The organism is Bradyrhizobium sp. INPA03-11B, from assembly GCF_040446015.1.
In the GTDB taxonomy this organism is placed as follows: Bacteria; Pseudomonadota; Alphaproteobacteria; order Rhizobiales; family Xanthobacteraceae; genus Bradyrhizobium; species Bradyrhizobium macuxiense_A.
This window is the reverse complement of record NZ_JASGSR010000001.1, coordinates 1-214,981: the sequence shown is the minus strand read 5'-3', so window position 1 is coordinate 214,981 and position 214,981 is coordinate 1. Positions and strand designations below refer to the sequence as shown.

The following is a 214,981-nucleotide window of genomic DNA, read 5'->3' as shown; positions in this document are numbered from 1 at the left end:
CGATCGCGAAGCTTGGCCGGTTCTGTATCGAGATAGATTGAAAGGACGTCTCCGATCGGGATCGATTCAATGTCCTGCGCCTTGCGCTTGGGAGTGTATTGCGGATCGGCAATGGGAGCCGAAACGCTCCTATAAGGTTGATATGAACCTCTAGTTCTTCATCGTTGGGATAAGCGATTGAAATCGCAGCAGATGCGAACGCCCTCCGAGCGCACCATAAACCCACGCTGCTGCGACGTTCCGCATAGTGTAGCGCGGACCGAGACTCATCTCGATTTAGTTGGCTCGCCGCCGATGGCATGAAATCACCCGGAGTTTGGCAGGATATCACCTTGCCGGATGCGGACCGGATTCTGATGCTCTGAACCCAGCAAGGACGACACCACCGAAGCTTTGATGCTCCGCGGCGCAAGTCGCGCAGACGCGGCACGGCGGTCCACAACGTCTGCGAGGGAGGAATCAGATGCTACAGGTGCCGCCGGGCCGCGCGCGGGCGATCCTCGCCGATGCGACGTTCAAGCAGCTTGTCTCGGGACGCGCCAGGTTGCGATGGAGCCTGTCCATCCTGACGCTGGTGATGTTCTTCGGTTTCATCGCGCTGGTTTCGGTCGCAAAGAACGCGCTTGGCGCCAACATCGCGGGGAGCGCGCTTCCGCTCGGCTTTGCGCTGGCGCTCGCCATGGTCGCAGCGCTCGTGGCGCTCACGGGACTCTACGTTCAACGGTCGAATACCCGCTTCGACGAACTCGCCCGCATCGTCAAACGGGAGCTTGGCCGATGATCGCCAGATGCCTGCTCGTCACGCTCGCCGTGGCCTTTCCGTTCGCGGCAATGGCGCAGGGCGGCGCGCCGATGGCGGGTGGACGCGGGCCCGACTGGATCGCGATTGCGATGTTCGCCCTGATTGTCGCCATCACGCTGATCATTACCTACCGTTCGGCGGGCAGCACGAAATCGAAGGCCGGCTTCTATACGGCCGGCCACGCGATCACGCCGTTGCAGAACGGACTGGCGACCGCCGGCGATTTCCTGTCGGCGGCCGCATTCCTCGGCATCTCCGCGCTGGTCTACGCCAACGGATTCGACGGCTTCCTTTATGCCCTCGGGTTCCTGACCGGGTGGCCGATCGTGCTGTTCCTGATGTCGGAGCGCATGCGCAATCTCGGAAGCTATACCTTTGCCGACGCCGCCGCGTTTCGCCTCGACCAGACCTCGGTCCGGCTCGTCGCCGCGACCGGAAGCCTCGTCGTCGTGCTGTTCTATCTGATCGCGCAGCTGATCGGTGCGGGCAAGGTGATCCAGCTGTTGTTCGGGATCGACTATGTGCTCGCCGTTCTTGGCGTGGGCATCCTGATGATCCTCTACGTGATCGTCGGCGGCATGCAGGCGACCACCTGGGTGCAGATCTCGAAGGCGGTGCTGCTGCTGTGCGGCGGAACGTTGCTCGCGCTTGCGGCGCTGTGGCACTTCGACTTCAGCCTCGGGCGGCTGCTCGAGGCCGCAAGCCGTATTCATCCCAAGGGTGCTGCGATCCTTGTGCCCGGCGGCCTGTTTGCCGAGCCGGTCTCTGCCATCTCGCTCGGGCTGGCGCTGGTGTTCGGCACGGCCGGCCTGCCACATATCCTGATGCGGTTCTTCACCGTGAGCGACGCCGCGGCGGCGCGCAAATCGGTATTCTACGCGACCGCCTGCGTGGCCTACTTCTGCTGGGTGATTCCGGTGCTGGGCTTTGCCGCCGCGGCGATCCTGATGGCCGAGCCCAGCTATTTCAACGTTGCGGCATCGGGGCAGTTCAACAAGATCGCCGACCTGATCGGAGGACCGAACATGGCTTCGATCCATCTCGCCCATGCCATGGGCGGCCCGGTTCTGCTCGGCTTCATTTCCGCGGTGGCCTTCGCGACCATTCTTGCAGTCGTTGCGGGCCTGACGCTCGCCGGCGCCTCGGCGGTCAGTCATGACATCTACGGTCAGGTGCTGAGCGGTGGCAAGGCGTCAGAGCGCCGCGAACTCCTGGTCTCGCGGGTCGCGGCGATGGCAATTGGCGTCATCGCGGTGCTGCTGGCCTATGGCTTCGAGAATCAGAATGTTGCGTTCATGGCGGGGCTTGCCTTGTCGGTTGCCGCAAGCTGCAACTTTCCGGTGCTGGCGATGGCGATGTTCTGGCGCGGCACCACCACGCGCGGCGCGGTCGCAGGCGGTCTCGCCGGGCTGATTGCGTCGGTTGTATTGGTGGTCCTGAGCAAGACCGTATGGGTCGCCGTGCTCGGCTTTCCGTCGGCGGTGTTTCCTTACGACAATCCCGCGCTGTTCTCGATGCCGCTTGCCTTCCTGTTCGTGTGGCTGTTCTCGGTCACGGATCGCAGCGCACGGGCGTCGCGTGAACGCGAGGCGTTCACGGCGCAGCTCATCCAGTCCGAGATCGGAACGGTCCTGGCCAACGAACGGGCGAGCCTTGCAGCGGCCGGTTCGTGAAATCGCAACCACGCTGCGGAGAGTGAAACAACGCATGATCATTTCGCAACAGTTGGACGAGACGCACGACCCGGCGCGGCGGAGCTTTGTCGAGACGGCCGATGACACCGACTTCCCGATTCAGAACCTGCCGCTCGGCGTCTTCACGACCGCTGCCGATTCGCAGCCGAGGATCGGCATGGCGATCGGGGATCTCGTCTTCGACCTCAAGCGAGCGCTCGGTTCGGACGAGCACCTGGGCTTGCCGATCCGCCAGGCGCTCCAGGACGGCACGCTCAATGCGTTGTTCTCGCTCGGAGCTGTGGCGATGCGGGAGTTGCGTCGCCGCGCCGCCGACCTGCTCGGTCAGGGGCACGCGGCCAACGACATCAGACGCCATGCGTCCGAACTGCTGACGCCGGTCGCGGACGCAACGCTGCATCTGCCCACGCGGGTCTCGAACTATACGGACTTCTATGCCGGCATCTATCACGCGCAGGCCGCCGGTGCGCTGCTCACGCCGGAAAATCCGCTTCCCGCCAACTACAAATGGGTTCCTATCGCCTATCACGGCCGGGCGTCATCGGTGCAAGTCGGGCGAGGGTCGGTACGACGGCCGCTCGGGCAGCGTCCGCCCGCCACGGCCGGCGAGGCACCGAGCTTCGGCCCCTGCGAACGGCTGGATTTCGAGCTCGAAATGGGATTCTACCTCGGCGCCGGCAACCGGCTCGGCAGTCCGGTGCCGATCGCCGAGGCATCGCAGCAGATCATCGGCTATTCGCTCTTGAACGACTGGTCGGCGCGCGACATCCAGCGCTGGGAGATGTTTCCGCTGGGGCCCTTCCTCAGCAAGAGCTTTGCCACGTCGGTTTCGCCATGGGTCGTCACGTCGGATGCACTGGCGCCGTTCCGCGTCCCGGCACTGGCGCGTCCCGACAACGATCCGCGTCCACTCGGCTATCTGTTCGATGCCGCCGATCAATCCGGCGGTGGGCTCGACGTCCATCTCGAGGTCCTGCTGTCGACCGCGCGGATGCGCGATGCGAACCAGCCCGCTTCGCCGGTTCTCACGTCGAACGGCAAGTACCTGTACTGGACGCCGGCGCAGATGGTTGCGCACCACAGCATCAACGGCTGCAATTTGCAGCCGGGCGATCTGATCGGCACCGGCACCATTTCCGGACCAAGCCCGGCCCAGCTCTCGAGCATGCTCGAATTCACCGCTGCGGGATCGCGGCCGGCGGTGCTGCCGAACGGAGAGCGCCGGGGCTTCCTGGAGGACGGCGACGAGGTCACCTTCCGCGGCAGATGCAGCAGGGAAGGCTATGTGACGATCGGGTTCGGATCATGCGTCGGCAGGATCGCGCCGGCTGATGCTGTCATGACCGGAAGCAAGCATGCCTGACGGAGGTTGACGTGGATTCTCTGCTTGTCTGCACCGAGTTCGCGGACTCACCGGTCGATCCGGACGAAGTCCGCTTCGGACATCTTCTGACATTGGCGGTGGCACTGTCCCTGCTCGTGGCGGCGCATCTGGCGATGTTGCTCATCGCGGTGCCCTAGGCCTGGTGGACGCGCTGAGCGGCCTTCCGAACGGCTCACGCCCGGCGAGGAGGCAGAGCGGCGATCAGCCTCTCATCGCGTTCGCGGGTGCTCGCGCTGCTCGGGATGCCGAAAATCCGACGGTGAGCGGTTGGTCCACTTCCTGAACGCCTTGCGAAAGCTGGTCGCGTCGGCGAAGCCGACGCGTTCGGCGACCTGGTCGATTGCGAGGTGCGTGTTCTCGAGCAGTTCGGTGGCCACCGAACGTCGTATCCCGTCGGCGATCGCCTGGTAGGACTGGCCGTCCTCCGCCAGCCTGCGATGAAAAGTGCGCAAGGAGAGCCCGAGCTGCGATGCGATCTCCGCAGCAGCCGGAAACCTGTTGGGGCTGTTGAGGCATGCGGCGCGAATCCGCCTGACCAGCTCGGATTCGCCGGGACGCTCCTTCATCACAACGTCGCAGACCTGTTGGCAGACCTTGGCGGTAATCGGATTTGCGTTCGGGCAGGGCAGATCGAGCGCCTTGGCATCGAAGTGCCATTCCATGCGATCGGCGCCGAATTCGATCAGACAGTTGAACATCCGTTCGTAATTGCGCCAGTGTGCCGGCGCGGCGAACGGAAAGATCATCCGCTTGCTCGGGAACGGTGCCTCGAGCACACGGCTGAACAGCGCCGTCATCGAGCTTCGCCAGAATTCGGCGGCAAAGGGCAGCAACTCTCCAAGTGGATCGAGCCCGTGGCTGCGCAGGATCGCGGTCGCGCCATGCTCGATCCGGAAGCTGATCTGCCGGACCGCCGGCCCGGCCATCGTGATGTGGTCGAGCGAAAACATCAGCGCTTCGCCGAATGTCCGGCTCGATACCATGGCATAACCGTAGATGCCGTAATCGCTGATGCGCTGCCGCGCCCCGGCGAGCAGTCCGATGTCGGATCGCTTCGCCAGCCGGACGGCGTTGCGGTAGATCGCGAGGCGTTGGCGATGCGAGATCCGCGCATGCGGATCCTCCAGTTGCGCAGCATCGAGACCGGTGCGTGCAAACAGCTCGCGGACCGAGACGCCCTGCGCCGCCAACTCAGCCGCTAGCGCGCCGAGGCCGAGCAGGCTCTGCGTCGGCGCATCGGGATCGCTCGAGATCGGCATCACGATCTTGATCGCCTTCATGGCGTTTTCTCCGCGTCCGGCTGGCACAGATTGACGGGCCCGTGAACGGCTCTCGCGGCCGTTTGGCAATTTTTGACATCATAATTGGCAGAGCTTGACGTTGTCACGTTTATTATGACGGGCGACATTCAAACCATCGGGAACGGCGGAGCCGCGCGAAGCGGCCCGCAATGAGGAAACGCCGGCCGGCCGCACCGTTGCGGCGGAAGCCTGGCTTTTGATCGAGCGAGGGATTGGCATGACTGTAACTCACGAACTGGACGGGAAGGTCGGCGTCGTCACGCTGGCGAAGCCGCCGCATAATCTGCTGGACGACAAGCTCATCAATGACGTGATCGCGGCCTACCATGCCGTGGTCGCGGCCGGCTGCCGCGCGATCCTGCTGCGTAGCGCGATGCGGCATTTCTGCGCCGGCGCGGAGATGGCGTCCTGGGGAACCGGCACCAAAGTGCACACCGATCAGGCCGGGCTCGAGAAGATCTGGCGCAGTCTCGAGGATGTGCCGGTCCCGACCGTTGCGGCCATCAACGGCGGCGCGCTCGGCGGCGGCCTCGAGCTCGCGCTGACGTGCGACATGATTATCGCGGCAAACACGGCTTTCCTCGGCCAGGTCGAGGTGGCTGTCGGATTGCTGCCTTTGCTCGGCGGCACGCAGCGGATCGCGCAGCGGGCCGGCATCGCGCGCGCCAAGGAAATCTCGATGCTCGGCCGTCGTCACACGCCCGAGGCGTTCGAGCGCTGGGGCATCATCAATCTCGTGGTTCCAGAAGCCGAGTTGTCCGGGGCGTCGATGACCATGGCCCGGCAACTCGCCGCCGGCCCGACTAAGGTCATCAAGGGCATCAAGATGCAGGCGAACTTGCAGGGGCGGGGCGGCATCGCCGCCGCAGATGCCCGGCAGGTCGAGATCAACGACATGATCTGGCAGGCCAAGGACCGTCAGCGCGGTGCCGACGCCTTCTTTGCCTCCGGCCCCGCGACGGCTGTGTTCGAGGGGGACTGACGATGTCGGCTGCGCCACTTCAACGACTGCGGGTCGTCGATTTCACCCGCGTGCTGGCTGGTCCCCACTGCACCAAGGCCCTGCGTGACCTCGGCGCCGATGTCACCAAGATCGAGCCGCCGTCCGGCGATATCGGCCGCGCCGGATTGCCCAACGTGAACGGCATCGGTCTCTATTTCGTGCAACAGAATGCGGGAAAGCGAAATCTCAGCATCGATCTGAACTACGCCGAGGCGCGCGAGATCGTCACCCGGCTATGCCGGGATGCCGATGTCATCGTCGAGAATTTTCGTCCCGGCACCCTGGCGCGGTTCGGCTTCGGCTATGAGGACGTCCGCGCCTTCAATCCCGGCATCATCTATGTGTCGCTGAGCGGCTACGGGCAGTCGACCTCGTGGCGCAATCGTCCGGCTTTTGCGCCGACGGTGCAGGCCGAAACCGGCTTGACCTCGATCGTGCAGGATCATTTCGGCCAGGCGCTGTCCGAGCCGCGCGGCGATTCCTGCAGCCATGCCGACATCTATACCGGGCTGCAAGGCGTGATCGCGGTGCTGGCGGCGCTGCAGCATCGCAATCGTACCGGCGAAGGCCAGCACGTCGACGTCTCGATGGCCGCGACGATGCTCTCGGTCAACGAGCGTGCCGGCGCGATGATGTCGGAGATCGATACCGACGGCGAGCCGATCGCGCTCTCGGCCAACGAATCCCATATCTTCGAAATGTTCGACGGCGCTCGCCTGACGATCGCCGCCAGTCCGATCTATTCGCCGATGTTCACGCGTTACTGCGCGATGATGCGCCGGAGCGATCTGCTGGCCGATCCGCGCTATGCCACAGCCAGGTTGCGCCGGGAAAACCTCGTCCCGCTGCTTGCTGAAATTCGCACCTGGCTCACGACTTTCGAGAATCTGGAGCAGTTGCAGGCGCAAGTCAGCGAAGCGGGGCTTGCGGTAGGCCGCGTACGCACTGTCAATGAGTTCGCTGACACCGACTGGGCCAAGGAATGGAATGCCGTGGTTGAGGTCGATGACCGCGCCGGCGGGGTCGTCCGCATGCCAGGCAACCCCTGGATCTTTAGTAGCTCGGAATTGCCATCCCCCGGTGCGCCGGCCTACCAGGGCGAGCACAATGAAGACATCCTCGGCCAGCTCGACATCGCGCCCGAGAAAGTCAGGGATCTGCAACAGCGCGGTATCCTGCTCAGTCGACGATAAAGCATCGGCAATCTAGTCCAGCATAATTTTGGAGTAGAACTAAATTATTCCCGGCAATGACCTTGACCGATTGATGGTGGACGGAACGTGGCCGCTCGCTAGGCTTCGTGGATTGTCAGCTCGCATGAGAGGCGGCTGTAACCGCACGATGAAAGGACTATCCAACTAAGATCTCGTTTCGCGAATTGCGCGAAACCGGCGCAAAGCACATCGCTGTTTTCTGCAAAGACTACCGCTGCTCTAACGTCACGATGGACGCGGCGAGCCGGACGAGATGCTTCTGCCAGATATCGGGCCGCGCTTCACCTGCACGGTGTGCGGCAAGCGGGGGCTCGATCATTCGTTCAACGTGTCGCCGAAAATGAGCGCCGGCAAGTATCTCGTCCATCTTCTCAGTTTGGCTGATCGCGGGCGGAGCGCGAACCGCTCACGAACGAAAAGTGCACGTATCTGGTGCGGTTTCTGGTGCGGCGGCCGCGCCGAGGGCGACGAGAAACCGGTAAGATATTGATCCCGTTGGTGGGCCCGGCAGGACTCGAACCTGCAACCAGACCGTTATGAGCGGCGGGACAATGGCCGCCGCCGTTGATTTTCCTGCACTTTCCGCGGAATTCGACCACGCTCGTTGCGCTTCGTGCGGGTTGTTCCTGGTGCGGTTCGTCCACAATTGAAAACTTGGACTTAGAGCATGTGCCATCTGTTGGTGATAACGTGAGAACGCAGGTCAGTCCCGGCGACCGGCGGCAAGTGAATTCTGCGCGCCGTCGTGCCGACCGATCGCGGCGCCCTGTTCAAGGTCAAGGTCCACCCGGTTCACAGCGCGCTATCGGTCGCGAGCCAAAGACGTTCATGGGAAAGCAAGCCAGGCAAAAAAGATCGTGAGTTTCTTCGAGCGTCTAAAGACAGAAGCATCCGCTGAGTGGCGGGCCTACACCGAGCATCCCTTCACGAACGGGTTGGCAGACGGCTCGCTCGCCGAAGCGGCGTTTCGTTACTACCTCGCTCAGGACTACCTGTTCCTCATCGAGTTTGCTCGCGCCTACGCGCTCTCGGTCTACAAATCGCCCAAGCTTGCCGACATGCGGGAAGCAGCGGCCGGCCTCTCGGCCATCCTTGATGTCGAGATGAACCTGCACGTGAAGCTCTGCGCCGGTTGGGGTTTGTCCCCGAGCGAGCTTGAACAAACCCCTCCGGCGGTCGAAGTGCTGGCCTATACACGCTACGTGCTCGATGCAGGAATGCGCGGCGATCTGCTAGCACTCAACGTAGCGCTTGCCCCCTGCGTGATTGGCTACGCGGAGATCGCAACGCGGCTCGCCTCGCGCCCCGATGCGGACGCTGCGACAAACTCCTATCGCGTTTGGATCGCCGAGTATGCCGGCGTGGCATACCAGGAGGTCGCGGCGAAAGCGCGGGCGCACCTGGAGCGTCTCGCCGATCTCTACGTCACGCCGGCCCGCGAAGCAGACCTGATTGCGATCTTCAAGGAGGCCACCCGGCTCGAAGCAGACTTCTGGGAGATGGGCTGGCGCGCGGGCCAGCGTGTCGAATAGCCGTTTCGGCAATCGTCAGGCCCACAACTTGAAGGTCATAGGTTCAAATCCTATCCCCGCAACCAACTAAGCCTGATTTGAAAAGGACGCCGCCCTTCGGGGCGGCGTTCTTGTTTTTGGGGCGCGATCTCCGTGCGACCGTTCTCCGTGCTGCCATCCCTGCAGTTGCCGACGGATTTGGTGGGATGTGTATTCTCAACGCGCCGACGGGAGATTGGCATGTACACGGAGGTCGAAAAGCACCGGGAAGCACTGACGGTGCTGTCAGCGTTACGGCGCGTGCAGCAGGCTGGGGCGGCGCGCGAGCGCGACGGCGCTGGAGGGGACTAGACGTGGTCGACGAGGCAGCAAGCCACGCCAAGGCTGCGCGCAGGCCGAGGCGCCGCAAGTTTTACCACATGAATGTTGACTATCGCGCGGGAAAGCCGGGATTCAGGCTGGCGAACGCCGACACTGTCGAGCGCTATCTCCATGGCTGGCGGTCGGATCCGTACTATGCAAAATTGCCAGAGCGGCCGCGTTTTCTGTTCGACAAGAAACTTGGCCGCCCACCGCGCGACCTCGAGGGCTACGTCGGACATTGGCTTATCTCCGACGGCATGAAAGCGGTCTTGGAAGAGATCGATCGTGATGCCTTCGGCTTTATTTCCTGCGAAGTGTTCTTGCCGGACGGCGCCCCTGGGCCGCACCGCTGGCTGTGCACTGCGGTTGCCGTGCTCGATGCGTTGGACGAACCGGCGTCGGAGCTGCGGATCGTCGAGGAGATGGAGGAGAAGATTTATCTGCTGGCGGGGCCGGTACGTTTGATCTTCCGCGAAGATGTCGTCGTGACCGCGCATGTCTTTCGTATGCGCTTCATGGAGGTGACGGTCATCTGCGACCAGACCATGAAAGATGCCTGCCGGCAGGCGGGCTTGAAGGGAATCAACTTCGCCGATGTCGGTAAGAAGTGAATGATACAATCGGTCAACCTTGTTTTAAGCTCCTACAATAGAAGAGAAATCACGATTGGAGCAAGTTAAGGTGCGACTCTTGCTGGAGCCGGCGCCGCTTGAGTTGCGACTGACTTATCTCGGTGCGAGAGCGCTTTGGCTTGTCCGGGGGGAGCGCGGTGTTTTACTTCAGATAGTCCGGCAGCGTGAACCCGTCATAAAGCCGGTCCGACAGGATCGCCGTCTCCGGCGCGACGCCGAGCGTGAATTCGTCGATCTAGGGGCCCGGCACGAAGCCGACCTTCAGTTCGGACTTTGCCGGCGCCTCAGCGCGCAAGGCTGCGCTGGAGAGGGCGGCGAGGATCAGAAGGGCAGAAACGAAGGAACGCGCGAGTTTCATGGAAGTCCTGGTGATGTTGTTGACATGGCATGCCGACCGCGGGGCAGGCGGCGCAAAGGGGGGCGGGCCGACTACGCGATCGCCTGGATCGCGCTCGAGTAGATGCTCGCCGGCCGGGCGAGCCCGTAATGGTCGCGCAGCGTGGTGCCTTCATAATCGTGACGGAACAGGCCGCGCTTGCGCAGGATCGGCACGACCTGTTCCGCGAAGACATCAAAGCCGTCGGGCAGCCAGGGCGGCATCACGTTGAAGCCATCGGCCGCGCCGTTCTCGAACCAGGTCTGGATGTTGTCGGCGATCTTCTCTGGCGGACCCGCGATCACCCAGTGACCGCGCGCACCGGCGAGGCGCTGCACCAGCTGGCGGATGGTCGGCTTCTCGCGATCGACGATGTCGACAACCAGCTTGAAGCGGCTGGCGACGCCGCGCGCGCTGTCGGTGTCGATCAGATGGCGAGGAAACGGGCCGTCGAGGTCGAAGCCGGTGAGGTCGAGCCCGATCATCTGGCGAAGCTGGATAAGCGAATATTCCGGCTGGATCAGTTCGTTGAACTCGTCCTGCAGCCGATCGGCCTCGACCTGGGAACTCGCGATGAACGGGCTGATGCCGGGCAGGATCTTGATCTGATCGGGACCGCGGTCATAGGCACGGGCCTGCTGCTTGATGTCGGCGTAAAACTCCTGGGCGCTCGCCAAGGTCTGGTGCGCGGTAAAGATCGCTTCGGCAAAGCGTGCCGCAAAGGCGCGCCCGTCGTCGGACGAGCCGGCCTGGACATAGACCGGGCGCCCTTGTGGCGTCCGTGAGATGTTGAGCGGCCCGCGCACGCGAAAGTGCTTTCCGACGTGGTTGATGGCGTGGATCCTGGCGGTGTCGGCGAAGACGCCGGACACGGGATCATTGACCAGCGCGTCGTCTTCCCAGCTGTCCCACAGCCGCGTGATGACATCGAGGTATTCGCGCGCCCGCTCGTAGCGCTCGTGATGCGGCGGATGCTCGGGCAGCCCGAAATTCTGTGCCGCTTGCGGCGTGCTTGTCGTCACGATATTCCAGCCGGCGCGGCCGCCGCTGAGATGATCAAGCGAAGCGAACAGCCGCGCCAGATTGTAGGGCTCGGTATAGGTCGTCGATGCCGTCGCGATCAGGCCGATGCGCTTGGTGGCGGATGCGATCGCGGTGAGCAGGGTGATCGGCTCGAGCCGAAACCGCGCAGCGTGGCGGACATTGTCGGCCAGCGCCGGCCCGTCGGCGAAGAACACCGCGTCGAACTTGTGCGCCTCGGCGCGCTGCGCCAGCTCCTGATAATAGGTCACGTCGAGGAGGCGGTTGGAAGTGGAAGCCTTGTGACGCCACGCAGCCTCGTGATGGCCGTCCGGATAGATGAAGAAGTTGAGGGAAAGCTGTCGTTTGCTCATGGCTGCAACTCGCGAAGGATGATCGGGTCAGTCGACGGTCGGCGCCTTGCGCGCGAACGCGAAGCGAAGGTAGCGCTCGAGCGACAGGCCCTCAGGCGTCCGCTTGTCCTCGACCAGCCGGGCGAACGCCTGGCGTACCAGCGTCCGTTCGGAGGGAGAGAACGCTTCGAGAAAATTTCCGAAGGCGCTTGCTTCCGACCAGCGCAGCAGCGAATCGGCGTCGTCATGGATGTCGACCAGTGCACGCAATTCGCTGCGGTAGTCGTTGAAGCCGTTGGCGGTGAACAGTGCGCTGAGCTCCGCGTCGGTCGATCCGAGAACCGGATTGGACTCTTGGCGACGGTCGGCAAGGCCGGCCTCGACAATGGCCTGGCGGAGCAGCACGCGGGATTGATGTGGCCGGGACGGATCCTGCACGTTCAGTCCAAGGCGGCCGCCCGGCTTCAGCACCCGGTGGATTTCCCGTAGCGCGCGATCCTTGTCAGCGATCCAGTGAAACACGCTGTTGAGATAGACCGCGTCGAATTGCGTGTCGTGAAAGCGCGATAGATCTTCGGCCCGGCCGGTGTCGAACTGGAGATTGTCGGCCTGCCGCAGCCGCGCGATCTCGATGCGGCCGGCAAGCGGATCGATGCCGCTCACCCGGCCGTCCGCCCCGACCAGGCCGGCGACGAATTCCGCCAGCCGTCCGGTCCCGGCGCCGATATCGAGCACATGCTCGCCGGATCGAATGGCGAGCGGCCCGACCAGGAACTTGCCATGGCGGAACTGGACCAGTCCGGCGTCATCATAGGAGCGGGCAAGTTCCGGCGTGTCATGATCGAGGCTGATGGCGCCGTCGGATTGCGGCATGTCGATGGGTCCATTTCTTGACGGCATCGCGCCGACACTCGGCGCGCCCTGTCTCGAACTCTACGTCGGCCCCGGTGAAATGAATTTGCGTTGTTGCGCGAGAGCCGAGCATGAACCTGATGAGGAGGTTGTCGATTGGAGACGAGTGCGCTCGCGATGATGGGAAAGCGGGTCAGTGAGGCCGCTCCGCGTGTTGATCACCCGGTTTTTGCGTGTTGCGAAGCGCGCGAGATGGCCGACCTCGTGACGATCGTCGCAAATATTCCCGCAGGCGCGCCACGGACGAAGCGAACATTGCTCGCCGTCGAAAACAAAGCTTAATTCGTTTCATTGACTGAACCTCGATCGCTTTTACGATTTGCAGCGTCAAAGCGAGGTTCTGCACCATGCCGCAATCCGATCCCGACAGCGTTGCCCGCGAGGCGCTTCGTCTGATCGGCCCCGATCCGCAAAACTGGGTGCCCGAGCAGGCGGGAATCGATCACAACGTGGTTGTGGTTGGTGGAGGACAATCCGGTTCCGCTTTTGCCTTTGCGCTTCGGCGTGCCGGGATCGGCAAGGTTTCGGTGATCGATGCCGCGGCTGACGGTGCCAAGGCGGGCGTGTGGTTGACCAGCGCACGAATGCACAAGCTACGGACGCCCAAAGCGCTTCCCGGTCCGGAACTTGGCTTGCCGGGCCTCGGCTTCCAGGCCTGGTACGAAGCGCGTCATGGCGCGGCCGCCTATGATGCGCTCGATCGCATTCCACGGCTTGATTGGGCGGCTTATCTCGACTGGTATCGCAAGGTCACCGGTGTCGCGGTGCGCTACGGCACGCGCCTGATCCGCATCGCGCCGGCAGACGGCCATTTGCGGCTGCATCTGGAGCGGAACGGCGCGGCTGTCATTGAGACCACGCGAAAGCTGGTGCTGGCCACGGGCTTTGCCGGCAGCGGCGGTGCATCTATCCCGGAAGTTTTGCAAGGCCTGCCGAAGCGGTTCTATGCGCATAGCTCCGAGACGATCGACTTCAAGAGCCTGCGCGGCCGCTCCGTCGCGGTGATCGGGAGCGCCGCGTCGGCGTTCGATGCCGCGGCCGTCGCGCTGGACGCCGGTGCGCGCGATGTTCACCTGTTCGCGCGGCGCGAGACACTGGCCTCCTTGCCGGTGATCCGGATTCGCGGTTATCCGGGTGCCTACGACAATTACGGTGCGTTGCCGGACGCGGTGCGTTGGCGCCAGGCGCTCCGCTTCCGGCAAGCCGGCTCGACGCCACCGCCGGATGCGATCTCGCGGGCAGTGTCCTTTCCTAACTTCCATCTGCATTTGGGCGCGCCATGGACCTCGGCACGATTGAAAGGCGTGCGTCCTGTCGCAGAGACACCCCACGGCGAGTTCGGCTTCGATTTTGCGATCGCCGGCACCGGTTATGCGGTCAGCCTCGGCGCGCAGACCGAACTTCGTGACTTTGCGGACCAGATTTTGCTCTGGCGCGATCGCTTTGCGCGACCTGCTGACGAGGCCGACGAGACGATCGCGGCCTATCCCTATCTTGGGTCCGGGCATGAATATCTGGAGAAAGTGCCGGGTCACGCGCCGCACCTGAAGGACATTCACGTGTTCAATCCGGCGGCCTTCGTCAGCTTCGGCCTGCCGGTCGGGGACGTGCCGAGCTTCAAGCGCGATATTCCAGCGGTCGTGGCGCGGATCAGTCGCGATCTGTTCCTGGCGGATCTCGCGTCGCATGAAGCGCGCATTAACGGAACGATTGCGGAGGATTTTGCGCCGGAGCTCTATGCATCGGCGATCTGGCGGCCGCCGCAGCACGCCGCAGCCGAATAAGGCACGCTCGAACGGAATGTCAGCAACTCCGCCGTCACTCACGCGACCGGCGCACGGCGAAGCCTTGTCCAGGAGAACGCAAGGATGAGAACAGGATCATGAGCAGCACCACGACGATCGACAACGTCATTCCGCGCGCAGATATCGTCAAGCGCGCGGCCCGGCTGGGTGCCGAGATAAGGAACGTCAAACTGTCGGGTGACCTTTCAGATGAAGTCATCCGCGCCATCAACCAGGTGCTGCTCGAGCACAAGGTGATCTTCTTCCGCGGCCAGCAGCATCTCGACGATGCCGAGCAGGAGCGCTTTGCGGTGCGGCTCGGCAAGCTCGTGCCGCATCCGACGGTCGGCGCGATCAAGGGAACGTCGTCGATCCTGGAACTGGATTCGGGCCGCGGCGGTGGCCGAGCCGACCAATGGCACACCGATGTGACATTCGTCGACGCCTATCCGAAAATCTCGGTGTTGCGCGGCGTGGTGATCCCGCCCTATGGCGGCGATACCGTGTGGTCGAACACGGCGGCCGCCTATCTCGACCTGCCGGCACCACTGCGCAAGCTCGCCGACGAGCTCTGGGCGGTGCACAGCAACGCCTATGACTATGCCGTGAAGACGCGGGCAACCGAGGCGGACCGCAAGCATTTCGACGAAGTCTTCACCGGCACGATCTACGAGACCGAGCATCCGGTGGTGCGGGTCCATCCCGAGACCGGCGAGCGCACGCTCGTACTCGGCAATTTCGTGCAGCGCTTTGTCGGCCTGCCGAAATATGACGGTCAAAAACTGTTCGACCTGTTCCAGTCGCACATCACCGCACCGGAGAACACCGTGCGCTGGAGCTGGCAGGCCGGTGACGTCGCGATCTGGGACAACCGTGCGACCCAGCATTACGCGGTCAATGACTACGGCGATCATCATCGCGTGGTCCGTCGCGCCACCATCGATGGCGATGTGCCGGTCAGTGTTGACGGCTGCCACAGTGTAACGCGCATCAAGTCGTCGAAGCCGCAGGCCGCAAAGGCCGCCTGATTCAAGATCAGTTATCGGAGCAATCAAGATGAATGCCATCATTCGAATTCTGCGGGCGCGGCGAGCCGCCGCGCGCAGGGCCGCACGGTTCCTGCTGGCCGGCGCCTTCGCACTGGGCCTCGTGGCCCCGGCCTTCGCCGAGCCGCCGCTCGAGAAGACGGAAATCCGCTATCAAGGCTGGGCGGGCCAGGTGACGTTTACCGAGCTCGCCGAGGACCTCGGTTATCTCGCGCCGTTGAAGCTGAAATGGGTCGGCAACACCATCAGCGGCCCGCAGGACATCCAGACCGTCGTCACCGGCGATATCGACATCGGCGGCGCCTTCTATGGCGCGATCCTCAAGCTGATCGCGGCCAAGGCACCGATCAAGGCCGTGGTCGGCTACTACGGCTCCGACGCCAACACCTATTACGGCTACTTCGTGAAGGACGACAGCCCGATCAAGTCTGCCCGCGATCTGATCGGCAAGAAGGTCGCCGTCAACACGCTGGGTGCGCATCTGGAGTTCGTGCTGCGCGAATATCTCGCCCGCAACGGCCTCGGCGCCGGCGAAGCCAAGCAGGTGACGCTGGTCGCGATCCCGCCGGTTTCCGGCGAGCAAGCGCTGCGGCAGGGTCAGGTCGAGGTCAGCGCGCTCAGCGGCGTGCTGCGCGACAAGGCACTGGAACGCGGCGGGATCCGCTCGTTGTTCAAGGACACCGACCTGTTCGGTCAGTTCACCGGCGGCGCCTATGTGTTGCGGGACAAGTTCATCAAGGACAATCCCGAAGCCTCGCGCAAGCTGGTCGAGGGCATTTCGCGCGCCATCCAGTGGGCGCAGACGACACCGCCGGAGGAAGTGCGAGCTCGCTTCGAGCGGATCATCGCCGAGCGCAAGCGCAACGAGGACGCATCCTCGATCAAATACTGGAAGAGCACCGGCGTCGCGTCCAAGGGCGGCGTGATCTCGGATGCCGAATTGCAGGTCTGGATCGACTGGCTGGTGAAGGATGGCCTGCTCAAGCCGGGCCAGATCAAGGCCTCCGACACCTACACCAATGCGTTCAACTATTTCCGTCCTGGCAAGACGGCGGAGGCACGATGAGCGCAGTCAAGATCCGCTTCGAGCAGGTCCGCAAGGAATTCGTCACGCGCGGCGAGGGCGGCCGTCCGGCGGGCCGGTTCACGGCGCTGGAGGACATCACCCTCGACGTTCGCGCCGGCGAATTCCTGGCCCTGGTCGGCCCGAGCGGCTGCGGCAAATCGACCTTGCTCGATCTGCTGGGCGGCCTGACGACGCCGACCAGTGGCCACATCCTGCTCGACGGGCGGCCGATCGGCGGACCCGGCCGCGACCGCGGCATCGTATTCCAGCAATATGCGCTGTTTCCCTGGCGCACCGCTGCGCAGAACGTCGAGTTCGGCCTTGATATTGCGGGGCTCAAGGCCAAGGAGCGGCGCGACGTCGCGTACCATTTCCTCGATCTCGTCGGCCTGTCCGGCTTTGCCGACCGCTATCCGCACGAGCTCTCGGGCGGCATGAAGCAGCGCGTCGCGATCGCGCGGAGCCTCGCCTACGATCCCGAGGTGCTGTTGATGGACGAGCCGTTTGCAGCCCTCGACGCCCAGACGCGCGAGACGTTGCAGGGCGAACTGCTGCGGATCTGGCGGGCCACCGGCAAGACCATCGTCTTCATCACCCACGGGATCGACGAGGCCGTCGTGCTCGGCCAGCGCGTCGCGGTGATGACGTCGCGTCCCGGCCGGATCAAGGAGGTCATCGAGATCCCCGAGGTGCTGCGCAGCGAGGCGGAGGATATCCGCGCGTTGCCGGAGTTCGGCCAGGTGCGGCACGAGATCTGGAGCCTGCTGCGCGAGGAAGTGCAGAAGGCCCAGCAATCGGCGGGCAGCGGCGCTGCACGTCGTCTCGACCGCGAAGTGAAAGAGGTTGCCCATGTCTAGCCTGGAGATGCTGACACTGCTCGAACTGGCGCATGGGCGCCGCGAGCCGCTGTCCGGCGCGGAGGGCCGGTCGCCTGTTGCCAAAGTGATCCGCTCGGTGGCGCGCGGACTGGCCGGCTTCGGACACCGCTCGTTGTTGCTGATCGCCTTGCTGGCGCTGTGGGAGGCAGCGCCCCGGTTCGGTCTGATCGACCCCGTGTTCCTTCCGCCGTTCTCGGAGGTGATCGCGGCCGGCTGGCAGCTCGCGCAAACCGGCGAGCTCTATGACGATGTCTCGGCCAGCCTGCTCCGCGCGCTGAGCGGATTTCTGATCTCGGTCGCCTTGATCGTGCCGCTGGGCCTTGCCATCGGCTGGTATTCCCGGCTCGGCAATCTGCTCAACCAGTTCATCGAGATCTGCCGCAACACCGCGCCGCTGGCGCTGCTGCCGGTGTTCATCCTGCTGCTCGGGATCGGCGAGCTCTCCAAGATCACGATGGTGATCTATAGCTGCGCCTGGCCGCTGCTGCTCAACACCATCGCGGCAGTGAAACAGGTCGATCCGCTCTTGATCAAATCGGCGCGGACCATGGGGGCGAGTCCGCAGCAACTGTTCCGCAAGGTGATTTTGCCGGCGGCGCTGCCGACCATCTTCGTCGGCATTCGTCTGGCGAGCGCTTCGGCGATGCTGGTGCTGGTCGCCTCCGAGATGGTCGGTGCCAAGGCCGGCCTCGGCTATCTCATCATCAACAGCCAGTACAGTTTCCTGATCCCGCAGATGTATTTCGGCATTCTCGGCATCACCGTGATCGGACTGGCGTTCAACGCCGTGCTCGAGGCGCTGGAGCGGCGCTTCATGCGGTGGAAGCCGGTCGCGGCCGCGTAAGTGCTGGCTCAGGCTCCGCCCGGCGTGTTCCGGACGGTCGGCTGGGTCACCACGCTGTTCGGTGGCACGTCCTTGGTCAGCCAGACGTTGCCGCCGATGGTCGATCCCCGCCCGATGGTGATGCGGCCGAGAATGGTGGCGCCGGCGTAGATCACGACGTCGTCCTCCACGATCGGATGGCGGGCGTCGCCCTTGATGACGCTGCCTTCGTTGTCGGTCGGAAAATGCCGCGCGCCAAGCGTGACGGCCTGGTAGACGCGGACATTGTTGCCGATGATGGCGGTTTCCCCGATCACGACACCGGTGCCGTGATCGATGAAGAAGCCGGAACCGATGCTGGCGCCGGGATGAATGTCGATGCCGGTCCGGGCATGGGCGATTTCCGACATCAGGCGAGCGATCAGCCGTGCGCCGAGGCGATACAGCAGGTGCGCGAGGCGATGGTGGATAACGGCCGTCATTCCGGGATAGCCGATCAGGATCTCCGGAAAGTTCCGCGCCGCCGGATCACCGACGAAGGCCGCGCGCAGATCGTTGATGAGGAGCCCGCGGACGGACGGCAGCTGGGATGCAGATGCGCGGGTCAGCTCGATCGCCTCTTCACGTTCGAAGCCCGGTTCGAGCTCATCGCCGACGAACAACGCGCCGCGGTGGATCTGGGCGCTGAGTGAATCCAGCGCGATGCTCAGCCTGTTGCCGACGAAATAGTCGATGTTCTCGCCGTCGAGATCGGACTGTCCGTAGTGCCGCGGAAACAGCGCCTCGGTAAGCCCGTCGAGGATCGCCTCCAGCGCCTCGCGCGAGGGCGCGCGCCGGGCTTCGCCGTCCTGGCGGATGCTGTGAGTCTCTTCCCGGGAGACGCGCAGCTCGGCGACGATGCGGTCGAGCTGCCAGCGGCCGGGTGGAGTTACCGTCGCGCCGACAGATGAGGGGGGAGACTGCGGAGGGGTTTCGCGTTTCATGTGGTGCTCCCGGTCCTATCGAACGTGCGCCAGGGGAATGCTGACCTCGGCGAGAAGATCGAGATCGGCCTCGTGGTCGATCTGGACATACTGTCCGTTCCAGTAGGTGAGGCCGGATAGCCGGTGCGACAGCTCCATGCTGGCGAGGCGGCCCACGATGATGGCGTGGGAATGCCGCTCGATGATTTCCTCGACCTGGCATTCGACCATTGCCAGCGAGCGTTCGAGCAACGGCACGCCCGACGAGCCACAGGTCCAGGCGATGCCCTCGAAGCGCTCGTGGCCCTTCAGGCGGCCATTGCTGAAGCGCTCCGCCAGCGCCTGCTGATCCGAGCCCAGAATATTGACGCCGAAAGCCCGATGCCGGGCGATCGGGGTGAAGGACGACGCCTGGCGGTTGATGCTGACCAGGAGCCGCGGCGGCGCGGCGCTGAGCGAGGTCAGCGAGGTCACCGTCATGCCGGTGATGTCTTCGCCTTGTCCGGCGGTGATGACGCAAACGCCGCCGGCGAGGCGGCGCATGACGAGCCGAAACTGGAGTTCGATCTCGTGATCAGCGTCGACGAGGTGGATGTCCGGCTTGCTCATCGGGCTTCTCCCTCTCTTACCGCGCCGGATCGAGCCTTCGATCAGAAGAAGCCCTTCGCCGGTAGCGGCGTGCCGCTGATCTCGTATTGCCCGATCGAGCGCGTCTTGAAGACGTTCGGATTGTGCGAGGCCAGGGTGCGCGCATTGCGCCAGTGACGGTCGAAGTTGGTCGCCTTCTTGGTGGCGGAGGCGCCGCCGACGTCGAACAGCAGGCTGCCGCTCCGGATCGCGAATTCATCCGCGACGATCTTGGCTTTCGCCGATAGCAGTGCGGCACGATGGGCAGCTTCGACGGCGTTAGCGTCGCCGGCGTCGAACGCATCGGTCGCAACATCGAGCGCTTCGGCGGCCGCCAGCACGACCGTTTCGGCGGCAAACGCGCCGCTCGCGATCTGGCCGACGGTCTGTTGCAGCAGCGGATCGTCCGCTGGAATTTCGCTCGGCGCGTAATAGAAGGTCCGCTTGCGGGACCGCACCAGAGCCGTGGCGTCACGTAGGATCGCGCGCGAAATGCCGGCGTTGATCGCGGTCAAGAACAATTGCGCGAACGTGTTGGAGTAGGGAATGCCGTAGCCGGCGTCGGGTGCGTCGAATACCACCTCCTGGCGCTTGACGCGCACATTGCGGAAATGGCTGGTGCCGGTCGCGGTCAGCCGCTGACCGAGGCCGTCCCAGTCGTCGACCAGCTCGATGCCCTCGCGATTGACGGGGATCAGGACCGCCGCATTGGCGGCGAACGCATCCGCGGTGCGGACCAGCACATAGTCCGAATAGAGCGTGCCGGTGCTGTAATATTTGGTGCCGTTGAGCAGATAGTCGTCGCCGTCGGCTGTCAGCGTCGTGTTCGGCGTGACGTTGCCGACCTTCGGCGTATCGAGCTCGGTGGCTGCAAGCCCGATGATTGCGCCATCGCCGATGGCCTTCTGCCACTGCCTGTGCTGGTCGTCCTTGGGGCGGCGCACCAGGCGTTCGACCACGCTGAAATGGTTGCGCAGGATATGGGCGACATTGGCGTCGGCCTCGCCGAGGCGGATCACGATCTCGAACAGCGCGCGGATCGTTGCACCCGCACCGCCGGCCTCAGTCGGCAGCCGAAGTGCGCCGAGGCGCGCCTTGCGGATGAGATCGATTTCCGGGAACGGCAGGACGCGCTCCCGTTCGCGGTCGCTGGCACCCTCGGCAATACGGCCCAACAGCGCGTCGATGTCGGGCGATAGGTTGTCGAGGCGATCGGACGATGCCAGCGCGGTGACGGAGACAGGCTTGTTCATTGATTTCACCCGAAACGATGTTGGTTGCTGGTCGCGATCAGAGTTGCGCGAGGTGGTCGATGACCTTGATCGGCTCGGGCAGCACCTTGCGTGCCAGCAGCCAGTCGGCGGCCTTTTGCAGCTCGGACAGGAAGTTCTCGTCATTGACCGGGAAGTAGCGATACTTGCGGTCGAGCGCGATGAACTGGTCGCGCACCTGATCGCTGTACTTGCCGGCCTTCTGGGCGATGTATTCAGCGTCCTTGCCGTTCTCGGATATCCACTTGCCCTCGGCGCGGAATGCGTCGTTGACGGCGTGAACCAGTGCGGGATTCTCGGTCGCGAACTTCCGCGTGGTCAGATAGGACGTGTAGTCGATCTGGAAATCCAGATCGCGGCCTTCGAGAAAGATGTCGTGCGCCTTGTAGTCGAGCCGCGCGATGTCGACGCCGGGGCTCCACATCGACCAGGCGTCGACCTTGCCGGACGCCAGCGCCGGCGCGGCATCCGGCGGATTGAGGTAGACGAACTTCACCGCGGAGCGGTCGACCTTGTGCTTCTCGAGTGCAGCGACGAGCAGGAACTCGCCGAGACCGGAGCGGTTCACGGCAACCGATTTGCCGACGAGGTCTTCGATCTTGTTGATGCCGGAATCGTCCCTGGCGATGATCGCGGTGGTGCGGGGTTCGTAGACCACGAACTGGGTGAAGACGAGCGGCGAGCCGGCGATGATCGCGGCGAGCGCCGGCGTCGTGCTGCCGCCGAAGCTGAAATCGGCGCTGCCGCCGGTCACCGCCTGCAGTGTCGGGGCGTGATTGGGGAACGGGCCCAGCCATTCGACCTTGATGCCATCCCTGGCCAGCAGCTTCTCGAATTCGCCCCGCTCCTTGGCGATCAGGTTGAGGCCGCTAAGACCCCAGGTGAGACGGACAGTGTCGGTGACGCGGCCGCCGGCCGAATATGCGGCCTCCGGGAAATTGAAACCGGCGAGGGCACCAATGCCGAACGCGGCCCCGCCGAGGAAGCCGCGACGGGAAGGTTTTGCGAATGAACGAGACATGAGCTGTCCTTCAGAAGACTCAGGCGGGGATGGGATGAACGGCGACGACGCCGAGTTCGGCAAGCAAGTCGCTGCGGGCGATCGACGCCCTCCCGCCACGACCGCCCGTGTGATGCTGGAAGGCGATCCGGCCTTCGCGCATCACCAGGATGCGGTCGGCCAGCGCGATCGCCTCGTCGACGTCGTGCGTGACCAGGAGCGCGCCGGGCCGATGGGTGGCGACCAGGTCACGGACCAGATCGTGCATGCGGATGCGGGTCAGCGCATCGAGTGCAGCAAAGGGTTCGTCGAGCAGCAGCAACTCGGGCTCCTGCACCAGCGCGCGGGCGAGTGCCACGCGCTGCGCCTGCCCACCCGAGAGATTCCGCGGCCAGTCGTCGAGCCGGTCGCCAAGGCCAACTTCGGCGAGTGCCGCTGCGGCGCGCTCGCGCGCATTACCGGCCTGCAGGCCGAGTGAGACATTGCGCCACAGGCTGTCCCACGGCAGCAGCCGGTGTTCCTGGAAGACGACCGCCGGGCGGCGCGGGGCCGCGATGCGGCCGCCGTCAATCGGGTCGAGGCCGGCCAACGCGCGGAGCAACGTGGTCTTGCCGCAACCGCTTTCCCCGAGCAGGGCGACGAACTCGCCGCGCTCGATCCGCAGATTGAGATTCTCGATGACGACGCGATGGCCGTAGGCGCGGCGGAGATTCGTCACGACGACCGCCGGTGAGACCGCGGCGGCGGAGGGGGCGACATGCAAGGTCATCGCGCGCCTCCGTAGTTCGGATGCCAGGCCAGCAGGCGGCGTTCGAGAAAACGGGCGATGCCGTCGGCGGCGACGCCGATCAGCGCGTAGATCACGATCGTCAGCACGATCACGTCGGTGCGCAGGAACTCCCGCGCATCCATCGCAAGGAAGCCGATGCCGGATTGGGCGCCGATGGTTTCGGCGACGACCAGCGCAAGCCATGCGGTCGCCAGCGCATAGCGCACGCCGGTCAGGATCGAAGGCAGCGCCCCGGGCAGGATGATGCGTCGGATCAGCTCCAGCGTGCCGAGGCCCTGGATGCGGCCAAGCTCGATCAGCTTTGGATCGACTTGCCGGATCCCCAAGGTGGTATTGATGTAGATCGGAAAGGTGACGCCGAGGGCGACCAGGAAGATCTTTTCGGCTTCGCCGACGCCGAGCCAGACGATCACCAGCGGCAGCAGGGCGAGGAAGGGGATCGCGCGGATCATCTGGACGCTGCGGTCGATCGCGGCTTCCGCGATCCGCGAGAACCCGACGAGGATGCCGAGGGCGAAACCGACGGTACCCCCGATCGCAAAACCGGCGACGGCACGCAGCAGGCTGACGCCAAGGTCGTTGAGCAGGCTTCCCGAGGTCGCCAGCTTGAATGCCGTCTTGAGGACCTTGCTAGGCGCCGGCAGCACCTGCGGTGACAGCCATCCGCCTTGCGCCAGGAGTTCCCAGACCACAAGCAGGATGGCCGGCGCCAGCCACGACAGAAGTTGCAGGCCGCGCCGACCAATCTCGAGCCTGCGCCTTGGAAGATGTGCGGCGGTCGTGTCGCCGCGCGGTGCGGCGTCGTAGGCAACCGGTGACGCCGTCTGCTCGAGATTGCTCAAGGTAATCTGTCCTGCGTCATCATCCTGCGTGATCTTCTTTGGTCACGCAGCTCTTCGCTCACGCGACGAACGCGGTCGCGTCGCGTTGCGTGACGTCGTAAAACTGTCCCACGATTTTCAGCGGACAGAAATAGAGCGGTTTTTCAATTGTCGTTGGTTCCGGAGTGTTTCTCGGTTACCCGCGCGCGCGACACGGCAAGGAAAATCTTTTGATGCGCGGTTGCTTGATCTCCTGCGGTGCAAGGCGCGAAAACAACGCGAGAAGACGCAGGAGAAACAACGAATGACGATACGACCGCTCCGCTTTGGCATCTGGGCGCTGGTGCACGGCTCGCGCGCCGCCTATCAGGATCCCGATGAACCCTATGACGCGTCCTGGGAGCGCAATCGCGATCTGGTGCTCGCCGCCGAGCGGCTCGGCTATGCTTCAACGTTGATCGCCCAGCACACCATCAATCCGCATCAGGAGGATCTCGATCAGCTCGAAGCGTGGAGCGCCGCGGCGGCACTTGCGGCGCTGACCAGCCGGATCGAGATCATCGCTGCGATCAAGCCCTATCTCTATCATCCGGTCGTGCTGGCCAAACTTGCGCTCGGCATCGAGAACATCAGCCGCGGCCGCTTTGCCATCAATCTGGTCAACGCCTGGAATAAGCCGGAGCTCGACAAGGCCGGCATCGGATTTGCCGAGCACGACGCGCGCTACGCTTATGGTCGCGAGTGGATCACCGTGGTGTCACGTTTGATGCAGGGCGAGCGGCTGACCTACAAGGGCGAGCATTTCGACGTGCGCGATTATGCGCTGCGTCCGACGAGTCTCTATCGGCCCCGGCCGCTGATCTATGTCGGAGGCGAGTCGGAGCCGGCACGTGCGCTGGTCGCCGACCACGGTGACGTCTGGTTCATCAACGGCCAGCCGCTCGACGATGTCGCCGGCCTGATTGCCGACGTTGCGAGCCGGTCGCGGACAAGCTCGCCGCTGCGCTTCGGTCTGTCCGCGTTCATCGTTGCGCGGGAGACACAGGCCGAGGCCCAGGCGGCGTATGAGCGGTTGCTCGACCTGTCGAAGAAGGATGCACCGATCAAGGCGATCCAGAAGCAGAATACCGATCCAAAGGTCGTGATGATGCAGACCATGCAGAAATCGGCGCGGGTCGGCAGCAACGGCGGAACGGCCGCGGGGCTGGTCGGCAGCTACGACGAGGTGGCGGCCCGGATCCAAGCCTTTCATGCCGCCGGCATCGAGTTGTTCATGCTGCAGTTCCAGCCCTTCGAGGCGGAGATGGAGCGTTTTGCCAGCGAGGTCATCCCGCGCGTCCGCGCATCGACGGCGGCTACTGCCGATGACGCACCCGTGCGCCGCGGCGTACGCTGACGACGTCAGGCGCTCGCGGATCCCGCCTCGCGCTGCGCAAACCGGCTGGCCGGGCGTGGCAATCCAAGATGATCGCGCAGGGTGGTGCCGGCGTAGTCCCGGCGGAATAGTCCGCGCCGCTGCAGGATCGGCACCACGCTGTCGACGAAGACTTCCAGCCCCGTCGGCAGCACGTCCGGCATCAAGTTGAAGCCGTCGGCGGCGCCGGCCTGGAACCAAGCCTCGATATCGTCGGCTATCTGCTCCGGCGTACCGACGATGATGCGGTGGCCAACACCGCCGCCGAGCGCGCGCAGCAATTGTCGGACGGTGAGATTGCCGCGACGGGCCAGCGCCACCGTGCCTTTGAACATGGTGTGGTTCGCATTGGCCGGCAGCGGCAGATCGGGCAGGGGCTTGTCGAGATCGAGGATGGCCGGATCGACCTGCAACGTCCCAGCGAGACGCGCGAGGCTGTATTCGATCGGAACCAGGTTCCAGAGCTCATCCTGACGCCGCTTGGCTTCAGCCTCCGTGCTGCCGATGACGGTGGCGAGGCCCGGCAGGATGACGATGGAATCGCTGGCGCGGCCATAGGCGACGGCGCGCGCTCGCAGATCGCGGGCATAGGCCACGCCTTCGTCGATCGTTTGAGCCAGCGTGAACACGGCCTCGGCCTGCGCAGCCGCAAGGTCGCGGCCATCGCTGGAGCCGCCGGCCTGCACTGTCACCGGGCGTCCCTGCGGCGAGCGCGGAACGTTGAGCGGGCCGGCGACGCTGTAATGCGCGCCGCGATGCGCGATCGGATGCACCTTCGATGTGTCGACAAATCGCGCGGTCACCTTGTCGCCGACGAAGGCGTCATCCTCCCAGCTGTCCCACAGCGCATGCACGACCTCGGCGAACTCCTTGGCGCGGTCGTAGCGCGCCTTGTGCTCGAGCACGTTGGCGAGGCCGAAGTTACGGCTGGCGGTGGCGTCGGCGGTGGTCACCGCATTCCAGCCGGCGCGGCCGCCGCTGGCCAGATCCAGCGTCGCGAAGCGGCGGGCGATGTTGTAGGGCTCGTTATAGGTGGTCGACGCCGTTGCGATCAGGCCGATATGGGTCGTTGCCGCGGCGACGCTGGCTAGCACGATGGTCGGCTCCATCGACATGAAGGAGCGATAATCGATGCGATCGGTGATCGCGGGCGTATCGGCCAGGAAGATCGCATCGAGCTTGCCGCGCTCGGCGATCTGCGCCACCCGCACGTAATGGCCGACGTCGAAGCAGGCGCGCGGATCGCTTTCCGGCAATCGCCACGCCGAGGCATAGACGCCGGAATGCAGCAGGTTGACATTGAGATGGAGCTGACGGTGGGACATGGCTGCTGCCGTGGGATTGAATGATCTGCCCCACGAGATATCGCTGCCAAGCGTGCGAGGAAATCAACGGCGGCCGCTCGCCTGCAAAAAGAAATATCCGCCTCCGTTCACATCGCTGGCGCCTGATCCTGTGTCGTGGGTCCCCACAGCGGCGAAACAACCGTTGTGCGGCAACACAAACTTTCTTCGGCCGTTGGGACTGGAGAAAGCTTCGTCCAACTCTCCGCAAATATCTGAAATTGCCAGCGATGCGTGCGCGCGCAACGATGTGTCGAGACGCGATCCGCCGTCGATTCCGCCGGAGACATGACGCATGACGATGCAGCCTAACCGCGCCGAACGGGTGTCCGCGCCCACCGGATCGGTGGAGTTCGACGCCGACGTCCTGGTGCTTGGCGGCGGCCCGGCGGGGACCTGGGCTGCGGTCAGCGCCGCCGAGCGCGGCGCGCGCGTGGTGCTGGCCGACAAGGGATTTTGCGGCACGTCTGGCGCGACGGCGGCAGCCGGCACCGGCGTCTGGTATGTCGAGCCCAACCCGGCGCTGCGCGAGGCCGCGATGGCGGGCCGCGAAAAGCTCGGCGGTCATTTGCAGGATCGCCGCTGGATGGCACGCGTGCTCGACCGCACCTATGAGCAGAGCAATCGCCTGGCCGATTGGGGCTATCCCTATCCGGTCGACGACAGCGGCAAGTCGCAGCGCAACTCGCTGCAAGGGCCGGAATACATGCGCCTGATGCGCAAGCGCACCAAGCAGGCGGGCGTCACCATTCTCGATCACAGCCCTGCGCTGGAACTGCTGGCGGACGATGAAGGCGCGGTTGCCGGTGCGAGCGGCATCCGCCGGCAGAAGGACGATCGCTGGACGGTGCGCGCCAAGGCGGTCGTGATCGCGACGGGTGGCTGCGCGTTCCTCAGCAAGACGCTGGGATCGAACGTGCTGACCGGTGACGGCTATCTGATGGCCGCCGAGGTCGGGGCCGAGTTCAGCAGCATGGAATTCTCAAACCCGTATGCGATCTCGGCGGCGTTCGGCTCGGTCACCAAGACGCTGTTCTATGGCTGGGCCAGCTTCACCCATGAAGATGGCAGCATCGTTCCCGGCGCGGCGTCGAAGGGCGGACGGTCGGCGATCGCGCGCGCGCTGCTTCAGGGCCCGGTCTATGCCCGGCTCGACAAGGCCGATGATGCCGTGCAGCGGCAGATGCGGGTGTCGCAGCCAAACTTCTTCCTGCCGTTCGATCGCACCGGAATCGATCCGTTCAGGGATCGCTTCCCGGTGACCCTGCGGCTGGAAGGCACGGTCCGCGGCACCGGCGGCCTTCGCATCGTGGATGACAGCTGCGCCACCAGCGTGCCGGGCCTGTACGCGGCCGGGGATGCGGCGACGCGCGAATTGATCTGCGGCGGACTACGCCCGACAGCTCGGTGCGATTGTCCGACGGAAAGTGTCGTCATCAGGCACCATCGCCTATCGCGACCGGCCGCGGCGCCCGCTCGCACCGTCTGCGTTGGCGAAGGCGGTCCAGAATGAAGTGTTTCCATATGAGCTGAATTATTTCCGCGAAGCATCGCGGCTGCAGAGCGCTCTTCAGCGCCTCGACGCAGCCTGGCGCGATGTTTCAGAGGCGGATGCGGCCTCCAGGGCCGATCTACCGCGGGCCCGCGAAGGCGCCGCGATGCTGGCGACCGCGCGCTGGATGTACCGCAGCGCGCTGACGCGTCAGGAGAGTCGCGGCATGCACCGTCGCGACGATTTCCCCGATCAGGACGATCGCCAGCGCCATTACGTGACGACCGGCGGCCTCGACGAGGTCTGGACCTCGGTACGGCCGTATGCGGAAGCAGCCTATGCGGAGGCCGCCGAGTGATCGAGGTCGTCGACGCCGCCAGCTGCACGTCCTGCGACATCTGCGTCAACGTCTGTCCGACCAATGTGTTCGACAAGACCGACGGAGTCCCCGTCATCGCCCGCCAGAGCGATTGCCAGACCTGCTTCCTTTGCGAGCTTTACTGTCCCGAGGATGCGCTCTATGTATCGCCCTTCGCCGACGAGGCCCAGGCGATCGACCTCGTCGCGCTCCGGCAAACCGATGCGATGGGGAGCTATCGGCGGGCGGTCGGCTGGACCGACGACACCAGGGAACGCCGCGGCGACGACCGCAGCTACCTTCTGTTTGGTCATTGAGCTCAGGGCTCCGACCCCAAGCGACCAAAGCCATTCGAATTGGACGACTGAATGAACGTGCATCAATCGCTGTCGGCGGCGCAGCCCGTCGAAACGCCGCCTATCGCAACTGCTCCGACTGCGAGCGATGCCATGGTGCGGTTTGAATCCGTCTCGAAGATCTATCCCGCCTACCGCGACAAGCCGAGCGTGCAGGCGCTGGCCGGCATCGATTTCGCTATCCCGCGCGGCTCGATCACCGGCGTGATCGGCCGCTCGGGTGCCGGTAAATCGAGCCTGGTGCGGCTGATCAATGGACTGGAGAAGCCGTCGAGCGGCCGTGTCGTCGTCGACGGTCGCGACATCTCCGCGCTTGCTGGCCGCGAGTTGCGCCTGGCCCAGCGCTCGATCGGCATGATCTTCCAGCATTTCAACCTGCTGTCGTCGCGCACGGCGGCCGACAATATCGCCTTGCCGCTCGAGATCGCCGGCTGGTCGAAGGCCGACATCGCCGTTCGTGTGGAGGAGCTGCTCGCGCTCGTCGGCATCGCCGACAAGTACGACCGGTATCCATCCGAACTGTCGGGCGGCCAGAAGCAGCGCATCGGCATCGCCCGCGCGCTTGCCACGCGGCCGAACGTGCTGCTGTCCGACGAGGCGACCTCGGCGCTCGACCCGCAGACGACGCGTGCGATCCTCGACCTGCTCGCCAACATTAACCGCGAGTTGGGCGTGACGATCGTGCTGATCACCCACGAAATGTCGGTGGTCCGCCAGCTCGCCAAGGAGGTCGTGGTGATCGACGCCGGCGACATTGTCGAGCGCGGCCATGTCGCGGATATCTTTACGCATCCAAAACACCCGGTTACGCAGGCCTTCCTGTCGGAGGTCGTCGGTGACAGCGTCCCGGTATCGCTGGCGAGCCGCCTGGTGGCGCAGCCGATTGCCGGCGGGCAGGCGGTCATTCGGCTGCAGGTGCGCGGCAGCGATGCCGGCGATACGGTCGTTGCGCGGCTGGCGCGCGAGCTGTCGATCGACGTTGCGCTGCTCTCGGCGCGGATCGACGAGATCGGCGGACAGCACGTCGGCTCGCTGACGATCGGCATTCCCGGCGGCGACGTCGCGGTCAAGCGGGCCGTGACCTATCTGTCCCAACACAATCTTGCAGTGGAGCGGCTCGGCTATGTCGCCTGAACTCATCAACCTGATCATCCAGGCGACCGGCGAGAGCCTGTTCATGGTGTCGGTGGCGGCGTTGATCGCCACCTTGTTGGGGCTGCCGATCGGAATTTTTCTGGCGACCAGCCGGAAGGGCGAGCTGTTCGCGGCTCCCGCCGTCAACGGCATCCTGGGTGTGGTCGTGAATGCCACCCGCTCGACGCCGTTCATCATCCTGGTCGTTGCCATCATCCCGTTCACGCGCCTGATCGCCGGCACGTCGATCGGCTCGGGTGCGGCGATCGTGCCGCTGACGATTGCGGCGACGCCGTTCATCGCGCGCCTGGTCGAGGGCGCGATCCGCGAGGTCGACGGAGGGTTGATCGAGACGGCATCGTCGTTCGGCGCCAGCCCGCTGCAGATCGTGTTCAAGGTGCTGATCCCGGAGGCGTTGCCCGGGCTGGTGCTGGCGCTCACGCTCGCGGTCGTCAGCCTGCTCGGCTATTCCGCGATGGTCGGGGCCGTCGGGGGCGGCGGCCTCGGCGATCTCGGCATCCGCTACGGCTATCAGCGCTTCATGCCGGAGATGATGTTGGCTGTCGTCGTGGTGCTGATCGCGCTGGTTCAGACGGTGCAGACCGCCGGCGACTATCTGGCGCGCCGGGTCAATCGCCGCCTGCGCCATCGCTGAGGTGGCATCGCGAGTCGAGCGGATTGGAGCAATTTTCTCTATCAGCGCGCGATATGAGAATGGTATTTTTGGCCGAGCCTTCGCTCTGACTCCATTCTCTTTCCGCGGCGCGAATAGAAGCAGTCATCCACCATCGAAGAAACTTTGGATTCTGATTTCATTGATTTCGTGCGTGGCGTGGGTGATGACGGTGGGAACTTTACCGATTTCACGGAGACCAAGATGTCGTTTCGTTCTGTTGTGATGCTCGCGAGCGCCCTCGCTGCCTGGTCGGCGGCGGCCGCGGCCGAAACGATCAAGATCGGCGTCACGCCCGGGCCGCATGCCCAGATCCTCGAGGCGGTGAAGCCGATCGCGGCCAAGAGCGGCCTCGACATCCAGCTGATCGAATTCTCCGACTATGTCGTACCCAACGCCGCGCTCGACGCCGGTGATATCCAGGCCAACTCGTTTCAAAACCAGCCCTATCTCGACAACCAGAAGGCAGATCGCGGCTACAAGATCGAGGCGGTCGGGCTGACGGTGAACTTCCCGATCGGCGTGTATTCGAAGAAGCACAAGAGCTGGGCCGACATTCCCGATGGCGGCAAGGTGTCGATCCCGAACGATCCGACCAATGGCGGCCGTGTCCTGCTGCTGCTGCGCGACAAGGGCGCGATCAAGCTGAAGGAGGGCGTCGGCTTCAAGCCGTCGGTCATCGACATCACGGACAATCCCAAGAAGCTGAAATTCGTCGAGGTCGACGCCGCGCAGGCACCGCGCGCGCTGGACGATGTCGATGCCGCCGCGATCAACACCAACTATGCGACCCAGGCGGGCCTCGATCCGGTCAAGGATCCGATCCTGCGCGAGGATCCCAAGGGGCCTTATGTCAATCTGATCGCGGTCCGCGCCGCCGACAAGGACAAGCCCTGGGTCAAGACGCTGGTGGCCAGTTATCACACGCCGGAGGTCAAGGAGTTCGTCCTGACCAAGTTCAAGGGCGCAGTGCTGCCGAGCTGGTAGTCGCCGATCCATTGATCATGGGTTGCCAAGCTCGGGAGAGATTTTGATGCGTATCTTGATGACCGTTGTTGCCGTTGCCGCGCTGCTTGCCGGCAACGCCCGCGCCGACACGATCCGGGTGGGAGTCACGGCTGGACCCCATGCAGAGATCACCGAGGTCGTCAGGAAGGTCGCGGCCGAACGCGGCCTCGATATCAAGGTCGTGGAATTCACCGACTACGTCATTCCTAACCAGGCGCTGGCGCTCGGGGATCTCGAGGCCAATTCGTTCCAGCACGAACCCTACCTGAAGAACCAGATCTCCAAGACCGGCTGGAAGATCGTCAAGATCGCCAACACCATCGCCTCGCCGCAGGGCGTCTACTCGTTGAAATACAAGAAGCTCGCCGACCTGCCGGAAGGCGCACGGGTGGCGATCGCCAATGATCCGTCCAATGGCGCGCGCGGCCTGATGATCCTCGCGCTCCACGGCGTGATCAAGTTGAAGGACCCGAGCAACGTCGCCTCCACGATTGCCGACATCACCGACAATCCGAAGAAGCTGCGTTTCGTCGAGCTGGATGCAGCTCAGTTGCCGCGTTCGCTGCAGGACGTCGACCTGGTGTCGATCAACAACAATTATGCGGTGCAGGCCGGGCTCAATCCGGCGGCCGATGCCATCGCCCGCGAGGCGGTCGATGGCCCTTGGGTCAACATCATTGCCGTGCGCGAGCAAGACAAGGACAAGCCCTGGGTCAAGCCCCTGATCGATGCCTATCACTCCGACGAGGTGAAGGCTTTCCTCGACAAGCGTTTCAAGGGCACCTACATCGCGACCTGGTGAGCCGAATCGCCGTTGCGTGATTTTGCCGCCGTCCTATTCGGCGGCGTCGGAGCGGACTGCGCTGGAGGGCGCGTGGCGATAACCCGCGCCCGGATGCGTGCCGTGCAGGCGCGGCCCGCGTCCGGGGAACAGCTTCTCGCGCAGCGTGCCCTCGCGATATTCGGTCTTGTAGACGCCGCGCGACTGCAGCTCCGGCACGACCAGATCGACAAATGCATCGAGCGATTCCGGCGCGACCAGGCGGAACAGGTTGAAGCCGTCGATGTCGGTTTCATCAGCCCAGGCGATCAGTTCGTCCGCAACATCCTGCGGTGAGCCGATGACGAAGGGCGAGCGGGCGCCGGCACGGCTGAGGCTCGCGAGGTCGCCGACCTTGATCGGGCGATCGCTCCGCACCGTGAAATTCTCCACCATCGACTGGATTGCATTGCTTTCGACATATTGCACGGCCTGATCGGGGCGATAGTTCGAGAAGTCGATACCAGTCCAGCCGGAGAGCAGGGCGAGCTGTCCGGTCTGGTCGACATGGTCCGCATACTCCGCTAGCAGATCGTGGGCCTCCGCGCGCGTCGCGGCAACGATCACCGTCGCGCCGGCGAACAGGCGGATGTCGTAGGGATCGCGGCCGAATTCCTTCGCCGCGTCCCTGATGTCACGGACGGCGCGGGCGAGGATCGGCCTGGTCTGGCCGTTGAGGAAGATCGCCTCCGCATGCCGTGCCGCAAAGGCGCGGCCGCGTTTCGAGGTGCCGGCCTGGTACAGCAAAGGCGTCCGCTGTGGCGATGGTTCCGCGAGGTGAATGCCGTCGACCTTGTAGCGAGGTCCGTCGTGCCGGACGGGATGGATCTTCGCCGGGTCCGTGAAGATGCGCGCTGAGCGATCGCGACGAACGGCACCGTCCTCCCAGCTGCCTTCCCATAATTTATAGGTCGCTGCCAGGAAGTCCTCGGCCGCTTCGTACCGTTCATCATGCGCGCGATTTGCCGCGAGCCCCATCCCGCGCGCGCCGCTGTCGAGATAGCCGGTGACGATGTTCCAGCCGATCCGCCCGCCCGTGAGATGATCGAGCGTCGAGAAGCGGCGCGCGAATTGATAGGGGTGCTCGTAGGTGAGGTTCGAGGTGATGCCGAAACCGAGATGCTTTGTGACCAGCGCCATCGCGGAGACGAGCAAAGTGGGCTCGGCGTTCGGCAGCTGCACGGCGTGCCGCAGGGCCGTCTCCGGGCTGCTGCCATAGACGTCATAGACGCCGAAGACGTCGGCGAGAAAGATGCCGTCGAGCAGGCCGCGTTCCGCGGTCCGGGCGTAGTCGACCCAGTAATCCAGCGAATTGTAGTTGAGCGAGTTGTCGCGTGGATGCGACCACAGGCCCGCCCAGTTGTGGCTCGGCGCCATCATGTTGAAGGCGTTGAAGCGAAGTTCTCTGGGTCGGGCCATCGTCTTGTTCCGTCGCTGAGCGGTTCACGACGGTTTATCATGCGGCCGGCGGACGTTTGTTTTCTATTCGGATCGCCGACGCGCGACTTCTGCTACCACCATCCGCGATGTCGCAATGGATCATTTGCGCCGCGCTCATTTGGCTGATCTTTGCAGCAGATCGGCGGGCGAAGCGATGCGCCTGCGAGCGCGCTTTGTGAACCGGACCTGATCGGTCTGCATCGGATCTGCGCGGATCGCACATGAAACAAATCATGTGCGACCGGTGGGCCGGTCGAAAAATTCGCGACGCGGCGTCTGTTTGCGACAGCATGCTCATCGCTATTTTTCCGGACGTCTCGACAAGCACCAAAACTGCCGCGCATCATTTCGGCTTATGACGCACCAGCGCACGAAACTCAGGAGATCTGATCATGCCGGTCGAAACGAAGAATCCCGAGACGCTCGCTCTGCACGGCGGTTCTTACCGTTCGGACCCCGCGACCGGTGCCGTGGCCGTGCCGATCTACCAGACGACGTCGTTCCAGTTCGAGAATACCGATCATGCGTCCAAGCTGTTTGCGCTGGAGGCGCTCGGCCAGATCTACACCAGGATCAAGAATCCGACGGCCGATGCCTTCGAGGAGCGGTTGGCGGCGCTGGAAGGCGGCGTCGGCGCGCTCGCGGTCGCCTCGGGGCAGGCCGCATCGGCCTTTGCCATCTTCAACATCGCGCAGGCCGGTGACAACATCGTCTCCTCGACCGACCTCTACGGCGGCAGCTGGACGCTGCTGTCGCAGACACTGAAGCAGTTCGGCATCGAGGTTCGCTTCGTCGACCCGGCAGACCCGGAGAATTTCCGCCGCGCGACCGATGCCAGGACGCGCGCCTATTTCGCCGAGACGCTTCCCAACCCCAAGCTGAATGTGTTTCCGATCAGGGAGGTCGCCGATATCGGGCGCTCGCTCGGCGTGCCGCTGATTCTCGACAACACCGCGGTGCCGCTGATCGCGCGCCCGTTCGAGCACGGCGCGGCGATCGTGGTCTATTCCACGACAAAATATATCGGCGGGCACGGTACCTCGATCGGCGGCGCCATCGTCGACGGCGGCAATTTCGACTGGGCGGCCCATGCCGACCGTTTCCCGCTGCTGACGAAGCCGGACGACGCCTATCATGGTGCGATCTGGACCGAAGCCGCAAAACCCCTGGGGCCGATCGCCTACATCCTGCGTGCGCGCGTGAAGTTGCTGCGTGATCTCGGCGCGGCCATTGCCCCACAAAACGCGTTCCAGTTCATCCAGGGGCTCGAGACCCTGCCGCTGCGGTTGCGCCAGCACAATAAGAATGCGATCAAGGTCGCCGACTTCCTGGTCAGGCATCCGGCGGTCTCGCAAGTGATATTTCCGGGCCTGCAGAACGGCGAGAGCAGGCGCCGCGCCGACGCTTACCTGCAGGGCGGCTATGGCGCGCTCGTCGGCTTCGAGCTCAAGGGCGGGGTCGAGGCGGGGCGGCGCTTCATCGATGCCCTCAAACTGTTCTATCACGTCGCCAATATCGGCGATGCACGATCACTGGCGATCCACCCGGCTTCCACCACACACCAGCAACTCAGCGCGCAGGAACAACTCGCCGCTGGCGTCACGCCCGGCTACGTCCGGCTGTCGATTGGGATCGAGCATCCCGACGATATCCTGGCTGATCTCACCCAGGCGCTTGAGCAGGCCGACGCCGGCAGTGCCCGCAAGGCGGCCTGATCACGACTTTCAACACGGACGGACTTGAGACCATGAAGAGACTTTTACGTTTGGCGCAGGCGGTCGGCCTGTCGCTGGCCTTGAGCGGTGCCGCGCTGGCCGATGAACCCTTGAAGATCGCCACTAGCGCCGGGCCGGTCGGGCAACTGGCCGCCTTTGCCGCCAAACTCGCCAAGGACAAGGGCCAGGATGTCAAGATCGTCGAGCTGTCGGATTGGGTGGCGCTCAACGAAGTCGTCAACAGCGGCGACGTCGACGCCAATCTGTTTCAGCACGCGACGTATCTCGCGCTACAGAACAAGCAGCGCGGGTTCAACCTGGTGCAGGTCGACAAGGTCGGCGTGATCGCGCCGGTCGGCCTGTTCTCGAAGAAGGTCAAGTCGCTCGACGAGATCAAGTCCGGCGACAGTGTCGCGATTCCGAACGAGCCGCTCAACGGCGCGCGAGGCCTGATCCTGCTCGAGCGGGCCGGCCTGATCAAGCTGGCGCCGGGCAAGGGTTTTGCGGTGAGTCGGTTCGATATCGTCGACAATCCGAAGAAGCTGAAGATCGTCGAGCTCGATCCGGCACAGACCTATCGTTCGCTCGATGACGTCACACTCGCGCTCGTGAACATCACCTATCTGATCCCGGCCGGCGGCGATCCGAAGTCGGCCCTGATCATCGACCGTACCGTGGACGATGGCCTCGTCCTTCGTTTCACGGCGCGGCCTGACAGGAAGGACGATCCGCGCCTGAAGGCGTTCATCCAGGTGTTCAATTCGCCCGAGGTTAAGCAGTTCATCGAGCAGAAGCTGCCGGCCTTCATTCCGGCAGGCTTCAGCAGCTAAAGCATGATCCGGAAAAGTGCGAAGCGGTTTTCCGAAAAGATCGTGCTAAAACAAGAATCTCAAGCGCGATGACGATTCAACCCGATCGCATCGCGCTTTAGACCACCGGCTCCAGCCCGGCCCGATGCTCGCCCGCCGTCTCGGCGAGCCTCGCGGCGAGCGCTGCGCACTGGTTGCGAATGTCGGGGATCGCGATGATCTCCCAGAAAGCCGCGCGGGTCAGCGGGCCCACCGCGAACAGGCGCTGCGAGATCGTGCCGTCCGGGCCGATGATCGCGCAATTGCGGTCGGTCTCGATGCCGATGCAGAGCGGATCGACCCGCGCCAGGCGACGTTCGAACAAAGCGCGCACCGCCGGATTGGGTGTGGCGCGCGGGTCCTTGACGATGCCGGTGCAATCGACGACGGCGCCCACCTGCGTGCTGGCGATCCTGCCGTCGCCGCGCCGGCGATAGTGAACGCGTGCTCCATCGCCGTTCGGCGCGATGCTGGTCACCTTGGCTGCCATCAACGTGAGCTGGCCTGCGTAAATGGCCTGCGTGATGCGGGCTTCGACTTCCGGCGCCATCCGGTGGCGATGCACGTCCCACCAGGCGCGTGCGTGCTCCAGGAAGCGGCGCTTGGATGCCTGCGGCAGCTCGTGCCACAGCCGCTGGGTATAGGGGCGCAGGCCGTCGATTACGCTGCGCCAGTCGCCCCCCTCGGCCGCGTTCCGCTCGATGCGGTCCCGAAGCCAGCGGAGCAGGCCGCTGATGCCGGCGCCGAACGGAACTTCGGCCTCGTCGATGCGCTGGGCGTCGGCGCGTCGATGCGGTTTTGCCAGCAGGCCGCGCCGCGACATCGCGATGATCGGCCCCCGGTGCCCGTCGCGCAGCAGCGACAGCACGTAGTCGACCATGGTCAGTCCCGTGCCAAGCAGCAGCACGGTCGCATCGGGATCGAGCGGTGCGGACGATGGCGGCGCCCACGGATCGGCATAACCGGCGCGGCTGGCGCGCATGTCATGCCCGGTCGCGAGGACGACGGTATCGCCGGTCAATGATTGACCATCGCCGAGCGTGACCGTCACGCCGGCACGGCCGTCGCTGATGTCGACGCAGACCCCGCGCACGATCGACAGGCGCTCCACGTCTGCCGGATCGGACGTCTGTTGTTCCAGCAAGCTCGCGACATAGTCGCCATAGATGCGCCGGGGTACGAAGCAATAGGGATCCGGACACACGGGAACATCGAGCTCACGCGCGGTGAGCCAGCGCCAGAAGTGATCCGGCTGGTCCGGCAATGCGCTCATATTCGCGACGCGCACATTGAGCAGGTGATCGGGATTGCCGGTGTGATAGGCGATGCCGCGTCCGATGTCGGGCCGCTGTTCGATGAGTGTGACGCGGAGTTTGCCGGTTGGCTGATGCAGCAGCTGATACGCGAGCAGTACGCCGCTGGCGCCGCCGCCAACGATGATCACGTGTCGTCGATCGCTACGCGTCATGCCGTCGCTCCATCGATCGGCTGGCCGCACGCAATGTGCGATGCCAGGAATTCATGCCTTCGAACGCACGTCGCAGCGTCAGGATCGGTGATGGAGCGCCGACGCCAAAGCCGGGGGGAGCAGCGCCGAATTCGGCGCTGTCGATACAAGGAGAGCAGTTAGCCGTGCGGACCGAACAGGAATATCTCGTAGAGGTCTTCGCGTCCCGTGGCGCCTACCTTGGCACCATCAGGTCGCGCAAACGTCCGGCACCACGCCTGGAACCGCCGAGCCGTTCGATCGAGAGCATGAAGCCAGGAAGATGCCCGCCGCATAGAAGCTCCTTCGCACTACCGTTCGTGCGAACGATATCATGGCTTGGCGTTGCTTGAGAGCGAATGTCGGCGCTGATCATAACTTTGAAACCGGTGACGCGTGTTGATGCGTTTCACGAGGCAGCATTTCCCCCAGCGGGCGCCGTACGAAAAGGTCTTTCCTCGCAGGTTGTGTCAAGGCGGCGACGTATTGCGCGCGGTCCGCAGTTCTTGGCGGACTTTCAAGACCCCAACATATCAATCGCCAACCTGCGATTTCCTCCAGATTGCTTACGCATTCGGATGAGACAGAACGAGGGTTGCAATGCTGGCTCGCATATTCCACTTGCGTCATACTTGCGATGGAGCCGAGGCATAGATTTGCAGTTCGTGCCAGCGAAGTCGCAGCATCGATCGTAACTCTGTTGACGCGGATACGTGGGACCATCACCGTGCGACGAATGCCCATTTTTCGTCGGATAAGCCCAGTGGTGCGACCAGTAAGTCATTGATTGTTCTCAACTCGGGGCTGTCTCTTAATCAGCGGGTCCCAGGTTCGAGCCCTGGTGCGCCCACCACCCCCTAAGAGATTGGCCCGAAAGGGCTTTTTATTTGCTTCGGTCGAACAAGCCGGGGTCTCGTGCGACGCTTTTGGTGGTCGTACGCCGTGCGACAAGTTGGATAATTTGGGAGTGTTGTTCGTCGGGCGCGGGCAATCGCCGATTTCCAACCCCGCGTGTTCACGGATGACCCAGTGCCGAAGCGCTGGGCTCGTTCTCCGAATGCAACACAGCACGCGAGACCGGCGGCGCGCTGCGCGACTTGGTTTCAGCTGCGGGCTTAAGGCCGGAGCTCGTGCGCCGCTAAAGCACACCTCGCGGTCTCGTTCAGCCTTTCATGCCGTCCTTCCGCACCTGCAATTCAAGCATGTCGATGCCGGAATCGGCGCGAGCCGCATTGCAAGCGCGGTAGTGCTTCACGATGGTCTGCGCGGTTCGGTATGAATGCCCAGTGATGTCGCAGATCGTCAGCAAGTCGCAGCCAGCACGATCGAGAAGCATGACGCAGGTATCGCGCAGGTCCTGGACATGCTTTTGGTCGAGTTCGCCGGCGCCGTTGACGAACATGAGCGACGGGCACGGCTTCAGAAACCACGCCGTGTCATCGCTATTGCTGTCGCGCGTTGCCTGCGCATCCAAGCATTCCGCCAGTGCTCGCGCGCGCTGATCGACCGCGCGTGCGCGCTGCGCCTTGTTCCCTTCATCGAGGGGGAAGGGTGCGAATAGCCATTCGACGTTTCTGGTCAGTTCGCTGGCCAGTCGCTCCGAACGAACGATCGCTTGGTGCACGGTATCGTGTGCAAGAATGCCGAATAAGGCAACCGCGCGCGCCGTCGACACCCGATGGCGATAGGTGCTCCCTCATGTGGCTCGCCATTGTCCTCGAAGAGTTCGGGCGGCACCGCATCAAGTTGAAGCCGAAGCTTGAGCGCCTTCACCCGCGCCGCGTGCTCGCGATGATCCGCCATCTCGATATGGCGCTGATTGTGGTGATCGATCTGTCCGAGAAGTCGAAGGCACCGGAATATGGCCTGATCAACAGGACGGTTTGGCGAGCACTGCTGAGTGTCGGCGCCGTGGGGGACGTTTGTGGCCACTATCTCGATGCGGAAGCACATGTGATCGACCATGAGCTTGCCGCGTGCGTGGTCAATCCGCCCATTAAAGATCCCGGAAAAGTGCGAAGCGGTTTTCCGAAAAGATCATGCTCAAACAAGGACCTAACGCGATGGCGATTTAACCTAATCGCATCGCGCTTTAGTCATCTGTCGATGCGCAGATTGCTCCCCGGCCGGTACGAGATTGATCGCACGTCTCCCGTGGTCGGTGGGCGGATTCTCGCTTTTCTCAAGCACATGAGCAGTCGCGTTGCGCTGCAATAGCCGGCTCGCTGGCACGAAAAATGCTGAGCCGCCTCGGCTAAGGCGAGCGCGAGGTTCGCTGGGTGTACGGAGGAGAACATGAAGGCGCAAGTGTTGAGAACCTATGATGAGAAGCTCGCCAACGACCGCTGGGTCAGCGAAGAAAACATGCCGGATCCAAAGCTGGCGAAATCTACTGATGTCATTGTCCGCATTGGCGGAGCCGGCGTATGCAGGACCGACCTTCATATCATCGAGGGCGTATGGAAGCCGCATATGGATCCGACCGGCGACAAGTTGCTTCCGATCATCATGGGGCATGAGAATGCGGGCTGGGTCGAAGAGATTGGCAAGGAGGTCGAGGGACTGAAGAAGGGCGATCCCGTCATCGTTCACCCGAAGATCACCGGCGGGACCTGTCTTGCCTGCCGCCGTGGCTTCGACATGCACGGTCCAGGCACGTTTCCAGGCCTCGATTGCAACGGCGGTTATGCCGAATTCCTCTGCACCTCGGAACGCAACATCGTGCCACTGCCGCGGACGCTTGCGCCAAAGGAGGTGGCGCCTTACGCGGATGCGGGACTTACGGCCTATCGCGCGGTCAAAAAAGCCACGCGTCATCTTTTGCCGGGCGAATTCTGCGTCGTTGTCGGTGCGGGTGGACTGGGCCACATTGCAATCCAGTGCCTCAAGGCAATGTGTGCGGCGGACGTTATCGTTGTCGACAAGTCCGAAGCGTCGCTGAAGCTGGCCGAAAAGTCGGGCGCCGATCACCTGGTGAAGGCTGACGGCGATGAAGTGCAGGCCGTTCTCGCCCTGACGGCCGGCAACGGCGCAGAGGCGGTGATCGATTTCGTTGGTGAGAAAGGCACGACAGCCAAGGGTTTGGCGATGACCCGACCGATGGGCAGCTATTATGTCGTCGGCTACGGCGAGGATATCCGCGTTCCGACCGTTGACATGGTCATTACCGAGAAAAACATCATCGGCAACCTGGTCGGTACATGGGCAGAGTTGACGGAATTGATGGCGCTCGCAGATCGAGGATTGGTTGAACTCGCGACCGCCGAATATCGTCTCGCCGACGCCAACAAGGCGCTGCATGATCTCAACGCCGGCAAGATCCATGGACGTGCAGTTTTGATTCCTTGAGACGAAGCGCGTCATCCATCGCGAGTATTCGCTCGCGATGGATTTCCGTGCATCTCGATCATGGTGCAGCGCAAACGCCTGTGGAAGAAGCGCAACGGCAGGTCGCCGCGAGTCTCAATTTGCATCTTTGTCGCAATTTGCGTCGCGAACGCTCTCAAGTCGAGGTTCGCGGTCGCTCGCCGGCGCGGTCGTTCGCGAAGCGGTCGAAAGAAATTCAGGGCTATCTGGCATGGCCGTTGCAAATATCGTTGCGGGCAGTTCCGGCGAAGCACGCGCGGACTGGTCGCCGATTGCCGAGCGGCAGCGCATGTCTTCGCATCGAGGGGCGCCATATGAGGTTCATCCTGGTCAATGGCCGCACGCTGTCCCGAAGGACATTCTGCATGCTTTGCAGCAGGCCGATCGGCGCGAGCTATCTGAAGGAACTTAGGACCGGGCTGCCGTTCTGCGGTCACGATTGTTACGCGCTTTATTGCGACCGCTGGGTCACGCGCGTGAGCCACCCGACGTGCTCTACCGTTGCGCCAAATCCCCGGTCGTCCGCGCGAGCAAAAGCGAGTTGCCAGCTTGGTCCACCAAGCGTCGCGGACAAGAAGCCGGTTCGTCGCCCAGTGAAACCGGGTGATCCCTCTTGATCCTGTGAGGCTCCGAACACCGGCGCCGCATCCGACATGCATTCCGCTGCGGGTCGAACGGTTTCACGCGCGACACCGGTCGATCGCGGCCGGCCGCAAGTCGCGGCGATCGATGCCCGGCAAAGCGTGCCGGTGTAACCGCGCCTTTCTTTTGCAGTGCAAATATTGCTGCGCTCACCGACTGACACGCTGCGCGCGAATCTCATTCTGCAATTTCAGTCGCAAGCTGCGTCGCGTTCAGCCGCAGCCAGGTGGGTGTGATCCCGCCGTCGACGCTCGTTTGAGCATCAAGCCGGTCGGAAATGACCCGGCGAACTCTTCGGACGAGCTGGCACGCCCATTGCAAAGCTCCTGACCACATAACAACGCCGACTGCTCCAGCTGGGGCGAGCCGCGAGAAGAACGAGGGAAGGGGATGTTTGGCCGAGGGCGCATCATGTGCGGGATGAAACATTACGATCGTTGGAATGCAGTTCCGATCGGTCCTGATCACCCTTGCAGTGCACCACAGGCATCTCCGAAACCCTTGCCGATATCAAGCGTCCGGCCGTGCGAACGGCCGCGAGGTGGCCCGTAACGCACGGGTAGGCGACGCCCGGTCCATGGAGTCCGGGCAAGCGGAATATCGATGTGGTTTCTGACCCGATCAGGAGGAAAGACTAGATGTCTGGTACGCTAACGCTCAACAAGATCACCGCCCAGCGCGGCATTTCCGTGGGCGAGGCTGCAAAGAAGATTGCAGATCTCGGGTGGAATCCCTCCTACGTCCAGGAGGCGATGACCTTCCCCACCGACTACAAGATCACAAAGGCGCCGAAGGATCCAATGAAGCAGGTCCTTCGTTCCTATTTCCCGATGCAGGAGGAAAAGGACAACCGCGTTTACGGCGCGCTCGACGCCGCGTTGCGCGGCGACATGTTCCGCAACGTCGAGCCGCGCTGGGTCGAGTGGATGAAGCTGTTCCTGGCGATCATCCCGTTCCCGGAAATCTCGGCGGCGCGTTCGATGGCCATGGTCGGCCGCCTGGCTCCGGGTGAGGATCTCCGCACCGGCTTCACGATGCAGATGGTCGACGAATTCCGTCACTCGACGATCCAGATGAATCTCAAGAAGTGGTACATGGAGAACTACATCGACCCGGCCGGGTTCGACATCACCGAGGAGGCGTTCGGCAAGTGCTACGCCACCACGATCGGCCGTCAGTTCGGTGAGGGCTTCCTCACGGGCGATGCGATCACTGCGGCGAATATCTACCTGACCGTGGTTGCCGAGACCGCGTTCACCAACACGCTGTTCGTCGCGATGCCGTCGGAAGCCGCCCGCAACGGCGACTACGCGCTGCCGACCGTGTTCCTCTCGGTTCAGTCGGACGAGAGCCGCCATATCGGCAACGGCCACTCGTTGCTGATGTCGATGCTGAAGGAGCCCGAGAATCACCTGCTGCTCGAGCGCGACCTGCGCTACGCCTTCTGGCAGAATCACGCCATCGTCGACGCGGCGATAGGAACGTTTATCGAGTACGGCACCACGAACCGTGACAAGAACAAGGAGTCCTACGCGGAGATGTGGCACCGCTGGATCTTCGAGGACTACTATCGGACCTACATGCTGCCGCTCGAGAAATACGGCATCAAGATCCACCATGACGACGTCCAGCTCGCCTGGAAGCGCCTGACCGACAAGAAGTACGTGCACAAGGTCGGACAGTTCTTCGCCGTCGGCTGGTCGGCGAACTTCTGGCGCATCGAGGCCCAGACCGAGAAAGACTTCGAGTGGTTCGAGCACAAGTATCCGGGCTGGTATGCCGAGTTCGGCAACTTCTGGAAATGGTACGAGAAGCTGTCGCATCGCGGCCAGACCAACATCCTCTTCAACGGCGATGTCGGTTACGTCTATCCGCATCGTTGCTGGTCGTGCCTGGTGCCCTGCCTGATCCGTGAGGACATCGTCACGGACGAGATCGACGGCAAGCTCCACACCTTCGCCCACGAACTCGATCGCTGGACGGCGGTCAATGCCTTCGCCGGCGAATACCAGGGTCGTCCGACCCCGGCGATGGGACGGTTCAGCGGCCGTCGCGAGTGGGAAAGCGTCTACCACAATGTGGATATGGCCGACGCCATCAAGGATCTCGGCTTCGTCCGCACCGACGGCAAGACCTTGGTGGCGCAGCCGCATCTGCGCTTCGACGCGAAGGAGATGTGGACGCTCGACGATGTCCGCGGCCACATCCTCAAGAGCCCGCTGGAGACGCTGCGGGCGATGAGCCCGGCGGATCGCGAAGCGCATCTGGCCGAGTATCGCAAGGGGTTCACCATCAATCCCTGCAACTGAGCCCAACGGAAGGAGCCGGCTCGCGCCGGCTCCTTCCCGATCATCAATCTCCGGAAGATACGCCAGCCTTGGCTTGAGGAGGCCCATATGGGCGCGCCCGCTAATGTCGTTCGCCTGCAGCCAGTAGGCGTAGAATTCGAGGTGGAGGAGAACGAAACCGTTCTCGACGCCGCATTCCGCCAGGGCATCGCGCTGCCGCATGGATGCAAGGAGGGACAGTGCTCGGCGTGCAAATGCGTTCTTACCGGAGGCGAAGTCGAACTCAAGAAATACTCGACCTTCGCCCTCAACGAGATCGAGCGAGGCCAGGACTACATCCTGCTGTGCCGGACCCTGGCCTATTCGGATCTCGAGGTGGAGCTGCTCAACTATGACGAGGAGCTGCTGTCGAAATCGATCCCGGTCAAGAACTTCACCGGCACGGTCACAAGCGTCTCGGCACTGACCCATGACATCCGGCATCTCGAGATCTCGCTGGAGCAACCTCTGAAGTTCTGGGCGGGTCAATATGCCGACATCACGCTCCCGGGGGCAGAGACGATTACGCGCTCGTTTTCCATGGCAAATTCGCCGGTCGAGGGCCAAAAGCTCGCATTCATCATCAAAAAGTATCCGAACGGACGCTTCTCCTCCCGACTCGACGGAGATCTCGCCATCGGAACCACAGTCGGGATCAAGGGACCTTACGGGACCTGCTTCCGGCGAGAAGGCCGAACCGGAGCGGTGATCCTGGTCGGTGGCGGATCAGGAATGTCGCCGCTGTGGTCGATCCTGCACGATCAGCTCGGCTCCGGCGAGGTGCGTCCGGTGCACTTCTTCTACGGCGCCCGGACGCGGAACGACCTGTTCTATCTCGATCGCTTTGCGGAGCTCGCGGCCGAGCATCCGGAATTCAACTTCATTCCGGTGCTCTCCCACGCGGCCGACGACACCGCCTGGGACGGGGCAAAGGGTTTCGTGCACGAAGCGGTCGAAGCACATCTTCGCGATGCGGCGTACGGCGAAGACGTCGACGTCTATGCCTGCGGACCGTCGCCGATGATCGAAGCGCTGACGCCGGTGCTGCATATGAACGACGTCGCCTCAGACCGCATCTTCTTCGACAAGTTCACGCCAGCAAGCAACTGAGAGCCCAACAGCCCGAGCCTTTCCAGGAGTTCCAAGTGCCGATCCAGCCAACTGCAAAGCCAGCAATGGGAGGAATAAGACCATGACTGCCGTTCCAAATGTTTCAGTGGGATCCGGCGCAGCAGGTGCTGCGATATTTCCGGACTCGGACAGCCGCAGATACCGGTATTTCGAGCCGCGCGCCAAGCGGGCCACGCACTATGAGGACGTGACCGTCGACGTGCAGCCCGATCCGGAACGCTATCTGTTGCAGAACTGGATCATCGCCTTCCCCAACGGGAAGGGAGCCTATTACAAGGACGCCACCGCGGCGCTGAGCTCGAACTGGCATGCGTTCCGTGCTCCCGACCAGGAGTGGGAGCGGACCCACTATCAGCGCCAGTCCAAGATCGAAGGCATGGTTCAATCGGTGATCGCCAACGGCCGCAAGTCCGGGGCGCCGAAGGCATTCGACAAGTCGTGGGTCAAGATCCTGCAGACCCACCTTGGTGCGTGGAAGCACGCCGAGTTCGGCCTCGGTACGTCGCTGATGCAGGCGCAGCGCTACGGCTACACCCAGATGATCAACAACGCGACGCTGACGAACTCGTCGTACAAGCTACGCCTTGCGCAGGACATCACGTTGTATCTCGCCGAGATCGGCATGGACATCCCGGGTTTCGACGACAACGCGGGCAAGCACGCCTGGCTCGAGGACAAGGGCTGGCAGGGCACAAGGGAAGCGATCGAAGCGATCATGGGATCGGGCGACTATCTCGAGCAGTACTTCGCCACCAATATCGTGTTCGAGCCGCTGGTCGGCGAATTGTTCCGCAGCAAATTCCTGATGCAGGTGGCTTCGCCGAACGGCGACTTCATCACACCGTCGGTCATATCGGCGGCAGAGGCCGACTACGAGCGCAATCTCGCGAACGCGATCGACCTGATGCATCTGCTCGTAACAGACAACGAGCACGCGGCCCACAACAAGAAGCTGTTCCAGGGCTGGGTGACCAAGCATGTGGCGCTCGCCAACAAGGCGGCGGCAGGCTTGCAGCCGATCTGGTCGCAGCCGCACTCGAAGCCGGTGCAGTACGCCGACGCCCGCGCGCAGTCGGTCGAACGCATCAAGAAGATTCTCGGCGAGCTCGGTCTCGTCCTTCCCAAGGAGTAGATTGCAATGTCCGTTGCTTCCAGAAGTGCGACCAATCAGAACATTTTTCAGAAGATGGGTGACCTCGTCTTCAAGCAGACGATCTCGCATCAGTGCGGGGTGACCATGAACGACAGCGTGGAAGCCCGCGCGATCGCCGAGTTCATGGGCAAGAAGCCCGGCGTCATCGTGACCTATCAGCCGGCTCTGATCCGCATCGACGGCGAGGGCAAGCTGGTCTTCAAGATGGACGAGATCAGCGAGATTCTCGGCAAGGACATGACCGCCGAGATCTTCGAAGTGAATACCTCGACCCATTACGGGCGGATGGTGCGCATCGACGACAATACGGTGACGCTGTTCGGCAACATGGACGAGGTGCTCGAATTCATCGAGTGAGGCGACCTGACGCAGTGGAGCCGCGTTGAGGCGGCTCCACGACCTCTCAGGAGTGCTTTCGCGCAGGCGCGGCGCGTCGATTGATCGAACAAAGCCAACAAGGACGCTTGGAGACCATCATGTTCATAACTCCCACCGGCGAGGAAGTTTTCGTTGTCGACGGTCATACCCACTTCTGGGACGGCAGTCCGGCCAATCAGCTCAATATTCACGGTAAGCAGTTCATCGATTGCTTCTACGCCTACCACAGCTCGCTCAGTCCGAAGGACAAGCTCTGGCCCAAGGACCAGTTCGAGAAATACAGTGCCGAGCAGATGTACCGGGATCTCTTTGTCGATGGACCCGACGACATGGCGATCGTGCAGTCGACCTATCTGACCGAATTTTACAAGAACGGCTTCAACACGATCGACCGCAATGCCGAGATGGCGAAGAAATACAAGGATCGCTTCATCGTGAACGGCGCCTTCGATCCGCGCGATGGCGAGCGGGCGCTCGAATACATTCACTACATGAAGGAGACGTTCGGCATCAAGGGCGTCAAGCTCTACACGGCCGAGTGGAAGGGAGACTCGCGCGGCTGGAAGCTGACTGACCCCAACGCCTATCGCTGCTTCGAGCTCTGCGCGAAGCTCGGTATTAGCAACATCCACGTCCACAAGGGGCCGACCATCATTCCGCTGGACAAGGACGCATTCGATGTTCATGACGTCGATCACGCGGCGACCGACTTCCAGGGCCTGAACTTCATCATCGAGCATTGCGGCCTGCCCAGGCTCGACGATTTCTGCTGGATCGCCGTGCAGGAGACCAACGTCTTTGGCGGTCTTGCGGTGGCGCTGCCTTTCATCCATGGGCGTCCGCGGTACTTCGCCGAAGTGATCAGCGAATTGCTGTTCTGGGTGGGCGAGGACAAGCTGCTTTTCGGCAGCGACTACGCGATCTGGACGCCGCGCTGGCTGGTGGAGAAGTTCTGGAACTTCGAGCTGCCCGAGGACCTGAAGCAGGAGCACGGGGTCGATCTGACGCCGCAGGCGAAGAAGAAGATCCTGGGTCTCAATGCCGCCCGTCTGTACGGCGTGGACGTCGAAGCCCAGAAAGCCAAGCTGGCGAAAGCGCCGCACCCGATCGCAGCGGGCTGACGACACATGGGCACGCCGCTCTTGGAGCATGACCGGAAGGCCGGCGAGGTATGGAAATGCCTCGCGTCGGTGACCGACCCCGAACTCGACGAGGCCGTGACCGAACTCGGATTCATCGAGCACGTGACAGTCGATGATAACGATGGAGTCGACATCGTCTTCCGGTTGCCGACTTACTGGTGTTCGGCGAACTTCGCATTTCTCATGGCCGACGACATGCGCAAGGCGGTGTCGTCGCTGCCGTGGGTTCGCGAGGCACGGCCGCGGCTTCGCGATCATATGGTCGCCGAGGAGATCAACCGGGGTGTCCGCGAGGGCAAGCCGTTCGGTGAGGCGCTCAGGGATTTTGCACCCGGCGGATCGCTCGATGAGCTGCGGGAGAAATTCCACCGCAAGGCGTTCGAACGGCGCCAGGAGTTCATGATACTTGCGTTGCGTGGCGTCGGTTTTGAGGATCCGGCGATCTGCCGGATGGATCTGCGCAGCTTCGACGACATCGATTTCCATGCGGAGGAAGTTGCACGGCAGAAGGCCCGGTACCGGCAAATTTTGGCTGAGCGGGATCTGGGCGCTCTCCCCGGTGATCGTGCGTTCGTTACTTACGAAGGGCGTCCCATCAGGCCGCACGAAATGACGTCATATTTGCAGCGGTTGCGCGGCGTGCGGATCAATATGGAGTTTAACAGCGCGCTGTGTCGGGGGCTGCTGGCCGCCCGCAACGGCGAGCCCGATGTGGACAAGGCCGGAGGCGCGTCCCACGCCGCGTGCGCGGCCTGCGGCAGCGGCTGTGCCGGACAGCCTGTCGCCTTGCCGGTCGTGAGCGCGGAGAAGCATAGCATTGTGCCCTCGTAAGGCCACCCTGCGACCGCGAGAGCCAACAGCCGGAGCGGTCAGCAAGTCCGCCCAACGAAACGAGACAGGATTGTCTGGGGAGTGAAGCCAATGCCGAAGGTTCTGTTGCATGACATCGAAGCCCGCCGCGCTCTTGCGCGGGGCGTCCAGAAGCTCGCCGCTGCGGTCGAAACCACGCTCGGCCCCAAGGGGATGAACGCGATGGTCGATCGGCCGATCGGTACGCCGATCGTGTCCCGCGACGGCGTTACCATCGCCTCCGAAATCGAGTTGCCGGATCGTTTCGAAAACATGGGCGCGCAGGTTGTCCGTGAGGTCTCGATGCAGACCAACGAAGTCGCCGGCGACGGCACGACGACGGCGATGGTGCTCGCAAATGGTCTGATCCAGGGCGGCGTCGCGGCCCTCGAACGCGGCGCCAAGGCCGTGGATCTCTGCAAGGGTATCGATCGCGCCGTCGAGGTCGTCGTCGAGATCCTGAAGGGTTCGGCAGTCGCGGTATCGGATCGCAAGACGCTGCAGGCTGTGGCGACGATTGCATCCACTGACGCCCATCTGGGTGGTCTGATTGCCGAGGCAGTGGAGCGGGTCGGCAAGGACGGTATCATCAGTTCCGACTATGGCCTGACGACGAAGACGACGCTCGAGGTCGTGGAAGGCATGTCCTTCGACCGCGGCTACATCTCCCACCATATGGTGACGGATGTCGAGAAGATGGAGGTGGCGCTCGATCAACCCTACATCCTTCTGACCGACCTGAAGATCAAGGCGCCGGGCGAGCTGTCCGCGATACGCGCTTTGGTCGCCCCCAGCGGACGGCCGCTTGTCATCGTCGCCGAGGAGATCGCGCCGGAGGTCGTGCCTACACTGCTTGGCGACGGCAATCGCGGCAAGGTCCTGGTGGTCAATCCGCCGGACTATGGCCATTGGCGCAAGGCGATGATGGACGATCTCGCCATCGTTACCGGTGGACGCGTGATTGCCCGCGAACTCGGCGGCAGGCTGGAGGAGGCGGGGCTCGCCGATCTCGGGACGGCGCGCCAGGTGCGGGCCAGTGCGCACGAGACGGTGGTCATACGCGGTGGCGGTGACAACGCGGCGATCGCCGCGCGGCGCCAGCAGGTCGCCAAGCAGCACGAGCTGGCACCGCCGAACATCGAACAGGACAAGCTCAAGGAGCGGTTGGCGAAGCTTTCAGGCGGCACTGCCGTGATCTTCGCGGGCGGCGTCACACCGGTCGAGCAAAAGCGCACGATCCAGCTGATCGACGATGCGTTGAGCGCCGCACGGGCCGCCGCCGAGGAAGGCATCGTGCCCGGTGGCGGCACCGCATTGGCGCAGTGTGCGCCGATCGTCGCGCGTGCCCTTGGCAACATCAATGGAGACCTCGGTGAGGGCATCAAGCTGGTGCGCGAGACCCTGTCCCGTCCTGCTGCTTTCATTGCCCGGAACGCGGGCCATGATGCGGACAGGGTTGTCGCCGAGTTGCAGGGCGCGCCGGCGGGCGTCGGATTCGATGCAGCGAACGGTCAGTTCATCAACATGGTCTCCGCCGGCATCGTTGACCCGGTTCGGGTGACTTACACGGCCCTGCGCAATGCGGCGTCGGTCGCCACGCTGGTGCTGACGACCAACACGCTGGTCGCCGATGCGCCGGATTACATCGATCCAACACAGGGACCGGCGCTGGGGGGGGGCGCAGAGAAACTTGGACGGGCATGAGGCATCCGCACGCGGGTCGCGTTCCGCCGCGTCGTTCGGGGATTGGGAAAATTGCGGATGGATGTTCCGCGGCACCAACCGGCTGATACGAGAGAGAAGTTATGGCGAAGTACATTGCGGAGTTTATCGGTGCGGCTGCGCCTTGAGGGAGCCGGGTGACGTACCAAAGGGTGACGACGTCGTAGGCGTCGAGCAAACGATTGGACGGTGACAACGATCGAGAACGAGCTACAATCTTGCAGACTTCGATGTGCTGCAGAAGGCGCTTGCAACAAGCCTTCACAGTCATCGGAGCGGGCGGAGGAGGAAACAACGTGGTCTATATCATCTCCAAACGGGACGGTCCGCACCGAGAGCAGGTGGCGGCAAAGGACTTCATTCAAAAGAACCGCAGCAAGATCGATGCGGTCGCCAATCATCTGACCGGCGGACGCTGGCAGCAGTTGCGCAATCCCAAGCCTCCACCTGAGCCCCAGCCATCCGGAAAACTCTGGTCCACACCGTCGGCGCCGCCGAAAGAAGCTGAGCCCTATGTGCGGATCAGCCTCAACGGCCGTGTCGTGATCGCCGATCTCGCCTCGGGCCGGCAGCTGCACTTCATCGGTGAGCTGAAGGGCAAAGGCCTATCGCGATGCCTCGCTTTGGCGACGCGCGAGAACGGGATGTTCGAGCCGATGGACGAGGGCATGTACAAGGTCCTTGCTGATCTCGAGGGAGCGAGCGTATCCGGCGAGGCTGACGAGGAGCGACTGGAACAGATCATCGCAGGCCGCCTCGGGTTGAACGCGATCGCCAAGAGCGTCGAGTGATCGCGTCGAATGATCGCCGAGGGTCGGGCCTGCCGGGATGACGATCCCGGCCAGGTCTGCTCGGTCGTTTCTGCCCATCGGGTGTGCTGTTTGCCAACGTGAGTATGGTGCTCCAATGCTGACGGAAACGTTCATGGCCAAGCCGCCAATTTCCCTGGAAGGCTACAAAGCCCCGGACGCCACGGAAGGGGAACAAGGGCGGCCGTATGATGAGAGCGAAACGAACAGAGCGTGGGAAGACTTTCTGACGTTCGGAGACCTCAGGCGCAAGAATGCGCCGGTGCGGGGAATCATCGAGGCCTCCTGGCAGCGTAGTGTCGAGTCCGGAGTCAATGCGCGTGGCAAGGGCAGCAATCTGGTCGCTTCGCCGGACGATCTGTATGAGTTGCGTCTGAAGAATGATGACCTGCTCGGTTCGAGCGCCGAGACCTTCCGCCGCGTGGCGGCGGTGCTTGGCGACGCGGCCACGATGTTGATCATCACCGACAAGAACGCCGTCGTGCTGGAAGTCGGCGGCGATCAACGGACGATCGATGCAGGACACGATATTCGCCTCGAAGTCGGCGCGGCTTGGAGCGAGACGATAACCGGCACCAACGGCATCGGTACTGCGCTCGTCACAGGAAGGCCGGTGCATGTCCATGCCGCCGAGCACTTCTCCGAGGGCATCAAGGCATGGACCTGTGTCGGGAGCCCGATTCGCAGCCCGATCGACGGCAGCATCATCGGCATCGTGGATTTCTCCGGACCGCAGGCGATCTTTCACCGGCACAACGTCGCGCTGGCGGTCGTCACGGCCAACCACATCGAGCTGGCGCTCTCGGAAAAGATTCGCATCGAGCGAATGCGGCTTCTCGAAGCGAGCATCTCGCGTATGCCGGGAATGAACAGTGCTGATGGCGTCGTCATTCTCGATCGGTTCGGCAGGGTCGTTCATCACAACGAGATGGCGTCGAATCGCTTGCGGCGGATTGCGCAGTCGCAGGACTTGAGTATCGGAATCCAGCTGCTTCCAAGCAACGAAGGTGTCCTGGCCGCGGACCTCGCCAGGGGGCTGCCGGAGGGATTGCGCGAGCAACAGATCGAGCCGCTGGTGATCGACGGTGCCGTGAAGGGCGCGATGCTGGTGCTTGCGTCGAAGCCGCGTGTAAATCTGACCGGATCCCGGATGGCGCCGACGGCCTCCGCGGCACTCTTGTCCGCCAAGGAGGCGGTGATCGGCTGCAGTGAAGTCCTGCTTCAGGCGGTCGAGAAGGTCGAGCGAGCTGCACTCGGACGGTCGGCGATCCTGCTGGAAGGCGAGACCGGGGTCGGCAAGGAACTTTTCGCTCGTCTTGTTCACGCGGCCGGTCAAAAGACCGGCAAGGAACCCTTCGTTGCCTTCAATTGCGGTGCGGTTTCCAAGGAGCTTCTCGGTGGCGAGCTGTTCGGCCATGCTCCCGGCGCCTTCACCGGTGCCACGCGTGAAGGGAAGCCTGGACGATTTGAACTGGCCCACGGCGGCGTGCTGAGCCTCGACGAGATTGGCGAACTGCCGCTGGATCTCCAGCCGTATCTGCTCCGCGTGCTTGAGGAGCGGGCCGTGTACCGGCTCGGCGACAGCAAACCGCGTCCGGTTGACGTCCGGCTTGTCGCATCGACCAATCGGAATTTGAAGCAGGAGGTAGCGGAAGGACGGTTCCGCAAGGACCTGTATTTCAGGGTTGGTGTCGTCAAGATCACGATCCCGCCGCTGCGCGATCGTACCGGCGACGTCGAGATATTGATCGATCACTTCAGTCGACACTTCGCGACAACTTACAGCACCCAACCGCCTCGTTTCGAGGCCGCCACGATGGAATTGCTGCGGCACTATTCGTGGCCGGGCAACGTTCGAGAATTGCGCAATCTCATCGAGCACCTGGTCTTGATGACGCTCACCGGCATCGTGACACCGAGGGACTTGCCGGAGGATTTCCTGGAAGTGGCCGTCCCGTCGCATGCAGTGTCACAGCCTACGGATCATCGGCCAACATCGGATAGCGGAGAGATAGCGCGGTTCGACGAGATGGAGCGTCGTGCCATCGAGAGGGCCGTCGCGAACGCCGGCGGAAATATTGCAGCCGCCGCCGAAAAGCTCGGGCTTTCGCGCGCCACGCTGTATCGCAAACTCCACCAATATCGCTCCCGGACCTGAGGACAGGATCAGGCATGGCGAATGTCTGGAATGAGCCGAGGGGGGAAGAAGGGCCGTCCGCCGCAGCGACGCTGGCGACGCAGCTGCTAGAGCGCGCTGATCGTGACGTCACCTTCATGGTGCATCTGGTCGGCGAAAGCCGCGATTTGCTGACCAGACATTTCGTAGGCTTCATCGAGACCGAGCTCGCAAGGCGAGGCATCAACTATGGTGCCCATCCGCTGTTGCGTCCTTTCATCGAAATGCATGCGCGCGAGCTGACGGACTTCGTGTTGCAGGGCATCGGGCTGCGGCATCAGTTCGGCCTGCAGGCCCTGGAGACCATGGCCGGCGATCCGGCGCGGCTGCTGCGGGTCGATCTGTGGGATTCGCTGCAATCCCACATCAGCGATGGGCAACAGCACTTCGTATCCGATGTCGGTGGCCTGCAGCGTATCCTGGTCCAGATCGAGGCTGATGCATGAGTGACGCCGGCTCGACCATTGTCGAGATGTTGAACCTGCGTCTGCAGGTTGTTCAGCAGATATCGGCAGTCCAGTCGCGCAATTTGCACAATCGTCAGCTTGGCGGCGGTGCCGAATTCGAGCTTCACCGGATCGAGCAGGAGATTGCGGCGACCGGCAACGCGCAAGCGGTCGCCGGCGCACTTGAGGACGCACGCGAGCGCTTGCAGAAAGCAAATGCCGAAATGGCGGCCTGCGATGCGCTGTGCGCCGAGCTGGAGGGACGTCTTGAGGAACTGGACAGGTGCATTGCCGCCAGCAGGTAAGTTGATCGTAACGTGAGGCGACCGATGGACATGATCGAAGCAGAGACCGCCACGCTCTACGAACTGCTTGGGCGGCATTGGACGGTAGGGGCACCCGTGATCGACGCCGTGTTCGATCCCGCGGGAGATGGGATTGCGTTCGCGCTCGCCGATGGTGGGCTGGCGATTGCGCCGCTCAAGGACCCTGAGCCGCCGCAGGATCGTTGTCGTGTTGCGCTCGACGAGGGTCGGATGACGATTTCACCGAGGCGGAAGCCGGTGCCGCCCTTGATGAAAGTGACCATCGGCGATGCTCCGCTTCAGCTCGCCTCCCTTGGGACGTCGGGCTTCGTGGCAGGCGAGGGGGACCGGTTGCTGGAGGTGTCGGCATCCGGCGTCACACGCGTCGCTGCCAATCACGGTGCCGCCATCGATCTCCTCGCCGCGGTCCCGGATGGTGGCGTACTCGCAGCTTCCGACGGAACGGTCATATTCTATCGCGCCGATGGCGATGTCGGCTGGCTTCAGCAGCGCGCAGGAGGCCGTGCCTCCGCAATGGCCGTGTCACCGGACGGCCGGCGCTTTGCGATGGGAACCGATGGGGGTCTGCTGGTTCGCGCTTTCGGGGCAAGGCCCGATCCCGTCGCCTCCTATGTGTTGGGTTCGGTCTCCGCCTTGTCGTGGAGTCCCGACGGGAGCTGGTTGGCCGCTTCCATTGCGGAAACGGGTATTGCCTTGGTGCGCCTCGCGGACTCGCGGACTGTCCGTATTGCCAACTATCCGGCAGATGTCACTTCGCTCTCGTGGAGTGCGGACTCCCGCATCCTCTTGACCGGCGGAGCCTACAGGATCGTCGCCTGGGACGTCTCCAGCCTCGATGCGGGAAGCGAACGGCCGACGAGTGTCGTCACCGGCCATGCCGGATTTGTCCTCGTCGAGACGGTAGCGATGCACCCGGAGCGCCCTCTGGTCGCGGCAGGCTACGACGACGGCAGGCTTGTTGTTGCCAAGATCGGGCAAGGCGACGAGCTGATCGTCAAATCGCCCGGCCGCGGCGCGGTACAGGTCCTCCGATGGTCTCGCGACGGCCAGCATCTTGCAGTTGGAACACGCGACGGGGAGGCGGCCGTCGTGACGTTCCCACCACACATTTTCAAATAGCCGCAAGCCAAAAGGCCGAGCGGCTTGGCGCGATGATCAGGAGGAAATTCATGACAGCGACCCAGGTGCCAAACGAAGCCGAAAGCAAGGATCAGTTCTTCCAGGAGCTCGCGGAGCTGTCCGAGCGCATGATCGCAGCGCATGGTAAGGAATTCTCGATGGGCGCGTTGGTGCTTGCCGCGAGGTTCATTGCCGAAAACAGACCATTCGAGCAAACAGTACCGGCAACACAGTGAGGCCTCGTCCCGACGAAGAACCAGCCCTCCTGCACAGATCGATAAACGTCCTGACCACTCGGATAGGCAGCGCAGCGAGCGAAGCACTATGATCTGCGACGATCTGCGACGAATGCCCATTTTCAGCCGGATGAGCGCGGCCGTGCGACCGGTAAGTCATTGATTGTGCTTGACCCGTGGCTGACTCTTAATCAGCGGGTCCCAGGTTCGAGCCCTGGTGCGCCCACCAAGCTTTCGAAGCTTAGGTTTAGCCCTCGCAGCGGTCGTTCCGGCCGGCAGCCGTGTCTATTCGGACCATCCGGCTGCCCGGTTCGCGTCTCACGAAATCTCCTCATCTCCGATCTCATCTGCTTGCGGCTCAGCTCGCCGCGTCCGGCGACTGCCGCGCTGACCGGTGACGCCGTCGGCGCGTTGCGCTCGATCACGGCTTGAAGGTCGCCACGACGCTGCGGCGACTACCATTTCCGACGAACTGGCTCGAGCGGTTTGAGCGTGGTGCGATCCGCGCGGGGCGCCCTGCGGCAACGACAGTTGACAGGGGGGAGCGCCCACTTTAATCACCTGACTAATTAATCAATTAATTAAGGCCTGAAACCCTAGGGAAAGAATCCGCCTGATGCCGGCCGGCCATCGATATCCGAAGCTGCTTGTCCCGCGCGGTCGCGGCTTCAGTGGGCTGGAAGACCGGGCGCCTGCGGTCAGATCCTTGATGCAGGTCCGCTCGCGCGAGCGCCGCGTGGCGCTGCGCGCGGCAGCGCTGTCGCGGATCGGCGCGTCCTGCCCGAACCAGAATGGCTCCGTTCACCCGAACGCAAAATGAGGAGTGAGGCGTAAACGATGGGACGTCGATCTGAGGTACTGATGGCGCAAGAGACCGCCGGCACGGACAACCGGCGCGTGATCCAGGTGGTGTCGCGCGCATTCGACATCGTGCGTTGCTTCGAAGGCCGAAGCATACGCCTAGGCAATCGGGAAATCGCCGACCGCTGCGGTCTTCCGCGCTCGACGGTCTCCCGTCTCACATTGACCCTCACCCAGATCGGGCAGTTGATCTACCTGCCGCAAGAGCAGAAATATGCTCTCGGTCCGCACGCCGCCGCGCCGAGCGTCCCGCTGTTTGCGGAAGGGGGCGACAAGCCCGCCTGCGCCGACGAGCGGGAGACGGCGCAACCGTCCATGCTGATCAACTCGCGCTACTTCGAAGATCAGCGCAATCCGGTTGCCGCGCCGCTTGCGGTGACGCCACACCGCTGACGCCTCGGCCGGTTCCGGAGTAAAAGACTCAGCGGAAACGGTCCGGCCCAATCGGCGCGAGCCCACAGTCAAGAAACATCCAAAGCAGAGGGAAACGCATGTCTGAAGCATACATCATCGACGCGGTGCGCACGCCGCGCGGCATCGGCAAGCCGGGCAAGGGCGCGCTGTCGCACCTGCATCCGCAGCATCTGGCGGCAACCGTGCTCGCCGCGCTCAAGGCGCGCAACAAGCTCGATACATCGACCGTCGACGACATCATCTGGTCGACGTCGACCCAGGAAGGCAAGCAGGGCGGCGATCTCGGACGCATGTCGGCGCTCGCGGCCGGCTACGACATCAACGCCAGCGGCACGACGCTGGATCGCTTCTGCGGCGGCGGCATCACCTCGGTGAACCTCGCGGCAGCCTCGGTGATGTCGGGCATGGAAGACTGCGTCATCGCCGGCGGCACCGAGATGATGAGCTACCAGCAGACCCTCGCAGCCGAGCGCTCCAAGGCGGGCCAGCCGGCGCGGATGATGGGTTCGGGCAATCCGGCGCTTGACGAGATTCACCCGCAGTCGCACCAGGGCGTGTGCGGCGACGCCATCGCGACGCGCGAGGGGATCAGCCGCGAGGCTTGCGATGCGCTGGCGCTGACGAGCCAGCAGCGCGCCAAGCGGGCGATCGATGAAGGCCGCTTCGCCAAGTCGGTGATCCCCGTCCTCAACGACGACGGCAGCGTTGCGCTCGGCCGTGAAGAATTCCCGCGCCCCGAGACCACCGCCGAAGGCCTTGCTTCGCTGAAGCCGAGCTTCGAGCAGCTTGCCGACTTCGATCTCGGCAACGGCGTGACCTTCAAGAAGCAGATCCAGCGGCGTTATCCGGGCCTCGAGTGGAAGGGCGTGCATCATGCCGGCAACAGCTCGGGTGTGGTGGACGGCGCCGCCGCTGTCCTGATCACGTCGAAGGAATATGCCGAGAAGCACGGCCTCAAGCCGCGCGGCCGCATCGTCGCCTATGCCAATCAGGGCGATGATCCGACGCTGATGCTCAACGCGCCGGTTCCGGCGGCCAAGAAGGTTCTCGCCAAGGCCGGCCTGACCAAGAACGACATCGACGTCTGGGAGATCAACGAGGCGTTCGCCGTCGTCGCCGAGAAGTTCATCCGCGACCTCGAACTCGATCGCGAGAAGGTCAACATCAATGGCGGCTCGATTGCGCTCGGTCACCCGATCGGCGCGACCGGATCGATCCTGATCGGCACCGCGCTCGACGAGCTCGAGCGCAGCGGCGGTCGTTACGGTCTGGTCACCATGTGCGCCGCCGGCGGCATGGCGCCGGCCATCATCATCGAACGCCTCTGATCGCGAAAGGATAACGCATGAAACTCGATTCATCGGTCGCCGCCGTTGTCACCGGCGGCGCGTCCGGCCTCGGCGCTGCCACCTCGCGCGCGCTCGCCGCGCAGGGCGTGAAGGTCGCGATCTTCGACTTCAACGAAGAGAAGGGCGAAGCCATCGCCAAGGAAATCGGCGGCGTGTTCTGCAAGGTCGATGTCACCTCCGACGAGCTGGTCGATGCAGGCTTCGCCAAGGCCCGCGCGGCGCACGGCCAGGAGCGCATCCTGGTGAACTGCGCAGGTACCGGCAACGCGGTGAAGACCGCCGGCCGCGACAAGAAGACCGGCGAGCCCACGCACTTTCCGATCGACGCCTTCAACCGCATCATCCAGATCAACCTGGTCGGCACCTTCCGCTGCATCGCCAAGTCGGCGCAGGGCATGCTGTCGCTGTCGCCGCTGGAGCACGGCGAGCGCGGCGCGGTTGTGAACACCGCTTCCGTCGCGGCCGAGGATGGCCAGATGGGGCAGGCGGCTTATTCGGCCTCGAAGGCCGGCGTCGTCGGCATGACCCTGCCGATCGCGCGCGACCTGATGGCCGAGGGCATCCGCGTCAACACCATCCTGCCGGGCATCTTCAACACGCCGCTGCTGCAGGGCGCGCCGGAGAACGTCAAGGCCGCGCTCAGCGCGTCGGTGCCGTTCCCGAAGCGTCTCGGCATGCCGGAGGAATATGCGCAGCTCGCGCTGACCATGATCACCAACGGCTACTTCAACGGTGAAGACGTCCGTCTCGACGGCGCCATCCGCATGGCCCCGCGCTAGGCGATTGCCACGGCAACAGGAGACCAAAGCGATGTCCGAAGAAACTCCGGTCCTCACTGAAGTCCGCGGACCGATCCTGATCATCACGCTGAACCGGCCGGAAGCCAAAAACGCCGCCAACCTCGCCCTCTCCAAGGGCGTGGCTGCGGCGATCGACCGGCTCGATGGCGACGATGCGCTCAGCGTCGGCATCATCACCGGCGCCGGCGGCACGTTCTGCTCGGGCATGGACCTCAAGGGGTTCCTGAAGGGCGAGCGGCCGTCGATCCCCGGCCGCGGCTTCGCCGGCCTCACCGAGGCGCCGCCGAAGAAGCCGCTGATCGCGGCGGTCGACGGCTACGCGCTCGCCGGCGGGATGGAGATCGCGCTGTCGTGCGACATGATCGTCGCCAACCGCAACGCCAAGTTCGGCATCCCCGAGGTGAAGCGCGGACTGGCGGCTGCGGCCGGCGGGCTGATCCGCATGCCGCGGCAGATGCCGATTCGTGTGGCGATGGAGTTCGCACTGACGGGCGAGTTCTTCGGCGCCGAGCGTGCGTACCAACTCGGCATCATCAACCGCGTCACCGATGGCCCGGCGCTCGACGCTGCGCTCGAGCTTGCAGCAGCAATCGGCGCCAACGGCCCGCTCGCCGTCAAGGCCTCCAAGCAGGTGATCGTCGAATCCCGGCTCTGGCCGGAAGATCAGATGTGGAAGAAGCAGCAGGAGATCGTCGCTCCTGTCTTCGTGTCCGAGGATGCTCGCGAGGGCGCGGCTGCCTTCGCAGAAAAACGCGCGCCGAACTGGAAGGGCAAGTAAGGCCGCGACTGTTTCGATCAGGGAGCGCCGGTTTTGATTGCAGCAGAACCGGCGCTCCAAATTTTTGTGTCAGTGCCCGCCGCAGGCAGGCCGATATCCACGCCGCTTGAGAGCGCTATTGGGTGAATGATGCGCAGCTTTACCGAAGACCAGGTCATCTTCCGCGACTCCTATCGCAAGTTCCTTGCGAGCGAGATCACGCCTCATATGGAGGAGTGGCGGGAGGCCGGCATCGTCGACCGCAGCGCATTCAAGAAGGCCGGCGATCTCGGCTTCCTGATGATCTGGCCTGAGGAAAAATACGGCGGAATGGGCGATGAGGACTTCCGCTACGAGCAGATCATCATCGAAGAGACCGCGCGCTCCGGCTGCAAGGGCTGGTTCAACACGCTGCACAGCCGCCTGGTCGGTTCTTATTTCAAGCGCTTCGGCACCGAGGAGCAGCGCGACCGCTTCCTGCCCAAATGCGTCAGCGGCGAGACCATCCTGGCGATCGCGATGACCGAGCCCGGCGCGGGCTCGGACCTCGCCGGCATGCGGACCACCGCGGAAGACAAGGGCGATCATTTCCTGCTCAACGGCTCGAAGACCTACATCTCCAACGGCATCAATTCCGACGTGGTGATCGTGGCCGCCAAGCTCGCCGGCGCCGAGAAGAAGCACGCCATGGTGCTCTTGATCGTCGAGCGCGGCATGGAAGGTTTCGAGCGCGGCCGCAATTTGAAGAAGATGGGCATGCCGGCGCAGGACACCGCCGAACTGTTCTTCCAGAACGTGAAGGTGCCCAAGGCCAACGTGCTGGGAGAACCGGGCAGGGGCTTCTACTACCTCATGGAGGGCCTTGCCGAAGAGCGGCTGATCTCCGCAGTCGGATCGATCGCCAATGGCCGCAGGGCGTTCGATATCACGCGCGCTTACGTGATGGATCGCAAGCTGTTCGGCCGGCCGCTCGCCGAGCAGCAGAACACCCAGTTCCGTATGGCGGAGATGGATGCCGAGATCGATCTCGTGCAGGTCTATGTCGATCACTGCGTGTCCGAGCACAACGCAGGACGCCTGACCAGCAACATGGGCGCCAAGGCCAAGATGATGTCGTCGGAAGTCGAGTGGAAGATGCTCGATCTCGGCGTGCAGCTGCACGGCGGTGCGGGCTATATGGATGAGTACCCGATCAGCCGGATGTTCACCGACGCGCGCGTCAACCGGATCCTGGCGGGAAGCTCGGAAGTGATGCGGCTGATCATCGGCCGCGATGTCTTCTCGGAGCAGTATAAGAGCATTCTGGACTAGCCGGTCATCGGCGATCGACCTGCTCCGCGCGTCAAGCGCGCGCCTGCCGCAGCGGCTCGCGCGCGTGGTCCTTCGAGCGCATCAATGCGTCGACGAAGATCGGCTCCCAGGAGCGGATGTGGCTGCGCAGCAGCGTCGGCAGCGCTTCGGTCTCGCCGGCGAGCGCGAGTTCGATCAGCCGGTAATGCTCGGGCACCGAAGCCTGCTGCCGCTCGTGGCCGGCGCGGGAGCTGATGCCATAGAGCCGCATCTTGTCGCGCAGGCCCATCACCATCTCGGTCAGCAGCTCGTTGCCGGCGGCGGCGATGAACTCGCGATGATAGGCGCGGTCGGCTTCCAGATAGAGCTGGACGTCGTCGGTCTCGACGGCCCTCGCGATCTCATCGGCCCAGCCGCGCACCGCTGGTAGATCCTTTGGCGGATTGGCGGCGACCAGCACCGCGGCGTGCAGCTCGAGCACCTCGCGCATGTCGAACAGATTGCGCAGCTCGGTCAGCGTCGGCTCCACGACCTTGAAGCCACGGTTGCGCATCGGCTCGACCAGGCCGCCGCGGCTGAGCTCGAGCAGAGCTTCGCGCACCGGCGTCGAGGAGACGCCGAGGCTCGCCGCGAGGCTAGGCACCGAATACATCGTGCCGGGAAGGCTTTGCCCCGAAATGATCTCGGCGCGCACCCGCTGCAGCACCTGTTCGCGCAAATTCTGGTCCATGGGTGGTCGCAGCCGCCTCTCGCCGGGAACTCCGATTCGTCCCTGATTATTACTTAGCCTTGACGGGAGCGGTAGCGTATGACGTAAATGTGTAACGCATTACAAAAATGCGTCACATGGGCTGACCTGACGATGAGACGGCGGTGAAACAGCGGCTATCCGGCTATTGCACGCTTTGTCGCTCGCGCTGCGGTGCTGTCACCGTCGTCGAGGACGGGCGCCTTGTCGGCGTAGAGGTATTGCATAACCACCCGACCGGAGGCGCGCTTTGCGCCAAGGGTCGGGCTGCCCCGGAAATCGTCGGCAGCCCGCGCCGGCTGACCGTTCCCCTCAAGCGAACCCGTCCACGTGATGCCGCCGATCCGGGCTGGGTCGAGGTGTCCTGGGACGAGGCGTTGACCGAGATCGCCGACCGGCTCCGCGCGATCCGCGCCGAGAGCGGCGCCGAGGCGGTGGCGTTCGGCGTCACGACGCCGAGCGGCACGCCGATGGTCGACAGCTTCGAATGGGTCGAACGCTTCATCCGCGGCTTTGGCAGCCCCAATTTGATCTACGCAGTCGAGATCTGTGGCTGGCACAAGGACTTTGCGCACGCGCTGACCTTCGGCCGCGGCATCGGCTTTCCCGATTACGACAATGCGGACGCGATCATCCTGTGGGGCCACAACCCCGCGCGCACCTGGCTCGCCCAGGCGACGCGGATCGCCGACGCGCGGCGGCGCGGCGCCAAGGTCGTCGTCATCGATCCCAAGCCGAATGGTTCGGGTCAGCAGGCCGATCTGTGGCTGCGCATCCGTCCCGGCGCCGATGGCGCGCTCGCGATGGGCGCGATCCGTCATCTCATCGCGACCGGCAGCCTCGATGCGGATTTCGTGAACGAATGGACCAACGGATCGCTGCTGGTCGATCGCACGACCGGACGTTTCCTCCGTGCCGACGCGCTGTGGCCGGACGGCGCGCCGGATGCTTTCGTTCGTCTCGATGCGTCGGGCTCGCCGGTGCCTTGCGACACACGCCGCGCACCGGAGCGCGGTGGCCTGTTGCGCGGTGCGCTCTCGATCCGCACACGCGATGGCCGGATGATATCGGCGGCAACCGCCTTTGAATTGCTCGCCGAGCGCGCTGCGCCTTACACACCGGAACGGGTGGCGGAACTGACATGGCTTGATGTCGCGGACATCGCGGCGTTTTATGCGCTGCTCGCTGGTCGACCGCGGCTTGCCTATCATTCCTGGACCGGCGTCGGCCAGCACACCAATGCAACTTCGATTGAGCGCACGATCGCGTCGCTCTACGCGCTGACCGGCGCCTGCGATCGGCCCGGCGGCAATCGCTGGCCGGTTCCGCCGCCGACGCGTGCCCTCAACGACTACAACATCCTGCCGCCGGAGCAGCAGGCCAAGGCGCTGGGCCTTGCCGAATTGCCGCTCGGCCCGCCCGCGAAGGGCTGGATCACGGCGCGCGATTTCAGCCGTGCCGTGTTGGAAGGCGAGCCTTACCAAGTACGCGCACTGGTCGCCTTCGGTACCAACTTCGTCGTCTCGCAGGGCCACTCCGAGCGCAACAAGGCCGCGCTGAACGCACTGGAATTCCAGGTTCATATCGACATGTTCATGAACCCGACCGCGGAGAGCGCCGATTTCGTTCTGCCTGCGAGCACGCCGTGGGAGCGCGACGCGCTCAAGATCGGGTTCGAGATCACGCAGCAAGCCGTCGAGACCGTGCAGTTTCGCCCGCGCATGGTCGAGCCGGTCGGCGCGGTGAAGGCCGATTACGAGATCGCTGCCGCGCTCGCGCTCAAGCTGGGCATGGACGAGTTGTTCTTCGGCGGCGACATCGAGGCCGGCTGGAATTATCAGCTGGCACCGCTCGGCATCGGCGTCGAGGATCTGCGCGAGCATCCCGAAGGACGGCGCTTCCCGCAGGCCTTCCGCGATGAGAAGTACGCCGTCACGCGCGAAGACGGCACGGCGGCGGGCTTTGCGACACCGACGCGCCGCGTCGAGATCTATTCGGAACTGATGCTGGGACACGGGTATGATCCGTTGCCCGATCATGTCGAACCGGTCGGCAGCCCGCTCACGACGGCCGCGGACGAGCGCTTTCCGCTCGTACTCTCCACCGCCAAGAGCGGCTGGTTCATTCACTCCTCCTGGCGGCATGTCGCCTCGCTGCGGCGGAAGTCGCCCGATCCGGCCGTCGAGATCAGCCCGCAACTCGCCGCGCAGCGCGGGCTTGTGGAAGGCGATTGGGCCGTGGTGGAAACACAGGGCGGCGCCGTGCGCCTGAAGGTGCGGCTCAATGCGGCGCTCGACGCGCGGGTCGTCGTCGCCGAATTCGGCTGGTGGGAGGATTGTCCGCCGCTCGGCCGCGATCGCTCGGCTGCCGCAGGCGTTCTCACACGCAATATCAACGCGGTGCTGCATGACGACGCGCGCGATCCGGTCAGCGGCTCCGTGCCGCTGCGCGCGATCGTCTGCGATATCAGGCGCGACGGCGTTGCTAGCCGCGGCGTGTGGAGCGGCCAGCGGCGGTTCGTGGTCGGCGAGCGCCGCGCCGAGGCCGATAACGTCATTGCCCTCAGCCTGCTGCCGCTTGACGGCGGTCCGCTGCCCGACTTCCTGCCGGGGCAGCACGTGATGATCGCGTTGCCCGGCGTAACCGAGGCGCGGGCCTATTCGTTGACCGGATCGGGCGATCTGCCGCAGGCGTTGTCGATTGCGGTGAAGGGACGCTTCTTCGACGAAGCCAGGGGCGGCGATGGGCCGTTCTTCATGCCGGATCGTCTGCATGGGCTTGCCGTCGGAGATGAGGTTCTGCTGGAGCCGCCGGGCGGCATCTTCACGCCGCCATTGAAGGGACCGCGGCCGCTGATCTTCCTCGCCGCCGGCATCGGCATCACGCCGTTCATCAGCCATCTCGAGACGCTGCAACACACAGCGCCGCAGGATCGTGTCGCCGATATCGTGCTGCTCCATGGCTGCCGCAGCAGCCGCGAGCATCCGTTTGCGCAGCGGCTCGCGGAGCTGGAAGCCGCCACGCCGGGGCTGACGCGCGTGACCTTCTACTCGGCGCCATTCGCGCAGGACCCGGTCGGCCCGCATGCGTTGCGCAACGGGCGGATCGATCTCGCACAGGTCAAGCCGTCGTTGGCGCGCCGGCCACTGGTCTACATCTGCGGCTCGCCGGATTTCGTCACGGCGCAAATCGAGGCCGCAGCGGCGCTCGGCATCCCGCGGTTCGACATTTTCGCCGAAAGCTTCGTGTCGCCGCCATCGGTGCCCAGCGACCTCGCGCCGCGAACCATCCGGCTTGCCAGCAGCAAGCAGAGCTTTTCGTGGGGACCGGAGCAGGGGACGCTGCTCGACGCGGCGAGTGCGGCAGGCGTCGCGCTGCCGAGCGGCTGTCGTGTCGGGCAGTGCGAAAGCTGCGCGGTCGAGGTGGTCGATGGGGAGTTCACCCATCTCGGTCCGGTCGATGGCACCGAGGGACAGTGCCTCACCTGCCAGGCCGTGCCGCTCACCGATCTCACGCTCGCACTTTGAATGACCAATCAAGATTGAAGACGAACCGCATCACCGGAAGGGGATCAGATTGATGACGAATGCAACGCACGACCAAACCGTGAGCCTGCGAAAACCTGTCGCGGACAACATCATGGCGCGGTTCTCGCAAGCCCTGGTGGCGTTCGCCGAGCGCTGGTTTCCGGATGCGTATGTCTTCGTCCTGATCGCGGTGATTGCGGTTGCCACCGGCGCTATCCTGCATGGCGGTTCGCCGCTCGCCGTCAGCCGCGCGTTCGGCGACGGGTTCTGGAATCTGATTCCCTTCACGATGCAGATGGCCCTGGTTGCGATCGGCGGTTACGTCGTGGCGATGTCGCCGCCGGTCGCGGCCGTGCTGGCGCGGCTGGCGAGCGTGCCGAAAACCGGGCGCGGCGCGGTGGTCTTCGTCGGGATGCTCAGTATCTTTCTCTCGCTGCTGAACTGGGGCCTCAGCCTGATCTTCTCTGGTCTCCTGGTGCGAGAGATCGCGCGTCGCACGGATATCCGGCTCGACTACCGGGCAGCCGGCGCGGCCGGCTATCTCGGGCTCGGCTGCGGCTTCACCCTCGGCATCACGTCGTCGGCTGCGCAGCTCCAGGCCAATGCCGGCAGCATTCCTGCATCGCTGCTGCCGATCACCGGGGTGATCGGCTTTTCGGAAACCATCCTGACCTGGCAGAACATGGTCACCGTCGTGATGGTGAGCGTCGTGTCGGCAGCGATCTGCTATTTCACGACGCCGGCGGCGGAGCAGGCGAAGACGGCGGAAGACCTTGGCGTTGCGCTCGACGATGATCGCATCGAGGCCAGGAAGCCGGCGCGTCCGGGCGACTGGCTGGAGTTCAGTCCGCTGCTGACGATCCTGATCGCGCTGCTTGCCGCCGGCTGGCTGTGGCAGACGTTCCAGTCGGGCAATCCGTTGATCACGCTGTCGGGACTCAACACCTACAATTTCGTCTTCCTCATTCTCGGCATCGTGCTGCATTGGCGGCCGCGCAGCCTGATCGAGTCCTTTTCCAAGGCGATGCCGAGCGTCTCCGGCGTGCTGCTGCAGTTTCCGTTCTACGCCGGCATCGCCCAGATCCTGACCAAGGTGCCGAACAGCAGCGGCACCACGTTGTCGGACACGATCGCGCACTGGTTCGTCGGTGCCTCCAGCAATTCCACCGTGTTCTCGTTCCTGGTCGGAATCTATTCGGCGCTGCTCGGCTTCTTTGTGCCGTCGGCCGGCGGCAAGTGGATCATCGAGGCGCCCTACATCATGAAGGCGGCCAACGACATCGGCGCGCATCTGGGCTGGACTGTCATGGTCTACAACATCGCCGAGACGCTGCCGAACTTCATCAACCCGTTCTGGATGCTGCCGCTGCTCGGCATTCTCGACCTGAAGTCGAAGGATCTGATCGGTTACACGTCGGTGCAGTTCTTCATCCACTTCCCGATCGTGATGCTGCTGGCCGCGATCCTGATGGCGACCTTCACCTATCACCCGCCGATCCTGCCCTGAGCGATCGCGGCCGGGCACCAAGACGCGCGGTGCCCGGCCGGCCCCGCAATTCAGCGGCCGCTGCCGTCATCACCAAATCTGTGCTGTTTTCCAGGCCGTCGCGACTGAGGTATCGCGCCGGACCGTCATCTTTGGACTGCCATTTCATTGACCGCCGCGCGGTTCGGCTGGATATTGATCCGCGATATTCGTGTTGAAGGTCACCGCAATGAGACATAACCCCCGCAGCTTGATGTGCGACATGCGAAGCCGCATGCAGCATCGCTGCGTCTCAGCGGCGACCGGCGTCTGTTGTTGATCGCTTCAAAAATCCAGAGCACCCGACAATCAGACAGGAACGCCGTCATTCGGCGCGTGAGCACGCATGTCCCAAGCCCCAATGTCCCAAGCCTACATTATCGAAGTCTCGGATCGCACCGCGGGTATTGTTGTCGGCGATAGCAGCGGCTTCTGCTTCTTCTCCTCGGACCGCGCCTTTGACGGCCTCGACGGCGGCCATTTCGGCTCCGCGCGTGCCGCGGAGCGCGCGGTGAGGGCGCACTTGCAGCGCCGTCCGGCGTCATCGCGACCAGCGCCGCGCGCCGGCTCCTGAAAGCGGATTGAAGCGAGGCACATGATCGTGGCGGCCACGCCGGCACGGCTGCCATCAGGCAGCCGCCGTTGGTGCAAGGCCGATTGTAAGCAGGTGCCGCCCGCGATCAGGAGTTAGGCCGGGCAGACCATCGTCAGCAGCAGAAGCGTCGGCGGCTGATCGTCGCCGTTGGCATGCTCCCAGACCAGCAGGATGTCATGCCGATCGGCGTTCGGCGCGGTCTTGTCCTGCTCCTTGACGTCGATCTTGATCGGGATCGGCGGTTCGGAGTTGAAGCACTTGCGGACGCTGGCATCCAGCAGGGCGCACTTCGTCAGCGGCACGACGCCGGCTTCGTCCTTCGAGAGGGGTGCGGTGCTTGCCTGCGTGGCCAGGTCCAGGCGCGCCTTGCCCATCTCCCGCTGCCACCGCTTGCCGGTTCCGCCCGGCCACTGGTCTCTGGGCGACAGGATCGGCTGGTATTGGCCATATTCCAGCGTTTCGATGTCGATGTGCTCCGACGCCTTAAGTATAGCGACGCTCTTGACCATGTTCTGCAAAGGATAGTAGTGCGCGTTGATGTGATCTTTAAATTGTTGATTATTGAATACTCTTCCGCCCATAGGATTTCCCTTTCATTGCAACTTTGAATTGCTCTGGCTATACGTAAATTATGCAACGCTGGTACGTCGATCGAATAGTCCGGCGGCTCCAGTCGCGCCTTCCGATTTCTCTCGCGCCCCGACCTACCACTCAAGACTGTATCCCGTCCAGTTCGACAACCTCTCGGGTTGGCGCGGATGCAAGTGGATTGCACGTCCGGATTGATAAGCAGGTCCCGATGGGTAATCTCTACCCTGGGCTGCTCACCGGGGGGAGCCGGCGATACCGCAGTAGCCTTTGAGAGCAGGGGAATGCTTTGCTTTGCATGCCAGTCGACGATCGGAGCGGACGACAATTGGTGCGCCAAATGCGGTGCTGCTGTAGCTAAGCGCGCGGACCCCGATAGCGAACAACGATTTGTTACGATCCTTCGCGCGGACGTGGTCGACTCGACGGGGCTCGTCGCGGATTTGGACCCGGAAGAGGCGGTGTCGCGCCTGGAGCCGGCCCTGATCGCGATGCGAGGCGCCGTGCGCCAGTTCGGCGGCATCGTCAGCAAGGAGCTGGGTGATGGGCTCGCCGCGGTATTTGGCGCGCCGATCGCTGACGACAACCACGCGCCCCTGGCCTGCCATGCGGCGATCGAACTGGTTCGACGGGTCGCAGGGTTGGGCGATCCGGGGCTGCAGGTCCGGGTCGGGCTCCATTCGGGGCGGGTGGTGACCTATATGGTCGCCAGCGAGTACTCCAAGGTTTACGAGATCGGCGGGGCGGCGCAGCATCTTGCAGCGCGGCTTGAAGCGGTCGCCGAGCCGAACCAGATCTACGCGTCCGAAGCCTGTCAGAACCTTGCCGAGGGCAACGTTCAGTTTGAATATCTGGGTCGGAAGCAGCTCAAGGGATTTAGCGAACCCTTACCGATCTACCGCGTCGCCAGCGCAACGGATGTCTCCAGTTGGCGGGTGCGCCGGGCGCGTAGCGTTGCGCGGTTCGTCAACCGGCTGAAGGAAACGGCGCTGCTCAGGCAGTTGGCGCACAATGCCGACCCTGAGCGGCAAACGGCACTCTTGATCGGCGATCCCGGCATCGGGAAATCGCGGCTGGTGCATGAGTTCGTAGACCAGCTCACCCGGGAAGGGTGGCTTCCCATCCACGCCGAATGCAGCCCGAATCTTCAAGGCGCGCCGTTCAGCACACTCAAGGCCCTGTTGCTCTCTATCCTGGAGGGAGCCGCGGCGGACGCGAGCGGCGTGACCAATCTGACGGCGATTCAGCGTTCGGCCATCGATGCCGTGCTCGATCGCCCGATATCGGATCCGGAATGGGGCGAGCTCGAGCCGCACGCACGCGGCCGTGCGATCAGCGAGGCATGCTGTGCGATAGTCGAAGGCCTGGTCGTTCGCCGGCGCGCGGTGATCCTCATCGAGGATCTGCACTGGATCGATCGCGCCAGCGAGACCGTGATGGCCGCGCTCGCTTCACTGAAGGTACCCGGCCTTCTGGTGCTGCTGACCAGCCGGCCCAATGGAATTCCGGATTGGGTCGAGCGCAGCAATGCTGAAATCACGGCGTTGCGTTCGCTCGATGAGGTTGCCGGACGCGAGATGCTGGACGACATCTTGGGCTCATCGGCGAACATGGCTGATCTGAAGAACCGTGTCGTTCTTCATACGGCGAGCGTACCGCTGTTCATTGAAGAGGTTTGTCGCAGCCTCAAGGACAGCGGAATCCTTCGGGGCCATTGGGGTGAACTGGCGCTTGCGCGTCCGGTCGGTGATCTCGGGATTCCGAGCAGCATCCAGGGCGTCATCGCCACGCGTCTGGATCGCATATCGAAAGAGGAGCGCGCGCTGTTGCAGATTGCGGCGGCGTTGGGACCGTCTTCGACGGAATCCTTGCTGCGTGAGGTGTCCGGCCTGCCGCAAGAGGCCTTTCAGCACTGCCTGACGGCGCTCGATCGTGTCGAATTTCTCGTGAGGATCGATGTCGAGCAGGACGGCTTGCTCGAATTCCCGCACGAGATGGTTCGCCAGGTGACCTACGACTCGATGGTCGAAAAGCTGCGCGAGAGCGTCCACGCACGGATTCTTGCGACACTGGAAGGCAATGGCAGTTCGTACGATGAGCCCAGCAAGCTCTGCTATCACGCAATGCGGGCGAAGGATTGGCAAAAGGCCTTCGCCTACGGCAGAACTGCCGCGCGCAAGAGCCTGGCACGATCGGCATTTGCCGATGCGACCAACTACTTCGAGATCGCAATGGCCGCGCTCGACAAGACGCCGTTCGCTCGCTCGCGCGAAGCGGATGCGATCGACCTTCGCATCGAGGCGCGCACGGCGTTCATGAGCGCCGGCAAGGTCGCCGAATGGTTCGATCTCGGAAGGGACGCGGAGGGACGCGCCAACGCAGTCGACGATATCGGGCGGAAGGTCGCGGCGATGGCGGTCAGGTCGGGGGCCCAGAACTTCTACGGCACGCCGATCGAGGCAATCGAAACCGGCGAGGAGGTCGCTCGCCTGGCCGGGGAATGGGGCAATCCCGGTTGGCTCAACCTGGCTCAATACAGCCTTGGCCAGGCCTACTTCATCGCTGGCCGGTTCCGTGAAGCTGAGCAGATGCTGGGACAGGCGTGCCTCCGCCTTTCCGGGCCGGATGCCAGCGCACCGCCCGGAACGACGCCGAGAACACTGCTGTTGCTGTGTTGCATGATGAAGAGCGTGACCCACACGACGCTGGGAGAGATCGACACCGGCATCGAATTTCACGAGCGCGCGGCCGCGATCGCCGATGAGAGCAATCGACCGTTTGATCGCGTTGCCGCGGGATATAGCGGCGGCTTCCTGATGCTCGGCCGGGGCAACCCCGCGGGAGCAGCTGACATTTTGGAGGAGGCTTTCGCGCTCACGCAGAAGTATGGAATTCGCCTCTTTGTGCCGGTTGTCACGTGCCATCTCGGTATCGCATATCTGGAGCAGGGGCGTCTCGATGAAGCGCGGCTGACGCTTGTTGAAGCCCGGGAAGAAGCCAGATCGGTCGGCTACACCTCGATTGTGCTGCGAGCCTCGATCTACCTCGCGCTCGCTGTCAGCCGGCTCGGCGATACACGGGCTGCGCTGAACATGCTGCGCGAGGTGCGCAACACCGCGCGGCAGCAGGGTTTTGCGGGTCTGGAAGCCGAGGCGCTGTTCAGCGAGGCAACGATATCGCCAGCCACGAACGAGAACGAGAGGAACCTAGTTCTCCATCAGTTGCGCACGGCGATCGCGATTGCATCGGACAGTGGCGCGAAGCCGCTGCTGCAGCGGGCCGAAGCGCTTCTGAATGGAATGCTCGCCGATTCCCGGTGAGATTTTCTGGCGCGGCTAAGAAGCCGCGGCGAGCGGCGGCGAGACCACCTGCGGCGCCTCGGGGGCCTGCGTGGCGGTCGTCGCCAGCTGGAAGCGGATGCCGTGCACGGAGACGGTCAGCGGGATGGCGCGGAAGTCGTCGTGGAAGGCGCGGATCCGGCGGGCGAGCTCAGTCGGGCTGATGCCGGCGGGCAGCTCGCACATCTCGCGGTACATCTGCCGGGTGCTCTTGATCCCGCACCAGGCGATCTCCAGCTCGGCGAGCGGCGAGGGATCACGGGCGAGTTCGCGCGACATCCGCCAGAACAGATGAGCCAGCCGCACATAGGCGATCTGCTCGAGCCCGCGCACGCCGATCTTGTCGGGAATGATGAAGGACTCGACCCCGACGATGGGACCGGAATCGACGCGCGCGGCCATCACATGGGCCGTCGCGCCGAATGTGCGCGCGCCGTCATAGAGCGCGAAATGCGCCGGCGCCCAGCCGGGATATTGCGGCGGGCCGGGGTGGAAATTATAGGCGCCGTGGCCGAGCGCCGCCAGGATGCTCTCAGGCACGATGACGCTGGTGGTGAATGCCAGCAGGCGTGCCTCGCGCAACACCTCGGGCTCGATCGCCGCAAGCTCCTCGGCCGTCACCGCGCAGCGGAACGACAGCGCCGGATTGTGCGCCTTCAAAAGCTCGGTGAGTGCGAATTGCTGGCTGGCGACGCCGGTGAGAAGGATGATGGTCTTCATGATGTCGATGTCCTTCTCTTGCTCTCGTGCCGATATCAGCCGCGTTGCCCGGCCATGACGACGACGCTGCCGGCATCGCGGGATTGGCCCACGGTGCGGAACAGGTCGGCCGGCAAGGTCTGCCACGGCGCAATCTCGATGATCCGGTTGTTCGCGCTGGTGGCTGCCGATTTCGCCGCGCGGATATCGTCCTGCCAGGGGCAGAGCGCCAGCTCGAGCCGGCCGAACCCGCCGCAATCGGTGGCGAATGCGCCGGTGACCGCCTCGATGCTGGCAGCCATCTCGCGTGCGTCGCTGGTTGCGATGTCGCGCATGATCACCGTGATTGCGTCATTCGAGGCCGCCTGCGACTTGATCACGATCATGGCATCGCGGCCGCCGCTGCGGCTGGCGCGCCGGGCGGGGCGCATCGCGACGCCGAATTCGATGTCGGGTCCGAGATCGCTGTTGTCGGTGGGCAGGTTGTGAACGATCGTGATGTGGCGTGGCGTGCCGGCGTCCTCAGTGGGAGCATGGCACGAGCGCGGCAGCCAGACGGTGTCGAGCGCCATCTGCGACGACGTCAGGCTCCAGGCCTGGTCGAGCAGGTAGCCCTCCCAGACCGCGGGATAGGCGGTCGCGATGTGATGCCAGTTGCGCAGCAGCGCTTCGGCGGCCGGGGTGCGGCCGAGATAGAGGGTGCGCGCCGACATCTCCCACCGGTTCCACTTGTGGAGCGCGATGTCGCAATCGAGGAATGACGGCAGCAGCGGCGGCTCGCTGAGCGTTGCATCGGCCTCGATGAAGAGCAGCGGCTCACGGTGCTCTTGCCACATCCGCAGCATGAAGCCGGACTTCTCGGATGGGCGCATGTGCTCGCCATCGGCGGTGTCGATCGGCGCGATGTCGCAGGCGATCTCGAATTCAGCCAGCTTCTCCCGGAGCGCGCGGGCATGATCGTCGCCGCGGGCGCGCGGATAGCAGGACACCACGCGCAGCGCGGCCTCGGATCGCGAGCCCTCCGTCGGCGCGATCGGGCGCCAGTTGAGGCCGCCCCACCACATCTCGTGCGGACCATCGAAGCTCGGCCCGATCGTCCCGAAGTCGGTGAGCTTGGACTTCAGGAAATCGAAGGCGGGATTCTCGCCGAACGGTATAACGACTGCGCAGTCGGTGCGCAGCGACCGGTAGAGCAATTCGGCGGCGGGGCCGCTCGGCGGTTCAACGACAATGATGACGCCATGGTCCCGCCCCGGCACAGAACCGGCCCGATGGACGGCCGCGCCTCCGAGCCGGTCGGACAGCCATGCGAGCCGCCGGCGCTGTGCGGCGCTCATCCGGATGCCGTCCGCCGCCAGTAATTGATCGAAATTCGTCTGCAAGCCGTCCGCTTGCATCGTGTCAGCCGAAATCATGCCCGCGCTACCCCTCGTTAACCTTCTACGGGCGGGGCGGCCAGATCAGGCGGACAAATCAGTTGCCGTTGGTTGCCTGCGCGCCATTGCCCGCGCGCCAGGACAGCGTGGCAGAGGGGGCTCCGTTGCCGTCGCGGTCCTTGACCGCAAGGATGCGGTCATGGTCAAGTGCGGTCAGCGCGATCGTGTAGATCGCAACATCGTCTTCGAAGCCGTCGACCGGGATCAACAGCATGCCGTCGTCACTGGCGGCGCGGAACTGACGGCCGCTCCTCTCGAGGCCAGCTTCGATCAGCCGAAGTTCCGCGATCGTCTTCACGTTCGAACTCTCGGCAGCCTTCGCGACGCTCTCGCCATATTGCACCGTGATGCCGTGGAGCATTCCGTGACGGGTGAGCCTTGCCAGCGGCAGCGCGATGGTCGCGACCGCCATGCGGCGCGAGAGGGGAATCCGCAGGCGGAGATCGCCGAGCCCGGTATGATTGACGCTGACGGCTTCCAGCGATGCCTGGCCGTCGCGCCCGAACAGGCCGACCTGCAAGGTCCCGCATTGCGCCTCGCCGAACACGTTCGCAGGCAGGCGATTGGCGCCGAACAACGTGTAGAGATAGGCGTGCGATGGCGACAGCGCGGCGAAGCTCCCGGCCAGCCACATCGGCGGGGCCGGGGCCGTGCATGCCGTCGAGAGGCCGCGGGCGATGATGCAATCGTTGATGAAATTGGCGTCGAGCAGCGGCGCCAGCGCCTGCGTGCCGAGGTTGACGTCGTGCTTGATGCCGCCGAGCAGCACGAGCTCATCATCATCGGGCAGCAGCAGCAGGCGTCCGAGCACGGCGGCGGCCCAGCGCGCCGCAACCGCGGGGTCCGCGTCGGGCTGCAATGCGTAGCGCGGCGCCAGCTCACGGGCGCGCGCCGCATAGGCCAGCGTCCCGGATTGCACCTCGTTCGCCAGCGCGAGCTGAGCGGCGGGGCGCTGGTCGCCTTCGCGCAACACCTCGCCGCCGTGATAGTCGCGCGCCGATCCCTGATCGGAGCAGCAAAGCTGCTCCAGCAATGCGACGTTGCGGATCAGCATGCGCTTGACGTGCGGCGTGACGATCCGATCCGAGATCAGGCCTTCCGCGGTGTCGTCATCGGCGATGTCGTCGAAGGCATCGTCGAGCGTCAGCAGATAGGTGCCATGCAGGCGGATGCGAATGCCCTCGCGATCGAAGATGCGCCGCAGCGACTTCTGCACGCTTGCGGAGTAGCCGAGATCGACGAGGATCAGGTCGGTGCAGCCGTCGAAGTCCGCGATCTTGGCGCGAAGATAGGCGAGCAGGCGCGTGCGCACGCCGGCGGCGATATCGGTGATTTCGCGCGGGTCCATCAGATCGGGCAGGGCGTCGGCGAGCTCGCGGCCGCTCGCAATGCCGTCGGGATATCGTGCGAAGAACTTCATCACGGCAGGTGGCTGCACCTTGACGATGTCGACGAAGGTCGCCGCGTCGATCTTGACGACGCGGCTCAACAGCTCGCTGAGAGGCTCGAGCGTATCGGCGGATCCGACCAGGCTGACGCGGCGATTGATCTCGACATAGGCGCCGGTCTCGCCATGGCTTGATTGCCAGACGCGGTACGGCAGCAGGCCGTCGCGGCCGAGGAATCCGATCGCAACGCGCGCGCCCTCGCGAGCCAGCGCAGCACGCCGCGCTTCGATGAAAGCGTCGAACGCCGCCATGACAGGGCCGAGCACGGTCACGCCGAGATTGAAGGCCGGAGAATGCTCTGCGCTCCGTGCTGTCACCACACGCCGCAGCGTGCGTGCGCCACAATCGAGCCGCGACGGCTGATCGGGACACAGCAATTCGAACATCGATGTTTCGCGCTGAAGCTTCGATGCCAGTGCCGCGCTGGCCTGCGGATAGTAGCGTGGACGGATGCCGTGGCGCCGGGCGCCCTTGATGTCGGCGTTGTGATTGTCGCCGATGTGGAACGAACTCGTCGCATCGACGCTCTGCTCGGCGAGATAGGCCTCGAACAGCGCCTCGCTCTTGCTGCTGCCGTGATCGCAGGATGCGTAGAGGAAATCCCAGCTCAGTCCAGGACTGCAGGACCGCAGCAGCTGCGCGAGCTGGTCGGTGCTCCAGTAGGTGTCGGAGATGAAGCCGGTGCGGAAACCGCCGTGCCTCATGTCGATATATTGCTCGAGCATTTCCGGATTGACGCGGCACAGCTCGAGCTCGGCTTCGAATTCGATCTGCGCGAGATCCTGCAACGCGTCGCGGCTCAGGCCGAACAGCCTGAATGGAAAGTACTTATAGATGTCGGCGATGCGCACCTCGGTGGAGCCGCTGCGCTCCAGCGCCAGCTTGCGCGCACGCGCCTCCGCCTGGATTCGATGCTGAACGAAACTGACGGACATGTTCGGAAATTTTTCAGCAATGCGCGAAAGCTGAAAAACCCTTTCAAATACGCCATCCGGCGTCGTGCAGGCGCGCAACAGAAACGTATCGAAAACATCGAATGAACATGCAGAAACATTCTGCGCTCGACGCGTTGCGTCGACCATCATGATCGTCATGCGCAAAATTCCCGCCAGTCCTCATGCGTTGAACGTGTGCGTGAGACAAATCAGGCGCGTCAGTTCAAAAAAGTTGATGCGAGATTCGAAAATGCGCGCTTCGCGACTGACAGATTCAAAAAATCCGATAACGTCGAAATGGTGATTCGGAAAAAATTGCCTAGTCGCAATCGTCGAATGCAAGATGGCGACCAACGGCGATGGATCACTCGCATGCTCCGCGCATGCATGTGTTCGCTTGGCGTTAGTTGATGTGACAACAGCGATTTCCGGCGCGACGAACTTTTCCGCGGGCATGCGAGGCGATGCTGAACGACTGCTCCAGACTCCGTAGAATTGCTGGCTGCGCCTTCGCGCAGCGGCAGCTTTTGCCGGGCGGTCGGCAAAAGCATCCAGTTAAGCATTTGAAAAATAACGAAAAAAGTCCGCCTGGTTTGCTCAGCCCCTCCGTTCAACGCTCAGAAGCCGCATGGGATGTGTGCCTGCGGCGTTGGTTGGAGAGCGGCGGATGAGTTACGCGCTTGATGTGATGGCGGCAGTCGAAGTGGAGGCCACGGCGGCCGCGGCTGCGCCGGTCGAAGCGGCTGCTCCCTGGAGCAACGTCCCCACGGTTGCCGACGCGGGCCCACTCGACACCGTCGAGATCCAGGACGAGGACAAGGAACTGCTCGACCGCCTCGCCGCCGGCGACGAGGCGGCGTTTCGTGCTCTCGTCGAACGCCATGTCGATCGCGCGTACGCGATCGCGCTGCGCATCGTCGGCAACGCCGCAGACGCCGAAGACGTGGTGCAGGACACGATGCTGAAGGTGTGGACGCATCGCGGCCGCTGGCAGCATGGCCGCGCCAAGTTCTCGACCTGGCTCTATCGCGTCGTCAGCAACCGTTGCATCGATCTGCGCCGCAAGCCGCGCACCGAGAATGTCGACGTCGTGCCGGAGGTCGCCGACACGCAGCTCGACGCAAGCACCGTGATCGAGCGCAACGAGATCGGCAATCTCCTGGAGGTCGCGATGCAGCGGCTGCCCGAGCAGCAGCGCGTCGCGGTGATCCTCTCGTATCACGAGAACATGAGCAACGGCGAGATCGCCGAGGTGATGGACACGACCGTGGCCGCGGTGGAGTCGCTGCTGAAGCGCGGGCGGCAACAGCTGCGCGAGATGCTCAAGCGGCACGAGCGCGACCTGCGCGGCGCGTTTACCGACTGCTAACCATAAATTTCGGCTTCTGAAGATTTCGCGCCTGACCACCGGCGGCCGACCCGTTTGATCGGGCGGACGGGGGCTGGAACCGCGTCACCTCACTTTTCACGATGCGGCATGCCATGCCCCATCAGCACAGGAGCTACTCATGCCCGCAATTTCCACCAACACCGCCGCCAACTCCGCGGTCCGTTACCTCAACATCAACTCGCAGCAGGAAACCAGCGCGCTGTCGAAGCTGTCGAGTGGTTCGCGCATCACTTCGGCTTCCGACGACGCCGCCGGCCTCGCGATCTCGACCCGCATTTCTTCCGACATCACGACGCTGCAGCAGGCGGCCACCAACGCCGCGCAGGCGACCTCGATCCTGCAGACTGCCGACGGCGGCGCCTCCAACATCTCGGACATCCTGGCCCGCATGAAGTCGCTGGCCTCCGAGTCCGCCTCCGGCACCGTCGCCGACTCCAGCCGCGCCTACATCAACTCGGAATTCACGCAGCTCAAGGGCGAAATCGACTCCATCGCTTCCGGCACCCGCTACAGCAGCCAGAGCCTGCTCGATGGTTCGAGCGTGTTCTCCTCGGGCGTCTCGGTGCTGGTCGGCTCGACCTCGGCCGACACCATCACGATCACCCTGACCAGCCTGACGGCGTCCTCGCTCGGCGTGACCTCGCTCGACGTCTCCAGCCTGTCGAGCGCCACCAGCGCGATGTCGGCCCTCGATAGCGCGATCGACACCGTGTCGTCGGCCCGCGCCGAGATCGGCGCCCAGGAATCCCGCTTCAACTTCTCGGCCGACTCGATCTCGACCCAGACCCAGAACCTGCAGTCCGCCAACTCGGCGATCAAGGACGTCGATATCGCCTCCGAACAGGCGACGCTGTCCTCGGCCGAAGTGAAGACCCAGGCTGCGGTTTCGGCGGAAACGGCGGCGAACCAGATGCCGCAGTACCTGCTGAAGCTGCTCGGCTAACTTGAACGACGGATCGGGCCGGCATGATGCCGGCCCGATTTTCATTGCGGCGGAAGTGTCGACATGACGGTTAGCAGCGCCACCACGGGCACCTCGAGCACGACAAGCACGACGTCGGCGAGTTCCGCCAGCACGGTGATAACGACCGGCACCACCAATTCGGCCAGTATCGACTGGAGTGCCCTGATAGAGGCCGAGGTCAACGCCAAGCTGGCCGCGGCGACCACGATCACCACGTCGATCACCGCCAACCAGGCCAAGATCACAGCCTACCAATCCCTGCAGACCGAGCTCTCGACGCTGGCGACCGGGCTGTCGTCGCTCAGCAGCTCGATCATCAATTCGATTGCCACCAACGCGTTCGCCACGCGTTCGGCAACGATTTCCTCCACCGGCGACGTCAGCGCGTCCTCGGCGCTCAACATGAGCGTCAACAGCGGCTCGGCCACCGGCGATCACACGCTCCAGATCACCCAGCTCGCGACCGCGCAGAAGGTGATCGGCTCCACGCAGTCGAGCACGTCGACGGCGCTGGGCCTCTCCGGCACGTTCTCGCTCGGGCTGGCCGGCGGCAGCAGCGCGGCGATCTCGATCACCAGCGGGATGTCGATGCAGGATGTCGTCGACACGATCAACGCCCAGACCTCGGCCACCAACGTCCAGGCCTCGATCGTCCAGGTGTCGAGCGGGTCCTATGAGATGGTGCTGACGGGGACCCAGGACGCCGCCAACATCACCTATTCGTCGACCTCGGGCGACGACATCCTGAACAAGCTCGGCGTCACCGACACGACGGGAGCCTTCACCGACGTGCTGCAGAAGGCGCAGTCCGCGCAATTCACGCTCGACGGCATCGCGCTTACCCGCAACACCAACGATATTTCCGACGTGCTGTCGGGCGTCACCTTCGATCTGCTGCAACCGACGCCGAGCGGCACCAGCCTGAACATCAGCATCCAGACCGACACCAGCCAGATCACCACGGCGCTGCAGACCTTCGTCACCAACTACAACGCGTTTCGCGACCAGGTGATCGCACAGTCGGCGCAGAATTCCGACGGTACGGCCGCATCGAGCGCGGTGCTGTTCGGCGACAGCACGATGCGCGATATCATGACCCAGCTCCAGCAGGTGCTCAGTGGATCGGTCAACGGCATGACGATGGCCGATCTCGGCCTGTCGTTCAACGAGAACAACGAGCTGCAGCTCGACACCGGCACGCTGTCGACCGTGCTGACGCAGAACCTGACCGGCGTCACCAAGCTGCTGTCGGCGCAGACCACGACGTCGTCGAGCCAGTTGAACGTCGTCAACACCGGCACCTCGCCGCAATCCTTCACGCTCGACGTCACGGTGGATTCGACCGGCACGTTGAGCGGCGCGTCCGTTCGCGGCGACAGTTCCGGCTTTTCGGTGGTCGGCAACACAATTATCGGCAATTCGGGCACGATCTACGCCGGCATGGCGTTCACCTACACCGGCTCGACCTCGCAATCGATCACCGTGTCGTCGACATCGGGTCTTGCGTCGCAGATCTACCAGCTCGCGCACACCAGTGCCGGGACCACCGGTCAGCTGCAGACGCTGATCACCAATCTGCAGTCGCGCGACACCGATCTGCAGTCCCAGGTCAGCGACATCCAGAGCAATGCGGCGACCTTCAAGGCGCAGCTGCAGCTCCAATATGCCAATTATCAGGCCGCCATCGAAAGCGCGAACAACACGCTCGGCTACCTGAGCGCCCTCCTGAACGCATCATCGAGTAAATAATGACCCAGAATGCAATGGCCTACCACGCCAACAATGCCTATCGATCCGCCGCGGTGGCGGTCCCGCCGTTGAAGGCGGTGGTGATGCTGTGCGACGGCGCCATCACGTTGCTGCAGAAGGCGCTGGATGCGCAGGAGGCGAAGCGGTTCGAGGAAGGGCATGCCTATCTGACGCGGGCGACCGCGATCCTGCGCGGACTGAGCCACCATCTCGACGTCACCCGCGGCGGCGCGATGGCCGATCGCCTGTTCCGGACCTACAATGCCCTGATCATTGCCTGCCTGCGCTCCTACGGCCGGCCGCAGGCCAGGGAGAATTTCCGGCGCATCATCGCCAGCCTGACAGAACTTCGCGACGCCTGGAAGTACGTCGAGGCAACCGCCGGCAAGGTCAAGACACCCGACAAGACGCTCGAATCAGCCGCCGGTCGCTGAGCGCGGGAAGGGCGCGAATCACCCGGCGAAGCGGCTTCTCCGGGTGGGGGCAGGGCACCGGGTGAGGCGTCCTGGTGCGGAAAATGGCCGCCCGGTGCGCACCATGCTGGACCCGACGCGCCGGGGCGGCGGAAATTGATTTCCGCCGTCCCGCGAATGCTTTATGACGGCCTTGGCGACGAGGCTGGATCTGCGCGCGGGATGGACGTTGCGACATTCGAAGACCTGATCGACCGGCTGGGGGAGGATCTGTCCCGCTGGCCCGACGATCAACGTCTTGCCGCCGTCCAGCTGCTCGCCTCCTCGGCCGAGGCGCGGACGCTCTATGAGCAGGCCAGCGCGGTGCGCCGGGCGCTCGCGGCGCCACCGGTTCGTGCCCCCAAGGGCCTTGCCGACCGCATCGTGACCGCGGCGGCGAAACTCCCGCAAGAGAAACCGCCCCAAGAGAAACTGCCCCAAGAGGGACTGCCGCAAGCGCCGGCTTCTGAGCCGGCTTCGCCCGCGGCGCAGCCAAACGATGCGCAAAGCCAAGGCGAGTCCGCCCAGCAAGGCAAGGTGCTGCCGGCCTTGTTGCTGGCGCTGTGCCTGTTGCCCGCGCTGGCGCCGCCGGCATTGATGCTCGGCGAACCTGATCTGCCGATCAGCCTCTCGCTCTAAGCTCTCCGCATCCCCTTCAAGACATGCCGTGCGTTCTCGCGGCGGGTTGGCCCGCGCGCGTTTGCGCGCTTCGAGACCGCGGCCGATCGGCAAATTCTGCCGACTAATCAAGTGATTCCGCGCCGATGAATCCGCGCCTGAAATCGGCGCGTCATCCGTTTTATCTGCGAACGACTTCACGATCCCAATGTTCCAACGCGTTCCGTCGCCTTAGCCCGCGGCGAAGAGAGCCTTGTCATGACCGTTTCCTCGGCAACCTCTGCTGCAACCTCCGCCGCCTCGAGCTCGTCGTCGAGTTCGTCAACGAGCGCGTCGATGGGGATGAGCTCGACCGATTTCCTCAACCTGCTGGTCAGCGAGCTGCAGAGTCAGGATCCGCTGAACGCCACCAGCACGACCGACTTCATCAACCAGCTCACCTCCTACGCCAACTTCACCGAACAGCAGTCGACCAACGCCAGCATGACGTCGCTCGCGAGCTCGTTCTCGAGTCTCGTGACGCTCAACTCGGTCAACTATATCGGCCACACCGTCGAGGCGAAGACGAACACGGCGGAACTGACCAACGGCTCGGCAACCTTCGGCTACTCGCTCACCTCGGCGGCTTCCAACGTCGCGATCACGATCCAGGATTCGTCGGGCAACACGGTGTGGAGCGGCAAGGGGACCGGAAACGCCGGCTCCAATACCTTCACCTGGAACGGCCAGACCACGAGCGGCACCCAGCTCAGCAATGGCGGCCAGTACACGATCCAGGTGACTGCGACCGACTCCGCCGGAAACTCACTGCTCAGCTACACCTCGATGACGGGAACGGTGACCGGGATCGATGCCTCTGGCTCGACGCCCTCGCTGCTTGTGAACGGCGTCCCGGTCAGCGCCGCCAACATCATCGGCGTCACGTCCTGATTGCTACCGGAGTATTATCATGAGTCTTACTGGAGCACTTTCCTCGGCGATCTCGGCGCTCAATTCGCAGAGCCAGTCGCTGGCAATGATTTCCGACAACATCTCGAACGCCGATACCACTGGTTACAAGACCACGTCGGCGATGTTCGAAGACCTGGTGACGGCGTCGAACACCGCAACCTCGTACACGTCCGGCGGCGTCACGGTGTCCGGCCGCGCCAACATCACCCAGCAGGGCCTGTTGTCCGCGACCACCAATGCAACCGACGTCGCGATCCAGGGCAGCGGTTTCTTCGTCACCACCAACGCGACGGCCGGCGGCACCACCTCGTATACGCGCAACGGTGCGTTCACCACCGACAATCAGGGCTATCTCGTCAACAACGGCAATTACCTCGAGGGCTGGCGCACGGACGCGCAAGGCAACATCATCGGCAATGCCTCGGCCGCGAGTCTCGGGCCCATCAACACGCAGGTCGCCTCGACCAGCGGCAGTGCCACCACGAAGGCGACGATCGCAGCGAACCTGCCCTCGGACGCAGCGACCGGCGCCACCTTCACCAGCTCGATGACCGCTTACGACTCGCTCGGAACCGCGAATTCGATCCAGATCACCTGGACCAAGACCGGCGCCAATGCCTGGACCGCGAGTTTTGGAAACCCGACGCTTGCTTCGAACTCGAGCACCACGACGGGAACGACGAGCAGCGGCACCGTGGCGATCACCTTCAACAGCGACGGTTCGCTCGCCTCGACGAATCCGAGCCCGCCCACAATCTCGGTGACCGGCTGGACCGACGGAGCCGCCAACAGCAGCATCGCGCTCAATCTCGGCACCGTCGGCAAGACCGACGGCCTGACCCAATACGCGTCGGGCGAGACGACGCCGCAGGTCAATCTCACCGGCATTACGCCCGATGGCCTTCCTTACGGCAAGCTGAGCAGCATCGCGATCGGAAAGGGCGGCGTGGTCGATGCGACCTACTCCAATGGGCAGACCATCGCGATCTACAAGATTGCGGTTGCGACCTTCAGCGACCCGAACGGATTGAACGCCGCGAGCGACGGCATGTATTCCGCGACGGCGGCCTCCGGCAGCGCCACGCTGCAGACCTCCGGGACCAACGGCGCCGGCACGATCTACGGCAGCGAACTGGAATCGAGCACCACCGATACCAGCGGCCAGTTCTCCAACATGATCTCGGCGCAGCAGGCCTATTCGGCGGCGTCGCAGGTGATCACCACCGTCAACAAGATGTTCGATACGCTGATCTCGGCGGTGTCGCGATGATGGCAAACGCAAGCCGCGAGGATGCCTTGTTGCGGAAGCTGCGGCGCCTGACCGCGCGAGCCGGCACCGTCAAGGCCGGCGATCGGGCGCAGCTCATCGCGTTGCTCGACGACATCGGAACGTTGCGAGATCTGCTGATGCGCGAATGCGCGCGGCTCGACCAGGAATTCAACCGGACTTCGGCCCGGGTAACGGCAATCACCGCGTATGGGCGCAGCGCACAATCGGTTCGCGCCCTGCGCCGCGGACACTAGCTTGAACGGGAGCGATGACATGACACCGGAACGCAACATCAAGATCAATCCCGCGGGCAATGACGAGCGCGCCAGGTCGCTGATCGAGCTGATCGACAATCTGATCGCGATCGTGAACGAGGAGAATGTCGAGCTCGCCAAGGGCCTGCCGGCCTCGCGGCTGAAGCAGGTCGACGAGAAGAACCGGCTTGCCACCCTGTTCGAGCAGTGCGTGGCCGAAGCCGTCGGCAAGACCGCAAACCTCAACGTCCAGGATCGCGTGCTGCGCGAGCAGCTGTTGGATCGGATCATGAAGCTCCGGGTCGCGATGGACGAGAATGTGTTGCGGCTGCGCGCGGCGATCGATGCCAGCAACCGCAGGATCGAGGCGATCATGCAGGCGATCCGCGAGCAGATCGCCAACGTATCGCCTTATGGGGCCGGCGGCCGTCGCGTCACGCCCGCGATGTCCTATGGCACCAACGTGCGGGCCTGATCGGGCCGGCGCCGAAGGGAGTGAGTCGTGTCGTCGCTCGATATTGCACGAAGCATCGCATTCAGCGGGCTGTCAGCCACCCAGGTGCAGATCAGCATCGCTTCCGCCAATATCTCCAATGCCGACACCAAGGGCTATACCGAGAAGACCGCCAACCAGAGCAGCAGTGTCACCTCCGGCGTCGGCACCGGGGTTACGATCACCGGGATCAGCAGCTCGGTCGACAAGCTGCTGCTGAAGTCGCTGGTCGGAGCCGATTCCGATCTTGGCGCCGCGGACACCAACAACAGCTATCTGACCGAGCTCCAGCAGCTCTACGGCAGCACATCGAACGGGGACAGCTCGACGACGGGCACCTCGCTGGCCAATACGCTCGCGGCATTCGAATCGGCGCTGTCGTCGCTGGCGAGCACGCCGAGCAGTGCGTCGCTGCAGTCGAACGCCGTCAGCGCGCTCAACGCGGTCACGGCGCAGCTGCAGCAGACCTCGAGCGGCATCCAGAAGCTGCGCGCCGATGCCGACCAGGACATCGCCTCGTCGGTCAGCGACATCAACACCGACCTGCAGCAGATCTCCGATCTCAATAGGCAGATCAAGCAGGAAGCGGCCGCGGGCCAGCCGACCGCCGATCTCGAGGACCAGCGCAACAGCGCGCTGCAGGACCTCGCGTCGCAAATGAATGTGAGCTATTTCACCACGTCGAGCGGCGATCTGCAGGTCTATAGCGGCTCGGGCCAGGCGCTGGTCGACAGCACGGCGCACCCGTTGAGCTACACGCCGACGTCCAATGTCACGGCATCGACGACGTATGTCGCGGGATCGGCGACGAGCGGTTTCAGCGGCATTACCGTCAACGGGGTCGACATCACCTCGCAGATCACCTCCGGCAAGGTCAGCGCGCTGATCGCCCTGCGGGACCAGACATTGCCGGCCGCGCAATCGCAGCTCGACGAGCTTGCCCAGCGGTTCGCCGCGAGCGTCAACGCCGTATCGAACCAGGGCACATCGGTGCCGCCGCCGGCCAGCCTGACCGGAACCGCCACCGTGAGCAGCGCGACACCGCTGTCGGCGACGGGAACAGTGCGGATCGCGGTCGCGGACAAGAGCGGCAATCTGGTGTCCTACCAGGACCTCAATTTGGCGTCCTACACGACGGTCGGTGCTCTCGCCACCGCGATCAACGGAATCTCGGGCGTATCCGCGTCGGTCGATGCCAACGGACATTTGACGATCTCTGCCACCGGTTCCGGCAACGGCATCGCAATCAACGAGATGACGAGCTCGATCGGCAGTTCGGGCAAGGGCTTCTCGGATTACTTCGGGCTCAACGACCTGATCACCGGGACCAGCGCATCCACCATCGCGGTTCGCAGCGACATCCTCAGCGGCACGGCGGCGCTGCCGACGTCGACGCTCGATGCGTCGTCGACCTTGACGGTCGGAAACTCGGTGCTGTCGGCGGGCTCGGCGACGGTCGTGAACGCGCTCTCGAGTGCACTGACGGGGTCGACCAATTTCGCCATGGCGGGTGGGCTGGGCGCCACCACCGGCTCCTTCACCGACTATGCGGCCGCGATCGTTGCCAACGTCGCCGGCAAGGCGACCCAGGCGTCGGCGACCTACACCGCCAAGCAGACCGCGCAATCGACCTATGCGAGTTCATTGTCGTCGCAATCCGGCGTCAACATTGACCAGGAGAGCGCGAATCTGAGCGCGTTGCAGAACAAATACGCCGCCGCGTCCCAGATCATTACGGCCATCAACGCCATGTTCTCGGCGCTGATGACCGCGATGAGCTCAGGCTAGGCATGAGGTCGTCGTCATGTTGATGCGTGTTGCCACCTTCGCGCAGTCGGATCAGATGATCACCAGTGCGCTGCGCCTGCAGGCGGCGATGGCCAATGAGCAGGTGCAGGAATCCTCTGGGCTGCAAGCCGAGGATTTCGGTGGTTACGGTTCCGGCGCCGGGCGCGTGATCAATCTGCAGATCTCGGTGACGCGGGCTCAGTCCTATATCGATGCCAGCAATCTCGCCGACAACAAGGTGCAGGCGATGTATTCGGCGGTCGGCTCCGTGACCGATATCATCACGCAGCTGCGGACCCAGCTCAGCGCGGCCACCACCGGCAGCAGCACGGCGACGGCATCGGTGATCAACTACGCCCAGCAGGCGATGTCGCAGATGCAGGGGTTGCTCAACACCCAGTATGACGGCGAATATGTCTTCAGCGGCGCCCGTACCGACACGGCGCCCGCGGATCTGTCGAACTTCGACACCGGCACCGGCTCGCTGACGACATCGGATACCAGCTACTACAAGGGAGACAGCGAGATCGCGTCGGTGCGCGTCTCGGACAGCCAGTCGATTTCCTACGGCGTCACCGCCGACAATCCGGCATTCGAGCAGGTCATGCGGCTGTTGAAATACGTCGGCAACAGCACGACGTTGACGTCGGGCGATATCTCGCAGGCACTGGACCTCGCCAGCACTGCGCTCGACGCGACGTCCACGGTGCAGGCCAAGCTTTCGACCGCGGCGTCGCAGATCGAGACCGCCAGCACCGACCAGAGCGACTACCAGAATTTTGCCAAGACCCTGTCGACCAACCTGACCAGTGTCGACGTCGCCGCGGTGACGGCGCAGCTTTCGACCTATCAGGCGCAGCTGACGGCGTCCTATTCGGCGATCTCCAAGATCCAGAGCATGAACCTGGCGAGCTACCTGCGATAGCGGGGCTGACGTTCCGGTCAGTGGCCGCAAGCAGGCCCGAGCTCTTTCCCCGTCATTGCGAGGAGCGTCAGCGACGAAGCAATTCATGTCTTCGCTTGTTGCGCGATGGATTGCTTCGCTTCGCTCGCAATGACGTGGAAAGAGCGCGCGCGATGATGTGGATGGTGGTCGCCTCCCTAGCTGCAATAAGCGCTAGCGGTTCAGGATCTTCAGCCAGACATCGCCGAGGATGATCGGCTCGCGGGGCGGGAGCCAGGTGAGGTCTGCGGCCTTGCCGAGCTCTGCGATGGTGCCCTTGGCTTGCAGATCGGCCAGCACCTTGTCGACGGCCTCCAGCAGCGCCTTGTCGATTTCGAGCGCAACGTAACCGCGATTGGCGCCGATCGGATAGTAATATCCCGACGCCGTGATCTTGGTATCCGGATGGCTGGCGCGGTAGGCGTCGAACCGGCGCAGGTCGAGCAGCGTGGCGTCGTATTCGCCGCGCTCGAGTTCGCCCAACAGGTCGCTGCGCCCGGGAACGAGGTGGGTGATGTCTTCGATCAGCTTTCCCTTGTCGAAGGTCATCAGGATGGCATCGCCCAGCGTGCCGCTTTCGATCGTCAGGCGAAGGCCGGCGAGATCGCCGATATCGGCGATCTTGCGCTCCTTGATCTTGTCCTTGGCCTTGGGACCGAGCACGACGGTCATCGGCGAATAAATATAGGGCTGGCTCGGAACCAGCACCCCGATCGGGATCCGGCGGCGGCGATCGTCGCGGGTGGCGCCGTCGAAATCCGGCAGCTTGGCCGTCGTGACGCCGGGCGCCTTCAGCGAATCCGTAGTGAGCGCATAGCCGCCCACCAGCGAGCAGCGGCCGTCCGACAGCAGGGCATTGGCTTCCAGCGCCGGGCTCGAATCCTCGTCGAGCTTGCTCTCGAACCACTGGATCTTGAGCGGACGTCCGAGCCGCTCGGCAATCACTCGGGCAAGCGCCACGTCGAAGCCGGCATCCGGCTTGCCGCGATGATGCGCCGACAAGGGCGGCAGATCCTCGTCGAGGCATACCTTGAGCGGCGCGTCGGCGGCATGGGCTGCCGCCGTCATGCCAAGAAGTAGGGCCGTCGCAACGCCGGCAAGCAGGGCCCTCATTGGGGCCTCCGGCTCGACAGGAAGGCCCAAACGTCGGCGATCTCCTGCTCGCTCAGGATGTCGGCCCAGGGCGGCATCTTGCCGTTCTTGCCTTGCTTCACGGTGGTCACGAAGCGGGTCTTGTCGCCGGCAAACGCGCGCAGGTCCGGCGTGATGGTGCCGGAGTTGACCATGTTGGGCCCATGGCAGTGCGAGCAGTTCTTGGCGTAGGTGACCTTGCCTTGGTCGGCCTGACCTTCAAGGTCGATTGCACCGGCTTGCTGTGCGGCTGCCGGGATCAAGGTGATCAAGGCCGCCGCGACGGCGGCGAAGATCGCCGCCGTCAACAGGGTTACTCTTTCAGTCACGTGTGCTCCGCGCTCAGTTCTTGACCGCGAAAACCCACACCGAGCCGCCGGGTGGCACCTTGGCAAGCCGCTCGTCGCCCGAGAACAGCGAATAGACGCCGCCATAGCCCGAGGTGACGGCGACATACTGCACGCCGTCCTGCTGCCAGGTCACGGGTTGTCCTTCGATGCCCGAGCCGGTCTGGAACTGCCAGAGCTTCTTGCCGTTGTCGGCGTCGAACGCCTCGAATTCGCCGGTCAGCTGACCGGAGAACACCACGCCGCCGGCGGTGGAGAGCACGCCGGAGAAGCGCGGAATATCGCTCGGCGCTTCCCACTTCGCCTTGCCGGTCATCGGATCGATCGCCTTGAGATGGCCGCGCGGTCCGGTGCCCCATTCCCAGGGGTCGGTGAGGTCCATGCCGAGATACCATTCGCCCTGCTTGAACGTCACCGGCTCGGCCTTGTACTTGCCGCCGAAGGCGAGCGTGTTGGCGTAGGCGAGGCCGGTCTGCGGATTGAACGACATCGGCTCCCAGTTCTTGCCGCCGAGGATCGACGGGTAGACCGTGACCTTCTTGCCGTCACGGGCATCCTTGGCGACGTCCGTCTCGATCGGCCGTCCGGTCTTCAGGTCGACGCCGGTGGCCCAGTTGACGTTCACATAAGGATTGGCCGCGAGCAGCTTCCCGTTGGTGCGGTCGAGCACGTAGAAGAAGCCGTTGCGATTGGCATCCATCAGCACCTTGGTCGGCTTGCCCTCGACGTTCATGTCGGCGAGCACCATCTCGGCCACCGAGTCGTAGTCGAACGGGTTGTTCGGCGAGAACTGGTAGTGCCACTTGATCTTGCCGGTCTTCGGATCGAGCGCGAGCACCGAGCAGGTGTAGAGGTTGTCGCCGGGACGCACCGCCGAGTTGAACGGTCCGGGATTGCCGATGCCCCAATACACCGTGTTCAATTCGGCATCGTAGGAGCCGGTGATCCAGGTCGACCCGCCGCCGAGCTTCCAGGTATCGCCCTTCCAGGTGTCGCCACCGGGCTCGTCCGGGGTCGGGATCGAGTAGGTCCGCCAGAGCTTCTTGCCGGTGGCGGGATCCCAGCCGTCGATGAAGCCGCGGGTGCCGAATTCAGCGCCCGAGATGCCGGTGATCACGACGCCGTCGGCGACCAGCGGCGCCACCGTCATCGAGTAGCCTTCCTTGATGTCCGCAGCCTTCTCGCGCCACAGCTCCTTGCCGGTCTTGGCATCGAGCGCGATCACATTGGCGTCGAGGGTGGTGCGGAACAGCTTGCCGTCATAAAGGGCGGCGCCGCGATTGATGATGCCGCAGCAGACGATGCGCGGCGTCTCGGCGGGATATTCGACCTTGGTCTTCCAGATCTGCTTGCCGGTCTTGGCGTCGATCGCGATCGTGGCGTTGTGCGTGGTGACGTAGAGGACGCCCTGGTAGACGAGCGGCTGCGATTCCTCGCTGCGGTCGTCGTTCAGGCTGTAATTCCAGACCGGCACCAGATTTTTGACGGTGTCCTTGTTGATCTGGTTCAGCGTCGAGAAGCGCTGAAGGTTGTAACCCATTCCGTAATTGAGAACGTTCGACGTATCAGTCGCACCCTTGACCAACTGCTCGTTGGTCTGAGCGCTTGCACCATACGATGCAAGAAGCACGAGGCTTGCGGCCAGCGCAATGCGTCTCATCCTATCCTCCCAATGAACCTTTGCTGCACGCCTATTCCTGACGTTGCGAACGGAACCATCGGCCTGAAACCAAAACGGGTCAATACGAAAACGTGAACGAACCCCAGCCATCGCGGGAGGCCGGTCGATCGTGTCAGTTTTTCGCTGATGCGTCCGTGGCTTACCGTCGCGTGGAATACACAACGGCACCGCGCGGTTCGCACTTATGCCGCAGCGCGAACGGTTCGATCAGCTCGACGGTGCATGAGGGCAGGCGCTTGGCCGGGGCTTCGTGCCGCGCTTGTCAGGCGGCACATTGCAATTGTCGATGCGCTGCTCGTCTGTCCATTTGCGTCCGAGCCGCTCCTTGCCTGTGAGCACCCGCGGCTGAACCGCCTCGGCCGACGGGACAGGGGCCCCGTTCTGCGCGGAGACGGGTGCAATCAGACCGAGCGCAACGACGCAGCCCAACATGGTCCTGCAAATATCGCTCATGGGGTCACCTCGCGCGTTCTGGCGCAAATGCAATCGACGGAGCGCCATCGATGATGCGTCAGGCCGTCTGTTTCCACCCGAAACCCGACAGGGGCGCACCGGCTGCACTAGCTGTGGAAGCTTCGCCGAAGCTGCTATGGTGAACTTCGATTGCGGACCTGCTCCGTACCTCGCGCCGGAGCGGCATCAATGGAGACGAACGATGATCTCGCGCCGATCGCTTGCTTTGACTTTGGCTGCTGCCGTCCTGTCAGGGCCCGCTCTGGCCGCATCCGGTGGTCGCAGCGTGCTCAAGATGCTCGACCCCGACAATGACGGCACCGTCGACCTTGCCGAAGCCAAGAAGGCTCCCGCCGATCTGTTCGCGAAGCTCGATCCCGACCACGACGGTACGCTCGATGTGCGTGAATTGCGCGGACGGCTGACCGCGAAAGAGCTCAAGATGGCGGATCCGGATCACGACGGCACTCTGACGCTCGACGAATACCTCGCGGTCGTCGAGCAGCGTTTCAAGGCCGCCGATCCCGACAATGACGGAACGCTTGATGCGAAAGAGCTGAAGTCGCGCGCCGGCCGGGCGTTGCTGCGCTTGCTCAAATAGTCGCGGGCCCGCGAATTTTTCCGGACGGATTCCGGGTATTGATGCTGGATTCCGCGTATAACAAAAAAATTGCGATTTCGCTCTTGGGCAAGACGCGGCCGGCGCAATCGGGTTTCCTTCACCGTGCGTCGCCGACCGGCAGCCGGAAAATGCCTGACAGATCAGTGTCGGAATTTCCCAGCCGTTCCAAAGCCGGGCAGGCGTCCGCGAGCCGTCGTCCGTTTCGGCATGTCCAGCAGCGAAGTCGGGTCCTTACCCGCCCGGCTTGCACCCTGGAAAAGCCAGCCCTAGCTTGCCGCGCGGCGCGAGGCTTTGCGCCAACTTATACTTGGGAGAAGGAAATGGCCTGGAAAACACCGAAGATCGTCGAAGTGCCGGTCGGCATGGAAATCAACATGTACGCCTGCGCAGCGCGCAAGTAAGACCACCTGACGACCTGCCGCGGCTTCGATGGCAAACGCCGTCGGAGCCGTGGCAGTGTCGGCGGGTCCCTCGATCTCCGGACGCCGGTCGAAATCATCGCTCCGGTCCTGTCGCACAAAGCCTCACCTTAGTCGACTTCGACGATCCCGCCCAAGACCTCAACCGTCCATTGTCGGATTGTGCTGCGCTTATGCCCGGCCAGCGCCGCTGCCTGCCTGTGAAACGAATAGATCGTCACGCGCCTTGCGCGTGCTCAGGGGCGGCTCTTGAATCGCGCATATCGAAGCGCGAGGGTGGGTAGCACCAGCAGGCTCAGTGCCATCGAAGTCATCAGGCCCCCAAGGATGACGATCGCCATCGGGCCTTCGATTTCACGTCCCGGTTCTCCTGCGCCGATCGCGAGCGGCAGCAATCCGAGGCCTGTCACCAGAGAGGTCATCAGGATCGGGACGAGGCGGTCGGCCGCGCCCTCGATTACAGTATCCAGTCCCCACACGCGACCGTCGACCAGGACCAGATGCTCGTAATGCGAGATCATCAGGATCGAGTTGCGCAGCGTGATTCCGAACAGCGTGACGAACCCGACCATCGACCCGAGCGAAAGCAGGCCACCGGTTAGCGCCAGGGCGAACACGCCGCCGACAAACGCAAACGGCAAGTTGATCATGACCAGCAACAGGTTTCGCCAATGACCGGTCACCATCGCAAGCAGAACGACGATGCCCATCCCGGCCAGCAAGGAATTGACGATGAGATCGTGCCGCGACCGGGCCTGGGCCTCGGCCGCACCGGCAAACTCCACGTGAGCACCGGGCGGCAGGGTGACCTCGCGGGTCAGCTTGCGTTTGGCGGCGGCCACGAAGGATTCGAGATCGCGGCCGCTGACGTTCGCCGTGACGGTCTGAACGCGCTGCGCATTCAGGTGCTGGATCTGATAACGGCCCGAGGTCTCGTAGACGTCGGCAATTTGCTTCAGCAGAACGTAGGCGCCGCTCGGCGTGCGTACAGGCAGGTCACCGATCTGAGTGACTCGGGCGCGGGCATGCGCGTCGAGGATCACGATGACATTGAAGACGGCATTGCCTTCATATCCCTGGCCGACGACATCGCCCTGATAGGCGGTCCGAATGAGTTCGAGCGCTTCGACCGCATCGAGCCCCCAGCGCTGCAGATCCGTCGGGCGAAGCGTCACGTTGACCTGCGGCATTCCGGGCGGGGATCGTTGCTGCACGTCGGCGGCCCCCGCGACTTCATCCAGTTCGCGCGCGACGTCGCGCGCAGCGCGCTCGAGCAAATCGAGATCGGGTCCGTAGATATTGACGACCACCGCCGCGGTGAAGCCGGAGACGGTCTCCTCGACGCGTTCCGTCAGGTAGGTCTTGCTCGAGAAGGAAACACCGGGGAAGCCGGCAAGAGCGGTCCTGATGCGCGCTTCTGCGGCGGATTGTGCCCGACCCGAGAGCCCCGGCTCCAAATCGACCTCGAACTCGCTGGAATGCGGACCGACGGTGTCGATGCCGGCCTCGGCCCGGCCTGCATGCTGCGCCACCCGGCGTACACCCGGGATTTTTAAGAGCGTATCGGTCATCAGCTTGCCGATACGAAGCGATTCGTCGAGCGAGGTGCCGGGGATCGCGGAGACGTGCAGGATCAGGTGGCCTTCGCGCAGATCCGGCAGGAAGGTCCCGCCGAAGAAAGGCAGCATCGCCGCGCCGGCGATCGTCAAAACCGCGGCCGCCGTCATCACCAGCTTCGGGTAGCGCCCGATATGACGCAGCAAAGCCTGGTAGTGGCGACGGGACCACCGCACCGCAGGCGGTTCATGCAGGCGCTGTCCGCCGGTCCTGCCGACGAGGAGCAGCATGGAGAGCGCCGGCGTCACCGTAAGGGCGACCGCCAGCGAGGCGAGCACGGCCAGGATGTAGGCGATGCCCAGAGGCCCGAAGAGGCGGCCGGCAATGCCGGAAAGCGTCAGGATCGGGAAGAAGACGAGCAGCACCGCAAACGTCGCATAGGCAACAGCGGTACGCACTTCGAGGAAGGCATCGAGCACGGCGCGAGCCTCGGGTCTCGGCACCGTCGCCCGGCGGTTTTCGCGCAATCGACGTACCACATTCTCGACGCCGATCACGGCGTCATCGACGACCTCGCCGATCGCGATTGCAAGGCCGCCCAGCGTCATCGTGTTGAGCGTTTCACCCATCCATTGCAGTGCGAGCACGGCCGCAATCAACGAGAGGGGAATGGCAGTGCAGCTGATGATCGAGGTGCGCCAGTCGAACAGAAACAGAAACAGCACAACGACCACGAGCGCCCCGCCGATCAACAAGGCGTTGAGCACGTTCTCGGTCGCCGCGTCGATGAAATTGGCAGGCCGGAAAATGTCCGCATGGAGCTTGACGCCGTCGGCTTCAAGGCCCGGTCGCAGCTCTTGCAGGGCGGCTTCCGCCCGCGTGGTGACCTCTCGCGTGTTCGCGCCGTATTGCTGGCTCACCATGAGCATGATGCTGGGCACGCCGTCGATGAGGGCGGCCCCGATCGGTGGCTCGGGAGCGGTCACGACGGTGGCGACGTCGCCGAGAACCACGCTCGCGCCGCCTTCGTGCAGAAGAACGGTGCGGGCAAGCTGATCGGGCGTCAGGGACTGCCCCTGGGTTTGCAGCGTGACGCGCTGATTGGCGGTATCGATGAAGCCGGCGCCCCGTACGCCGGTGGCTTTGCGCGCGGCCGCCAATACATCGTTCATGCCGACCCGGAATCGGATCAGGTCGTCCGGGCGGACCTGCACTTGCAGAGACCTGACGTCTTTGCCGTAAGTGGATACTTGTGCCACGCCTGTGACGGCCAGAAGCCGTCTTGCCACGGTCCAGTCCGCAACGGTGCGCAATTCCATCAGCGAGCGCCGGTCGGACGTCAGGCCAATGACCAGCACCGTGCCGGCCAGCGGAGTCAACGGTGTCATCGAGGGCGGCTGCACGCCTTGCGGTAGCCGCGCTGCCACGGCCGAGAGACGCTCCGTCACCAATTGGCGCGCCCGATAGATATCGCTGCCCGGCTGGAAGACGACCGTCACGACGGAGAGGCCCTGGATCGACGACGAACGCAGGCTCTCGACGCCGGCCAGGCCGTTGATCGACGTTTCGATCTGCTGCGTGACCAGGATCTCGACATGCTCCGGGCTGAGGCCGGGAGCTTCGGTCTGGATCGTGACCTGTGGCGGTGCGAATTCGGGGAAGACGCCGTATTTGGCTTCGCCGAGCGCGAACAGGCCGTAGCCCAGCAGCGCGAACGAAAGCGCGAGCACGATGCCGCGGAAGCGGATGGCGAACGCGACGAGAGCGGCTTGCGGTCCTGAACGGTCGGAGCCGGTGCCGTCAGTCATTGTCATCGCCGCTCCGAAGCTCGCTCTTGGCCTCCTCGGACAGCAGGACCTGTGCACCCCGGATGACGATTTCGGATCCCGACGGGATGTCTCGGACGACGTAGTCGTCATCCGAGACCGGCTGATCCGTGCTGATCGGATGCCGCCGGAAGCTGTCGGGGCTCACGCGCAGGTAAACCCACGATCGGCCCTGCCATCGCACGATCGCGGTATCCTCGATGAACACGCCTTCGTAAGTGGTGCCCGACGGCACATAGACAGTGGTGTTCATGCCGGGCAGCAGACCGCTGTCGCCGGGTGCCGAGAAGAAATAGCTCAATCCCTGAATCCGGGGGTCGGTGCGTGTTGCCGGGGAGACGTACTGCAAATCGATATTCGCATTTCGCGTCGGCGCCTGTGCGAGGGCCGTTCCCGGAGTTGCGGTGACACTCACGCCGGGCGGCAGCGTCACCTGAACCAGGAACTGATCGCGCTCGATCAGCCTGACGACCGTGGGCGAACGCTCGACGATTCCGCGGCCGATCACCGGCCCCCATTCCTGCTGTGCTGTTGCTGCGAGAGTCCTGAGCTGCGATTCCGCCGCGGCAAGCGCGGCCTTGTCGGTTCGCAGCGTTCCCTCCGCGGTTTCGGCTTCCTTTCGCGGGAGCGCGGCGGAGTCGACGAGATTCTTGGTCCGGTCGAATGCGCTCTTCGCGACTTCGAGCTTGGCCTGCGCTGTCTGGAGTTGAGCCTGCGCATTGGCGTAGCTGTTGGTGAGCTCCGTGATGCGCGAGATGTCCAGCACTGCACCGTATGCGCGGAATTGCTCAGGATGCGGAGCGGCTTCCACAACCGAAGTTTCGAGCCCGATCTGTCCCTGCTGGCTGGGCGTCAGCTTGACCGGTGCCTGGTCGCTGTTTGCGGTGCGGGAGGGCTCGGTGCGGCTTGAATCCGGCTTGTCCGGCTGCGGCTCCGCCGCGGCGCGCCGAACTTGGCCCGTGACAGCCCAAGCGCCGGCGCCGAGCGCCAGCAAGCACATGGCGACCGCGACGCCGCGCCGGGAGGTTTCCGTAAGAGCCATCAGCCTGTTAGCAGTTGTGGGAACCAGCTTATTGACGAAATCAACCGGCGGCAAGGCGTCGGTTTCACGGTTGTTGGCTCGGGTCACGCCGGTGTGCTGCGGGGCCGCGACGGCCGGGTTCCGCTTGATCTCGCGCGAAAATGAAACTTCCGGCTGCTGTGGGCGTAGCGCTTATGTTATCTTTTTGATGACGCCCGCGAGGTCTCATGCATGAACCCGATTGATCTGATCGTCACTGTATGTGCCGTGCTGTCGCCCGCCACCTGCGAGGAGCAGCATCTGGTGTTCAACTGGAGCGGCTCGCTGCAGCAATGCGCCATGGCCGCGCCGCCCTACATCGCGCAGTGGGTCGGCGAACATCCGAAATGGACCGCGGTGCGATGGCGGTGCGAATATCCGCACACCAATGATCGCGCGAGCGCGGACGGCAAGCCCCCGGCGGGTTAGCCGTTATTTGTTGCAGTCCTTCAGGTCCTTGTCGGACACCGAAAACACCGCGTCGGCCTTGATCTCGATGTCGCGTGCGAAGCACTGCTTGCCTTCGCTATAGCCGACCTTGGCATCGTAGCGGCCGGGCTCGACGCCGGTGATACGCAAGCGCTCGTCGTGGTCGACTTCCTTGTCCTTGTCGTTCAGCGTCTGGTTGGGACCCCATTCATTCTTGCCCGCCGGCGACAGCTCGAAGCTCGAAATCGTGGCGCTGGTCAGATTCCACAACCGGATGCCCTTGCCCTTGCTTTGGGCGAGCACTGCGGCCGGCAGCACGAGCAAGGCAACTCCAACGGCAATCGACGCACGCGACATCCGACCTCTCCCTAACGCTTCGTCCAAGGATGACGGCGTCTCACATATTTGCAAGGTCCAACTGCGAGAGCTGCCGCTTGAGTTCGTCGATCTCCGGCTCGCTGCGCGTCGCGCGCGGCGTGGCGATAGTCTCGACGTGAAGGATTCGGGCCGGCCGCGGCGACAAGAAGAACAGGCGATCACCGAGGCGGACTGCGTCGTCGAGATCGTGGGTGACCAGGAGCGTCATCATCTTCCGGGTCGCGACCAGCGTCGCGACCTGGTCGCGCAGCCGCCCCGCCAGCGCGTTATCGAGCGAGGCCAGCGGCTCGTCGAGGATCAGGAAATCCGGCTCGATGGCGAAGGCGCGGGCGAGGGCGACGCGGCGGGCGAGGCCGAGCGACAGCTCGCGGGGAAAGTGGTTGCGATGCGCGCTCAGTTCGAGCACCTGGAACAGCGCCGCCAGCGTGCTGTCGTCGACCTCAGGTGCGGCGAGCCGTACGTTCTCCTCGACGGTGCGCCAGGGCAACAGCCGCGGCTCCTGGAACACCATGCCAAGGCGCATGCCGGGCGATCTCGTGACGTGGCCCCGGTAGTTGCCGTCGAGCCCGGCGAGAATCTTGAGCAGGGTGCTCTTGCCGCAACCCGACGGGCCGAACAGCACGCCAACCTCGCCGGCGTTCAAGGTGAAGGCGACGTTGTCGAGTACGTCGTGCCGCTTCCCGGCTGCGCTCTCGAAGCTCTTGCCTGTGATATTGACCTCAAGCTGCACGGAGCCGCCACCGCGTTAGCCTGGTTTCAAACGGCTGCACCATCAGCGTCTCGATGACCAGGACGACACCGGCAAAGCTCAGCGAGTAGGCAAGCAGCAGCGGAATGTCGAACAGCTGGAAGGCGACGCCGATCTCGAAGCCGACACCGTTCGGCCGGCCGAGATATTCGGCGACCAGCACGATCTTCCAGACCAGCGAGAGCCCGGAGCGCGCCGCGGCCGCAATGTAGGGCGCAAGCTGCGGCAGGATCACATGCCGGAACGCGCGGCCGCGCGGCAGGGCAAACGCCGTTGCCATCTCGTCGAGCGCAGGGTCGAGCGCACGGGCGCCCTCGCGCAGGGTGACGACGGCAGTCGGCAGCTTGTTGATGGCGATGGCCGCGATCGCCGCGACCTCGGTCAGCCCGGCCCAGATATAGGCCAGCACTATGACGACCAGCGCCGGCAGGTTGAGCAGCAGGATCAGCCATGGGTCGCCAAGGCGATTGGCGAGCGAGACGCGGCCCATCAGGTAGCCGATCGCCGAGCCGAGCGCCATTGCCAGCGTGAAGGCCAGCGCGACGCGCGCCAGCGTCGCGCCGAGGTTGACGAACAGCGCCCCCGATCGCGCCTCGGCGATCAGCACCGAAAGCACCGCCGGCGGCGCTGGCAGCTTCGCGTCGCCGATCAAGAGCGAGGCAATCCACCAGGTCGCGATGAACAGCGCGAATGACAGGAGGCGCAGCACCGCTAGTCTCCCGGGATCGCTTGATAGAAGGTGCCGGGATCGAGCTCGGTGGCCGTCCCGACCAGATCGCGGCCGCCGAGTTGCGCCAGCACCCGGTAGAGCACCCGCGCGTCCGCCTCTTCGTCAGCGATCGGACGCCGCGGGATGCCTTCGCGATAGCGGTCGCGATAGGCCCGCAGGGTCGCGGCATCCTGCGCGCCGGTGAGCGGCGCGATCGCGTCCCATTCGGCGTCCGAGGTCGCCAGAATCTCTTTCGCGGCGCGCGTCACGGCGATGAAGCGGGCCACCAGGTCCTTGTTGGCGCCAGCCCAGGCTTCGTCGAACACGTAGCCGATCATCGCGATGCGGCCCTTGCTGCCGAGCTTTTGCAGGACCTCTTCCATGCCGGCGAGCCGGCGAAAGCCCTTGGCCTCGAGCGCGGCGCAGAAATTCCAGTAGTTGAGTGTTGCGTCCATCTCGCCGCCCAGCGTCTTGGCGGCGAGCAGTGGCGGCGCGCCATAGACGATGGTCGCCTGCGACTTCAGTTCGACGCCGTCCTGCTTCAAGGCGGCTTGCAGCAGCAGCCAGTTCTTGTCGATGGCGCCGCCGGCGACGGCAAGCTTGCGCCCCTTGAGATCGGCGAGCGTTTTGACCGGCGAGGTTGCCGGGACCATCACGGCGCCCAGCGCGCTCGAATATGGATAAAACTGCAGCTTGGCACCGAGCGATCGCTCGCGCGACACCCAGGGCCAGTCGGATACCATTACGTCGGCCGTGCCGGAGCGCAGCGCGATCTTGCCAGCCTCGGGACTGGCGAGTTCGACGACATCGATCGACAGATTGGCCTTCTTGTCGAGACCATGGGAGCGAATGACAGCCAGTTCCCAGGCCAGCGTTCCGGTCTTCTGCGCTGCAACGCGGATGGTCTCCGCGTTGCACGAGGTGCCGAACTGCATGACCGCCAGAACTGCCGCAGCCAACACCGTGCGTACAGACATGATCATCGTTTCTTGAGCCACTTCCCCGAATGTTTTCTTTTCTGATCAACACCCATAGCATAGCTTGCCGGAAGAGAAGAGGAAGCACGACCATGGCAGGAGCTGGCATGCTACGACCGATTGTCGCCGTCTCGGCGGTTTTCCTGGCCGTGCTCCTGGCCGTGCTCGCCGGGACTTCCATGGGGGCGCGGGCTCAGGAGATCAACGACTATCCGACCTCGGCGCGGGCGGAGTATGTGTTCGGCTGCATGAAGGCCAATGGCGAATCACGGCAGTCGATCGAGCAATGCTCCTGCTCGATCGACGTCGTCGCCTCCATCATCCCCTATGATCGCTACGTCACCGCCGAAACGGTGCTGAGCATGGCGCAGGTGCGCGGCAATCTGGGCGGCCAGTTCCGCTCGTCCGAGCAGGCCGCGAACGCGCTCAACGACCTCAGGCGCGCCCAGGCCGAAGCCGAAGTCAGGTGCTTCTAGAGCGTTGATCGCGAGATCGCGTACCCTTCAGGTCCCGGGATTCTCGACCTTCCATTCGTGCTCGAAGACGTGCCCGTCGGTATCCTTGGCTTCGGCACGGAAGTGCTTGGCGCCGTTCGAGACGTAGGTGAAGCGGATGTTGGGGTCCTCGGAAATCGAGATTCCGCCCTCCACGGCCAACACCGGACTGTCGTCCTGCCAGATGTGCAGCTCGTTGACGAAGAAGGCCGGGATATAGAGCTGCGTGACCTGGTCCATCTGCAGGCCTGAATTGTTAGGATGCCCGATCATGATCTGGGCTTCGCGCGTGCTGGTCGCTGGCCCCTGTTCGGACTTCGTGAATTGCCGGTAGCGCATCTGGCCGAGGTGGTTCTTGGCTTCCTCGACGTTCTTGCCGGCCGGTGCCGAGCAACCGCCGGATGCCTTGACGTAAACTTTGCTCACATAGAGCTTGCCGTCGCTGAGCTCCGCGACGGCGTGCACGTTGGTGTAATTGTTGACACGGACGCGGGTCGAGATCTCGGTGACATTGGCGTCCGGCCCGAGCGTGAATTTTGCGGCCATCGGCGCGGGGTTTTCGTCGATCACGAGCGTGATGGCGACGACGCGGCGGCTGTCGCTGGGTTGCAGCTTGGTGCGCAGCGTCACCGGAACGATCGCCGCGTCCTCCGCGCGCGCCGGCATCTCGATGCCGATGACATCGTTGCCGTCATTCATCGGACGATTGCTGAAGATGTCCTGGACGAGGCCCGGCCAAGGATCATAGGTCTCGGCAGCGGGCGCGGCCGGTGTGCCCAGCGCGATCGCAACGAGGCTGGCGATGCAAAGCAGGCGGGCGTGATGTCCGGTCATGTTCGCGAAATCCTATGCAGCCGCATCACTATAGGACCAACAGCTACTCCCATTCAATTTCCGAGAATGCTGCAGTTGCGTTGCGGGCGTTGTAATCATCGAACAATTGCCAGCGCGGCCGCTCAGCTGCCGCGGCGTGCTCCGCCGCAGCCGTGATCGGCTTGCCGCTTTTGACCAGCGCGCGCACATCCGTGGCCAGCGTCTCGAGATAATGCCGTTCGTCGGTGAGCGCCGCAGGCCATGCGCTCACGGGTCCGTGACCGGGAACCACGCGCGCGGCGGGAATCGCGGCGAGGTCGCCGAGCGCGCGCAGCCAGCCCTTGAGGCTGCCGTCGACCACGGGAATATGCTCGAGGAACACCATGTCGCCGGCGAACAGGGTGCCGCTGCGCTCGTCGAAGACGGTGAGGTCATTGTCGCTGTGGGCAGGCGGCCAGGCCTTCAGAGTGAGGCTCCGTCCGCCGAGGTCGAGCTTCAGTGTGTCCTCGACCAGCACGGTCGGTGGAATGATCCGCACCTCGTCGATCAAGGCATCGCCCATGGTCCGCCGAAACCCGTCGAGATAGAATTGCCCGCGTGCCGCCAGCGCGCGGGGCAGGGCCTTGTGGCCGACAAAGCTGGTCCCGTCGCCGACGAACGCCGCGTTGCCGAAGCTGTGGTCCGGATGCGCGTGGGTGTTGATCACGTAGCGGATCGGCTTGTCGCTATGGCTGCGCACCGCGGCGAGCAATTGCCGCCCTTCGCGGACGCTGCCGCCGGTGTCGATGACGGCAACGGCACTGTCGCCGATCACGAAGCCCACATTGGCGATGGCGCCTTCGTTCTCGCGCGTCATCAACGCAGTGACGCCGGTGTGAACGAATATTCCGGGGGCGACTTCGCTCACAGGCAATTCCGCCTCTTGCGCCCGCGCTATGGTCGGCGCCCAAAGCATCAGGAGCAGCGCAAGCACCGAACCGCCATGAGCCATGTTTCCGCCTCAGTTTCTCCGGGACGCGTGAACGATGTCGTCTCACGTCCGTTTGCGCTGCAACAAGCAACGCGGCGCCGTCGCGATCATTATCCCTGTTGCACGTCATGCTTTGCCGGGCAATTGCCTGATGACGGTGACCTGTCCGCTCAAGAGGAGACCGCGTGATGAGAGTTGTCGGATGCCGTCCAGTCCTGTTCGCGCTTGTCGGCTTTATCGCCTGTGTCGCCGGCCGCGACATCGCGCGTGCGCAGGTCAATGAGCAGGGCGAACTCTCCATCGAGCTGGTCGATCCCAAAGTGCTCCGCATCTGTGCCGATCCGCGCAACCTGCCGTTCTCGAACGACAAGGGCGAGGGCTTTGAGAACAAGATCGGCGAGCTGTTCGCCGAGAAGCTGCAGAAGAAGCTCGATTACATGTATTTTCCGCAGGCGACCGGCTTCGTGCGGGTCACCCTCGGCTCGCATCGCTGCGACGTGATCATGGGATTTCCGCAAGGCGACGACCTCGCGCAAGGCACCAATCCGTATTACCGCACGGCCTATGCGATCGTCGCCAAGCCGGGCAGCGGACTGGATGAGGTCACGACGCTCGAGGATGAGCGGCTGAAGGGCAAGCATATCGGTATCGTCGCCGGAACGCCGCCGGCGACCAACATGGCCATCAACGGGCTGATGGGCAATGCGAAGCCTTATCCGCTGATGATCGATACGCGCTACGATTCTTCGGCCGAGACGATGATGAACGATCTCGAAAAGGGCGAGATCGATGCCGGCATCCTGTGGGGGCCGATGGCGGGCTTTTATGCCAAGAAGGCGAATCCGCCGCTGCACATCACGCCGCTGGTCAAGGAGACCACGGGACCGAAGCTGGTCTATCGCATCGGCATGGGCGTGCGCGGGTCCGACCAGAACTGGAAGCGGCAGCTCAATCGCCTGATCCAAGAGAACCAGCCGGCGATCAACAAGATCCTGCTCGCCTTCGGCGTTCCGCTGCTCGACGAGAACGATCGTCCGATCGGGCCGGAGACCGCTACCAAGTCGCCATGATCAAACTGGCGGTCATGCTGGCGGTGCTGGTGGTCGCCGCTTCGCCTGTCCGCGCGCAGGACCAGCCCGCAGAGCCCGAGGGGTACCGCACCGAGGATTACCGCGCGCCGGTGCCGGCCACGCTTGCCGGCGCACGCGTGCTCACGACCGAGGAAACGGCAGCGATCTGGCGCGACGGGTCCGGTGCCTTCGTCGATGTGCTGCCACGCCCGCCGAAGCCGAAACTGCCCGCCGGCACGGTGTGGCGCGAGCGGCCGCATCGCGACATCCCCGGCAGCATCTGGCTGCCCGACACCGGCTACGGCAAGCTTGCCGCGTCAACCGAGGACTATCTGCGGCGCGGCCTGGCGCGTGCCTCCGGCGACGACAGAGCAAAATTGCTCGTGATCTATTGCCAGGAGAGTTGCTGGATGTCGTGGAATGCAGCCAAGCGCGTGCTGTCCTACGGCTACCGCAACGTGGCGTGGTATCCGGAGGGAACCGACGGATGGGAACGGGCCAAGCTGCCGCTGGCGGATGCGGAGCCCGAGCCGCGCGAGGGCGAGCAGTAACGCCGTCCTCGCAAGGCCAGGAAAGCGCTCCAGCGCAAACGCTCGAGCGCGTTATTTCTCCTTGTCGAGCTTGTCGATGGTCTTGCCGCCGTCGCTGTCCGACGCGGTGAACGTCACTTTGTCACCGGCGTGGAAAGCTTCGAGCGACTGCCCCTTGGGCACCTTGTATTCCTGAATCGCAGCGCCGGTCGCGCCCACCGTGCCGCTCTGCGTCTGCTGGATCGAGATCGTGCTGCGCAGTCGGTCAATCTTGGTGACCATTCCCGACATGGATTGCTGGGCCAAAGCCGCTGAGGTGATCAGGCTCGCAGCGGCGAGGCTGGTCATGACGATCTTGGCTGCTCTCATCGAGGTCTCCCAACTTCAGATATAGTTGGAGACAACGAACGGGGAGCGCGGTTGGTTCCGGGCCGGTGCGGCCCAGGAGGCACATGAGGGGGCAGGTTTAATGTTCGCCGGGGCGATCGGTCGCAGGCCTCAATCCAGTTCCTGCTGGATGGTGCGGCTGAGCGCAAACAGGCGCTGATCGATTGTGGTCGGCACCTCGCAGACGAATTTCACCACCCGTCCGCGGTCCTCGAAGATCCGCGTCTCCCAGACCAGCTGGTTGCCGAGTTCGTCGACCTTGGCCTGGTCCGGCGGGGTGGCATCCTGCAGCGCCTGCAGCTTGACCGTGTCGTCGCGGATCTTCTCCGCGGCCTCGCGCTGCTTGCGCATCACGCGCTCGAGCCCGTTCATGACCGAGGCGCGCTGCCCGTTGAGCGTATCGAACAGGCCCGCGAACAGCAGCTTTCCCGCATTGGCCTTGTCCGCCGCGGCGGCCTGCAGGAACTCGGTGATCTGCTTCTGCGCATCCTCGAGCGGGACGCGGCGCGCCGCGAGCTTGGTCGCGAGTGCGCTGATCTTCGGATCGTCCCTCCATTTGGTCTCGGCGTCGCCGAGCGGCGGCCCGGCCCAGACCGCGGCGAGCGAGATCTCGGGCACCTTGGCCTGTTGGCAGGGCCAATCCGGATAACGTGGGTCCGCGGCCGATGCGACCTGGCTCGACAGCACTGTCGCGAGCAGCGCACCAAATCCCCATCGCCAGCCTGTCATGCCTCGCCTCCGCCGGGGCCGCGGCGCACCAGGCCGCGCGATGGATCGTAAGCCAGGATCGCGCCGATCATGAACACCACCGTGCAGCCGCCGACCACCGCGAGCGAAATCCAGTTCATCTTGCCGTAGAGTGCAAACCGGATCAGCTCCACTGCATGCGTGAATGGGTTGCACTGGCAGACGTAGTACAGCATCGGGCTGCCTTCCTGCACGCGCCAGAGCGGGTAGAGCGCCGACGAGGCAAAGAACATCGGGAAGATCACAAAGTTCATCACGCCGGCGAAATTTTCCAGCTGCTTGATGCTGGCGGAGATCAGCATGCCCAGTGCGCCGAGCATCAGGCCCGACAACACCAGCGCCGGAAGCACGGTGAGGTAGCCGATGGTCGGCGGCGTGATGTCCCAGAACCACGCGATCAGCAAGAAGGCGTAGACCTGCAGCAATGACACCGCGGTGCCGGCGAGCAGCTTGCAGAACAACAGATAGCCGCGCGGCAGCGGGCTGACCAGCAGCGTGCGCATGTTGCCCATCTCGCGGTCATAGACCATCGACAGCGAGGATTGCATGCCGTTGAACAGCTGGATCATCGCCATCAGGCCGGGCGCGATATAGACCTCATAGAGGATGTAGGTCTCATAGGGTGGGATGATCGAGATGCCGAGCACCTGACGGAAGCCGGCCGCGAAGATGAAGAGCCAGACCAGCGGCCTGACCAGCGCCGAGACGAAGCGCTCGCGCTGATGCAGGAAGCGCAGCGCCTCACGCCAGACGATGCCGTTCAGGCAGACGATGTATTCCGACACCGAGAAGCCGCTTCGCTCAGACGTGACCGTCGTGCTGCTCATGTTGGCGGTTTTCCGGTGAGGGTTGCCGTTCCGGTCAGGCGCATGAACGCGGTGTTGACGTCCTGGGCGCCCGCGTCCGCGATCACGCGCGCCATCGGGCCTTGCGCCAGCATCCGGCCCTGGTGCAGCACCACGAGGTCGTCGCCCGGCATGATCTCGTCGAACAGATGCGTCGCCCAGAGCACGCCGATGCCCTGCTCGGTGACGAGCTGGCGGACATGGTCGAGAATGTCGGCGCGCGCCTTGACGTCGAGCCCGACGGTGGCCTCGTCGAGCAGCAGCAGCCGCGGCCGGTGCAGCAGCGCGCGGGCGATCTCGAGCCTTCGCATCTGGCCGCCCGAGAGATCGCGCACCTTGCTGCCGGCGCGGTCGGCAAGGCCGATGCGCGTGAGCACCTCACCACTGCGCAGCCGCGCCTCGCGCCGTGAGATGCCGTGCAGGGCGGCGTGATAGAGCAGATTCTGCGTCAGCGACAGATCGAGATCGAGCGTGCGCGGCTGGAACACGACGCCCATCAGCCGTAACGCTTCACCCGGCGTCCGGCTGATGTCGTGGCCGAAGATCTTGATCTGGCCGTTCTGGATGCCGAACAGCCGCGTCACCAGCGAAAACAGCGTGCTCTTGCCGGCGCCATTGAGGCCCAGCAGCGCGGTGAAGCTCGCAGGCTGCACCGTGAAATTGACATCAATCAGGGCGCGCCGCGGACCGTAGCTGTGGCTGACATTGCCGATCGACAGCGCCGGCTGCGCGGTTGCTGCAGGACTTGCATCCGGCGAGGGCTGGCTCGCGATATGGGCGTCGGTTGCGGTCATGGCTGCGCGATCGTGATCCCCCAGGGCAGTTCGCCGACCTGAATGGTCTTGATCACCTTCTGGGCCGCGACGTCGATTACCGAGACGTCGTTCGAAACGCCGTTGGTGACCATCAGATATTTCTCGTCCGGGGTGAAATCCATGTGCCAGACCCGCTGGCCGACCAGCAGATATTTGAGCACCTTGTGGGTCGTGCCGTCGACCACCGCGACGCGGTTGGCAGGGCCGAGCGCAACGAACGCGGTCTTGCCGTCCTTGGTCATGCCGATGCCGACGGGCTGGATCGCCTCGTTGCGCAGGCCCGGGATTTCGAAGGTGATCTTGCCGGTTACCTCGCGCTTGACCGGATCGATGATCGACACCGTGCCGCCGATCTCCGAGGAGACCCACAATTCGGAGCCGTCGCGCTTGAACTGGGCAAAGCGCGGCCGCGAATCGACCAGCACATTTGCGACGATCTGGCGCGTCGTGGTGTCGATGAAATGCGCCATGTTGGTGGTTTCGGACGTGTTGATCAGGATCTTGCCGTCCGGGCTGATCGTCATGCCCTCGGGCTCGACGCCGACCTGGATGTCGCCGAGGCGGGCGCGCTTCTCGAGATCAATTACTGTAACCGTGTTGTCGTTCTCGTTGGCGACGTACATGGTCTTGCCGGCGGCATCCTGGGTGAACAGTTCCGGGTCGGGGCCGGAGGGCAGGGTGTCGACGATCTCCTGGGTCTTGGCGTCGATCACCTGGATCGTGTCGTCGTCGCCGACCGCGACCATCACGAACTTGCCGTCGCGCGAGAACTCGATGCCGCGCGGCCGCTGGCCGACCTTGATGGTTTTCGTCACCGTCCAGCTGTCGGTGTCGATCACCGTGACGGTGTTGCCCTTTTCGTTGGAGACATAGGCAACGAAGGCGGACGCCGGTGTCGCGGCAAGCCAAACCAGCATCCCGGTCAACAAACAGCGGCGCCACATACGTTTCATCTCCCTCACTGCAGCTTGCACTTCGTTTCAGGCCGGTCAACACCGAGCGTGTCGAGCTCGGAGACCTGATGCAGGAAACCTTCCTGCGGCGAGACCGAAACGACCATACGACCATCGGCCAGCAGGATCGGCTGGCGGAGCTGCAGATTCCAGTCTCGCAGGGTCAGTCGCGTGCCCTTGAAGGCGGCGATCGAGAAATCCTTGCCCTTGAGGAAGGCGATGACCTTCTTGGGATCCCCCGAATTGGTGCGGGACGTAGCTTCCCCGATCATGCGCGCGGCGGTCCAGGCCTGCATGTCGAGCGCGGTCATGCGGCGCATGTTGAGCTTGACGAAGCGGTTCTGGATCTGGACCGCGCCCCATTGGTCATGCGCGGCGTCCCAACTGGTCGGCACCAGGCCGGCCGAGCCGGCCACCGGCCGCGGATCCCAGGTCCGGTAGGGCAGATAGTTCGCGAACACCTGGCTTTCGTCGGCGGCGACCAGCACGTCGTAAGCCGGCGCCTGCTGGGTGAACACCGGCATCTGGCGCTGGATCAGCGTCACGCCAGAATCGGTGCGGCGCGCGCCGCCGGTGTCCTCGAAGGTCCGTTCCTGGACGATCTTGGCGCCGAAACGGGTGGCGGCGCGGCGCAGTGCGTCGGCGTAGAGCTTGTCCTGGTCGTGCGAGCCAGTCACCAGCAGCCAGCGCTTCCACTGTTTCCACACCAGGTACTGGCCGAGCGCATCCGCCAGCATCGAGCGGGTCGGCGCGATATGGATGACGTTGCCGCGGCAGTCCTGCTCGCGCAGCCGATCATCGATCGCGCCCGCGTTCAGCAGCACGGTGCCGCGGTCGCGCAGCGCGTCGGCGACCTTAAGCAGCGCATCGGCGGGCAGGTCGGTGATGATGTAGTCGTTGTGGCCGGCGAGATCGGTCGCGACCTTGGCGACATCGTCGCTGTCCTTGACCTTGACCTCATCGAGCGCGAAGCGCTGGTTGAGAAATTTGCCGGTCGTGTTGTTGTCCTCGATCGCAAGCCGCGCACCGGCGATGCCGTCATTGTCGGCCGGCTGTTCGACCAGCGAGAGCGTCGATTTGATGCCGGCATGGCCGAGGTAACCGATATGGATCTCGACGGGATCAGCCGCCAATGCGCCGGTCGCCACCATGCTGAGCGCGATCGTGCCGATCAGCCATCGGAACATAACTCCTCCCGCAGTCTTTCTTCACCGGGCATGGCATTGTCGGACCATGCGTTGAGATGCAAGATGACGAAATTGGCCTGGCTTGCAACCCCGCTTTTTGTCGTTGCGAGGTTACAAATTTCGATTGGTTCACAATGATGAGATCAGCATCTGCCTTTGTCATATCCCTGCTGGTGATGTCTGCGGCCGCGCGCGCCGAGCCGCCCAAGCTCGCGGTGTTCGACCTCGAGATGATCGACACCAGCCTGCAAGGGGAGATGAACGGGCCGCGGACCGACGAGCAGGCGCGGCTGCTCCGCACCGGCGATCAGGTGCGCAAGGAGCTCGCGGACTCCGGCAAGTTCCGCGTGATCGACATCGCGCCGGTCAATGCTGCGGCGCACGGCAGCAATCTTCAGGCCTGCGGCGGATGCGACGTGAAACTGGCCGGCGAGCTCGGCGCCGACCTTGCGATGACGGGTGTGGTGCAGAAGGTCTCCAACCTCATCCTCAACATCAATCTCTATCTGCGCGACGTACACACCGGGCAATTGGTGACAGCAGCAAGCGCCGACATGCGCGGCAACACCGACGAATCCTGGTCGCGCGCCACCGTTTACCTCGTGCGTAACCGCCTGCTCGCGCCGAACTACGGCGCGCCGCAAGCGCGGTAGATCAGTCCTTCACTAGCAAAAAACTTGATTGAGCGACGGCAGTCTATCCCCGTCAGCCTGAGGAGCGCGCTCTCGCGCGCGTCTCGAAGGGTCGACGGCCACGAGCCGGGCCGTGCATCCTTCGAGACGCCGCTTCGCGGCTCCTCAGGATGACGGGGATATATTCGTGGATTACCCTTCCCGGCGAGGCGACGCTCACGCCTTCAGCCGCGCGGCGTGCCAGTGCAGATGATCGGCCATGAAGGTCGAGATGAAGTAGTAGCTGTGGTCGTAGCCCGGCTGACGCCGCAAGGTGAGGGGAATGTTGGCCTTCTCGCAGGCCGCCTTCAAGAGTTCGGGCCGCAGCTGCTCGGTGAGAAAACCGTCGGCGTCGCCGTAATCGACCAGCAGGTCGGAGAAGCGCGCGCCATCCTCGATCAGCGCGACCGCATCATGCTTGCGCCACGCCTGCTTGTTGCTGCCGAGATAACCGCCGAGCGCCTTGTTGCCCCACGGCACCTGCGATGGCGCCACGATCGGCGCAAACGCGCTGGCCGCGCGATAGCGATCCGGATAACGCAGCGCCACCGTCAGCGCGCCATGGCCGCCCATGGAGTGACCGAGGATCGATTGCCGCGTCGTGTCGACCGGGAATTGCTCGGCGATCAGCTTCGGCAATTCCTCGGTGACGTAGCTCCACATCCGGTAGTTGGTCGCGAACGGCTGCTCCGTCGCATCGACGTAGAAACCAGCGCCGAGGCCAAAATCGTAGGAATTGGCGGGGTCGCCCGGGACGCCTTCGCCGCGCGGGCTGGTATCCGGAGCGACGAAGATCAGGCCGAGCTCGGCGCAAGCCTGGCGGAATTCGCCCTTCTCGGTGACGTTGGCGTGCGTGCAGGTCAGGCCCGACAGATAGGTGACGACAGGCAATTTGGCGCCGGCCGTATGCTCCGGGACGAACACCGAAAAGGTCATGTCGGTCTTGGTCTCGCGGCTGGGATGGCGGTAGACGCCTTGTGTGCCGCCATGCGACTTGTTCTGGGAAACCGTCTGCATCGTCGTATCCTCTATGTTGGTGCGCGGTGTCAGGCGACGCCGCTCTCGATCGCGAGGCGCACGAGCTCTGCCGAGGTGCGCACGCCAAGCTTCTGGCGCATGATCGATGACGTGTTTGCGACCGTCTTGTAGGACGAATGGACCAGCCAGGCGATCTCCGACAGGCTCTTGCCGGAACTGAGCAGGCGCAGGATCTCCATCTCGCGCGAGGTCAGCTTGGAAAGCGGATTCTGCGCAAAGCCCGGCCGTGCAAATGCGACGTTGCGTGCGATCGCCGGCGGCAGATAGACGCCGCCATTGCCGACCTCGCGCACCGCCTCCACCAGATCGTTGGGATCGCCGGTCTTCGAGACGTAGCCCTTGGCGCCGATGTCGATGGCGCGGGCGGCGAACACCGGGTCGTCGTTCATGCTGAACATGATGAGGCGCGCGGATGCATCACGGGTCAGGATGCGCCGGGCCAGCTCGAAGCCGGAGACGGTCGGCAGGTTGATGTCGATCACGCAGAGATCGGGCTTCTCCGCGACGAAAGCCCGCTCGCCGCTTTCGGCATCAGGTGCTTCGAGCAGGGTGATCTCGGGATCGTCTGCGAACACGGTGCGACAACCGGAGGCAACGATGGGATGATCATCAACGATCAGAATGCGCATGGCGTTGTTCCGGCGACCTCATCGATTCACGCGTCATCACATCGGCTTACGCGAAGAACACCTCGGTTCCGACCGGTTGTGCACCTCGCACGGGATTGCGATAGGGTGCGATTAGATAGCCGGGCAAATTTGGCTGTCAACGATCCTCTCGGAGGAGGAATCGCGGTCGGGGGCAACGTCATGTGGCAAAAGCTATCCTTGCGCGCACGGATCAACCTGTTGCTGGCGCTGATACTGGCGCTTGGATTGGGCATCAATATCGCGCGGCTGGCGCTCGAGGCGGGACCTCGCGTTCAGGCAGAAGATCAAAGTGTTATCCGGCTGGCGCGCGAGTTTGTTGCTGCGATCGTGGCCGGTCTCGACGAGGCGCCGGATCCCGATGCGCGGCTCGATCAGATCGTCGAGGATCTGAGCCGGCTGCGCCATGTCAGCATCACGCGGCAGGATGACGCGACCGCAAAGTCCCCCGAGCGCCCGCAGGACGGGGGCGATCCGCGCGCCCCGCCGGAGTGGTTCGTCGCGCTGGTCCATCCCGAGCAGACCTCGGTGCGGGTGCCGATTTCGGTTCACGGCAAGCCGCAATCGCTTGTCGTCACCTCGCATCCCGACGACGAGATCGCCGAGATCTGGGATGGCATCGTTACTCAGCTCGAGATCGGCTCCGCGATCGCGGTGGCGCTGCTGCTGGTGACCATGCTGGTGGTCGGTCGCGCGCTGGCGCCGCTCGAGGCGCTGTCGCAGGCCATGATCGGTATCGAGGCCGGGGATTACGACGCGCGGGTCGAGCCCGGCGGATCGCCCGAATTGGCCGCGACCTGTGCCAAACTGAACCATTTGGCGGCGACGCTTGGCGAGGCCGTCGACAGCAAGCGGCAACTCGCCGAACGTGCGGTCTCGCTGCAGGATTCCGAACGCAAGGAGATCGCGCGCGAACTGCACGACGAGTTCGGGCCCTATCTGTTTGCGCTGCGCGCGCATGCCGGCGCGCTGACCCGGCTGTCTGAGGTGGACAAGGCGGACCCTGCCGCATTGCGCAAGCACGGCAACGCCATCCTTGAGCAGGTCAACGCGCTCCAGCAGTTCACTCGCCGCATCCTTGAGCGATTGCGGCCGGTGGGATTGGCTGAGCTCGGGCTTGCGGAAGCGCTCGGCGCGCTGGTGCGGCTGTGGAGCGAGACGCACCCGGAGGTGGAGATCGAGAGTAACGTGTCGCCGGATCTCGGCGAGACCGGCGAGATGGCCGATTTGACGATCTACCGCATCGTCCAGGAAGCGCTCACCAACGTGTTCCGCCACGCCGGGGCAACGGCAGTCGATATCACGATCGAGCCCGTTGAGCGGCAGGCCGGCCTGCGCGGCAGCCGCGATGGCGCGCTGGTGCGGGTTCGCGACAATGGCCGCGGGATGCTTGCCGATCACAGGTTTGGCCGCGGCTTGACCGGCATGCAGGAGCGGATCCTCGCGCTCGGCGGCACGCTCAAGATCAACTCCACCGATGACGGCGTGACGGTCGAAGCGCTGGTGCCGAAGGCTGCTACCGCGGCCAGTATCTGAAAGCGGCCCACACCAGCGCCAGTGCACCGGCGATCCAGAGCACGATGATTGCGATCATCCCGGCCCGGCTGATCGGTCGCTGCAATACCGCGCCGGCCTTGGCGCGGCATTCCGCCATCACCTCGTCCGGAACGAGCGCAATCGCAAGCCAGATGCCGAGCGGCAGCAGGATCAGATCGTCGAGATAGCCGAGCACCGGGATGAAATCCGGAATCAGATCGATCGGCGAGAGTGCATAGGCTGCCACCGCGATCGCCACGGCCTTGGCGTACCATGGTACGCGCGGGTCACGCGCCGCGAGATACAGCGCAACGCTGTCCCGCTTCAGATTGCGCGCCCAAGCCTTGATTGAGGACAGCTTGATTGATGAGGGTTTGAAGGTCGACAGCATGGCGTGACGCCTGCACGCCAGACGGAAACGCTACTCCAGCACCACGTCCACCGGCATGCCGCTGTGCAGACCCTTGTGGACGGAAGAGGGCGCGATGCCGAAATATTTCCGGAACACGCGGCTGAAATGCGAAGAGCTCGAGAAACCCCAGGAGAAGGCGACGTCCGTGATGGTCTTGCCGTTCTGGGATTCCAGCTCCTGCCGGCAATTCTGCAGCCGGGCCTTCCAGATGTAGTCGCTGACCGTCATGCCGCGATCGCTGAACAGCATGTGCAGATACCGCTTCGAGCAGCCGAGCGCCGCTGAGATGCGGTCGATGCAGAGATCGGGATCGCGCAGGTGCTCGCGGATGAAGCCTTGGGCCCGCACATAGGTTGCCTCGGCGCTGCCGCGGTCGAACATGGCGCCGGTTTCGCGCAGCGGCAGCAGCAGCAAATCGATCAGAGCATCGGCGACGCCGACCGCATTGACTGGGGTCAGCGTCGGCGCCTCTCCGAACGCGGCGTGCACGAAATCATAGGCAATGCGGCCGGTGCCGTTGCGCGCCGAGAGCTTGCAGGGCGCCATCTTGGAGAGCTGGAAGCCGCGCTCCTTGAGCAGGTCCTTCGGCACGATGACAACCTCGTGACGGGTCAGGGACGGGCTGATGATCGTATGCGGACAAGACACGTCGTAGGCGAAGCAGTCGCCCGGCATGATGTCGAAGTGCAGACCGTCCTGCTCGAAATGCGAGACGCCGTGGGTCTGGAAGACGATCTTGATGTAGGGGTGCTCGCTCAGCTTGATGCGCGAGATGGTATGCGCGATCCGGTGCTGGCTTGCCTCGATCTGGCACAGCTTCAATCGCGAGACCGTCGTGAAATTGATGCGACCCTCGAGCGAGGATCCTTCCAGCGCATCGACGTCGAACTGACCACAGAGGTCAGTGAGCGCATCCGACCAGCGCTGGATTTGCCGCTTGGGCGTCAATCCGTTCGTGCTGAGTGAATGGACTGTATCGGACATCTTTCCAGCCACCGATTCGATCCCCAACGTGACTGCTCACCGAGCTCAATCTGGCCCGGGATGATGCGCCTTCTCCCTGATTCTGAACAGCTTAGGGAGGTGGCGGGATTTCTTCCCGGTTAATGTCGGGTGATCCTCCGACTTAGTTCTGGGCTCGTCAAGCGCAACCTTAGAACGCGTCAATCTGGCGCTTCGAATGTGCCGGCCGCGATTGATGCCCTGCAACATGAAGCAACCTTTGCCACCCATTCGGGGCGGGCCTGCAAAAATCTGTCGCAGCTTCGCTTTTGAGCAAACGGCTCTTCTCTATTGGGCAAGTCAGCAGGGTTCGATCGGACTACGACTGGGGCACCAAAATGGAAGAAGTGGGGCCGTTTCGGCGGAAACCCTTGAGCTCTTGAACCTGGGAGGAAATCCACGATGCGCAAGATGCTTTACGCGACTGGCCTTGGGGCAATGGCGGTGTTTGCCGTCGGAGCTGCCAGCGCCAATGACGAACTCCACAAGATGTCGCAGAACCCGAAAGACTGGGTGATGCCGACGGGCGACTACACCAATCAGCGTTACTCGAAGCTGAATCAGATCAACGCCCAGAACGTCGGAAAGTTGCAGGTCGCCTGGACGTTTTCGACCGGTGTGCTGCGCGGTCACGAAGGCGGACCGCTGATCATCGGCAACATGATGTACGTGCACACCCCGTTCCCGAACAAGGTCTACGCTATTGACCTTTCCAAGGATAATCAGATCGTCTGGAAGTACGAGCCGAAACAGGATCCGAACGTCATTCCGGTGATGTGCTGCGACACGGTCAATCGCGGCCTCGCCTACGGCGACGGCAAGATCCTTCTGCACCAGGCCGATACCACGCTGGTCGCGCTCGATGCGAAGACCGGCAAGGTGGAGTGGAGCGTCAAGAACGGCGATCCGAGCAAGGGATCGACCGGTACATCGGCGCCGATGGTCATCAAGGACAAGGTCCTGATCGGCATCTCGGGCGGCGAGTTCGGCGTTCAGGCCCACATGACGGCCTACGACCTCAAGACCGGCAAGCTGGTCTGGCGTGGCTTCTCGGAAGGTCCCGACGACCAGATCCTGGTCGACGACAAGACCACCGAGCTCGGCAAGCCGATCGGCAAGGACTCGAGCCTGAAGACGTGGCAAGGCGATCAGTGGAAGATCGGCGGCGGCGCGACCTGGGGCTGGATCTCCTACGATCCCGAACTGAACCTCGTGTATTACGGATCGGGCAATCCCTCGACCTGGAATCCGAAGCAGCGTCCCGGCGACAACAAGTGGTCGATGACGATCTGGGCGCGTAACCCGGATACCGGCGTTGCCAAGTGGGTCTACCAGATGACGCCCCATGACGAATGGGACTATGACGGCGTCAACGAGATGATCCTCTCGGATCAGTCGATCGACGGCAAGCCGCGCAAGCTGCTGACGCACTTCGATCGTAACGGCCTCGGCTATACGCTCGATCGCGCCACCGGCGAACTGCTGGTCGCCGAGAAGTATGATCCGAAGGTGAACTGGACCTCCGGCGTCGACATGAACAAGAGCTCGCCGACCTATGGTCGTCCGAAGGTTCTTGATGCAGCGTCGACCGACAAGGCCGGCGAAGACCACAACGTCAAGGGCATCTGCCCGGCGGCGCTGGGTTCGAAGGACGAGCAGCCGGCGGCCTACTCGCCCGACACGCAACTGTTCTACGTGCCGACCAACCACGTCTGCATGGACTACGAGCCGTTCAAGGTGAGCTATACCGCAGGTCAGCCCTATGTCGGCGCGACGCTGTCGATGTATCCGCCTCCCGGTGAGACCAACATGGGCAATTTCATTGCCTGGGACGGCAAGACCGGCAAGATCGTGTGGTCGAACAAGGAGCAGTTCTCGGTCTGGTCGGGTGCGCTCGCAACCGCCGGCGGCGTGGTGTTCTACGGCACGCTGGAAGGCTACCTGAAGGCAGTCGACGCCAAGACGGGCAAGGAGCTCTACAAGTTCAAGACTCCGTCCGGCATCATCGGCAACGTCACCACCTATGAAAATGGCGGCAAGCAGTACGTTGCAGTTCTGTCGGGTGTTGGTGGTTGGGCAGGCATCGGCCTCGCGGCCGGCCTGACTGACCCGACGGCCGGTCTTGGCGCAGTCGGCGGCTATGCGGCGCTGAGCAACTACACCGCGCTCGGTGGAACGCTCACCGTGTTCTCGCTGCCGCAGCAGTGAGCTGAGCAAGCCTCGTTCCGGCGCATGGGGCGATCTCCATGCGCCGGTCCGTCTTCAATCCGCACGCGAGGATATGCTTTTGCGTAAGATCTGGTTTGTGACTGCTGCGATCTTCGTCGTGGCAATGGAAGGAGTTGCCTTTGCCGAAGCTCCCGGCGACCCGACGGCGGTCAAATCCGAAGACGGCAAGTATCTCGATAAGGACGGTAACCCGACCTACAAGGTTGCGCCTGACGGGACCGTGGATTGGTACACCTACTCCGGATATCGCCGATACCATTCGGAATGCCACGTTTGCCACGGGCCCGATGGTATGGGTTCGACGTACGCGCCTGCGCTGAAGGACTCGTTGAAGAGCATGAACTATGCCGATTTTCTCGGCGTGGTCGCGAGCGGACGCAAGAACGTCTCGACGTCGCAGGAGAACGTCATGCCGGCGTTCGGCGACAATCCGAACGTTGCTTGCTACATGGACGACCTCTATGTGTACCTGCGCGCTCGTTCCAATGATGCGGTTGAGCGCGTACGGCCGGCCAAGCACGAAGACAAGTCGGAAGCCTACGGCAAGGCTGAAGACGCCTGCATGGGCAACAAGAACTGAGCGTGACCGGCGCGAATGACAAACCTGTTTGATGTTTTGTGGAGACCAAGATGAAGACCCGCGCCGCAGTCGCATTTGAAGCAAAGAAGCCGCTTGAGATCGTCGAGCTCGACCTGGAAGGCCCCAAGGCCGGCGAGGTGCTTGTCGAGATCAAGGCGACGGGCATCTGCCACACCGACGCCTACACGCTCGACGGCTTCGACAGCGAGGGCATCTTCCCCTCGATCCTCGGGCATGAAGGTGCCGGCATCGTCCGTGAGGTCGGCGCCGGCGTGACGTCGGTGAAGCCGGGCGATCACGTGATCCCGCTCTACACGCCCGAATGCCGCCAGTGCAAAAGCTGCCTGAGCCAGAAGACCAATCTCTGCACCGCGATCCGCGCGACGCAAGGCAAGGGCGTGATGCCGGACGGCACCTCGCGCTTCAGCTACAAGGGCAAGACGGTCTTCCATTACATGGGCTGCTCGACCTTCTCGAACTTCACCGTGCTGCCCGAGATCGCGGTCGCCAAGATCCGCGAGGACGCGCCGTTCGACAAGAGCTGCTACATTGGCTGCGGCGTCACCACCGGCGTCGGTGCGGTCGTCAACACCGCCAAGGTGACGCCGGGCGCCAACGTCGTGGTGTTCGGCCTCGGCGGCATCGGCCTCAACGTGATCCAAGGCGCCAAGATGGTCGGCGCCGACAAGATCATCGGTGTCGACATCAATGACTCCAAGGAAGCGTGGGGCAAACAGTTCGGCATGACGCGTTTCGTCAACCCGACCAAGGTGAGCGGCGATATCGTCCAGCACCTGGTGGGCCTGACCGACGGCGGCGCCGACTACACCTTCGACTGCACCGGCAACACCAACGTGATGCGCCAGGCGCTGGAAGCCTGTCACCGTGGTTGGGGCGTCTCGGTCGTGATCGGCGTCGCGGAATCCGGCAAGGAGATCGCGACCCGGCCGTTCCAGCTCGTCACCGGACGGGTGTGGAAGGGCACTGCCTTCGGCGGCGCGCGCGGCCGCACCGACGTGCCGAAGATCGTCGACTGGTACATGAGCGGAAAGATCCAGATCGATCCGATGATCACCCATGTGCTGAAGCTCGACGAGATCAACAAGGGCTTCGACCTGATGCACGAGGGCAAGTCGATCCGTTCGGTCGTCGTATTCTGAAATCAAAACACCAAGCACTAGGAGGATAGACCAATGACTGTTCATATCCACCCGTCAGTCGACAATGGCGTCAAACAAGGCTCCGGCAGTTTTGCCGGCGGCACGCTCGTCTGCAAATGCGCGGACAAAAAGGTCAAGGTCGGGGTCAAGGGCGATGTCGCCCACAACCACGCCTGCGGCTGCACCAAGTGCTGGAAGCCTTCGGGCGCCACCTTCTCGGTGGTCGCGGTCGTCCCGCGCGAGAACGTCACCGTTCTGGAGAACGGCGACAAGCTGAAGATCGTAGATGCCGCCGCGGTGATCCAGCGCCACGCCTGCACCGGATGCGGCACCCACATGTACGGCCGGATCGAGAACAAGGGCCATCCGTTCTATGGCCTCGACTTCATCCATCCCGAGCTGTTCGAGGAGTCCGGCTCGGCGGCTCCGGGGTTTGCGGCCTTCGTGTCGTCGGTGATCGAATCCGGAGTCAAGCCGGCCGATATGGCCGGGATCAGGTCGCGGCTGAAGGAGCTTGGGCTCGAGCCCTATGACTGCCTGTCGCCGCCGCTGATGGACGCGATCGCCACCCACGTGGCGAAATCCAAAGCGGCCTGACAGGGGGCGGCCTGACTAAGGACAGCCGACAGGGCCGGCCCGACCGGTCCGTCCTGACGAGATTCGTCGCCGGCAGAGGGCCTGTCGGCGACGGATATGCTGGTAGTACCCGTGACCTTGAACCTTGCATGCCCTGCGGGCGACCACAGGGCATGCATTTTATTTTCCGCCTTGCCCTGGTCCTGTCCCCGATCCTGATCCTGTCACCGGCCCGCGCCGCGTCGCCGGAAGACCGCTACATCGCGACGCGTGACGCCGCGATCGCCAAATTCGCCAAGTTGTCGAACGACAACAAGATCAGCGAGGCCGTCGACAAGGCCGAGGCGGCCGCGCGCGACGAGCTCAGGGGCCAGTTGGCCGCGATCCTGTCGCAGCCCGCCCGGCCGGGCTTTGCGCCCGCCCAGCTCAATCTCGACACTCTATATAGAGGCGACATGGGGTTCGGCATGCTCGACGGCCTGCGCTTCGATGCCGACACCGGCAAGGATGGCGGCAAGATCGGCGAGAAGCGTGCCGACGGCCGCTTCGTCGAGCCGAAAGCCCACATCATCGTCACATCGGAATCCCTGTTCACGCGCTGGCTGCACGATCACAAGGCCTGGTGGGACAAGGGCAGCAAGAACGTGCCGCAGCAGATCGAACCGGCGCTGAAGTTCGAGGGCCTCTACACCCAGGCCATCTCGACCGATGCGGCCGTGATCAACTTCAACGAGCTGCCGGTCGCCAAGCCGGCGTCGGCCACGCTGACCTACGGATTTCTGGCCGGCCGCACCCAGGATTCGTTCCCAGAGGCGGCCGACGAGGTGTTTGTCGCAGCGCTCGCCAACGGCAGGTTCTACATCGCCTATGGCGAGATCGAGCCCACCGTGCAGGTGCCGGCCTGCACCGCGATCCGCACCGACTACAACAAGAAGGCCGACGCAGCGGCCGAGAAGCTCGAGCGCAAGCAGATCACCCGGGCGGCCTACGACAAGCTCGGCGACCTGCGCCAGCAGGGCGAGGACGCCTTCAAGCGCTGCTTCGTTCAGCACGCCCCGGAGCAGCCGGCATTCGCCGCAGCCACCAAACAGGCCCAGGCGCTGCTCGAGACGGCGATCGGCAAATAGCCTCACGCGACGGTTTGATCGGCTGACGGTCCGCCCCTATCTTCCCCGGAAAGCTCAGCACACCGGGGAGACGCCATGACTACCGCCATCAGCCCGTTTCGCATCACCGTCAGCGACGATGTCCTCGAGGATCTGCGCACCCGGTTGCGCCGGACCCGCTGGCCGGAGGCCGAGCTGGTCGACGATTGGAGCCAGGGCGCGCCGCTGAAATGGATCAAGGACATCTGCCAGTATTGGGCCGAGACCTATGATTGGCGGCAGCGCGAGGCGCGGCTCAACCGCTTCAGCCAGTTCATCACCGGGATCGACGGGCTCGACATTCACTTCATCCATGTCCGCTCAAAGCATCCGGAGGCGCGGCCATTGATCATCACCCATGGCTGGCCGGGATCGGTCGTCGAATTCCACAAGGTGATCGAGCCGCTGACCGATCCGACCGCGCATGGCGGCCGCGCCGCCGATGCCTTCCATGTGGTGTGCCCGTCATTGCCGGGCTTTGGCTTTTCGGCCAAGCCGGCCGCGACGGGCTGGGGCGTCGACCGGATCGCCAAGGCCTGGGCCGTGCTGATGGAGCGGCTGGGCTATACCAGCTATTTCGCGCAAGGCGGCGATTGGGGCTCCGCGGTCACGACCGCGATCGGCGGTCAGGATCCGGCGCATTGTGCCGGCATCCACATCACGCTTGCGATGTCGACGCGGCCCAATGTCGAGGGGCAGCCGACGCCGGAGGAGACCCGCGCGCTCAACGGCATCAAATATTATGCCGATTGGGATTCCGGCTATTCCAAGCAGCAGTCGACCCGGCCGCAGACGCTCGGTTATGCCCTGACGGATTCACCGAGCGGGCAAGCGGCCTGGATCCTGGAAAAGTTCTGGGCCTGGACCGACTGCGACGGGCATCCGGAAAACATCCTCGGCCGCGACGAACTGCTCGATAATGTCATGCTGTACTGGGTCACCGAGACGGCGACATCGTCGGCACGGCTCTATTGGGAGAGCTTCGGGCCGGGCAAGCGAAACCCGCACAAGGTAAGTGTGCCGACCGGCGTTGCGGTGTTTCCCAAGGAGATCGTCACGCCGGTCCGCAAATGGATGGAGACCAACTTCACCAACATCCAGCACTGGAGCGAGATGCCGAAGGGCGGGCATTTCTCCGCGTTCGAGCAGCCCGAGCTGTTCGTTGGCGAGGTACGGGAGTTTTTCGGGAAGCTGCGCTAGCTGCGTTTGTGTCAATGCGCTGCGCAACGGAGGAACGTCGGCGTGCTGCTTGATCCCCGCGATGGCGACTTTGAGGACAATGCCGCCAGTCCCGAACAGCGTTCGTTGTTCGCGATCGTGGGCAGCCTTCTGGTTGAGATAAGCCCGGCGAAGCTGTTATTCGCCTGGACGGTTTCACTTCTGCTTCCGGGCCTGCTGCTCGGCCTTGCGCCGCTGGTCGCGTCCGCCTGGATCTCGAGCCTTTCGCAACAAGTTCTGGCGTTGTCCGAAGTGGGGGCCGTGCTGGCGTTGGTTGTGATCGTAGCGTTAGGGTGGCTCGGCGGGCGACCGCTGTTTCAAATCGCAGAAACAAACTTCTGGTCATTGAACGCGCTCGCGGTGCAACCGAGCTACACCTTCACACGTGAGGCGCTGGGCCATCTGGCGGAACTGCTCTGGCGAACCGGCACAACTCCTCCTTCTCGCATAAGGCTGCGCCGCAATTGTTCGATCGGCGCCGGCATGCTGCTCTCTGCAGGTGCGGCATTGATCGCGGTCCTGTCCTGGCCTGCTTCGCAATGGACTGCGACCGTCAATGACCTTGTTCTGATCCATCGTCTTGTGGTGCCGACGTTCGCGAACGCCGTGGTGCTGGTGTCCAGCTATCTTGCGGTCGCATCACTGGCCTGGAGTGTGGCCGACGCCAGCATGGATCAACCGGCCGACCTTGCCGCCTTCGACGCGACGCCGCTCGGAGGCCGCTGTTGGCGCCTTGCGCATTTGTCGGATCTTCACGTGGTCGGCGAGCGATACGGCTTCCGCATCGAAAGCGGGACGGCCGGTCCGCGGGGAAACCAGCGCTTCCATCGCGTGCTGGCTCGCCTCGCCGAAATTCACGCCGTCGATCCACTCGACCATGTGCTGATCAGCGGCGATATGACGGATGCCGGCCGGCCCGGCGAATGGGCGGAATTTCTCGATGCATTGGCGGGCCATCCTGAGCTTGCAGCACGCGTGATCATGCTTCCGGGCAATCATGACGTTAACGTCGTGGATCGCGCCAATCCCGCGCGCCTCGACCTGCCGTTCAGCCCAGGCAAGCGGCTACGGCAGATGCGTACCCTGTCGGCGATTGCGGCCGTCCAGGGCGATCGCGTGCGTGTCATCGACGATTCCGGCAAACCATCGGCTACGCTGAACCAGGCGCTGGCACCTTACCAAGACCGGATAGTGCAATTTGCGCAGCACGGGGGCGTGCGCCGTGCAGTGGCGGTCCGCGGCTTGTTCGATGATCAATTCCCGATGATCCTGCCGCCGGACCGGGATGGCGGCCTCGGGATCGCCATTCTCAACTCCAACGCAGAAACCCACTTTTCCTTCACCAACGCGCTCGGTTTGGTTTCGGAAGCGCAAACGCGGCGATTGGAGGCTGCAATCCGTCATTTCCCGACGGCATGCTGGATCATCGCGCTGCATCATCACTTGATGGAGTATCCGATGCCGGTCAAGACGTTTGCCGAACGCATCGGGACGGCCCTGATCAACGGCAGTTGGTTTGTACGCAGGCTGCAAAAGTTTTCCGATCGCTCGGTCGTGATGCACGGTCACCGGCATATCGATTGGATCGGTACATGCGGTGCGTCGAAGATCGTCTCGGCCCCGTCGCCGGTGATGGGGGCGGCCGATGATGCGGTCACTCATATCTATATCCACAGAATGGTGGTCGGGCCGGACCGGAAGCTCTGCCTCGCCGAGCCCGAGCGGGTGGAAATTGCCGGAAGCTAAGACGTTTCCGGCTCTTCTCCGTGCGTTCCGCCGAACAAATCAGCGATCCATGCGGCCGACGGACTCTCGGCACAGAAGGTCAGAATAGCGAGCGTGATCGGCACGCCGATGAAAGTCCCGAACAGGCCCCAAAGCGAACTCCAGAAGAAGATCGCAAACAGCACCAGGAACGGCGAGATCGACAACGTCGAGCCGGCCACCCGCGGTTCGATATAGCTGCCGACCACGAACTGGATGACGTTGAGACAGGCGAACACACCAAACACCGCTGGCCAACTCTCGAACTGCGTCATGGCCAGCAGCGTGGGGAACAATGTCGCGATGAAGGGGCCGATGAAAGGAATGTAGTTGAGGACAAAGGCGATGACGCCCCATTCGAACGCGAATGGTAGTCCGGTCACGGCGGCGAACAGGCCGACCAGGAGACCCGTGACCGCGCTCATCTGCGTCCGCACCAGCATATATTTGCGAAACTTGGCGGCTGTGGCCTTGCTGCCCTTGAGCAAGACGCGCGCGGCTGTGCGATTCTCCAGTCGCTGGATTCGTCGACCAGCGTCTTCGACCTCGAGAAGTCCCAGCACGACATAGACCAGCACGATGAGCCAGAAACTCAACGTGGTGTTGACGCGGCCGGTGACGTATTGCGTGACGCGCAGCAGCCAGCCGACATTGAAATGCTCCGCCCAAAGGCCTGCAAACGAGACGCCGTGGCCGTCCAGCCATATCACCGCGGCGTCGTAGAAGGCTTGATATCGCACCGCATCCGCAAGCAAGGAGCGCCCGACACGACCGAATCCCCACGCCGCGAGCGAGGCAAATGCGATGCAGGCGGTGGTCGTAACGACGACGGTGATGGCGAGCGCGAGGAGTTTCGGCAGCCACGACTGCAGCCGTTCCTGAACGGGCCAGACGATCGCGATGATGAACAGCGCGGCCGCAAGCGGGGCCAGCACGCTGCGCGCCTGAGCCACCGCCGCGGTGACCAGTACTGCGGCAATGATGCCGGTCGTGATCTTTAACCCGCCTGTCACCATCCGGCGACCTTAGTGGAAAACGCGCCCCGCAGGCAAATGCGGCGCTCGAGCGCACCATTCAGCTTGGAAGCTGACCGGCAATCTCGTCGGCTCGCCAGCACCGGACCGCGTGCCCGTCCGGACGCGTTTCAAGCGAAGGCCCGGGCTCGCGACGGCACACCGCTTCGGCGTAACGACAGCGCGGACTGAATGCGCATCCGTCCGGCGGATCGAGCGGATTGGGGAGCTCGCCCCTTGCCGTCGCCAGCGGCGCGCGGCGTAGCGGATCGGGAATCGCGGCGATCAGAGTTTGCGTATAGGGGTGTGCCGGCCGTTCGAAGATGTCGCGCCAGCCGCCCGTCTCCACGATGCGGCCGAGATACATCACCGCGACCCTGTCGCTCATGTGCTCGACCACGCCGAGGTCGTGGCTGATCATGATGTAGGAGAGGCCGAGGCTCTCCTTCAATTCCAGCAGCAGGTTGATGATCTGGGCGCGGATCGAGACATCGAGCGCCGATACCGGTTCGTCGCAGATGACGATCTTCGGATTGAGGATCAGCGCGCGGGCGATGCCGATGCGCTGGCGCTGGCCGCCCGAGAATTCATGCGGGTAGCGGCCGGCCTGTTCGGGCCGCAGGCCGACATGCCTGAGCATCTCGGCAACGCGCCCGTCGATCTCGCTCTGGGCCGTCACGCCATGCAGGCGCAGCGGGTCTTCAAGCGTGCGACGAACGGTCTGGCGTGGATTGAGCGAGGCGTAGGGATCCTGAAACACCATCTGGGCGATGCGGGCCAATCGCTTTCGATCGACCGACCGCCGCTCCGTCACGACGTGCCCGTCCAGCACGATCCTGCCCCGCGTCGGCGTCAGCAGCCCAAGCAGCGAAAGGGCGACGGTCGACTTGCCGCAACCGGATTCGCCGACGAGACCGAGGCACTCACCGCGCTTGAGCTCGAGATCGATGCCGTCGACCGCGCGCAGCAGCCGATGGCCGCCGCCGAGCAGGCCTCCGCCAAGCGGAAAATGCACCGCGAGATCCTCCACGCTGAGGATGACGTCGTCGCCAGGCCTCACCGCGGGGTCAAGCATGATGGTGGCACCTGACGAGGCCGCCTGCACCGAGCCATGTCGTCTCCGGTACGGTGGTCCGGCAGATCTCGGTCGCCTGCGCGCAACGCGGATTGAATCGGCAGCCGCTCGGGAGATCCGCGATCGCGGGTACGACGCCGGCGATCTCCCTGAGCCGCGACCGGCCAAGCGCCGCGCGGCTCCCCAGCCGTGGCAGCGAGTCGACCAGACCTTGCGTGTAAGGATGCGCGCCGGCGCGGAAGATGTCGTCCGAGCGGCGTTCCTCGACGATGCGGCCGGCGTACATCACGCCGACGCGGCGGCAGACGTTGGCGACCAGGCCCAGATCGTGGCTGATCATCAGGATCGCGGTGCCTCGCTCGGCGCACAGGTTGCGCATCAGCTCGATGATCTCCGCCTGCACCGTCACGTCGAGCGCGGTGGTCGGCTCGTCGGCGATCAGAAGATCCGGATCGCATGCCAGCGCGATGGCGATCATCACGCGCTGGCGCATGCCGCCCGAGAGCTGATGCGGATAGTCCTTCACCCGCCGCTCCGGCGCGGGGACGCGGACATTCGCCAGCGCCTCGACGGCCAGCTGGTTTGCCTCGCGCCAGCTCTTGCCTTTGTGCAGCACAAACATTTCCGCGATCTGCCGGCCAACCGGCGAGACCGGATTGAGCGCCGTCATCGGCTCCTGGAAGATCATTGCGATCCGGTTGCCGCGCAGCGCGCGTTGCTCGGCCGCTGAAAGTCCCTGGATCTCGCGGCCTTCGAAGCGGATGGCGCCGGCGGCGATCGAGAGCGGCCGGCGCAGCAGGCCGATCAGGGCAAGCGCCGTAATGCTCTTGCCGCAGCCGGACTCGCCGACAAGGCCGAATGTCTCGCCCCGATCGATGCGGAATGAAACGCCCTCGACCGCTGCAACACGTTTGGCGCCATCGTCGAGATCGATGCGCAGATCCTCGACTTCGATCAGCGGAGCGGCCGTCATGTGCGCCGGCTCCGCGACTGGGGATCGAGCACGTCGCGCAAGCCGTCGCCCAGCAAATTGAGGCCGAGCACGGTCAGGAATATCGCAAGGCCCGGGAAGACCGACAGCCATGGCGCCGTGGTGATCTGGTCGCGCGCCTCCGACAGCATGCTGCCCCAGCTGGGATAGGGTGGACGGATGCCGAGGCCGAGGAACGAGAGCGAGGCTTCGGCCAGCACCGCACCGCCCATGCCGAGCGTGCCGATGACGATGATGGGGCCGATCATGTTCGGCAGCAATTGCGTGATCATGATGCGCAGATCTCCGTAGCCGAGCACTCTCGCAGCTTGCACATAGCCTTGGCTCTTGAGCGACAGCGTCGAGGCCCGCGCGATCCGGCAGGTGAAGGACCAGTTGGTCAATCCGAGCGCGATCAGCAGGCTGGTCAGGCCGGGTCCAAGCACCGCCATGATGGCGAGTGCGAAGATCAGCGAGGGGATCGCCAGCATGACATTGGTCAGCCCGTTGACGACATCGTCCCACCAGCCGCCCCAATAGCCCGCGGTCAAGCCCAGCGTCACGCCGATGACGCTGTTGACGAGCTGCGAGACGATGCCGACGGTCAGCGAGATGCGCGCGCCGTGCACGACGCGGGAATAGATATCGCGGCCCTGCGCATCGGTGCCGAACCACCAGATCCAGCTCGGTGGCTCTTCCGCATTCATGAGGTTGGCGCCCATGACCGGATCGGTATGTGCCAGCCAAGGCGCGAACAGGCCGACGAAGATCGCAAGCGCGAACAGCATCCCGCCGATGATCGCGCTGGTGCCAAGCTTCATCGCAGCCGCCCCGACGTGACGCACGGTCCATCGTACACAGGTGTGGTGAAACCGACGTCCACTCATGCGTATCTGATCCTTGGATCGATCACACCGTAGAGCAGGTCGACAAATGTATTGACGGTGAGGAAGAACAGCACCACGACAAGAATGGTGCCTTGAACGGCCGGAATGTCGCGCTGCAGGACGCTGTCGACCAGCAGCGAGCCGATGCCCGGCCAGGAGAACAGTTTCTCGACGACGACCGCTTGGCCCATCACGACGCCGAATTGCAGGCCGATCGCGGTGAGAATGATGACGAGGGCATTGCGCATCACGTGCCAGGTCACGACCCGGGTCTCGCTCATGCCCTTCGAGCGCGCGGTGCGGACAAAATCCGCGGTCATGATCTCGAGCACCGCCGCACGCGTCGTCCGCGCCAGCAGCGCCATCGGCGAGACGCCGAGCGTCACGGCAGGCAGCAGCAGATATTTGAGCCCGCCATCGCCATAGCCGAAGCTCGGCAGCCAGCCGAGCTTCAATGCGAACAGATACATCAGCAATAGCCCGAGCCAGAACTTGGCCATTGAAAGGCCGGACACCGCCAGCACCATCGAGATCGTGTCGACGATGCTGCCCGGCCTCAGCGCGGCGACGAAGCCGAGCGGTACGCCGACCGCAACCGCGAATGCCAGGGCCGCGAAGATCAATTGCAGCGTCGGCCACATTCGTTTGGCGATCATGGTCGTGACCGGCTCGCGGGTCCGGAACGAGGTGCCGAAATCACCGGTCGCGAGCTTGGCGATATAGGAGCCGAAGCGCACGTAAACCGGATCGTCGAGGCCGAGCTGCTTCTTCATGCGTTCCACGACCTGCGGATCGGTCGGGCCGCGGCCGTCGTCGCCCATGCTCGACACGATGCTGCCCGGGACGACGCTGAACAGCACAAAGATCAGCATCACGACGGCCAGCACGGTCGGAATGGTTTGCAGGACTCGACGGATCGCGAAGGAGAGCATTGGACGTTTTCCTCACTCCCTCCATCATGTCTCGTGATGGAGGGAGCACCTGTCACTTCGCGGGCGAGGTCTCGTCGACCCAGAGGTCCTCGACATTCTGGTGGGTCAGTTCGGTTGCGTCCAGCTGAATTCCCTTGAGCCAGGGCTGCACCGCCATGACCGCCTTGTTGTAGTTGAAGAACCAGACCGGTGCTTCGTCACGGAGCAGCGCATTGGCCCTTTGCAGCAGTTGCACGCGCTTGGCGGCGTCGTCAGCCTGCCCGGCTTCATCGATCACCTTGTCGAACTCGGCGTTCTTGAAGTTCGTGTAGTTGCAGGCCGATTGCGGCGTCGCCGAGTGGAAGCATTTGAGCGCGGCCTGCGGATCCGGGCCGGTCGCCTGGGAATAGATGAAGGCCTGGAAGTCGCCCTTGCGAATGACCTCCGCCAGCACCGCGGTCTCGACCTGCTTCACCTTCACCTTGATGCCGACCTTGTCCAGCATCGGGATCGCGGCCTCGACGATCGGCAGGCCCCAGCTCTCATTCTGGCTGGTGGTCCATTCGAATTCGAAGCCCGAGGGATAACCCGCTTCCGCGAGCAATTGCTTCGCCTTCGCGGGATCATAGGGGTAGGGCTTCATCGTCTTGTCGTAAGCTGGCGAGGTCAGAGGCAGCCAGCTCGTGGCGCGATAGGCCTTGCCCTTGACCAGCTTGTTGATGATCAGATCGGCATCGATCGCGTAGTTGATGGCCTGGCGAACCCGCTTGTCGGAGAATGGCTTGAAGGCGGGATTCATCCCCACATAGCGCGTGAAGACCTCGGCGACCTCGACGATGGTGCCCTTGAGGTCGGGGTCGGCCTGATAGGCGACATACTGTGCAGGCCCCAGCACCGAGGTGTCGATCTCCTTGTTGCGGAAGGCGACATCGCGCGCTGCGGCTTCGCCCATCAGCGAGATGACAAGCCTATCGGCGTATGGCTTGCCGGGCTTGTAGAACCGGTCCCAGCGTTCCAGCACGATACGCGATCCCGGCACGTGCTCGACGAACTTGAACGGACCGAGGCCGATCGGCTTCTGGATGAAGCTCTCCTTCGCGCCCTCGTCGGCGGGATAGATCGAGGTCAGCGCGGTGAAGAAGTAGAAGGCGGGATCGACTTTTTCGGTCAGCTTCATTTCGAGGGTGAAGTCGTCGATCTTTTTCAGGCCGGAGATTTCCTTGGCCTGGCCCTTCTCGACCTCGGCCGCGCCCTCGATGATGCGGACGAAGCGCGCGCCGGGATAGGCCTTGGTGCCGTCCATGATGCGATTGTAGGACCAGATGATGTCGTCCGCCGTCATCTTGCGGCCGTTGTGGAAATAGGCGTCGTCGCGCAGCTTGAAGGTATGAACGAGACCTCCGCCCGAGACGACGACCTCCTTGGCAAGTTCCAGAACCGGCTTGCCCTCGGTGGAATCCCAGATATAGAGCGAGCGGTGCAGGGCTTTGGCGTAGATCTCGTCCTGGGCGCGTGGTGTCGTGTGGATGTCCATGCTGGTGAAGCTGGAGCCGTAGGGCGCCGTCATGCGAATCGTCCCGCCCTTGCGCGGTGTCTGGGCCACCGCCGCCGTGGCGGCGAGTGCGAGCCCTAGGCCGGCCGCGACCGCAATCAACTTGAACTTCATGTTTCCCCCAATGATGCAGGAACATTCCGATCAGCGAGTTGACCATCGGCGGCATGTGAAGCGCAAGGTCCTCATGTCGTGTCGATGGCGACCGGCACCAAATAATTGTGCCGCCTCGATGCGAGGAGCGGGATCACCGCAGCGCGTGGCGTGCATCTGCGATGCGGTGGCATCGGGCGCAGCGCAACTTTTGCTTGTATGCAAGCGATTGCGATTGAACGGGTTTCGGGTTCCGTCCTGGATAGGCCAAGGCAGGGTTCGAAGGCAGGCTTCTATCGGTCGAGCGAAGCGCAAACTGCTGTCTACAGCAGTCCCCGATAGATGCCCGGAGCGGAGCCTTCGATGGCCACGGCGCCGACGGCCTTCGCATAGAAGTCTGCCGGCCCGACACCACCGATGATGGCGTAGCCGAAGCCCTGGTGCTTCATGTCCTCGAGACAGGCGAACAGCAGCGCCTTGCCTATGCCGCCCTGCTGGGCCTTCGGCGCGACGCCGGTCGGACCGAAGAAGTTGCGGCAGGCCGCGTCGTGGCAGGCGAATCCCAGAATCTTCTTTTGCTGGATCGCGATGAAGCAGGAGACCGGTTCGCGGCTGAACGCGACCTCGGTTTCGCTGGCCCATGCCTCGCTGAAGGTCTCCCGTACCCAGGCTGTGACCTTGTGCTTTTCGGGGGCGAGCGCGCGGCGCATGACAATTCCGGCCTGCTGCAATCGATCGTAGGCGGGCCGGGAATCGGGCAGGGCATAGAGCTTGACGAGCATGTCCATCCGGCGACCTTAAGGCATGATCCGGAAAAGTGCGAAGCGGTTTTACGAGAAGATCATGCCTAAACGAGAACCTAAAGCGCGATGACGGTTCGAGCTGATCTCATCGCGCCCTTGTAAGAAACACGCCGCAGGCAAATCGTGCTGGATGGGCATCACTGCGCTCCACCCATGCTGCGTCATTTCCGCCGTTGCCTGCTCGAGGCCCTGACTTCACGCGCGATGGCTCAAAAATACCCGCCGCAGAATGCAACAATCGCAACAGTCACGCTGACGGCGATAATCTCTTGCATGTCCGAGGTTCTCCAAGTAGATGTGTCTCGTCTACGTGGGAAATTTGCCCACGCAAAGCAAAATCGGCTTCGAGGCGTGATGAGACGGGGTGAATGCATGGTGAGGGTCAGTGCAGTGAGGATCAGTGCAGCAGACAGGCGTCTTCGGGTAATCGTCGCTCTCGCCATCGTGGCCGGCATCGGCTCGGCGCACGCCGCCCGAACGCCCGATATGTCGGACGCCGGCGGAGGGACCGTCTCTGTTCCGATCGACACGCGGAGCCAGACATCCGCGATGGATAGCGCGGTCCACCCCGTCCAGCTTCCCAAGGGCGCGTCCGCGATCAGTGAGACCTACGGAGACTGGATCGTCAAATGTCAGCTCGATGGTGGCGTAAGGCTGTGCACCCTCAGTCAGACACAGACCTCCAAGGAGACCAACCAGCAAGTCTTCGCCATCGAACTGCTGCCACGGAACGGAAAGGCCGAAGGCAACATGTTGATGCCATTTGGGCTCAAGCTCGACGCCGGGGCCGTCGTCAAGCTTGACGGCAAGGACCTGGAGCAGACCCGCTTCTCCACCTGCACCGCGCAAGGCTGTCTGCTTCCGGTGTCCTTTCCCACTGTCGTGACCGACACGATGAGCAAGGCCAAGACGCTCACCGTCGCCGCGCAGAACATCAACACCGGGCAGGCGGTTGTCTTCAATGTCCCGCTCAACGGCTTCGCCGCGGCGTTGGAGCGCACCATTCAACTTGGCAGCTGACCGGCGCGGTGCGAGCACGGCCTGCGCGAGGCCGCAAGGCTATTCGAACTCAGGCGGCGAACCGATCGCCATCATTCGCCGCAGCATTGCGGGCCTCCATCGCCGTGACGGAGTTTTCGAACGCCTTCACCAGCACGCCTCGGCCGACGGTGCGGAGCACGAGGCCGAGGATCCATCCCCTGAGGTTCTTGCCGTCGCGCACCACGACCACGTCGATATCGGTGGTGCCGTCGGGCCGGCGCGTGAAGTTGTAGGTGTGGCCGGACGCGCCGCCCCACACATTGGAGTCGATCGTCGTCAGGACGATGTGATCGGGGTCGGACCAATCGTAGTACAAGCGCTCCCAGATGCCGCCCGAGCCTTCCGTCACGTCGGCGTCCGAGAGGCCGCGATCATGCACCTTAAGATAGGCCTCGGCACTGTTGCCAAAGAGTTTGGAGCGGCCCGGGCCGAAGTCGGTGAGACCGGCTACGTACTGCTCGGGCGTCAGGCTCGTCGTTCGATGAAGGCGGATCGTAGACATCTGGAGTTCCTGCAGAAGTGACGGAAACACGGCGGTGTCGGAACTAATTGGAGACTGGGCCTGATGTCCGGACGGTCAGGCCGTCGCCGTTTCGGCTGATCTCCAGTGCGCCTGCCTGGTTCGGCGTCGAGAGCAGGGCGCGCTGGCCGGGTGCCAGCACCGATACGAAGCGGATCGGCGTCCCGGCCGCGCCCTGCGCCAGCGTGGTCACGACACGATATCCGTTGGGTTCGACGGTGTAGTAGACGACGCCCGACAGGTCGCCGACACGAACACTTTGACCTTCGATCGGCCTGAGCGTGCTTGCGTGCGCGGCTCCCAGCGAGGCCAGGCTGAAGGCGGCGGCTAGAATTGTGCTGCGGATCGACATGGGATCCTCCGTTGGCTTGAGGTGGATTTGGGCGGCGGGCGGTGGCCCGTCCGCTCCCTTGCCGGAGGACATGGTCAGGCTATGATCATCGATCAAACAGATGGGATCGATAATGGTCATCGATATTGCTAATTTAGGTCGTATAGACTTGAATCTGCTGGTTCATCTTGATGCGTTGCTGACCGAACGGAGCGTAACCAGGGCGGCGGCTTGCGTCGGGATTGGCCAGTCCGCGATGAGCCACAACCTTGCCCGCTTGCGCGAGCTGTTCGGTGACGAGCTGCTGACGCGTGGGGCCGACGGCATGCGTCTCACTCCGCGCGCCGCGACCTTGCGTGAGCCGGTGCGGAGCGCGCTGGCGCAGGTCGAGGCGGTGGTGCTGCGCGATCAGGCCTTCGATCCGGCCACAGCGGTGCGGACGTTCAGGCTCGGACTATCCGACAGCATGGAGATCCTGATCATGCCGGCTTTGCTGGCGCGCATGCGCGCGATCGCACCTGGCGTTCACTTGCGGCTTTACAATGTTGATTCGTCCCGGCTGCTCGATGACCTCGACGCCGATGAGCTGGATCTCGCAGTCGCCCATGGGCCGCTCCCGCAGGGACAATTCCATCACAAGCGGCGCACGCTGTTGACCGAGCGCTTCGTGTGCATGTTCAATGCCGAGAAGACCGGGATCACGCCTCCGATCTCGCTCGAGGATTACGTCCGGCTTCCGCATGTGCTGACCAGCCTGCGGCCTGCCCGCAGCGTGCGCGGCATCGTTGACGAAGCGCTCGACAAGCTCGGTCTGCAGCGCACGGTTGCGCTGACCACGCCGCGTTTCCTCACCGTCCCGCATCTGGTGGCGCAGGCGCCCGTCATCGTCACGATGGGATCGCGGCTGGCCACGCGCTTCTCCGCTGAGCTCGGGCTCAGCCTCAGCCCGCCGCCGGTGGAGCTGAACGAGATGCCGGCGACGTTGTTGTGGCACGCCTCCTACGATCACGATCCGGCCCATGCCTGGTTGCGAAACCAGGTGGTCCAGCTGGCAGCCGAACTGTGAGCTGGCGCGGCGATGTCGCGAGAGGGCGGGCGTATGACGCACTGGCCGCGCAACATCAGCGTCGTCCCTGCGAACGCAGGGGACCCATAACCACGAAATGACTATTGTTGATCGATGTCGGAACGACTAATCCCGTTCACGACGCTCTCCGCTGCGTATGGGTCCCTGCTTTCGCAGGGACGACACCGGTGTTGGGGTAGCGCCTCAATCCCGGTACGACGGATCCGCCCGGTCGAGCTTGCGCAGCAGCGCCGGCCAGGCGAGTTCGCCGTTGCGCGCGGCGCGGCCCGGCTTGGGCAGCATCCGCTCATAGGTGTCTTCGAGGATGTTCTGCGGCGGATAGATCAGCTTAGTGTTGCAGGACAGCGCCATCACCTGGGTCTGGCAAGCGCGCTCGAGGCGGAACAGCACGTTGAAGGCGGCGGGCACGGTGCGGCCGACCACCAGCAGGCCGTGGTTGCGCAGGATCATCGCTTCGTTGTCGCCGAGGTCGCGGACCAGCCGCTCGCGCTCGTCGACATTGTCGGCGATGCCTTCGAAGTCGTGATAGGCGATGTGCAGGAAGCGCATCGAGGTCTGCGCCAGCGGCAGCAGGCCGCATTCCATTGCTGAGACCGCCATGCCGGCCGGTGTATGGGTGTGCGCGACGCAGTCCATGTCATGCTTGGCCATGTGGATGGCGCTGTGAATGACGAAGCCGGCGACGTTGACGTCATAGTCGGTTGCGTTGAGCAGCGTGTTGCCCTCGACGTCGACCTTGATCAGGCTGGAGGCATCGATCTCCTCATAGAGCATGCCGTAGGCGTTGATCAGGAACTGGTCGGTGGTGCCGGGTACGCGGCAGGAGATGTGGTTCGCGATCATTTCGGTCATGCCGTACATCGCGGTGAGACGATAGCAGGCGGCAAGATCGACGCGGGCCTGCCACTCCTCGGCGCTCACCTGCTCGCGAACGGATTTCACGACCTTGATCGCGGGCGAGCTGACGGGGGGATTCATGGCGTTCTCTCCTTGAGATGTCTGCGAGGCCGGGGCCCGATTGTTGGCTTGGAACATAGCAGAATCCGCGCGGCGGCAAGCCGTGACGCGTCTGCTTATTTGCAGGTCTGGCGGGCAAAAACCGAATGCGGATTGGCGCGCGGCGCCTTCGATGCCACTATGCGGAAAACAACCGAGGCGCATCAAAATGAGCGATCGCAAGATACGTATCGCCGTCCTGCATTTCTCACACGAGACCGTCTCGTTCCTGCCGAACGAGACCACCCTCGACGACTTCATCTATCCGGGCTCGCCGGCCAGGGGCGAGGCGCTGCTGCAGTTCGATCCCAAGAACTACATGGGCGGCTTCGTGCAGGTGGCGCGCGAGTTCTCCGAGGTCGAACTGGTCGGCATCGAATCCCCGCTCTGGCCGAAGACCTACACCGGATCGGGCTGGATCACCCAGGAGGCCTATCGGACCTTTACCGGCAAGATGATTGCCGGGCTCAAGGAGGAGGGGCCGTTCGACGGCGTCTATCTGTGCCTGCATGGCGCCATGGCGGTGCGCGACGTGCCGCGGCCGGAGGCCGATCTGGCGCGGCAGGTGCGCGAGGTAGTCGGCCGGTCGGCGTTCATCGCCGCGACCTTCGATCCTCACGGCAACGAGGACGAGGCGTTCCTCGAACAGGCGGACATGGCGTTCGCCGTAAAATATTTCCCGCATTATGATGCGCATCTGCAGGGCGAGCGCGCGGCGCGCATGCTGGTGCGGGCGATCCGCGGCGACTACAAGCCGGTGCACAGCACGATCAAGGTTCCGGTGATCTCACCCACCGTGCTGCAATGGACCGGGGCGCGACCCTGGATGGATCTCGTGCAGCGCACGCTGGTGTGGGAGGCCCGCGAGGTCGACGTCTACGTCAATATCTTCTTCGGCTTCCCGTTCGCCGATGTTCCCGATGTCGGCATGACCGTGCAGGTCCTGACCAACGACAACCCAAAGCTCGCCGAGCAGATCGCGCGCGATCTCGCCGGCACGATCTGGCGGCTGCGCGAAGCCTTGCTGCAATCGACGAAACTCCTCAGCATCACCGAGGGCGTCGCGCTGGCGAAGCAGGCCGTCGCTGACCGCAACACGCCGGTGGTGCTCGCCGATCACAGCGACCGCTCGGGATCGGCGACCTGGCTGCTGCGCGGGATCATCGCGCAGGACCTCGCCAACACCGTGATCGCGACCATCGCGGATGCCAAAGCGACGGCAAGCCTGAAGGCGGCCGGTGCCAAGGCCGGCGATGCCTTCGACATGGAGATCGGTGGGCTCGCCGACGAGTCGGCGGGCGATCCGGTTCGGATCCAGGGCACGATTTCGGCTGCTGGCGACGGCTACGGCCAGTTCTGGGTCTGCGTGCGCTTCGGCCGCAACAATGTGCTGATCCTCTCCACCTATCTGGTGCAGATCATGGAGCCGTTTTCGCTGAAGGCGCTGGTGCCCGACATCGGCGGCTTCGAGGTGATGGCGATCAAGTCGCGGGTGCATTTCCGGCGGGGCTTCGACGACAATGGCTTTGCCAAGACGATCCTGCTGGTCGAGCCGGAGCAACCGTTCCTCGGCACAACGCGTCTCGACAAGTTGCCTTACAGGAATGTCGACCTGACGCGGTTCTATCCCTACGGCAATCCAGCGTTCTCGGAGTCATCATCATGACGGAGGGCCGCTATCGCCTGATCGGTTCGACCGCGTCGCCCTATGCGATCAAGCTGCGCGCACTGATGCGCTACCGGCAGATCCCACACGACTGGGTCATCATGACCAAGTCGCTGCGCGCGGCGACTGCGCATCTGAAGCCGATGCTGATCCCTGTGCTGCAATATCCCGACGGCAGCTATCGCGGTGAGACCACGACGCTCGCCTATGATCTGGAAGCGCGCCACCAGGGGCGCTCGGTGATCCCCGCGGACAAGGCGGTCGCATTCGTCTGCGATCTGCTCGAGGACCTCGCCGACGAATGGGCGGTGAAGCCGTTGTTTCTCTATCGCTGGTGGGCTCCGGAAGACCAGGCTTACGTCTCACGCTGGGCGGGTGAGGAATGGTCGACGTCGGAAGCCGAAGCCGGCAGCCGCGAGGAGATCGAGGAGTTCCGGCAGCGGCAGATCTCGCGCATGGTCATTCTCGGCGCGACGGATGAGAACCGGCCGCTGCTTGAGGAGAGCTATCGGCGGACGCTGGCAGCATTCGAGCCGCATGTCGGCATGACGAACTATCTGTTCGGCAGCCGGCCTTCGCTGGCGGATTTTGCCTGGTTCGGACAACTCAGCGAGATGGCGACCGACCCGACCCCGATGCGGATCATGCGCGAACGCGCGCCGTTCACCGATCACTGGGTACGGCGGCTCGACGACGCGTCCGGCGTCGAGGGCGCCTGGCATCCTCGCGAGCAGGCGCTTGGCGGGTTCGCTGAAGCATTGCTGCGGATCGCGGGCGAACTCTATCTGCCGTTCCTGGCCGCCAATTCGGATGCGTTCGCGGAGGGTCTTGAGCGCCTCGAGATCAAGGTCTGGGGACTGCCTTATGCGCTGGCGCCGTTCAAGTATCAGGTCAAGTGCCTGCAGCAGCTGCGCGAGAAGTTCGCCGCGCTTGGTGCCGGCGATCGCACTGCGTTGAAGCCCGTGCTGGAGCGCACCGGATGCTGGGCCATCCTGGATGGCGGCTGATCGATCGGGAAGGCAAGCAGGTTCAAAACGGCGTGAGTTTAGGTTCGATGTCTGCTCCCGAGTGCGAGCGCGATCGATTCCGGATTTCTGATCCGTTCGATCAGCAGATCGATGCGGTCGCCACCCCAGAACAGTTCGCCGTTGAACACCATGCTGGGAACGCCGAACACGCCGAGCGCTTCGGCCTCGTCGATGATGCGATCGTGTTCGGCGCGGGCAGGGCCGTTGACATAGGCCTCGAACGCGCCGGCAGAGCCGCCGATCGCGGAGATCACGCCGGCAATCTCCGACAACTCGTCGATCTCCAGCTCGTGGTTCCAGAATTTCCGGAATACCGTGTCATGATAGGGCCGGAACAGCCCATGGCGTTGCGCGAACAGCATCCCGGCGCTTGAATAGAAGGCATCGTAGATCCGGCGCGGGCCCTTCATGGTCAGTCCCTGCGCGTTGGCGAACCGCCGCGCATCCATGTAGGAGTAGCGCACCTTGCGCCAGAAGTGCGGCGTGCGTTCCTCGACCGTACCCATGAACTCGGGAATGCGCAGCGTGTAGGGCAGCCATTCCAGTTCGACGCCGCAGGTCTCCTCGAGCTCGAACAGCCGCTTGTTGGCGACATAGGCGTAGGGAGACTTGTAGTCGGTGTAGATCCTGACCTTCGGCTTTTCCATCAGCGTTCCTCAACTCGTCAGGACAATTGTTCCCGATCCCGAGCGGTGGCGCAATGCGGTGTGACGAATGGGAGATCGCGGGCAAACGAACGGGCCCCGGTGCATTCAAGCATCGCGGGGCCCTGCTACTTCGTTTTAGCGAAGGATATCTGGTTATGACCAGTGGTGTTTCGGGACCTAAAAGCGCGTGGCCTTTGCGCTCTCGTCCTGCGGATATGTTCAGATTGTCGGCAGTGCACGCAGCTAGCAGCTGCTGTTCGCCTCACGTGCACCGAGACCTTGCCGCTGAGCAAGGTCGCTGGCTTTCGCCGGTGGCGTCATGCTCCTCTCCAAGGGTGGGCCGACGGACCTCTGTCCGCTTCTGCTGCCTGACGGCCGATCCCATAATCGTCCGTCAATTCCTGCGACGCGAGGAGCAGGCGCTCCAGCACCCCTACAGGTGCAGTCAGCGAAATGCTGCGGCAGTTATGGCCTGCTGTCAAGTTAACGAACAAGGGAATTCAGGTCAGGAATCCTGTCGCGACTTGGTCTTTCGATACTGTGTGAAGTCAGGATCGTGCGTCATCTTCCAGTAGTCGACGAACCGCCACGGCATTGCCGAGAACACGCGGCCGCGACTGTTGCGGTAGTAGGTCGTCATGCCCGGATGCGTCCAGATCAATTGCTCATGCTCGGCATCGACATTGCGGATGTATTCGTTATGCGCGTCGGGATCGACGTCGATCGCGGCGATGTCGTTCTCGATCATCTCGACCAGGCAGGCGGAGATGTAGCGGCTCTGACATTCCGACTGGAAGATCACGCTGCCGCCATGCGCGGGTCCCGAGTTGGGCCCGAGCATCAGAAAGAGGTTGGGGAAGTCAGGCACGGTGAGACCGAGATAGGCGGTCGGATTGTCGTGTTCCCACGCCTGCTTCAGATTCTTGCTCGCGCGCCCGGTGATGTTGAGACGCGCCGCCATCTCGGAGACCTTGAAGCCGGTCGAGATCACGATGACGTCGTGTTGCCGCGATGTGCCGTCGGCCGCGACGATGCCGTCTGCCGCGAAACGATCGATCTTGTCGGTGACCAACTCGACATTCGGCTTGGTCAGCGTCTTGAACCAGTTGTTGTCGAGCAGGATGCGCTTGCCGTAGGGCGGATAGGTCGGCATGCACTTCTCGATCAAATCGGGTCGGTCCTTCAGCTCGGAGAAGATGAAGTCGGCCAGCTCCTGGCGATGCCGGTCGTTGCCTTTGTTGACGGCGCGATCGGGATGCGGCCAGGCCGGATCCTTGCGCAGGAACGGCAGCAGCCCGTCGCCGTAGCGCCAGAACATGTTGAAGCGATACCACTGCACATAGAACGGCAGATGCGCCAGCAGCCACTGCGCGCCCTCGGTGATCGGATCAGAATAGCCCTTCACCGGCCGCGCCCATTGCGCGGTGCGCTGGTAGACGGTGACCGAGGCGACGCGGTCGGCGATCGACGGCACCAGCTGCATCGCGGTCGCGCCGGTGCCGATCACGGCGACATGCTTGCCGTCGAGCTTGATGTCGTCGGACCATAGCGCCGAATGAACCTTGAGGCCCTCGAAGTCCTCGTCGCCGTTGAAGCGGGCAGGCAACGGATCATTGAGTTGCCCGATCGCGCTGACCAGCGCGGTGGACTCGAAGGTCTCCTCGCCGTCCGCGGTCCTCAGCGTCGAGACCCAGCTTCGCTTGGCTTCGTCCCAGTGTGAGGCGACGAGCTCGGTCGAGAGACGGACGTGTCTGCGGATGTCGTGTTCGCGCACGACCTTGAGCAGATAATCCAGCAGTTCCTGTCGCTGTGCGAAGTAGCGGGTCCACGGGTTGCGGGCGCCGAAGGAGAACGAGTAGGAGTGGTTCGGCGTATCGACGCCGCAGCCGGGATAACGGTTGACGTACCAGGTGCCGCCGATCTCGTCCTGCTTCTCGACGATCGTGTAGGGAATGCCGAGCCGCCCGAGCGCAACGCCGAGCGCGATCGCGCAGACACCCGCGCCGACGATCAGCACATGCTGCTGCGCCAGCCTCTCGTCAGCGGGACGCTCGCGCCAGCGCGCCTCGCGGGGAACGAAGCCCATCTCCTCCCGCATCAGCGGGGCATATTCGGGCGCGACGTTCTCGCCGAGCGTCGCGCGCATCATCCGCAGCATCAGCTCATCGCCGGGATCGGTGATGACGGGCTTTGGCGTCCCGTTCGCGAACAGGTTCAGGACCGCCGCGCGGATCTCGTCCTGGATCTCCTTCGGCACGCCGGCATCCGGATCGGGGATCAGGCGGACGTCGCGCTTCGGCTTGTAGGGCGGCTCGAGCCACTTCTCGTCGCCGGTCATGTGCACCAGCACCATCAGCAGCACGCGGATGTCGCCCTCGGCGATGGCGGAGGACAGGTCCAGGTGTTGGCGCGGAAGCTCGATATTCATGCGTTCCTCAGCTGCGTGGTGCTTCCGGCAGGCCGCCATAGGCGGCCCAGGTGGTGCCCGCGATGTAGCCGGCATCGACCGGCAGGTTGATGCCGGTCACGCCGCTGCTCTGCGGCGAGAGAAGCCAGGCGATCGCCTGCGCCACTTCCATCGGCTCAACGAGCCGGTTCATCGCCGTCGGGCTGGCTAGAAGGTCCTTGTTCAGCGCGCCTGACGCGATGCCGGCTTCGAGCGCCGCCGTGCGGGTGAAGCCGGGCGACACCGCGTTGACGCGCACGCCGGAACGTCCCCATTCGGCGGCGAGCGTCTGCGTGATCTGGATGACGCCGGCCTTTGCTGCGGTATACGCGTGGATCGGGCCCGACGTCATGCCGGCCACGGAAGCGACGTTGACGATTGCGCCGTGTTGCCGCTTCGCCATCCCGATGCCGACGCTGCGCGCGACCAGGAACGTGCCGCGCAGGTCGATATTGACCTCACGGTCCCATTGCTCCATCCGCACCCGGTCGATCGTGTGCATCTTGCCGAACACGCCAGCCGCATTGACGAGGCCCGTGATCGGGCCGTGCACCTTCTCGATATCGGCAATGCCGGCGACAACAGCGCTTTCGCTCGCGACGTCGAACGGAGCCGGCCAAAGGATTGCGCTGGTGCCGACCAGTTGCTCCGGCGCGATGTCGACGATGACGACGCGGTGGCCCTGATCGGCAAGCAGCGTTGCGGTTGCCGCGCCAATGCCGCGGCTGCCGCCGGTGACGAGGATGGTGCCGTCCGCGCTCATCGCTTCTTCCCTTCGCTGCTGTTGAACAGGCCGCGCGTGACCAGCTTCTGATAGGCTGTGATCACGTAGTCAGGCACGGCGGTGACGCCTTGCTCGGAGTAGGAATAGCGCCGGCTGAGATAGCCGCGCGCGCCCATCAGCACCTGGACGATGGCCTCGAATTCCTCGTCGCTGAATGTGTTGGTGGCTCCCGCGGCCCGCGCGCGCTGGAGGATCCGGACATAAGCGTTCGAGATGTTGTCAAAATGCTTCTGGTAGCCGGTCGGCGCGAAGAACTCGGCCTCGTTGAGGATGCGGAGAAACTCCGGCACCTCGCGGATGAAATCGAAGAAGGCGCTGAAGCGCTCGATCTCCTGCCGGGCTTCGCTTGCGGTGCCGGTCCGCGCATGGATGAAGCGGACCATGTCGAGGCCGATCTTCGGCAGCAGCTGGTCGAGCAGTTCCTGGCGGTTCTCGAAATGATTGTAGAAGGTGCCCTGCGCGACGCCGGCGGCCTCGGTGATGCGGGCGACCGAGGCTTCGGCATAGCCATATTTGCCAACAACCTTGGTCGCGGCGTCGAAGATCTTCTGCTTGGTCCAGGCGTTGCGCTCGACCCGGTTGAGTTTTGTCACCTTGGCGGGTGTCGCTTGTGTCATGCGGTGGCCTCGAGTTCGGCGCGGAGCACGCGTTTGAGCACCTTGCCGGATGGATTGCGTGGCAGGCTGTCGCGGATGATCAGCTGCCGCGGCACCTTGAAGCCGGCGAGCCGTGCTCGGCAGAATTCGGTGAGGTTGGGCAGGTCGAGCCTTGCATCGTCCGCCAGCACCACGATGGCGACCGGCTTCTCGCCCCAGCGGTCGTCCCGCAGGCCGATCACCGCGACCTCGCGCACCCCGGGGATTTCGTAGATGACGCGCTCGACTTCGGAGGAGGCAATATTCTCTCCGCCGGAGATGATCATGTCCTTCTTGCGGTCGGTCAGATAGAGGAAGCCGTCGTCGTCGAGATAGCCGATGTCGCCGGTGCGGAACCAGTCGCCGAAGAACGCGAACGCGGTCTTCTCCGGATCGTTCCAGTAACCTTGCGTGACCTTCGGGCCGCGCAGGCAGATCTCGCCATCCTGGCCCGCGGGCAGGCGCTTGCCTGTGTCGTCGCGGATCTCGATCTCGACATGGGCGATGGCGCGGCCGGTCGAGCCGATCTTCTCGATCTCGCGGCCGGCATCCATGAACGTATCGCCGCCGCAGCTTTCGGTGAGGCCGTAGGCATCGATGTAGCGCGCGTTCCTGAAATAGTCGGAGAAGGCGCGGATGCGGACCTCCGGTGTCTTCTCGCCGCCACCGATCGCCCATCGCAGGCTGGAGACGTCGTAGCGCTCGCGGTTCGGGCAGGTGAGGAGCGCCGTGGTCATGACGGGCGCGAACCATGCGGCGTTCAGCTTCTCGCGCTCGATCGCGGCGAGCGCCGGTTCGGGCTCGAAGCTGCGGTGAATGCACAGCATGCCGCCGTGCCAGAGCACGGCGATGCCGGGCAAATCGAGCGCGCCGACATGATAGAGCGGTCCGACCACGAGCAGCCGGGTGTCGGCGTTCAATCCGAGCACCAGGGTCTGGTCGGCGGATTTCCAGTAAATGTTCTCGTAGGTGAGCATCACCCCCTTGGGACGATCCGTCGTGCCCGAGGTGTACATCAGTCGCATCAGATCGCGTGGCTGGCGCACATGGATCGGCGCCGGCGCGATGTCGGGCGCGAGGTTGGTGACGCTGGACTGCGCGACCTCACCCAGCAGCACCACAGGCGCGTCGCCGTTTGCGATCGCAGCAAATTCCTCGTCGGCGACGAGCAGGCGCGTGCCGGAATTGCCGACGATGTAGCTGACCTCATCCGCCGACAGGCGATAATTGATCGGCAGGAACACCGCGCCGATATGGCTGGTCGCAAACACCAGCTCGAGAAAAGCGGTGCTGTTCTTCATCAAGACGGCGACGACATCGCCTGTCGCGATCCCGCGCATCGCGAGCCAGCTGCCGACCTGACGGATCCGCAGGTCAAAATCCGCATAGGAGATGTCTTCGCCGCGATATTTCACCGCACAGCGGTCCGGCGTCCGCCTGGCATGAAATGCGATGAAGCTGGAAAGATTGATCATTTGCCGCTCGTTGGGCCAATTCCGGCGCCGTTTTCTCCCTGGATGAACTATGAGTCGTAATTCATATTTGGCTTGACGTCACCCCCCTTGCTCTGAAAACATCAAGGGCATGGAGACGGAACGATCTCCGTAAGGGATTTTGGGAACGCGAACCCGACAGGGAGGGGAGTATGACGAGGACCCGGAAACCGGGCATCAGCCGGCGCTCGACGCTTGCGCTGATGGGCGCCGGTGCGGTGACCTTTGCCGCGCCATGGGTGGCGCGCGCGCAGGCCAAGACGATCAAGATCGGCATGCCGACGATTCTGTCGGGGCGCGTCGCGCAACTCGGCACATCCTCGCGCAACGCGGTGATGCTGGAAGTCGAGAAGGTCAATGCCGCCGGCGGCCTTGCCGGGCGGCAGATCGAGATGGTGATCCGCGACTCCAAGGGACAGCCGCAGGAAGCGGCGCGTGTCGCGCGCGAGCTCGTCAACACCGACGGCTGCGAGATGCTGCTCGACGGCGAGGCATCGTCGGGATCGTTCGCGGTTCATGAGGTGGCGCGTGATCTCGGCGTGCTCTGCATCCACACCTGCTCGGAAGCGTCGTCGCTCACCGCCGATCCCAAGCAGCACATTCCGAACGCCTTCCGCTGCGTGCGGCAGGGCATTCATGACTCGATCGTCGGCGCCGGCTATGCGGCAGGGATCGCCAAGGTCAAGGGCCTGAAGAAATGGGCGACCTGTTCGCCCGACTATGCCTATGGCCGCGACACCACCGGCGAGTTCGTGCTGTACTTGAAGAAGTTCGCGCCTGACGTCGAGGTCATCAGCGAGTCCTGGCCAAAGCTGTTCCAGCCCGACTACACCGAGGTGGTGACCAAGATCCTGCAGGCGAAGCCGCAGGCGCTCTATTCATGCCTGTGGGGCGGTGATCTCACGTCCTATATCGACCAGGCCAATATCTACGCGCTGTTCACCCAGATGGAGGTGTTCGCGGTGAACATGGCCGACTATACCGCGCTCACCGTGGTGAAGAACCTGCCGAAGGGCATCCACTCCGGCGACCGCTACATCAAGACATTCCCGCCGACGCCGGAAAATGCAGCCTGGGGCGATGCCTACAAGGCCAAGTACAACGAGTACCCGACCAACTGGTCGTGGCAGAACGCCACCGCGGTCATGTTCCTCAACGAGGCCGTCAAGAAGGCGAACTCGACCGACGGCAAGAAGGTCGCGGAGGCGCTCACCGGCCTCACCATCAAATGCCCGTTCGGCGCCGACGGCACCGTCACCATGCGCGCCGACGACCACACGCTGGTCGGTTACGCCATCGGCTGGGGCACCACGATCCCGCAGGAGCCCTACGTTCCCGATGTGAAGGCCGGAGACTGGAAGACCATCTTCGAACTCGAAGCCGAGTGGAAGAAGAGCAAGGGCTACACCTGATCCGCATGTGCGGCGGAGGCTGCCACCGGCTGCCTCCGCCTCGCATCTGATGTTTGTCGCGCGCCGACGTTGCGGCCCGCCGTGATGGATGATTTTCTGTGGACCTCGACGCGCTCGCCAGTTGCCTCGCCAGCCCTGCCTGCCTGGTGACGCAAACCACCAGCGGCCTAATCATCGGCATGCTGCTGTTCCTTGTCGCCGTCGGGCTGACGCTGATCTTCGGCGTGCTCAAGGTGGTCAATTTCAGCCACGGCGCCTTCTATATGTTCGGCGCCTATTTCGCGATGACGGCCTATCAGCTCACCGGCAGCTTCGCGCTGGCGATGCTGAGCGGCGCCGTCGGCACCGCGATCCTCGGCCTGATCTTCGAGCGCGTGTTCATGAGCCGGGTGTACGGCCGCGACGTGCTGATGCAGCTTTTGGTGTGCTACGCTTTCGTGCTGATCTTCGACGATGTCGTCCGCATGATCTGGGGGCCTGAGTTCAAGTCGATGGGCATGCCGGCTGCGTTCCAGGTGGCACCGCTGTTCATCGGCGGCGGCGTGGTGCCGCCATACTATCTGCTCTTGATCGGGGTGGCGCTTGCTGCCGCCGTCGTTCTCGGGTTGGGGCTGGCGCGCTCCAGGATCGGCAAGGTGATCCGTGCGGCCGCGCACAATCCCGGGATGGTGTCGGCGCTCGGCATCAACACCGGGCTGATCTATGGCGGCGTGTTCGCGCTCGGCGGCATGCTGGCGGGACTCGCCGGGGCGCTTGCCGCGCCGGTGCGTTCGCTGACGCCGGGCATGGGTTTCTCTGTTCTGATCGAGTCCTTCATCGTCACCGTGATCGGCGGCATGGGCTCGATCCTGGGGGCACTGATCGGCGCGCTGCTGATCGGCCTGATCCGTTCGTTCGGATCGCTCGGCTTCCCGCTGTTCACCGAGGGACTGATGTATCTCTTCATGGTGATCGTGCTGGTGTCGCGTCCGACCGGCCTGTTCGGCAAGGAGGTCGCATGACCGAGTTGCAGGCCGGGCAGGGCGCGCAGCCCCTCGATGTGCCCCGGATTGACGCCAGGCCGCAGCGCTACCGCGATGTGCTGATCGCGCTCGTGGCGTTCGCCTTGCTGGCACTGCTGCCGTTCATCTTCGGCAGCAAGCAGCTGCTCGACTTCGTGATCCGCTGCGCGGCCTACGGATTGTTCGCAACGTCGCTCAACCTCCTGGTCGGATATACCGGACTGATCTCCTTCGGCCACGGCATGTTCTTCGGCCTCGGCGCCTATGGTTTCGGCCTGATGATGCAGAAGACCGGCGTGCCGATCCCGGTCGCCTTCGTCGCCACGCTGGCGATGACCTTCGTGGTCGCCGTCGTCATTGGCGCGATCTGCGTGCGGCTGAAGGAGATCTATTTCGCCTTCGTCACGCTGGCGTTCCAGATGCTGATCCATTCGACCATCCTGTCGTGGCAGTCGCTGACCGGCGGCGACCAGGGCCTGCGCGGCGGCATTCCTCGGCCGGCGTTCCTCGGTGTCGATCTGTCGAACCATCTGCATCTCTACATCACGAGTTGCGCTCTGCTGGTGATCGGGCTGTTCCTGATGCGCCAGATCGCGCAATCGCCGTTCGGCTACACCCTGCGCATGATCCGCGACAACGCCACGCGGGCGAGCTTCATCGGCATCGATGTCTGGCGCGCCAAGTTGACAATTTTCGTGCTGGCGGCGCTGTTCGCTGCGACCGGCGGCATGATCATGGCGCTGTTCGTCTCCGGTGCCTATCCCGAGTTTGCCTACTGGACGATCTCGGGCGAAGGCATCTTCATCAACATGCTCGGCGGCGTGACCACCTTCCTCGGCCCGATAGTCGGCACGGTGCTGCTGTTGATCCTCAACGACACCGTCACCCGGCTGACCGAGTATCACGGCATTGTGCTCGGCATCGTGATCCTGTTCTTTGCCATCGGCCTGCGAAAGGGCCTGATGGATTTTGTCGTCGAATGGTTCGCGCAGCGTCGCGGCGAAGGGCGCGCCTAGCCATGCTGGAAATTCGCGCCCTCTCGAAATCCTTTGGCGGCGTCAAGGCGACTGATAACGTCTCGCTCGACTTTGCCGATGGTTCGCTGACCGCCGTGATCGGTCCCAACGGCGCCGGCAAGAGCACCTTCTTCAACCTGATCACGGGCGCGCTGCGGCCGGACGCCGGGCAGATCCTGCTCAATGGCGTCGACATGGCGGGCAAGTCGCCGCCGGAGATCGTGCGCCACGGCATCGGCCGCGCTTTCCAGGTCGCGAGCATCTTTCCGTCGCTGACGGTCGAGGAAACGATGCTGGCTGCGGTCGGTGCCGATCAGCGCCGCGCCGGCGTGATGCTTCGGCGCTTCCCATTGGCCGAGACCCGCGACCGCGCCGAGCATGCGATGGAGCTGCTCGGCCTTGCCGGCAAGCGCAACAGGACCGCGGCGACGCTGTCGCACGGCGACCAGAAGCTGCTCGATATCGCGCTCGCGCTGGTGCTCGAACCCAAGGTGCTGCTGCTCGACGAGCCGACCGCGGGCATGGGCACCGAAGAGCGTTGGCGCATGATCGACAAGGTGCGCGAGCTCTGGGAGAAGCAGAAGATCACCGTGGTGTTCATCGAGCACGACATGGACATCGTGTTCAAGATTGCGCCAGAGATCGTCGTGCTGTGCTACGGGCGAATTCTTGCGACCGGAACGCCGGGTTCGATCCGCAGCAACGCTGCCGTGATCGAGGCCTATCTCGGCAGCGACGATCACGCAGGAGCGGTCGCATGAGCACGCAGCCGGTGGTGCAGGTCGAGGACCTCGACGTCTACTACGGTACCAGCCAGATCCTGTTCGGCGTCGGCCTGTCCGTGCGCAAGGGCGAGACCATGGCGCTGCTCGGCCGCAACGGCGCCGGCAAGTCGACCACCATGAAGGCGATCATGGGACTGGCGCCGGCACGGCGAGGCAAGGTGACCTTACGTGGCCAGCTGGTCTCCGGAATGCGGCCGCATCACATCGCGCGGGCCGGGCTCGGCTTCGTGCCGGAAGATCGCCAGATCTTTCCCGAGCATACGGTCGAGGACAATCTCGTCATCGGACAGAAGAAGGGGCCTGACGGCGAGGACGAGTGGTCGATCCGCCGCGTCTATGACGTGTTTCCGCTGCTGGAGCCGCTGCGGCACCGGATCGCAGGCCGGCTCTCCGGCGGCGAACAGCAGATGCTGGCGATCGCCCGTACGCTGATGGGCAATCCGGTGCTGCTACTGCTGGACGAGCCGAGCGAGGGACTGGCGCCGATCATCGTGCAGCGCATCGGCGAGCTACTGCGGCAGCTCCGCGGCACCGGTGCCACGGTATTGATCGCCGAGCAGAACATGCATTTTTGCCTTGGCCTTGCGAGCCACGCGACGGTTATCGACAAGGGACAGATCGTCTACACATCCTCCATCGAAGAGCTGAAGGCCAACGACAACATTCGGCAGCGCTATCTGGCGCTGTAGGGCCCTTCGAAACTAACGGGGAGGACAAATGGCGGGCGAACGCAGGCTGACGCCGACGCACGAGGCGCCGTATCGCGGGCTGAAGGTGCTCGATTTCGGGCAGGGGATCGCTTCGCCATATTGCGCGATGCTGCTCGGGGTCTATGGCGCCGACGTCATCAAGGTGGAGCCGCCAGAGGGCGACTGGTCGCGCTATCTCGGCACGACCTACGGCAATCACACGACCTTGTCGGCGGTCTATAACCGCGGCAAGCGCAGCCTGTGCCTCGACATGAAGCACAAGGACGGCATCGCGATTGCGCAGCGCCTGGCGCGCGAGGCCGACGTGCTCATTGAAGGATTTCGCCCAGGTGTCGCCGAGCGGCTCGGGCTCGGCTATGAGAGCCTGTCGCGTGACAATCCCGGCCTCGTCTATCTCTCGGTCAGCGGCTTCGGGCAGAGCGGGCCTTATGCCAAGCGGCCGGGCTCGGACTCGGTAGCGCAGGCGTTCTCGGGGCTGGTCTCGGTCAACATTGGTACCGATGGTGTGCCGCACCGGGTCGGCACCACGATCTCCGACGTGGTCACCGGCGTCTACGCATTCCAGGCCATTGCCACGACCCTGTTCGCGCGCGCGACGGTCGGCACCGGCCGCTGGATCGACGTCAATCTCTGCCAGTCGACGTCAGCGCTGCTCGGGCACAAGGTCGCCGAGTTCATCCTGGAGGGCGGTGCCCCTCGCGCGCTCAATGTGCCGGCCGGCACCTACCAGACACAGGACGGCTGGATGATGGTGACATTGGTGAACGAGCCGCAATACAAGCGGCTGTGCGGTGCGATCGGCCGCGAAGATCTTGCCAGCGATCCGCGCTTCGCCGACTTCGCCCGGCGCGCAGATGCCGCCGATACGCTGATCCCGCAGCTGCGCGAGGTGTTCCTGACGCAGCCGACGGATGCCTGGCTAAAGGCGCTGCACGCGGCCGATATCATCGCGGAGCGGATCCTCAATCCCGGCGAATGGCTGCGCGACCCTCATGTCGAGGCGACGAGGGCGTCGGTCCGTCAGGATACGTCGGGTGTCGGCGCGGTCTATTCGCCGCGGACGCCGGGGATCGCGAGCTTGTCCGAGGATCACCTGTGCTCCGCGCCGGATGTCGGGCAGGATAGCCGCGCCGTGCTGACAGAGGCTGGATTTGGTTCCGCCGAGATCGACGGCTTGCTGCAGTCGGGTGCGGTGCGGCAGGCCAAAGCGATGGCAGGAGGCAAGACATCATGAGCACAGACCTCGTTCGTTACTCGGTCACTGAGCAGATTGCGGAGATTGTGCTGGATCGCGCGCCGGTCAATGCGCTCAGCATTCCCTTGATCGACGCGTTGCTGGCGGCGCTGGCGAAGGCGCGCGATGATGACGCGGTGCGCGCCGTCATCGTCAGCAGCGCCCACAAGGTGTTTTGCGCCGGTCTCGACCTCGATATCGTCAGGGGCAAGCCCGCGATCGAGACCAAAAAGTTCCTCGAGCGGCTGTATTTCGCGTTGAACGATACGCAATACCGCATGGGCAAGCCGACGATTGCGGCGATCGACGGCGCGGTGCGCGCCGGCGGCATGACGATCGCGATCTCCTGCGACATGATCGTTGCGGGCGACGGCTCGACGTTCGGCTATCCCGAGATCGATGTCGGCCTGATCCCGGCGATCCACTTCGTGCAGCTGCCACGGCTGGTCGGCAAGCACCAGGCGTTCGGTCCGCTGTTCCTCGGCGAGCCCTTCGATGCCGCAACGGCCTTTCGCATGGGGCTGCTCAGCGAAGTGGTGCCGAAGGGCACGGCACTGGAGCGGGCCCGCGAGCTCGCGCGCAAGCTGGCGGCGAAATCGCCCATCGTGATGAAGATCGGTCGCGATGCCTTCATGCGCGCGGTCGATGCCGATTTCCGCCGCTCGGTGGAGAACACGGCGGAAAGTTTCGTGGTGGTCGCCTCGACGGAAGACTGCCAGGAAGGGCTGAATGCGTTCGTCGAGAAGCGGACGCCCAACTACAAGGGACGATAAATGGCTGGATTGTATTTCGAAGAGTTCGAGGTCGGGCGGGAATTCCATCACGAGTTCAGCCGAACCGTGACGGAGATGGACAACACCATGTTCAGCCTGCTGACCATGAATCCGCAGCCGCTGCATCTCGATGCGCATTTCTCCGAGAAGACCGAATTCGGCCAGCGGCTGTTCAACAGCCTCTATACGCTCGGCATCATGATCGGCATGAGCGTGTACGACACGACCTTGGGCACCACGGTCGGCAATCTCGGCATGACCGACGTCAAGTTTCCGAAACCGGTCTTTCATGGCGATACCTTGAAAGCGCATACCAAGATCATCGGCAAGCGTGCCAGCAAGTCGCGGCCGACCCAGGGCATCGTCGAGTTCGAGCACACCATGACCAACCAGCGCGGCGAGGTGGTGGCGAGCTGCCGCCGCACCGGCCTGATGCACTGCAAGCCGAAGGCGTAAGCGATGCGATCGTTCCTGTTCGTTCCCGGCGACAGCACCCGGAAATATGAGAGTGCGAAGAAAACCGCGGCCGATGCCCTGATCCTCGACCTTGAGGACTCGATTGCGCCGGAGCAGAAGGTCGTTGCGCGCGGGATCACACGGCAGATGCTCGATGCGCGCAATCCGGAGCAGAAGCTCTATATCCGGGTCAACGCCCTCGACACCGACCTGACACTCGGCGACCTTGCCGCTGTGATGCCCGGCAAGCCCGACGGCATCGTGCTGCCGAAATGCGCCGGCGCCGCCGACGTCAACAAGCTCGCGCTCTATCTCGACGCGTTCGAGGCGGCCTCCGGCATCGAGCAGGGGTCCACACGGATCGTCACGGTCGCGACCGAAACGGCGCGCGCGGTTCTCAAAATCCTCGACTTCGAGAACATGTGCCCGCGGCTCTGGGGCATGATGTGGGGGGCGGAGGACCTGGCGGCTTCGCTTGGCGCGACCCGCAACCGTACCGACGGCCGCTATCACTCACCGTTCATTCTCGCCCGCGATCTCTGCCTGATCGGCGCGGCCGCGGCCGGCGTCGTTGCGATCGACACCATCGCCACCGACATCAACGATCTCGATGCGCTGAAGGCAGAGGCAGTCGCTGCGCGGCAGGACGGCTTCCTGGCCAAGGCCGTGATCCATCCCAAGCATGTCGACGTCGTCAACGCGGCCTTCATGCCGACCGACGAGGAGATCGCATGGTCGGAGCGGGTGATCGCCGCGTTTGCCGATAATCCATCAGGTGTCGCCAAGATGGACGGCAAGATGCTGGACAAGCCGCATTTGCGCGCCGCCGAGAAGATATTGGCGTCGCGCAGGAAATAGTCAGGAGGAGCCGGGCTCGATCAGCGCGCCCTCCGCGATGAGGGCGGCAATCTCGGCATCCGCAAGTCCTGCCTCGCGCAGGATCTCCCGGCCGTGCTCGCCGAGGTTCGGCGGATAGGTCCGGATCGACGGCGGCGTCCGGCTCCAGGTGGCGGCCGGGCCGGCAACGCGCAGCGTGCCTTCGGTCGGATGCTCCAGCGATTGGAGCAGCCCGACGGCTTTGAGATGCGGATCGTCAATTAGGCTATCGAGGTCGTGCAGAGGTGCATGCGGAATGTCGGCCTCTTCGAAGAAGCGCATCCATTCGGCGGTGCTGCGGGTCTTCATCATCTGCGAAAACCAGTCGTAGACGAAGTCGTAGTTCCTCGTTCGCGCCGAAATGCTGTTCAGCCGCGGGTCGCGATCGGCCTCATCGGCGAGGCCGATCTTGGCGAAGAATGCGTTCCACTGCTTGTCGGAATAGACCAGCGCGCAGATGTAGCCGTCGCTGGTCTGATACGGCCGGCGATCGGGCGACAGCAGCCGGGAGTAGCCGGGCGGCCCGATCGGCGGCTCGAAGCTGCGGCCAGCCATGTGATCGCCGAGCACGAACTGCGCCATGGTCTCGAACATCGGGATCTCGATCGCCTGGCCCTCGCCGGAGCGCTCGCGGTGGAACAGCGCCGCCAGGATGGCGTGGACGGCATTGAGGCCAACGATGCGGTCGGCCATGGTCGCCGGAGAGTAGCGCGGCTCACCGGTGATCTGGCCGGTCAGCGCGGGCAGCGCCGTCAGCCCCTGGATCAGGTCGTCATAGGCGGGCCGGCCCGCATAGGGGCCGGTCTCGCCGAAGCCGTGCAGGCTGGCATAGACCAGCCGCGGGTTGACGGCGTGCAGATCGTCGGCGCCGAGCTTCAGCCGCGCCATTGCCGCGGGACGGACGTTGTGGACGAACACGTCGGCGTCCGCGGCAAGCCGCAGCAGCGCCGCGCGGCCGCCGGCCCTCTTCAGGTCGAGCACGATCGAGCGCTTGTTGCGATTGCCCTGCAGGTACATCGCGCCCATCCCAGGATGGCGCATCGGGGCCGCATGGCGCATCACATCGCCATCGGGGCTCTCGACCTTGATCACGTCGGCGCCGTAGTCGCCGAGGATCATGGTTGCGTAAGGCCCCATCATCACGCTGGTGAGGTCGATGATCCTGACACCGGCGAGCGGGCCCGCCGGCGCAGATGGTTCGTCTCTCGTCGGTGCCGAGCTCAATGGGTGGCGGCCAGCGCTTCGGTGAAGGCCTTGAAGACGTCGGTGCCCGGCTTGCCGCGCTTGTCGACGTCCTTCACCCAATCCTGGGCCACCGACTTGAAGGCGGTGTCGAACACCTTCTTGTCGTCGGCGCTGAAGTTGATGACCTTCATGCCCTGCGACTTGATCTTGTCAGCCGCGGCCTTCTCGCCGTCCTCGAACCGCTTGCAGGCCTCGCGCGTGGTCTGCTCGCCGGCCTCGATCAGCGCCTTGCGCACGTTCTCGGGCAGCGACTTGAACTTCAGCTCGCCCATCGAATAGGTGAAGATCGCGGTGCCGAAGTTCAGGCCTTCGGTACCCGACTTCAGGATCTTGCCGAAGTCGTAGGACGCCGAGCTCTGGTAAGAGAAGATCAGCCCGTCGAGCGTGCCGCGGGTCAGCGATTCATAGATTTCCGGCGCGGCCATCCGCACCGGCACGCCGCCGATCGAGCGCATCATGAGATCCATCGCGCCGCCGGTGGTGCGGATCTTCAGACCTTCGAGGTCCCTTGCCGTCTTCACATCGCGGCTGGTCGCTAGCTGGACCTGGTAGGCGGGCAGCGCGAGCGTCACCAGTGGACGGAGCTGGTTGGGCGCGAATTCCTTGGTCTCCAGGATGCCGCCATTGTGCGAGATCTTGTAGAAGGCGAGGGAGCCCTGGCATTCGTTGTCGAAGATGCCGGGCAATTCGGCAACGGCGGTCAGCGGAAACTTGTCCGACGAGTAGGACGGCACGATGTAGGAGACGTCCGCGACGCCGAGCGCGGTAAGCTGGGCCATGTCCTTGGCCTTGCCGAGCTGCTCCGCCGGGAAGTGCTGAAACGTGACCTGGCCGTTGGTCAGCTTGGCGACGAGCTCGGAGAACGGCTTGCCGACGAGCTCATGGATCACGTGGCCGGAGGGCAAGCTGTCGGCAAGGCGCAGCGTGATCTTCTCCTGGGCAAGGCCCGACGATGCGGACGCCGCGAGCAAGACCGTGCCGAGGCCTGCGCCGGCGAAAAAACGGGAATACAAATTCATCATGGTCTCCCAGAGATGGCCGTCTCGACCGACGGCTTCTTCAATGTTGCATGTGGTTCGGCAGCCAGAGGATGATCTCCGGGAATGCCACGAAAATAGCGATAGCAATCAGATGCGCGATGAAATGCGGGAATGTGCCGTGGAACACCTCGCCCACGGGGCGATGTGCGTAACGCGCCACGATGAAGCAGTTCAATCCGATCGGCGGCGTGATCATGCCGACCTCGGCGGTCACGATCTTGATGACACCGAACCAGATCGGGTCGAAGCCGAGCGACTTGATCAACGGCAGCACGATCGGAACCGTCAGCACCAGGATCGCGATCTGATCCATGAACGAGCCGAGCACGATGTAGCCGCACAGGATCAGCGTGATGATGATCCAGCGCGAGACGTCGAGGCCGCCGACCCAGCCGACGATGTTCTGCGTCACCTGCGTCAGCGTGAAGAAATAGCCGAAGATATGCGCGCACATGATGATCAGCACGATCATGCAGGTGCCTTGGGCGGCATGCCGTAACGTCGTGTAGAGCGAGGTCAGGTTGATCTTGCGCTTCCAGCAGGCGAGGCAGAAGGCGCCGAATGCGCCGAAAGCCGAGGCTTCCGTTGGTGTCGCGATCCCGAGGTAGATCGTGCCTGTGACGATCGAGAACAGGATCACCATTGGGCTGACCTGCCAGAGCAGGCTGAACCGCTCCGACCATGTCACCGCGGAGATCGTCGGCGCGCGCGAAGGATCGAGCAGCACGAGGATATAGATCGTCGACATGATGATGATGGTGACGAAGATCGCCGGGATGATGCCGCTGATCAGCAGCTTCCCGATGTTGACCTCGGCAAGCAGGCCGAAGATGACCAGCGCGACCGAGGTCGGCAGCAGCATCGCGAGCGTACCTGAGATCGCGACGACGCCGGCTGCCATCTTGGGCTCGTAGCCCTGGCGGATCATCGCCGGAAGGCTGGTCGAGGACAGCGTCGCGGCCGAGGCCGTGCTGGTGCCGCAGATCGAGCCGAAGCCCGCGCCGGCGAGCGCAGTCGCCATGCCGAGGCCGCCGGGGATGCGTCCGACCCAGGCTGCCGCGGTCTTGAAGAGATCGTCGGCGACACCCGACAGCAGCACGAGGTCTGCCATTAACAGGAACATCGGGATCGTGATCAGCTCGTAGGAGGTGACGGCCGACAGCGGCGTGGTCTGCAGCACGCCGAGCAGGATCGGCAGGCCGCCGGTTAGATAGAGGCCGAGCCCGCCGGAGAAGGCCATCGCGAATGCGACCGGTGTTCCTATCGCGAGCAGGACGAATAGCAGCGCGAGGATGAAGGTCGGGATCATTCGAAACCTCCGGCAGCCTTCTCCGAATGGCCGGAGATGGCCGGCAGCGGCAGCAGATTTTGACCGGTCAGGAGGCTCGCGATATTGGCAATGAGATGAACGGCAAGGCGCAGTGCGAGTATTCCCGCGCCGACCGGCACGAAGATCGAGGACGCCCAGGTCGGCCACGGGATCGCACCGGCCATCACGTCGCCCGAGACATAATTGTCGAGCGCGCGCTGATAGCCGAGCCAGGTGATCGGAACGAAGATCGCGAGGCCGACGACATTCGAGATGATGACGCAGAGGCGCTGGATGATCGCGGAGAAGCGCGGTAGCAGGATATCGACGCTGATATGGCCGTTGACGGCGTAGGTGCCTGAGAGCGACAGGAAGAAGACGCCGGCCATCACGTAGAGCGAGATCAGGTCATAGGCCCAGGAGAACGGCCGGTTGAAGACGTAGCGCATCACGACGTCGGAGAAGACGATGATCATGATCGCGAACATCAGGGCCGCGGCGATGGCCGAGGTCACCTTCTCGATGGTGGTCAGGGCTTTCAGACTTGTCTTGATCACGTATGGCTCCGTCCGCGTTACTGGGCCGGCACGGCCGCAACGGCAGCGCTGAACTCCTTCAGGGCGTCGCTGCCGTGCTTGCCGCGCGCGTCGAGCCCTTCGGCCCATGCCTTGCCCACGCCCTTGGTCAGGTCCTTGAGCTTGGCGACGACGTCGGGCTGCAGGGTGTCGAAGTGGACGCCTGCGGCCTCCATCGACTTCATGGTCTCGCTGTCCTGCTTCTGCACTTCCTTGCAGGCGGACGGCAGGATCTCCTCGGCGGTGTCGATCATCGCCTTCTGGATCTCGGGCGACAGCTTCTTCCAAGCGTTCTCGCTGATCGAATAGGCGACCACGAAGCTCGCGAAGCCGAAGCCATCGGTGGAATGCTTCACGAGCTTGTCGGCGCCATAGGCGACGACGCTCTCGAGCGGAAACAGCAGGCCGTCCATCGTGCCGCGCGACAGCGACTCATAGGCGTCGGGCGCTGCCATCCGTACCGGCACCGCGCCGATCGCGCGCAAGGTGAGGTCCTGAGCGCCGCCGGTCGATCGCAGCTTCAGTCCATTGATGTCGGCTGTGTCCTTCACCGGCTGCTTCACGGTCAGGATGCGATAGGGTGGCAGGCTCACCGCGAGCAGCAGGCGGATGCCGTTTCCGGTATAATCCTGCTGTGCGATCACGCCGCTCCGCGCAGTCTTCCAATAAGCGAGCGTGCCCTGGCAGGAATGCTCGAACGCGCCGGGGAGCATCGCGACTTCGGAGACCGGCATCTTGTCAGAGACATAGGCGGGCGCGACATAGCCGATATCGGCGACGCCGGTTTGCGTCAGCTTGAGCATGTCGGCGGCCTTGCCGAGCTGCTGCGCCGGATAGTGCTCGAACGTCACCGCGTTGTTGGTGCGCTTCTGGACCTCGGCCATCCAGGGCTCCAGCACGAGACGGACAAGATAGTGTCCCTTCGGAAAGGAGTCCGCGACCCGCAGCCTGATCGGTTCCGCCGCTGCCGCCAGATCGATCGATGCGATGAGGAAGCCGTAACCGGCCAACGCCTGTCGAAGCCCGCCCATATATCCTGCCCCTGAGTAGCCTTGTTGTTTTGAGCAGCTGCGCACAAACAAAATTGCGCGTCAAGCAGGGCTCGGCTCAGCAGTTTGATGATGGCTGATCCTGCAGAAGCATTCGCAGCTCGATATGCTTTGTCCACCGCGCGGGAAATTTCTCGGGTGCGCCGCGCACGGCCCCGCGGTCATCATCGCACGGGTCCGGGACGGGTCAGACCGCGGGAAACGCCAGCTCGAAGGCGACGCCCCGGCTGGTGGGCAGGAGGCGGATCGTGCCGCCGTGAGTCACCATGACGGCTTGCGCGATGGCGAGCCCCATGCCGGTGCCGCCGCTGTCGCGGCGGGTGGTGAAGAAGGCATCGAAGATCTTGTCGCTGTTGGCGGCGGAGATCGGGTCGCCGTCGTTGCTCACCGTCGCCCTGATGGCTGCAGCTTCGGCGGTCGCTTCGAGCTGCACCGACGTTGCATTGTGACGGAACGCGTTGTCGGCCAGATGGGCCAGCACGATCAGCGCCTTTTCGCCGGACATCCCGATCGAACGGTCGAGGCAGCCGCTCGCCGCGATTGTCCGCCCCGGAAAGCGGCTCTTCAAACTTGCGATGACGCGCGAGAGCGGGGTCTGCTCGTTCTGCGGCGCGCTTTCGGCGCGGGCCAGCTCGCGTAGCCGCTGGCTCATCGCATCGAGCCGCTCGACGTCGCCGAGGATGTTCGAGATGAAGCGCTGTTGCTCGGATCGCGTCAACGTTTCGGACTTGCTTTGAAGCGAATCCTGCAGCAGCTCGGCGGCTCCCCTGATCGATGTCAGCGGCGATTTCAGTTCGTGGGTCAAATGCGCGGAGAACGTCGCGATGTAGTCGGAGCGGCGCGACAGCTGCTGGGCCATGTCGAGAAAGCTGTCGGAGAGTTGGGCGAGCTCACGGGTGCCATAATGCTGCAGCGGCTGAAACGCATTGCGGTCGCCGCGGCCGATCCGCACGGCGCGATCGACCAGCTCGCGCATCGGACGCGTGACCGTGCGAGAGAACGTCAGCCCGATCGCAATCGTCGTCAGCAGCACGGCCAATGTGGCGAGCAGGAACTTGCCGCGCTCCTGATAGAGATAATCGAAGATGTTGCTCGGTGTCCGCGACGTGTAGATCACGCCCGCGACGTGATTGTTGACGATGACGGGCATCGCGGAAAAGACATGGACACCGACGCCGCGGCTGATCGAGTAGATCGGCGGCGGAGGTTTGTCCGGCACGCGGATCCGGAGCGCGGCGCTATACTGGCCCTGCAGGGCCGTAGCGACCTCCTCGATATGGGCAAGCGACTGTCCGACCTCCTGCCGTCCGGCGATCACCACACCCTGCGGATCGAGGATGCGGAAACCCGCCAGCGTGACCCTCTGGGTCTCCAGGGTAATCGGCATCAGCGCAGTGCCGATCTCGACATAGGCTCGATCGGCGGGCTTCGCCGCCGGCAGCGCATCGGGCCGTCGCCGCAGCAGGTCGTTGCCGGCGAGATCGAGTGCGGGCCGGATCGGTGTCACCTGATCGCCGGGGTCGGGTAGCGCCTCCGGCGGCACCGCCGCGCCGAGCGGGATGCCGTTGGCGAGCCGTGCCTGTACGTCCCGCGCATAGATCGCGGCCAGCACGCGGCTCTGCGCAATCAACTCGGCCTGGGTCTGGTGAATCAGCTGGTTGTCGTAGAGACGGAAGAAGAACAACCCCATCAGCGGCAGTACCGCGACCAAAGCGAGCACCGTGAAGATCACGAAACCGAGCGACGGTCGCCACTTCCGGTCGGCGCGGTGAGACGTCATGCCTGCGGCTCGCAGCGGCCGAGCTTGAAGCCGACGCCGTGCACGGTCTCGATGACGTTGTCGCACCTTGCTGCGGCCAGCTTGGCCCTGATATTGCGGATATGGCTGTCGATCGTGCGATCCGAGACCTGGATGTTGAGCTGGTAGGCCGCGCCCATGATCTGCTCGCGGTTGAACACCGCGACGGGGCGCGTCAGGAAGGCGCGCAGAATGCCGAATTCGATTGCAGTGAGATGAAGCGCGGTGCCCGCGAACGTCGCAACGTGCTGCCCGGGATCGATCGAAAGCTGCCCACGCGAGAGCACGGTCGTCTCCGGCATCGCGCCCGCCGCGCGCGGCGCGAGCCGCCGCAGGATGACATTGATCCGCGCGACCAGTTCGCGCGGACTGAACGGCTTGGTCACATAGTCGTCGCCGCCAATTTCGAGGCCGAGGACGCGATCGATCTCCTCGTCACGGGCGGAGAGGAACAGGATCGGTACGTCGGACGATTTGCGGATCTCGCGGCAGACGTCGAGGCCATCGAACTCCGGCATGCCGATGTCGAGCACGATGAGGTCCGGCCGTTCGCCGGCAAAGCGGGCCAGCGCGTCCTTGCCGTCGCGCGCCTCGGTGACACTCATGCCGGCTTTCCTGAGCGCAACGCGGATGACCTCGCGGATATGCGGGTCATCGTCGACGACGAGAATACGGTGGGTCAACGGGATCTCCGAATGCGGCGTCCTGGCCGTGCCTCGCTCTCGCTTGATGCAATTGTTCTACAAGGCAACTGCGGCGGGAGACAAGAACGGATCGGCTTCATGACGGTCGGGAAAGGGGGGCTCGTGCAGGTTCGTCATCGCCGGCGGACGAACATCCTGTCCGCAGCCTGGCGAGGTTGAGCCGTGCATGTGCCGCGGATGAGAACGCGACCAGCAGGAGTTCAGGATTTTTATGCAGATTGCGTGCAGGGGCGACTTAACGGCTCGCGCCGTCGAATCTCGTCTGATACGGACGAAGCCGATCGGCCTCTTCAGTCGCGCGTGGTCCCATGCAAGTCAGCAAGTGTATCGGCATTGCCTTGCTCTGGATCGCCGGGCTGGTCTTCGTCTTCGCGGGCATCAACAACAACGATCCGTATCTGGTGCCGCTGCGGGGAACCGGAAACCCTCTCCTCGTGACCGCAAGCATCGCGGTCGTATTCGTGCTGGTCCGCCGCGCCGCCTGGCGCAGGCGGAGTTGGGCGGGGAGCCTTCTGGTCGTCCTGTGGTGCCTGCCGCCGCTTGCGGTGCTGGCCGCGCATGGCGTGTTCGAGGAGCGAAGGCACCGTGTTCTCCGGACGGACCCTGTGCTCGCCCGATCCCTCGGGCAGCACTTTGTCGTCGGCTATCGATCGTTCGACGAGGTCGCGCCGCTTGTGGAGAAAGGCTTCATTGCCGGCATCTATGTCACCCGGCGCAATGTTGCCGGCAGGACGGCAGACACCTTGATGGCTGAAATCGCCGCACTTCAGGCCAAGCGGCGGGCCGCGGGGCTGCCACCGCTAATGGTCGCGACGGATCAGGAAGGCGGCATCGTCTCGCACCTCGCGCCGCCGCTGACGAGGCTGCCTGCGCTAGCCTCATTGGCGGAACTGGCGCCCGGCGAGCAAAGGGCAAAAGCCGAGGAGTTCGGGCGCATCCATGGCCGCGAGCTGGCGTCGCTTGGCATCAATCTCAATTTTGCCCCGGTGCTCGACCTTCGGCCGGACACGAAACGCAATCAGCTCGATTTCAATACGCTGACCAACCAACGTGCGATCTCCGATGATCCGGCCAAGGTGAGCGCGATCGCAGGCGCCTATATCCATGGCCTCGAGTCCGCAGGCGTCAGTGCCACCGTGAAGCATTTTCCCGGATTGGGCCGGGTGCGCGCCGACACGCACCACTTCAGTGCCGATCTCGATACGCCGGTCGGCGAACTCGAGGCGACCGACTGGCGACCGTTCCGCGATGTGCTGTCGACGAGCGGCGCGCGCCTGATGGTCGGGCATGTGGCGGTGACTGCGCTGGACCCCGGACGGCCGGCGTCGCATTCCAAGGCTGTCGTCGACGGGCTGATCCGGAAGACCTGGAACTATCAGGGCATCGTCATGACGGATGATCTGGTGATGGGCGCGATCTATCAGCACGATGTCTGCACGGCGGTCGTGGAGGCGTTGAATGCGGGCGTCGATCTTTTGCTGGTCGCCTATGACGGGTTGCAGTTCTACCGCCTGTTCGCTTGCGCGACCGATGCAGCGGCGAGGGGCCGGCTCGATACCACAATGTTGCACGAGAGCGAGACGCGGCTAAGGCGCGCGCAGCTGATCGACTAGAGCTTCGGTTCTGATTGAACTCTAGACCGCGCGCTTCAGGAATGAGCGCCGACGGCCGATTTGTTGTCCTGCTGCTTCGACCACGAGACGTAATAGGCAACGGCCGTCATCGCCGCGATACCGGCGAGGCTGACCGCGACCTGCCGTGTCAGCGAATATGGGCCCGTGATCAGCATCAGGTGCGCAGCGAAGGAGAGGAACACGCCCGCACAGAACACGGCCAGCCACTCCTCGCCGCATTTGATGATCGGCTGCAAGGCGTACGATCTCAGGTATGCCCAGTCGCGAGGCACCAACCAGGTGAACAGGAATGTCAGGGTCAGGAAGTGCAGGATGCGGTGAGGGGCGACATCCTCGCGGTCGTTCTGCAGCAGCATATCGCTCAGTCCGCTTGGCATCATCTGGGCGAGTGCCGGGATTTCGTTGCTGGAAACGATCGTCAGCGCGAACAGCAGATAGAGCAACGCCGTGGCGCGCAGCGCGGGAATGGCCTGCATCGCGCGGATCGCAGGGGCATAGCGCGTGCCGATGAGCGCGAGCCAGCCGCCCATCACGAACAGCAATTGCCAGCAGAACGGGTTAAGATACCAGGCTCCATACGGATAGGACGTCAGGTTCCAGTCGAGCACGCGGGCAGCGGCGTAAAGTGTCACGGACGCGAGAAGTGTCGCGTTCGGTACGTACAGCAGTCCGAAGACGACGATCGGCTGGAAGGCCATCAGGGCGATGATGAGTTGCAGCACGTCGAGATTGAGCGGTTTGGCCTGCAGGAACAAGCCGTAGATCAGCGTCCGGACCGGGTGGTCGATGAAGCCGGTGATGTTGAATTCGCTGATGATCTCGGGCGCAGCGGTGCGCGCGGCGACATAGCTGATCAATTCGACATAGATCACGAACAGAACGATATAGGCGGCATAGAGCTGCCATACGCGCTTGAAGATGCGGGTTGCTGCCACCAGGAATCCACGCTCGAGCGTCATCTGGGCGTAGATGAGCGTCACCGCGTAGCCGCCGATGAATACAAAGAGGTCGGTCGCGCCGCTAAAGCCGAAATTGCGGATGGTCAGGGCGCTGACGAAATTATGTGGAATATGGTCGAGGAATAGAAACCAGTTTGCGATGCCAAGCAGCAGCGCGATCCGGAGATCGCCATCGGCTCTCGCGATCTCGGCGTTGGTTGTCGAAGTCATCTGAAGCTGAAATCTGCCGGCCCGAGAAAACGATTCGCTAATCTAAGGGGAACCTACGCCTGGTCCGAATAGACTCTGCGTGAACCCTATCTAGTCCGTTTCGGGTTCCGGCCAAGTGGTCGGATCAAGAAAGATCACGTTTTCGCAATCACCACGCGAGCGCCGTCAGATTGGCTCGTGCTTCCGCCGGTCGCGGAAGTGATCCAGCGTATTGGCTTGCAGATCCGCGCCGGTCAGGGGGATCTCGGGCAGGGCGGCCTCGGAAAGGATATCGTCCGTAACATCCTCAACCGAACACCCGGCAATCTCGTGAATGAAGCTGACGTTTGTATATTCTCCCGACGCGACCCGCGAGACGACCTCGCGCCGCGTCAGTTCGGGATCGACGATCGCCTCGCGGCCACGGCGGCCGTAGTCAATCATCACGACGAAATACTGCATTGCCTGATGTGATGGTTCGATGCGTTGACTGTCATCTACCATTGTTTCCGATAATCAGAATTATGTCAAGAGAAATTGCCGGCAATCGGAATTCGAACGTGCCCGCCCAGGCCGATCCGGTGCGGTGGCATCCGAATCGGTCTGGCCGGCCCTGGCAGCAGCGTTGCTATTTCTCGGACGATCGGCCGCCTTTGGGAGCGGATTTGCGTCCCTTCGCCGCCGTCTTGCCACGCAGCCGCTCGATCTGGCCGCGGGGCAGGGTAACGCAGATCTCGCCGATCCATTCGAGCTTGACGCCGTTGATCGGCTTGGCGTTGAAGCTCTTGAGGTTGACGGTTCCGGAAGAACTGCCGCGCTCGATCGTCTTCAGGTAGCGCTCGCCGCTCTTCAGCCGGACCGCAGCTTCCTCTCCGTAGAAGCTCGACAGCGGATAGCGCTGCTCGCGATAGACCACGATGACGTCGCCGTTCTCGTATTTCGGCAGCATCGAATCGCCCGAAACCTCGAAAGCGACGGTCTCCTCCGTCATCGGGAACGGGAGTTCGATCTCCCCGAGCCCCTCCGGCGGCACCTGCTCGAGCTCCGGCTGAATCGAGGCGCCGGCGCCGACCCGGCCCACGATCGGCACCGAGTTCAGCTCCAGATACTCCATGATCGGGGCGATCTCCGATGCCTTGATCAATCGTATTCCCGACAGGATTTCGGACACCGCTCCGGCCCGAACTCCCATCGCGCGGGCCAGCCCGCCTTTGCTCTTTCCTGTCTTTTCCAGTGCTCGTTCGATCAGTGCCGCGTCCAGCATGTTCCATCCTCTCCAAACCCGGATACATTACTACCGTTACGATTATCAGAAATCAAGCTTGACTTTCTGTTCGGAATATCGGAAGTTGTTTGAGGCGCCGGCGGAATGACAAAAATGGGAATTCGGAATGGAAATGATGAACTGGCTGCCGGAGCATTCGGCTGCCTTGCAGGACCTGCGCGCCCGCGGCTTGTCCTATTCGGAAATAGCTGACACGATCAACGCAACCTTCAATACGGCCTACACGCGCAACGCGGCGCTCAGCCGGGCGCAGCGCATGGGATTGGCAGGCCTCGATCGACCCGAGCCGTCCCTGCCAGGACATCTCGAACTACCCAAGCCGGTCCTGCCGGAGCTCCCGCGGATCGGCCGACTGCGGGACGTGCAGGCCGAGCCGAAGCTCGATCCGTTTCATTACCCCAAGATCTTCACCGAATTGGTGGAGATGCCCCAACTTCGCTGTGCAGCGGTCGCGCCACGGCACCTCTCATTGCTCGATCTCCAACCCGGAGACTGCCGCTATCCCTATGGCGGGGACGCCGACGGCGAAACCATGACCTTCTGTGGTCATCCGCGCCGTCCGGGCTCGAGCTACTGCAGCCCGCATTTTCACTTGAGCCGTGATCCCGAGGCCTCGGCGAGGCCGGTCCTGAACGACGCCTGGCTTCAAGCCGTCGGGACCACCTGAGACAGCCATCTTCCCGCCGACGGGTGTCGGTCCGCAACCGCGATCGCGCGGAGAGATTCCGCGCGCCCATCATCAGACATTTTGGAGGTCACCGATGCCGCGCGCAAAACGCCGGAAGCCGTACGATCCCGCCGGAACGCATGACCGGCGCTCCCAGGATCTGCCCTATAATGCCGAGGTGGCGACCGTCGAGGTCGACGATCCCCTTGCAATCCAGCCGGGCGAGAAGATCGTTGCGTTCCGCTCGATCCGCAACGATTCGCTCGGTCGGTTGCATGCGCACCGGCAGATCGACGACACACAATATCGGGGCGGCCGGGCCTTCCAGAATGACTGGGAGAAGGCCGAGCGTGGCCCTCGCGCGGTGGATACGACGCGCGAATATGTTGACGGCGGACTGCAGCGTGAGCCGATCACGGAGGGACAGCGCCAGGCGACTTTGCGCTTGAATCGCGCGGAGCATGAGCTTGGCGCCGATGGCTCGGCGCTTGTGCATGATGTCTTGATCCTTGGCATGACCATGGAGCAGGTCGGGCAGCGACGCGGATTGCGGACGCAGCGCTGGCAGGACTATTTCGCGCGGCGCCTCAAGGAGTGCCTGGATCGGCTGGCGCTGATGTATGGACTTGTCACACCGAACCGGGTTCCCGCGAAGGACCGTTAACGCTGATCCAGGCTGAAGTGCCGATATGCCGGTTGCCGTGCAGGCAACCGGCACCACAGCGATTCATCACAATGCTGCACTGTGCCTTGCCTCACACTGAGCACCATCCTTGGGTGATCGGCGATGTGCGCGGCCGTGCCGGGTGGAAGATGGTCGACAGCGGCGCGGACTCTCATGTAACTTCGCTCGCGTCGACGACCTGCCTGCATGCGAGCGCAATGTGATTGCCTCTTGTGCGGGAAATGGTCTGGTACGTCCACAAGGGAGTTCGCAGCGGCTACGCCCGCCTACGTCTTATCCTGCATCGCGAACACCACGAGTAACGTGGGTCGATGCCGGCGCGGAATCCGATCACTTCACCCAAGGAGAACCGACCGATGAATCACACTGGAAACTGCTTCTGTGGCGCCGTCGAGCTCAAGGTCACGGGGGAGCCCGAAGCGATGGGATACTGCCATTGCCGTTCATGCCGTTCCTGGTCCGGCGGTCCGGTGAATGCGTTCAGTCTCTGGAAGCCTGAGGCGGTCGAGGTGACCAAGGGCGCCGACCACATCGCGACATTCGAGAAGACCGCGATGAGCCAGCGCAAATATTGCACCAAGTGCGGCGGTCACCTGATGACCAATCACCCGACGCTTGGGCTCGTCGACGTGTTCACCGCGACGATCCCGACGCTGAAGTTCAGCCCTGGCGTTCACGTCAACTATTCCGAGGCGGTGCTGCCGATCCGCGACGGCCTGCCGAAGTTGAAGGACTTTCCGGCCGAGTTCGGCGGCTCCGGCGAAATGATCGCCGAATAGCGCGGCGGATCTCGATGACAAAAGCGGGTGGCAACCGACTGTTGCTACCCGCCGGTATCCAGTCGTTCGCCTTCCGCTTGCCGGACGCACCTCCAGCTCCGGCATCATGCCGCTTTCCCTGACATTCAATTCGTCGGAGCGTGCCGGCACTGCGGGCCCTCCTTTGCCGACAACAGCCATGTCGGGCGAAGGTCCCGCCCTGCAAAATCCGGGTTTGGTTTTGGTGACGGGCTTCCGCTAAAAGGCGTGCAGTGCCGGTCCTGGCAGGGGGCCGTCGTATTTCGCCTGACAAAATAACAGAGGAAGCGCCGGATCATGACCAGACCAGAATTGCCAGGGCGCGCGCCGCGCGGGGAGGGAGTTCCGACGGCGCTCGATGGCCTGCTGGTTGTCGACTTCACCCGCGTCGTCGCCGGCCCGGCCTGCACCCAAACGCTGGCCGACTTCGGGGCCGAGGTCATCAAGATCGAGAATCCGGACGGCGGGGACGACACGCGCGCCTACGAGCACGCGGAAATCGGCGGCGAGAGCGCAGCCTATCTGAGCCTCAACCGCAACAAGCGGGGCATCGCGCTCGATTTCAACAATCCGGCTGCGCTCGAAATCGCGCGCGCGCTGATTGCCAAGGCCGACGTCGTGGTGGAGAATTTCTCTGGCGGCGTGATGAAGAAATTCGGCCTCGACTATGCGTCGGTCGCGGAAACCAATCCGCGGCTGATCTATTGCTCGATCTCGGCCTATGGCCGCAAAGGCGATTTCGCGCTGCGCCCCGGCTTCGATCCGATCACGCAGGCCGAAAGCGGCTTCATGTCGCTCAACGGCTTTCCGGACGGAGAACCGGTGCGCACCGGGCCGCCGATTGTGGACATGGCAACCGGCATGTCGGCCTGCAACGCCATCCTGCTGGCGCTGATTGCGCGGGATCGGCTCGGTCGCGGACAGCAGGTCGAGGTCGCGCTGATCGACACTGCGGTGTCAATGACCGGCTTCTATGGCATGGCCTATCTCATCAATGGCAACAACCCCGGCCGTTTCGGCAACTCTCCGAACGGTTCACCGACCGTCGGCGTCTACCGGGCGTCCGATGGTCCGCTCTATATGGCCTGCGCCAACGACCGGCTCTATCGCCGGCTTGTCACCGACGTGCTTGAACGCCCGGATCTCGTCACCGACCCCGAGTTTGCTCACCGCAAGGCGCGCTCCGCCAACAAGGAGAAGCTGCGCGGCATCATCGCCAGCGTTTTCGCGGGCGACACGCTCGAGCACTGGATGGCGAAGATGAAGAAGGCCAACATCCCGGTCGGATATCTGCGCACCGTCGAGGAAGGGTTCAACGCGCCCGAAGTGCGCGATCGTGATCGCCTCAGCAAGATCGCGCATCCAACCGCCGGCTCGGTTCCGAACATCGAGTCGCCGGTCAGTATGAGCCTGACGCCGACGGTCGATCCCGTCGCGGCGCCGCTGCTTGGTCAGCACACCAGGGATGTGCTGAGCAAGACGCTTGGCTATGACGAACGGCGCATCGCCGCGTTGGCCGAGGCGGGTGCGTTCGGCAAGGCAGGCAACACCGGCTAGCCGGTCAGTCTGCACCAAAGATCAAATACACGTAAAACAACCTGACCGCAGGCGAGAGCAAAGCCTCTCGCCTCGTCCGACGTCGTTCACGGCCTCGGTGCGGACCGGCGGCCCGTGGAGCCGGAACCGGCCCGTGTCCGGAGCTCAGTTCGGCTTACTGCGCAAGTTGTTCCTTGGTATACTTTCAACCTCCTCGGGCTCCGCCCGATCGATCTCGAGGCGTGCCATCCGGAGTATCAAGGTTGCCGTGGTCAGGCCGAGGCGTTCGGCCTCTTGAGCTGCGGTGTCGACCTTCTGGGCCAAGCCTTCACGCTTACCTGGGTATGCCATTCGTAATCCTCACTTAAGGTGCGAGATGAAAAATCCCACATATGTTGCAGAGCTGCAGAAGAAGCTCGGAGCTCCATCGAGCGAAACACTGGAGAGCCTGCGACTATTGAAGGCTCTCCTTCGACTTGCGCCCGGCCAGCGTTCCGAGGTCATCGAGCTGGTCGAACGTTTGGCGGTAAACCCGCCGCGCGATCCTTCACTGTCCTGAGGTGTTCGCGTTTTCCCTGAATGTTAGTTGTTCATCGGCCCGGCAGGCGGCTGCGTCGCGATGACGTAGATCGCGCCGCCCTCGAGCGCTTCGGATTGATGCCGGGTACCGGCAGGCAGAAAGATGGTGTCGCCGGCGCCGACGACCCGCTCGCCGTCGTCCCATATGAAGTTCAGCCGGCCGCTAATGATCATCAGGATTTCATCGACCGGATGGGTATGGAAGTGATGCACCTTGCCGGCCGCATCGTGCTGCAGCTCGACCGAACCCTGGGCCGGGAGCAGGTTCAGGATCTCCGGATCGATGGCAAATTCGGTCTTCGTGCCGGCGATGATCTGGGTCATGCTGCCTGTTCCTTGTTCGCGATCGGTGGCGTCTTGTTCTGCGCGAGCTTGGCAAACGGACAGCCTCCGCTTGCAGCGTTGTCGTCGTGCAGGAAGTACTGCAGATATTCGCGGCCATCGGTCGCGCCGTAGCGGCCAAGAAGCGGAGAGGGGCTCGCGCTGTCGTACGGGATCAGGCGCTTGCGCACCTCGGCGAATGCGGCGTTCGCCGCCTTTTCCGTCCCCAGGATCTTTTCGAATACCCAGCGCGGCTGGAACGTGAGCATGAAGGCGCTGGATCGGCGGCTCTGCCGCATCACATGGGCGGGCGTCGTGCACACGACGAAGATCGGCTCGCCCGCAAACGAGAACTCCCACATCGGGTGGTCGATCTGTTCCGGAATGTTTGATGGCCACGGATTCTTATCCAGGCGCGCGAGCTGGTCGAGCGTCAGCCACATCTTGCGATAATAGGCGTCGAGCGTCTGCACCGGGCGGGGCCGCGTGAATACGATCAACGAGGTGTTGGGGCCGAACGAGCGCGCCTCCGAAACATATTGTGCGAGCTGTTCGCCGAGCACCGCGACATCGTACGGATCGAGGAATAGGTACCGGAGCTGATCCTGGCGATGTCCGGTCACCCCGAACACGCAAGGGAACGGCCTTGCCTCGCTGCTCATCTGCGCTTCAAACTCGGAGAACATCACGCTCTGCCAGCTGCTGACCGGAAAGTTCGACGCAACGTCGCCTCTTCTCAAGAACAAGCGCTCCATAACACCCCCTACACTCATAACGACACTAACGAGCTATCAACTTGCTTCTCATCATCAGCGGCCCGGCAATACCCGGCAGCGACATCAGAAGCAGAATGACGATCAAGGCGCTGTAACCGCCGTCACCGATCGCGGCCGCGTTGTGCAGGGCGTCGGTGCCGGAGGCGTTGCTGGCGGTAAGCATCGCAAAGCCGATGATCGGCTGCGAGACGCCGGCGAAGATCCCGGCGGCGGTGGTGTTCACGGAAGCACCCACGCCGATCAAGTCGGAGGTGTAGAGCTTCTTGACGCATTTCAGCACCAGCGGAACGGTGCCGCCGGCGACGAGGCCCAAAATCGTGAACACGACGGTGACGTAGGCGAGACCGAAGGTCTGGGCGACCGGCGGCAGCAGCATCGCGATCAGCAGCATGCGCAACACGCAGATGCCGATCAGGGCACGGTCGAGCGCTGCGGCGGCACGATCGGCGGCGTGACCAAGGAAGATCGAGCCGAGCGCATTGCCGATCATGAAGGCGAGCAGCGGCGTGCCGGCAGCCGTTGGGGTGATATGGAAGAAGTGGGCGACCATCGGAATGCCCCAGACGCCCGACAGCGTCGTCACGGCCGCGAAGTGCGACGCAAACGTCATCGCGCAACCCCAGTTCGCGACATGGGTAAGCGATTGCCGCGCAGCGATCACGACGCTCTTCAGCGTCTTGTTGCTGTGCGAGGCCGGATCAGGCTTGAGCGTGACCTTGGCAAAGGCAAGGTTGGCGAGGCCGATACAGGCGATGAACAGGAAACAGGCCCGCCAGCCGAACCCCGAGACGGCGGCGGCGAGCGGTGTGGTCGCGATCACGCCGCCGACATAGCCAGAGACCTGTGAAATGCCCGACATCATGCCGAACCGCTCATCGGCAAAGCTCTGCGCGACGAGCTTCAAAAGTGCGGTAAAGACCAGCGCATCGCCGCAGGCGACGATCAGGCGTGCGGCAAAGACGTCGAGCAGGTTTGGCGCCAGCGCGAACGCCGCGCTGCCGAGCGACGAGGCGATCATGCTGACGAGCACGACGCGCTTGACGCCGTAACGATCGACCAGAAGGCCGGCCGGAATCTGCATCAAGGTGTAGCCCCAGAAGTAGCTCGAGGCGAGCATCGCAACACCGGCCGCGTCGGTGTTGAAGTCGCGCATGAAGCTGAGGCTGACCGATTGCGGCGACACGCGCTGCAGGAACGCGATGGCGTAGGCGATCGCCACGGCCGTCCAGGCGAGATAAGCGCGATCGGTGAAGCGCGACGTCGGGGCGTAAACGGCTTGTTGTCCGAGCATCGACATCACACCCTCGCGTAACCCACCGAGAAAAGGGCATCCGCTGAATTCGGAATCTTTCGCGACATCGCGGCATCGACCAGCGACGCGGTGCCATGATAGGCCTGCCGATGGTGCTTAATGTGGCCGTAAGCGCCACGCATGATCATATCGGGCAGTTCGAGCGGCTTGCCCGGATAGAGCGAAGTGCACATCTCAACACAGGCCGCCTGCAGTGCCGGGTCCTGCGCATCATCGAGCAATGATGGAGACACTTTTTCGCAAATCTTAGCGTTCGCTGCCCAGACGATCGGGTTGCGGGTGCGCCAGCCGTAGAGCACGTTGCCGTCGGCTCGTTCAGTGGCGCCCGAGCATTTCAGAACTTCCGCTGTGAAGAAGCCGTACAAGCCGCGCCCCTGGTGCGCCGGGAGCACCTCGGTGCCGCTGCGATAGATTCCAAGTCCGGCCGACATCTGCAGGATGCGGTAGACCGAGAAGGCCACGAGACCGGAGCCGTCATAGACGAGGATCAGGCTGTACTTCTTGTCGAAGGGCGAGGAGGTTGCTGTCCAATGCGGCTCGGTGGCCTGCCAGTTGACGGCGATGATGCCGTTCATGGCGTCCATCAGCGGCTGACGGTCGCAGGCTTCGATCCGGGAGGCGTCGGGTAGGCTGTAGATTGCGTAATCCGCCCACGGTGATTTGATCGCCCCGTACCCGCTGCCCAGATGTCGCGACATGGCAGAACTCCAGAATTCCATCGCGACCTATACAGGGCGGCCTCGAATGGCTTAAAGGACAATATGCCCTCGAAAGCTGCCAAACCGCCCCGGCCTGAGCCGCGCGACAGGAAAGCGACGCGGCGGATCGCGATCGTTGCCTTTCCGGGCGTGACCTTGCTTGACATCTCGGGACCGGCTCAGGTGTTCGCAGAGCTGGAGGCGATCGAACTGCCCGGGCCGGACTACTCGCTATCCTATCTGTCGACGTCTGGTGGCTTGGTACCGACCGATGTCGGCATGATGATCGACACGGCGCCGATCGCCAGTGCTTCGCCTGCCGAGGTCGACACGCTGGTGATCCCCGGCGGGCCCGGCATCTGGAAGATCCGCAACGACGCCGAGTTGATGGACTGGATTGCGAAGGCGCTGCCGAAGGCGCGCCGTATCGCATCGGTCTGCCTCGGCGCATTCGCGCTGGCCTGGACTGGAATTCTGGACGGCAAACGTGCTGCAACGCACTGGCGCTATTGTCCTCGTTTGCAAGACAGCTTTCCCAATATCCGCGTCGAGCCCAACGCGATTTTCGTCAAGGACGGACATGTCTGGTCGTCGGCGGGCGTCAGCGCCGGCATCGATCTGGCGCTCGCGATGATCGAAGAGGATTTCGGACACACCATCGCGCTCGACGTCGCGCGCAGACTTGTGGTGTTTCTGAAGCGGCCGGGCGGCCAGAGCCAGTTCTCGACCGTGCTTGCGGCCCAGGCGTCGGACGTCGAGGGACGCTTCAGTGCGCTGCATGCCTGGATCATCGAGAACATCACTGATGACCTCAAGGTCGAGACGCTGGCGGAAAAGGCCGGGATGACGCCGCGCACCTTTGCCCGAACTTATGTCAGCCGCACCGGCATGACACCTGCGAGCGGTGTCGAGGCGCTGCGCGTGGAGACCGCGCGCTTGCTGCTCGAAAGCCGCCAGATCGGCGGCGTCGTCGAGGTTGCCAAGCGCGCGGGGTTTGGCGATGACGAACGCATGCGGCGGGCCTTCCTGCGCCATCTCGGCGTGTCGCCGACCGAGTACCGAAACCGGTTTTCGGGCAGCTAGCAGGAGCGAGCAAGGTCAATCCGGAGGCGGCGGCGTCGCGTCGAAATCCGATCTATCTCACAAGCGAATAGCTGGCCTTCGCTGGCCGGATTCGTGGGTCAAGGTGGTAGCTTTTCCGGTTTGTCTGCGGCTAATGTGCCGGCCAAATCGGGAGAAGAAACACCATGAATGACGGGACCCCCATTCGGCAGGTGCGCAATGTCGAACTCGGCGCCAGCGGCGAGGAATACCAGAACCTGCACGAATTCGCGCAAAAGGCCCGCGCCAAACTCAATCAGAATGCCTGGGACTACATCGTCGGCGCCTCGGAGACCGAGACCACGATGCGCCGCAACAGGATGGCGCTCGACGAGATCGCGTTCCGGCCGCGCGTCCTGCGCAACGTCATCAAAGTCGATCCCTCCACCGAGGTCTTCGGCCGCAAGCTCCGGCTTCCCGTGATGATCGCGCCGGTCGGTGCACTCGAGATCTTCGATCCCGACGCGGGCGCGGCCGTCGCGCGCGGCGCTGGAACGTTCGGCGCGGCGCATATGCTGAGCTCGGTGTCCGAGCCCGGGTTGGAGAATACCGCCAAGGCGGCGCCTGACGCCTTACGCATCTTCCAGCTCTACGTGCGCGGCGACGATGCTTTCGTCGAGGATGTGGTCAGCCGTAGCATTGACAACGGTTACGCCGCGTTCTGCCTCACCGTGGACACCGCCCATTACAGCCGGCGTGAGCGCGACATTGCCAAGCGCTATGTCCGCGAGAGCCGCATCCGCGCCACCGGCGGCGATTTCCAGAAGGGGCTGGAATGGCGAACGGTGAAGTTGATCAAGGACAAGTTCAAGATTCCGCTGATACTCAAGGGCATAGCTACCGCCGAAGACGCGAGGATCGCGCTCGATCACGGGGTCGATTGGATCTACGTCTCAAATCATGGCGGACGGCAGCTCGACCACGGCCGTGGGTCCATGCATGTCCTGCCCGAGATCGTCCAGGCCGTCGCCGGCCGTGCCAAGATCATGGTCGATGGCTCGATCTGCCGCGGCACCGACATTGTGAAGGCCATCGTCTCGGGGGCCGACCTTGTCGGGATCGGTCGTCTGCAGTGCTGGGCGCTCGCCGCGGACGGCGAGGGCGGCATCGTCCGGATGCTTGAATTGCTGGAGGACGAGGTGATCCGCTGCCTCGGTCTGCTCGGCGTCACGAGCTTCGCCGAACTGGACAAGTCCTATCTGCATCCGGCGACGCCGACCAATCTGCCGAGCGTGTTCAGCGCATTCCCGCTGCTCGATATCGATCCCTATCGGTACTGAGCCGCAGCGAGAGACACCTGGAGCGATGATGCGATGGGGGCGCCAGATGCCTCGATCGCGCCAGCTCGCCATCAATCTGTGCTGTCCATGAAGCCGCCGCGGCAAAGACAAAGTCTGATCCAAATGCGGCACTAGTCGAGGCGAATGGCAAACAATCCATTCGCTGAATTTTCACTCGAGCGCGCCATCGGCTTGCGCTGGACCCTCCGGGATATCCAGGCCGGCAGGCTCAAATTGTCACCGGTCAGCGACGAGGATCTGGACATCCTCACCGAGCTTGGTCTGGTCGAATTGCATGACGGCGCGCCCGAGCTGACGGAAGCGGGAGCCGCGGTGTTGAACGACTGAACGTGCCGGCAGCCTAGCGCGCGTTCAGGAAGCTTTCGCCGGAATTGCAGGGCGCGCACTGATAGGTCAGCACGTCGTAGACTTGGTCGCGCGGCTCGATCAAGGCAAGCCGCATCTGTGTGCCGCACTTCATGCACGGCATCTCTATGCTGGTCTTGAAGCGGGTGCAGGTCGGTGTCGGACGAACGGCGCGCAGCATCGGATCCCCTTATTCCCCAAGAGACGCGAGATGAGAACGCGACCAACGACGAGGCCGAATCACTATGCCACAGTGCTGACATGATTGGAATCCGGCGATGGCGCAGTCCAGTCGCCGCTAGGTAATTTTTCCTCGGCCACCGGAGCGAGCGGGACCTCTCATCGTTGGCGATACGGCGCTGACGCCGTCACAATCTATGCTAACGTCTGCCGACGCTTATTTCAGGGGGCGCGATCATGATTGAACCGAAGCTTGAAGTTCCCGCCGAGCTGCGCGATCTCGCGGAAAAGACCATTGACCAGGCCGAACAGGCCTTCAGCCTGTTCTTTGATGCCGCGAGCAAGTCGATGACGGCGATGCCGGGTACCGGTACCGAGATTTCCAAACAGGCGCTGTCGTTCACCGAGCAGAACATGAAGGCGGCGTTCGAGCATGCGCGCAAGCTCGTGCACGCGACCGATCTGCAGGAGGCGATGCGGATCCAGTCGGAATTCCTGCGCAGCCAGTTCACCAATGCCGGCGAACATATGCGGCAGATCAGCGGAAGCGTGATGTCCGCAACCAAGGACGCCACGAAGGGCAAATTCTAGGACAGTCCTCGCCGCGCATTGACGCCTAGCGCCGGCGCGCGACGGCAATGCCGAGCAGAAACGCAACGAACAGACTTGCGAGCGGCGCTTCGCGCGTGACCGCGCTCACCGTGGCGAGGGCTCCGCCCGGCCGGCGCGAGCTTGCGATCGCCTCGCTGAGGCGATCGGCGGCCGCGCGAAGTCCGTCAGACACCTCCGTAATGGTTCGCGAAACGTCGGTCGCGGTGTCGATCGCTCGCTCACCGAGCGTGGGCTGAAGCGGAGACTCGGGTGTTTCGGAGCTCATGTGCCGTGCCGCGATTTCACTGAAGGCCCAGGTGCCGTCACGTTTGGCAATCCGGGCGTGCTTTGAACGGCCGGTAGCGGCCGCATATCGTGGAAATTCGGTGGCTATGGATTGGTTCCACCAACATGTCTCGCTTTCACATCGGGGAACCGGAAACTTACGCGCCGGTCGCGGCTTGTTTCCGTGGAGGAGACGATCATGACAATGCAGGTGCATGGCATATCGGATGGCCGTCCGGTTGAGCATCGGAATCGGCATGGTGGCACGCCGCTGCTGGTTGCGGCGGTGGTTGCGATCCTCGGCGTGTTGGGCATGCTGGTCGTCGACCACGGTCCGTGGAGCAAGCCGAAGGTTCAGCCGGCCGCTTCCGCCAATTACTCGACGACAGGCGAGGCCGCACGTGCGGCTGGCGCAAGGGTGGTGCCGACTGAGCCCAAGGCACCGATAGAGCCTGTTCCACCCGGCCCAAAGCCGGCTCAACCGGCAAACCCGATTCCGCCGCAATAGATGCCGGCGTGCGCGCGGGATGATCAGCGCACGCTGACGAGCATGCCCCACGCCGCGGCGAACCCCGCACCGACGAGAACCAGCACCGGGCTGTCGCAGAAGATGCCGCCATACTGGCACATGGTGGCACCGATGGAGCCGATCTGATGATGGCCTGCGGCATAGAACAGGCCGGACAGGACCGCGAGCACGGCAGCAACGAAATACATCGGCGCTTCCTTCCTGCAATCTAACGGCGGCGCGGGTCGGTTGAACTGACGCGAGCCAAAAAACTGTCCTGATGTCGATACAAGCGCTGCGAGCCGCTCGTCCGTTTGACGCGTCGGGCAACTCAGCGGCACACTGACATCATCGCAACAAGCATAGGGCGATCGGCGCCAGCTCGTGTTGCGATTCCGGGATCATGAGCGGACTTTCGGTGAAGGAGGTTTCTCACCATCGAAGCCGACGCATCATATTTTACCGATCGTGTTCAGCTCGCAAGAACGGGTTGACACGTCGGGCAACTCAGGGCCATAATCCGAAAATCAGAAATTGTTGAGCCCGCGCGGAGCAATCCGCGGCGGGCTTTTTCTTTGCCGTTTCACCGATCGGACGGCAGCCGCAACGTCACGACGCCACATCCTCCCGGCCCCGTCGCCTAAGCGTCGTCAGCGCGCCGCCGTCCGAACCTTTTGAAGCGAGCACGAATTGGCCGGCGCGCGCGAACGCGCCGGTCCTGCGGCGCGGCGAAAGCCGGCGCCGCCCGCGGCCCCACTCGTCAGGGATAAGGTTCGCGCCCCAAAGATCGCCGCCTGCTGCGCGATCTGCCGCACATTCCTATCTATGGTTACATGTACTGCAATGACTGCCGTTGCGATGAATGCCGGGTAGGGTCTGCAAAATTGTCTTGCGCAGATCATTGGTCCAAGCTGTCTATCCTCTTGCACAAAAAATCCTGAACCATACGCAACAAATGCTCGGGTCGGACAAGGGAGGCCTGCTATCTTGTACGGGTGAGTCTCAAAGAGCCAAGTGCGCCTCTCTTTTGACCCAGCCGGACGGGCGATGGCGTAGGTGGGGCGCTTCTGCGGAATCCGTTGATGGACGCTGGTCAGATTTTTGACGCGTTACCCGCGATCAATCACATCTTCACAATTGCCGCTATTGGATGCGTGTTTTCAACGTATTTCCTTCATCGTCGTCTTGCGGCGTACAGATTGATCCTGTCTGTGGGGATCGCCTTTGGTCTTTCCGCACTGGCGATCGCGATCACGGCAGTACTGCTGTCTCCCTTCCCGCACCCTGCCATTCGATTGCTTGCGATCAACATGCTCTTGTGGTGTTCGCCGCTGGCTGTCGCCCTTCTGGCGATACTGGCGCGCATCAAACGGCTAACGCGCATGCGCCTGTGGAGCAGAGCATAGTAGTGCTGGCATGCGTCATTGTCGATTGGGCGGGAGTTTGTGCTCTTATCTCGGTTCTTTCGTAAGCGCGCTGACGGACGCGCTTGGCTCAGCAACGGGAGCAGTCCTGACTAACAAGGCGCTCACGCATATATCTTCTGCGGGACTGTCCATGGACTGTGAACTTATCAACGGGCTGCCTACGATCAATAATCTCTGCACGATCGCCTGTATTGGATGCGTGCTTCCAACATACTTTTTGGTCCTTCGTCCCACGATCTATCGATTGATGCTGTCCTTTGGCATCGTTTTCGCCGTTGCGACCTGGGCGTTCGTGACCATGCTCGACTTTTCTTGTTCGCTCTTCATTCCTTGGCCCTTCATGAATTCGGTCCCCAATATTGTCCTGATAGCAATATTGGCAGGCATCGCGTGGGTAACCCGCGTGAATTTATGGAGCACGGTGGTCCTCACCAGCGCCTTGGCCAATTGGGCTGGATTCGCGGCTATCCTCTGGATTCTTGCTTAAGCCGATAACTTGGCCAAATCATCATCATAGTCGGCGAATAGGATATCGATGGACCCCCTTCCGTCATATAGCAAGAAAACACTTGCTGATATTCAATCGATGGCGCCTGAGATCATCGCTGCGGCAGCGAGGTTGGGAGTGCCCGCCGAGGCGATTGCCGGAAGCCTCGCTCAGGAGCAATTCGACCAGACTGCGAGCTACCGGAACGAGGTGAAGCTTACGGGCTCAACCTATCTGGCAATTCGCTTTCTAGGAGAGGCGCTCGAAAGAGGAGCGAAAATCAATCCATCTGATCCCCTGCAGGGAGCTTCCAGCTACATCCTGCATCGGTACAATTCCGATCCAAACGCGATAACGGTTGGGTCGGATGCTCAAAAGAAGCTCAAGAATGGTCTGCTTATTGACTATGGCCCGGCTGGAGTGAAATTCCAGAACGCCATTCGCGCGATTCTGAATAACCCGGACGACCCCGGCTTCGCGCCTTATAGGAACAATCTATTCTCTGCAGGCGTCGCGTTGCAGAACGGAAGCGACAAGGCTCTTTTGGCATCATCGATGGCTGCGTATTTGCGGGATGGCCTTGGCGTCTATCAATCCAACATGAGCGTCAACGGAGATCCGACAACGGGGATCAACGCCTGGAACGGCTTGAGCCCCGAGCTGCAACGAGCGCTGCTGGTGCAGTTTTACAAACAGGGTCCAACCCCGGAGCGGGTGTTGAGAAGCAAGTGGAATGCTGCGCAAAATCACGCTCCATATATTCCGCAGATTGGCGCAGATGGTGCGGGCGCGACATATCTGGCAAACCGAGCCGCAGTGGCCCAGGCGTTGGCTGATGCGCCGACGGACTTTGCAGGCCGCTGGAGCGCGAGGCCGGCAGCTGCTTCGATGGATGTCGGCGCCGTCCTCCGTTACGGCACCAGACGACGGTTCGCGGGAGGAGGCCGGCAAGGCAGATGCTCGACGTCTCGTGCGCGTACCCGTCACAGGCGAGGGCCAAACAGCGTTCGACGCTGGAGCGACGGCCGTACCGTTCGCTCCCGCTTCGACAATACGTCCTGGCCGGTCCGCTGCGTTCGATGAACGGTTTCCTGCGGCCACTCCGCCGGCAGGTGCGTCCTCAGCTTGGGTGACACAATTGAGCCCGTTCAGTGGACTGCCTATGCGATATCTGCCGCCGTCGGTGTTCGGCTTTCCGGACAATTCCGACGTTCCGGAGACGGATTTCAATGATTGGCTTGCCGGCCTGATCCGGCTACGTCCTCGTCGGTGACCGTCCACGGGCGACCATCGCAGCAAGGAAGCAACTCGGCGCGCACGCGGTCTTGCCTTATCGGCAGCCTTGTCGGTCTTGAAAATGCCCGCCGCAACAGTGTACGGCCGCTGTAGCAACTGGCGCGTCGCAATTTACCGATCGGATTCAGTTTGTAAAAGCGGTTGACACGTCGGGCAACTCAGGGGCATAATCGGAAAATCAGAAATTGTTGAGCCCGCGCGGAGCGATCCGCGGCGGGCTTTTTCTTTGCCGTTTCACCGATCGGACGGCGGCCGCAACGTCACGACGCCACATCCTCCCAGCCCGTCGCCTGAGCGTCGTCTGCGCGCCGCCGTCCGAACTCTTTTGAAGCGAGCACGAATTGGCCGGTGCGCGCGAACGCGCCGGTCCGCGCGGCGCGGCGAAAGCCGGCGCCGCCCGCGGCCCCACTCGCCAGGGATAAGGTTCGCGCCCCAAAGATCGCCGCTCGCTGCGCGATCTGCCGCATATTCATTCATGGCCGCATCGCGCGCTGTTGGCCGACCAACGAGGTTTGCATGATGACCTATCCGATATCGCTCGCGGTCATGAGTCTGATCGCCATTGCATTGCTGGAGGCGGCATGAGCGCCGAGATCATCCAGTTCATCCCGCGACCGCGCCGGGATCGTGAACAGTCGGACTTTCCCACGATCGCATTTCGCTCTACGTTGCCCGATCCCGATCCCGGTACGGATCACGCGGACACGGCTCCGAGTGAATATCTCCCGTCCGATTGGCAGGAGAAGTGAGTGGCGAAGACGATTACACAGATCCGTTCGCTTGCGAGGAGTCATACGAGAAGCGCGATCAACGTGTTGGTCGGCGTGATGCGATCGACCAGCGCAACGCCGGCCGCCCGGGTCTCCGCCGCCAATGCTATCCTCGATCGCGGCTGGGGCAAAGCGCCGCAGGCGATCGAAAATGGCGACGGCGCATTCGAACTCGTGCACCGCATCGAGAGGATTATCGTCGAACCCGAGGAGGTTGAAGGGGAAGAGACCTGAGAGCCGCGGTCGCAGCCCCGCGTATTCCAGCGACTGGGTCGTGCCGCTTTGTCGAAGCTCGCTCCAGGCACGTTCAATCACATCCATGCGAGGTCGGACGGCTACCACGGATGGTCGCCGTATCGTGCATCTCTTCCAACGAAGTCGCTCTACCCGCTCGTTCGACAGCATGATATCAATCACGGCGTGTTCAGGTGGAGTGCCTCCGCGGCAACAATCAATGTGGATTATCCAGGCCATCGTTGAGTTGCTCTTCTACATTATCGTTGATGTGATCGGATACACCGTTGCTCGGCTCATTGTGCCGCTCGTTTCGTTTGGGCGTGTTCAAGTAGCCCCCTACTATTGCGACGAAAGGGAATTCAGTTGGCTTGGCGGTCGGCGCGATGGCCCCGGAAGGTTGGTGCTTGGAGCGAGCGTCGCAAGCAGTATTGGGCTTCTCATCTGCGCGCTCTATCTAGCCGCGGTCTTATGGTTCGTTGGGTGACCCAGTCGCCTCTGAACGCAGCAAGGAGAGCGCATCCTAATCTTCAGCACGTCAGAGGTTGAGCGTCAGATTGCTCGGCCGCCGCGTTGCGTGTTCGCGCTTCGGCGACTCCACGAGCGAGCTAAATGAGGGCGCGTCGGCGCACGTTGAAGATTGCTTGCTGTCTTAGCCCGTTTTCGTTTCCCGTACCTTACGCTGGAGTGGAGATTGCTAGTGTGGCAGCTATTCTTAGATGAATTCGCAAGACGGCTTCTATTGCAAGCCGTGAAAGGGGAGGGTCTGAAGGCATTCCGGGAGCTCTTCCATAGCGACTTGAGTAAGCCCGAAGCATATGCAGACCGGATCAAGCGAGAGTTCGGTCTTCACAACTATGCCCAAGCTCGAGCCCTATACGATTCGAATCGCGACTATTGGGAAGAGCTCTACGGCGATGACCCTCTTAATTCACGCAATCATCCTGCTTCTCCTCCGCAGAGTTTGTTGCCGCGCAACAATGCGAGGCGAGAGTGGCCCGATGACTACTACAATTTGGGGCAAACGAATTCTGGGGCCTTCGGCCGCTTCGGCACCGGCGGACAGTTTTCGCCGGGATCGGCGACGTCGTCGCAACCGCTCTACGAGACGCTATCACTGGTCGCACCGCCTGACAGTCCCTCGCAGGCTTCGAGGAGCGATGGATCGTCTCTTCGGCGTCTCGTTCGTATCCCGCTCTCAGGTGAGGAGCAAAATGCATTCGACGCCGGAGCGCCGGCCATGCCGTTCGCCCCGCCTGGCTCGATGCCTCCCAGTGGCCGGCCCGCTACGTTCGATGAACGCTTTCCAGCGTCCGCTCCGCCGGCGGGTACGCCTTCGGACGCGATGAGGCCGCTGAGCCCGTTCAGCGGACAGCCCATGCGATTTCTGCCTCCGTCTGTTTTTGGCTTTCCGGAAAAGCCCGAGGTTCCGGAGACGGATTTCGATGATTGGCTTGCGGGCCTGATCCGGCCGCGCCCTCGTCAGTGACGGTTCACGGCTGACGATCGCCGAGGACTCCGCCCGGCGCAAGCCACTTTGCCTATCGAGAGCAGCCTTGTCGATCCTGAGAATTCCAACCGCAAAAGTGTTCGAGCCGTTGTTGCAGCCCGCGCGCTACAAGGGGGCATTCGGAGGCAGAGGCTCCGGTAAATGCGTGATCTGGGACAAAGTTCTCGGCCTTGGGACAACGCCGCAACTAGCCGGAGATGTCAGCACCTGGGCCGGCATGATCATGGGCTTCTACTTTGGAAAGCGAACGTTTGAGAATGTCGCCCGCATCATACGACGGTGACCCGATGCGCGAAGCCGATGTCAAGGCAATCGTGATGGCAACGTTGATCGAACAGGATCGGGTGCGCAGAAGCGACATCGATGCCGTCGTGGTCAAGACCATCGCCACAGTCCTGACCTCATTCGGCTTTGAAGAGGGAGATCGACGCGAGCTGCGCGCCGATTTTCAGCACCTGCGGCGGTGGCGGCGAAGTGTCGAGCAGGCGCAGAGTTACACTTTCAAGGCAGTGATTACTGTCATCGCCACGGGCTTTCTCGGAGCCGTTTGGCTGGGCATCAAAGCTACGCTCGGAAAGTAACTTGCCTCGCCCCTGGCGCGGGCGGACGCGTCCAGATCGTTGGTCTGGGCACCTTGGCCGACAATGAAATTCTTGAGGGCGGCAAATGTACCGGATTTGCGAGGTCGACGCGCAGGATGAAGAGGTCGCGGACTCACTTGCCGAGCTCCATCGGCTGATATTCTGCGACGGGACCCGTGCGCCGGATTTCGAGCACGGGCATTGGTGGATTGCGTTCTACGGAGCGAAGCCAATTGCATTTGCTGGCGTCATTCCCTCAACGCATGTTGCCAACGCGGGGTATCTGAGCCGTGTTGGCGTTGCCATGCCGCATTGCGGCCACGGCCTGCAAGTGCGGCTTACTCGCGCGCTGGAAGCGCGAGCGCGGCGGGCCGGCTGCAAAACGATAGTTTCGGACACGACCGATAACGTTTTTTCGGCCAATAACTTTATCCGGCTGGGCTATAGGCTCTTCGAACCGGTCTCGCCCTGGGCATGGCACCACACGCTGTATTGGCGAAAGGAGCTCGTCTAATCCTCGGAGGAGGATAGGGCAACTGTCGACAGTTCGGCGAGGTGGCGAGCCCGGTGGTCGAATGGGCCGGAGCCTTTTTGCGTTTCCGGTTTCAGGTGGCTCCTTCGGCGGGCCACCGGTGTCAGCCGGACCTCGGACCCCACATCGAATTTCCGCGAGAGAGTGTTGGAGTGACCTGCCTCGTGCGGATGCATGCGTTCCCTCAACGGGTGGCGGCGGTTGTCGATTCCGTGCCTCGAATTGGCGCGACGCAGGTTAACGCGTCTTGATCTCTGGTGATCGCTCGATAAACTGAGCCAATCGGCCCGATCGCCCGAATGTCTTGGAGATCGAACAAAGGAAGAGACCATGGTTGAGGTTGGCCGCGGGCTCGACGCGAAGATGCCGCCAGCGCCGGACCGGGATCTTTACTCGCTGATGGTCGCACGAGCGAGAGGGCTTGTGCCGGCCTTGCGAGAACGGGCGGCGCGCACCGAAGAGCTGCGCCGGTTGCCAGCGGAGACAGAGCGGGATCTGCATGATAGCGGGCTCTTTCGAATCCTGCAGCCGAAGCGTGTTGGAGGGAGCGAACTCGACTACGTTGCGCTCGTCGACTGTGCTGATGCTCTGGGGCAGGGCGACGCTTCGGTTTCGTGGAACTTTGCCAATCTTGCGAGCCACCACTGGATGCTGGGTATGTTCGCGCCGGAGGCGCAGAGCGCCGTGTGGGGTGACAATCCCGATACCCTGATCGCATCTTCCTTCGTTTTCCCAGCAGGTCGGGCCAGGAAGACAAGTGGCGGATATATCCTGAGTGGTCATTGGCCGTTCTCATCCGGGGTAGAAGCATGCGGGTGGAACATGCTCGCGAGCGTGGTTGCGTCGGATGATGAGGTCGATGGTGTCGAGTATCGGCTGTTCCTGCTGAACAGGCGGGACTACAGCATCGAAGACACCTGGAATGCCGCCGGTTTGCGTGGAACCGGGTCGAACGATGTGCGGGTAGCTGACGCGTTCGTTCCCGAGCATATGACGGTTGCCGTCAGCGATCTTGCCGGTGGTGCGACGCCAGGCAGCGTTGTCAATCCGAGCGCGCTTTACATGCTTCCGGTTTTCTCGTTATTTCCCTACGTATTGTCCGGAGTTGGCCTGGGAAATGCCCAGGCTTGCCTTGATGATTATGTCGAGATCGCGCGATACCGCGCTTCGACATACAATCGGGCCAAGATCGGGGACCTGCAGAGCACACAAATCAAGATCGCTGAAGCGTCGGCGAAGATAGATGGCGCGCGGCTGATCATGCGCACCAACTGCGTCGAGGTGCTTGCGGAGGTTCGGCGTGGCGATATCCCGGGCATTGCTGCGAAGACGAAGCTCCGGCGCGATGGCGCGTTCGCGGTCAATCTGTGCACTGAAGCGGTGTCTCTCCTGTTCGCGGCGAGCGGGGCGCGCAGCCTGTTCACATCAGGTGCATTGCAGCGTCAATTCCGCGATGCGCATGCGGTGAACTCGCATCTTGCCTTCAATTTCGACGCGGCAGGCACCAATTACGGGCGGGTGGCTCTTGGGCTGCCGTCCGAAAACCTGACGCTTTGAGGCTGGCCGGATGTCCGACTCACCCAAACATCCACCGGATCCGGCCAGCGAGCTCGCAAGCGACAGTTCGACGATCGATCCTCGCGACTTTCGCAATGCGCTCGGTACGTTTGCGACCGGTGTAACGATTGTCACCGCAATGTCGGCCGAAGGACGGCCGTACGGAATTACTTGCAATTCCTTCGCGTCAGTGTCGCTCAATCCGCCGCTGGTGCTGTGGAGCCTGGGGATGTTTTCGCAGGGGCTGCCGATCTTCCAGAATGCCAGCCACTTCACGGTCAATGTTCTTGCTGCGTCGCAGCAGACGTTGGCGATGCAGTTTGCCAAATCGTCGGGTGACAAGTTCGCGGGTGTGACCTGGACTCCAGGCCTTGGGAACGCTCCAGTGCTTGCCGACGTGGCCGCAAATTTCCAGTGCCGTGCCGCCAACCGCTACTACGGCGGTGATCACGTCATTTTCCTCGGAGCGGTGGAAGCCTATGCTTACAGCGTGAACAGTCCGCTGTTGTTCTCGCGGGGAGGTTTTGGCCGGTTCTTGGCTGACGACGGTGACAAGCCATCATGAATCGAAAGATGACCGTCAAGCGAGTTCGTACCAAGCAGAAGCGACTATCAGCTGACGACCGTCGCAGTGAATTCGTCACCAAGGCTACCGAGTTCTTTGCGGAGGAGGGGTTCGGCGGCGGCACGCGTGCCCTCGCTCGCAAACTCGGTGTGACCCAGCCGTTGCTTTATCGCTATTTTCCGAGCAAGGACGATCTCATCAAGGAGGTCTACCGCAAGGTCTATCTCGAACCCCTTGAAATCGGCTGGGAGAAATTGCTGTCTGATCGATCTCGTCCGCTCCGTGTGCGGCTGCAAGTGTTCTACGAAGTATATACAGACGCAATCTTCAATCGAAGATGGCTGAGGATCTACCTTTACTCGGGCCTGAAGGGTCTCGATATCAATCGCTGGTATGTTGGCATGGTCAAGGACAAGATCCTGACCCGCATTCTAAGGGAGTGCCGCCACGACGCCGGCCTCGCGACGCAGAGCCGGCCCAGCGCTGCCGAACTGGAACTGGCCTGGGTGTTTCACGGCGGCATTTTCTATTACGGCGTACGCAAATACATCTACGAAGCGCCTGTCCTCGAGGACAAGGCGCAGATGATCAGTGACGCGCTGGACATCTTCCTCGCGGGATTTGAGCGGATGGCGGAGAGCGCGACCGATCGACGGAGGGCGCCGATCAAAGTCGTCGGCTGAGCCGGATTACTTCCGCGCCATCTGATCTCGATACCAGTCGCCGATCTCGCTCGCCGTCATGAGCGCCACGCCGTCATGACCGATGACGTAGTCGAGCAGGGCTTCAAGGTACTTGATTCGATGTGGGACCCCCGTGATGTAGGGATGCACCGAAATCGCCATGATTCGGGCATTCTCCGCACCTTCGAGATACAGCCGATCGAACTGGTCGGTGCAGCGCGTCAGGAACTGTTCCGACGGCAGGTGCTGCAGGGCGTGAATGACTATGTCGTTGGTCTCGACCGAATAGGGAATTGTCGTCACAGTTCCATGCGGCGTGGCGATCTCTTGCGGAAGATCGTCAATCACCCAATCGGCCACGTATTCGATCCCGTTGAGGCGCAGGAGGTCGAGCGTTTCTTCGGTTTCGGTCAGGCCCGGGCTCTCCCATGATCGCGGTGGCTTGCCGGTGAATCCGGCAATGGTGTCGACCGCGCGCTTGATCGCATCCGCCTGGTTCTCCACCTTTTGCATCGGTCCCTGGACGAATCCGTGTCCCATGAATTCGAAGCCGGCCTCGAGCGCGACCGACGCGACGCGCGGATAGCTGTTGCAGACGTTGGCATTCGCAGCCAGCGTCACCGGTATCTTTCGGTCGGTGAGGGCCTTGAATTGCCGCCAGAAGCCGGCACGCATGCCGTATTCATGCCAAGACCAGTTCGGCACGTCGGGCAGCAGGGGCTGGCCCATCGGCGGGCTCAGCACAGTACGCGGCATCGGATTCTCGATGCGCCATTCCTCGACATTGAGGATGACCCAGACGGCAAGCTTCTTGCCATGAGGTAACGTCAGCTTCGGCCGGTCGACCTGTGCCTGGTACGGAATGCGATCAGTGAAAGCCACGTCGAAACTCCCTCACGTCGATGAGCCGCCGGCGGCATTGATGTGCGGCAAGACCTTCTCGGCCATCAGGATCATCGATTGGCGGCCAAGCTCGCGATCCTTCCAGTCCTTCCCGGCATAAAGCAAGGTTCCGAAACGGCCGATCTCCTGCTGGAACGCAAGCAATTGGTCGGCCACACGTTCGGGCGTGCCGTAGATGATGAGCTTGTCGCAAATCGACTCCAGCGTGACCTCCGCATCGGGCTGGTCCCGCCGCGTCTTGAACAGTTCGAGCCGGCCGCTGCGCTTCAGCTTCGTGAACAGCTGGTGATAGTAGTACACGTAGGGACTGTCGGGCGACGTCGCATAGGTCTTCGCAGTTGCTGCATCCTTTGACACGAACACGCTCTTGGCGACGCGCCAATTGGCGGAGTTGGCCGCCCGGCCTACGCGCTCGCAGCCCTCGACGTATTTGGGCCAGTGACTCTTCACCCAGGCGGGCATCAGGAAGTTTGCCGAGATCGGATCCCAGCCGCGCGCAGCGGCCTCCGTGACGCCTTTTGAGAACGGCGCGACCGCGGTCACGACGATCGGCGGGTGAGGGGTTTGCAAGGGGCGCGCGACGATTCCCTGGCCGATGTCCTCGATCAGCGTCTTTTTGACGGATACATTCCAATATTTGCCCTGCAGATCATAGGGTGGCTTGCCGGCCCAGATGTCCAGGACCTGATTGATTGCCTCGAGGAACATGGCATTGCGGTCAGCGTCGAGATTGCCAAAGATTTCCGCATCGGACAGCAATCCACCAGGGCTTATTCCAAATATGAAACGGCCATCAAGCATGTGATCAAGCATAGCGACAGATGCTGCGACCGCCGCCGGGTGGGTATTCGGCATATTGATCGTGCCGGTTCCAAGCTTGATCTGTTTGGTTGCCGCTGCGAGCCAGGCAATGAACGCGACGCTGGAGGTGATGTTCTCGGCCTTGTCGGTGACATGCTCGCCGACATACGCTTCCGTGAACCCGAGCTCATCTGCAAGCAGGAATGCTTCCCGATCCTCCCGCAGCGATTGCCGCCAGTCCTTGTCGAGAGGATGGATCGGCATCGTAAAGAACCCGAGCTTCATGATCCGCCTCCCTGCTCGTTGAACTTTAGTTGGCAAGGAACCTGCGGCCTTCCCAAGGCGAAGACAAGCCCTGACGCACAAATAATCACTCGATAAACAAGCTTGACCTTTGAACAGGGCGGCCCTCTAATCTGGCAAACCAAAATTGGGCCGGGAGGCCACGCCCACATGAAAGCTGCGGCTTTCGCCTACGCCCGCGCGACCAGCGTCGTGAATGCGCTGGAGTTGCTTGCCGTGCATGGCGACAAGGCGAAGGTTCTGTCGGGCGGCCAGAGCCTGATGCCGGCGATGAACCTGCGGCTTCTATCCCCGGAGATTCTGGTCGATATCGGCGGCCTTGCCGAGTTACGCGGCATAGCCATGAGGGGAGATGTCCTCGTCGTTGGCGCGCTGACCCGGCATGTCGACTTGCTCAGATCGCCGGAGATTGCGCTGCACGCTCCGCTGCTGCGGGATGCCGTCAGCCACGTTGCTCATCCCGCGATCCGCAACCGCGGAACGATTGGCGGAAGCCTCGCTCACGCCGATCCCGCGTCGGAGCTGCCGGCCTGTGTCGTGGTGCTTGACGCCACGATCGTTGCTTGCGGTTCGACGGGCGAGCGGCGGATTGCAGCGACCGAATTTTTCAAAGGAATCTACGAAACGGCACTATCGCCGGACGAATTGCTTGTCGCGATCGAGGTGCCAGTCACAGGCCAAGGCTCGACGTTCTTTTTTCAGGAGTACGCCCGGCGGCATGGTGACTACGCCATCGTTGGTCTTGCCGCGCGTGCTGTTGTTGCTGCTGGCCGGTTCTCGGATCTTCGGCTGGGCTTCTTTGCCGTTGGCGATCGGCCTCTGCTCGCAGCTGCCGCCGGCAAGCTGATCAATGCATCCGTGAAGCCCGGATTGCTGGCGGAAGCTGCGACGGCGCTGACCAACGAGCTCGACCCGCAGGAGGATCAACAGGCTACCGCGGCCATGCGCCGACACCTCGCCACTGTCTTGCTCCGGCGCTGCGTGGCCGATTTGCTCGCGCGACCCGAGCTGGCAACGGGAGTGGTCAAGTGAGCGCTCTGGTATCGGTCTCGCTTCTGGTCAACGGCGAACCGATCGATGCCTTTGTGCTGCCGCGGCTCAACCTCGCTGACTTTCTCCGGGAAAATCTTAAGCTGACCGGAACGCATGTCGGTTGCGAGCACGGCGTCTGTGGTGCCTGTACTGTTCGGATCGATGGCGAGATCGTCCGCTCCTGCCTGATGCTGGCGGTCCAGGCGCATGGCGCGTCAGTCGAGACCATCGAGGGGGTGTCCGACAGCGGTGAAATTGCCGATCTTCAGGCGGCATTTCGCGAACGCAATGCATTGCAGTGCGGCTACTGCACGCCGGGGATGCTGATGACGGCGCAGGATCTGCTGAAGCATTCGCCCGTGCCTGATCGGCAAGCGATCCGCGAGCATCTCTCCGGCAATTATTGCCGCTGCACCGGCTATCAGGCCATCGTGGACGCTGTGGAGGCGACAGCCAAGACGCGCTCGGAGCGGCGGACATGACCGTGACCCGTGCGCCAGCAGAGTCACTTTCGGTGCTCGATCGCCCGAATTCCTATATCGGCAAGACGGTGCCGCGACCCAACCTGGACAGGTTGCTGCAAGGGCGCGGACAATACGTCAGCGACTTGGAATTGCCGCGGATGGCGCATGTGGTTTTCTTGCGGTCGCCCCATGCCCACGCCAGAATCGTAGCGATCGACGCCGACACGGCGCGGCGTATGTCTGGCGTCATTGCCATCGTGACGGGTCGGGAGCTCGAGGCTGTCATCACGCCGTGGGTCGGTGTGCTCTCGCATCTGAAGGGACTGAAGTCCGCGCCGCAGCACGCGATCGCAGTCGACCGGGTCTGCTGGCAGGGTGAAGCGGTCGCGGCGATTGTCGCGACCAGCCGTGCAGCGGCTGAAGATGCCATGGAGCGTATTGCCGTCGATTACGAGGAGCTCGCGGCGGTCACCGACATGCGCACTGCGCTCGATCCCGCGACCCTTGTCATTCACGCCTCGCTTGGTGACAATCTTGCCTTCGAACGGACACTCGATGCCGGCGACGTCGACCACGCATTGTCGGAGTCCGAAGTCGTCGAGGCCGAATTCGTGTTCGGGCGGCACACCGGCGTGACGCTTGAACCGCGTGCAGTGGTTGCCGACTGGAATGCGGCCGAGGCGCGGCTGACGATCTATCAGGGCACGCAGGCGCCGCACATGGTGCAGAACATTGCAGCCCTGCATCTCGGATTGAGGGAGGCGCAGGTCCGGGTGGTCTGCAAGGACGTCGGCGGCTCGTTCGGCATCAAGGTCCACATCTATGCCGACGAAATGGCGACATACGCGCTATCGAAGTTGTTGCGTCGGCCGGTCAAATTCGCGGCTGACCGTATCGAGAGCTTCAACACGGACATTCACGCCCGCGATCATCGATGCAGGGGGCGGATCGGCGTCAGACCGGACGGTACGATCACGGCCTTCGAGATTGAAGACCTGACGGGGATCGGTCCCTATTCGATGTATCCACGCACCAGCGCCATCGAGGCCAATCAGGTGGTCAATCTCGTTGGCGGGCCGTATGTCACGCCGAACTACCGGGCGCGAGCGCGGGTCGTGTTCCAGAACAAGAACGTGATGTGCCAGTACCGGGCGGTCGGACACCCGATAGCCTGTTCTGTCACCGAAGGTCTGGTCGATTTGGCCGCGGCAAAGATCGCTATGGACCCCGTCGAGATCCGCCGGCGCAACCTGATCGCCGACGATGCCTATCCCTGTGCATCCCCCTCGGGCATGAAGTTCGAGCAGCTTTCGCATCATGCCTCGTTGGCCAAGCTGCTTCAGATGATGGACTACGACGCATTGCGTGCCGAGCAGGCGGCACTGTGCACCAGAAATATACACCGGGGCATCGGAATCGCGAGCTTCATCGAGGTCACCAATCCAAGTGCCGCCTTTTACGGCGTCGGCGGCGCGAAGATTTCATCGCAGGATGGTGTTGCGGTTCGGCTCGATGCACAGGGCTCGGTGATCTGCCAGACCAGCATCACGGAGCAGGGGCAGGGGTCGGAGTCGCTGACGGCCCAGATCGTCGGCAGCGTGCTCGGCGTCTCGATGGACCGGGTCCGCGTGACCCTGGGCGACACCGACAATACACCCTACGGCGGCGGCACCTGGGCCTCGCGCGGCGCCGGCATCGGCGGCGAAGCCGCCTTGCAGGCCGCCAAGGCTCTGCGCCAGAATATTCTGGATGTCGCCGCAGCCATCCTGCAATCGACGCCGGCCGGGCTCGATATCGTCGACAACCGCATCGTCAATGCCGACGACGGCGCGTCGCGGATCGAGCTGAACGAGCTGGCGCGGATCGTCTATTTTCGACCGGATACCCTCCCGCCGGGCATCCAGCCCGAGTTGATGGCGACCCGCCATTTCGTGCCGCGCCAGTATCCCTTTGCGTTCACCAACGGCGTCCAGGCCTCATGGCTTGAGGTCGATACCGAGACCGGGTTCGTGACGTTGCTGAAGCATTGGGTTGTCGAAGACTGCGGCACCATCATCAACCCGCAACTGGTCGACGAACAGATCCGGGGTGGGGTTGTGCAGGGGCTCGGCGCGGCGCTGTTCGAGAAGTGTATCTATGACGAGCGTGGTCAGCTGACCAACGCCAACATGGCGGATTATTTGGTCCCGATGTCCGGCGAGATGCCCGATATCGATATTGGCCACGTGGTGTCGCCGACACTGGAATCGGAGCTGGGAGCCAAAGGGGCGGGCGAGGCGGGTACGGCCGGTGCGGCAGCCGCGGTTGCCAACGCGGTCAATGATGCGCTGCGGCCGTTCGGCGCAACAATTACCGAGATTCCGCTCACGCCTCAGGTTATCCTGACGGCCTTGGGACGAATCTGAGGTGGAGACGTTCCGGGCAAAGACAAGGCGATAAGCAAAACACAGACAGTTCTTGGGGAGGATAGTCATGACGAAGAAGGTCACCAAAGCCGGTTCGATATCGCGGCGTCGTCTGCTGACGACGGCAAGCGCCGGCGCCGCTCTCGCCGTCTCGCCTTTTCGCATCAATCTGCTGCAGGCCGAGGAAGCACCGATCAAGATCGGCTTCCCTGTTCCCTTGACCGGTCCCTATGGCGCCGAGGCCCAGGATCAGGTGCGGGCCGCTCAGCTGGCCGTCGCCCAATTCAATGACGCCGGCGGCATCAACGGCCACAAGGCCGAGCTCGTCGTGCGCGACGACAAGCTCAATCCGGGTGAAGCGGCGACGCGGACGTTGGAGCTGGTCGAGAAGGAGAAGGTGAATTTCGTCGTCGGCAGTCTCTCGGCGGCGGTTCAGCTTGCGATCAACAACGTCACCAAGGAGCGTGGCGTCATCTTCAATTCGATCAGCCAGTCCGACGCCATCAACGAGGCGGCGGACCTCAGCAAATACACCTTCCACGAAGCGCTGAATCCGCACATGACGTCAGGCGCGGTCGGCCGGTACGCTTTCGCCAAGTTCGGCAAGAAGGTTGCGTTCCTCACGGCGGACTACGCCTACGGTCACGAGATGGTCCGCGGCTTCCTCGAAGTGGGCAAGGAATTCAACATCGAAAACCTCGGCGACATCCGCCATCCGCTTGGGACGACCGACTTCTCGACCCTGCTGCCGCGCCTCCAGGCGCTCAAGCCCGACATTCTCTGCATCAGCAATTTCGGTCGCGACCAGCAGATCGCGCTGAAGCAGGCAACCGACTTCGGCATCAAGAAATCGATCCAGATCATCGCACCACTGCTCTCGCATGCCAGCCGCGTCGCGGCTGGCCCCCAGGCATTCGAAGGCGTCGTCGGCGGCTGCTCATTCTATTGGGGCATCGAAGACAAGTTCGCCTCGACCAAGGCGTTCAACGACGCCTTTCGCAAGATGTATGACGGCAAGTTGCCCACCGACTACGGTGCGCTCGGCTATGGCGGCGTGCGGACCGTGCTCGAGGCGGTCAAGGGCGCCGGCAGCGTGGAGACCGACAAGGTCGTCGCTGCACTGGAAGCGCTCAAGTACGACTACTACAAGGGACCGCAATACTATCGCAAATGCGATCACCAGTCGGTGCAGTCGGTGCTCGTGATCAAGTCGAAGTCCAAGGACATGAAGAACGAGTCCGACGTGTTCGAGGTCCTGTCGACCGAAGAGCCTAACGAGAAGTACCTGCGCACCTGCGAGGCGCTCGGTCACAAGAGCTGAGCCACGCGTCGGCGTGCGCTGCAAAGCGGTGCGCGTTGTGCCGAGGGGGACAAATGGCGGGCCTGAGCTTTGACCTGATTGCGCTGCAGCTGTTTGCCGGGTTGGCGCTCGGCGCAATCTACGTGCTGTTTGCGATCGGCCTCTCGCTGATCTTCGGGATGCTGACGGTCGTCAACTTCGCCCATGGCGCCTTCTACATGGTCGGCGCCTATGTCGGACTTTATCTGATCTCGATCGGGGGCAATTTCTGGATTTGCCTCGTAGCTGTGCCGATCGCGATTGGACTGTTCGGCCTTGCCGTTGAGCGCGTGCTGATCCGGCCGCTCTGCGGTCGCGGCATCGACTATCCGCTGCTGCTGACCTTCGGGCTCAGCTACGTGATGGTGGAGTGCGTGCGCATTGCCTTTGGCAAGACCGGGTATCCGTTCGATACGCCCGAGGTCCTGCAGGGCGCCGTCGACATCGGTGTCGGCTATTTCCCGCTCTACCGTCTATTTGTGATAGGCGTGACGGCCGTCGTTCTGCTGGCGCTGTGGCTGTTTCTGGAGAAGACCAGCTTCGGCCTGATTATCCGCGCCGGTGCGCGCGATCCGCAGATCGTCCGCGTTCTTGGGGTCGATGTTTCCAAGGTCTGGTTGATCGTGTTCGGGATAGGCACCGCGATTGCAGGCTTCGCCGGCCTGTTAGCGGCCCCGCTCCAGGGCGTCATTCCGGAGATGGGGGGCACGATTCTTGCCGAGGCGTTTGTGGTGACGGTCGTTGGAGGGATGGGGTCGATCGGTGGTGCCGTATTGGCGGGCCTTCTGGTTGGCGTGGTGGTCAGCATGACCTCGCTGTTTGCCCCGGAGATGGCCAAGGTCTCGATCTTTGCCCTGATGGCGATCGTCCTCATTGTTCGTCCCCAGGGCTTCTTCGGCCGCGCCGGATTGATGAGCTGAGACCGGCATGACCGAAACCACTCAATCGATCAAACAACCTCGGGCCACGACGGGTGGTTGGTACGAGTTCGCAACGCGACACCGCGCCAGCATTGTTGCGGCGGTCATCCTGATCTTCCCGTTGGTGATGCCGTTCACGGCGCTCGCCGTGAACATCCTGATCTATGGGTTGTACGCCCTCGGGTTCAACCTCGTGTTTGGTTATCTGGGTCTCTTGTCGTTCGGGCACGCGGCGCTGTTCGGAACCGGTGCCTATCTCTGCGGCATCGCCATTGTGCACTTCGGTTGGCCGTGGTATGCGGCGATTGCGGCCGGGATCGCCGGTGGGCTGCTCATGGCACTGCTGATCGGCGTGCTCGCGATCAGGACCCGCGGCATCTACTTCGCCATGGTGACGATGGCTCTGTCGCAATGCGTCTATTACCTGTTCTATCAGGCGGTAGACCTGACCGGCGGCGAGAATGGCCTCCGCGGCATCAATGTCCGTACCATCGATCTGTTCGGCCTGCGGATCGATTTCATCAATCCGATGTTCCGGTATTACGTCATCGCGGCTTTTGTGATCGCTGCATTCTTCGTGATGTCGCGCATTCTCGCCTCGCCCTTCGGTGCCGTCATTGAGGCGGTGCGAGAGAACGAGATGCGCGCCCGCGCATCGGGCTATGACGTGACCCTGACACGCTTGCTGACTTTCGTCTTGTCGGGCGGTTTCTGTGGTCTCGCGGGTGCGTTGCAGGCTCTGCACCTGTCGATCGTTCCGATCGAGATCCTGCACTACGAGACCTCGGGCCTGGTCGTGATGATCGCGCTGCTGGGTGGCATGGGGACGTTCTTCGGGCCGATGGTCGGCGCGGCGGTCTTCCTAGTCCTGGAGAACATCGTCTCCGTGTGGACCGTTCATTGGCAACTGATCGTTGGCGCCATCTTCATTGCATGCGTGCTGTTCTTCCCCGCGGGGATCTGGGGCACGCTGATCGCGCGGGGCAGGCGATGACGACCGCAGCAGGTGAAGCCAGCGAAATCATTCTGCGCACCAGGGGCGTCGGCAAGACGTTCGGGAAGTTCGTCGCTCTGAACAACATCTCGGCCGAGTTTTCCAGAGGAGCGATCACCTCCATCATTGGTCCGAATGGGGCTGGAAAGAGCACCTACTTCAACTTGCTGTGCGGCGCCTTTCAGCCGACGAAGGGCAGTGTTGAGTTCGAGGGCAGGGATGTCACGGGCTTGCCGCAACATCGCTTTGCTCACATGGGGATCGCGAAATCCTTTCAGATCACCAGTGTATTTCCGCAGCTCACGACGCGTGAGAACATCCGTGTCGGTCTGCAGGCGCTGGTGTCGCGATACGACATCTGGCGTCCCCGTGCCCGCCTGACCGAACTGGTCGAGCGGGCTGACGAGCTGCTGGCTCTGGTCGGGCTGTGGGAATCCCGAGAACGCGCCGCCAAGACGCTGGCGCATGGCGAGCAGCGGGCGCTGGAGATCGGCATGGCGCTTGCGAGCCAACCGCGTTTGCTGCTGCTGGACGAGCCCACGGCCGGCATGAGCCCGGAGGAAACCCGGACCATGATGGATTTGATCGTGAAGCTCGCAAAGGAGCGCACGGTCATCCTCGTCGAGCACAAGATGAAGCTGGTGCTCGGGATCAGCGACCGCATCCTGGTGCTGCACCATGGCGAGCTGCTCGCCGAGGGCACGCCACAGGAGGTGCGGCAGAACGAGGCGGTGAAACGTGTCTATCTCGGTCAGCGGGAGCACTGACAGGATGCTGCAGGTCAGCAAACTGAACGCTTGGTATGGGGCAAGCCACGCGTTGCAGGACATCGGTCTTGAGGTGACCAAGGGCGAGATCGTTTGCCTGATCGGCCGCAATGGAGCCGGCAAGACGACGACGCTGAAATCGATCATGGGCTTGATGGGGCGGACACGCGGTTCGGTCACCTTCAAGGGTGAGGAGCTGCTGCGCCAGCCGGCGCATGTGCGCTTCGCGTTGGGCCTGGCCTATGTTCCCGAGGAGCGTCGCATTGTGCAGGGCCTGTCGGTCCGGGAGAATCTTCGACTAGGTCTGGTCGCGTCACCTGCGAAGAAGCGGGAAGCCGAGCTGCTCGATGAGATCGCCGTGATATTCCCGCGGCTGGCCGAGCGCATGGATCAAGAGGCGGTCACGATGTCCGGCGGCGAGCAGCAGATGCTGGCGATCGCGCGGGCGATGATCGCAAAGCCCGACCTGATCATGCTGGATGAGCCCTCGGAGGGCATCATGCCTGTCCTGGTCGACGAGATGTTCGAGCTGTTCCGGAGCATGAAGGCACAGGGAACAACGGTTCTGCTGGTCGAGCAGAACGTCGAACTTGCTCTCGGCATCGCCGATCGTGCCTATGTCCTGGATCAAGGCTCCGTGGTGCATCAGGCGTCGGCGCAAGCGCTGCTGGCCGATGAGGAGATCAAGGAGCGATACTGCTCGGTGTGAGCAGGCTTTCCTGGCAGCGCTCCTCCGCGCAGCCCCGGACGGACCTCACTCGGCAGCGCGCGCGATCGCGTCGGCCTTGCGATTGGTCACCACGACCTTGATCGCGTCGTCGACACGATCCCGCGCATATCTGAGTGCCGTCAGCAGGTCGGCCAGCGGAAACGTATGCGTGTGGATCTTCGTCGCATCGAACCGTTTTGCCGCCATCAGTTCCATGGCGCGATGCGTGGCGCTGCGGCCTTCGCCGCGGATGCCGTAGGCGTAAATGTTGTTCCGCACGAGATGCGCGATGTCCAGCGTCGCGGCCTCGTGCGGGAAGGCGGCCAGACAAATCTTGCCGCCGCGGTTGGTCATGTGAATGGCCTGGTTGAGTGTCGCTTCGGTGCCGGCACATTCAACGACATAGTCGGCGCCAATCCCCCCTGTTAGTTGCTTCACGACCTCAACGGCGTCTTCGTCGTTGATGTTGATGACGCGGTCGGCCCCCAATTCCCCGCCGATCGCCAGCCGCTTGTTGCGCGTGCCGGTCAGGATGACCGGGCTTGCGCCAAGCGCCTTGGCCACAGCAACTGCGAGAAGTCCGATCGGCCCCGGGCCAATCACCACGACGCTCTCGCCGGCCACCAATCCCCCCAATTCCGTCAAGCCATACATTGATGTTCCGGCAGTCACCACGAGCGTCGCTTCCGCGTCGCTCATGGTATCCGGTACGCGCGCCAGCGTGTTGATATGGTTGATCGCGTATTCGGCGAATCCGCCGTCGGTCGTAAAGCCGTTGGCGCGGTGCCCCTTGTCGGGCTTTCCATAGTTGAGACAGGACGTGTACATGCCCTGGCGGCAGCGTTTGCATTGGCCGCAGCCGGCATGGACTTCGACGCTGACCCGCTCGCCGATCCTGAACTCGTCGACATCAGGCCCGAGTGCGGCAACCCTGCCCATGTACTCGTGACCCGGCGTAAAGTTCTTGTTGAAGGGCAGGCCGCCCTGAATGCTTGCGGGCGACCCGGCATGGATGATCTCGAGGTCGGTGGCGCAGATCGCAACCGCATCGATACGCACCAGCACTTCGGCGCGCGATGGGATCGGCGTCGGCTTCTCGGAAAGGTGGAGCTGGTCGGGATCACCAAGGACCCAGGCTTGCATCAGCTCGGAGACGGGAAGGTCGGGCGATGTCTTGACGCCGGGCGGCTGGTACATGGGCGCTTCCTCTTTTGGCTGATAGCCTAGCGCGAAACGACCGGCTGCCGCGAGAGTCCGATGGCTGGCATGGGGGCGGCCTGCATTTGCTGCACGGCAGCAAGCGCGTCGCAAAACGTTCATACGTGGCCTATACTTGGTCCCCCGGTTGATGTTGAAATCCCCATTGCATCCTCTCCCAGACCGGAGCCTCCCATGAAGACCGTCCGCCTTGTCCTTGCGTTGCTGGCGCTGACACTGATCGCGCCGTGGCAATCCGCCAAGGCAGCCGACGTGATCTGCTACAATTGCCCGCCGGAATGGGCTGACTGGGCCTCGATGCTGAAGGCGATCAAGGCGGACCTCAACTACGACATCCCGCATGACAACAAGAACTCCGGCCAGGCACTGGCCCAGATTCTGGCCGAGAAGAGCAATCCGGTCGGCGATATCGGCTATTTTGGCGTGACCTTCGGCATGAAGGCCAAGGCCCAGGACGCGCTCGAGCCTTACAAGCCGGCGCACTGGGATCAGGTCCCCGCCGGCCTCAAGGATCCGGACGGCTATTGGACCACGATCCATTCCGGCACGCTCGGCCTGTTCGTCAACAAGGACGCGCTCGGCGGCAAGCCGGTGCCGGCCTGCTGGAAGGACCTCCTGAAGCCCGACTACAAGGGCATGGTCGGCTATCTCGACCCGTCCTCCGCGGCCGTCGGCTATGTCGGCGCGGTCGCCGTCAATCTGGCGTTGGGCGGCTCACCCACCAATTTCGATCCGGCGATCAGCTTCTTCAAGGAGCTGCGCAAGAACGATCCGATCGTGCCCAAGCAGACGTCGTATGCCCGCGTCGTCTCCGGTGAGATGCCGATCCTGTTCGACTACGACTTCAACGCCTATCGCGCGAAATACTCCGAGAAAGGCAACTTCGAGTTCGTCATTCCCTGCGAAGGCTCGGTGGTGTTTCCCTATGTCGTCGGTCTCGTGAAGAACGCGCCCGACAAGGAGAAGGCCAAGAAGGTGATGGACTATCTCCTGTCCGACAAGGGGCAGGCGATCTGGACCAACGCCTATCTGCGTCCGGCCCGCCCGATCGAACTGCCGGCGTCCGTGAAGGGCAAATTCCTCCCCGACAGCGACTATGCCCGCGCCAAGAGCGTCGACTGGGGCGAGATGGAAAACGTGCAAAAAGCCTTCGTCGACCGCTATCTCGCCGAGGTTCGCTGAGGCAATATGATGCCCCTCGCCGGGGCACCATTCTTCCGATGTCGCAAAAATCCTTCGTCTGGCTCTGCCTGCTGCCGCTCGCGGTCGTGACCACGGCATTCTTCCTGCTGCCGATGGCGCGCCTCGTGGTCGCAGGCGCGGAAGGGCCGCACGGGCTCGCCGGATATCTCTCGATCCTTACGGAAGGCCGCTATCGCGCGACGCTGTTCAACACCGTGCTGCTGGCGGCGGCAACCACGGTCGTCACGTTGATCGTGGCGACGATTGCCGGAATGTTCCTGCAGCGGCACCGCTTCCCCGGGCGGGCCGTACTGATCGCGATGCTGACCTTTCCACTGGCCTTTCCGGGGGTGGTGGTCGGCTTCATGATCATCCTGTTGGCCGGCCGGCAAGGGCTGATCGGCGATCTGTCGAACCGGATCTTCGGCGAGAAGTTCGTGTTCGCCTATTCGATCTACGGGCTCTTCCTGGGCTATCTCTACTTCTCGATCCCGCGCGTGATCCTCACCATCATGGCGGCTGTGCAGAAGCTCGATGTCGGTCTGGAGGAAGCGGCGCGTTCGCTCGGCGCCAGCCCCTGGGCGGTGCAGCGCGACGTCGTGCTGCCGGCGCTGGCGCCGGCTTTTGTTGCGTCCGGCGCGATCGCATTTGCGACCGCGATGGGGGCCTTCGGGACCGCCTTCACGCTGGCGACGAATATCGATGTGCTGCCGATGCTGATCTACACTGAGTTCACGCTGGCCGCCAATTTCGCGACGTCGGCCGCGCTGTCGGTGGGCCTCGGCCTGATCACCTGGCTCATCCTGGCGCTCGCACGCACGTTCAGCGGCAGCACGGTCGCGGCGGCCGGGTAACAGCATGCGCGATCGCCTGATCTTCACCGGCCAGTTCATCTTCACGCTGCTCGTTGCGGCATTCCTGGTGGTGCCCGCAGCGCTTTCGATCTCCGCCGGCGTCACCGTGAATTATTTCCGCGGCATCCAGTCCGGCGTGACCCTGCAATGGGTCGCGCAAGTCTGGGAGCTCTATGCCGGCACCATTCTGCTCTCCTTCGTGATCGCATTCGCGACACTTGCGGTCACGCTGTTTGCGGGAGTTCCCGCTGCCTACGCGCTGCATGAGCGAGGAGGCCGGCTCGCCCGCATCGTCGAGGAGATCATCACGCTGCCGCTGGCGATTCCGGGGCTCGCGATCGCACTTGCCTTGCTGCTCGCCTATGGGAGCTTTGGTGACTTCCGCCGTTCCTGGCTGTTCATCCTGGTCGGCCACGTGATCTTCACCATGCCGTTCATGGTGCGCTCGGTCATGGCGGTGTTTGCGACCGTGGACATCAAGACGCTGGATGAGGGGGCGGCCTCGCTAGGCGCCTCGCCGTGGCGGCGGTTCTGCGACGTCATCGTGCCGAACGCACTGCCTGGAATTCTGGCTGGCGCATTGATGGTGGTCACATTGTCGCTCGGTGAATTCAACCTGACCTGGATGCTGCATACGCCGTTGACGAAGACGTTGCCGATCGGGCTCGCCGACAGCTATGCCTCGATGCGGCTCGAAGTGGCCTCGGCCTACACGCTGATCTTCTTCGTGATGATCATTCCGCTCCTGGTTGCGATGCAGCTCTTGGCCGACAAGGATCACAAAAGATGAGTACGGCCGGCCACGGTGCAGCGGTGCGGATCGAGGCGTGCGGCAAGACCTTTGCCGACGGCACGCGCGCGCTTGATCCCGCGACCCTCGACATTGCGCGCGGCGAGACGCTGGTGCTGCTCGGACCATCCGGATGCGGCAAGACCACGATGCTGCGCATCATCGCGGGCCTCGAACTGCCGGACGCCGGCGGCAAGGTCCTGTTCGACGGCAAGGATATGACCTCGGTCCCGATCGAGCGGCGCAATGTCGGGATGGTGTTTCAGTCCTACGCTTTGTTCCCCAACATGACGGTGGCGGGCAATATCGCCTACGGGCTGAAGATCCGCGGCGTCGCCAGGGACGAACGTGCCGCACGCGTCGCCGAGCTGGTGGCGCTCACCAACATCACCGGATTGGAGAACCGCCGTATCGACCAGCTTTCGGGCGGCCAGCGGCAGCGCGTCGCATTGGCGCGCGCGGTCGCGATCCGGCCCGGAATATTGCTGCTTGATGAGCCGTTGACGGCACTTGATGCCGCCTTGCGTGATCGGCTGCGGAGCGAGCTTAACCGGTTGTTGCGAGCACTCGGCATTACGACGATCTACGTCACGCATGATCAGGCCGAAGCCATGGAATTGGGCGACCGCATCGTGGTGATGCGGAAGGGCGCGATTGCGCAGATCGGCACGCCGCGCGAGGTCTACTTCGCGCCGAAGGATCGCTTTGTGGCGGAATTCATCGGAGCGGCGAATATCGTGGAAGCTCCGATCGAGAACGGTGTATTGATGCTGCCTGGCGGGCAATTGCCGATCCAAGGTGGCACGTCGACTGCGAAGGCGACCGTCATGATCCGCCCCGAAACCATTCGCGTGACCGAGACGGGGGCAGGCGCGCTCTCGGGCGTTGTCGATTCCGTCAGCTTCATCGGCGACCGGCAGCGGATTGTCGTGAGCGGTGCATCGGGCAAGTCGCTCAACGTCGACGCGCCCAACACGATCCAGGCCAAGGTCGGCGATCGAGTAGGGCTTTCGATCGCGGCCGACGCGCTTCGTCTTCTGCCTTCCGAACCTTGAGATCCATCGATGCCGTCGAAACCCGTCCTCATCGCCCAGATCTCCGACCTTCACATCAAGCCGCCGGGAACGTTGGCCTACGGCCGGGTCGATACCGCCAAGGCGCTCGAGCGCTGCGTGGCTGAACTCAACGCATTCGAGCCGGCGCCCGATTTCGTTGTCATCTCGGGCGACCTTGTCGATACGCCGTCGGTCGAGGAATACGATTATCTCAAGCGATTGCTCGCGCCGCTGCGCCTGCCGTTTGCCGGCATTCCCGGTAATCACGACTCGCGGGAGTGGATGCGCGAAGCGTTTCCGGCCGCGCCCTATGTTCGCGCAACGGGCCCGCTCGACCAGAAGATCGAGGTCAATGGTCTCGATCTCCTGCTGCTCGATTCAAGCGTTGCCGGTAAGCCTCACGGCATGCTCGAAGCGTCCACGCTGCAATGGCTGGACGAGGCGCTGGCGGCCGCAGCCGACCGGCCGGCGCTGCTCTTCCTGCATCACCCGCCATTCAAGGGCGGCATCTGGCACATGGACCGGCAAGACCTCTTCAATGCCGACGAGCTGGCGGGAATCGTCAAGCGTCACCCGCGTGTGCGGCTGATCGCGTGCGGGCACGTCCACCGTGCGATGCTGACCACCTTCGCGGGACTTCCCGTGACAATTTGCCCCGCGCCGAACCATGCGGTCGACCTGGACCTCGGGCAGCTCCGCGAACCGTCGTTCAAGGTGGAACCCCCTGCATTTCACTTGCACACGTGGTTTCCCGGGCAGGATTTTGGACAGCTGGTGACGCACCAGGTCCCTATCGGTCGGTTTGACGGGCCGCACCCGTTCTTTGGCCCAGACGGCAGGCTGTTGTGAGTTTGCGGCGCTGACCCTCGCACAGCCGGTTTTGCCGGGCGAGATCGTCGTTGCTGGACCGGATATTCCGGATCACACGCAGCCGCTGCCTGCAATTGAGCGTTGCATAGGCACGTATTTATTCCAAATTGTAGCTTGGATGCCTTCTAGCCCGCTGCCGGCGGATCGGACCTTTTGTTGCTGTAGGCCCGCGGTGGGGCTATAGTCGCTTCCGCTTTCATTGATCGATGGCTCTGTCGGTGTCGCGCTGCTGGCGCGCCGATTAAACGCAACACAATCAGTCTGGATCACGATGACCGGTGCGCCGCCCATTGAACGAACTGCCGGCGCGCCGTCGTTTACGAACAACAAGCTGTCTGTGCTGCGCAAGCATCCTTACTTTGCCGATCTGGAGCCCGAGGCATTCGATCAGCTCTGCCGCTACGCCAAGCACACCACGCTGAAGCGGGGCACGACGATCTTTTCCAAGGGCGATCCGGGCACAAGCCTGATTGCGGTGATTTCGGGCACGGTGAAAATCAGCATCTCGTCGCCGGATGGTCGCAACGCCATCCTGAACCTGATCGAGGCAGGCGAGATCTTCGGCGAGATCGCGCTGCTCGACGGGCTGTCGCGCACTGCCGATGCCACCGCCAACACCAATTGCGAACTGTTCGTCATCGACCGGCGCGAATTCATTCCGTTCGTGCGCAGCCAGCCGACGCTGGCGATGAAGTTCATCGAACTGCTTTGCGCAAGGTTGCGCTGGACCAGCGACCAGGTCGAGCAGGTCATCCTTCAGGATTTGCCCGGCCGTCTGGCCAGCGCGCTGCTGCGCCTGAGCGACAAGCACAAGCCGCAGGGGCGCACCATCTCGATCACCCAGCAGGAGATCAGCGAGATGGTCGGGATGACCCGCGAGAGCATCAACAAACAGCTTCGCGCCTGGGCGACACGCGGCTGGGTCAGGCTCGAGCATGGCGCGATCGTGGTGCTGAAGCCAGAGTCGCTTCAGGCGCTGGTTGACGCCGGGGCCGATGACGGCGAGTAGCCGCGCCGGCCGCTCGTCCAATTCTGCACTTCACGAAACGGTGAGCCGGACAAGGCCTGTGAAACCATTCACATCAGCCTTGCGTGCCCTGCGGTAAGTGAGCCCCGGGTGGATCACGTCCGCACTGTGGAGGAATCCATGCAGGGCTCTTTCGACAACCGACGTCAGGACCCGGAAAGCAACTACAAGAGCTTCAGCATCAAGCTGATCGCGTTGCCGGTGCTCGTGATCGTTGCCTTGATCGGGATGCTGGTCAGTCACCCGGCCGCGGTCAAATGGATATCGGACGCGGCACAGGCCGAGTTCGTCGGAACCGACGCCGCCGACGCCAGCCCGCTGCCCAGGATCGCGCAGCCGGCGCCCACCGCTCTGCCACGCAATGAGATGCGGACGGTGAAGGCCAACTGATCGTTGATGCCGTCGTCGCGTATCAGGGCGCGACAACGGCAATTCAGATCGTCCCATGGTCCGCCGCGATCCTCACGCGGTAACGCCGAGCAGCTTTGCTGCGGTCCGCCCGAGAATGTTCGCCTTGTCGTCGTCGCTCAGCGACGCGCTGGCGAAGATGTGGTCGACCGGCGCCAGTTGCCATGGATAGGGATAGTCGCTTCCCAGCACGATCTGGCCGGCGCCGACCTGGGCGGCGAGGTGCCGGATCGCCTCCGGTGTGAAGATCAGGGAGTCGAAATAGATCTGCTTGAGATATTCGGTCGGCGCCTTCTGAAGCTTGATCTCCGGATTGCATCCCTTCGGTCCGACCAGGCTGGGATGGTCCGAGCGATCGGCATAGGAGGGGAGGTAGCCTCCTCCATGCGCGGCGATGATCTTCAGTCCCGGGAAGCGGTCGAGCGTGCCCTCGAAGATCAAATGCGAGAGAGCGATCGTGGTCTCGAGCGGATTGCCGATCGCGTTGCCGAGCCAGCCATTGCCGGATAGCCGCTTGTTGAGCTCGGGAACGCCCTGCGGATGGATGAAGAGGGGGACGCCGAGTTCCTCGGCCTTGGCCCACACCGGATGAAACTTGGAATCGGAGAATTCGACGCCGTCGACGACACCGCCGATCGCCGCCCCCTTCAGCCCCTGCTTCTTCACCGCCGTCTCCAGCTCCTGCACCGCAAGGTCAGGGGCCTGCAATGTCAGCGAGGCGAAAGCCGCAAACCGGTCGGGCTTCGAGGCGCAGAGTTCGGCGAGCTTTTCATTCTGGATTTTCACGATCTTGCCGGCTAGGTCGCGATCGCGGTCGTACCAGAACGGATTGATCGAGAGCACCTCCATATCGACGGCCTGCGCATCCATCGCCGCGAGGCGCTTGTCGATCTCGATGAAGGCCTCGGCGGCGCCGTTCACCGGCGGCAGTTGATATTTTCCGGCGTCGGCGCCGAGCAGGGCGCCCGCCTCGCGGAAGTGGCAATGCGAGTGAATGTCGATCGTCTTGACGCGCTTGCCGTCGACGCTGATCGGCAACTTCTGCCGCGATGGCTGCGCATTCGCGTTGTGGACGAGCCCGCAGCCGCAGAACACGATGCCTGCTGCCGCCGTCGCTCCCGCCTTCAGGAAATCACGCCTTGTGGTCATGACGATCGCCTCCCTGTCTTTTTGTTATGGAGCGGCGAGCGTAGGGATGCCGGTTAGTGGTCGCAAGATCACACGCTGTGCGTGTCGCGCAATGTTGATCTGCTCAAACCGGCTTGATCCCGGCACTTGTGTCAGGGCGACGGAACAGTTCCGCTTGCCCTCAGTGCAGGACCTGAAGCTGCCGCGGCAGCCATAGCGAGATTTCCGGCAGATACGTCACGCACATCAGGACAAAGAACATCACCGCATAGAACGGCCAGATCTTGCGCATGACCTGCTCGATCGTGACCTTGCCGACCGCGCAGCCGACAAACAGGATCGCACCGACCGGTGGATGGCACAGGCCGATGCCGAGATTGAGCAGCATGATCATGCCGAAATGGACCGGATCGACGCCGAAGTTCTTCATGACCGGCAGCAGGATCGGCGTTGCGATCAGGATCGACGGCGCCATGTCGACCAGTGTGCCGAGCACCAGCAGCAGGACGTTGATCAGGAGCAGGATGACGTACTTGTTGTCGGAGATCGACAGGAAGAAGGCGGTCATCTTGGCCGGCATCTGCGTCAGGGCCATGATGTAGCCGACGCTGGAGGCGCAGGCGATCAGCGTCATCACCATGGCGACGGTGCGCAACGTGCGATGCAGCAGCACCGGCAGGTCGCGCCAGCGATAGTCGCGATAGATGAGCATGGTGACGAAGAAGGCCCAGATGCAGGCGATGGCGCCGGCTTCGATCGCGGTGAAGATGCCGCCGAGAATGCCGCCCAGGATGATGACGAGGGTGATGAGACCCCAGGAGGCATCGATGGCGATCCGGAACGCGTCCTTGGCCGGCACGGTCTGGCCGTGCGGGTGCTTCTCGCGATAGGCGACGGCGAGGCACAGAATGATCAGCGAGAACCCGAGCAGCAGCCCCGGGAACACGCCGGCCATGAAGAGGGCGCTGATCGAGATCGTGCCGCCGGTCGCAAGCGAGTAGAGCACCGCATTGTGGCTCGGTGGCACCAGCAGGGCCTGGACCGACGAGGTGATCGTCAGATTGGTCGCGAACACGCGCGGATAGCCGTTCCGTTCCATCTGCGGGATCATCACCGAACCGATCGCCGATGTATCGGCGACGGCCGATCCGGAGATGCCGCTCAGGAACGTCGTCGCCAGCACGTTGACGATCGAGAGGCCGCCGCGCAGACGCGTCAACCCGACCAGCACATCGGCAAACGCGACCAGGCGGCGGGCCATGCCGCCCTCTGCCATGATGGCACCGGCCAGCACGAAGAACGGGATCGTCAGCATTGCGACCTTGCTGACGCCATCGGAGATCTTCAGCATCACCGCTTCGAGCGGAATGCCGATCCACAAGGCGCCGACGATGGCCGCCATCGCCAGCGAGTAGGCGATCGGCATGCCGATCAGGAAACAGAGCAGCATGGTCGCGAGCAGGATGGAGATGTCCATGGTGACTTCTCGCGGTCAGTCGATCGATGCGTCGCGATGCGGGCCGATCGGATCGGGCGGTGCACCAAGGAAGATCCGTTCGATGATGAACAGCAGCAGGCAGGCGCCGCCGATCGGAATTGGAAGATAGGTGACGCCGACCGACAGCGACGGAAAGTCGGCGATCGTGTTGTGCCAGGTCACCTCGACGAGCCGATAGCCCCAGATCATCATGAACAGCGCGATCAGGCCCATCAGCAGTTGCACGACAAGGTCGGCGAGCCACCGGAGCGGGTCCGGCAGCTTGCCGGCGAAGTAGCCGACATTCATATGCAGGTTGAGCCGATATCCGGCGGCCGCACCGATGAAGGTCACGACGATGGTGAGCAGCACCGCGAGCGGTTCGGGCCAGGATGCGGCGCTGTTCAGGACATAGCGTGTGAACACCGCCCAGGGGATGACCGCTGAAATCAGGATCAGCGCGGCAGAGCCCGTGATGACGCAGGCCAGATACAGATAATCCATCGCGCGGCGATATGATCCGGCCATGTCCATTTCCCGTATGTTGTCGATTTCCCGCGTGGTGCCGTGTCAGGCAGACTGGATGCGTCCGATCATCTCCTGATATTTCGGGCCGAATTTGTCCCATACCGGCTTGACCGCATTCTGGAATGGCGTCTTGTCGGCGATCTCGATGATCTCGCAGCCGGCGGCTTTCGCCTTTTCCATCGCCTGCTTCTCGTATGTGTTCCAGAGCCCGCGCTCTTCCATTTGCGCCTCGCGGGCAAGCTTCCTGATCAGCGTCTGGTCGTCGGCCGACAGCACGGACCAGGCTCGCTTCGAGAACACCAGCACCTCGGGAACGATCAGGTGCTCGGTGAGCGAAAAATGCTTAGCCGCGGTGTAATGATTGCTGAAGACGTAGCTCGGGGGATTGTTCTCGGCGCCGTCGATGACGCCGGTCTGCAGCGCGCTGAACACCTGGTCGTAGCCCATCGCAACGCCGTTGCCGCCCAGCGCGTTCATCATGTCGATGAAGATCGGATTGCCGATAACGCGGAACTTGAGGCCCTTGATGTCGGCGATCGTCTTGATCGAATGCTTGGTGTTGTAAAGGCTGCGCGCCCCGGAATTCATCCAGCACAGTGCGACCAGTCCGGCATTCGGGCTTGCCGTGATCTTGTCCAGCAGCTCCTGGCCGATCGGGCCATCCATCATCCGCTCGGCATGCGCCATGTTCTTGAACAGGAAAGGCATGTTGACGACGTTGATGTCATCGACGATCGGCCCGATCGAGCCCGCGCTGACGCGCAGCATCTGGATCGCGCCGATCTGGGTCTGCTCGATGGTTTCCTTCTCGCCGCCGAGCTGCATCGAGGGGAACATCTGCAGCGACAGGCGGCCGTTGGTCGCCGCCGCAAGCTTCTTGCCGAGATTTTCCGTCGCGACCACGGTCGGATAGCCGGGCGGTTGGACGTCTGACGCCTTGAACACCGCTTTCGACTGGGCGAAGGCCGTCTGCGCCGACGTCGCCACGGCCGCGCCCAGGCCGGCGCCGATCTTGATGATGTCGCGACGGTTGAGCCCGCGGGTCCGCGATCGATCTGTACGGTTCATTGTCATTCCTCCCAAAATGCCTGGCCGGAGTCCGGCGGCGGTCATGCCGGCTGGCGTTGCTCGTCGAAGAACTCCGGATTGTTGTGCTGGGTGGCCGAGATGTCGGCCAGAAGCCGTTCGAGGTGTCTCGTCATCGCGGCTCCGGCGCGTGCCGGGTCGCGTGCCTCGATCGCGGCCATGACGGCCTCGTGCTCGGCGATGACTTCGGCCATCCGCCCACGCTGCGGCAGCGTGAGCCATCGGAAGCGGTCGACGTGAACCTTGACCTGCAGGATCAGCTTCCAGATGCCGGGGTGTCCGGCAATTTCGGCGATGGCGGCGTGAAAGGCCTCGTCAGCCTGATGGAATGCCTCGCGATCATCGGCCATCTCGGCCTCGCGCTGGCGTTCGAGGATCGCGTGCAGGCCAAGGATCTGGCTGGCGCTGGCGCGCTCAGTCGCCATGCGGGTCGTGGTTTCCTCCAGCGACCTGCGGACGATGATTGCCTCCGGGAGAGCGGCGAGCGGGATGCGCGACACGAAGATGCCCGACTGTGGGAAAATCTCGACCAGGCCTTCGTCCGACAGGCGCAAGATGGCTTCCCGCACCGGCGTCCGGCTGACGCCATAGGAGCGTGCGATCTCGGCCTCGATGATCGGGTCGCCGGGCCGGCGCTGCAACGAGACCAGTTCAGCGCGCAGCTCGGCATAGATCCGCGCCGCCGCCGTTGCGGTCCGTGGGCGACCGGTCCGCCGGTGGCCGGCGAGGTTGCGGAGCTCCGATTTTTTCGGCGCGCGGGCGGGCATTCGTGCTCCCAATACTGATATATTAGTATATGAAGCGATCGCTGAAGGCAAACGAGCTTCGCTCGCATCCCGGGAGGTCACATGACCGACTACCGCAAGCTGTTCGATCTCACCGGCAAGACCGCCGTGGTGCTGGGTGCCGCCTCGGGTATCGGGAGGTCTTCGGCTGAAGCGCTGGCCTCGCTTGGCGCGCGCGTGCTGTGCGCCGATCGTACGCTGGAGGGTGCGGAGGCGACCGCCGCAGCGATCCGGGAGCAGGGTGGATCGGCCACGGCCGCCGCCTGCGATGCGGCTGATCGTGCCGACGTCGAGGCGCTGGCGACGAAGGCGCGCACGGAATTGCAGCGCGTCGACATCGCCGTCACCACGCCGGGGCTGAACATCCGCAAGACAATCCTCGACTACACCGAGGAGGATCTCGACCGCGTCATCAACCTCAACATCAAGGGCACGGTCTGGTTCTTCCAGGCATTCGGCCGCATCATGGTCAAGCAGCAAGGCGGCAGCCTGATTGCCTGCTCCTCGGTGCGCGCAGTGACGATCGAGCCGGGGCTTGCGGTCTATGGTTCGACCAAGGCGGCGATCGGTCTCCTGGTCAAGGGCTTCGCATCCGAGGTCGGCCGCTCCGGTGTCCGCGTCAACGCGATCGCGCCGAGCATTGCGGAGACCGCGTTGACCGGCCCGTTCAAGCAGCGACCGGACATCTACAATCTCTATGCCGGCCACACCGTGTTCAATCGCTGGAGCAGTGCCGACGAAGTCGCCACCGCCGTCGCCTATCTTGCATCCGACGCAGCGAGCTATGTCAGCGGCAGCACGCTGTTCGTCGACGGTGGCTGGACGGCGGTCGATGGACCGCCAACGGGTCTCACCCAATTGGCGCGCTAGTTACGACGTCGGGCCGGAGACGAAACCAGCCTGATTGCGTAGCTCAGACGCATCCGCCGATGTCAGCAACGCGATCAGGCGCTCCGCCTGCGGTGCAGCCGATGCCTGCGTTGCAACGGCAGCCGTATAGATGGTCGCGAGCCCGCATCCCGGTGGTAAGGTACCCGAAAGCACGACACCCGGAGTGCTGATGATCTCGGTCGATTGCGTGCAACCGATCGGTCGCTTGTCTCGGGACTCTGCGAGATGCCGCATGGCAGTCGCGCCGTTCGGAAAGATCTTCAGCCGGTCGGCGACGGCGTCAGTGATGCCGAGTTGTGCCAGCACCTTGGCGACATGAATGCCGGCGGTCGACGCCTTGGTATCCGGCACGAAGATCGCGTCCGCAGCGAGCAGGGCTGTACGCAGGCCTGCTGCGTCCTCGGCGCGCGCCGGTGGATCGCCTGCGCGGACCGCAAGCGCCGTTTCAACGCGGCCGATGTCGGCGATCGAACTGCGCAAGACCAGCCCTTCGTCGGCAAGCGTCGCGATCAGCGCAGCGGTCAGGATGACGATGTCGGTCGGAACGCCGGCACGCAACCTGTCGGCCATGGCGCCGACCGCGCCAAAATCACCGGCAATGCCGAGGCCGGTTTCGGCCTCAAACGCACGCGCAAGGCTGCGCACCAGCCCCTGTGCCGCGCCGCCGCTCAGGATGTTCAACGTCTTCATGCGCACTGTTCCATCACCACGGTCCTGCGACCACGTGCCTATTCGGTCTTGTCCAGTCGTTTGACGACGTCCGCCCACTTCACGATATCGGCGCACAGGAACCTGTCGAAGGCCTCCGGCGTCATCGTCATCGGCACCGCGCCCTGTTCGGCCCAGAGCTTCTCGACCTTTGGCCGCTTGATCGCGGCGTTTACGGCCACGTTGAGTTTGTCGATGATCGGCTTCGGCGTACCCGCTGGCGCCATCAGGCCGAGCCAGATCGTCGCCTCATAGCCGGAGACGCCCGCCTCGATGACCGTCGGAACGTCGGGCAACACCGAGGAACGGGTCTTGCCGGTTGTGGCAAGCGCGCGGACCTGGTTTTCGGCAACATTCGGTGCCATCGCCGGCACGGCATCGATCATCATCTGGACCTGGCCACCGATGACGCCGCCGCGGGCTTCGCCGCTGTTGCGGTAGGGCACGTGCACGAGGTTGATCCCGGCCATGGCTTTGAACAATTCGCCCGCCATGTGATACGGCGTCCCCTGGCCCGACGAGGCGTAGTTCAGCTTTCCGGGCTCCGCCCTTGCGAGCGCGATGAATTCCTGCAGCGTCCTTGCCGGCACGGCGGGGTGGACCACGATCACGAGATCCGATGTGTTCAGCGATGCGACCGGCACGAGGTCGCGCATCAGCTCGTATTTTCGTTGGGGCACCAGCGATTCATTCGCGGTCTGGGTGTTCGACATCATCAGCAGGGTGTAGCCATCGGCCGGCGCCTTCGCGACCTCGAGCGTGCCGATCACGCCGCCGGCGCCGGTGCGGTTCTCCACCACGAAGGGCTGGCCGAGGCTTTCCTGCAAGATGCTGCCGATCTGCCGCGCAACGACGTCGGCCGGACCGCCGGGGCCGAAGGGAACGATGATCCTGACCGGCCGCGCAGGATAATCTTCGGCGTCGGCATGTGAGCCCGACATCGAGACGATCAGCAATGCCGCGACACACATCAAGGCGTACCGAAAGCCCGCCATTGATCGTCTCCCCAACTTTAGTCTTCTTTCTTGATCAGAAGTCTAGCTGCAACCTGAAGGCTCTGTCGACGACAGACTCCGTCTTCGCGCATCGGAATAAGGGCGGGAGGACGGTGTACTCAAACTTCGCCATCACGTGCGGGGAATCAAATGAGGAAACATCCTGGGCTATCGCGGCGCGATCTGCTGAAGGGCTCCAGCGCCGTGCTGGCGGGCACCGCCTTTTCAACGCGCGTGGTGGCTGCCGCGCCACCTGCGGAACCGGTGACGCCGGCGTTGATCGAGGCCGCGAAGAAGGAAGGACAGGTCGTCTATTACACCTCGACCGATCTGCCGGTCGCCGAGAAGCTGGCGAAGGCATTCGAAGCGAAATATGCCGGGATCACCGTGCGTGTCGAACGCACCGGCGCGGAGCGCGTGTTCCAGCGGGTGGGTCAGGAATATTCCAGCAACATCCACGCGGTCGATGTTGTCAATTCCTCCGACGCCGCGCATTTCATCGTGTGGAAGCGTGACGGCATTCTGGCGCCCTATGTCCCGGAGGAGGTCGCGAAATACTATCCGGACGAACATCGCGATGCGGACGGACAGTTCGCAAGCTTCCGGGTCTGGCTATCGATCATCGCCTACAACACAAATCTCGTGAAGGCCGAGGAGGCGCCGCGGAGCTTTGCCGACCTGCTCGATCCGAAGTGGAAGGGCAAGATCGTGAAGGGGCATCCCGGCTATAGCGGCACCATCATGACCGCGACCTACCAGATGCAGCGCGATCTCGGCTGGAGCTTCTTCGAGCAGCTCGCCAAGCAGAACATCATGCAGGTGCAATCCTCGACCGATCCACCGAAGAAGCTCGATCTCGGCGAGCGCGCAGTGATGGCCGACGGCAACGAGTACAACATCTTTCAGCTGAAGGAGGCCGGCCGGCCGGTCGAGCCGGTTTACGCCACTGAGGGATCGCCGCTCATCGTCGGCCCCAATGGGATCTTCAAGGACTGTCCGCATCCCAATGCCGCAAGGCTGTTTCAATCCTTCGCGCTCGGGCGTGAGGGGCAGCAACTCAATGTCGAGATCGGCGGTCTCAGGTCCGTCCACGCGCAAGCCCAGGAGAAAGCCGGGCGCAAGCCGTTGAAGGACGTCAAGACGATGAAGGACGATCCCGCGGCGGTGGAGCGGGAAGGCGAATCGATCAAGGCGCACTACACCCGCATCTTCCGCGTTTGACGGATGGTTCAGGCCGGTAGCCGGGCAATTGGGCGTTTAACGCATGGCATATATGCTCGGTTTTCGCCCGGACTGGGTCAATAATGCCCCTCGGCGGGGTGGGCGTTTGATGTTACCAATTTGGCATGAACCAGCATGCCAAGGTCGACATCCGCCATTCCACCTGTCCGCACGACTGCCCCTCGGCATGTGCACTTGACGTCGAGGTGATCGAAGGACGTTCGATCGGCAGGGTGCGTGGCTCCAAACAGCAGACCTATACGGCCGGCGTGGTGTGCGCCAAGGTCGCGCGTTATGCCGAGCGAATTCATCACGCCGAGCGGCTGACGGTTCCGCTGCGCCGAACCGGGCCGAAGGGCTCCGGCCAGTTCGCTCGGATTTCCTGGGACGAGGCGCTGGACGAGATCGCCGCGCGTTTCGATGCCGCCGAGCGCGAGTTCGGCGCCGAGTCGGTCTGGCCTTATTACTACGCCGGCACCATGGGGCTCGTGATGCGCGACGGCCTCAATCGCCTGTCGCATGTGAAGAAGTATTCGCGCTTCTACGGCACGATCTGCTCGACCATCGCGCGCATCGGCTTCGCCGCTGGGACCGGCAAGATCGCCGGCGTCGATCCCCGCGAGATGGGCGTGTCCGACCTCGTCGTGATCTGGGGCACCAATCCGGTGAACACCCAGGTCAACGTGATGACGCATGCGTCGCGTGCGCGGAAGGAGCGTGGCGCCAAGATCGCGGCGGTTGACGTTTACAACAACGAGACCATGAAGCAGGCCGACATCAAGATCCTGCTGCGGCCGGGAACGGATGGCGCCTTCGCGTGCGCCGTGATGCACGTGCTGTTCCGCGAGGGATTTGCCGATCGCGATTATCTCGCGCGCTATACCGATTGCCCCGGCGAACTCGAGGCGCATCTGCAGACCCGCACGCCGGAATGGGCCTCGGCGATCTCGGGCGTGCCGGTCGCGGAGATCGAAGCGTTCGCGCGGCTGGTCGGGCAGACCAAGCGCTCATTCTTCCGGCTGGGTTACGGTTTCACCCGCAGCCGCAACGGCGCCGCGCAGATGCACGCCGCGTCGTGCATTCCGGCTGTCACCGGCGCCTGGCAATACGAGGGCGGTGGCGCATTCTTCAACAATGCCGGAATCTGGCGCTTCGACGAGTCGATCATCGAGGGGCATGATGCGATCGATCCCACGACGCGGGTGCTCGATCAGTCGAAGATCGGCCGCATCCTGACCGGCGACGCCGAGGCGCTGCGCGGCGGCGGGCCGGTCAAGGCGATGCTGATCCAGAACACCAATCCGATGACGGTGGCGCCCGAGCAGGCGCTGGTGCGGCAGGGATTTGCGCGCGAGGATTTGTTCGTCGCGGTGCATGAGCAGTTCATGACCGAGACGGCACAGATGGCGGATATCGTGCTGCCGGCGACGATGTTCATGGAGCACGACGACCTCTACTACGGCGGTGGCCATCAGCACATCTCGGTCGGCCCGAAGCTGATCGATGCGCCCGGCGAGTGCCGCTCGAACCACGAGGTGCTGCAGGGGCTCGGCCGCAGGCTCAATGCCGTGCATCCCGGCTTCGACATGACGCCACGTCAGCTGATCGATGCGACGCTGAAGAAGAGCGGCCACGGCGATATCGGGGCGCTGGAGGCCGACATCTGGCGCGATCTGCAGCCCGATTTCCGCACCTCGCATTATCTCGACGGCTTTGCCCATGCCGACAAGAAGTTCCACTTCAAGGTCGATTGGGGCAAGGTGCCGGTCGGTTCAGGCGGGCTGATGGGCGCCTGGGACAAGATGCCCTCGCTGCCCGACCACTGGACGATCATCGAGGAGGCGGACGCGCAGCATCCGTTCCGGCTCGCGACGTCGCCGTCGCGCAGCTTCCTCAACACCAGTTTCAACGAAACGCCGTCGTCGCAGGCCCGCGAGGGCGCACCGACCGTGATGATCCATCCCGACGATGCGGCCGGCCTGTCGATCGCGGATGGCGACGCCGTGACGCTCGGCAACACGCGCGGCGAGACCACGCTGACCGCAAAGCTGTTCGACGGCGTTCGTCGCGGCGTGCTGATTGCCGAGTCGATCCATCCGAACAAGTCGCATATCGGCGGTCGCGGCATCAACATGTTGACCGGGGCTGAAGCCGTCGCTCCGGTCGGCGGCGCCGCGTTCCACGACAACAAGGTCTGGATCAGGAAGGCGCCGGCCGCCGCATAATCCTGCTTGCAGTCGGCGCCGATCCTGCCGCAAATGTCGGCTGACAACAGCACATGGGCGGGAAAGAAGGCGGGAAACATGACCGACAACAGCGTTCTCTTGGAAAAGCGCGGGCAAGCATTCTGGATCACCATCAACCGTCCGGACAAGCGCAACGCGCTCAATGCCGGTGTGATCGCAGGCATCGCGCAGGGCTATCGCGAGGCGCATGACGACAAGGACGTGCGCGTCATCGTGCTGACCGGCGCGGGCGACAAGGCGTTCTGCGCCGGCGCCGATCTGCAGAACAGCGGCGCGGCGTTCTCGATGGATTTTTCGCGGCCGAATGTCGACTATGCCGATCTGCTGCGGCTGTCGCAGAACGCGACCAAGCCCGCGATCGCGCGGGTCGGCGGCGTCTGCATGGCCGGCGGCATGGGGCTGTTGTGCATGACCGACATGGCGGTGGCCGGTGATGGTGTGATCTTCGGTCTGCCGGAGGTGAAGGTCGGCGTGTTTCCAATGCAGGTGCTGAGCCTGCTGCAATCGATCGCGCCGCCGCGCCTCGTCAACGAATGGGCGCTCACCGGCGAGCCGTTCGATGCGAAGGCCGCGCAGGCCGCGGGCCTTCTCAACTACGTCGTGCCGGCAGCGGAGCTCGACGCCAAGGTCGATTGGCTGATCGGCCGCATCGTCGACAAGTCACCGACGGCGATCCGTCGCGGCAAATACGCCATGCGCGCGATCGCCTCGATGTCGTTTGACGAAAGCATCGCCTACACTGAAAGCCAGATCGCGCTGCTCGCAATGACCGAGGACGCCAAGGAAGGCCTCAAGGCCTTCGGCGAGAAGCGCAAGCCGACATGGACGGGGCGGTAGGCAGGGGTTGTACCTGCCGACAATTCCCCGCTGGACCCGTCGAAAATGACCCAAAGTGGACGTGTTTGAGAGTTCAGAAGTTGCTAATTCTGCGAGAACTCGCGTATGCACTACGTGCAGGATCGTAATATGAGAGATTCAAATGGCGATGGAGCTGAGGGGCGCGAGCGGCGAGGGATTTGCGACGATTGCCGCTGATGGTCGCGTGTTGGATTCCTGGTTTCTTCGGCTGAGCCTGGTTGCGCAGCCCGGCAAGGCGGCAACGGTACGGCTGACGAGCGACGAGATCACCAGGTCGCTGGGTGAGGCGGCAGACGGATGTGCGCGACACGACGACATCCGCAATGTCGACATCGTGGCCATTCGTACGGAAATTGACTCCCTTGCATCGGCGCCGACTGATGTGCACGACGCATATCTTCGCCTCCATCTGCTGAGCCACCGGCTCGTCCAGCCGAATTGCCTGAACCTCGACGGAATATTCGGTCTGTTACCAAACGTTGCCTGGACGACGCTCGGTCCCTGCGAACCCTCTCGTGTACCGGACGCGCGACTCGGAGCGCGAAAGCGTTCCCTCGCCTTCGAGGTGACGGGCGTGGATAAGTTCCCGCGCATGACTGATTACGTGACGCACGCGGACGTGAGAATTGCAGATGCAGATCGCGTCAGGCTCGGAGCTCACTTGGCTCCGGGCACAACCGTCATGCATGAAGGCTTTTGCAATTTCAATGCGGGCACGCTCGGTCCCTGCATGGTCGAAGGCCGGATCAGCGCCGGTGTAGTTGTGGGAAGCGGCAGCGACATTGGTGGCGGAGCGTCGATCATGGGCACTCTGTCCGGCGGAGGGAAAGAGAGGATTACAGTTGGCGAGCGCTGCCTGATCGGAGCCAACGCCGGTATCGGCATTTCGTTGGGCGATGATTGTATTGTCGAGGCGGGCTGCTATGTCACCGCAGGCGCGCGCATCCTTTTGGAAGATGGCCGAGTGCTGAAAGCTAAGGAACTCTCGGGCCAGAAGGGCCTGCTTTTTCGTCGCAACTCCCAGAGCGGCGCTCTTGAGGCAACCAGACGGACACCGAACTGGGACGGCCTCAACGCGCAACTTCACGGCTAGGCCGTTCGATCGAAGACCTCGTCGGCAACAATTTTTGTCCATTAGCGATGTCGCCTTATGGCCCATCGCGACAGTTGCTGCGGTTGCGCCGACGCGGTCGATGTCGGGGCTAACCGGACATCGACCAAGATCTGTGAGTGCGCGCCCTTGCCGCGCGGGCCCGGCAGATCAGCCCGCGTTGGCCTTCAGGCCGGCGGCTTCGATGCCGGCCACGGCGCAGATCTCGTCATTGTCCGACGTGTCGCCGCTGACGCCGACGGCGCCGAGCAGGTTGGTGCCGTCCATGATCAGCACGCCGCCGGGGACCGGCACCAGCCGGCCTTGCGCCAGCGTGTTCACGGAATCGATGAAATAGGCCTGCTCCTGCGCGCGTTGAAACAGCGCCCGCGATCCCATTCCGAGCGCCAGCGCGCCATAGGCCTTGCCGTGGGCGATCTCGGCCCGCATCAGGCTGGTGCCGTCCTGCGCCGCCGTCACCTTCACCGCGCCGCGGGCGTCGAGGATGGTGACGACCAGCGGCTTCAGCTTCTTCTCGACGCCCTTGGCGAGCGCGGCATCCAGGATCTTGCGGGCGGTTTCGAGAGTGAGCTCAGCCATGGGCTTTGTCCTTTGTCGGCAATGATTGGTTGGATTTCGATGTCGCACGTTTCAGGCTCATCGCCAATACGCTGGCGACATGCAGCGGCGTGCGGCCGCTGCCGTCCTTGATCTGGTGCCGGCAC

The 214,981-nt window shown here is 63.4% G+C and carries 216 protein-coding genes, 1 tRNA gene and 1 pseudogene; 131 read left to right on the top strand and 87 right to left on the bottom strand.

Features of this window, described 5'->3' with window-relative positions:
* Positions 1–463 precede the first annotated feature (463 nt).
* The 4 genes from QMZ05_RS01090 to QMZ05_RS01075 are packed head-to-tail and all read left to right on the top strand — an operon-like array spanning position 464 to position 4,017.
* Positions 464–781 carry a DUF485 domain-containing protein gene (locus QMZ05_RS01090; protein ID WP_353699078.1) on the top strand — a complete coding sequence of 106 codons (318 nt, stop codon included), beginning with the start codon at positions 464–466 and terminating at the stop codon, positions 779–781.
* A complete protein-coding gene (gene actP / locus QMZ05_RS01085) occupies positions 778–2,475 on the top strand; it encodes a cation/acetate symporter ActP (protein WP_353699077.1) in 1,698 nt (565 codons plus the stop codon). The genes QMZ05_RS01090 and actP overlap by 4 nt, the downstream gene beginning before the upstream one ends.
* A gap of 34 nt (positions 2,476–2,509) precedes the next feature.
* Entirely contained in the window at positions 2,510–3,859 is a 1,350-nt protein-coding gene (gene fahA, locus QMZ05_RS01080; RefSeq protein ID WP_353699076.1) for a fumarylacetoacetase, read from the top strand.
* 11 nt (positions 3,860–3,870) lie between these two features.
* Entirely contained in the window at positions 3,871–4,017 is a 147-nt protein-coding gene (locus QMZ05_RS01075; RefSeq protein WP_353699075.1) for a hypothetical protein, read from the top strand.
* Between the two features lie 72 nt (positions 4,018–4,089).
* Here the strand turns inward: QMZ05_RS01075 and QMZ05_RS01070 are convergent, their stop codons facing one another.
* Positions 4,090–5,160, bottom strand: a complete 1,071-nt coding sequence (locus QMZ05_RS01070; RefSeq protein WP_353699074.1) for an AraC family transcriptional regulator — start codon at positions 5,158–5,160, stop codon at positions 4,090–4,092.
* Positions 5,161–5,398: 238 nt separating this feature from the next.
* Between QMZ05_RS01070 and QMZ05_RS01065 the strand changes: the two genes are divergently transcribed.
* The 6 genes from QMZ05_RS01065 (at position 5,399) to QMZ05_RS01040 (ending at position 9,883) form a co-directional block, all read left to right on the top strand.
* A complete protein-coding gene (locus QMZ05_RS01065; RefSeq protein WP_353699073.1) occupies positions 5,399–6,163 on the top strand; it encodes an enoyl-CoA hydratase/isomerase family protein in 765 nt (254 codons plus the stop codon).
* A gap of 2 nt (positions 6,164–6,165) precedes the next feature.
* A complete protein-coding gene (locus QMZ05_RS01060) occupies positions 6,166–7,377 on the top strand; it encodes a CoA transferase (protein WP_353699072.1) in 1,212 nt (403 codons plus the stop codon).
* A 274-nt stretch (positions 7,378–7,651) separates the two neighbouring features.
* Positions 7,652–7,888: a hypothetical protein gene (locus QMZ05_RS01055; RefSeq protein ID WP_353699071.1), complete on the top strand. Its 237-nt coding sequence runs from the start codon at positions 7,652–7,654 to the stop codon at positions 7,886–7,888.
* 367 nt (positions 7,889–8,255) lie between these two features.
* Positions 8,256–8,930 (top strand): thiaminase II, encoded by a 675-nt coding sequence (tenA, locus tag QMZ05_RS01050; RefSeq protein WP_353699070.1) that lies wholly within the window; start codon positions 8,256–8,258, stop codon positions 8,928–8,930.
* Positions 8,909–8,995: transfer RNA gene (locus tag QMZ05_RS01045), tRNA-OTHER, on the top strand. The genes tenA and QMZ05_RS01045 overlap by 22 nt, the downstream gene beginning before the upstream one ends.
* Before the next feature lie 267 nt (positions 8,996–9,262).
* A complete protein-coding gene (locus QMZ05_RS01040; protein ID WP_353699069.1) occupies positions 9,263–9,883 on the top strand; it encodes a DUF1629 domain-containing protein in 621 nt (206 codons plus the stop codon).
* Between the two features lie 256 nt (positions 9,884–10,139).
* On the opposite strand, the gene QMZ05_RS01035 is transcribed toward QMZ05_RS01040, so the two are convergent.
* The 3 genes from QMZ05_RS01035 to QMZ05_RS01025 all read right to left on the bottom strand — a co-directional run bounded on the left by QMZ05_RS01035 (position 10,140) and on the right by QMZ05_RS01025 (position 12,526).
* The gene (locus tag QMZ05_RS01035) at positions 10,140–10,262 is read right to left on the bottom strand and encodes a hypothetical protein (RefSeq protein WP_353699068.1); all 123 of its coding nucleotides are present in this window, start codon (positions 10,260–10,262) and stop codon (positions 10,140–10,142) included.
* A 71-nt stretch (positions 10,263–10,333) separates the two neighbouring features.
* Positions 10,334–11,674 carry an LLM class flavin-dependent oxidoreductase gene (locus QMZ05_RS01030; RefSeq protein ID WP_353699067.1) on the bottom strand — a complete coding sequence of 447 codons (1,341 nt, stop codon included), beginning with the start codon at positions 11,672–11,674 and terminating at the stop codon, positions 10,334–10,336.
* 27 nt (positions 11,675–11,701) lie between these two features.
* Positions 11,702–12,526: a methyltransferase domain-containing protein gene (locus QMZ05_RS01025; RefSeq protein ID WP_353699066.1), complete on the bottom strand. Its 825-nt coding sequence runs from the start codon at positions 12,524–12,526 to the stop codon at positions 11,702–11,704.
* Between the two features lie 135 nt (positions 12,527–12,661).
* Between QMZ05_RS01025 and QMZ05_RS01020 the strand changes: the two genes are divergently transcribed.
* The 6 genes from QMZ05_RS01020 (at position 12,662) to QMZ05_RS00995 (ending at position 18,183) form a co-directional block, all read left to right on the top strand.
* Positions 12,662–12,847, top strand: a complete 186-nt coding sequence (locus QMZ05_RS01020; protein ID WP_353699065.1) for a hypothetical protein — start codon at positions 12,662–12,664, stop codon at positions 12,845–12,847.
* 65 nt (positions 12,848–12,912) lie between these two features.
* The gene (locus QMZ05_RS01015) at positions 12,913–14,349 is read left to right on the top strand and encodes an FAD-dependent oxidoreductase (protein WP_353699064.1); all 1,437 of its coding nucleotides are present in this window, start codon (positions 12,913–12,915) and stop codon (positions 14,347–14,349) included.
* A gap of 98 nt (positions 14,350–14,447) precedes the next feature.
* A complete protein-coding gene (locus QMZ05_RS01010; RefSeq protein ID WP_353699063.1) occupies positions 14,448–15,377 on the top strand; it encodes a TauD/TfdA family dioxygenase in 930 nt (309 codons plus the stop codon).
* A gap of 28 nt (positions 15,378–15,405) precedes the next feature.
* Entirely contained in the window at positions 15,406–16,461 is a 1,056-nt protein-coding gene (locus tag QMZ05_RS01005; protein WP_353699062.1) for an ABC transporter substrate-binding protein, read from the top strand.
* Positions 16,458–17,318 (top strand): ABC transporter ATP-binding protein, encoded by an 861-nt coding sequence (locus QMZ05_RS01000; RefSeq protein WP_353699061.1) that lies wholly within the window; start codon positions 16,458–16,460, stop codon positions 17,316–17,318. Before QMZ05_RS01005 ends, QMZ05_RS01000 begins: the two co-directional genes overlap by 4 nt.
* On the top strand, positions 17,311–18,183 hold the full coding sequence (locus QMZ05_RS00995) for an ABC transporter permease (RefSeq protein ID WP_353699060.1): 873 nt from the start codon (positions 17,311–17,313) through the stop codon (positions 18,181–18,183). Before QMZ05_RS01000 ends, QMZ05_RS00995 begins: the two co-directional genes overlap by 8 nt.
* 8 nt (positions 18,184–18,191) lie before the next feature.
* On the opposite strand, the gene epsC is transcribed toward QMZ05_RS00995, so the two are convergent.
* Genes epsC through QMZ05_RS00965 form a run of 6 tightly spaced genes read right to left on the bottom strand, consistent with a single transcriptional unit; the run spans position 18,192 to position 23,558 of the window.
* Complete coding sequence (epsC, locus tag QMZ05_RS00990; protein WP_353699059.1) at positions 18,192–19,145, bottom strand: serine O-acetyltransferase EpsC; 954 nt, start codon at positions 19,143–19,145, stop codon at positions 18,192–18,194.
* 15 nt (positions 19,146–19,160) lie between these two features.
* Entirely contained in the window at positions 19,161–19,733 is a 573-nt protein-coding gene (locus QMZ05_RS00985) for a flavin reductase family protein (RefSeq protein ID WP_353699058.1), read from the bottom strand.
* A 41-nt stretch (positions 19,734–19,774) separates the two neighbouring features.
* Positions 19,775–21,004, bottom strand: coding sequence for an acyl-CoA dehydrogenase family protein (locus QMZ05_RS00980; protein ID WP_353699057.1), 1,230 nt, complete (start codon positions 21,002–21,004; stop codon positions 19,775–19,777).
* A gap of 37 nt (positions 21,005–21,041) precedes the next feature.
* Positions 21,042–22,043, bottom strand: coding sequence for an NrtA/SsuA/CpmA family ABC transporter substrate-binding protein (locus QMZ05_RS00975; RefSeq protein ID WP_353699056.1), 1,002 nt, complete (start codon positions 22,041–22,043; stop codon positions 21,042–21,044).
* Between the two features lie 19 nt (positions 22,044–22,062).
* Complete coding sequence (locus QMZ05_RS00970; RefSeq protein ID WP_353699055.1) at positions 22,063–22,791, bottom strand: ABC transporter ATP-binding protein; 729 nt, start codon at positions 22,789–22,791, stop codon at positions 22,063–22,065.
* Positions 22,788–23,558 carry an ABC transporter permease subunit gene (locus tag QMZ05_RS00965; protein ID WP_353699086.1) on the bottom strand — a complete coding sequence of 257 codons (771 nt, stop codon included), beginning with the start codon at positions 23,556–23,558 and terminating at the stop codon, positions 22,788–22,790. Before QMZ05_RS00965 ends, QMZ05_RS00970 begins: the two co-directional genes overlap by 4 nt.
* A 379-nt stretch (positions 23,559–23,937) precedes the next feature.
* Between QMZ05_RS00965 and QMZ05_RS00960 the strand changes: the two genes are divergently transcribed.
* On the top strand, positions 23,938–25,029 hold the full coding sequence (locus QMZ05_RS00960) for an LLM class flavin-dependent oxidoreductase (RefSeq protein ID WP_353699054.1): 1,092 nt from the start codon (positions 23,938–23,940) through the stop codon (positions 25,027–25,029).
* A 5-nt stretch (positions 25,030–25,034) separates the two neighbouring features.
* Here QMZ05_RS00960 and QMZ05_RS00955 read toward each other — a convergent pair whose 3' ends face one another.
* Together QMZ05_RS00955 and QMZ05_RS00950 are read right to left on the bottom strand one after the other, a co-directional pair.
* Positions 25,035–26,372, bottom strand: a complete 1,338-nt coding sequence (locus QMZ05_RS00955; RefSeq protein ID WP_353699053.1) for an LLM class flavin-dependent oxidoreductase — start codon at positions 26,370–26,372, stop codon at positions 25,035–25,037.
* A gap of 63 nt (positions 26,373–26,435) precedes the next feature.
* A complete protein-coding gene (locus tag QMZ05_RS00950; RefSeq protein ID WP_353699052.1) occupies positions 26,436–26,687 on the bottom strand; it encodes a hypothetical protein in 252 nt (83 codons plus the stop codon).
* Between QMZ05_RS00950 and QMZ05_RS00945 the strand changes: the two genes are divergently transcribed.
* The 7 genes from QMZ05_RS00945 to QMZ05_RS00915 all read left to right on the top strand — a co-directional run bounded on the left by QMZ05_RS00945 (position 26,686) and on the right by QMZ05_RS00915 (position 32,213).
* Positions 26,686–27,903 (top strand): FAD-binding protein, encoded by a 1,218-nt coding sequence (locus QMZ05_RS00945; RefSeq protein ID WP_353699051.1) that lies wholly within the window; start codon positions 26,686–26,688, stop codon positions 27,901–27,903. The genes QMZ05_RS00950 and QMZ05_RS00945 overlap by 2 nt on opposite strands.
* A complete protein-coding gene (locus QMZ05_RS00940; RefSeq protein WP_353699050.1) occupies positions 27,881–28,240 on the top strand; it encodes an FAD-binding protein in 360 nt (119 codons plus the stop codon). The genes QMZ05_RS00945 and QMZ05_RS00940 overlap by 23 nt, the downstream gene beginning before the upstream one ends.
* On the top strand, positions 28,237–28,557 hold the full coding sequence (locus tag QMZ05_RS00935) for a ferredoxin family protein (RefSeq protein WP_353699049.1): 321 nt from the start codon (positions 28,237–28,239) through the stop codon (positions 28,555–28,557). The genes QMZ05_RS00940 and QMZ05_RS00935 overlap by 4 nt, the downstream gene beginning before the upstream one ends.
* Before the next feature lie 51 nt (positions 28,558–28,608).
* Positions 28,609–29,730, top strand: a complete 1,122-nt coding sequence (locus tag QMZ05_RS00930; protein ID WP_353699048.1) for a methionine ABC transporter ATP-binding protein — start codon at positions 28,609–28,611, stop codon at positions 29,728–29,730.
* On the top strand, positions 29,720–30,385 hold the full coding sequence (locus tag QMZ05_RS00925) for a methionine ABC transporter permease (RefSeq protein WP_050419237.1): 666 nt from the start codon (positions 29,720–29,722) through the stop codon (positions 30,383–30,385). Before QMZ05_RS00930 ends, QMZ05_RS00925 begins: the two co-directional genes overlap by 11 nt.
* 222 nt (positions 30,386–30,607) lie before the next feature.
* The gene (locus QMZ05_RS00920; RefSeq protein ID WP_353699047.1) at positions 30,608–31,390 is read left to right on the top strand and encodes a MetQ/NlpA family ABC transporter substrate-binding protein; all 783 of its coding nucleotides are present in this window, start codon (positions 30,608–30,610) and stop codon (positions 31,388–31,390) included.
* 46 nt (positions 31,391–31,436) lie between these two features.
* On the top strand, positions 31,437–32,213 hold the full coding sequence (locus QMZ05_RS00915; protein ID WP_353699046.1) for a MetQ/NlpA family ABC transporter substrate-binding protein: 777 nt from the start codon (positions 31,437–31,439) through the stop codon (positions 32,211–32,213).
* Between the two features lie 33 nt (positions 32,214–32,246).
* On the opposite strand, the gene QMZ05_RS00910 is transcribed toward QMZ05_RS00915, so the two are convergent.
* Together QMZ05_RS00910 and QMZ05_RS00905 are read right to left on the bottom strand one after the other, a co-directional pair.
* Positions 32,247–33,650, bottom strand: coding sequence for an LLM class flavin-dependent oxidoreductase (locus QMZ05_RS00910; protein WP_353699045.1), 1,404 nt, complete (start codon positions 33,648–33,650; stop codon positions 32,247–32,249).
* 37 nt (positions 33,651–33,687) lie between these two features.
* Complete coding sequence (locus QMZ05_RS00905; protein WP_353699044.1) at positions 33,688–33,969, bottom strand: hypothetical protein; 282 nt, start codon at positions 33,967–33,969, stop codon at positions 33,688–33,690.
* 94 nt (positions 33,970–34,063) lie between these two features.
* Here QMZ05_RS00905 and QMZ05_RS00900 point away from each other — a divergent pair, with 94 nt between their 5' ends.
* Positions 34,064–35,386, top strand: coding sequence for a PLP-dependent transferase (locus QMZ05_RS00900; RefSeq protein WP_353699043.1), 1,323 nt, complete (start codon positions 34,064–34,066; stop codon positions 35,384–35,386).
* Between the two features lie 32 nt (positions 35,387–35,418).
* Positions 35,419–36,216, top strand: a complete 798-nt coding sequence (locus tag QMZ05_RS00895; RefSeq protein WP_353699042.1) for a MetQ/NlpA family ABC transporter substrate-binding protein — start codon at positions 35,419–35,421, stop codon at positions 36,214–36,216.
* Positions 36,217–36,313: 97 nt separating this feature from the next.
* Here QMZ05_RS00895 and QMZ05_RS00890 read toward each other — a convergent pair whose 3' ends face one another.
* Positions 36,314–37,702: an FAD-dependent oxidoreductase gene (locus QMZ05_RS00890; RefSeq protein WP_353699041.1), complete on the bottom strand. Its 1,389-nt coding sequence runs from the start codon at positions 37,700–37,702 to the stop codon at positions 36,314–36,316.
* Positions 37,703–38,882: 1,180 nt separating this feature from the next.
* Positions 38,883–39,395, bottom strand: coding sequence for a hypothetical protein (locus tag QMZ05_RS00885; RefSeq protein WP_353699040.1), 513 nt, complete (start codon positions 39,393–39,395; stop codon positions 38,883–38,885).
* A 23-nt stretch (positions 39,396–39,418) separates the two neighbouring features.
* Between QMZ05_RS00885 and QMZ05_RS00880 the strand changes: the two genes are divergently transcribed.
* The 20 genes and pseudogenes from QMZ05_RS00880 to QMZ05_RS00785 all read left to right on the top strand — a co-directional run bounded on the left by QMZ05_RS00880 (position 39,419) and on the right by QMZ05_RS00785 (position 61,034).
* Positions 39,419–39,937, top strand: coding sequence for a sugar-binding domain-containing protein (locus QMZ05_RS00880; protein ID WP_353699039.1), 519 nt, complete (start codon positions 39,419–39,421; stop codon positions 39,935–39,937).
* A 78-nt stretch (positions 39,938–40,015) separates the two neighbouring features.
* Entirely contained in the window at positions 40,016–41,068 is a 1,053-nt protein-coding gene (locus QMZ05_RS00875) for an NAD(P)-dependent alcohol dehydrogenase (protein WP_353699038.1), read from the top strand.
* A 1,298-nt stretch (positions 41,069–42,366) separates the two neighbouring features.
* Positions 42,367–44,037, top strand: a complete 1,671-nt coding sequence (locus tag QMZ05_RS00870; RefSeq protein WP_066512348.1) for an aromatic/alkene/methane monooxygenase hydroxylase/oxygenase subunit alpha — start codon at positions 42,367–42,369, stop codon at positions 44,035–44,037.
* A gap of 87 nt (positions 44,038–44,124) precedes the next feature.
* Positions 44,125–45,165, top strand: a complete 1,041-nt coding sequence (locus QMZ05_RS00865; RefSeq protein ID WP_353699037.1) for a 2Fe-2S iron-sulfur cluster-binding protein — start codon at positions 44,125–44,127, stop codon at positions 45,163–45,165.
* Positions 45,166–45,247: 82 nt separating this feature from the next.
* Complete coding sequence (locus tag QMZ05_RS00860) at positions 45,248–46,318, top strand: aromatic/alkene monooxygenase hydroxylase subunit beta (protein WP_353699036.1); 1,071 nt, start codon at positions 45,248–45,250, stop codon at positions 46,316–46,318.
* Between the two features lie 6 nt (positions 46,319–46,324).
* On the top strand, positions 46,325–46,696 hold the full coding sequence (locus QMZ05_RS00855) for an MmoB/DmpM family protein (RefSeq protein ID WP_066512343.1): 372 nt from the start codon (positions 46,325–46,327) through the stop codon (positions 46,694–46,696).
* 119 nt (positions 46,697–46,815) lie between these two features.
* Positions 46,816–47,838, top strand: a complete 1,023-nt coding sequence (locus QMZ05_RS00850) for an amidohydrolase family protein (protein ID WP_353699035.1) — start codon at positions 46,816–46,818, stop codon at positions 47,836–47,838.
* Between the two features lie 6 nt (positions 47,839–47,844).
* The gene (locus QMZ05_RS00845; RefSeq protein ID WP_353699034.1) at positions 47,845–48,690 is read left to right on the top strand and encodes an iron-sulfur cluster assembly protein; all 846 of its coding nucleotides are present in this window, start codon (positions 47,845–47,847) and stop codon (positions 48,688–48,690) included.
* A 90-nt stretch (positions 48,691–48,780) separates the two neighbouring features.
* On the top strand, positions 48,781–50,412 hold the full coding sequence (locus tag QMZ05_RS00840; RefSeq protein ID WP_353699033.1) for a molecular chaperone GroEL: 1,632 nt from the start codon (positions 48,781–48,783) through the stop codon (positions 50,410–50,412).
* 200 nt (positions 50,413–50,612) lie between these two features.
* Positions 50,613–51,221: a hypothetical protein gene (locus tag QMZ05_RS00835; protein WP_353699032.1), complete on the top strand. Its 609-nt coding sequence runs from the start codon at positions 50,613–50,615 to the stop codon at positions 51,219–51,221.
* A gap of 133 nt (positions 51,222–51,354) precedes the next feature.
* Positions 51,355–53,397 carry a sigma-54-dependent Fis family transcriptional regulator gene (locus QMZ05_RS00830; RefSeq protein ID WP_353699031.1) on the top strand — a complete coding sequence of 681 codons (2,043 nt, stop codon included), beginning with the start codon at positions 51,355–51,357 and terminating at the stop codon, positions 53,395–53,397.
* Between the two features lie 14 nt (positions 53,398–53,411).
* Positions 53,412–53,861, top strand: a complete 450-nt coding sequence (locus tag QMZ05_RS00825; protein WP_353699030.1) for a hypothetical protein — start codon at positions 53,412–53,414, stop codon at positions 53,859–53,861.
* The gene (locus QMZ05_RS00820) at positions 53,858–54,166 is read left to right on the top strand and encodes a hypothetical protein (protein WP_353699029.1); all 309 of its coding nucleotides are present in this window, start codon (positions 53,858–53,860) and stop codon (positions 54,164–54,166) included. The genes QMZ05_RS00825 and QMZ05_RS00820 overlap by 4 nt, the downstream gene beginning before the upstream one ends.
* A gap of 24 nt (positions 54,167–54,190) precedes the next feature.
* Positions 54,191–55,306 carry a WD40 repeat domain-containing protein gene (locus QMZ05_RS00815; RefSeq protein WP_353699028.1) on the top strand — a complete coding sequence of 372 codons (1,116 nt, stop codon included), beginning with the start codon at positions 54,191–54,193 and terminating at the stop codon, positions 55,304–55,306.
* A gap of 50 nt (positions 55,307–55,356) precedes the next feature.
* A complete protein-coding gene (locus tag QMZ05_RS00810; protein ID WP_066512385.1) occupies positions 55,357–55,542 on the top strand; it encodes a hypothetical protein in 186 nt (61 codons plus the stop codon).
* An 837-nt stretch (positions 55,543–56,379) separates the two neighbouring features.
* Positions 56,380–56,649 (top strand): annotated as a pseudogene (locus QMZ05_RS00805) (helix-turn-helix domain-containing protein); the annotation flags it as partial.
* Positions 56,650–56,894: 245 nt separating this feature from the next.
* Positions 56,895–58,145 carry an acetyl-CoA C-acetyltransferase gene (locus QMZ05_RS00800; protein WP_146990439.1) on the top strand — a complete coding sequence of 417 codons (1,251 nt, stop codon included), beginning with the start codon at positions 56,895–56,897 and terminating at the stop codon, positions 58,143–58,145.
* Between the two features lie 17 nt (positions 58,146–58,162).
* Positions 58,163–58,945: an SDR family NAD(P)-dependent oxidoreductase gene (locus QMZ05_RS00795; protein ID WP_163156503.1), complete on the top strand. Its 783-nt coding sequence runs from the start codon at positions 58,163–58,165 to the stop codon at positions 58,943–58,945.
* Positions 58,946–58,976: 31 nt separating this feature from the next.
* Entirely contained in the window at positions 58,977–59,744 is a 768-nt protein-coding gene (locus tag QMZ05_RS00790; protein WP_353699027.1) for a crotonase/enoyl-CoA hydratase family protein, read from the top strand.
* A gap of 126 nt (positions 59,745–59,870) precedes the next feature.
* Positions 59,871–61,034 (top strand): acyl-CoA dehydrogenase family protein, encoded by a 1,164-nt coding sequence (locus tag QMZ05_RS00785; RefSeq protein ID WP_353699026.1) that lies wholly within the window; start codon positions 59,871–59,873, stop codon positions 61,032–61,034.
* Between the two features lie 31 nt (positions 61,035–61,065).
* Here QMZ05_RS00785 and QMZ05_RS00780 read toward each other — a convergent pair whose 3' ends face one another.
* A complete protein-coding gene (locus QMZ05_RS00780; protein ID WP_353699025.1) occupies positions 61,066–61,743 on the bottom strand; it encodes a GntR family transcriptional regulator in 678 nt (225 codons plus the stop codon).
* 143 nt (positions 61,744–61,886) lie between these two features.
* On the opposite strand from QMZ05_RS00780, the gene QMZ05_RS00775 reads away from it, so the two are divergent.
* The 3 genes from QMZ05_RS00775 to QMZ05_RS00765 all read left to right on the top strand — a co-directional run bounded on the left by QMZ05_RS00775 (position 61,887) and on the right by QMZ05_RS00765 (position 67,387).
* Complete coding sequence (locus QMZ05_RS00775; protein WP_353699024.1) at positions 61,887–65,288, top strand: molybdopterin-dependent oxidoreductase; 3,402 nt, start codon at positions 61,887–61,889, stop codon at positions 65,286–65,288.
* A gap of 52 nt (positions 65,289–65,340) precedes the next feature.
* Positions 65,341–66,795: a TIGR00366 family protein gene (locus QMZ05_RS00770; RefSeq protein WP_353699023.1), complete on the top strand. Its 1,455-nt coding sequence runs from the start codon at positions 65,341–65,343 to the stop codon at positions 66,793–66,795.
* A 364-nt stretch (positions 66,796–67,159) separates the two neighbouring features.
* The gene (locus QMZ05_RS00765) at positions 67,160–67,387 is read left to right on the top strand and encodes a hypothetical protein (protein ID WP_353699022.1); all 228 of its coding nucleotides are present in this window, start codon (positions 67,160–67,162) and stop codon (positions 67,385–67,387) included.
* Between the two features lie 113 nt (positions 67,388–67,500).
* On the opposite strand, the gene QMZ05_RS00760 is transcribed toward QMZ05_RS00765, so the two are convergent.
* Entirely contained in the window at positions 67,501–67,989 is a 489-nt protein-coding gene (locus QMZ05_RS00760; protein ID WP_353699021.1) for a hypothetical protein, read from the bottom strand.
* Positions 67,990–68,280: 291 nt separating this feature from the next.
* Here QMZ05_RS00760 and QMZ05_RS00755 point away from each other — a divergent pair, with 291 nt between their 5' ends.
* Entirely contained in the window at positions 68,281–71,316 is a 3,036-nt protein-coding gene (locus QMZ05_RS00755) for an adenylate/guanylate cyclase domain-containing protein (protein ID WP_353699020.1), read from the top strand.
* A 15-nt stretch (positions 71,317–71,331) separates the two neighbouring features.
* Here QMZ05_RS00755 and QMZ05_RS00750 read toward each other — a convergent pair whose 3' ends face one another.
* The 4 genes from QMZ05_RS00750 to QMZ05_RS00735 all read right to left on the bottom strand — a co-directional run bounded on the left by QMZ05_RS00750 (position 71,332) and on the right by QMZ05_RS00735 (position 76,308).
* Positions 71,332–72,057, bottom strand: a complete 726-nt coding sequence (locus QMZ05_RS00750; RefSeq protein WP_353699085.1) for a formyltransferase family protein — start codon at positions 72,055–72,057, stop codon at positions 71,332–71,334.
* Between the two features lie 32 nt (positions 72,058–72,089).
* On the bottom strand, positions 72,090–73,448 hold the full coding sequence (locus QMZ05_RS00745) for a hypothetical protein (RefSeq protein WP_353699019.1): 1,359 nt from the start codon (positions 73,446–73,448) through the stop codon (positions 72,090–72,092).
* Between the two features lie 58 nt (positions 73,449–73,506).
* Positions 73,507–75,852: a hypothetical protein gene (locus tag QMZ05_RS00740; RefSeq protein WP_353699018.1), complete on the bottom strand. Its 2,346-nt coding sequence runs from the start codon at positions 75,850–75,852 to the stop codon at positions 73,507–73,509.
* A gap of 180 nt (positions 75,853–76,032) precedes the next feature.
* Entirely contained in the window at positions 76,033–76,308 is a 276-nt protein-coding gene (locus QMZ05_RS00735) for a hypothetical protein (RefSeq protein WP_353699017.1), read from the bottom strand.
* Between the two features lie 211 nt (positions 76,309–76,519).
* Between QMZ05_RS00735 and QMZ05_RS00730 the strand changes: the two genes are divergently transcribed.
* From QMZ05_RS00730 to QMZ05_RS00680, 11 genes are all read left to right on the top strand, one after another.
* Positions 76,520–77,221 (top strand): RNA polymerase sigma factor, encoded by a 702-nt coding sequence (locus QMZ05_RS00730; protein ID WP_095735623.1) that lies wholly within the window; start codon positions 76,520–76,522, stop codon positions 77,219–77,221.
* 139 nt (positions 77,222–77,360) lie between these two features.
* Positions 77,361–78,185, top strand: a complete 825-nt coding sequence (locus QMZ05_RS00725; protein WP_029080085.1) for a flagellin — start codon at positions 77,361–77,363, stop codon at positions 78,183–78,185.
* A gap of 63 nt (positions 78,186–78,248) precedes the next feature.
* Entirely contained in the window at positions 78,249–79,955 is a 1,707-nt protein-coding gene (fliD, locus tag QMZ05_RS00720) for a flagellar filament capping protein FliD (RefSeq protein WP_353699016.1), read from the top strand.
* A complete protein-coding gene (locus QMZ05_RS00715) occupies positions 79,955–80,389 on the top strand; it encodes a flagellar export chaperone FliS (protein ID WP_353699015.1) in 435 nt (144 codons plus the stop codon). Before fliD ends, QMZ05_RS00715 begins: the two co-directional genes overlap by 1 nt.
* A gap of 135 nt (positions 80,390–80,524) precedes the next feature.
* Positions 80,525–81,046, top strand: a complete 522-nt coding sequence (locus QMZ05_RS00710; protein ID WP_353699014.1) for a hypothetical protein — start codon at positions 80,525–80,527, stop codon at positions 81,044–81,046.
* 237 nt (positions 81,047–81,283) lie between these two features.
* Positions 81,284–81,955 (top strand): FlgD immunoglobulin-like domain containing protein, encoded by a 672-nt coding sequence (locus QMZ05_RS00705; protein ID WP_353699013.1) that lies wholly within the window; start codon positions 81,284–81,286, stop codon positions 81,953–81,955.
* 19 nt (positions 81,956–81,974) lie between these two features.
* On the top strand, positions 81,975–83,246 hold the full coding sequence (flgE, locus tag QMZ05_RS00700; protein ID WP_353699012.1) for a flagellar hook protein FlgE: 1,272 nt from the start codon (positions 81,975–81,977) through the stop codon (positions 83,244–83,246).
* Positions 83,243–83,500, top strand: coding sequence for a hypothetical protein (locus QMZ05_RS00695; RefSeq protein WP_353699011.1), 258 nt, complete (start codon positions 83,243–83,245; stop codon positions 83,498–83,500). The genes flgE and QMZ05_RS00695 overlap by 4 nt, the downstream gene beginning before the upstream one ends.
* A gap of 19 nt (positions 83,501–83,519) precedes the next feature.
* Positions 83,520–83,975: a flagellar protein FlgN gene (locus tag QMZ05_RS00690; protein WP_353699010.1), complete on the top strand. Its 456-nt coding sequence runs from the start codon at positions 83,520–83,522 to the stop codon at positions 83,973–83,975.
* 27 nt (positions 83,976–84,002) lie between these two features.
* Positions 84,003–85,781 (top strand): flagellar hook-associated protein FlgK, encoded by a 1,779-nt coding sequence (gene flgK, locus QMZ05_RS00685; RefSeq protein WP_353699009.1) that lies wholly within the window; start codon positions 84,003–84,005, stop codon positions 85,779–85,781.
* A 16-nt stretch (positions 85,782–85,797) separates the two neighbouring features.
* Positions 85,798–86,706 (top strand): flagellin, encoded by a 909-nt coding sequence (locus QMZ05_RS00680; protein WP_353699008.1) that lies wholly within the window; start codon positions 85,798–85,800, stop codon positions 86,704–86,706.
* Positions 86,707–86,898: 192 nt separating this feature from the next.
* Here the strand turns inward: QMZ05_RS00680 and QMZ05_RS00675 are convergent, their stop codons facing one another.
* The 3 genes from QMZ05_RS00675 to QMZ05_RS00665 all read right to left on the bottom strand — a co-directional run bounded on the left by QMZ05_RS00675 (position 86,899) and on the right by QMZ05_RS00665 (position 89,862).
* Positions 86,899–87,837 (bottom strand): transporter substrate-binding domain-containing protein, encoded by a 939-nt coding sequence (locus QMZ05_RS00675; RefSeq protein WP_353699007.1) that lies wholly within the window; start codon positions 87,835–87,837, stop codon positions 86,899–86,901.
* On the bottom strand, positions 87,834–88,127 hold the full coding sequence (locus QMZ05_RS00670) for a cytochrome c (protein WP_245321019.1): 294 nt from the start codon (positions 88,125–88,127) through the stop codon (positions 87,834–87,836). Before QMZ05_RS00670 ends, QMZ05_RS00675 begins: the two co-directional genes overlap by 4 nt.
* 70 nt (positions 88,128–88,197) lie before the next feature.
* The gene (locus QMZ05_RS00665; RefSeq protein ID WP_353699006.1) at positions 88,198–89,862 is read right to left on the bottom strand and encodes a methanol/ethanol family PQQ-dependent dehydrogenase; all 1,665 of its coding nucleotides are present in this window, start codon (positions 89,860–89,862) and stop codon (positions 88,198–88,200) included.
* Positions 89,863–90,538: 676 nt separating this feature from the next.
* Between QMZ05_RS00665 and QMZ05_RS00660 the strand changes: the two genes are divergently transcribed.
* A complete protein-coding gene (locus QMZ05_RS00660) occupies positions 90,539–90,937 on the top strand; it encodes a calcium-binding protein (RefSeq protein WP_353699005.1) in 399 nt (132 codons plus the stop codon).
* A gap of 341 nt (positions 90,938–91,278) precedes the next feature.
* Positions 91,279–91,359, top strand: coding sequence for a pyrroloquinoline quinone precursor peptide PqqA (gene pqqA, locus QMZ05_RS00655; RefSeq protein WP_009031067.1), 81 nt, complete (start codon positions 91,279–91,281; stop codon positions 91,357–91,359).
* A 254-nt stretch (positions 91,360–91,613) separates the two neighbouring features.
* On the opposite strand, the gene QMZ05_RS00650 is transcribed toward pqqA, so the two are convergent.
* Entirely contained in the window at positions 91,614–94,742 is a 3,129-nt protein-coding gene (locus tag QMZ05_RS00650; RefSeq protein WP_353699004.1) for an efflux RND transporter permease subunit, read from the bottom strand.
* Positions 94,735–95,889: an efflux RND transporter periplasmic adaptor subunit gene (locus tag QMZ05_RS00645; RefSeq protein WP_353699003.1), complete on the bottom strand. Its 1,155-nt coding sequence runs from the start codon at positions 95,887–95,889 to the stop codon at positions 94,735–94,737. The genes QMZ05_RS00650 and QMZ05_RS00645 overlap by 8 nt, the downstream gene beginning before the upstream one ends.
* A 123-nt stretch (positions 95,890–96,012) precedes the next feature.
* Between QMZ05_RS00645 and QMZ05_RS00640 the strand changes: the two genes are divergently transcribed.
* Positions 96,013–96,249 (top strand): hypothetical protein, encoded by a 237-nt coding sequence (locus QMZ05_RS00640; RefSeq protein ID WP_074125335.1) that lies wholly within the window; start codon positions 96,013–96,015, stop codon positions 96,247–96,249.
* Positions 96,250–96,252: 3 nt separating this feature from the next.
* On the opposite strand, the gene QMZ05_RS00635 is transcribed toward QMZ05_RS00640, so the two are convergent.
* From QMZ05_RS00635 to QMZ05_RS00620, 4 genes are read right to left on the bottom strand one after another with little or no spacing between them, the layout of a single operon-like run.
* Positions 96,253–96,606: a hypothetical protein gene (locus QMZ05_RS00635; protein ID WP_353699002.1), complete on the bottom strand. Its 354-nt coding sequence runs from the start codon at positions 96,604–96,606 to the stop codon at positions 96,253–96,255.
* Positions 96,607–96,646: 40 nt separating this feature from the next.
* Positions 96,647–97,357, bottom strand: coding sequence for an ABC transporter ATP-binding protein (locus QMZ05_RS00630; protein ID WP_353699001.1), 711 nt, complete (start codon positions 97,355–97,357; stop codon positions 96,647–96,649).
* Positions 97,347–98,084, bottom strand: coding sequence for an ABC transporter permease subunit (locus QMZ05_RS00625; protein ID WP_353699000.1), 738 nt, complete (start codon positions 98,082–98,084; stop codon positions 97,347–97,349). Before QMZ05_RS00625 ends, QMZ05_RS00630 begins: the two co-directional genes overlap by 11 nt.
* A 2-nt stretch (positions 98,085–98,086) precedes the next feature.
* On the bottom strand, positions 98,087–99,019 hold the full coding sequence (locus QMZ05_RS00620; protein ID WP_353699084.1) for an ABC transporter substrate-binding protein: 933 nt from the start codon (positions 99,017–99,019) through the stop codon (positions 98,087–98,089).
* Between the two features lie 134 nt (positions 99,020–99,153).
* Between QMZ05_RS00620 and QMZ05_RS00615 the strand changes: the two genes are divergently transcribed.
* A complete protein-coding gene (locus QMZ05_RS00615) occupies positions 99,154–99,537 on the top strand; it encodes a hypothetical protein (RefSeq protein ID WP_353698999.1) in 384 nt (127 codons plus the stop codon).
* A 27-nt stretch (positions 99,538–99,564) separates the two neighbouring features.
* On the opposite strand, the gene QMZ05_RS00610 is transcribed toward QMZ05_RS00615, so the two are convergent.
* Together QMZ05_RS00610 and QMZ05_RS00605 are read right to left on the bottom strand one after the other, a co-directional pair.
* A complete protein-coding gene (locus tag QMZ05_RS00610; protein WP_353698998.1) occupies positions 99,565–100,389 on the bottom strand; it encodes a quinoprotein dehydrogenase-associated SoxYZ-like carrier in 825 nt (274 codons plus the stop codon).
* A gap of 43 nt (positions 100,390–100,432) precedes the next feature.
* The gene (locus QMZ05_RS00605; protein ID WP_353698997.1) at positions 100,433–101,359 is read right to left on the bottom strand and encodes a quinoprotein relay system zinc metallohydrolase 2; all 927 of its coding nucleotides are present in this window, start codon (positions 101,357–101,359) and stop codon (positions 100,433–100,435) included.
* A 167-nt stretch (positions 101,360–101,526) separates the two neighbouring features.
* Between QMZ05_RS00605 and QMZ05_RS00600 the strand changes: the two genes are divergently transcribed.
* The gene (locus QMZ05_RS00600) at positions 101,527–102,408 is read left to right on the top strand and encodes a substrate-binding domain-containing protein (RefSeq protein ID WP_353698996.1); all 882 of its coding nucleotides are present in this window, start codon (positions 101,527–101,529) and stop codon (positions 102,406–102,408) included.
* The gene (locus QMZ05_RS00595; protein WP_353698995.1) at positions 102,405–102,959 is read left to right on the top strand and encodes a PQQ-dependent catabolism-associated CXXCW motif protein; all 555 of its coding nucleotides are present in this window, start codon (positions 102,405–102,407) and stop codon (positions 102,957–102,959) included. The genes QMZ05_RS00600 and QMZ05_RS00595 overlap by 4 nt, the downstream gene beginning before the upstream one ends.
* Before the next feature lie 51 nt (positions 102,960–103,010).
* On the opposite strand, the gene QMZ05_RS00590 is transcribed toward QMZ05_RS00595, so the two are convergent.
* The 6 genes from QMZ05_RS00590 to QMZ05_RS00565 form a co-directional block, all read right to left on the bottom strand.
* Positions 103,011–103,286 (bottom strand): copper-binding protein, encoded by a 276-nt coding sequence (locus tag QMZ05_RS00590; protein ID WP_353698994.1) that lies wholly within the window; start codon positions 103,284–103,286, stop codon positions 103,011–103,013.
* A 150-nt stretch (positions 103,287–103,436) separates the two neighbouring features.
* Complete coding sequence (locus tag QMZ05_RS00585; RefSeq protein WP_353698993.1) at positions 103,437–104,054, bottom strand: hypothetical protein; 618 nt, start codon at positions 104,052–104,054, stop codon at positions 103,437–103,439.
* The gene (locus QMZ05_RS00580; RefSeq protein WP_353698992.1) at positions 104,051–104,899 is read right to left on the bottom strand and encodes an ABC transporter permease; all 849 of its coding nucleotides are present in this window, start codon (positions 104,897–104,899) and stop codon (positions 104,051–104,053) included. Before QMZ05_RS00580 ends, QMZ05_RS00585 begins: the two co-directional genes overlap by 4 nt.
* Positions 104,896–105,711 (bottom strand): ABC transporter ATP-binding protein, encoded by an 816-nt coding sequence (locus tag QMZ05_RS00575; protein WP_353698991.1) that lies wholly within the window; start codon positions 105,709–105,711, stop codon positions 104,896–104,898. Before QMZ05_RS00575 ends, QMZ05_RS00580 begins: the two co-directional genes overlap by 4 nt.
* Positions 105,708–106,685 (bottom strand): YVTN family beta-propeller repeat protein, encoded by a 978-nt coding sequence (locus tag QMZ05_RS00570; protein ID WP_353698990.1) that lies wholly within the window; start codon positions 106,683–106,685, stop codon positions 105,708–105,710. Before QMZ05_RS00570 ends, QMZ05_RS00575 begins: the two co-directional genes overlap by 4 nt.
* Positions 106,686–106,690: 5 nt before the next feature.
* Entirely contained in the window at positions 106,691–107,872 is a 1,182-nt protein-coding gene (locus QMZ05_RS00565) for an ABC transporter substrate-binding protein (RefSeq protein ID WP_353698989.1), read from the bottom strand.
* A gap of 137 nt (positions 107,873–108,009) precedes the next feature.
* Between QMZ05_RS00565 and QMZ05_RS00560 the strand changes: the two genes are divergently transcribed.
* Positions 108,010–108,525 carry a DUF3280 domain-containing protein gene (locus tag QMZ05_RS00560; protein WP_353698988.1) on the top strand — a complete coding sequence of 172 codons (516 nt, stop codon included), beginning with the start codon at positions 108,010–108,012 and terminating at the stop codon, positions 108,523–108,525.
* Between the two features lie 195 nt (positions 108,526–108,720).
* On the opposite strand, the gene fghA is transcribed toward QMZ05_RS00560, so the two are convergent.
* On the bottom strand, positions 108,721–109,560 hold the full coding sequence (fghA, locus tag QMZ05_RS00555) for an S-formylglutathione hydrolase (protein WP_353698987.1): 840 nt from the start codon (positions 109,558–109,560) through the stop codon (positions 108,721–108,723).
* A gap of 29 nt (positions 109,561–109,589) precedes the next feature.
* Entirely contained in the window at positions 109,590–110,210 is a 621-nt protein-coding gene (locus tag QMZ05_RS00550) for a response regulator transcription factor (protein ID WP_353698986.1), read from the bottom strand.
* A gap of 180 nt (positions 110,211–110,390) precedes the next feature.
* Between QMZ05_RS00550 and QMZ05_RS00545 the strand changes: the two genes are divergently transcribed.
* On the top strand, positions 110,391–111,764 hold the full coding sequence (locus tag QMZ05_RS00545) for a histidine kinase (protein WP_353698985.1): 1,374 nt from the start codon (positions 110,391–110,393) through the stop codon (positions 111,762–111,764).
* On the opposite strand, the gene QMZ05_RS00540 is transcribed toward QMZ05_RS00545, so the two are convergent.
* Together QMZ05_RS00540 and QMZ05_RS00535 are read right to left on the bottom strand one after the other, a co-directional pair.
* Complete coding sequence (locus QMZ05_RS00540) at positions 111,745–112,155, bottom strand: YkvA family protein (RefSeq protein WP_353698984.1); 411 nt, start codon at positions 112,153–112,155, stop codon at positions 111,745–111,747. The genes QMZ05_RS00545 and QMZ05_RS00540 overlap by 20 nt on opposite strands.
* Positions 112,156–112,185: 30 nt before the next feature.
* On the bottom strand, positions 112,186–113,160 hold the full coding sequence (locus QMZ05_RS00535) for a helix-turn-helix domain-containing protein (protein ID WP_050419328.1): 975 nt from the start codon (positions 113,158–113,160) through the stop codon (positions 112,186–112,188).
* Between the two features lie 420 nt (positions 113,161–113,580).
* Here QMZ05_RS00535 and xoxF5 point away from each other — a divergent pair, with 420 nt between their 5' ends.
* From xoxF5 to QMZ05_RS00500, 7 genes are all read left to right on the top strand, one after another.
* The gene (xoxF5, locus tag QMZ05_RS00530; protein WP_146987541.1) at positions 113,581–115,386 is read left to right on the top strand and encodes a lanthanide-dependent methanol dehydrogenase XoxF5; all 1,806 of its coding nucleotides are present in this window, start codon (positions 113,581–113,583) and stop codon (positions 115,384–115,386) included.
* 124 nt (positions 115,387–115,510) lie between these two features.
* A complete protein-coding gene (locus tag QMZ05_RS00525; RefSeq protein ID WP_353699083.1) occupies positions 115,511–115,987 on the top strand; it encodes a c-type cytochrome, methanol metabolism-related in 477 nt (158 codons plus the stop codon).
* 50 nt (positions 115,988–116,037) lie between these two features.
* Positions 116,038–117,147, top strand: coding sequence for an S-(hydroxymethyl)glutathione dehydrogenase/class III alcohol dehydrogenase (locus tag QMZ05_RS00520; protein ID WP_353698983.1), 1,110 nt, complete (start codon positions 116,038–116,040; stop codon positions 117,145–117,147).
* A 33-nt stretch (positions 117,148–117,180) separates the two neighbouring features.
* The gene (gfa, locus tag QMZ05_RS00515) at positions 117,181–117,744 is read left to right on the top strand and encodes an S-(hydroxymethyl)glutathione synthase (protein WP_353698982.1); all 564 of its coding nucleotides are present in this window, start codon (positions 117,181–117,183) and stop codon (positions 117,742–117,744) included.
* Positions 117,745–117,896: 152 nt separating this feature from the next.
* Positions 117,897–118,850: a hypothetical protein gene (locus tag QMZ05_RS00510; protein WP_353698981.1), complete on the top strand. Its 954-nt coding sequence runs from the start codon at positions 117,897–117,899 to the stop codon at positions 118,848–118,850.
* A 75-nt stretch (positions 118,851–118,925) separates the two neighbouring features.
* On the top strand, positions 118,926–120,068 hold the full coding sequence (locus QMZ05_RS00505; protein WP_353698980.1) for an epoxide hydrolase family protein: 1,143 nt from the start codon (positions 118,926–118,928) through the stop codon (positions 120,066–120,068).
* A 42-nt stretch (positions 120,069–120,110) separates the two neighbouring features.
* Entirely contained in the window at positions 120,111–121,832 is a 1,722-nt protein-coding gene (locus QMZ05_RS00500) for a metallophosphoesterase (protein WP_353698979.1), read from the top strand.
* Here the strand turns inward: QMZ05_RS00500 and QMZ05_RS00495 are convergent.
* The 7 genes from QMZ05_RS00495 to QMZ05_RS00465 all read right to left on the bottom strand — a co-directional run bounded on the left by QMZ05_RS00495 (position 121,829) and on the right by QMZ05_RS00465 (position 129,139).
* A complete protein-coding gene (locus QMZ05_RS00495; protein ID WP_353698978.1) occupies positions 121,829–122,866 on the bottom strand; it encodes an AI-2E family transporter in 1,038 nt (345 codons plus the stop codon). The genes QMZ05_RS00500 and QMZ05_RS00495 overlap by 4 nt on opposite strands.
* Before the next feature lie 58 nt (positions 122,867–122,924).
* On the bottom strand, positions 122,925–123,938 hold the full coding sequence (locus tag QMZ05_RS00490) for an oligopeptide/dipeptide ABC transporter ATP-binding protein (RefSeq protein ID WP_353698977.1): 1,014 nt from the start codon (positions 123,936–123,938) through the stop codon (positions 122,925–122,927).
* A complete protein-coding gene (locus QMZ05_RS00485) occupies positions 123,931–124,911 on the bottom strand; it encodes an ABC transporter ATP-binding protein (protein ID WP_353698976.1) in 981 nt (326 codons plus the stop codon). The genes QMZ05_RS00490 and QMZ05_RS00485 overlap by 8 nt, the downstream gene beginning before the upstream one ends.
* A complete protein-coding gene (locus tag QMZ05_RS00480) occupies positions 124,908–125,729 on the bottom strand; it encodes an ABC transporter permease (protein WP_353699082.1) in 822 nt (273 codons plus the stop codon). Before QMZ05_RS00480 ends, QMZ05_RS00485 begins: the two co-directional genes overlap by 4 nt.
* Before the next feature lie 62 nt (positions 125,730–125,791).
* On the bottom strand, positions 125,792–126,727 hold the full coding sequence (locus tag QMZ05_RS00475) for an ABC transporter permease (protein ID WP_353698975.1): 936 nt from the start codon (positions 126,725–126,727) through the stop codon (positions 125,792–125,794).
* 52 nt (positions 126,728–126,779) lie between these two features.
* The gene (locus QMZ05_RS00470; RefSeq protein WP_353698974.1) at positions 126,780–128,372 is read right to left on the bottom strand and encodes an ABC transporter substrate-binding protein; all 1,593 of its coding nucleotides are present in this window, start codon (positions 128,370–128,372) and stop codon (positions 126,780–126,782) included.
* A 302-nt stretch (positions 128,373–128,674) separates the two neighbouring features.
* Positions 128,675–129,139: a GNAT family N-acetyltransferase gene (locus QMZ05_RS00465; RefSeq protein WP_146987553.1), complete on the bottom strand. Its 465-nt coding sequence runs from the start codon at positions 129,137–129,139 to the stop codon at positions 128,675–128,677.
* A 387-nt stretch (positions 129,140–129,526) separates the two neighbouring features.
* Here QMZ05_RS00465 and QMZ05_RS00460 point away from each other — a divergent pair, with 387 nt between their 5' ends.
* Positions 129,527–130,174: an invasion associated locus B family protein gene (locus QMZ05_RS00460; RefSeq protein ID WP_353698973.1), complete on the top strand. Its 648-nt coding sequence runs from the start codon at positions 129,527–129,529 to the stop codon at positions 130,172–130,174.
* A 49-nt stretch (positions 130,175–130,223) separates the two neighbouring features.
* Here QMZ05_RS00460 and QMZ05_RS00455 read toward each other — a convergent pair whose 3' ends face one another.
* Both QMZ05_RS00455 and QMZ05_RS00450 read right to left on the bottom strand, forming a co-directional pair.
* Positions 130,224–130,697: a hypothetical protein gene (locus tag QMZ05_RS00455; RefSeq protein ID WP_353698972.1), complete on the bottom strand. Its 474-nt coding sequence runs from the start codon at positions 130,695–130,697 to the stop codon at positions 130,224–130,226.
* A gap of 43 nt (positions 130,698–130,740) precedes the next feature.
* Positions 130,741–131,187 (bottom strand): hypothetical protein, encoded by a 447-nt coding sequence (locus tag QMZ05_RS00450; protein ID WP_353698971.1) that lies wholly within the window; start codon positions 131,185–131,187, stop codon positions 130,741–130,743.
* Between QMZ05_RS00450 and QMZ05_RS00445 the strand changes: the two genes are divergently transcribed.
* Positions 131,180–132,112, top strand: a complete 933-nt coding sequence (locus QMZ05_RS00445) for a LysR family transcriptional regulator (protein ID WP_353698970.1) — start codon at positions 131,180–131,182, stop codon at positions 132,110–132,112. The genes QMZ05_RS00450 and QMZ05_RS00445 overlap by 8 nt on opposite strands.
* A gap of 204 nt (positions 132,113–132,316) precedes the next feature.
* On the opposite strand, the gene QMZ05_RS00440 is transcribed toward QMZ05_RS00445, so the two are convergent.
* On the bottom strand, positions 132,317–133,111 hold the full coding sequence (locus tag QMZ05_RS00440; RefSeq protein WP_021080321.1) for a class II aldolase/adducin family protein: 795 nt from the start codon (positions 133,109–133,111) through the stop codon (positions 132,317–132,319).
* Between the two features lie 187 nt (positions 133,112–133,298).
* Here QMZ05_RS00440 and QMZ05_RS00435 point away from each other — a divergent pair, with 187 nt between their 5' ends.
* Both QMZ05_RS00435 and QMZ05_RS00430 read left to right on the top strand, forming a co-directional pair.
* Entirely contained in the window at positions 133,299–134,795 is a 1,497-nt protein-coding gene (locus QMZ05_RS00435; protein ID WP_353698969.1) for a M81 family metallopeptidase, read from the top strand.
* Positions 134,792–135,802 (top strand): glutathione S-transferase N-terminal domain-containing protein, encoded by a 1,011-nt coding sequence (locus QMZ05_RS00430; protein ID WP_353698968.1) that lies wholly within the window; start codon positions 134,792–134,794, stop codon positions 135,800–135,802. Before QMZ05_RS00435 ends, QMZ05_RS00430 begins: the two co-directional genes overlap by 4 nt.
* 38 nt (positions 135,803–135,840) lie before the next feature.
* Here the strand turns inward: QMZ05_RS00430 and QMZ05_RS00425 are convergent, their stop codons facing one another.
* From QMZ05_RS00425 to QMZ05_RS00405, 5 genes are all read right to left on the bottom strand, one after another.
* Complete coding sequence (locus QMZ05_RS00425; RefSeq protein ID WP_353698967.1) at positions 135,841–136,470, bottom strand: DsbA family protein; 630 nt, start codon at positions 136,468–136,470, stop codon at positions 135,841–135,843.
* Positions 136,471–136,975: 505 nt separating this feature from the next.
* Positions 136,976–138,898, bottom strand: a complete 1,923-nt coding sequence (locus tag QMZ05_RS00420) for an NAD(P)/FAD-dependent oxidoreductase (RefSeq protein ID WP_353698966.1) — start codon at positions 138,896–138,898, stop codon at positions 136,976–136,978.
* A 7-nt stretch (positions 138,899–138,905) separates the two neighbouring features.
* Entirely contained in the window at positions 138,906–139,679 is a 774-nt protein-coding gene (locus QMZ05_RS00415; RefSeq protein WP_353698965.1) for an SDR family NAD(P)-dependent oxidoreductase, read from the bottom strand.
* Positions 139,676–140,317, bottom strand: a complete 642-nt coding sequence (locus QMZ05_RS00410) for a TetR/AcrR family transcriptional regulator (RefSeq protein WP_353698964.1) — start codon at positions 140,315–140,317, stop codon at positions 139,676–139,678. The genes QMZ05_RS00415 and QMZ05_RS00410 overlap by 4 nt, the downstream gene beginning before the upstream one ends.
* The gene (locus QMZ05_RS00405; protein WP_353698963.1) at positions 140,314–141,810 is read right to left on the bottom strand and encodes an AMP-binding protein; all 1,497 of its coding nucleotides are present in this window, start codon (positions 141,808–141,810) and stop codon (positions 140,314–140,316) included. The genes QMZ05_RS00410 and QMZ05_RS00405 overlap by 4 nt, the downstream gene beginning before the upstream one ends.
* A 170-nt stretch (positions 141,811–141,980) precedes the next feature.
* On the opposite strand from QMZ05_RS00405, the gene QMZ05_RS00400 reads away from it, so the two are divergent.
* The 9 genes from QMZ05_RS00400 to QMZ05_RS00360 all read left to right on the top strand — a co-directional run bounded on the left by QMZ05_RS00400 (position 141,981) and on the right by QMZ05_RS00360 (position 150,073).
* A complete protein-coding gene (locus tag QMZ05_RS00400) occupies positions 141,981–143,240 on the top strand; it encodes an ABC transporter substrate-binding protein (RefSeq protein ID WP_353698962.1) in 1,260 nt (419 codons plus the stop codon).
* Between the two features lie 98 nt (positions 143,241–143,338).
* Entirely contained in the window at positions 143,339–144,241 is a 903-nt protein-coding gene (locus QMZ05_RS00395; RefSeq protein ID WP_353698961.1) for a branched-chain amino acid ABC transporter permease, read from the top strand.
* Positions 144,238–145,257, top strand: coding sequence for a branched-chain amino acid ABC transporter permease (locus QMZ05_RS00390; protein ID WP_353698960.1), 1,020 nt, complete (start codon positions 144,238–144,240; stop codon positions 145,255–145,257). Before QMZ05_RS00395 ends, QMZ05_RS00390 begins: the two co-directional genes overlap by 4 nt.
* Before the next feature lie 2 nt (positions 145,258–145,259).
* Entirely contained in the window at positions 145,260–146,018 is a 759-nt protein-coding gene (locus tag QMZ05_RS00385; RefSeq protein WP_353698959.1) for an ABC transporter ATP-binding protein, read from the top strand.
* Complete coding sequence (locus QMZ05_RS00380) at positions 146,015–146,731, top strand: ABC transporter ATP-binding protein (RefSeq protein WP_353698958.1); 717 nt, start codon at positions 146,015–146,017, stop codon at positions 146,729–146,731. The genes QMZ05_RS00385 and QMZ05_RS00380 overlap by 4 nt, the downstream gene beginning before the upstream one ends.
* 28 nt (positions 146,732–146,759) lie before the next feature.
* Positions 146,760–147,986 carry a CoA transferase gene (locus QMZ05_RS00375; RefSeq protein ID WP_353698957.1) on the top strand — a complete coding sequence of 409 codons (1,227 nt, stop codon included), beginning with the start codon at positions 146,760–146,762 and terminating at the stop codon, positions 147,984–147,986.
* On the top strand, positions 147,983–148,759 hold the full coding sequence (locus QMZ05_RS00370) for an enoyl-CoA hydratase/isomerase family protein (RefSeq protein ID WP_353698956.1): 777 nt from the start codon (positions 147,983–147,985) through the stop codon (positions 148,757–148,759). Before QMZ05_RS00375 ends, QMZ05_RS00370 begins: the two co-directional genes overlap by 4 nt.
* On the top strand, positions 148,760–149,215 hold the full coding sequence (locus tag QMZ05_RS00365; RefSeq protein ID WP_024582047.1) for a MaoC family dehydratase: 456 nt from the start codon (positions 148,760–148,762) through the stop codon (positions 149,213–149,215). It begins immediately after the preceding gene.
* 3 nt (positions 149,216–149,218) lie between these two features.
* On the top strand, positions 149,219–150,073 hold the full coding sequence (locus QMZ05_RS00360; protein ID WP_353698955.1) for a CoA ester lyase: 855 nt from the start codon (positions 149,219–149,221) through the stop codon (positions 150,071–150,073).
* Here QMZ05_RS00360 and QMZ05_RS00355 read toward each other — a convergent pair whose 3' ends face one another.
* From QMZ05_RS00355 to QMZ05_RS00325, 7 genes are all read right to left on the bottom strand, one after another.
* A complete protein-coding gene (locus QMZ05_RS00355; protein WP_353698954.1) occupies positions 150,074–151,315 on the bottom strand; it encodes a CoA transferase in 1,242 nt (413 codons plus the stop codon). It lies immediately after the preceding gene.
* Positions 151,312–152,355: a TRAP transporter substrate-binding protein DctP gene (gene dctP / locus QMZ05_RS00350; RefSeq protein ID WP_353698953.1), complete on the bottom strand. Its 1,044-nt coding sequence runs from the start codon at positions 152,353–152,355 to the stop codon at positions 151,312–151,314. Before dctP (QMZ05_RS00350) ends, QMZ05_RS00355 begins: the two co-directional genes overlap by 4 nt.
* Positions 152,356–152,395: 40 nt before the next feature.
* The gene (locus tag QMZ05_RS00345; protein WP_353698952.1) at positions 152,396–153,685 is read right to left on the bottom strand and encodes a TRAP transporter large permease; all 1,290 of its coding nucleotides are present in this window, start codon (positions 153,683–153,685) and stop codon (positions 152,396–152,398) included.
* The gene (locus QMZ05_RS00340) at positions 153,682–154,242 is read right to left on the bottom strand and encodes a TRAP transporter small permease (RefSeq protein ID WP_353698951.1); all 561 of its coding nucleotides are present in this window, start codon (positions 154,240–154,242) and stop codon (positions 153,682–153,684) included. The genes QMZ05_RS00345 and QMZ05_RS00340 overlap by 4 nt, the downstream gene beginning before the upstream one ends.
* A 17-nt stretch (positions 154,243–154,259) precedes the next feature.
* The gene (gene dctP / locus QMZ05_RS00335; RefSeq protein WP_353698950.1) at positions 154,260–155,291 is read right to left on the bottom strand and encodes a TRAP transporter substrate-binding protein DctP; all 1,032 of its coding nucleotides are present in this window, start codon (positions 155,289–155,291) and stop codon (positions 154,260–154,262) included.
* A 205-nt stretch (positions 155,292–155,496) separates the two neighbouring features.
* Positions 155,497–157,089, bottom strand: a complete 1,593-nt coding sequence (locus QMZ05_RS00330) for an ATP-binding protein (RefSeq protein WP_353698949.1) — start codon at positions 157,087–157,089, stop codon at positions 155,497–155,499.
* Positions 157,086–157,790 (bottom strand): response regulator transcription factor, encoded by a 705-nt coding sequence (locus tag QMZ05_RS00325; protein ID WP_353698948.1) that lies wholly within the window; start codon positions 157,788–157,790, stop codon positions 157,086–157,088. The genes QMZ05_RS00330 and QMZ05_RS00325 overlap by 4 nt, the downstream gene beginning before the upstream one ends.
* A 329-nt stretch (positions 157,791–158,119) precedes the next feature.
* On the opposite strand from QMZ05_RS00325, the gene QMZ05_RS00320 reads away from it, so the two are divergent.
* Positions 158,120–159,424, top strand: a complete 1,305-nt coding sequence (locus QMZ05_RS00320; RefSeq protein WP_353698947.1) for a glycoside hydrolase family 3 N-terminal domain-containing protein — start codon at positions 158,120–158,122, stop codon at positions 159,422–159,424.
* Between the two features lie 35 nt (positions 159,425–159,459).
* Here the strand turns inward: QMZ05_RS00320 and opgC are convergent, their stop codons facing one another.
* From opgC to QMZ05_RS00305, 3 genes are all read right to left on the bottom strand, one after another.
* Positions 159,460–160,614, bottom strand: a complete 1,155-nt coding sequence (opgC, locus tag QMZ05_RS00315) for an OpgC domain-containing protein (protein WP_353698946.1) — start codon at positions 160,612–160,614, stop codon at positions 159,460–159,462.
* A 165-nt stretch (positions 160,615–160,779) separates the two neighbouring features.
* A complete protein-coding gene (locus QMZ05_RS00310) occupies positions 160,780–161,055 on the bottom strand; it encodes a hypothetical protein (RefSeq protein WP_353698945.1) in 276 nt (91 codons plus the stop codon).
* Between the two features lie 166 nt (positions 161,056–161,221).
* Positions 161,222–161,857, bottom strand: a complete 636-nt coding sequence (locus tag QMZ05_RS00305) for an XRE family transcriptional regulator (RefSeq protein ID WP_050419158.1) — start codon at positions 161,855–161,857, stop codon at positions 161,222–161,224.
* Positions 161,858–161,984: 127 nt separating this feature from the next.
* Here QMZ05_RS00305 and QMZ05_RS00300 point away from each other — a divergent pair, with 127 nt between their 5' ends.
* The 5 genes from QMZ05_RS00300 to QMZ05_RS00280 all read left to right on the top strand — a co-directional run bounded on the left by QMZ05_RS00300 (position 161,985) and on the right by QMZ05_RS00280 (position 166,122).
* Positions 161,985–162,545, top strand: a complete 561-nt coding sequence (locus QMZ05_RS00300; protein ID WP_353698944.1) for a GcrA family cell cycle regulator — start codon at positions 161,985–161,987, stop codon at positions 162,543–162,545.
* Between the two features lie 94 nt (positions 162,546–162,639).
* Positions 162,640–163,209 carry a DUF6456 domain-containing protein gene (locus QMZ05_RS00295; protein ID WP_353698943.1) on the top strand — a complete coding sequence of 190 codons (570 nt, stop codon included), beginning with the start codon at positions 162,640–162,642 and terminating at the stop codon, positions 163,207–163,209.
* Positions 163,210–163,586: 377 nt separating this feature from the next.
* Positions 163,587–164,009 (top strand): GFA family protein, encoded by a 423-nt coding sequence (locus QMZ05_RS00290; RefSeq protein ID WP_024582032.1) that lies wholly within the window; start codon positions 163,587–163,589, stop codon positions 164,007–164,009.
* 312 nt (positions 164,010–164,321) lie between these two features.
* Positions 164,322–165,584, top strand: a complete 1,263-nt coding sequence (locus QMZ05_RS00285) for a CoA transferase (protein ID WP_353699081.1) — start codon at positions 164,322–164,324, stop codon at positions 165,582–165,584.
* 355 nt (positions 165,585–165,939) lie between these two features.
* Positions 165,940–166,122: a hypothetical protein gene (locus tag QMZ05_RS00280; RefSeq protein WP_279706803.1), complete on the top strand. Its 183-nt coding sequence runs from the start codon at positions 165,940–165,942 to the stop codon at positions 166,120–166,122.
* A 23-nt stretch (positions 166,123–166,145) separates the two neighbouring features.
* On the opposite strand, the gene QMZ05_RS00275 is transcribed toward QMZ05_RS00280, so the two are convergent.
* From QMZ05_RS00275 to QMZ05_RS00260, 4 genes are all read right to left on the bottom strand, one after another.
* Positions 166,146–166,466 (bottom strand): cupin domain-containing protein, encoded by a 321-nt coding sequence (locus QMZ05_RS00275; protein WP_353698942.1) that lies wholly within the window; start codon positions 166,464–166,466, stop codon positions 166,146–166,148.
* Positions 166,463–167,125, bottom strand: a complete 663-nt coding sequence (locus QMZ05_RS00270) for a YqcI/YcgG family protein (RefSeq protein WP_353699080.1) — start codon at positions 167,123–167,125, stop codon at positions 166,463–166,465. Before QMZ05_RS00270 ends, QMZ05_RS00275 begins: the two co-directional genes overlap by 4 nt.
* Before the next feature lie 118 nt (positions 167,126–167,243).
* Positions 167,244–168,536, bottom strand: coding sequence for an MFS transporter (locus tag QMZ05_RS00265; RefSeq protein ID WP_353698941.1), 1,293 nt, complete (start codon positions 168,534–168,536; stop codon positions 167,244–167,246).
* A complete protein-coding gene (locus QMZ05_RS00260; RefSeq protein ID WP_353698940.1) occupies positions 168,536–169,249 on the bottom strand; it encodes a hypothetical protein in 714 nt (237 codons plus the stop codon). Before QMZ05_RS00260 ends, QMZ05_RS00265 begins: the two co-directional genes overlap by 1 nt.
* A gap of 63 nt (positions 169,250–169,312) precedes the next feature.
* Here QMZ05_RS00260 and QMZ05_RS00255 point away from each other — a divergent pair, with 63 nt between their 5' ends.
* From QMZ05_RS00255 to QMZ05_RS00245, 3 genes are all read left to right on the top strand, one after another.
* Complete coding sequence (locus tag QMZ05_RS00255) at positions 169,313–170,332, top strand: DJ-1/PfpI family protein (protein WP_353698939.1); 1,020 nt, start codon at positions 169,313–169,315, stop codon at positions 170,330–170,332.
* 164 nt (positions 170,333–170,496) lie between these two features.
* Positions 170,497–171,630 (top strand): alpha-hydroxy acid oxidase, encoded by a 1,134-nt coding sequence (locus tag QMZ05_RS00250; protein ID WP_353698938.1) that lies wholly within the window; start codon positions 170,497–170,499, stop codon positions 171,628–171,630.
* 144 nt (positions 171,631–171,774) lie between these two features.
* Complete coding sequence (locus QMZ05_RS00245) at positions 171,775–171,978, top strand: hypothetical protein (protein WP_353698937.1); 204 nt, start codon at positions 171,775–171,777, stop codon at positions 171,976–171,978.
* Positions 171,979–171,991: 13 nt separating this feature from the next.
* Here QMZ05_RS00245 and QMZ05_RS00240 read toward each other — a convergent pair whose 3' ends face one another.
* The gene (locus QMZ05_RS00240; RefSeq protein WP_050419149.1) at positions 171,992–172,177 is read right to left on the bottom strand and encodes a hypothetical protein; all 186 of its coding nucleotides are present in this window, start codon (positions 172,175–172,177) and stop codon (positions 171,992–171,994) included.
* A gap of 236 nt (positions 172,178–172,413) precedes the next feature.
* Between QMZ05_RS00240 and QMZ05_RS00235 the strand changes: the two genes are divergently transcribed.
* Positions 172,414–172,767 carry a phasin gene (locus QMZ05_RS00235; protein ID WP_021080362.1) on the top strand — a complete coding sequence of 118 codons (354 nt, stop codon included), beginning with the start codon at positions 172,414–172,416 and terminating at the stop codon, positions 172,765–172,767.
* Positions 172,768–172,792: 25 nt separating this feature from the next.
* On the opposite strand, the gene QMZ05_RS00230 is transcribed toward QMZ05_RS00235, so the two are convergent.
* Positions 172,793–173,053 (bottom strand): hypothetical protein, encoded by a 261-nt coding sequence (locus QMZ05_RS00230; RefSeq protein WP_146987613.1) that lies wholly within the window; start codon positions 173,051–173,053, stop codon positions 172,793–172,795.
* 530 nt (positions 173,054–173,583) lie between these two features.
* Positions 173,584–173,769 carry a hypothetical protein gene (locus QMZ05_RS00225; RefSeq protein ID WP_074125408.1) on the bottom strand — a complete coding sequence of 62 codons (186 nt, stop codon included), beginning with the start codon at positions 173,767–173,769 and terminating at the stop codon, positions 173,584–173,586.
* 873 nt (positions 173,770–174,642) lie between these two features.
* Between QMZ05_RS00225 and QMZ05_RS00220 the strand changes: the two genes are divergently transcribed.
* The 3 genes from QMZ05_RS00220 to QMZ05_RS00210 all read left to right on the top strand — a co-directional run bounded on the left by QMZ05_RS00220 (position 174,643) and on the right by QMZ05_RS00210 (position 176,557).
* On the top strand, positions 174,643–174,966 hold the full coding sequence (locus QMZ05_RS00220; protein WP_353698936.1) for a hypothetical protein: 324 nt from the start codon (positions 174,643–174,645) through the stop codon (positions 174,964–174,966).
* 151 nt (positions 174,967–175,117) lie between these two features.
* Positions 175,118–175,474, top strand: coding sequence for a hypothetical protein (locus QMZ05_RS00215; protein WP_353698935.1), 357 nt, complete (start codon positions 175,118–175,120; stop codon positions 175,472–175,474).
* A gap of 48 nt (positions 175,475–175,522) precedes the next feature.
* The gene (locus QMZ05_RS00210; RefSeq protein WP_353698934.1) at positions 175,523–176,557 is read left to right on the top strand and encodes a hypothetical protein; all 1,035 of its coding nucleotides are present in this window, start codon (positions 175,523–175,525) and stop codon (positions 176,555–176,557) included.
* Between the two features lie 473 nt (positions 176,558–177,030).
* Here the strand turns inward: QMZ05_RS00210 and QMZ05_RS00205 are convergent, their stop codons facing one another.
* On the bottom strand, positions 177,031–177,237 hold the full coding sequence (locus QMZ05_RS00205) for a hypothetical protein (protein WP_353698933.1): 207 nt from the start codon (positions 177,235–177,237) through the stop codon (positions 177,031–177,033).
* Positions 177,238–177,351: 114 nt separating this feature from the next.
* Between QMZ05_RS00205 and QMZ05_RS00200 the strand changes: the two genes are divergently transcribed.
* The 9 genes from QMZ05_RS00200 (at position 177,352) to QMZ05_RS00160 (ending at position 183,202) form a co-directional block, all read left to right on the top strand.
* Positions 177,352–177,519 carry a hypothetical protein gene (locus QMZ05_RS00200; RefSeq protein ID WP_353698932.1) on the top strand — a complete coding sequence of 56 codons (168 nt, stop codon included), beginning with the start codon at positions 177,352–177,354 and terminating at the stop codon, positions 177,517–177,519.
* Positions 177,520–177,774 carry a hypothetical protein gene (locus QMZ05_RS00195; protein WP_353698931.1) on the top strand — a complete coding sequence of 85 codons (255 nt, stop codon included), beginning with the start codon at positions 177,520–177,522 and terminating at the stop codon, positions 177,772–177,774. It abuts the gene before it with no gap.
* A gap of 700 nt (positions 177,775–178,474) precedes the next feature.
* Positions 178,475–179,263 (top strand): hypothetical protein, encoded by a 789-nt coding sequence (locus tag QMZ05_RS00190; RefSeq protein ID WP_353698930.1) that lies wholly within the window; start codon positions 178,475–178,477, stop codon positions 179,261–179,263.
* Positions 179,264–179,330: 67 nt separating this feature from the next.
* The gene (locus QMZ05_RS00185; protein ID WP_353698929.1) at positions 179,331–179,567 is read left to right on the top strand and encodes a hypothetical protein; all 237 of its coding nucleotides are present in this window, start codon (positions 179,331–179,333) and stop codon (positions 179,565–179,567) included.
* 4 nt (positions 179,568–179,571) lie between these two features.
* Positions 179,572–179,865: a hypothetical protein gene (locus tag QMZ05_RS00180; protein WP_353698928.1), complete on the top strand. Its 294-nt coding sequence runs from the start codon at positions 179,572–179,574 to the stop codon at positions 179,863–179,865.
* Positions 179,866–179,950: 85 nt separating this feature from the next.
* Entirely contained in the window at positions 179,951–180,379 is a 429-nt protein-coding gene (locus QMZ05_RS00175; RefSeq protein ID WP_353698927.1) for a GNAT family N-acetyltransferase, read from the top strand.
* Between the two features lie 348 nt (positions 180,380–180,727).
* Positions 180,728–181,954 (top strand): acyl-CoA dehydrogenase family protein, encoded by a 1,227-nt coding sequence (locus QMZ05_RS00170; protein ID WP_353698926.1) that lies wholly within the window; start codon positions 180,728–180,730, stop codon positions 181,952–181,954.
* 10 nt (positions 181,955–181,964) lie between these two features.
* Positions 181,965–182,519, top strand: coding sequence for a flavin reductase family protein (locus QMZ05_RS00165; RefSeq protein WP_353698925.1), 555 nt, complete (start codon positions 181,965–181,967; stop codon positions 182,517–182,519).
* A gap of 8 nt (positions 182,520–182,527) precedes the next feature.
* Positions 182,528–183,202 carry a TetR/AcrR family transcriptional regulator gene (locus tag QMZ05_RS00160; protein WP_353698924.1) on the top strand — a complete coding sequence of 225 codons (675 nt, stop codon included), beginning with the start codon at positions 182,528–182,530 and terminating at the stop codon, positions 183,200–183,202.
* Positions 183,203–183,208: 6 nt separating this feature from the next.
* Here QMZ05_RS00160 and QMZ05_RS00155 read toward each other — a convergent pair whose 3' ends face one another.
* Both QMZ05_RS00155 and QMZ05_RS00150 read right to left on the bottom strand, forming a co-directional pair.
* Positions 183,209–184,084, bottom strand: coding sequence for a polysaccharide deacetylase family protein (locus QMZ05_RS00155; RefSeq protein WP_353698923.1), 876 nt, complete (start codon positions 184,082–184,084; stop codon positions 183,209–183,211).
* A 12-nt stretch (positions 184,085–184,096) separates the two neighbouring features.
* Entirely contained in the window at positions 184,097–185,191 is a 1,095-nt protein-coding gene (locus tag QMZ05_RS00150) for an LLM class flavin-dependent oxidoreductase (protein ID WP_353699079.1), read from the bottom strand.
* 168 nt (positions 185,192–185,359) lie between these two features.
* On the opposite strand from QMZ05_RS00150, the gene QMZ05_RS00145 reads away from it, so the two are divergent.
* The 8 genes from QMZ05_RS00145 (at position 185,360) to QMZ05_RS00110 (ending at position 193,839) form a co-directional block, all read left to right on the top strand.
* Positions 185,360–186,241: a xanthine dehydrogenase family protein subunit M gene (locus tag QMZ05_RS00145; RefSeq protein WP_353698922.1), complete on the top strand. Its 882-nt coding sequence runs from the start codon at positions 185,360–185,362 to the stop codon at positions 186,239–186,241.
* Entirely contained in the window at positions 186,238–186,723 is a 486-nt protein-coding gene (locus tag QMZ05_RS00140; protein WP_353698921.1) for a (2Fe-2S)-binding protein, read from the top strand. Before QMZ05_RS00145 ends, QMZ05_RS00140 begins: the two co-directional genes overlap by 4 nt.
* The gene (locus QMZ05_RS00135; protein ID WP_353698920.1) at positions 186,720–189,110 is read left to right on the top strand and encodes a xanthine dehydrogenase family protein molybdopterin-binding subunit; all 2,391 of its coding nucleotides are present in this window, start codon (positions 186,720–186,722) and stop codon (positions 189,108–189,110) included. The genes QMZ05_RS00140 and QMZ05_RS00135 overlap by 4 nt, the downstream gene beginning before the upstream one ends.
* 67 nt (positions 189,111–189,177) lie before the next feature.
* On the top strand, positions 189,178–190,431 hold the full coding sequence (locus tag QMZ05_RS00130) for an ABC transporter substrate-binding protein (RefSeq protein WP_353698919.1): 1,254 nt from the start codon (positions 189,178–189,180) through the stop codon (positions 190,429–190,431).
* A gap of 53 nt (positions 190,432–190,484) precedes the next feature.
* The gene (locus QMZ05_RS00125; RefSeq protein ID WP_353698918.1) at positions 190,485–191,369 is read left to right on the top strand and encodes a branched-chain amino acid ABC transporter permease; all 885 of its coding nucleotides are present in this window, start codon (positions 190,485–190,487) and stop codon (positions 191,367–191,369) included.
* Positions 191,370–191,376: 7 nt separating this feature from the next.
* Positions 191,377–192,363, top strand: coding sequence for a branched-chain amino acid ABC transporter permease (locus QMZ05_RS00120; RefSeq protein ID WP_353698917.1), 987 nt, complete (start codon positions 191,377–191,379; stop codon positions 192,361–192,363).
* The gene (locus tag QMZ05_RS00115; RefSeq protein WP_353698916.1) at positions 192,360–193,130 is read left to right on the top strand and encodes an ABC transporter ATP-binding protein; all 771 of its coding nucleotides are present in this window, start codon (positions 192,360–192,362) and stop codon (positions 193,128–193,130) included. The genes QMZ05_RS00120 and QMZ05_RS00115 overlap by 4 nt, the downstream gene beginning before the upstream one ends.
* A gap of 4 nt (positions 193,131–193,134) precedes the next feature.
* Positions 193,135–193,839: an ABC transporter ATP-binding protein gene (locus QMZ05_RS00110; protein ID WP_353698915.1), complete on the top strand. Its 705-nt coding sequence runs from the start codon at positions 193,135–193,137 to the stop codon at positions 193,837–193,839.
* Between the two features lie 45 nt (positions 193,840–193,884).
* Here QMZ05_RS00110 and QMZ05_RS00105 read toward each other — a convergent pair whose 3' ends face one another.
* A complete protein-coding gene (locus QMZ05_RS00105; RefSeq protein WP_353698914.1) occupies positions 193,885–195,036 on the bottom strand; it encodes a zinc-binding dehydrogenase in 1,152 nt (383 codons plus the stop codon).
* Positions 195,037–195,231: 195 nt separating this feature from the next.
* Between QMZ05_RS00105 and QMZ05_RS00100 the strand changes: the two genes are divergently transcribed.
* The 7 genes from QMZ05_RS00100 to QMZ05_RS00070 all read left to right on the top strand — a co-directional run bounded on the left by QMZ05_RS00100 (position 195,232) and on the right by QMZ05_RS00070 (position 201,225).
* A complete protein-coding gene (locus tag QMZ05_RS00100) occupies positions 195,232–196,239 on the top strand; it encodes an ABC transporter substrate-binding protein (RefSeq protein ID WP_353698913.1) in 1,008 nt (335 codons plus the stop codon).
* A gap of 38 nt (positions 196,240–196,277) precedes the next feature.
* Complete coding sequence (locus tag QMZ05_RS00095; protein WP_353698912.1) at positions 196,278–197,093, top strand: ABC transporter permease; 816 nt, start codon at positions 196,278–196,280, stop codon at positions 197,091–197,093.
* A gap of 4 nt (positions 197,094–197,097) precedes the next feature.
* A complete protein-coding gene (locus tag QMZ05_RS00090) occupies positions 197,098–197,883 on the top strand; it encodes an ABC transporter permease subunit (protein ID WP_353698911.1) in 786 nt (261 codons plus the stop codon).
* Complete coding sequence (locus QMZ05_RS00085) at positions 197,880–198,938, top strand: ABC transporter ATP-binding protein (RefSeq protein ID WP_353698910.1); 1,059 nt, start codon at positions 197,880–197,882, stop codon at positions 198,936–198,938. Before QMZ05_RS00090 ends, QMZ05_RS00085 begins: the two co-directional genes overlap by 4 nt.
* Before the next feature lie 9 nt (positions 198,939–198,947).
* Positions 198,948–199,787, top strand: a complete 840-nt coding sequence (locus tag QMZ05_RS00080; RefSeq protein WP_353698909.1) for a phosphodiesterase — start codon at positions 198,948–198,950, stop codon at positions 199,785–199,787.
* Between the two features lie 292 nt (positions 199,788–200,079).
* Positions 200,080–200,817 (top strand): Crp/Fnr family transcriptional regulator, encoded by a 738-nt coding sequence (locus tag QMZ05_RS00075; protein ID WP_076858951.1) that lies wholly within the window; start codon positions 200,080–200,082, stop codon positions 200,815–200,817.
* Positions 200,818–200,925: 108 nt separating this feature from the next.
* Entirely contained in the window at positions 200,926–201,225 is a 300-nt protein-coding gene (locus tag QMZ05_RS00070) for a hypothetical protein (protein WP_353698908.1), read from the top strand.
* A gap of 72 nt (positions 201,226–201,297) precedes the next feature.
* Here the strand turns inward: QMZ05_RS00070 and QMZ05_RS00065 are convergent, their stop codons facing one another.
* From QMZ05_RS00065 to QMZ05_RS00045, 5 genes are all read right to left on the bottom strand, one after another.
* Entirely contained in the window at positions 201,298–202,392 is a 1,095-nt protein-coding gene (locus QMZ05_RS00065) for an amidohydrolase family protein (RefSeq protein ID WP_353698907.1), read from the bottom strand.
* A 160-nt stretch (positions 202,393–202,552) separates the two neighbouring features.
* Positions 202,553–203,848, bottom strand: a complete 1,296-nt coding sequence (locus tag QMZ05_RS00060; RefSeq protein WP_353698906.1) for a TRAP transporter large permease — start codon at positions 203,846–203,848, stop codon at positions 202,553–202,555.
* A gap of 15 nt (positions 203,849–203,863) precedes the next feature.
* A complete protein-coding gene (locus QMZ05_RS00055) occupies positions 203,864–204,376 on the bottom strand; it encodes a TRAP transporter small permease (RefSeq protein WP_353698905.1) in 513 nt (170 codons plus the stop codon).
* Positions 204,377–204,418: 42 nt separating this feature from the next.
* A complete protein-coding gene (locus tag QMZ05_RS00050; protein WP_353698904.1) occupies positions 204,419–205,444 on the bottom strand; it encodes a TRAP transporter substrate-binding protein in 1,026 nt (341 codons plus the stop codon).
* Positions 205,445–205,485: 41 nt separating this feature from the next.
* Complete coding sequence (locus tag QMZ05_RS00045; RefSeq protein WP_353698903.1) at positions 205,486–206,229, bottom strand: GntR family transcriptional regulator; 744 nt, start codon at positions 206,227–206,229, stop codon at positions 205,486–205,488.
* Between the two features lie 81 nt (positions 206,230–206,310).
* Here QMZ05_RS00045 and QMZ05_RS00040 point away from each other — a divergent pair, with 81 nt between their 5' ends.
* Complete coding sequence (locus tag QMZ05_RS00040; RefSeq protein ID WP_353698902.1) at positions 206,311–207,117, top strand: SDR family oxidoreductase; 807 nt, start codon at positions 206,311–206,313, stop codon at positions 207,115–207,117.
* Here the strand turns inward: QMZ05_RS00040 and QMZ05_RS00035 are convergent, their stop codons facing one another.
* Both QMZ05_RS00035 and QMZ05_RS00030 read right to left on the bottom strand, forming a co-directional pair.
* Positions 207,118–207,828 carry a substrate-binding domain-containing protein gene (locus QMZ05_RS00035; protein WP_353698901.1) on the bottom strand — a complete coding sequence of 237 codons (711 nt, stop codon included), beginning with the start codon at positions 207,826–207,828 and terminating at the stop codon, positions 207,118–207,120.
* A 38-nt stretch (positions 207,829–207,866) separates the two neighbouring features.
* Positions 207,867–208,841 carry a tripartite tricarboxylate transporter substrate binding protein gene (locus tag QMZ05_RS00030; RefSeq protein ID WP_353698900.1) on the bottom strand — a complete coding sequence of 325 codons (975 nt, stop codon included), beginning with the start codon at positions 208,839–208,841 and terminating at the stop codon, positions 207,867–207,869.
* Positions 208,842–208,991: 150 nt separating this feature from the next.
* On the opposite strand from QMZ05_RS00030, the gene QMZ05_RS00025 reads away from it, so the two are divergent.
* The 4 genes from QMZ05_RS00025 to dapD all read left to right on the top strand — a co-directional run bounded on the left by QMZ05_RS00025 (position 208,992) and on the right by dapD (position 214,259).
* Positions 208,992–210,062 carry an extracellular solute-binding protein gene (locus QMZ05_RS00025; protein ID WP_353698899.1) on the top strand — a complete coding sequence of 357 codons (1,071 nt, stop codon included), beginning with the start codon at positions 208,992–208,994 and terminating at the stop codon, positions 210,060–210,062.
* 125 nt (positions 210,063–210,187) lie between these two features.
* Complete coding sequence (locus QMZ05_RS00020; protein ID WP_353698898.1) at positions 210,188–212,287, top strand: molybdopterin oxidoreductase family protein; 2,100 nt, start codon at positions 210,188–210,190, stop codon at positions 212,285–212,287.
* Positions 212,288–212,365: 78 nt separating this feature from the next.
* Positions 212,366–213,145: an enoyl-CoA hydratase/isomerase family protein gene (locus QMZ05_RS00015; RefSeq protein WP_353698897.1), complete on the top strand. Its 780-nt coding sequence runs from the start codon at positions 212,366–212,368 to the stop codon at positions 213,143–213,145.
* 142 nt (positions 213,146–213,287) lie between these two features.
* The gene (gene dapD / locus QMZ05_RS00010) at positions 213,288–214,259 is read left to right on the top strand and encodes a 2,3,4,5-tetrahydropyridine-2,6-dicarboxylate N-succinyltransferase (protein WP_353698896.1); all 972 of its coding nucleotides are present in this window, start codon (positions 213,288–213,290) and stop codon (positions 214,257–214,259) included.
* Positions 214,260–214,427: 168 nt separating this feature from the next.
* Here the strand turns inward: dapD and QMZ05_RS00005 are convergent, their stop codons facing one another.
* On the bottom strand, positions 214,428–214,856 hold the full coding sequence (locus QMZ05_RS00005) for a heme-binding protein (RefSeq protein ID WP_353698895.1): 429 nt from the start codon (positions 214,854–214,856) through the stop codon (positions 214,428–214,430).
* Between the last annotated feature and the right edge of the window lie 125 nt (positions 214,857–214,981).

Coding starts and splice junctions, on each gene's coding strand:
- QMZ05_RS00560 (WP_353698988.1), top strand. CDS start 108,010: ATGAGATCAGCATCTGCCTTTGTCATATCCCTGCTGGTGATGTCTGCG.
- QMZ05_RS00870 (WP_066512348.1), top strand. CDS start 42,367: ATGTCTGGTACGCTAACGCTCAACAAGATCACCGCCCAGCGCGGCATT.
- dctP (WP_353698953.1), bottom strand. CDS start 152,355: ATGAATTTGTATTCCCGTTTTTTCGCCGGCGCAGGCCTCGGCACGGTC.
- QMZ05_RS00075 (WP_076858951.1), top strand. CDS start 200,080: ATGACCGGTGCGCCGCCCATTGAACGAACTGCCGGCGCGCCGTCGTTT.
- opgC (WP_353698946.1), bottom strand. CDS start 160,614: ATGACTTCGACAACCAACGCCGAGATCGCGAGAGCCGATGGCGATCTC.
- fahA (WP_353699076.1), top strand. CDS start 2,510: ATGATCATTTCGCAACAGTTGGACGAGACGCACGACCCGGCGCGGCGG.
- QMZ05_RS00295 (WP_353698943.1), top strand. CDS start 162,640: ATGCCGCGCGCAAAACGCCGGAAGCCGTACGATCCCGCCGGAACGCAT.
- QMZ05_RS00590 (WP_353698994.1), bottom strand. CDS start 103,286: ATGACCAGCCTCGCCGCTGCGAGCCTGATCACCTCAGCGGCTTTGGCC.
- QMZ05_RS00540 (WP_353698984.1), bottom strand. CDS start 112,155: ATGCTGTCGACCTTCAAACCCTCATCAATCAAGCTGTCCTCAATCAAG.
- QMZ05_RS00865 (WP_353699037.1), top strand. CDS start 44,125: ATGGGCGCGCCCGCTAATGTCGTTCGCCTGCAGCCAGTAGGCGTAGAA.
- QMZ05_RS00875 (WP_353699038.1), top strand. CDS start 40,016: ATGAAGGCGCAAGTGTTGAGAACCTATGATGAGAAGCTCGCCAACGAC.
- QMZ05_RS00905 (WP_353699044.1), bottom strand. CDS start 33,969: ATGAGCATGCTGTCGCAAACAGACGCCGCGTCGCGAATTTTTCGACCG.
- QMZ05_RS00405 (WP_353698963.1), bottom strand. CDS start 141,810: ATGATCAATCTTTCCAGCTTCATCGCATTTCATGCCAGGCGGACGCCG.
- QMZ05_RS00810 (WP_066512385.1), top strand. CDS start 55,357: ATGACAGCGACCCAGGTGCCAAACGAAGCCGAAAGCAAGGATCAGTTC.
- QMZ05_RS00760 (WP_353699021.1), bottom strand. CDS start 67,989: ATGGGCGGAAGAGTATTCAATAATCAACAATTTAAAGATCACATCAAC.
- QMZ05_RS00780 (WP_353699025.1), bottom strand. CDS start 61,743: ATGGACCAGAATTTGCGCGAACAGGTGCTGCAGCGGGTGCGCGCCGAG.
- QMZ05_RS00360 (WP_353698955.1), top strand. CDS start 149,219: ATGCGATCGTTCCTGTTCGTTCCCGGCGACAGCACCCGGAAATATGAG.
- fliD (WP_353699016.1), top strand. CDS start 78,249: ATGACGGTTAGCAGCGCCACCACGGGCACCTCGAGCACGACAAGCACG.
- QMZ05_RS00280 (WP_279706803.1), top strand. CDS start 165,940: ATGAAAAATCCCACATATGTTGCAGAGCTGCAGAAGAAGCTCGGAGCT.
- QMZ05_RS00370 (WP_353698956.1), top strand. CDS start 147,983: ATGAGCACAGACCTCGTTCGTTACTCGGTCACTGAGCAGATTGCGGAG.
- QMZ05_RS00025 (WP_353698899.1), top strand. CDS start 208,992: ATGAGGAAACATCCTGGGCTATCGCGGCGCGATCTGCTGAAGGGCTCC.
- QMZ05_RS01030 (WP_353699067.1), bottom strand. CDS start 11,674: ATGAGCAAACGACAGCTTTCCCTCAACTTCTTCATCTATCCGGACGGC.
- QMZ05_RS00375 (WP_353698957.1), top strand. CDS start 146,760: ATGGCGGGCGAACGCAGGCTGACGCCGACGCACGAGGCGCCGTATCGC.
- QMZ05_RS00055 (WP_353698905.1), bottom strand. CDS start 204,376: ATGGCCGGATCATATCGCCGCGCGATGGATTATCTGTATCTGGCCTGC.
- QMZ05_RS00220 (WP_353698936.1), top strand. CDS start 174,643: ATGGACGCTGGTCAGATTTTTGACGCGTTACCCGCGATCAATCACATC.
- QMZ05_RS00115 (WP_353698916.1), top strand. CDS start 192,360: ATGACGACCGCAGCAGGTGAAGCCAGCGAAATCATTCTGCGCACCAGG.
- QMZ05_RS00845 (WP_353699034.1), top strand. CDS start 47,845: ATGGGCACGCCGCTCTTGGAGCATGACCGGAAGGCCGGCGAGGTATGG.
- QMZ05_RS00970 (WP_353699055.1), bottom strand. CDS start 22,791: ATGACCTTGCATGTCGCCCCCTCCGCCGCCGCGGTCTCACCGGCGGTC.
- QMZ05_RS00605 (WP_353698997.1), bottom strand. CDS start 101,359: ATGGCTCATGGCGGTTCGGTGCTTGCGCTGCTCCTGATGCTTTGGGCG.
- QMZ05_RS00270 (WP_353699080.1), bottom strand. CDS start 167,125: ATGAGCAGCGAGGCAAGGCCGTTCCCTTGCGTGTTCGGGGTGACCGGA.
- QMZ05_RS00065 (WP_353698907.1), bottom strand. CDS start 202,392: ATGACCACAAGGCGTGATTTCCTGAAGGCGGGAGCGACGGCGGCAGCA.
- QMZ05_RS00545 (WP_353698985.1), top strand. CDS start 110,391: ATGTGGCAAAAGCTATCCTTGCGCGCACGGATCAACCTGTTGCTGGCG.
- QMZ05_RS00215 (WP_353698935.1), top strand. CDS start 175,118: ATGGACTGTGAACTTATCAACGGGCTGCCTACGATCAATAATCTCTGC.
- QMZ05_RS00445 (WP_353698970.1), top strand. CDS start 131,180: ATGGTCATCGATATTGCTAATTTAGGTCGTATAGACTTGAATCTGCTG.
- xoxF5 (WP_146987541.1), top strand. CDS start 113,581: ATGCGCAAGATGCTTTACGCGACTGGCCTTGGGGCAATGGCGGTGTTT.
- QMZ05_RS00915 (WP_353699046.1), top strand. CDS start 31,437: ATGCGTATCTTGATGACCGTTGTTGCCGTTGCCGCGCTGCTTGCCGGC.
- dapD (WP_353698896.1), top strand. CDS start 213,288: ATGGCGATGGAGCTGAGGGGCGCGAGCGGCGAGGGATTTGCGACGATT.
- QMZ05_RS00100 (WP_353698913.1), top strand. CDS start 195,232: ATGAAGACCGTCCGCCTTGTCCTTGCGTTGCTGGCGCTGACACTGATC.
- QMZ05_RS00525 (WP_353699083.1), top strand. CDS start 115,511: ATGGAAGGAGTTGCCTTTGCCGAAGCTCCCGGCGACCCGACGGCGGTC.
- QMZ05_RS00820 (WP_353699029.1), top strand. CDS start 53,858: ATGAGTGACGCCGGCTCGACCATTGTCGAGATGTTGAACCTGCGTCTG.
- QMZ05_RS00365 (WP_024582047.1), top strand. CDS start 148,760: ATGGCTGGATTGTATTTCGAAGAGTTCGAGGTCGGGCGGGAATTCCAT.
- QMZ05_RS00240 (WP_050419149.1), bottom strand. CDS start 172,177: ATGCTGCGCGCCGTTCGTCCGACACCGACCTGCACCCGCTTCAAGACC.
- QMZ05_RS00765 (WP_353699022.1), top strand. CDS start 67,160: ATGTCCCAAGCCCCAATGTCCCAAGCCTACATTATCGAAGTCTCGGAT.
- QMZ05_RS00485 (WP_353698976.1), bottom strand. CDS start 124,911: ATGACGGCCGCTCCGCTGATCGAAGTCGAGGATCTGCGCATCGATCTC.
- QMZ05_RS00130 (WP_353698919.1), top strand. CDS start 189,178: ATGACGAAGAAGGTCACCAAAGCCGGTTCGATATCGCGGCGTCGTCTG.
- QMZ05_RS00830 (WP_353699031.1), top strand. CDS start 51,355: ATGGCCAAGCCGCCAATTTCCCTGGAAGGCTACAAAGCCCCGGACGCC.
- QMZ05_RS00790 (WP_353699027.1), top strand. CDS start 58,977: ATGTCCGAAGAAACTCCGGTCCTCACTGAAGTCCGCGGACCGATCCTG.
- QMZ05_RS00945 (WP_353699051.1), top strand. CDS start 26,686: ATGACGATGCAGCCTAACCGCGCCGAACGGGTGTCCGCGCCCACCGGA.
- QMZ05_RS00890 (WP_353699041.1), bottom strand. CDS start 37,702: ATGACGCGTAGCGATCGACGACACGTGATCATCGTTGGCGGCGGCGCC.
- flgE (WP_353699012.1), top strand. CDS start 81,975: ATGAGTCTTACTGGAGCACTTTCCTCGGCGATCTCGGCGCTCAATTCG.
- QMZ05_RS00050 (WP_353698904.1), bottom strand. CDS start 205,444: ATGAACCGTACAGATCGATCGCGGACCCGCGGGCTCAACCGTCGCGAC.
- QMZ05_RS00550 (WP_353698986.1), bottom strand. CDS start 110,210: ATGCGCATTCTGATCGTTGATGATCATCCCATCGTTGCCTCCGGTTGT.
- QMZ05_RS01060 (WP_353699072.1), top strand. CDS start 6,166: ATGTCGGCTGCGCCACTTCAACGACTGCGGGTCGTCGATTTCACCCGC.
- QMZ05_RS00275 (WP_353698942.1), bottom strand. CDS start 166,466: ATGACCCAGATCATCGCCGGCACGAAGACCGAATTTGCCATCGATCCG.
- QMZ05_RS00850 (WP_353699035.1), top strand. CDS start 46,816: ATGTTCATAACTCCCACCGGCGAGGAAGTTTTCGTTGTCGACGGTCAT.
- QMZ05_RS00225 (WP_074125408.1), bottom strand. CDS start 173,769: ATGTATTTCGTTGCTGCCGTGCTCGCGGTCCTGTCCGGCCTGTTCTAT.
- QMZ05_RS00910 (WP_353699045.1), bottom strand. CDS start 33,650: ATGGCCCGACCCAGAGAACTTCGCTTCAACGCCTTCAACATGATGGCG.
- QMZ05_RS00800 (WP_146990439.1), top strand. CDS start 56,895: ATGTCTGAAGCATACATCATCGACGCGGTGCGCACGCCGCGCGGCATC.
- QMZ05_RS00160 (WP_353698924.1), top strand. CDS start 182,528: ATGACCGTCAAGCGAGTTCGTACCAAGCAGAAGCGACTATCAGCTGAC.
- QMZ05_RS01090 (WP_353699078.1), top strand. CDS start 464: ATGCTACAGGTGCCGCCGGGCCGCGCGCGGGCGATCCTCGCCGATGCG.
- QMZ05_RS00680 (WP_353699008.1), top strand. CDS start 85,798: ATGTTGATGCGTGTTGCCACCTTCGCGCAGTCGGATCAGATGATCACC.
- QMZ05_RS00425 (WP_353698967.1), bottom strand. CDS start 136,470: ATGGAAAAGCCGAAGGTCAGGATCTACACCGACTACAAGTCTCCCTAC.
- QMZ05_RS00505 (WP_353698980.1), top strand. CDS start 118,926: ATGACTACCGCCATCAGCCCGTTTCGCATCACCGTCAGCGACGATGTC.
- actP (WP_353699077.1), top strand. CDS start 778: ATGATCGCCAGATGCCTGCTCGTCACGCTCGCCGTGGCCTTTCCGTTC.
- QMZ05_RS00450 (WP_353698971.1), bottom strand. CDS start 131,187: ATGACCATTATCGATCCCATCTGTTTGATCGATGATCATAGCCTGACC.
- QMZ05_RS00855 (WP_066512343.1), top strand. CDS start 46,325: ATGTCCGTTGCTTCCAGAAGTGCGACCAATCAGAACATTTTTCAGAAG.
- QMZ05_RS00730 (WP_095735623.1), top strand. CDS start 76,520: ATGAGTTACGCGCTTGATGTGATGGCGGCAGTCGAAGTGGAGGCCACG.
- QMZ05_RS00610 (WP_353698998.1), bottom strand. CDS start 100,389: ATGACCGGACATCACGCCCGCCTGCTTTGCATCGCCAGCCTCGTTGCG.
- QMZ05_RS00095 (WP_353698912.1), top strand. CDS start 196,278: ATGTCGCAAAAATCCTTCGTCTGGCTCTGCCTGCTGCCGCTCGCGGTC.
- QMZ05_RS00785 (WP_353699026.1), top strand. CDS start 59,871: ATGATGCGCAGCTTTACCGAAGACCAGGTCATCTTCCGCGACTCCTAT.
- QMZ05_RS00235 (WP_021080362.1), top strand. CDS start 172,414: ATGATTGAACCGAAGCTTGAAGTTCCCGCCGAGCTGCGCGATCTCGCG.
- QMZ05_RS00475 (WP_353698975.1), bottom strand. CDS start 126,727: ATGCTCTCCTTCGCGATCCGTCGAGTCCTGCAAACCATTCCGACCGTG.
- QMZ05_RS01025 (WP_353699066.1), bottom strand. CDS start 12,526: ATGCCGCAATCCGACGGCGCCATCAGCCTCGATCATGACACGCCGGAA.
- QMZ05_RS00770 (WP_353699023.1), top strand. CDS start 65,341: ATGACGAATGCAACGCACGACCAAACCGTGAGCCTGCGAAAACCTGTC.
- QMZ05_RS01035 (WP_353699068.1), bottom strand. CDS start 10,262: ATGAAACTCGCGCGTTCCTTCGTTTCTGCCCTTCTGATCCTCGCCGCC.
- QMZ05_RS00465 (WP_146987553.1), bottom strand. CDS start 129,139: ATGGACATGCTCGTCAAGCTCTATGCCCTGCCCGATTCCCGGCCCGCC.
- QMZ05_RS00250 (WP_353698938.1), top strand. CDS start 170,497: ATGAATGACGGGACCCCCATTCGGCAGGTGCGCAATGTCGAACTCGGC.
- fghA (WP_353698987.1), bottom strand. CDS start 109,560: ATGCAGACGGTTTCCCAGAACAAGTCGCATGGCGGCACACAAGGCGTC.
- QMZ05_RS00565 (WP_353698989.1), bottom strand. CDS start 107,872: ATGTTCCGATGGCTGATCGGCACGATCGCGCTCAGCATGGTGGCGACC.
- QMZ05_RS00005 (WP_353698895.1), bottom strand. CDS start 214,856: ATGGCTGAGCTCACTCTCGAAACCGCCCGCAAGATCCTGGATGCCGCG.
- QMZ05_RS01070 (WP_353699074.1), bottom strand. CDS start 5,160: ATGAAGGCGATCAAGATCGTGATGCCGATCTCGAGCGATCCCGATGCG.
- QMZ05_RS01010 (WP_353699063.1), top strand. CDS start 14,448: ATGAGCAGCACCACGACGATCGACAACGTCATTCCGCGCGCAGATATC.
- QMZ05_RS00080 (WP_353698909.1), top strand. CDS start 198,948: ATGCCGTCGAAACCCGTCCTCATCGCCCAGATCTCCGACCTTCACATC.
- QMZ05_RS00020 (WP_353698898.1), top strand. CDS start 210,188: ATGAACCAGCATGCCAAGGTCGACATCCGCCATTCCACCTGTCCGCAC.
- QMZ05_RS00495 (WP_353698978.1), bottom strand. CDS start 122,866: ATGGTGACAGGCGGGTTAAAGATCACGACCGGCATCATTGCCGCAGTA.
- QMZ05_RS00120 (WP_353698917.1), top strand. CDS start 191,377: ATGACCGAAACCACTCAATCGATCAAACAACCTCGGGCCACGACGGGT.
- QMZ05_RS00440 (WP_021080321.1), bottom strand. CDS start 133,111: ATGAATCCCCCCGTCAGCTCGCCCGCGATCAAGGTCGTGAAATCCGTT.
- QMZ05_RS00880 (WP_353699039.1), top strand. CDS start 39,419: ATGTGGCTCGCCATTGTCCTCGAAGAGTTCGGGCGGCACCGCATCAAG.
- QMZ05_RS01000 (WP_353699061.1), top strand. CDS start 16,458: ATGAGCGCAGTCAAGATCCGCTTCGAGCAGGTCCGCAAGGAATTCGTC.
- QMZ05_RS00310 (WP_353698945.1), bottom strand. CDS start 161,055: ATGCAGTATTTCGTCGTGATGATTGACTACGGCCGCCGTGGCCGCGAG.
- QMZ05_RS00650 (WP_353699004.1), bottom strand. CDS start 94,742: ATGACTGACGGCACCGGCTCCGACCGTTCAGGACCGCAAGCCGCTCTC.
- QMZ05_RS00110 (WP_353698915.1), top strand. CDS start 193,135: ATGCTGCAGGTCAGCAAACTGAACGCTTGGTATGGGGCAAGCCACGCG.
- QMZ05_RS00715 (WP_353699015.1), top strand. CDS start 79,955: ATGACCCAGAATGCAATGGCCTACCACGCCAACAATGCCTATCGATCC.
- QMZ05_RS00695 (WP_353699011.1), top strand. CDS start 83,243: ATGATGGCAAACGCAAGCCGCGAGGATGCCTTGTTGCGGAAGCTGCGG.
- QMZ05_RS00150 (WP_353699079.1), bottom strand. CDS start 185,191: ATGAAGCTCGGGTTCTTTACGATGCCGATCCATCCTCTCGACAAGGAC.
- QMZ05_RS00575 (WP_353698991.1), bottom strand. CDS start 105,711: ATGACCGCAACCGACGCCCATATCGCGAGCCAGCCCTCGCCGGATGCA.
- QMZ05_RS00795 (WP_163156503.1), top strand. CDS start 58,163: ATGAAACTCGATTCATCGGTCGCCGCCGTTGTCACCGGCGGCGCGTCC.
- QMZ05_RS00585 (WP_353698993.1), bottom strand. CDS start 104,054: ATGACAGGCTGGCGATGGGGATTTGGTGCGCTGCTCGCGACAGTGCTG.
- QMZ05_RS00895 (WP_353699042.1), top strand. CDS start 35,419: ATGAAGAGACTTTTACGTTTGGCGCAGGCGGTCGGCCTGTCGCTGGCC.
- QMZ05_RS00345 (WP_353698952.1), bottom strand. CDS start 153,685: ATGATCCCGACCTTCATCCTCGCGCTGCTATTCGTCCTGCTCGCGATA.
- QMZ05_RS00615 (WP_353698999.1), top strand. CDS start 99,154: ATGGCAGGAGCTGGCATGCTACGACCGATTGTCGCCGTCTCGGCGGTT.
- QMZ05_RS00180 (WP_353698928.1), top strand. CDS start 179,572: ATGCGCGAAGCCGATGTCAAGGCAATCGTGATGGCAACGTTGATCGAA.
- QMZ05_RS00995 (WP_353699060.1), top strand. CDS start 17,311: ATGTCTAGCCTGGAGATGCTGACACTGCTCGAACTGGCGCATGGGCGC.
- QMZ05_RS00145 (WP_353698922.1), top strand. CDS start 185,360: ATGAAAGCTGCGGCTTTCGCCTACGCCCGCGCGACCAGCGTCGTGAAT.
- QMZ05_RS01065 (WP_353699073.1), top strand. CDS start 5,399: ATGACTGTAACTCACGAACTGGACGGGAAGGTCGGCGTCGTCACGCTG.
- QMZ05_RS00125 (WP_353698918.1), top strand. CDS start 190,485: ATGGCGGGCCTGAGCTTTGACCTGATTGCGCTGCAGCTGTTTGCCGGG.
- QMZ05_RS00470 (WP_353698974.1), bottom strand. CDS start 128,372: ATGAAGTTCAAGTTGATTGCGGTCGCGGCCGGCCTAGGGCTCGCACTC.
- QMZ05_RS00930 (WP_353699048.1), top strand. CDS start 28,609: ATGAACGTGCATCAATCGCTGTCGGCGGCGCAGCCCGTCGAAACGCCG.
- QMZ05_RS00260 (WP_353698940.1), bottom strand. CDS start 169,249: ATGTCGCGACATCTGGGCAGCGGGTACGGGGCGATCAAATCACCGTGG.
- QMZ05_RS00290 (WP_024582032.1), top strand. CDS start 163,587: ATGAATCACACTGGAAACTGCTTCTGTGGCGCCGTCGAGCTCAAGGTC.
- QMZ05_RS00975 (WP_353699056.1), bottom strand. CDS start 22,043: ATGTCTCGTTCATTCGCAAAACCTTCCCGTCGCGGCTTCCTCGGCGGG.
- QMZ05_RS00420 (WP_353698966.1), bottom strand. CDS start 138,898: ATGAATATCGAGCTTCCGCGCCAACACCTGGACCTGTCCTCCGCCATC.
- QMZ05_RS00320 (WP_353698947.1), top strand. CDS start 158,120: ATGCAAGTCAGCAAGTGTATCGGCATTGCCTTGCTCTGGATCGCCGGG.
- QMZ05_RS00045 (WP_353698903.1), bottom strand. CDS start 206,229: ATGCCCGCCCGCGCGCCGAAAAAATCGGAGCTCCGCAACCTCGCCGGC.
- QMZ05_RS00815 (WP_353699028.1), top strand. CDS start 54,191: ATGGACATGATCGAAGCAGAGACCGCCACGCTCTACGAACTGCTTGGG.
- QMZ05_RS00415 (WP_353698965.1), bottom strand. CDS start 139,679: ATGAGCGCGGACGGCACCATCCTCGTCACCGGCGGCAGCCGCGGCATT.
- QMZ05_RS00410 (WP_353698964.1), bottom strand. CDS start 140,317: ATGACACAAGCGACACCCGCCAAGGTGACAAAACTCAACCGGGTCGAG.
- QMZ05_RS00455 (WP_353698972.1), bottom strand. CDS start 130,697: ATGTCTACGATCCGCCTTCATCGAACGACGAGCCTGACGCCCGAGCAG.
- QMZ05_RS00030 (WP_353698900.1), bottom strand. CDS start 208,841: ATGGCGGGCTTTCGGTACGCCTTGATGTGTGTCGCGGCATTGCTGATC.
- QMZ05_RS00725 (WP_029080085.1), top strand. CDS start 77,361: ATGCCCGCAATTTCCACCAACACCGCCGCCAACTCCGCGGTCCGTTAC.
- QMZ05_RS00090 (WP_353698911.1), top strand. CDS start 197,098: ATGCGCGATCGCCTGATCTTCACCGGCCAGTTCATCTTCACGCTGCTC.
- QMZ05_RS00435 (WP_353698969.1), top strand. CDS start 133,299: ATGAGCGATCGCAAGATACGTATCGCCGTCCTGCATTTCTCACACGAG.
- QMZ05_RS00510 (WP_353698981.1), top strand. CDS start 117,897: ATGCATTTTATTTTCCGCCTTGCCCTGGTCCTGTCCCCGATCCTGATC.
- QMZ05_RS00840 (WP_353699033.1), top strand. CDS start 48,781: ATGCCGAAGGTTCTGTTGCATGACATCGAAGCCCGCCGCGCTCTTGCG.
- QMZ05_RS00620 (WP_353699084.1), bottom strand. CDS start 99,019: ATGCAGTTCGGCACCTCGTGCAACGCGGAGACCATCCGCGTTGCAGCG.
- QMZ05_RS00390 (WP_353698960.1), top strand. CDS start 144,238: ATGACCGAGTTGCAGGCCGGGCAGGGCGCGCAGCCCCTCGATGTGCCC.
- QMZ05_RS00595 (WP_353698995.1), top strand. CDS start 102,405: ATGATCAAACTGGCGGTCATGCTGGCGGTGCTGGTGGTCGCCGCTTCG.
- QMZ05_RS00950 (WP_353699052.1), bottom strand. CDS start 26,687: ATGCGTCATGTCTCCGGCGGAATCGACGGCGGATCGCGTCTCGACACA.
- dctP (WP_353698950.1), bottom strand. CDS start 155,291: ATGGGCGGGCTTCGACAGGCGTTGGCCGGTTACGGCTTCCTCATCGCA.
- QMZ05_RS00900 (WP_353699043.1), top strand. CDS start 34,064: ATGCCGGTCGAAACGAAGAATCCCGAGACGCTCGCTCTGCACGGCGGT.
- QMZ05_RS00980 (WP_353699057.1), bottom strand. CDS start 21,004: ATGAACAAGCCTGTCTCCGTCACCGCGCTGGCATCGTCCGATCGCCTC.
- QMZ05_RS00480 (WP_353699082.1), bottom strand. CDS start 125,729: ATGAAGCTTGGCACCAGCGCGATCATCGGCGGGATGCTGTTCGCGCTT.
- QMZ05_RS00400 (WP_353698962.1), top strand. CDS start 141,981: ATGACGAGGACCCGGAAACCGGGCATCAGCCGGCGCTCGACGCTTGCG.
- QMZ05_RS00635 (WP_353699002.1), bottom strand. CDS start 96,606: ATGTCGCGTGCGTCGATTGCCGTTGGAGTTGCCTTGCTCGTGCTGCCG.
- gfa (WP_353698982.1), top strand. CDS start 117,181: ATGACTGTTCATATCCACCCGTCAGTCGACAATGGCGTCAAACAAGGC.
- QMZ05_RS00535 (WP_050419328.1), bottom strand. CDS start 113,160: ATGTCCGATACAGTCCATTCACTCAGCACGAACGGATTGACGCCCAAG.
- QMZ05_RS00460 (WP_353698973.1), top strand. CDS start 129,527: ATGGTGAGGGTCAGTGCAGTGAGGATCAGTGCAGCAGACAGGCGTCTT.
- QMZ05_RS00255 (WP_353698939.1), top strand. CDS start 169,313: ATGCCCTCGAAAGCTGCCAAACCGCCCCGGCCTGAGCCGCGCGACAGG.
- QMZ05_RS00520 (WP_353698983.1), top strand. CDS start 116,038: ATGAAGACCCGCGCCGCAGTCGCATTTGAAGCAAAGAAGCCGCTTGAG.
- QMZ05_RS00330 (WP_353698949.1), bottom strand. CDS start 157,089: ATGACGTCTCACCGCGCCGACCGGAAGTGGCGACCGTCGCTCGGTTTC.
- QMZ05_RS00640 (WP_074125335.1), top strand. CDS start 96,013: ATGAACCCGATTGATCTGATCGTCACTGTATGTGCCGTGCTGTCGCCC.
- epsC (WP_353699059.1), bottom strand. CDS start 19,145: ATGAAACGCGAAACCCCTCCGCAGTCTCCCCCCTCATCTGTCGGCGCG.
- QMZ05_RS00430 (WP_353698968.1), top strand. CDS start 134,792: ATGACGGAGGGCCGCTATCGCCTGATCGGTTCGACCGCGTCGCCCTAT.
- QMZ05_RS00920 (WP_353699047.1), top strand. CDS start 30,608: ATGTCGTTTCGTTCTGTTGTGATGCTCGCGAGCGCCCTCGCTGCCTGG.
- QMZ05_RS00735 (WP_353699017.1), bottom strand. CDS start 76,308: ATGCCCGCGGAAAAGTTCGTCGCGCCGGAAATCGCTGTTGTCACATCA.
- QMZ05_RS01005 (WP_353699062.1), top strand. CDS start 15,406: ATGAATGCCATCATTCGAATTCTGCGGGCGCGGCGAGCCGCCGCGCGC.
- QMZ05_RS00135 (WP_353698920.1), top strand. CDS start 186,720: ATGACCGTGACCCGTGCGCCAGCAGAGTCACTTTCGGTGCTCGATCGC.
- QMZ05_RS00960 (WP_353699054.1), top strand. CDS start 23,938: ATGACGATACGACCGCTCCGCTTTGGCATCTGGGCGCTGGTGCACGGC.
- QMZ05_RS00165 (WP_353698925.1), top strand. CDS start 181,965: ATGTCCGACTCACCCAAACATCCACCGGATCCGGCCAGCGAGCTCGCA.
- QMZ05_RS00385 (WP_353698959.1), top strand. CDS start 145,260: ATGCTGGAAATTCGCGCCCTCTCGAAATCCTTTGGCGGCGTCAAGGCG.
- QMZ05_RS00600 (WP_353698996.1), top strand. CDS start 101,527: ATGAGAGTTGTCGGATGCCGTCCAGTCCTGTTCGCGCTTGTCGGCTTT.
- QMZ05_RS00740 (WP_353699018.1), bottom strand. CDS start 75,852: ATGTCCGTCAGTTTCGTTCAGCATCGAATCCAGGCGGAGGCGCGTGCG.
- QMZ05_RS00755 (WP_353699020.1), top strand. CDS start 68,281: ATGCTTTGCTTTGCATGCCAGTCGACGATCGGAGCGGACGACAATTGG.
- QMZ05_RS00860 (WP_353699036.1), top strand. CDS start 45,248: ATGACTGCCGTTCCAAATGTTTCAGTGGGATCCGGCGCAGCAGGTGCT.
- QMZ05_RS00490 (WP_353698977.1), bottom strand. CDS start 123,938: ATGCTTGACCCCGCGGTGAGGCCTGGCGACGACGTCATCCTCAGCGTG.
- QMZ05_RS00380 (WP_353698958.1), top strand. CDS start 146,015: ATGAGCACGCAGCCGGTGGTGCAGGTCGAGGACCTCGACGTCTACTAC.
- QMZ05_RS00305 (WP_050419158.1), bottom strand. CDS start 161,857: ATGCTGGACGCGGCACTGATCGAACGAGCACTGGAAAAGACAGGAAAG.
- QMZ05_RS00580 (WP_353698992.1), bottom strand. CDS start 104,899: ATGAGCAGCACGACGGTCACGTCTGAGCGAAGCGGCTTCTCGGTGTCG.
- QMZ05_RS00040 (WP_353698902.1), top strand. CDS start 206,311: ATGACCGACTACCGCAAGCTGTTCGATCTCACCGGCAAGACCGCCGTG.
- QMZ05_RS00690 (WP_353699010.1), top strand. CDS start 83,520: ATGACACCGGAACGCAACATCAAGATCAATCCCGCGGGCAATGACGAG.
- QMZ05_RS00925 (WP_050419237.1), top strand. CDS start 29,720: ATGTCGCCTGAACTCATCAACCTGATCATCCAGGCGACCGGCGAGAGC.
- QMZ05_RS00985 (WP_353699058.1), bottom strand. CDS start 19,733: ATGAGCAAGCCGGACATCCACCTCGTCGACGCTGATCACGAGATCGAA.
- QMZ05_RS00200 (WP_353698932.1), top strand. CDS start 177,352: ATGAGCGCCGAGATCATCCAGTTCATCCCGCGACCGCGCCGGGATCGT.
- QMZ05_RS00570 (WP_353698990.1), bottom strand. CDS start 106,685: ATGAAACGTATGTGGCGCCGCTGTTTGTTGACCGGGATGCTGGTTTGG.
- QMZ05_RS00230 (WP_146987613.1), bottom strand. CDS start 173,053: ATGAGCTCCGAAACACCCGAGTCTCCGCTTCAGCCCACGCTCGGTGAG.
- QMZ05_RS00015 (WP_353698897.1), top strand. CDS start 212,366: ATGACCGACAACAGCGTTCTCTTGGAAAAGCGCGGGCAAGCATTCTGG.
- QMZ05_RS00085 (WP_353698910.1), top strand. CDS start 197,880: ATGAGTACGGCCGGCCACGGTGCAGCGGTGCGGATCGAGGCGTGCGGC.
- QMZ05_RS00060 (WP_353698906.1), bottom strand. CDS start 203,848: ATGGACATCTCCATCCTGCTCGCGACCATGCTGCTCTGTTTCCTGATC.
- pqqA (WP_009031067.1), top strand. CDS start 91,279: ATGGCCTGGAAAACACCGAAGATCGTCGAAGTGCCGGTCGGCATGGAA.
- QMZ05_RS00300 (WP_353698944.1), top strand. CDS start 161,985: ATGGAAATGATGAACTGGCTGCCGGAGCATTCGGCTGCCTTGCAGGAC.
- QMZ05_RS00265 (WP_353698941.1), bottom strand. CDS start 168,536: ATGTCGATGCTCGGACAACAAGCCGTTTACGCCCCGACGTCGCGCTTC.
- QMZ05_RS00205 (WP_353698933.1), bottom strand. CDS start 177,237: ATGCGGCAGATCGCGCAGCGAGCGGCGATCTTTGGGGCGCGAACCTTA.
- QMZ05_RS00705 (WP_353699013.1), top strand. CDS start 81,284: ATGACCGTTTCCTCGGCAACCTCTGCTGCAACCTCCGCCGCCTCGAGC.
- QMZ05_RS00665 (WP_353699006.1), bottom strand. CDS start 89,862: ATGAGACGCATTGCGCTGGCCGCAAGCCTCGTGCTTCTTGCATCGTAT.
- QMZ05_RS00955 (WP_353699053.1), bottom strand. CDS start 26,372: ATGTCCCACCGTCAGCTCCATCTCAATGTCAACCTGCTGCATTCCGGC.
- QMZ05_RS00675 (WP_353699007.1), bottom strand. CDS start 87,837: ATGAGGGCCCTGCTTGCCGGCGTTGCGACGGCCCTACTTCTTGGCATG.
- QMZ05_RS00170 (WP_353698926.1), top strand. CDS start 180,728: ATGGTTGAGGTTGGCCGCGGGCTCGACGCGAAGATGCCGCCAGCGCCG.
- QMZ05_RS00660 (WP_353699005.1), top strand. CDS start 90,539: ATGATCTCGCGCCGATCGCTTGCTTTGACTTTGGCTGCTGCCGTCCTG.
- QMZ05_RS00035 (WP_353698901.1), bottom strand. CDS start 207,828: ATGAAGACGTTGAACATCCTGAGCGGCGGCGCGGCACAGGGGCTGGTG.
- QMZ05_RS00245 (WP_353698937.1), top strand. CDS start 171,775: ATGGCAAACAATCCATTCGCTGAATTTTCACTCGAGCGCGCCATCGGC.
- QMZ05_RS00175 (WP_353698927.1), top strand. CDS start 179,951: ATGTACCGGATTTGCGAGGTCGACGCGCAGGATGAAGAGGTCGCGGAC.
- QMZ05_RS00210 (WP_353698934.1), top strand. CDS start 175,523: ATGGACCCCCTTCCGTCATATAGCAAGAAAACACTTGCTGATATTCAA.
- QMZ05_RS00825 (WP_353699030.1), top strand. CDS start 53,412: ATGGCGAATGTCTGGAATGAGCCGAGGGGGGAAGAAGGGCCGTCCGCC.
- QMZ05_RS01055 (WP_353699071.1), top strand. CDS start 7,652: ATGCTTCTGCCAGATATCGGGCCGCGCTTCACCTGCACGGTGTGCGGC.
- QMZ05_RS00105 (WP_353698914.1), bottom strand. CDS start 195,036: ATGTACCAGCCGCCCGGCGTCAAGACATCGCCCGACCTTCCCGTCTCC.
- QMZ05_RS00745 (WP_353699019.1), bottom strand. CDS start 73,448: ATGATTTCGGCTGACACGATGCAAGCGGACGGCTTGCAGACGAATTTC.
- QMZ05_RS01015 (WP_353699064.1), top strand. CDS start 12,913: ATGCCGCAATCCGATCCCGACAGCGTTGCCCGCGAGGCGCTTCGTCTG.